The organism is Natrinema salaciae (assembly GCF_900110865.1).
GTDB classification, from domain to species: domain Archaea; phylum Halobacteriota; class Halobacteria; order Halobacteriales; family Natrialbaceae; genus Natrinema; species Natrinema salaciae.
Map to the genome: position 1 here is coordinate 54,187 of NZ_FOFD01000004.1, position 230,686 is coordinate 284,872.

Genomic DNA, 230,686 nt, shown 5'->3' on the forward strand with positions numbered 1-230,686 from the left:
TCGGCCTCGACCATCCGACCGGCGAGGTCGTCGCCGGGATCGAGAAGCCGCTGGCGATGTGCCACATCGACGCGACGATCACGGGGACCTCCGCGCACGCGGGGAAGGCCCCGAACGAGGGGGCAAACGCCATGCACGCGATGGGGACGGCGATCGTGAACACCTACGGCATCCCGCGGCACAGCGACGGGATGACCCGTGTGAACGTCGGCACGGCCGAGGCGGGGACCGCGAGCAACGTTATCGCCGAGCGCGCTCACATGGCGGCCGAGGCCCGCGGCGAGACGACCGAACTGATGGAGTACGCGAAACGCCGCCTCGAGCGGACGATGAAATCCGCGGCGACGATGCACGGCTGCCGGGCCGAGGTCGACGTGGTGAGCGAGTCGCCCCGCGCCGACAGCGACCCCGAACTCCAGGCGCTGGTCAGCGAGGTCGCAAACGGCGTCGACGGCGTCGAGCGCGTCCTGCCGGCCGCCGACTTCGGCGCGAGCGAGGACGCGACTTTCCTGATGGAGCGCGTCCAGAACGACGGCGGCTTGGCGACGTACGCGATCGTCGGCACCGACCACCCGACCAGTCACCACACGCCGACGTTCGACGTCGACGAGCGCAGCCTGGAACACGGCGTCGACGTGCTGGTCGGGACGATCCGGGAACTCGAGGGCCGGCATCCGGTCCCGGAGGTCGCGGAGACGGCGGACGCCGAGTACGCGGAGGCCGACGAATGAGCGAGGGGAGCGGCGAGGGACGCGAGGCGAACGACGGAGCCCGGACCAACGGGACCGGCGGAGCGGACGACCCGCTCGTCGACCTCGCGGACGTCGAGGCTGCACGGGAGCGCGTCGCCGACGTCGTCCACCGGACGCCGCTGGACACCTCGCGAACGTTCGCCGAGATGAGCGGCGCGGCCTCGGTCGGGCTCAAACTCGAGAACGTCCAGCGGACGGGCTCGTTCAAGATCCGCGGCGCGTACAACACGCTGGCACAGCTTTCCTCCGCGGAGCGAGCGGCGGGCGTCGTTTCCTCGAGCGCGGGCAACCACGCGCAGGGCGTGGCGCTGGCCGGCGACCTGCTCGATATCGACACGACGATCGCGGTGCCGGAGGTGACGCCGGCCGCGAAGATCGAGGCCACCCGCGGCTACGGTGCCGAGGTGGTCGTCGAGGGCGACATCTACGAGCGATCCTACGAGTACGCCGTAGAGCGGGCCGCCGAGACCGGCGAGACGTTCGTCCATCCCTTCGACGACGAGGCCATCGTCGCGGGCCAGGGAACGATCGGCCTCGAGTTGCTCGAGCAGTACCCCGAGATCGACACCGTCCTCGTCTCGATCGGTGGCGGCGGCCTGATTTCCGGGATCGGGACGGTGCTGAAGGCCCGCGACCCGGACACCCGCGTGATCGGAGTGCAGCCGGACGGAGCCGCTCACGCGAAACCGTCGCTCGAGGCGGGCGAGATCCGCGAGCTCCCGGACGTCGACACCGTCGCGGAGGGGATCGCGGACACGCGCATGCTCGAGACCACCTTCACGATCGCCCGCGAGGTCGTCGACGACGTGGTCAGCGTGAGCGATCGGGAGATCGCCGCCGCGGTCACCCTGCTGGCCGAGCGCGCGAAAACGGTCGCCGAGAGCGCCGGGGCCGCGCCGCTCGCGGCCGCGCTCTCGGACGAGCTGGCGCTCGAGGGCGAGCACGTCGCCGTCGTCGTCTCCGGCGGGAACGTGAACCTCACCGAGCACGCCGAGCTCGTCCGGACCGGGTTACACGAACTCGAACGCTACGCCGAAGCGCGACTCGCGCTCGAGGGGTGGCCGACGGCGGTTCGCGAGGTGGTCGAAACCGTCGAAGCCGAGGGTGCCGAACTGGACGCCCTCGAGCGCGCTCGTCGGACCTCGGTCGACGATCCGAACCGGACGCCCGTGACGATCGGCCTCGAAGGGAGCGGTCCCGAGCACCTCGAGGGAGTGCTCGAGGCGCTTGCCGAACGGGACGGCGTTTCGATCGTCGACCGTTCGCTCGAGTAGCCACTGGTCGCAGTTCCGGCTCCCCCGTCGATGACCGAGGGGACCTCTCAACGAAATGTTTTCTGCGGTGACGAAACAAGTCAGCGCGTGGATCGAGCGCTCGTCTATCACGTCTCACAGATGGTCGTCGGCGGTGGCTTCACGATGATCGGGGTCTCGACGATCCAGCCTAGCGATCCCGACGGGGCGGTCGGCTCCATTAGTGCGGCCCTGATGATCGTCGGCGGTATCGGGATGCTCCTCGGCAACGGGTACTACGTTCTCACGTCGAACACCGATCGCGTCGAGCTGGGGCCCGTGACGTTCTGGGTCTCCGTAGCGGGGGCAGTGCTCGTATTCCTCGCGGGAATGCTGTCCCTCGCGAGCTAACGGAGAATCGTTCGCGGATGCGGTCGACCGGGAAGCCGAGAGCCTGACCGTGCCCGTCAGGCCACTTTCGCGCTCGGCTCGGCGGCCTCGATCGCCTCGAGGAAGATGGAGATTCCCAGTTCGATCTCGCGTTCGCTCGAGTCCAGCGGCGGGAGCAGCCGGATGGTCTTCTTGCCGCAGCCGAGGGTGAGCAGGCCGCGCTCGAGGGCGGCCTGAACGACCGCGCTCCGACGCGCCGCCGTATCGAACTCGACGGCGAGCATCAGGCCCGTGCCACGGACGTCCTCGACGGACGCCGGCGTGTCGTCGCGGAGGATCTCTTTGGCCTGCTCGCCGCGCCGGGTGGCGTTGTCGAGCAGATCGTGTTCCTGAATCGCCTCGAGGGTGAACGCGCCCATCATCGAACCCAGCAGGTCGCCGCCGCCGAAGGTCGAGCCCAAGCGATTCTTTTCGCTGGGGAAGACATCCGAGCGGGAGACGGTCGCGCCGACGCGGAGGGCCTTCGCGCTGGCGATGACGTCGGGTTCGATCGGGTAGTGGTCCGAGGCCCAGATCTCGCCGGTGCGGCCGATCCCGGACTGGATCTCGTCGACGACCAGCGGGATGTCGTAAGCGTCGGTGACGTCCGCCACCTCCTGCATGAACGCCTGGCTGGGGAAGCGGTAGCCGCCGACGCCCTGGATCGGCTCGAGCGTGAGGAAGGCAATTTCGTCGGGGTCGACGTACCCGCCCTCGGGCGCGAGCATGTTCCGAAGCTGCGAGCCGCCGCCCGCGAAGAAGCCGCAGTCGCAGCTGTCGGCGTCACAACCCCGATCCGCACAGAAGGGGACCGTCTCGATCCCGCCGATCTCGGGGTAGTGGTGCGTGTAGACGTCCTTGGACTTCGTCAGCGACAGGGTGCCGAGGGTGCGGCCGTGGAAGCTGCCCGCGAAGGCGACGCCGTACTTGGCCGGCGCGCGGTAGTCGTGGGTGATCTTCATCGCGTTCTCCATCGCCTCCGCGCCGGAGTTCGAGAGGAAGACGGTGTCCATCCCGTACTGGCTCGAGACCTCGGTCAGTTTCTCCATGAGGTGACTCGAGCCGGGGAAGTCGGCCTCGTCGGGGGACGGACCGGAGCCGAAGTACATGTCCTGGCCCGCGATCTTCATCGGTTCGACGAGGTCGAACTCGCGGACCTTCTCGAGGATCTTCTCGTTGTTGTAGCCGAGCGGCGCGGCACCGATGTGGCAGGTGAAGTCGAGGAGGACGTTTCCGTCGACGTCGGTGACGAACGGCCCGTCGGCCTCCCGCGTCACGTCCCAGACGAAGTCGTGAGAGTACTCGCTGGGCGCGGAGTACTCCTGGTGGAAGTCGACCCACTGCTGCGCGTTCGGACCCGGAAGCGCGTCCGCGTCGGGTTTCGCAGTGTCTCTATCCATACACAGATTATGTATACGACGTACATTAAATCTTGGTATGGGGTACGTAGGAAATCTGCCGTCGCGACTGCCGATTCGATCGGAAATCGACGAAGGGCGAAATCGATGCAAGCCGCAAAAGCCGAGTTGTGACAGTTGTTCAATCGTCGGTTTCGACGAGCCCGCCGGAACCGGGTGCGATAGTTGATCGGTATAAAACGGCAATGGTCTATGTCTTATTGGGGGTACCCTCCCTATTATTTTAACTAATTTATTATTTTTACGAAATATACTAAATGGTAATCTATATATGGTTTCCCATGTTATTTGATCCCATGGAATATAAGAATACGGTAAGCCGACGAAGCATATTACAGAAAAGTGTTTTTGCCTCAACTGTCTTAACAAGTATAGGGTCAATAACAAATTCAGTTTCAGCCACAGATACGTCGCCCTCGGACGATTCAGTTTCACCTACATCTAGGATGCCTGGGGGTGGGGGAGGGGTCCCAATAATTGACACTACAAGTGAGGGTGAATATACTTCACACACGATGGAAAAGGCAGAGGCTGCTGAAGCGGAGCTCGCAATAGGTTCGGCAGTAACTGCTTCCCCCTATACAAACCCACCTGCCCCTGTATTTGTGAATTGGGCTACTCATGTTACTGATGCCGTCGGAATAAAAAAGATTGATGATTTAGAAGTCAAAGTCACAATTAAAGATTACTTGAGTTATAATGACCAATGGCGGTTCCTGGATCCTTACGCTTCAATGGAGGATGCACCCCAAGAGGAAGGCTTTGTGGATGCTTTTGGTGTTAGTGTTGGTTACATGGGTGTCGGCTTCGGCGTCTCATTTTCAGTAGATGGTGATCAACAGTCCATTGATAGACAAGAAAAAGAAATAACATATAACTTTGGTCAGGTTGTAGACGCGGAAAGTCATGAGAGTGGTTCGAACACTGGCTGGTTAAAATTCAATGTCAACAATCCAGTTTATTCGAATGTCGACTACCCGAAGTGTACAGTACGCGTCGAGGTGTCTGGGACTTTCAATTACAATGCACCCTGTCCAGGATGGTATTGTCATGGTGAAAAGAATACCTTGAGCTGCAGCGAAACATTTGCCATCGACTTCTCAAACTAATACGGCGATTTTTGTACATATTCAGCTATTTTGCCTCTTATCCATAAGCAATATTTATTGTCCTTCATCATACTGATGACTAGCGATAGTCGCCTCGGTATCTCATATTCGGATTTCCGACCATGTCTACGTCGGGCTCTGCCGTACTCTATTATTTTATATTAAAATCACGGTATATTGGCGAGGAGAGGCCAAAAGTAACAACCACAGTCCGGATCGTAAAGTGCGACTGGTTCGCCGAGACGAGTCAGCGGCCGGTAGTAGCGGGCAGGGATTGGTTATTGATCAGAGAGATGGAACGTCTTGCGGATCAGTCGTCGTCGGACTCAACGGGACCGCGAGGCCCGGACGGTGACTCCGCCTCGGTTTTTCGGCTCGAGCCGATGAGGACGGTTTCGTCCTGCAGTAACACCCGACCGTGGTTCGAGCCGAAGTCCTTGATCAGTGAGAGCATCGCGGCGAAGCAGACGAAAGCGAAGGGTGCACCGGTGATGATGACCGCGTTCTGGAGTGCACCCGCTCCGTCGCTACCACCGATGATCATGAGGATCGCAGCGGTCATACCGAGGACGACCCCCCAGAAGACTCGGTTAATAGTTGAGGGACTCGCCTTCCCACCGGTCGTCATCATCGAGACGGCGAGCGTTGACGAGTCAGCCGAGGTGATGAAGAACGTTGTTACCAGAATCATAAAGGCAATCATGAACACGGTTCCCAGCGGGAACGCCTCAAAGAGGATGAAGCCTGAAATCTCCGGGGCGATAGGTGGTTCGATTACGGTCGAGAAGTCTGCCGTTTCGGTGTGGTGGTACCGCAGTGCGGTACCACCGACAAACGTGAACCACGGGATGGTCGCGGCCGAGGTCGCACCGATCCCCGTGAACGCGACTTCGCGGACGGTCCGTCCCTTGGAGATGCGAGCGATGAACAGTCCGGCGAACGGGGACCACGAGAGCGCCCACGCCCAGTAGAAGACGGTCCACGAGTTCATCCAACTCGTCCCGCCGTCGGTTCCCGTCCCGGTGTAGAGGCTCATGGACGTGAAGTCGGCGATCATGCCGCCGAGGGCCTGGGAACCGAGCAGAAGCAGGAACAGTGTCGGACCTAGGATGAACGTCGCGAGCATGAGCACGACGAACAGGATCATGTTGAAGTTCGACAGCCGGCGGATGCCCCTGTCGACGCCCAGCACCATGGAGATCGTAAACAGGAGTGTCATCGTGGTCACCACGAGGAGGATGCCGATGTTCCCCAGATCGATCCCCCACTGGTAGTTGAGCCCGGCGATGAACTGGCTGCCGATGAAACCGAGCGAGGTGGCCACGCCGCCGATCGTCGCGAAGACAGCGAGGATGTCGACGACTTTCGCGGCCGGGCCGTCGAGGTTCTCTTTGCCGAGGATCGGCGTCAGCGCGGAGGAGACCCGGAGTGGGACGCCCTCGTAATTGTACGCGAAGTAGGCGATTGCGAGTCCCATGATCGTGAACACGGCCAGCTGGGGGAGTGCCCAGTGGAACAACGTCTGTTGGATCGCGATCGGGATCGCCTCGCTCGTACCGCCCTCGACCCCAAACAGCGGCGAGGGGTTGTCGTAGTAGAACAGTGCCTCCGTCGGACCCCAGAACACGACACCGGCCGCGAACCCGGCAGAGTACAACATCGCGAAGTACGACAGGAAGCTGTACTCGGGGTCCGAGTCCCCCATCTTGATCTTGCCCCACGGCCCGACGATCAGAAACAGCAGGAAGAGGACGATCAAGAACACGATCACTAGTAGCGCCCAGTTCAGGTACGTGACCACCCAGTCGTAGACGGTCCCGATCGTCTCGGTGACGAGTGTTTCGTTGACGAAGAACGTCCCGATCACCCCGACGGTCAGTAACGCCCCGAACGCGAAGACGATCGGATCGATCTCCTCGAGGAACGTGTCGACCGCTCCCTTCTCGGCGTCACTCATGCCGTCTCACCCCCGAGATCGGACGACAGCGTACTGATCGGCCGTCTCTCCACCTACCGTTCGCCATGCTGCGTGATGGCATACCGTGAGCATTGACGGCGTATACAATAAGTGTTTCTCACTTTGCGGATTTATCCACGGATTGTGTTTATTGTTTGTTTGGCCGTATACGGAGTTAGACGGCTATATTTTCACATGTATATGGATGAAATGCGGAATTAGACTAGAACGCGTGGCATAATTCTGTCGAGAGGAGGTAATTGTCGATTTGCTATCTCGATCAGTAATCGATTACCGAGTACCGAACGGCGCGAACAGCGATACGACGGCCCCGCCGATCGGCGACGCCCACGCGACGGCAAACAGTAGGTGAAAAGACCCGCCTGCTGCTCGAGTTCCACTGGTAGCGCGGCGTGCCGCCAGCAGGGCAGGGGCCGCGATCGGTCCGATGACGAGCCGACGGATCGAGCCCGAAAACGAAATTCGAGAGCGACGGGGGGATCGTCAGTTCGTGAGTTCCTCGAACTTCTGCTCGCGACTCTCGGTGCTCTCGGTCACCCGCTCGGCGAACTCGTCGACCCGATCCTTGATCTCCTCGCGGCTGTCCGCCGGCGAGAACGCGTCGGACATCGTGAGCAGGCGGACGAACGCCCGAAGCTCCTCGTCGGTGAGCTGTGCGAACTCCTCGTTCTCGAGCTTTTCGACGACCTCGTCGACGTCGATCTGGCCGACCGGTTCCACGTTGAACTCGACGTTGACCATCCGATAGTTCGAACCGGCCAGTCGCTGTTCGGCCTTGCCGACGCCCTCGGAGAGCATATCTTTGAACGGGGTGTGGTACCCCATCGTCCCGAGGTGGAGAAAGGCGAGCATGTCGGTGATCCCCTGCGTGTAGGCGTCGCGGCCCTCGTCGTCGGGGTCGAACACCGTCTCCCGGTCGCGCTCCTCCAGATATTCGAAGAGAATGCTAAAGTCGAGAATCGCGTTCCGGACGCGGCGTCGGATCCGGTTTCGCTTCTGTTTCTTCGAGTGATCCGTGTAGTCGGTCTTCCGACCGAGCAAAAAATCACGATCGGAGGGCGTGAGAATACCGCGCGGCCGATCCGAATCCGCGGCCGTCCGTAGGGGCTCTGGCACGTCGTCCTGGCTCATACGGTACACACACGGCGGGCGCGAATTAACGTTTCCGTTCTCTAGAACGTGATGGCCGTCAAATAACTTCGTCCCTCGAGGACCGGGTTCACGCTGGAACGGATTGCGTCCGGCGGGGGCGTAGCCACTACGTCCGAAGTGTCTCGAACGTCTCGACGACGCGCGGCCAGTGATCGCTGTCCGCTTCGGCGTAGCCGTCCGCCGAGCCGCCCATGACGAACTGCGCCGTTCGCTCGCGGTTGGCCGTCGGCAGATACGGGACGGTGATCGCGTGTCCCGCGTCCGGATACACCAGATGTTCGTAGTCGCAACCGTGACAGTCGAGTCGCTTGGCCGCGAGATCGTGGAGCCTCACGGAGTCCCACATTCGGTCCGCACCCCCCGAGACGAGGAGGACCGGACCCGCTATCGACTCGACGGCGATCGTCGCCTCGGCGATCGTTTCGTCGGCGGCGTCTTCGAACGACTGCGCGTAGCCGGGCTCCATCTCCATCGGCGGTTGCACGTCCCAGACCGAGTGATCGTCCGTGTACGGGACGTACGAAACCGGGTCGCTGTCAGCCGTCCACGACGGGCCCGGCGGGAACTCCCGTCGGGAGATACCCGCCCAGACGACGCCGCTCCCGTTGACCGAGACGACGGGCCCGACTGATTCGAGTCGGCTCCCGACGAGGAGCGCGAGTTCACCGCCTTTCGACGTCCCGAAAAGTCCCACCTTCGGTCCGCGGACGCCGGTCCGTTCACGCACCGATTCGACCGCGTTCTCGACGGATTCGAGCGGCACCTCCACGAGTTCCGCCGGGAGGCTATCGCGTCGGCCCTGCCAGTCGAAGTACTGCACGGCGAGCGCGACGAATCCGTGTGACGCCAGCAACTGTGCTACCCCGTCGGCAGGTTCCCCGCTCGACCCGTGGAGCACGACCACCGCCGGTGCCGGTTCGCTCCCCGGTGGGTCGTAGATCCGGCCGACGAACGACTCGCCGTCCACCGTTTCGCACGTGACGTCCTGATCGCCGAACGTGCGTTCGATCGTCGTCGAACCGAGCGTCTCCGCGTCGCGTTCGACGCGGACCGTCAGTTCGTCGCACACGTCGCGTCCGGGCTCGTACGGGCCCGAACCCTCCTCGGGTGTCGCCCGCTGGACGAGTTCGGTCACGCCGCCCGTTATCTCGCCGTCCGTAGCTGTCGCGGACTCGAGGTCGAGCGTCTCGTTCGGCGTGTCGTAGGTCGCTTTCGACTCCCAACTGCGCTCGCTCCCGTCAGTCAGCGAGACCCGGATATCGACGCGCTCGACGGGAACGTCCGTGATCGTGAGGTCGACCGACTCGTCCACCGAAACCGTCGGTGGATGCTCGAACCCGACTCCCGTTCCGGCTGGCGCGCTCGCGTCTCCCTGCTCACTCGTCGCAGACGAGCGCTCGTCGCTTCCTGCTTCTCTAGTCATGCGTTACGGGGACAGTGTCCCACCGAGTGGGCATAAGTGTATTGAGAATTACATTTTGGTAAGCGATCTTCGAGAAGAGAGTTTTGGTTGTCTCTGTGAGACGATCGCCGAGGCAGCCGGTAATGATAGCTAGCTAACGACAGGTCAATGTGAGTCGGACGTAATGGTGGCGTATGGGCGGAGACGTGGATCCGGAGGCGGTCGCGAAGAACCTCTCTGCGCTGGCGAACCCGTTACGGATTCGAATACTGCTCGCACTCGCGGAGACGCGCCAGCCGAGTTGGGAGCACCGGGGACTGAGTTACAGCGAGCTCCGGTCGGCGGTGAACGTCGAGGACGGTGGCCGGTTCAACTATCACATCAACGAACTCCGCGACCAGTTCGTCCGGAGAGCGGACGGCGAGTACTGGTTGACCACTGCCGGTTCCTGCGTCGTCGACGAAATCTACGCCCGGACGTTCTCGGACGGTCACGAGGCGATCTCGGGACCGGTCGAGTGGAGGTGTCCGGCCGACGGGGAACGACTCGAAGCCACACTCGATGACGGCGTGATCACCGTGTCGTGTCCGGATCACGGTATCGTGTTCGACATGCTGCTCTCGTTCAATTCCCCCCGGGGCCGTGGCCTCGACGAACTGTTCGCGTGGGCCAACCGCCGGGCGCTGTGGTACCTCGAGTCCGTCTCCTGGGACGTCTGTCCCCACTGTGCGGGTCGCTTCGAAGAGGCGACTATCACCACCCACAGACCGGAGCCGGGGAGCCGCCTGGAGACGCTCAGGTGGGACAGCTCGACGATGGTGATGGTCGGGATGCGCTGTCGGCGGTGTGGCGTCTCGTTCCGGGTACCCGCGTTCCACTACGCGCTAACGCGAGCACCCACCATCGCGTTCCTGCACGACCACGGCATCGACTACCGGACGCTCGAACTGGAGTACGGCTCGACCTCGTGGGACTGCGAGTGCGAGAAACTCGACGACGGCGTGCACGTTCGGTTCGCGATCGACGACGAACGGCTCGAGATCGAACTCGACAGCGCGCTCGAGACTCGGACGTACCGACGCACGTCGCTGGCCGAGGAGCGCTGAGCGGTCGCAGCGGAGGCGATCAGTTCCGTCCGCCGACGCTCCTGTCCCGCCGGGTCGAGGTCCATGGTCGTCTCTGGTCCGCAGAGCGCGATCGGTGGCGACGAGGTTCGGCAACGCGAGCCGTCGCTCAGACCGGCCGCTGAGAGAGTTCGACCGCCGTCTCGGCCAGCACCGAGACGCCGATCTCGAGGCTCGTCTCGTCGATGTCGAACGTCGGCGTGTGGTGGTTCGTCGGGTGGTCCGTGCCGACGAGCACGTACGATGCGAGGCCGCCGTCGTCCTGAACATGGTCCATGAGGTAGGTGACGTCCTCGCTGACGCCGAACTCCGTCGACGGCACGACGCGCTCGACGCCGTCGACCTCGCGGGCGATCCCCGCGACGAGGTCCCGGAGGGCGGGATGGCTGTCCGCCCGCGGCGACTCGCTGATGACCCGCGGCGTGACGTCGCAGTCGTGCATCTCCGCCGCGGCGTAGCAGACCCGCTCGAGTTCCGTCCGCGTGTACTCCATCAGCGCGGTCGTCTCGCCGCGGACTTCGGCTTCGATGGTGACCTCCTCGGCGATGACGTTGCTCGCGGTGCCCCCTTCGATGTGGCCGACGTTCACGCGGGTCATCCCGTCGCTGTGCCGCGGGATGCCGTACGCGTTCTGGATCGCGGTTGCTGCCGCTTGCATGGCGTTTGCCCCCTCGTTCGGGGCCTTCCCCGCGTGGGCGCTCGCGCCCTCGAACGTCGCGGTCAGATGGGCCATCGCCAGCGGCTTCTCGATCCCGGCGACGATCTCGCCGGTCGGGTGGTCCAGCCCGATGTGGAGCGCCAGCAGGTAGTCAACGTCGTCGAGGTGGCCGCTCTCGGCCATCGCCTTTCCGCCGCCGGAGATCTCCTCGGCCGGCTGGAAGAAGACTTTCAGCGTGCCCTCGAACGCGCCGGTTTTGACCGCTTCGAGCGTGCCGAGCGCGATCGCGACGTGCGCGTCGTGACCGCAGGCGTGCATGTAGCCGTCGTGTTCGGAGCGGAACCCCTCCGCCGCCGGTCGGTGATCGCTCTCGTCGGACTCCCGCATCGAGATCGCGTCGAGATCGACGCGCAGCCCGATACAGGGCCCGCTTCCCTGCTCGAACGTCGCGACGACTCCCGTGTGGCCGCTGTCGGTCCGCTCGAGGATGTCCGAGCGAACCCCGGCGTCGCGAGCGCGCTCGAGCCACGGCTCGAGGTCGGCGTCGGACGGAACGGCCATCCGCTCGTCGGTCGCCAGCGCCTCGCGGCCGACGGCGATCTCGTCGACCCCGATCCGCTCGAGTTCCTCGACGACGCGCGCGGTCGTCCGAAACTCGCGCCAGCCCGGTTCGGGGTGGCGGTGAAACGCCCGGCGGAGGTCGCTCAGTCTGGTTCGCACGTCGTAGGACATTCTTGCCGGTTCCTACGCGCGCGAAATACTTAATCGTAGCCGATACTCGGATAGCGCTCGCGAATCCGCGAGCGAGACGGCCGCGGCGCTCGCCCGCTCAGCCCAGGTACGCGGTCGCGTCCAGTTCCACCCGGACGTCCTCGGGGAGCCGCGAGACCTCGACGCAGACTCGAGCCGGCAGCGTTTCGTCGAACCGCGCGCCGTAGGCCTCGTTGACCCGCTCGTAGTCCGCGAGGTCGGTCAGGTAGACGGTGACTTTGACGACGTCCGCGAGGGCGTCGCCGCCGGCCGCGTCGACGACCGCGGCGACGTTGTCGAGCGCGCGCCCGGTCTGGGTTTGGACGTCGCCGTCGACGACAGCGCCCGTCTCGGGATCGACGGGGCCGTAGCCGGAGACGTACAGCGTGTCGCCGGCGCGGACGCCCTGCGAGTAGGGATTGTCGTTGCTCGGTGCGTCGTCGGTTTCGATGGAATCGATATCGGACATGGAACCAGTGGTCTCGCCGCTCGCGTCTCAGGCGGTTCGTTTCGCTTCCGCGGTCACGTCCTCGATCGCTTCGACGACGACGTCGAGTGCGGTCTCGGCCAGCTCGTGTGTGAGCACCAGCGGCGGCAGGAACCGGAGGACGTTGCCGTGGCGGCCGGCCGTCCAGACGAGGACACCCCGCTCGAAGCAGTACTGCTGGATGGCGTCGACGAGGTCGCCGTCCGGCGTCCCGTCGGCGTCGACGAACTCCGCGCCGACGAACAGTCCCTTGCCGCGGACGTCGGCGAGCCGCTCGTTCCCGTCGCCGGCCTCGCGGAGCCGGTCCTGAATATACTCGCCGAGATCGCGGGCGTGCGCGAGGAGGTCGTGCTCCTGGATGTACTCGATGGCCCGCGTCCCGGCTCGCATCCCAACGACGTGGCCCCGGTAGGTGCCGGCGTGGTCGCCCGACCCCCACGTGTCCAGGTCCTCGTGGTACATGGTGGCCGAGAGCGGAAAGCCGACGCCGCCGAGGGCCTTCGCGGAGGTCATCGCGTCGGGGGTGACCCCCTCCCAATCGCTGGCCCACCACTGCCCGGTACGGCCGAGGCCGCTCTGGATCTCGTCGAAGACGAGCGTGACGTCGTTGTCGTCGGCGATGTCGCGCAGCCCCTGCAGGAAGCCCGTCGGCGGCGTGACGATCCCGCCCTCGCCCTGAATCGGCTCGACGATGATACCGGCCGGATTCGCCAGCCCGCCGTAAGGGTCCTCGACGATGGCCTGTACCTCCTCCAGGGCGTGGTCGACCGCTTCCTCGGGCGTCTTGTCCTGTCGGAACGGGTGCGGGTAGGGCGCGTGGACGACGTCCGAGAGCAGCGGCGTGTAGTGTTCTTTGAACTTCTTGTTCGACGTGACACTCATCGCACCGGTCGTCGCGCCGTGGTAGGCACCGCGGAACGCGATCAGGCCGTCGCCGCCGGTGTTGTACTTGGACAGTTTGATCGACGCTTCGATGGCGTCGCTGCCGGTCGGGCCGCCGAAGACGACCTTGTTCTGCCCCTGCAGCCCCTCGGGCGCGATCTCGTCGAGCTTCTCGATCAGCTCGAGGCGCGCCTCGGTCGGAAAGTCGACCGTGTGGACGAACTTGTCCGCCTGTTCGTGGACTGCCTCGAGCACGTAGGGGTTCGAGTGCCCGACGTTGAGCACGCCGATCCCCGCGAAGAGATCGATGTAGGTGTTGCCGTCGGCGTCGCGAACCGTCGCGCCCTTGCCCTCCTCGAAGGCGATCGGAATGTCGTCCGGGTAGGCGACCGCACTACTGTCGATCTCCCGCTGTTTCTCGAGCAGCGCTCGGGTGTTCGGGCCGGGGACGGAATCGACGGTCGGTGCATCCTCGAAGTGGAGTTCGTCTATCGGCGGTCCTGCCGTCATACGTATGCGAAAGTGGAACGCTCATAAATAATTTGTCCACAATATCCATGCAGACCATATACAGATACTGAACACAATCTGGGCCCGGTGCGGGAGAGCGATTTCGGAGCGGAACCGTCGCCAGTACAGGGGAGCGGTTCGGCCGAACGACCGCCGACGGAGAGCCGATACGCGAGTCACGTCCCGTACCGCGCTCCTCGTCCGGAGTCCCGATCCGAACCCTCCTTCGAGGGATTCAACCCGTCAATTTTCGGGGATCGTCAATATACTGCCAGAAGAATACGGATCCAGCAATGTAATCAGGGAGTTTATCACCACGACCGACACAAATCCGAATCAATGAACACCCCAAGTCGCGCACGCGGTCCGCCGAGACGATCGGTATCGAACGCGATCCGCCGACGGGAGCAGCGACGAAATCGACGCTACGAGGGTGGAGCCTCGGTTACCGGAGGAGTCGCCGGGACCGAGGCCGACGGAGGTGCTCCCGTATGAGCGCCGACGAGGAACTCGCCAAGGACCTCGGCCTGCTCTCGGCGATCGCGATCGGTATCGGTACCATGATCGGGGCCGGCATCTTCGTGCTGCCCGGCACTGCGGTCGCTCGAGCGGGGCCGCTCGCGGCGCTGACGTTCGTCATCGGCGGTGTCACCGCGCTGTTCACGGCGCTCTCGGCCTCGGAGCTGGGAACGGCGATGCCGAAATCGGGCGGGGCCTACTTCTACATCAACCGCGCGCTCGGCCCGCTGTTCGGGTCGATAAGCGGCTGGGCCAACTGGCTGGGACTGGCCTTCGCGTCCGCGTTCTACATGTACGGCTTCGGCGAGTACGTCAACCAGCTCGTCGGCGCACCGGCGCTCGGCCTCGGCCCGGTGACGATCTCGGCGGCCCAGACGATCGGGCTCGTCGGCGCGGCGCTGTTCATCGCGATCAACTACATGGGCGCCAAGGAGACCGGCGGCCTCCAGATCGGAATCGTGCTCACGTTGCTCGCGATCCTCGGCACGTTCACCGTCGTCGGACTCCTGAACGCCGACCTCGAGTCGTTGCGGCCGTTCGCACCGCCGGGAACCACCGAGCAGGTGCTCCCGGTGACCGCCATCGTCTTCATCTCCTATCTCGGCTTCGTCCAGATCACCTCCGTCGCCGAGGAGATCAAAAATCCCGGCCGGAACCTTCCGCTCGCCGTCATCGGTTCGGTCGTCATCGTCACAGTCGTCTACGCCCTGTTTCTCGTCGTATTGCTGGCAGCAGTACCGAACGAAGAGGTGGCGGGGAACAAGACGGCAGTTGTCGATGCCGCCGAATTGCTGTTCGGTCAGTACGGCATCTTCGGGTTCGGTCTGGGCACGGTCGGCTGGGGCCTGTTGTTGCTCGGGGGGCTCCTGGCGACGGCCTCGAGCGCGAACGCGTCGATCCTCTCGTCGTCCCGGATCAACTTCGCGATGGGGCGAGAGAAGATCATCTCGCCGTCGGTCAACGAGATCCATCCCCGCTTCGGGACACCGTACAAGTCGATCCTGATCACCGGGGGGCTCATCATCGCCTTCCTCCTCTTTGGCAACCTCGAGATCCTCTCGACCGCCGGCTCGGTCCTTCACCTGATCGTCTACGGCCTGTTGAACATCGCACTGATCGTCATGCGGGAGGCCGAGCCCGCGGACTACGACCCCGACTTCGAGGTCCCGCTGTATCCGATCGTCCCGATCATCGGGACGATCTCGTCGTTCGCGCTGATCGCGTACATCGAGCCGTTCGTCATCCTCCTCTCGGCGGGACTCGTCGTCTTCGCGGGGGCGTGGTACCTGCTGTACGCCCGCCAGCGCGTCGAGAGCGCCGGCGTCTTCGCCGGCTGGATCCTCGACCGGTCCGAGGAGTTACCCGACGCCGCGGTGGCCGCGGCCGACACGGTTCGGCCCGACGCCGCCAAGACGCCCGCCGCGGGCACGAACGGCGGCTTCCGCGTGATGGTCCCCCTCTCGAACCCCCGGACCGAGAAAGACCTCATCACGCTCGGCGGCGCTATCGCGAAGCAACGCGGCGGGACGGTCCACGCGGTCCACATCGTGCAGGTGCCCGACCAGACGCCGCTCAAACGCGCCGGACAGAACGAACGGATCGACGCCGAGTCCCAGAAGTTACTCGAGCAGGCACGGGCCGACGCCGAGACGTTCGGCGCGCCGGTCGAGACGCACACGGTACTCTCACACCGCTCGTTCGAGGAGGTGTTCGACGCCGCCCGGACATTCGACGCCGATCAGGTCGTGATGGGCTGGGGGCCTACCTCCCACGGCCGCGCGGAGTCGCGCATCGACGAGCTGACCCACGATCTGCCCTGTGACTTCCTGATGTTGAAAGGGCGGGCGTTCGATCCCAGCCGAATCCTGTTGCCGACGGCCGGCGGCCCGGACTCCGTGCTCGGCGCGGACGTCGTCCGGTTGCTCCGCGAGGAGTTCGACTCCCACGTGACGCTCCTGCACGCCCTCTCCGAGGACGAGTCCCAGGCGGAGGGGCGGCAGTTCCTCGAGGAGTGGGCCGCCGAGAACGAGCTGGCCGACGCCGAGCTGATCGTCGACGACCGGGACGTCGAGACCGCCATCGACGACGCGGCTACCGACGCGACGCTGGTCGTGGTCGGTGCGACCGAGCGCGGGCTCCTCTCCCGGGTCGTCCGGGGGTCGCTGGTGCTCGACGTCCTCGACGACGTCGACTGTTCGGTGTTGCTCGCCGAGACGGCCCGCGAGCGGAGCATTCGCGAGCGGCTGCTGGGCCTCGAGAAGGAGTAGCCGCCGGGCCGCCCGGGTGATCAGCCGCCGCGACCCGTTCGAGAAACGGAGGAACAATCTTAGGCGTGGCGGCCATTCTTTCTGATATGATCCCGCCGATCGCGAGCCGGTTCGTCGCGGGGGAGTCGCCCGCCGAAGCGCTCGATCACGTCCGCCGACTGAACGAGCGCGACGTCAAGGCGATCCTCAACCTCCTCGGAGAGCACTACGACGAGCGCGGCCCCGTCGCCGACGACGCCGCCGAGTACCGCCAGCTCGTCGACGATATCGCAGGGTCGGGGCTCGAAGCGAGCGTCTCCGTCAAACCCTCGCAACTGGGACTGGACCTCGGCGAGGACGTCTTCCGGTCGGAGCTGTCGGATATCGTCGACGCGGCGGCCGACCGCGGCGTCTTCGTCTGGATCGACATGGAGGATCACACGACGACCGACGCGACGCTGGACGCCTTCGAGGACGTCGCGCGCGAACACGACGGCGGCGTCGGCGTCTGCGTGCAGGCGAACCTCCGGCGGACGCGGGCGGACGTCGAACGCCTCGCGGACGTCCCCGGCAAGGTCCGCTTCGTCAAGGGGGCGTACGACCCGCCGGCAGACGTGGCCTACGCGGACGCGGAACGGATCGACCGGGAGTACCGGGACCTGCTCGAGTACGCGTTCGAACACTACGACGGCGGCATCGCGGTCGGGAGCCACGATCCGGAGATGATCGACTACGCGAAGGGGTTGCACGAGCGGTTCGGGACCGGGTTCGAGATCCAGATGCTCATGGGCGTGCGCGAGGACGCCCAATACGAGTTGGCCGAGGAGTACGCGGTCTGGCAGTACGTCCCCTACGGCGGCCGGTGGAAGTCGTACTTCTATCGGCGGGTCACCGAGGGCAGCAAGAACCTCCGGTTCGCGATCCGGGCGGTCCTCAGCAGCTGAGACGTCGCCGGGGCCCCGGTGCGGACTACGTCAGGAGGCCCCCGTCCTCGTCGATCACGAGTTCGCAGTCGTCACAGAGCCACCAGCCCACGAGCGGATCGCGGGCGGGGAGTTCGGCACCACACTCGGGGCACCGTTTCGACTCGCGGGCTCGAGGGCCAGTCCGGGTCATCCGTCACCCCCTCGAGCGGCGAGGTCGGTCTCCTGCGAGCGCTCGGTCGTGGAAGGGGCGGCCAGCGTCGGATAGAGGCGGGCGCGGGTGTGGAACGGTTCGTGGCCGCGTACGCGACGGGCAATGGCCTCGAGACAGTCGCGCTGGACGGCGGTGCGGTCGGTCCAGGCGGTGCTCCCGTCGGCTCGGAGAGCCGAGCAGGATTGCTTCGTCTCACTCGGCTCACCACCGTCAGAACGAAGTTCTGACGAGGATCGCCTCGGTCCACTCGGCTCACCGCCGTCAGAACGAAGTTCTGACGAGGATCGCCTCGATCCACTCGGCTCACCGACGTCGAAATTTCGTTCCGACGAGGATCGCCTCGGTCCACTCGGCTCACCGCCGTCGAAACTCGGACGATCTACAAGTGATGCGTCTCCTCGTGCGAGGCGTTCGGAATTCGTCCGCTTGTCTTCGAGCATGGCTTCCGAAGGGCGATTACGGTAGTTTCTCGCGGAACCAGTGTTCCGGAACCGATCCATTATTTCGGGACCTGTGAGAGTCGGGTCCGCGTCTCGCTCTTCACCCCGCATATCGATCAATATCGTAATAAGTGTTGACCTAATATATGGTCAGTATGGCACATAATCTGTCCAAGATTCGAAAATACCGGTGACATTATACGAGTACTACCAGTGATTGGTATCGTGCGTCATCGGCCTCGTTGGATGAGTAAGAACGACGATACGATCCTGGAGTTCTTAGCAGAGACAGGTGCCGCCTTCTCGAAACGCGGCCTCGAGGTGAATTTCGAACGGCGTGATATCGAGGTCTCCTACTCCACGATCAAACGGCGGATACAGAGACTCGAGGCGGCGGGGCTGACCGAATGCGTCGAAGACAGCGGGGGATACTACGAGATAACGGATTTCGGTGAGCGGTACCTGCATGGCGATCTCGACGATGACGAACTGGCCGAGCTGAAAGGACGGTCGCCGTAACCTGGCGTCGCTTCGGTGAGGTTGCGTCGCGGATCGAGGTTCGCTAGCGCAGTGAACTCGAGCGACACGAAGACGGAGTCAAGCGTTCTGCTCGGCCGGCAACGCGGAATTTCCACACCCCCCAACCGATTCGCCCGGTCATGCTTCCCTCGCTCACCCCTCGCGCAGCGTTGCGCCGCGGTTCACCGCGGCACGGCGCGTGCCACCGCACCGGCACAGCGCGCACCACCGCACCCGGTCGCTCGGTCCAGCGGAGTGAGTCGCTCGTGGAGTCGTGCCGAGAGGCCCGTGCCTCGAGATCAAAGGATAGTCTAAAGGCAAACGGCTCCATCGTGGTGGACATATGACGACGACGCTCGGAACGGCGAGCGCGGGGCCCGGCGAGATCGATACGGGGCGTCTCGAGATCGGGGAGACGCGGGACGGAAGCCCGTTCGGACTGCCGGTCGCGGTGGTAAACGGCGAGCGGGCGGGGAAGACCCTCTACGTGCAGGCGGCCAGTGACGGCGACGAACTCAACGGCGTCGGGGTCGTCCAGCGCGTCGTGCCGCAACTCGATCCCGCCGAGATTTCGGGGACGATCCTCGTCGTGGGGATCGTCAACTACCACGCCTTCCAGGTGGCCGAACACCGCAACCCGATCGACGACACGAAGATGAATCGGGCCTACCCCGGAAACGAGGGAGGGACCTCGAGCGAGCGGATCGCGGCCGCCACGTTCGACGCCGCGACCCGGGCGGACCTGATCCTCGACCTCCATCAGGGGTCGACCAGCCGGATGCTGAACGAGGTTCGCGTCCGCTGTGGAAAGCGCCACCGGCTCCACGACCAGTGTCTCGAGCTCGCGAAGGCCTTCGGCTGCGGCTACGTGCTCGACCAGAAGGGCCCCGACGGCCAGCTGGCCCGCGCTGCCCCCGACGAGGGGACGCCGACCGTCGACCCCGAACTCGGCGGGGCCGTCGGCTGGGACGAGGAGAGCATTCGGATCGGCGTCGAGGGCGTATTCAACGTCCTCCGGTATTACAACTTCCTGGAGGGCGACCAGCCCCTCGAGCCCCAGACGCGAGCGCGCGGGTTCGAGCAGTACGGCGCTCCGGCGGGCGGACTCGTGACCCTGCACAAGGAACTCGGCGATCGGGTTCGACCGGGCGAGACGCTGTTCGAAGTGACGACCCCCTTCGGCGAACCGAAGGCCGAGGTGACCGCCGACGGCGACGGCATCCTCTGGCGGACGCGGCGGCTCCCGCAGGTCGCGACCGGCGAGTACGTCTGTTCGGTCGGCACCGATATCGGTGAGTACTGATGGCGTCCGATCTCACCTGCCACGACTGCGGTGCCGTCTACGAGGCCGGCCCGGACGAGCCCTGGCGCTGCGCCTGCGGCCGCGCGCTGGAGTTCACCGAGCGGCCCCATCCGCAGGGCGATCCGCTCCCGTTGCACAGCCTCGACACCAGCGAGGGGCTGTGGACGTTCTTCGAGTTCCTCCCGATCGAGAAACACGTCACCTTCTACGAGGGCTTCACCCCGATGGTCGACGCGCCCGACTGGGACGCCCAGTTCAAACTCGAGTACGTCTTTCCGACCGGCTCGTTCAAGGACCGCGGCGCGACGACGACCCTCTCGCGGGCCGTCGAACTCGGCGTCGAGAAGGTCATCGAGGATTCCTCCGGAAACGCGGGCGCGTCGATCGCAACCTACGCGGCTCGAGCGGGCCTCGACGCGGACATCTACGTTCCCGCGGACGTCAAACAGTCGAAGCTGATGACGATCCAGCGGGCCGACGCCCGACCCGTTCGGGTCGACGGGACCCGCGGCGACGTCACGGCCGCCTGTCTCGAGGCCGTCGAAGGCGACGACGGGGACGACGGCGAGCCGGCGGCCGAGGGCGACGCGCCGTTCCAGACCGGCACGGGCTGGTACGCCAGCCACGCCTGGAACCCCGCGTTCTACGCCGGGACGATGACGTTCGCGTTCGAGGTGGCCGCCCAGCAGGGGTGGACCGTCCCCGACGCCGTCGTGCTCCCGATCGGACACGGGACGCTCTTCCTCGGCGCGTACCGCGGCTTCTCGCTGCTGAACGAGGCCGGTATCGTCGACGGAATGCCCCGCCTACTCGGCGCACAGGCGGCCGGCTACGCGCCCATCGTCGCCGCGGTCGGCGGCGAGACGACCGACGAGGAGGGCGAGGGGACGTCGATCGCCGACGGCATCAAGATCACCGAACCCGCTCGCGGAACCGAGATCCTCGACGCGATCGAGGAGACCGACGGCGACGCGATCGCGCTCGGCGGCGACCCGATCGAGACCGCGCTCGACCGACTCCACCGCAACGGGTTCTACGTCGAGCCCACCTGTGCGGTCGCGGCGGCGGCCCTCGATCAGTACCGCGAGACCGGCGTCCTCGACGCGGACGACGACGTCGTCGTCCCGCTGACCGGCAGCGGACTGAAAACGCTTTGAACCAGCAGTCACGACGACTCGATAGATGGTCAGCAGACCGCCGACGTTCTGTCCCGACTGCGGCACCCGCCTCGAGTCGACCGCGTTCGACGAGCGCGAGCGCATGCGCTGTCCGGTCTGCGCGACGATCGTCTGGCACAACCCGGTCCCCTGTGCCGGCGTCGCGGTGGTCGATCGGTCGGGGCCGGAGCCGGCCGTGCTCTGCGTCGAACGGGGCGTCCCGCCCGGGATCGGCGAGTGGACGATCCCGGGCGGCCACATGGAGATCGGCGAGGAGCCGTCCGAATCGGCCGCTCGCGAACTCGAGGAGGAGACCGGCGTCGCCGTCGATCCGACGGCGCTCGAGATTCTGAGCGCGTCCGCGATGCCGCCTCGAGATGGAAAACACGTCGTGACGGTTCACTACGTGGTCGAGCGCGCCGACGCGGCGGGCGAGCCGGTGGCCGGGAGCGACGCGGCGGACGCCCGGTTCTGGACGCCGGCCGAGTTCGACGCCTCCGGGGAGACCTTCCGCCCGGTCCACGAGGACCGGTTCCGCGAGGCGGCCGGGCTGTTCGAGTAGCCCCCATCGCCGACGACGCTCTCGGACGAACCGGTACACGGCGGGATCAGGGGATTCATTAGCGACCCGACCCAGGTCCGGACGATGAGTATACCGTCGTTCGCCATCGGGATCGCCGGCGGCACGGGTGCCGGGAAGACGACGGTCGCACGCACGGTCGCGGAGACCGTCGGCGAGGCCGTCACGCGGATCCCGCTCGACAACTATTACGAGGACCTCTCGCATCTGGCGTTCGAGGAGCGCGAGGAGATCAACTACGACCACCCCGACGCGTTCGAGTGGGAACTACTCCGGGAGCAACTCGACGCGCTGTTGACCGGCCGATCGATCGAGATGCCCCAGTACGACTTCGAACTGCACAACCGCACCGACGAACGCGTCACCGTCGAGCCCTCCGACATCATCGTCCTCGAGGGAATCCTCTCCCTCCACGACGAGGAGATCCGCGAGATGCTCGATCTGCGGGTGTACGTGATGACCGACGCGGACGTCCGCATCCTGCGCCGGATCGAACGCGACGTCATCGAGCGCGGCCGCGACCTCGAGGGCGTCATCGACCAGTACCTCGAGACGGTCAAGCCGATGCACGAGCGGTTCGTCGCCCCGACGAAGAAGCAGGCCGACGTGATCATTCCCGAGGGCGCGAATCGGATGGCGCTCGATCTCCTGATCGAGAAAGTGCAGGCCGAACTGCCGGACGACTCGGGGCGATCCGACGGCCCGGAGCGCGAACTGTCGCTCGACGGACAGGCGATCAACTGACCGCCGTCGAAACGAAACCCGACATTCCTTTACTCGAGCCCTGAATACGGGCCGGTATGTTCCTCACCCTACGCGCGGAGGTCGAGGACGCCCTCGAGCGGGCGCTCTCGGAACTCGACTTTCCGACGGACGATCTCGGAATCGAAGAACCGCCGGACGACGTCGACAGCGTTCTCGCCTCGAGCGTTGCGTTCCGCCTCGCGGGCGAGGCGGGCGCGCCCCCACCGCAGGTCGCCGGGCGGATCGCCGACGAGATCGACGCCGACGAGTTGACCTACGTCTCCGACGTGCAACCGCAAGGTCCCTATCTCAATTTCCTGCCGAGCGCCGCCTACCTCGCCGAGACGCTCGAGGAGGCGACCGACGAGACGTACGGACACCTCTCGGACCGCGACGAGTCGATCGTCGTCGAGCACACGAGCGCGAACCCGACGGGACCGGTCCACGTCGGCCGCGCGCGGAACCCGGTCATCGGGGACGCGGTGGCCAACCTGCTCGATTTCGCCGGCTACGACGTCGATCGCCACTACTACGTCAACGACGCCGGCCGGCAGATGGCCGTCTTCACCTGGGCCTACGAGACCTTCGACGAGGACGACCTCGACGAGCCGCCCGAGCGCGACCGCATCGAGTACGACCTCGTGCGCTACTACCGCAAGGGTAACGCCTACCTCGAGAACGCCGCCGAGGACGAGGTCGAGGCGGCCGAAGCCGAGATCGAATCGATCATGCAGGGGCTAGAGGCTGGCGACGACGAGGCCTACGAGCGGGTCAGCGAGGTCGTCGACCAGGTGCTGGGCGGCATGACGGAGTGTCTCGCGCGCCTGCCCGCCGAGTTCGACGAGTTCGTCAAGGAGACGCGGTTCATGCGCTCGGGCGCGACCGACGACCTCGTCGACCGCCTCAAGGAGCTCGACGAATCCGTCTACGAGGAGGACGCCTGGCAGCTCGAGCTCGACGAGTACGGGATCGACAAGAACCTCGTCTTCCTGCGTTCGGACGGCACCTCGCTGTACGCCACCCGCGACCTGGCACACCACGAGTGGAAGTTCGACGAGTACGACCGCGCGGTGACGGTGCTGGGCGAGGACCACAAGCTGCAGGCGAAGCAGGTCCGAACGGCTCTCGAACTGCTGGGCAACGAGACGGACCCGCTCCGGCAGGTCCTCTACTCGTACGTCAACCTCCCGGAAGGGAAGATGAGCACGCGCCGGGGCACCGGCGTCGACCTCGACGATCTGCTCGACGAGGCGATCGACCGCGCTCGCGGCGAGGTCGAGGACCGGTTGGACGACCGCATCCGCGACGACGAACTGGACGACGAGGACATCGAGCGCATCGCCCACCAGGTCGGGATCGGTGCCGTTCGCTACGACATCGTCGCCAAACAGCCGACGAAGGCGATCACCTTCGAGTGGGACCGCGCGCTGGACTTCGAGGCCCAGTCCGCCCCGTACGTCCAGTACGTCCACGCCCGGTGCTGTGGCATTCTCGAGGAAGCGGGAATCGACCCCGAAACCGGCATGGACGACGTCGAGACCGCCGTCGACGCCGACCTACTCGAGACCGACGCGGAACGGGACCTGCTCGAGACGATCGCCCGGTTCCCGGCCGTCGTCGACGAAGCGGCCGACGACCTCGAGCCACACCAGATCGCGACGTACACGCGCGAGTTCGCCGACCGGTTCAACGGCTTCTACCGGGAGTGTCCCGTCCTCGCCGACGACGTCGATCCCGCGGTCCGCGACGCGCGGCTGGCGCTGGTCGCGGCCTCGAAGCACGCGGTCGCGAACGCCCTGTCGATCCTGGGCGTGGCCGCGCCGCGGTCGATGTGAGCGGGCCGGTTGCCGTTGCTGTCGCTGTCGCCGTTACCACCCACCCGTCGTCCGATCACCGCCCGTAACGGCGGGCGACCGCGGGGCTACTCGCCGTTGCGGTCGAAAGAACGAGCGGTCTGTGTCACCGGGTCGGCGCGGACTACGTCTCGTCGGTGGTATCGAGGACGGTCTCGATGAACTCGTCTTCGCTCATCTCGTCGTTGATGAACGCGATCGCCCACTGGACGTCGACGTAGAACGACATCACCTTCGCGCCGTCGGACTCGAGCACCCACGTGACGCTCTTGATCTCGGCTTTGAACTTCTCGCGGTCGGTGATCGCCGCAGCGAGGGCCCTTCCGAGGGACTCGAGCTCCGTTCGCAGCCGTTCGGGGTCGGTCGTGGTCGTCGTCGCGACGACGTCGACCTCGTCGCCGTCCTTGTTGACGTCCTTGATCGAGATCTTGTCGCTGTCGAGTGTCAGTTTGTCGCTGTCGAGGCCCGGGACCTTCGGCTTGGTATCGGTCTCGGTTTCGTTGGTATCGCCGTTCCCGTTGCCGCCCAGTGATTCGTCATCGTTGTCGTCGCCGTCGTTGTTCGATTCGGAGTCGTCGCCAGTCTCGTCACTGGAACAACCCGCGAGCACGGTTGCGAGCGCTGCGCCACTGCCGAGGAGGATCTTTCGTCGCTCCATGGGCGACCCATCGAGAACAGTCATGATTAGTAATCAGTTCGTTATCGTCTCTGTCCTCGAGAGCGACTATTTCGGGCAGTTTCGAGAGCGACAACCGCCCCGGAAACGACCGACAAACGGTTCGAAACGAGTTGATTCCGCGCCGAACGGGTCGACACGCCGAGCACGACGTTCGTTCGGCGATGACGGTCACGTTCGGGTGGTAATCACTGCGTTCGAACGAAGCCGGGTCGGAAAATGACGGTTCGACGGCGGAAAGCACCGATTACCGACGGGGAGACCGTCGAGTTCCGGACTCTCGACGGTCACGCGCCACGAGGCGGTCAGCCGTCGGATTCCGCCTCGGTGATCGCACTCGAGACGTCGTCGTGTGCCGCCTCCCGACTGTCGTCGTCTCGCTCCGGACCGCCCCCGCTCGAGACGGCAGCCCCGTCGCCGTCCTGCTCGAGGTCGATGGCTGCGGACCCGTCGGGATCGCGCTCGCCGCCGTCGGTCGAGACCGACACGTCGACGCCGGTCAGGTCCGCCGCGAGCCGTCGGTAGGCGACCGCAGCGGGCCCGTCGGGTTCGAAGACGACCAGCGGCGTTCCGGCGTAGACGCTATCGCGGGCCTCCGGGTCTTCGGGAATCGTCCCGAGCAGGGGGGTCTCGAGGCGGCCGGCGATCTCCTCGTGGGAGATGTCGCCGTCCGGACGGGTACGGGTGAGGACGAGGCCGGCGATCTCACCGCCCGCGCGGTCGGTGAGCTCGATGGTCTTCGTCGTGTCGTGGACGGCGGCCGGCTCGGGCGTCGAGACGAGGACGACGGCGTCGGCCAGTCCCAGCGGGAGGACGGTCTCGTGGCTGATGCCGGCACCGACGTCGAGAAAGACGTAGTCGAACTGGGATCGCAGCTCTTCGACGACGTCGCGCAGCCCCTCGGGGGAGGTTTCGGCGTACTCGTCGAGGCTGGTCCCGCTGGGGACAGCGACGATATTATCCGCCAACCGATAGGTCGCGTCGTCGATCGATGCATCTCCGGCTAACACGTCGTAGAGGGTAGTGGAGTCGGGGTTGAGACTGACGAACCCGGCGAGGTTCGCCATGCCGAGGTCGGCGTCGACGATGGCGACGCGCTCGCCGGCCTCTGCGAGGGCCGTCCCGAGGTTTACCGTCGTCGTCGTCTTTCCGACGCCGCCCTTCCCGCTCGCGATGGCGTAGACCGTCTCGTGAGACATACGTGGATACTGTCCGGACCCTAGAACGGGAACACCTTAAATCGTGACCTCACCGCCCGCGTCGTTCCAGACTGGCGACACGTCTCTGACGGGGCCCGACACGGTCCGTTCCGGCGACCGCCAGGGCGGGCGACGTCGTCCGGAACGCCATTTCGTCCCACGCCAGCAGGTGTGTCAAAGGATTCTTACCCACAGCCCCGTTTTATACGGATAATGAGCCAGGAGGGCGAGCAGGAGCAATCCGACCGGAAAAAGTACGAGTTCCGGAAGGTCATCGAGGACCTCAAGGACTACGACGGCTCCGGAACGCAGCTCGTGACGATCTACGTACCCGACGACAGACAGATCAGTGACGTGGTCCAGCACGTCACGCAGGAACACAGCGAAGCGGCCAACATCAAGTCAAAACAGACCCGGACGGCCGTTCAGGACGCGCTGACGAGTATCAAAGACCGGCTGCGATACTACGACACCTACCCGCCGGACAACGGCATCGTCCTGTTCTCCGGGGCCGTCGACTCCGGCGGCGGCCGCACCGACATGGTCACCAAGGTCCTCGAGAGCCCGCCCCAGCCCATCGAGTCGTTCCGCTATCACTGCGACTCTGATTTCCTGACCGAGCCGCTCGAGGAGATGCTCGCCGACAAGGGCCTCTACGGGCTGATCGTCCTCGACCGCCGCGAGGCCAACGTCGGTTGGCTGAAGGGCAAACGCATCGAGCCGGTCAAGTCCGCCTCCTCGCTGGTTCCCGGCAAGCAGCGCAAAGGTGGCCAGTCCGCCCAGCGATTCGCCCGCCTGCGACTCGAGGCCATCGACAACTTCTACCAGGAGGTCGCGGGGATGGCCAACGATCTGTTCGTGCCACGACGCCACGAGCTCGACGGCATCCTCGTCGGCGGTCCCTCGCCGACCAAAGACGAGTTTCTCGACGGCGACTACCTCCACCACGAGATACAGGACAACGTCATCGGGAAGTTCGACGTCGCCTACACCGACGAGTCCGGGCTGAAGGACCTCGTCGACAACGCGGAGGACGCGCTGGCCGACGCCGAGGTGATGAAGGACAAACAGCAGATGGAGGAGTTCTTCGAGGAACTCAACGCCGGCGAGCTGGCGACCTACGGGTTCGAGCAGACCCGTCGGAACCTGATGATGGGGGCGGTCGATCGCCTCCTGATCAGCGAGGACCTCCGGAAGGACGTGATCACCTACGACTGCCCGGAGTGCAGCGAAACCGAGCGCGAAGTGGTCGACCGCCGCAAGTCGACGCCGACTCACACCTGCACCGAGTGCGGCACCGAGGTCGAGGCGACCGAGGAGGACCGCGAGGACGCGATCGACCACCTCATCGAGATCGCCGAACAGCGCGGCACCGAGACCAAGTTCATCTCCACCGACTTCGAGAAGGGCGAGCAGCTCTACAACGCCTTCGGTGGGTTCGCCGGCCTCCTGCGGTACAGCACCGGCGTCTAATCGTCCTGCACTCGCTGCTGTCGCGGATAGCGCTGTCGGTTTCGATAGTTTTCGATCGAAAAAAGGTGTTCGGTCACGGTCGGTCCAGCGACGTTCGCAGCAGGTTCAGATTCGAGTTGAACATGTGGATGTCCCCGCCGAACACCCCCGTATCGCCGGCTCGGAGGCTGCGGTCGCGAACGAAGAGAAATGTAGGTAACCCGGCGTTGTTTCCTCTGTGTCCCTCGTAGCGGATGATGTAGCCGGTCCACTCGTCCGGCCGAGAGATCTCCGGCACCGGGTCGCCGTCGACCTGCAAGAGTTCGACGGTCGTCCCCTGGTCGAGTTTGTCGATCACCTCGAACGCTCGCCCCGGGTAAAGGCATCGCGAGAACCCCAGCACCCGGTTGCTGGTCTGGGCCGATGCCGATCCCGTCGCGGCACTCGTGCCGAGTGCGAGCGCGCCCGCTGCGAGGCCCGCACGCTGCAACACGTCGCGGCGTTCCAGGGTGGTTTCGGTACTAGCGCTTTTACTCCTGTGTGGCATTCTCATCCCCTCCCGCACGTAGGTGGTTCGGTCGAATACCGCATCAAGTCATCGGATGAACACGTTTCACACCCCGATTACTGGGTGGTCGTCGGTCACGGGCCGGGCACGATTCACCGCGTGACCACAGTGTCGCTAGTTGCGGATCGACCGGCCCCGCTTCTCGCGATGCTGATCACGGGTATCGATCGCCCGTCCGTCGCTGGTTTCATCGATGCTGGAGACGAAATCGGCATCCTCGAGACCCGCCTCGAAATCGTCTTCCAGACGTCCCCGATCGGCGAGGTGCTGCGAGCGGTCGCGAGTCGCCCCGTCACGCCCACCAGACGATCCGACGCCAAACGAAATCCGAGGTGATTAACGCTCCCTCGTGGAATCGTCGACCATGACTCTCTCGAACGGACGCGTCCTCGTCACCGGCGGTGCCGGGTTCATCGGCTCCCACCTCACCGAGCGCCTGCTCGAAGACGGAGCCGACGTAACGGTCGTCGACGACCTGTCGAACGGCGACGGTGACCGCGTCCCCGACGCGGCCGACTTCGTCGAGGTCGACCTCACCGACCCAGACACCCTCGTGGGCCGCCTCGACGATATCGACCTCGTCTTCCACCTCGCGGCGTCGAAACACGTCGACACGAATCGGCCCCACGGTCAGTTCGACGACAACACGCAGATGACCCGCAACGTTCTCGAGGCGATGGCCGACGCTGACGCGACCGAGATCGCCTACACCTCCTCGTCGACGGTGTACGGGGAGGCCCCGCGACCGACGCCCGAGGACTACGCGCCGCTCGAGCCGATCAGCGCCTACGGGGCGAGCAAACTCGCGGACGAGGGGTTGCTCTCCGCGCGGGCGCACAGCCACGACCTCACCGTCTGGAACTTCCGCTTCGCGAACGTGGTCGGGCCGCGGCTTCGCGGGGCGGTCGTCCCGGACTTCGTCGAGAAGCTACGGGACGACCCCGAGCACCTGACGATCCTCGGCGACGGCCGCCAGGAGAAGTCGTATCTCCACGTCGAGGACTGTCTCGACGCCATGCTGCACGTCGTCGAGCACGCCGACGACGCGATGAACACCTACAACCTCGGTACGCGCACGACGACCTCGGTCGATCGGATCGCGGCCATCGTCGCCGAGGAGTTGGGCGTCGACCCCGAGCGCGAGTACACCGGCGGCGAGCGCGGCTGGACCGGCGACGTGCCGAAGATGCGGCTCTCGATCGAGAAGCTGTCGGCGCTGGGCTGGGAGCCCCGACTCTCGAGCGACGAGGCGGTCCGTCGCTCGACGCGCGAGATCGTCGACGAACTGCGGTGAACGTCGGAACTGCGAACAGCCGCCATCTCGGAAACGTCCTCGAGAGCGAACGTCGGACCCGATCGGCGGCGTTTTAGGTGGGCTTAAATATGTGCGCTCGAGAGGATGCGCACATGAACGACGGGGACGAGCGGTCGGGGTTGGGGTCGGGGTCGGACGCGGCCGGTAGCGAATCCGGACGTGCCGGGGTCGCCACCGTCCTGACGCGCCGCCGGCTGACGGTCGCCGGGACGATACTCGTCCTGATCGGCCTGTTCGTCGCCCTCCGAGAGATCGATCTCCGGACCGTCGTCGCCGAGATCTCGAGCGCCGATCCGCGACTGCTCGGGGCAGCGGCCGCCGTCTACGCCGTCTCGTGGCCGCTCCGCGGGCGGCGGTACGGCGACGTGCTGGCCGCGATGGGACACCGCGGCGGGACGGCGTTTCCCACGCTGGCGATCTTCGTCAGTCAGACGGCGAACCTCGCGATTCCGGCGCGGGCGGGCGACGCGGTCCGCGCGTACGTGATGAACGCTCACCGTGAGGTTCCCTACACCGCCGGGTTCGCGTCGCTCGCCGTCGAACGGGTGTTCGATCTGGCGACGATCGCCGCGCTCGCGGGGCTCGCGACGGCGTGGCTCGCGCTGAGCGGCGCTGCCGGTCCCCTCCAGATCGTCGCTGAGGCCGGGGGCGCGCGGACCGCGCTCGTCGCCGCGGCGGCCGTGAGCACGGCGACCGTCGGTGTCGGGGTCGTCGTCGTCACGTCCGCCCGGGCGGATCACGGGCTGGGGTCGCGGCTCCGTTCGCGGGCCGCCGGCCGACCGCGCCTCGAGCGGGGGCTCGAGACCGTGCTCCGGTTCGCGGGGGACGTTCAGGTCGTCGCCCGCCAGCCGAGAGCGGTCGCGACCGTCGGGGTCGGGAGCCTGCTGGTGTGGGTACTCGACGTGCTCACGGCGGTCCTCGTCCTCGCGGCGCTCGGCAGCGGGCTCGCGGTCGCCACGCTGCTCGCGGTCGGCACGCTGGCCGTCAGCGTCGGCAACCTCGCGAAGGTCCTCCCACTCTCCCAGGGCGGCGTCGGGCTCTACGAGGCCGCGTTCACCGCGCTCGTCGTCGGCCTCACGCCCGTCGGTGCGGGGACGGCTCTGGCCGCGGCGATCGTCGATCACGCGCTGAAAAACGGCGTGACGCTGGTCGGCGGTGCCGGCGCGGTGGCGTCGCTGGGGATCTCGCTCTCGGACGCGGCGGAGCCGGAGACGGCGCGGGAGACCGACAACTTTTTAGGCGAGCCTAAAAGATAGCGGAGCAATGAGTCAGGATATCTGTGTTATCGTCCCCACGATTCGGGAGTACGAGTGCATGCGCTCGTACTTCGCGAACGCGCGCAATTACGGGTTCGACCTCTCGCGACTCCACGTCGTGCTCGTCACCGAGGACTTCTGCGAGACCGACGAGATGGCAGCCATGCTCGACGAGGAGGGCGTCTCGGGCGAGGTCTTCGACGGGAGCCGTCGCGAGGAGTGGTACGCCGAACACGACGTCGAAGCGTACAGCCACGTCGTGCCGGCGGCGAGTCACGCCGAGACGAGCTTCGGGCTGCTCTACATGTGGGCCCACGAGGAGTTCGACTACGGCTTCTTTATCGACGACGACACCCTGCCACATCCCGACGAGGACTTCTTCGGCACGCACATGGCGAACCTCGCCTTCGAGGGGGAGATCGAGGAAGTCTCCTCGGACGAGCAGTGGGTCAACGTCCTCTATCAGAACGCCGACGAACACGGCCTCTACCCGCGGGGCTACCCCTACTCGGCGATGGACGAGACGGTCGAAACGGGGACGACCGAGATCGACGGCGGCGAGGTCGTCGCCTCGCAGGGACTGTGGACCAACGTCCCCGACCTGGACGCCGTCCGCATCCTCATGGACGGCGATCTCGAGGGGCAGGCACAGACCCGAACCTCGAGCGACGACTTCGGGGACGACTTCGTCGCCGCGCGGGGCAACTACCTCACCGTCTGCTCGATGAATCTCGCCTTCCGGCGCGAGGTGATCCCCGCGTTCTACCAGCTTCCGATGGACGACAACGAGTGGAACGTCGGCCGGTTCGACGACATCTGGTCGGGCGTCTTCCTCAAGCGCGCCTGCGACCTGCTCGGCAAGCGGATCTACAACGGCGCGCCGCTGTGCGAGCACAACAAGGCTCCTCGAAGCACCTTCGACGACCTCAACAACGAGGTGCCGGGACTCGAGCTGAACGAACACCTCTGGCGGATCGTCGACGGCGTGGAACCGACGGCTCAACGGGCCGCTCGGACGGCAGCGCCGTCCGCGGACGAAGTCGGTGCGGACGCCGACTCCTACGCCGACGTCTTCGAGGCGATGGCCGACGAACTCGCCGACGGCGACTGGGAGGCGTACAACAACGGCGCGTTCTTCAACTACGTCGGCGAACACATGCGCGACTGGCTCGACTGTCTGTCCGCCCTCGAGCGGACCGCGCCCGTTGCGGGGAATCGACGCCTATAAGTACATTTAGGCGAGCCTAAAATACATGACGAAGCAATACGGTTCGGCGGGTCGGCGAGCGTTCCTCGCCGGATCGGCCGCGCTCGGAACGGCGGGGCTGGCCGGCTGTACGGGCCTGATCGGGGGAGAAGAGGAAGACGACGAGGGGGAGAACGTCTTCAATCAGATCGGCTCCGGCCGCGCGGGTCGCGGCCAGCCCGGCGGCACGCCGATGTCGGAGCTTCCCGCACTCGAGGGGGAGCTGCACATCTACTCCGGCCGAAACGAGTTCCTCGTCGGGACGCTCATCAGCAGCCTCGAGGACATATACGACGACTTCTCGGTCGAGGGCCCCCGATACGCCGACTCCTCGTATCTGGCGAATCAGATCGCGCAGGCGGGCTCGGCCACCGACGCGGACGTCTTCTTTACGGTCGACTCGGCCGCGCTCGGTGAGGTGGCGAGCGAGGGGCTGTCGAAGAGCCTCTCGGACGACGTCCTGGAGATGGTCCCCGCGGAGTTCCGGACGGACCAGTGGGTCGGGACCTCCGGCCGTATCCGGACCGTCCCGTACAACTCGGACGCGCTCTCCGAGAGCGACATGCCAACGAGTATCGACGCCTACGCCGACTTCGAGGGCGACCTCGGCTGGGCCCCCTCCTACGGCTCCTGCCAGTCGTTCGTCACCGCGATGCGCCTCCTCGAGGGAGAGGACGCGACCAGGGAGTGGCTCCAGAGCGTCGTCGACAACGGGATCACGGCCTACAACGACGAACTGGCAGTCTGTCAGGCCATCGAGGACGGCGAGATCGACGCCGGCTTCACGAACCACTACTACATCCAGCGGGTCCGCGAGAGCACGTCTGATCCCGCCATCGAGACGGCGTTCACCGAGGGCGACGCGGGTGCGACGTTCGACGTCGCAGGTGCGACCGTCCTCGAGAACACGTCGAACCCCGACCTGGCGGAGAACTTCGTCCGCCACCTGCTCTCGGCGGAGGTCCAGGAGTTCTTCGCGGTCGAGACGTTCGAGTACCCGCTCATCCCCGAGGGCGAGCCGGTCGGCGAACTGCCGTCGGTCGACGAGTTGGACGTCCCGGATATCGATCCGGCGGAGCTGTCCGACCTCCAGCCGACGCTGGACCTGATGCGGAGCATCGACGGCATCAGCATCTAACCGGGCAGCACGCTCCTCGTGATTCGCGATCCGATTCGCCGGCTTCGGTCGTCCGACTCCGTTCTCGACCGACCGCGCCGCGTCCAGCTCGCCGCGCTCGCCGTCGTCTGTCTCGCCGGTCTCGCAGTGTGGACGCTCGCGACCGACCTCTTTCCCTACCACTCGAGCAACGACGACGAGGGTGTCTACCTCCTGCAGGCCGCCATGCTGCTCGAGGGACAGCTCGAGCTCCGGGCCGGCGACCTCGCCGACGCGTTCCGGCCGTGGTTCTTCGTGCAAGACGGCGGGCGACTCTACTCGAAGTACTCGCCGGTCGTCCCCGCGATGTACGCCGTCTCGATGGCGCTGTTCGGCGAGCCGCGGGTGACGCTCGTCGCCGTCGCGCTGGGGAACGCGGCGCTCGTCTACGGCCTCGGATCGATGGTGTTCGATCGATGGGTCGGTGTGGTCGCCGCGGCCGTCTTCGCGGCCGCCCCGATGACCCTCCTGACGTCGTCGGTGTTCCTCCCGTACGCCCCGACGACGCTGCTGAACTGCGCCTTCGCGGTGTGGTATCTCCGCGGCGTGCGCGAGGGACGGCTCCGTCACGCCGTCCTGGCCGGGACCGCGATCGGGCTCGCGTTCTTCGCTCGGCCGTACACCGCCGTCCTGTTCGCGCTTCCCTTCATCTGTCACGCGGGCTGGTCGGTGCTGCGATCGGTTCGCGACCGCTGGTGGGACCGCGGACTCCGCCCCCTCCCGGACCCCGTTCGACGAAACGCCGCTACCGCCGCGGTCGGATTCGCCTTCGTCGGGCTGGCGCTCGCGTACAACGCCCGGGTCACGGGCGCGGCCCTGACCTTTCCGTACGCGGCGTTCGCCCCGCTCGACGGACCCGGGTTCGGCCACCGCGAACTCCTCGATCACTCGCTCGAGTACACGCCGGCCGTCGCCCTCGAGGCGAACGGCGCTGCCCTCTGGTACTTCGCCACGCGCTGGTTCACGGCGGGGCCGCTCGGAACGGTCGCCGCGCTGACGGGAACGGCGGTCGCGCTGTGGCGGTGGCTCCCCGTTCCCGGATCGGACGAAGCGGGCGGCCGTGGAAGCGACCGGACCGCGGGCTTGCTGCTGGCCGGCCTCTTCGTCTCGGTCCCGCTCGGTAACTTCGCGTTCTGGGGGAATTACAACGTACACGCCGGCGTCGGCGATCCGACGACGGGCCTCCTCTCGAAGTTCGGGCCGTTCTACCACTTCGACCTGCTCGTGCCGCTGTCGATCTTCGCCGGGTTCGCCGTCGTCGTCGGCTACCGACGGTGTCGCGACGCCGCGATCCGACGCCGGATCGCGACCGTCGCATCGCCGCGGGCCGCTCGAGCCGTCGTCCTCGCCGTCCTGCTCGTCGGTGCGCTCGTCGCCGGAGCCGCGAACGCCGCCCTCCTCTCGGCACCGGTCGAGCGCAACGCCGCCCACACGGACCGGTTCGAGTCCGCCTACGAGCCCGTCGAGGAGCGCGACCTCGAGAACGCGCTGGTCTTCCTGCCGACGCCGTACGGCCAGTGGCAGAACCACCCGTTCCAGGCGCTCCGGAACGACGGCGGCCTCGACGGCGAGGTGGTCTACGCGCTCGACGGCGCTCCGAGCCGCGATTTCGCCGTGCTCGACGCCTATCCGAGCCGGACGTACTACCGCTACAGCTACCGCGGCGAGTGGACGGCCACGCCGAGCGACGAGATCACCGCCCGACTCGAGGAGCTGTCGGTTCGGTCGGGCGAGCGACTCGACGGCGAAACGACCGTCGGGATCGCCGATCGAGTCGACCGGGTACGGGTTCGCCTCGAGAACGACGGCCAGGTCGCCGACTACACCGTCGCCGACGCCGGATCGGCGCTGTCCGTCGCGTGGACCCTCGAGCGCGGCGCTGGAACCGAGAGCGACGCGACCGCGAACGGCACCCCCGTGGGCGTCGCCCGCCTGAACGAGTCGCCGAACGAGTCGGTGGCGTTCGACGCCGCCGACGAACTCGTCCTCACCGTCACGCAGGTCCAGCCGGAAGGCGCGACGTACACCTACCGACAGGAGGTGACCGTCCGAGCGACCGACGACGGGGTCGACGTCGTCTGGCCGCCCGAACGGACCGGCTGTCCGCTCGTCGCCGACTGCGGGACCGAAGGGACCTACCTCCCGGACCATCCGGAGAGCCGTAGCGACTGGGAGACCTTCGAGACACGACTCGAGGTGGCGTCGGCGTCGTCGCATCGGTCCGGCCGTCGGCGAGTCGCGAGCGGGATGGGGCAATTCAGGCACCAGCGTTAGGGATCGAGTGCGCGGCAGAACGCGTATGGCCGAAACGCGTTGCAGGTACGTCACGAGCAGTAGCGGCGTGGACGACGCCGGGGCGATCTGTTGCTGGCGATCCACGTGGGAGGACACCGACCGGTGCATCTGGCACACCGAGACCACCGTTCCGATGGCGGCGTACGAACGGGACCCGCCGGAGCCGGGCGAACGGCTCGACGGGGCGAACTTCCGGGGAGCGACGTTGAGCGGTGCGTCGTTTCTCACGGGGCGGTCGTTCGTCGACGCGGATTTCACGGAGGCGGTCCTCGACGGAGCCGACCTCTCGGCGGCCGACCTCCGCCGGGCGACGTTTCGGGACGTCGACGCCCACGGGACGTCGTTCCGGGCCGCGAACCTCCACGACGCGGTGTTCGTCTTCGCCGACCTCCGCGGGGCGGACTTCCGAAACGCGAGGCTCTACCGCGCCGGCCTGACCGACGTTCGGATCAATCTCGAGACGGCGTTCGGCGAGCGGTCGGTGTACGAGGCGGAGCTCGAGCGGGCGTCGGCGGACGAGGACCTGTGGGATCGAGTCGACTCCGCACAGTGGCTCTACCGCGAACTGCAGCGGCTCTACGACGAGAACGCGTTCCCGGAGCGGGTTCACACCTACTACCTGCGCGAGATGGACTTCCGCCGACGGCAGGCCTGGCGGGTCGGACGCTACCTGCAGGCGATCAAACTCGCCGGCTCGCGCTGGGTCATGCTGTACGGAACGAGCCCGTGGCGGGTCGTGACGACGTCGCTGCTCCTGATCCTCGTCTGCGCGGGGCTCTATCCGCTGACCGGCGGCATCCAGGAGGTCGGGGCCGACAGCGCGGTCACGTACCAGATCGACGATCCCACCGATGCGTCCAGCCGCGTCCTCGTCCGGGCGTTCTTCAAGAGCCTCTACTTCAGCGTCATCACCTTCGCGACGCTGGGATACGGGGACATCCAGCCGGTCGGCGAGTGGGCTCGCGCTATCGCCGGCGTCGAGACCCTGCTCGGATCGCTCCTGATGGCACTGCTGGTGTTCGTGTTGACGAGAAGCGTCCACTACTGACGCTCGCGGGCGTCGCCCGCGGGGTGGCTCACGAACCGATCCGCGAGGCACGTCGGCAGAGAGCAGTCGAACGTGGCGACCCGTCGAGCGGGTCCCGGTCGGGGTCGTTACTGCGTCGGTCGGTGCGGCAGCTCCCGGAGTCGCTCCTCGAGCGAGACTTTGACGATCGACCGCGCGATTTCCGCGCCGCCTTTGAGCGGATCGAGCTTCGTCTGGCCGGCGCGCTCGCGGTACTCGATCGGGTGTTCGCGAACGTCGTAGCCGCGCATCAGCGGGCGGATCAGGAGTTCGGCCGAGAGGCCGGTGTTCTCGGTCCACTCGATCGATTCGACCACGTCGCGTCGGTAGGCGCGCATCCCGGTCGTCGTGTCGTGGACGCGCGTTCCCATCAGGACGCTCGCGAGCGCCGCGAAGACCTGATTGCCGAAGCGATTGAACCCGGGCATCGCGTCGGCCCCGTGGTAGAGCCGATCGCCGCTGACGACGTCGTGGCCGTCGTTGATCAGCTCGAGGAACTCCGGAAGTTGCTCCATCGGATACGTGTCGTCGCAGTCGGTCGTGACGACGATCGGTCGATCGGGCTCGAGGATCGCTGCGCGCACGGCGACGCCGTACCCCTGTGGTCGCTGTTCGATGACCGTCGCGCCGTGCTCGCGGGCGATCTCGGGCGTGCGGTCCGCGGAGCCGTCGACGCAGACGACGTCGGCCTTCCCGTCGGTGACGTCGTCGACGTCCGAGAGCACCTTTCCGATCGCTTCCTCCTCGTTGTAGGTGCCCATGACGACGCTCACGTCGTCGAAGGTGTATTCGTCCCCGCTGCTTCCGTCCGTTCGTTTTGACTCCTCCCCACTGCTCATTGGCGGTACTCTCTGCTCCCCGTATTTATGCGTTTAGGTTTGCCTAAAACAAGCGCCGGGTACCCCGACTGGCGGTGCGGCTGTGGATTCCGGGGACGAGCCGGACGGGAACGAGCGTCACGATGACTGTGCCGACGAGCAGCGGTCCGAGTTCGTATTCTCGAGCTCTCAGACACGGCATCGAGAATAGAAGTCGTGGAACCCGCGGAGAGAAGCGTGATACGTCGACATGGGTCGTCAGGGGAGGTATGCAACGACTACCAACTGGTTCGTCTGTGCCTCAATCAGCGGAATGGGACGGATAGTAGTACGTATATATGGCAGCAAACGTGACGAAAACCGCAAGCGAACCAACTATCGCACCCATCCAATTTGCATACGGGACTCCGATCGAGGTAAATACTATCATGGCTGCCTGGGCACCATGAGACATTCCAATAATAACTGCCAGTCCGAGTATAAATCGCGTTACGGGATTTTCTTCGACCGGGTAAGAGTACATATTTGATCGTTCATTCCCAATCGGTATTAACCTTTCCTTCAGTACCGATTGCGTATTTTACAGCACGGCTTGAATTATTTCTCGTATGATAGTCAAATAGCCCTAGCGGGCGTCTGCTATATGATCCGCGGCCTTCAGCGCGAGCGCGGCGATCGTCAGCGTCGGGTTCATCGCCCCGGCGGTCGGGAAGACGCTGCTCGAGGCGATCCAGCAGTTCTCGAGGTCGTGGGTCCGCAGCGTCGGATCGACGACGCTCTCGGTCGGATCGGTCCCCATCCGGGTCGTTCCCATGTGGTGGTTGGTCGGGACGACATCGTCGGGGCCGTCCTGCGAGGTGATCGTCGCACCGAGTTCGTCGAAGATATCCTCCTGGATCTCGTTCGCTCGCTCGATCGTCCGCAGCGCCCGGTCGCCGACGGTCCAGTGGACGTCGGGGACGGGGTTGCCGCGGTCGTCGGTCCGGTCGGGGTCGAGGCCGACGTAGCTGTCCTCGCGCGGGAGCTGTTCGACCAGCGCGCCGACGGCGACGTGGGTGCCGTAGTCGGCCCGGATGCGCTCGAGCAGGTCGTCGCCCCAGTCGTCGCCTGTCAGCGCCATGCCGACCGGCGAAGGGCCGGCGTAGTTGAAGAACTCGAGTTTGAAGGGGGCGAACGCCGCGTCGGCGTCGTCGTAGAACTGGTGGGACTCGCTGGTCGGGAAGCCGACGTGGTTCTGCCGGGTCGGCTCGTCGAGGACGCCGAAGGTCCCCGCGAAACAGTGCTCCATGAAGTACCGGCCGACGCGGCCGCTCGAGTTAGCCAGTCCGTCGGGGTAGTGACTCGACTCGGAGAGCAACAGCAGGCGGGGCGTCTCGACGCCGCCGCAGGCGATCACGAAGGCGTCGGCTTCCTGTCGGTGGCGCTCGCCGTCGGGAGTCGCGTAGACGGCCGCCGAGATCGAGTCGGCGTCGTGCTCGAGGCGCTGGACGGGCGCGCGGTCGATCACGGTCGCGCCCGCCCGTTCGGCGCGCTCGACGTGGACCGTCGCGTCGTACTTCGCGCCGGAGGGACAGACCGGACGGCAGGTGCCGTAGCCGACGCAGGCGCTGCGATCGTCGTAGGACTCGGAGTTGCGCGCGTTCGGCACGGAGTGCATCGCGATCTCGAGTTCGTCGCAGGCCTCGGCGAACAGACTGTCGCTGTAGGAGGGCGGAAACGCCGGCATCGGATGCGGCTCCTCGCGGGGCGGCGCGAAGGGGTTGTCGGCGGCACCGGCGACCCCCAGTTCGCGCTCCGCCTGCGCGTAGTACGGCCGGAGGTCCGCGTAGTCGATCGGCCAGTCCGCGCCGACCCCGCGGACGCTCCGGGCGTTGAAATCGGCCTCGTGCAGTCGCATCACCATCCCCTGCCAGTGGAGCGTCGACCCGCCGACGCCCTTGACCCGGGCGCGGTTCAGCGGGTAGTGGCGGTCGCCCGACGCCGAGTACGCGTCCCGCTCGGGATCGCCGTCCCAGACGGCCGGCCGACCGTACGACGGCCTGATCGCCCGTTCCTGTCTGGCGAGCCGGTCGGCCGGATCGAACCGCGGGCCGGCCTCCAGGATCACGACCTCGCGGCCGGCCTCGGCGAGTCGGTCCGCGACGATCCCGCCGGCGGGACCCGCGCCGATGACGCAGACGTCGGCGTCCGCCACCGGCGTGCGGTCGGCGTCCGCGTCGGTAACGGGCCGCGCCGATTCGGCGGGCGGACGGCTGCCGCTCACGCGTCCGGCCCCCGCTGGTAGCTCTCGAGCCCGCCCGGGTGGCCGATCGGGTTCTCGATGCCGACCAGTTCGCCGCCGGTCGGCGAGGTGTACAGCGCCACCAGCAGTTCGTTGACGACGTAGTAGCGCAGCCGTTCGCGAGTCCGCCCGTCGGGGTCCTCCGCCGCGGAATCCACGCCGAGCTCCCGCAAGCACCGGTCCCGGTCGGCGGGGGAGAGGGCCGGAAACGCGTCGCCGAACCAGTCGTCGGCGCGCTCGTTCAGTTCCGCGACCGCGGCGTCCACGTTCGCCGCGTGAGTCGGGTCCTCGAGTCGGCCCTCGAGGAACGTCTCGACGAACGTCGCCGTGCCGGTGACCTCGCTGGGATAGACGACCGCGGCGGCTGCGACCAGCGTCTCGCGAATTCGCTCGGTGTCGACGTCGGCCGCCGGATCGCCGTCGCTCCCGCCGGGGGCCGATCCGGTCGGGGCCGCACAGCCCGACAGCGTCCCGCCACCGACGCCGAGTGCGGCCAGCGCGGCGACCGCATCTCGTCTGGTCAGCTCCATGGGAGCGGATTAGGTAAACCTAAACCTTATACTCGTTGGAACGGGACGCTCCGGTATCGATCGGCGCGACCGACGCGGGGTCCGCTGGCGGCCGGAACCGAGGACCGCGCTCGGTCGCCGGCCGGTGCCGGCGAACGGGTTCGGCCGTCGACCGCGAGAGCGGCGGACCGGTCGGATCGGAATCGCCACATATACCGCCGTGTCCGGCCGAGTGTCACAACACACGTCACCAGTCGTCCGAAGTACCCTGTACGACCCCGACACCCATCTATGAGATCGCTCCGCTCACGACGACGCGAGACGACCGACGGACCGCCGCTCGGACTGTTGCTCCTGTCCGGCGCCATCGCCGTGAGCGTGCTGTTCCCGCTCACGTACCTCGTGGTCGAGGCGACGACCGTCGACGCGGACCGGCTCTGGGCGATGCTCGTCCGTCCACAGACCGCGACCATCGTGACGAACAGCCTCCTGCTCATGACCGGCGTCACGGCGCTGTCGGCGCTGATCGGCGTCCCGCTGGCGTGGCTCACCGTCCAGACCGATCTCCCCTTCCGCCGGTTCTGGTCCGTCGCCGTCGCCCTCCCACTCGTCGTCCCGAGCTATATCGGCGCGTTCGCCTTCGTCTCGGCATTCGGCCCGCAGGGCGAGTTTCAGTCGATTCTCGAGCCCCTCGGCGTCGAGGAGTTGCCCGAGATATACGGTCTCCCCGGTGCGACGGTCGTCATCACGCTCTACACCTATCCCTACGTCTACCTGACGGTACGAGCCGCCCTGCTGTCGTTCGACACGACGCTCCTCGACGCCGCCCGAACGCTGAACCACGATACGTGGACCGCGTTTCACCGCGTGACGCTCCCGCAGATCCGCCCCGCCGTCGTCGCCGGCAGCCTCCTCGCGGCGCTGTACGCCGTCTCCGACTTCGGGACGCCGGCGATCATGCAGCTCCCGGTGTTCACGCAGCAGATCTTCCTCGAGTACCGCTCTTTCGGCCGGGACTACGCGGCGTTCCTCTCGCTGCAACTGCTCGTGATCGTCCTCGTCGTCCTGGTCCTCGAGTGGTGGGCCCGCCCCGATCGGACGGTCCAGGGCGACGGCTCCGAGGGCTCGAGCGGCCCCGTCGTCGAACTCGGCCGGTGGCGCTGGCCGGCGACGCTCCTGCCCGCAGGGGTCACGGGCGTCGCGCTACTGGTCCCGCTGTGGATCCTCGGCCTCTGGCTCGTGACCGCCGATCCCGACGCGCGACCGGAGCTGGCGTTCGAACTCGAGTACGCCGTCAACTCCGTGATGGTGGCCGGGGCGGCCGCGTTCGTGGCCGTCCTCCTCGCTCTGCCGGTCGCGTACGCCGCGGCCAGACACGACTCGCCGCTGTCGACGATCTTCGAGCGATCGACCTACGTCGGCTTCGCCGTGCCGGGGATCGTCCTCGGGCTGGCGCTCGTCTCCGCCGCGACGACTTACGAGAGCGTCCGTCAGGCGTACGACTTCACCGCCCTGCCCGCCCTCTACCAGACGATTCCGCTGCTCGTGTTCGCCTACGTCGTCCGATTCATGCCGCAGGCTGTCGGCTCGATCCGAACCACGACGCTCCAGGTCGACGCGAAACTGGTCGAGGCCGCACACACGCTGGGCGAGACGCCGTTTCGGACGTTTCGAAAGGTGACGCTGCCGCTGATCGCGCCGGGCGTGACCGCCGGCGCGGCGCTCGTCTTCCTGACGACGATGAAGGAGCTTCCGGCGACCCTGCTCCTCCGACCGACCGGCTTCGAAACCCTCGTCACGATCATCTGGAAGGCACAGGGCGAAGCGTTCTTCCAGTACGCCGTCATCCCCGCGCTGCTGTTGCTGGCCGTCTCCGGGCTCTCGCTGCTCGTCCTCCTCTCACAAGGCGGGCGCGAAGGGCTCTGAACCGTCCGCTGTACCGCGCCGTCTCGCATCGGAGTCCGAGACGCCGTCTCAGACCTCCTCGAGCGGGTCGATCAGCGACGGCTCGTCCGTCGACGGATCGTTCACCGCCGTCGAGACCGGGTCGGCCCGCATCCCGTCGGCTGGAGCCGGCTCGAGCACCTCGCGACCGGCGTCGCCAGAGAGCCACCGCCGCTCGGCGTCGGGCTCGAGGATCACGGCCATTCTGTGGTGCAGGTCCGAAACGAGCGCGTTCGGCTCGGTCGTGACGACGGTAAACGTCTCGAGCGGGCCGCTCTCGGCCTCGTCGTCGACGCCGCCACCGAACGCGGCGAGTCCCGTCTGGGTCGTCTCCGGTTCCCATCGTTCCCAGAGCCCGGCCATCGCGAACACTCGATCGTCCTCGAAGGTGACTCGATAGGGTCGTTTTCCATCCTCGGTCTCGACCCACTCGTAGAAGCCGTCCGCCGGAACGAGACATCTCCGTCGCTCGTACGCCTCGCGAAAGCTCGGCTTCTCGTCGACGGACTCCGCTCTCGCGTTGATCAGCCCGCCGCTGTCGTCGTCGGCCCACGACGGCACCAGCCCCCACTCGAGGCGTCGGAACGTCTCCGGGTCCTCGTTCGTGATCACCGGCAGCTCCTGTCCGGGGGCCATGTTGTATCGCGGCGTGAACGCGCCGTCCGATTCGGCACCGGACTCGTCCCGGAAGCGGGCGTCGAACCGCGACTCGAGATCGTCCTGCTCGACGACGAGCGTGTAGCGACCGCACATACTCGACCGTCGGGCCGCCGGACCAAAGGGTTGTCCGGTCGCGATCGCAGACGACGCCTCGAGCCGCCGCCGAGCGGACACCGATCTACAGTCAGTATGCGGTCCTTACGCGGCACCGATCGACCGGTACGGGCCCCGTTACGATAGTCGTTCCCGGCGGAGTCGATAGCGGGTCATCATGGACGACCGGTACGAAATGGTGGTGTGTCAGAACGGCCGTCTGGAACTCAGAGATCCGGATGACCCCGGCTGCTGGATCGCGACCGATTCGCCGCTCGAACTCGAGCGCTAGTCCAGCTCCGTTTCCCCGTGTACCCCTCCCCTTCCTCATCCTCGGTGTCGACGCCGAGCGAAATCTCCCCGTGACGGGTGCCGTCGAGCGGATCGGTCGCGACAGAAAACGCCAGGACAGGGATGTGAACAGCTGCGAGACGGTCGGCCTCACTCCGTTCGGCCGCATGCGACTCTCGTGTTCGAGTCCGATCCGTGTCGGTTCGTGAGTGTGGGTTACTCGCGCCGCGACGCGCCGCTCGTAGCAACTAAAATCACGAAAACGCCAGGACAGGGATTTGAACCCTGAATCCCAAAGGGAACACGCTTTCCAGGCGTGCGCCTTACCGTTCGGCCATCCTGGCTCAGGTCATCCTAACCGCGTCCGTCGTTTAACCCTTACGAGATTCGTTTCCCCTCGAGCGATCGGCCGCCCACGCGGCGAATCGCGGCTCGAGCAGGTACGCTCCCGACCCCGCGCCGAGGCCGACCGCAATCCCGAGCGCGAGCGCCTGCGTGATCGTCACGAGCGGTGTCGCGAACAGGGCGTAGCTCTGGACGAGGACCAGAAACGACAGGGTCCCGACGACACCCCAGAGGAACGCGGACTTCGCGCGGGGATCGATCCCCATCCGTCCGGCGGGATAGCCGCTCACGCTGACGGCACCCGGCTCACTCGAGGCTCGCGACGGCTTCGATCTCGACGCCGACGCCCTTGGGGAGGGCGGCAACCTCGACGGCGCTGCGGGCCGGCGGTTCGTCGTCGAAGTAGTCGGCGTAGGCCTCGTTCATCGCGTCGAAGTCGCCGATGTCCTCGAGGAAGACGGTCACCTTGAGGATGTCCGCGGACGACGCGTCGGCCTCGTCGAGGACGGCGTCGAGGTTGTACAGCGCCTGCTCGGTCTGGGTCGCGATCGGTTCGTCGTCGAGCAACTCGCCGTCGGCCGTCATGGGGATCTGCCCGGCGGTGAACAGCAGCGAGTCGTTCCCGGCGGCCTGACTGTAGGCACCGACCGCGGCGGGCGCGTCGTCGGTTTGGATGATTCGTTTCACACCCGATGCATCGAACCGGGACCGCTTAAAGGCAGGCGAAATCACACCCCGTTCCCGCCGGGAGAGGGGAGACGACACGGAAAGAGCGAGTCGGTACGGACGGGGCGTCGACCGTGCTCGCGGCCACTGCTCGACTCTCGTCTCGGCACCTCTCGGGACGACGACCCCTTAGTGGCTGTCGAATTGCAGGTCAACGCATAGAACGGTTCCCGAACAGAGCACGGTATGCATGGCGACCGTTGAGAACGTCCTTTCGTCGGTTTTCAGTACGATCCCTGAGCTTCATTCCGGCCAACTCGGCGTGCTTGCGGGGGTGGTCGTCGGCCTCCTCTACTGGCACGGATACCGCCAGTCGTCGCTCGTCCTCCTCGCCGCGTTCTACCTGCTGGCGCTCGGTATCGTCCCCGCTTCCGCGAGAGGGCTCACCGTGGTGCAATCCAAACCGTGGTACTTCTGTTCGTTCCTGGTCCTCACCTCGCTCACCGCGATGAGTACCGCGGCCGCGTGGGCACGACTGTCGCTCTCGACTCGGCCGCGATCGCTGCCGGACGGTCGAAAGGACGTCTGACCGGGGGACACGCCGCGTCGCTGCGACGACCGAAACCGGCCGGCGCTCGGACCCGCGACGTCGATCGGTCTCAGTCACTGTCGCGAGCGATCGGCGATCGAACCGCGAGACCCGCTTTCCGAAGCCACCACGTGATCTCGAGCGCGGCCCAGGTCACCCCCGCCAGGAGTCCGCCGGCGATGGCGGCAGCCTCGGGTTTGCCGACCCAGACCGGCGCGACGAAGATCAGCGCGTTGTAGATCCGGTGGGGGAGGATGTTTTCGATGAGATCGCCGAGAAATTCCACCGGTCGAACGTCACCGCCACCGCCACCGCCGCTCTCGGCCGCCGTCCGCGACTCGAGGCCGAGTGCGGCGGCGCTTTGTCCGCCGTCGCTTTCGGCACCGGTCTCGAGGCGTTCGGCCTCGTAGGGGAGCGTCGAGCCGACTTCCCAGACGATGTCGCCGGAGGCGTTGACCTCAATGACGCGATTGCCGTGGGTGTCGGTGATCAGCGTGTTACCGTTGGGGAGTCGATCGACGTCCCGCGGCCACTGGATTCGATCGTCCTCCCACTCCCAGGAGCGGTTCCACTCGCCGTCCTCGCGCTGGAACTCCTGGACGCGGCCGTTCTCGGAGTCGGCGACGACGACGGCCGGACCGCCCTGACTTTCGGGAATGTAATCGGGGTTGTGCTGTTCGTACTGGACGTCGTAGTCGTTCTCGCTACCGAGCGTCCACGCCTCGAGCAGGCCCTCCGCTCGGTCGAGGAAGACGACCTGATCCTGGTTCCGGAGGCTGACCACCACGCGACCCCCCAGCCCGCCCCCCTCGATGTACTCGACGTCGTTGATGTGGGCCCAGTCGTTGGGGTAGGCGTGACCGCTCTCGAGCGAAAATTCGCTCTGGGCGTCCCAGAGCCAGTCGACGACCTCGGTCTCGGTGTCGACGATGAACACCTGGTTCGCGACGATGTCGGCGACGACGACGTGAGTCTCGTTGATGCGATCCGCGTCGTGCCACTCGCCGGCGGTCTCCTTGTAGTCGTACCGTTCGTAGAGAACCTCGACCTCGCCGGTCTCGAGGTCGGCGCGCTCGATGACGTTCCGCGCGCATGGCGGGTCGGAACAGGTCGGCCCTTCGGTGTGGATCGTGTCGGTCGCGGTGTACTCGACGGTCAGCGGGTCGCCCTCGACGGGGTCGACGTCGAAGTACTTCGTCCGCGAGTTGTTGTAGTACAGTACGTCGCCGTCGGGCGCGTAGGCGGTGATCGTCCCTGCCCGTCCCGACTCGGTCACGACCGTATGGTTCTCCGTCGCCGGGGCCTCCGGAACCGTCTCTCTCGAGGCCGTCGAGAGCCCACCCACTGCCGCGTCGGCGACCAGCGCGGCCGAGACGAGAACGAGGATCGCGAATCCGATCCGGAGTCGGGCGCGCGTGACTGCCGATCGGACGCGAGCGAGCGATGGACGTGAGCGGCCGGTCATCGAGATGCCTCCCGTCGAGCGCTGACACTCGGTTCCGTTTCCGTTCCGGGGCTGTACTCGGTAGTCAACACTCCACGATGTCGGCGACCAGCGCGGTAAATCAACACCCTGTCTGCTCAGGGCACCGGGAGCGCCGTCGATCGGCGGTCGGGTCGTGAGGTCCACCGGACGGCCCCGCGACGGAGACGCGAACGGGACCCATCGGTCAGGCGAGCACGTCGACCTCGTAGCCCGCGTCGCGGAGGTCCGAGAGGAAAGCGTCGACGTGGTCGGGGCCGCGCATCTCGAGTTCGATCTCGACTTCGGTGTCGCTCATCTCGACCTCGCGGGAGGTCCGGTCGTGGTGGATGGCGTAGATGTTCGCCCGGTGGGCGGTGAAGATGTCCAGGAGGTCCTCGAGCGCGCCGGGTCGGTCTTTCAGGACGGTCCTGATCTTCAGGTAGCGGCCGGTCTCGACGAGGCCGCGGACGATGACGTTGGTCAGCGTGTTGAGATCGATGTTGCCGCCGCAGAGCGCGGGGACGATCACCTCGTCCGCGTCGTAGTCGAATCGCTCGAAGAGCACCGCCGCGAGCGGGACCGCGCCCGCGCCTTCGACGAGCGTCTTCGAGCGCTCGAGCAGGTAGACCAGCGCGACGGCGATCTCCGGGTCCGAGACGGTGACGACCTCGTCGACGTACTCCTGAATGTACGGGAAGGTCCGCTCGCCGACGCTGCGGGTCGCGATGCCGTCCGCGATGGTGTCGACGCCGTCGAGGGAGACGCGCTCACCCTTTTCGAGGGACGCCGCGGCGCTCGAGGCCCCCTCGGCTTGGACGCCGATCACGCGCGTGTCGGGCTTCTGTTCCTTGATGGCGGTCGCGATGCCGCTGATGAGTCCCCCGCCGCCGATGGGGACGACTACCGTGTCGACGTCGGGGCAGTCCTCGAGGATCTCGAGGCCGATGGTCCCCTGCCCGGCCATGATGTACTCGTCGTCGAAGGCGTGGACGTAGGTGCGGTCCTCCTCGCGCTCGATCTCGTGGGCACGCTCGGCGGCCTCGTTGTAGTCCCGTCCCGAGAGGACGACCTCCGCGCCGTAGCTCTTGGTCGCCTTGACCTTCGAGATCGGCGCGTGCTCGGGCATGACGATCTTCGAGTCGACGCCCGACCGCGTGGCTGCGAGCGCGACCCCCTGCGCGTGGTTGCCCGCACTCGCGGTGACGACGCCCGCGTCCTTCTGGGCCGCCGAGAGCGTCGCGATTCGGTTGGTCGCCCCGCGGATCTTGAACGCGCCCGTCCGCTGGAAGTTCTCCAGTTTCAGGCGGATGTCGGCGCCGGTCATCGCGGAGTACGTGTGCGAGTGCTCGAGCGGCGTGTGTCGAGAGGTCTCACGGACTCGCTCGCGCGCCTCGAGAATATCGTCGAGTTCCAGCATACGCTCGTCTACTCGGCGTGCGGTGTAAGGATTACTGTCGGGGTCGGGAGGGCCGCTTCGGACCCCCGCCGTCGCCCCTACAGTGGTGTGCTGTCAAGCCTGGACAGCACGACAGGGAATACAGGGAATGCACGGCGTGTGACGTGCGAATAGAGAAGGGAACCCAGGCCATATAAATCTCATGCACCCGCGGCGAAAGTGAAACCATGTGACTGCATCGGGGAAATGACAGCGTCAGACGCTGGACAGACGGGCGTCATTCGTGGGTCTCTACCACGATATCGCCGGATAAAATGAACGTTCGAACGCGGTCACGAAACGAGCCGTTCCCGGGCCAGGTCGCGTCGGCGTCGAGTCGGTTCGGGTCCCCGACGTACACCCAGCATCGGGCGGCGGCGCTGCTCGCGGGGGTCGCGACCGGGACCGCGACGCGAACGTACAGTCCGTCGTCGACCCCCTCGTACCGGTCGAGACGTTCGAGTCCCGCGTCGTCGACCGCGAGTAGCGTTCCCTCGACGCTGCCGCCGGGCGCGAGCGTCGGATAGCTGCCATCGACGCGGTGCAACCCCTCGAGCGTCGCGCGGGCCACGAACGCGTCCGCTGCGCTCGAGGTGTCCATCTCGAGGACGGTCGCGACTCGCTCCGGGTCGGTCAACGTTCCGTAACCGAAGACGCGCACGTCGGACCGTTCGGGCTTCGGGCGTTTGCTCGTACCGCTTCGGTTCGCGTCGCGCGGATTCGTTCCCCAAAGACTACACAAAGCACTTATCGGTCTGCTTGAAGGTCTCCGACATGAACCGCGAGTCCATCCTGGCCGTCGCGACGCTCGCGGTCGTGATCGGCGCGTTCACGACCCTTGCTCTCGCCGGTGCCGTGTCCGATCCCGGCGAGTCCGAGACGGCCGCCGACGTCGAGCGGACCGGCCACGCTTCGCTGACGGAGCTCACGATCAGCGCCGACGAGATTACCGGCGGCACCGCCACCCTCGTCGTCGACACGCACCTCGAGCACCGCGGTGCGCCGGTCGCGAACGTCACCGTCGTTCATCGGGCGACCGATACGCGGACCGGGCTCGTCGAGGACACGACCGAGCGGGACGTCGAGACGCTGGACGACGAATCCGAAGTCGTCGTCTCGGAGACGGTGACGGTCCCCCGGGAGAGCAGCTACGAGATCGAGACGTTCGTCTACCGGGATGGAACGCGGACCGAATCGGCCAGCCACACGGTCGAGGGCGTCGACGCGCTGACGCCCGCCTACGCCGACACGAACGTCGAGTTCCACCGCTTCGGCGGCGATTCCGGCGGCAGTCTCGCCGACGTCCCCGCGATCAGCTACGCCATCGCGTCGACGACCGACGAGACGGCGACCCTGGAGGTCGACAGCTACCTTACCAACACCGGTGACGACACCGAATCCGACTTCGAGCTCGAGGTGAGCGCTCGGCAGGCCGACTCGAACGTCGTCGCCGACTCGGCGACCGTCGGTCTGTCGGCGATCGAACCCGGCAAGACCGCGTCACCGACCGTCGACCTCGAGGTTCCCCAGGAGTACGACTACTACCTCGACGCCGTCCTCTGGCGGGACGGAACCATCGTCGGCACGAACCGCGCGGTCGCCAATCTGGGCCCGGGCTCGCTGTCCGTCGACGAGACGAGCAGCGATAGCGGGCTCGAAGTGAGCGACTTCAGCAGCGGCGCCGCCAGCGACGCGGGCGACGGGGCCGCCGATGGCAACGACCGGGATACCGACGACGACGGGAGTGCCGACGGAACCCCCGGATTCGGGGTCGTCGCCGCCGCCGCTGCACTGCTCGTAACGGGAGCGCTCGCACGGAGATTCCAATGACTGACACACCAACGCAAACGCAGGCCGAGACGTCGATCGACGCCGAGACCGAAGCGACCACCGACCGATCCGGCGGGGAACCGGACGCGGTTCCGTCGACGACCGGGTCCGACGCCGCTGTCGGATTCGGTCCCGGCTCGGACGGGATACAACGCTATCTCGCCTGGGGCGCGCTCGGCGTCTGTTCGTTGCTCGCCGTCTTCGCCCTGATCCAGTTCTACGGGAGCGTCACCAACGCCATCGATCTCTGGGTCGACGCGAAATACCAGCCGCTGATACGCGCCGCGTTCAACCTCGCCGTCCTGCTGACGTCCCTGATCGGCGTCTCGCTGCTGGTCCGAGAGCTGAACGCCGGAAGCGCCGACCGGTAGTGGCCGCCCGATCCAACGGCTATCGGGAGATCCGCGACTGGACGGTCGCTGCCGGCGGGTACAGTGATTGGCCTGCTAGCGGTCGCAATCGGCGTGCAGCGTCGCTCGAACGCCGTTCGGGAGCCGCGTCGCTGTACGCCGTCTGCGTCGCGACCGCACGGAACGGCGACGACCGTCAAAAGAGGGGCAAGAGACGCGGCTACCGGTTTACCGGTCTTCGATCGGAACGAACGCCTGGTCCTGCGGTCCGGTGTATCGGGCGCGCGGGCGGATGAGTCGATTGTCGGTCTGGTACTCGAGGACGTGGGCGATCCAGCCGCCGGTGCGGCTCATGGCGAAGATGGGGGTGTACATGTCGATGGGGATGCCGAGCTGGTAGTAGACGGAGCCGGAGTAGAAGTCGACGTTCGGGGCGATCCCCTTCTCGCCGAGGCCCTTCTCGTCGGTGAGGTACTGCTCGATGGTGGTCGTGTAGTTGTACCACTTGTCCTCGCCGTTCTCGGCGAGTTCCTTGCTGCGCTCCTGGAGGATCTTCGCGCGGGGGTCCTTGACGTTGTAGACGCGGTGGCCGAAGCCGGGGATGCGCCGGCCCTCCGCGGTCGCCTGCTCGACCCACTCGCGGTGATCGAGGTCGCTCTCGTCGATCTCGATGAGGACCTCCATGACGTCCTGGTTCGCGCCGCCGTGGAGCGGCCCGGAGAGGGCGCTGATGCCGCCGGTCACGGCGCTGTAGATGTCGGCCATCGTCGAGCCGATGACCATCGAGGTGAACGTCGAGGCGTTCAGGCCGTGGTCGGCGTGCAAGATGAGCGCCTGATCGAACGTCTCCGCGGCGATGTCGTCGGGCTCCTCGCCGGTCAGCATGTAGAGGAAGTTCGCCGCCAGCCCCAGTTCGGGGTTGGGATCGACCGGCTCCTCGCCGAGGCGGTAGCGCTCGAACGCCGCGAGCGCGGTCGGGATCTTGGCCGTGATCCGACGCCCCTTCCGGAGCGTCGCGTCGAGGTCGTCGGGTTCGGCGTCGTCTTCGGGCTCGTACGCCGAGAACATCGACACGGCGGTCCGCAGCGCCGCCATGGGCTGTTCGTCGGCGGCGGCGAGCGTCTCCATCGTCGCCAGCACGTCGTCGTCGACCTCGCGCTCGTCCATGAGCGCGTCCGTGAACGGCTCGAGCTCGTCTTCGGTCGGGAGGTGACCGTTCCAGAGCAGGTACAGCACCTCCTCGTAGCTCGCGCCGCGAGCCAGGTCCTCGATCGTGTAGCCGCGATAGATCAGCCGACCGGCATCGCCGTCGATCGAGCTGAGCTCTGATTCGGCAACCAACACACCCTCGAGCCCTTTCTTGAGGTCGTCAGACATAGTCAGGGATTTCGGACGCCAATGGAAAAGTATTATCGTTTGCCCGGTGCCGGCGGTCGACACGTCGGATGTGTTTGTTTTGCCGCTATCTCGAACACGTACGAGTGATATTTCTACCCTGAAACGGACACACAGTCAGTCGATGCCCGAAGCAGTTACTATAATCGTCTTTCGTTGAGGTTCCGCAAGCGATCGCCGCGAGGGCGACGCGGAAATCCGCCGGCGGTGTCCGCATCGAAACCGGTCGAAACGGTCGCGTCGCCACGCTTTTTGCGCCCCATCGACGAAGGGTATCGGGTGATGGACCGGTCGTACTGGCGGACGGTGTCGCTCGTCACGACGTGGCAGATCGCCGCGAGTATCTGTTACTACACGATCTTCGCCGCGACGCCGTTCTTCCGGGACGCGTTCGGACTGTCCCGGTTCGCGGTCGGCATCGTCGTCACGACCCTCACGCTCGGTTACGCCGTCTTCCTGTTGCCACTGGGTGCGCTGACGGACCGGTTCGGCGAACGCCTGACGCTGACGGTCGGTCTCGTCGGGCTCGCGACGGGGACGCTCCTCGTCGCGGGCGCGCCGACGTACGCGCTGTTGCTGGCTGCGGTGTTCGTCCTCGGATCGATGTACGGAACCGCGATGCCCGGGACGAACAAGGCGGTCTTCGACAACGTCGACCCGGGCCGCCGGAACCTCGCAATGGGCATCAAACAGGTCGGCGTCACCGGCGGCAGCGGCATCAGCGCTCTCCTGATTACCGGCCTCGCCGGGGTGCTCTTCTGGCGCGCGGGCTTTCTGATCGCCGCCGGCGTCGGCTCGGTCGTCGCCGGCGGGTTCTATCTGCTCTACTCGAGCGACAGCACCGGAGAGACGGCCGGCTTTCCCGATTTCGGTGCGCTGCTGTCGAACCGCCCGTACCTCCTGTTGACGACGGCCGGGCTCTTTCTCGGCGCGGCGCTGTTTACGACGACCGGATACACCGTCCTGTACGTCGAGGAATCGATCGGCGCGTCAGTCGCGTTCGGCGGAATCGTCCTCGCGCTCGTCCAGCTGTTCGGGAGCGTCGGCCGCGTGCTGACGGGCTGGTTGAGCGACGTGCTCCCCGGCGAGCCCCGGGTCAGGATCGGACTGGTACTGCTCGCCCAATCGCTGGGCAGTGCCGTCATGTTCGCCGTCGTCGCGTCGACGACCACCGAGCTCGGTGCCGCGGCGGCGTTCGCCGCCCTCGGCTTCTTCGTGCTGGGGTATACCGGCGTCTACTACTCCGTCATGGCGACGCTCGTCCGGGCCGACGAAATGGGCGGCGCGACCGCGGGTGGCCAGCTCGCGCTCACGAGCGGTGCCCTCGTCGCACCGCCCGCCTTCGGCTCCCTCGCCGACGCGGTCGGCTACCGCGCCGCCTGGCTCTTTCTGGCCGCCGTCGTGACGGTCGCGGCCGGCCTCCTCGTGCAGGTCGTCCGAACGCAGCCGTCGGTCGCGAACCCCGCTGCGGCGGACGCCTCCGAGAAGTAGTGCGGTGGGCTCGCGCGGGCGACGACCGCCGTCGCCGCGCCGTCACCACCCCGCGCCGCCGCTCACTCGAGTGCTTCGACGAGTTCGACGACGTAGCCGTCCGGGTCCTCGACGAAGGCGACGCGGACGCCGATGTCGGCCATCGTCGTTGGTTCCTCGTGGACCGGCGGCTCCGCCCGCTCGAGCAGTCGCTCGAAGGACTCGCCGGTGTCGTCGACGCCGACCGCGACGTGTGCCATCGACCCCGAGTCGATCGCCGGTCCACCCTCGGGGTCGTACTTGAACTGGAGCTCCGCGTTCTCGCCGCCGATGTAGACGTTTTCGACGCCGTCGTCGGCAGTAAACGACCAGTTCTCTTCCAGTCCGAGGCCGTCGACGTAGAACTCGCGCGTGCGCTCGAGATCCGATACCCACAGAGCCGTGTGAATGACGTCCATACCGCGACCACGGGGGCGGCCGCCAAAGGCGTACCCCCCTCGAGCACTCACTCCTCTCGACCGTCCGCCTCGAGAATCGCGTCCATCAGCTTCGTCTGGGCCGCTGCCAGGTGTTCGGTGAACGTCGACCGGGCGACGCCGAGTTCGTCGGCGACGTCCGTCGCGTTCGCCCCTTTCGGGTAGTCGAAGTAGCCCATCTCGTGGGCCGTCTCGAGGATCTCCCGCTGTCTGGTCGTGAGTGCCGCTCTATCGACCACGACGGGATCGGCGTCGACATCCTCGTGATCCTGCGTGAGCTCTTCGACGAGGACGCCGTCGAAGTACATCCGCAGTTCGTCGACGATTTCGGCGATCTCGGCTAGCTCGAGGGTGCGAAAGGAGAGGAGCAGCGACCCGTTCTGCCCGCGGACCGAGGTGACCGGCGTCCCGGTTCGTTCGATGACGTCGCAGGCGCAGTCGGCGCTGCCGTCGCGTTCGAACCGATAGATCTCCTCCCGCTCGTTCGACTGGACCGGCGTCAACTCGACGTCGTGGTCCCCGTCGATCGAGGCGTCCGCGGCGATGCCGAACTCCTCGACGACCGCCCCGTCCGTCTCCCGCGACGATCGGGAGACGGAGTCGACCGGTTCGTCGGTACAGGCCGAGACGGCGGCGACCGGACAATCCGCCGGATCGTTGACGACGACCGTTGCGCGAAAGCCCGTCATATCGGTTCGTACGTCAGGTACCGGCATAACCGACGCCGGAATTCCCGCCGGGTGAAAATCACTCGCCCGAGCGGAACGGTCGTGGTAACAGTACCCTCGGAACACTTATCCCGCAATCGGCCATACATTCGTTTGTAATGGCGAAAGGTAGCGTTGATTTCTTCAACGACACAGGCGGTTACGGTTTCATTTCGACGGACGACGCGGACGACGACGTGTTCTTCCACATGGAAGACGTTGGCGGTCCGGACCTCGAAGAAGGCACAGACATCGAATTCGATATCGAACAGGCCCCCAAGGGTCCCCGCGCGAAGAACGTCGTCCGAACGTAAGTTCGACGTCGATTCGTCGCTTCCGGCGATATTCGACTCCCGATTATTTTATCGACACCGGACGCTGACAGCGGCGGAACCGATACGGTCCGCTGGGCAGCGTCGCTGCGACTGGCTCGGAGAGGTCGACCGAAGGAGAGTCGAGATCGAGCCGATGAGAACGTGATACCGGCGTTAGAGCTTCTGTCCCAGTTTCTCGCGGCTGATGCGGACCCCGGTGGGCGTGATGATCATCTGATCCTCGCCCTTCCGGACGATGTCGCCGTCGACCTCCTGAGCGACCTGCCGCAGTTCGTCGACGATGTGTTCGACGGTGCTGTCCTCGGTCCGCAAGCGAGTGATGTCCGCGATGACGATGTCGCCGTCGTAGACGGCGTCTTTGATGTCGATCGCGTCGGCCTTGGTGCCGACTTCCGCGATGTGCACCTGCATCGTCGCCTCGGCCGACCCCGCAGAAACGTCCTCGAGGTTCAGTTCGGCGTAGTCCTCGACGGTTCGGGACTGGTTGCCGCCGAGAATTTTGCTCATGAGTCCCATTGGCGATACCCACCGTCGCCGTCAGTATAGTTCTTACGTCAGACACAGTCCCGTCCCCGACACTGTCAGGAAATCCGCCAGCTCGAGGCTGCGAGCGGCGCGGTCGGCCGACGGCTCGGTTCGGCGGACCGGCGATCCGCGACCGAATCCGCCGTCCGTACCCTTTTGCTCTCGTGCGACGTACGCGCAAACTATGACGTTCAGCATCTGTGTTCACGAAGCGTACGAGACCGAGGACGGCGATTCCCACCGTCGGTTCGGCGTCGCGGTCACGACGCGGCTGCCGGGCGTCGGAACCCTGTGCCCGTTCGTCAGCGACCGCGGTGCCGTCGCGACCCAGAGCCTCGTCAACGTCGCCCTCGGCGAGCGCGGGATCGACTACGTCGACGACGGACTGGCCGTAGACGACGCCCTCGAGGCGCTGCTCAACGCCGACGACGGGGCGCCACAGCGGCAGCTCCACGGCGTCGACGGCGAGACGACCTTCGCCTTCTCCGGCGACGAGTGCGTCGAGTGGTACGGCCACCGCGAGGGCGACCACTACACCGTCGCGGGCAACATGCTGACCGGGGCGGGCGTGCTCGAGGCGGTCGCGGCGGCCTACGAGGCGACAGCCGTCCACGAGACGACCGATCCGTCGACCGGGCCGAGCGCCGTAACGGAGGACCACGGGACTGATCCCCTCGCGAAACGCCTGATCGACGCGCTGGCGGCCGGCGACCGCGAGGGCGGCGACAAACGCGAGGCACTCCCGATCCAGAGCGCGGCGGTGCGCGTCGAGACGACCGAATCACACGCCGTGGAGCCGCCGTACAACGATCTGCGGCTCGACGCGACCGAGACGCCGATCGCGGACCTGCGAGAGACGTACGAACTCGCAGTACAGGGGTACAGAGATACGCTCGCACGGTACGAAGGCGCGTACGAAGCGGACTCGCTGGACGACGCGACTGAGTGAGGGGAGTCGGGCGATCGGTATCGGCCCGTGTCCCATCGCTCGAGCGGCCTATCCGGCGAACTCGTAGAGTTCGTCGCCGACGTGGTGCAGCGAGTCGACGACTTTCCCCTCGTCGCCGACCATGTCCGCACCGTCGACCCGGGCGCGGCCGACCGCGAGCACCTTCCCGTGGGACTCCTCGGCGATGACGACCAGATCGGCCGGCGAGATGTCGTCGGTCGCGTCCGTGATGCCGGGTCGCATCACGTCGGCCCCGTCGCTGACGAACGAGATGGCCCCCGAGTCGACGGTGACCAGCCGCCTGTCCGGCTCGTAGGCGTTGGCCCCGCGGACGGTCAGGAACGGCTCCTCGTCGAAGTAGGCGACTCGCGGCTCGCCGTCGATGAGAACGACCTCCCAGTCGGTCTCCTCGAACTCGACGCGCTCGTAGGCGTCGCCCGCGGGCGAGACGCCGAGTTGCTCCTCGAGTGTCTCTTCGAGATCGGAGACAGCGTCGCTGCGGAGGTGGTGTCGAGACTTGACCTGCATACTCGTGCTACCGGGCGGACCCATTTAATAGATAAGATTCGGGCTGCGGGAGATCGGCGGTCGCAACACGGGGCCCGGCTGAAGAAGCACCAGCACGCCGAGACGCGGTTCTCGCGACTCCCAGGTGTACTGCCCCTCGGTTCGGCTGAACGACGTTCGAATCTTCGCCGAGCGCGAGCGCCAACGGCGGCACTACCGACGCGGATTCGGCGCGGGACGGTTCCGAGAGCGTCGACAGCGGTCGCGATCGGCGACCGTAGATCGATTCTGACCGTCAGGATGGGGGACACGCGTGCCAATCGCTAAGTATACTCGGACCGTCGACCCGCGTATGTGGCCCTCCCGGAACCGGACGGAGACGGTCACGTGCCTGGCCTGTGGCACTGACCGTCCACGCGACGAGGCCCGCGAGTACGACAAGTACGGCGACCGCTGGGATCGCGAGGGAAAGACCTTCGAACACCTCTGTAAGTCCTGTCATAGCGATCTCTGTCACCACCCGCGTGACGAGCTCGAGGCGCTGCTGGTCGATCTCGAGGCCGGCCGGCGGAACCGAGACGCCTTCCTAGCGCGATATCTCTCGACGGTCGAGGAACGGTACGGGCCGCTCGAGGAGGAGTCCTGACCCTGTCTCGGCGTCGCGACGGGGTCGGCCGCAGGGACCGGTACGGACGACCGACCGTTCGACAGCCGCCCGCGATCGCGGCGGTTATCGGTCGACGGACGCCGGTCCGTCCACCGAGTCCGCCAGGACCGAATCGTCGATCGCGAACTCGAACCGGGCACCGCCGTCGTCGCTCTCGCCGACTCGGATCGACCAGCCGTGGCCCTCGGCGATCCGACTGACGATCGCGAGCCCGAACCCGGTGCCGGTGTCGGTCGTGGTGTGACCGTACTCGAGGACGTCACGTCTGTCGTCGACGGGAATCCCGGGGCCGTCGTCTTCGACGATAAATCCGTCCGCGACGGTTTCGACTCGCACGTGGACGGCCGACTCCCCGTCCTCCGATCCCCCGTGCTCCACGCTATTCCGAAACAGATTCTCGAGCAACTGGAGCAACCTGTCCTCGTCGGCGACGATCGGTCGATCGGCCGCGACGGTCAGCGAGGCCCCCTCGGTGTCGACGTGTGCCCACGCTCGTTCGACGACCCGCTCGACGTCGACGCGATCGGTTTCGCCGATCGCCTGTCCCTCGCGAGCGAGGACGAGCACGTCTTCGATGATCGTTTCGATGCGGTCGTGTGCGAACTCGATGTCGTCGTGATACTCGCAATCGACGGCGTCCCTGGCCGCCTCGAGATAACCCTGTGCGATCGTAAGCGGGTTCCGGAGGTCGTGACTGACGACGCCGGCGAACTCCTCCAGCTGGTCGTTCTTTCGACGGATCTCTCGCTCACGCCGCTTGCGTTCGGTGACGTCGCGGGTGTTCAGGACGACGCCTTCGACGAACGGGTCGTCGAGCAGGTTGCGACCGACCGTCTCGACGTCTCGCCACTCGCCGTCCGCGTCTCGGATCCGGTACTCCGCTCGCTCGATGGTGTCGGACCGATCGAGGTTGTCGTGAAACGTGGCCACGATCCGGTCCCGGTCCGCGGGATGGACGAATTCGACGTAGGCTCGATCGGCGAGCGCCGACGGATCGTACCCCAGTACGTTCGTGACCGACGGGCTCTGGTAGCGGACGAGACCGCTGCCGTCGAGAACCGTGATCAGGTCGGAGGTGTTCTCGATGAGCGCCTGGTATCGCTGTTCGACGGCGTGCTGTTCCGTCACGTCCCGGAGGAGGAGGAGCCGAAACCGATCGTCGTTCGAGAGCCGCTGGACCTGGACGTCGAACGACCGGCTGCGGTTCTCGCCCTCGACGACGATTTCGGTATGGTCGGTCGGCGAGTCGCCGCGAATGATCGGCGAAACCTCCGGAAACACCGCGGTGATGTCGCGGCCGACGATCGACTCGAGACCGTCGGGAGAGCCGTGCGACCGAACGGCCGCGTTGGCGTCCCGAATGCGGTTCGTTTCGTCGATGACGAGGAAGCCGTCGCGCATGTTTTCGACGACTGCGGTGCGAGCGACCGGAACGATATCCAGGAGGTGGTGACGCGATATCGCGACGGCGTAGACGAGCCCGGAAACGACGAACGCGACCGGCGTGAAATCGAGGTTCCCCATCGGTCCCAGATTGAGAAACCAGATGACGTTCGCGAGCAGCGGAACGAAGATGCTGAGCAACACCGCGCCGGCTTGCACTCTGTAGACGCGGTCCGACCTGTAGATCGTCCTGAGCAGGAACCCGGCGCTGATGACGAGGAGCCCGTACAGATACAGGATGTGAACGAGCCCGATCGGACCGAACGTCCGTTCGATCATGACGAGATCGGAAACGACGACGGTGTCGACGCGTTGCGTGTACAGGTTTCGATACTCCGTCGTGAACAGGACGAACGCGACGGCCGGCTCGATCGCGAGCACGCAAACGGTTCGGCGGGACAGCAGCTGTTCGTTGCCGGAGTACGCGATCGCGAACGAGAAACAGGAGAGCGCCACCAGTACGGAGCCGATAAACGCCACCGTCAACCACGCCAGTTTAGTCGGGATGGTCGCACTCAGTAACTGCATCGCGTACGCACCGGCCCAGAGCGAACACCCGACGTTCAGGCCGACGAACGCCCGAACACCCGGCTCGTTCATCGCGTCGGCCCACGCAACGACGGTATAGACGGCCAGTCCGCCCGCGAGAAGCATCGAGAGGAAGAGCACACCGACGTACGGGAGGATTTCGGGAGTGTACTGCCAGGTCATATCGGGTCGATAGTCACCGGACTATTCTACCCCGAACGTATACCGATTTTGGCCGCCAATGCGCCCGAAACGGCCGTGAAATCCACTTGACAACTAACGGGTTCGACCCGATCCGCGTCGCCGAACGGGACCGCGGCGTCCGGGCCCAATCTGACTCGATTCGCATCCCGACACGACTTTCACCCTCACGTCCGTAGCACTCATCATGAGTGACGACGCACAGGCCGACGCCGGAACGGTGGAAGGCCAGGGCCCCGTCGAAGTCTCGGAGGAACTCGCGCGACATCTCGAGAACAAGCGCGAGGAACTGTTCGAGAAGTTCGAACTCCGGGACGAGTTCCCGCCCGAGGTTCTCGAGGAGGCCGAAGCCCGGACGGAGGGCGTCACGGCCGAGATCAGCGACGAGATCGACGAACGGAACGATCTACGCGATCTGACGACCTGGACGACGGACCCGATCGACGCCCAAGACTTCGACGACGCGCTGTCGATCGAGGAGCGCGACGACGAGTACGTCCTCTGGGTTCACATCGCCGACGTGACCCACTACGTCAATCCCGACACCGCGATGTGGGACGAGGCCGTCGAGCGCGGCAACACGGTTTATCTGCCCGGCTATACGGTTCACATGCTGCCGCCGGTGCTGGCCGAGACGGTCTGTTCGCTGGTCCCCAACGAGGATCGGCTGGCTCACACCGTCGAGATGCACCTCGACAAGGAGACCCTGAGCTACGAGAACATCGAGATCTACAAGTCGGTCATCGAATCCGACGAACGGCTCACCTACGCGCAGGCCGAAAGCCGGCTCGAGGAGCCCGGTGCGCCGCTCCACGACGAGAACGTCTTAGTCTACGATCTCGCCGAACAGATGCACGAACAGCGCAAGGAGGACGGCTCGCTCGTCCTGAACCCGAGCCGCGACCGCGCGCACACCATCATCGAGGAGTGCATGCTCAAGGCCAACAAGGCCGTCACGCACGAACTCATGTGGAACCGCGGCGTCGAGGCCATGTACCGGGTCCATCCCCAGCCCAGTCCCGACGAGTGGTCGGAGGCACTCCGGGAGATTCAGGATCTCGACGGCGTCTCGATCCCCGGCAGCACCTGGGACGACCCGCGGAAGGCGGTCAACGCAACGCTCGAGGAGGCACCCGGCCGCCAGCTGGACAAGATCCAGTGGGCGGTGATGAAGGTGATGCCCCGGGCGCGGTACATGAACGACCCGTTCGGCGGCCACCACGCGCTGAACTTCGAGATCTACGGCCACTTCACGAGCCCCATCCGGCGGCTCTCGGACCTGATCAACCACTGGATCGTCTACCAGAACGACGTCCCGGAGAACCTCATCGAGCTCTGTGACCGCGCCAGCGATAAACAGAAAGACGCCGAGCAGTGCGAACGCGAGTACAAGACCTTCCTCCAGGAGGTCGGCCTCGATCCGATGGCGGTCAACAACCGCGGGATCGAAGTCGTCGACGAGAGTGAGGCCGAGAAGACGCTGTAGCGGTCTCGTCGGCGGCTCTCTCTCGCACTCGACGGATAGACAGCATCTGTCTCCTGTTCGTTTCGGGTGGTCGGCGGAGACGACGGCGACCTCGATAGTCACAGTAGAGCGAGACACGAGTTCGGTGTTCGGAACGAGTGTGAAACTCGCGCCAAGTAGGGTCACGCAGGTATCGGAACAGCAATCTATTCTCAGGTATGGCGAGCGGTGAGTGAGGCATCTGTCTTGATTCCCTGCGGACAGTTGTCGGCCGCACACCCCCTATTACTGGCAGATCCGTGCGCCGTTTTTCGAGCGAGTGCCACCACTCCACGCAGAAGTGGGGACCGAAACACGATCCGGCACCTCGACTGAATTCAAGATCCACCAGTCGCATCACTGTTGTTTCCTTCTCGTGGAGACGAACGCATCTCGTCGTCCTCGATGTGACTCGTCACGTGACTGTGAGGCGGCTCTCGTCGCGACGACTGCTCGTCTTTCCGGCTCGGCCGTAGCACGCGCCACATGACACCGGGACGTAACAGCGAAGTGGGGGATTGCTGCATCGAGAGGACGCGAGTGAAGGCATCGGTCAATACGCTGTCAGTATGGGCCTTTCGCAACAGCCGGTCCAGATACCAGTTGAAGAAGGCAGTTCCGCGAGGTCTATCGCCGTCCGTCTGTGGGAAACTGAAGTCCGCGCCAGTCGCCAGCATCCACGCGGGCTCGACGACGTCTGCGGCACGATCGAAAAAGCGAAGGCCGACCTGCGCCCGATCGTCCGTCGCAAGCGTGTGGTGAAGCAGCAGCGCTTCGAGCGCGGCCACTGACATGCCTTGTCCGTAGATCGGGTTGAAACTGGCGATCGCATCACCCACGACGACTAGACCGTCCGGGAAGCGCTCGAGATCTTCGTACCGGTATCGGCGGTTCGAGGGGAACGGATAGACGGCGATCTCCTCGGACACCCTGGGGCGCTCGTCGAGGAGGGCTTTCACGATCGGGGTGGGCAGACTCGCCGCGAAGTCTTTGGATTCCTCGACATCCGTCGGGGGATGGTCTCCGTGGAGCCCGTGCAGGTTCACCAGCCAGCGATCGTCCTCGACGGGTACCACTGCCCCACCACGGGTACGCGGTGCCTCAGCCAGCACACCGATCGTTCGATGGTCGTCGGCAGGTCGCTCAATACGGCTGGCGCTGTAGGCTAGGTCGACGTGTACCTCGTCGATGGCAGGCGGCGCGTACCCGTACTTCTCTAGCCAGTTCGGCGTCCGGCTCGTTCGGCCGGTGGCATCGACGACCAGATCGGCGGCGAGTTCCTGCTCGGAATCGTCGTCTCGGACCACCACACCGTTCACGCTAGTCGCTCCATCGTCAGCGAGGTACTCGAGAAATGGACAGTTGCCCCGCAGACGGACTCCGCTGAGTTCGGAGACATGTCGTCGAAGCACCTGTTCGTACAGCGGTCGCGTCGCTGCGTAGAGTGGAAACGGTGCCGACCCGGCAGCGAGGAAATCGCCGTGACTGTACATGTAGAAGTCGCGCCGACCATCGATTACCACCCCACCAGCGGTACGCAACGCTTCGCTGTAGCCCGGGAAGAGTTCTTCCAGCGTCGCTCGTCCGGCTTCCCACAGAATATGGATTTGGCGGGCCTGGGGGACGCCGGGGCGTACAACTGGCTCATCGGGAAGCGGATCTCGATCGAGCACCGTGACCGTATCAAACGCATCCGCAAGGACACGGGCAGCCACCAGACCGGCTATGCCCGCGCCGACTACTACCGCATGTCCCTCTCTGTCGGAGAGCTGTTCACTGTCGTACTGCGGTACAGTTGCTAATGTCATGGGATTACTCATTTGCTTGCCTGGCTTCACGGTTCGATTGAGCGAGAAGACAGTCCCCAGGCCGTACTCCTCGACGTCGCCGCTCGCACCGCGACCACGCCGAGCGAGCGCGTCGGCCGTGGAGTAGTCCACCAAGGCAGGACGGACGTCTGACAGATCCAACCGGTGCGATCGCCGGCACTCCCGTGAACGAGCACGAGCGGCGGTCCGCTTCCCGTCCGTTCAAACGAGATTCGGGTTCCAGCCGAGGGAGGTGACGGTTTGCATCTTTCCCCTCCGCCTGGTGGTGTCGTCTCGGCCATAGTGATTCCTCCCGCTCTCAACTGTGTGGGTCAGCCACATACCTTCATCCCACGAACGACCTGCAGGCGGCGACAGCGATGCAATGAGTGACGATGAGGCGGTGAACGATATCCGCGGTGTCTCTTGCATGGTGTCGGTCGATCTCCGCAGTATCTGTCTCAGAGTCGGCGTGACCGATAGAGAGCGCGAGTCGGTCACGGGCGAGTGGTCGCTGACGAGTCGATCGAATCGTTCGATATAGCGGTCTTAGTGGTAGATAGAGACGAGTAATTTATTTGCAGCGGCTATTTACTATTCTGCATACACGAGAGTTCGTCTGCACTCGGGGCAGACGTATGGAACTGGTGTGAGGAGGTCGTCTGCCCGGAGGCCGCTAAGAAATCCGTCGTCTGACGCGTCTGAGACGATAGAGAGCGTTCCCATGACGTCGGTTCCGTGTAACTCCATCCGCTCTAACGATTCCTCGCAGTCCGGGCAGACCGTCTCAGATGGCATGTGTGTAGTACGCCCATTACTCCCAACAGTTATTTTACTTTGTGCTCTCACTCGGTTTCGGCTGGACCCGTTCTCACGTCGATCAATACGCAATCTCGGATGTTGCAGTCGAAACAATTCAGATAGCCTGAAAACAAACGAAGCCGTCGTGCTGAATAGCGGGCGCGAGTGCAGCACGAGTCAGAACGTGATCGACAAGAACGGCGATCGCTCAGTATCGGGAAAACTATCCCCCTTTGTGCGAAATTTGACAACATGCTTGAACAAATGCAGGCAAGCGCTCTATTCAGTATTCGCAGAGCGGTATTCACGTACTGCCTCGCGTTTCTCATATCCTTCAGTGACAGGTGGCTCATCCAGGTTCTAGGAATCAACACACCAGAAGAACTTCTGATCCAAACGCTTGTTCACGGAACTGGCTTCTATCTCGGCTACACTTTCACCGCCTTGGTAACGAGGCCAACTAGATCCCCTCACTGAGCAACTTGCAGACGTCGTTCCCGGGGCGCACTGTGTCCGAAAATACGAACAGGGCCGGCCGGACGATCTCGAGTCACCAGCAAGGACAGACGGAGGACGTATCGCTTCGAGATGTCCAGTACAGCAGATCAATGGACTACTGAGTCAGACTCTGGCTCGGATCGGTTTTCGGATGAAAGATGGTCTGGTATCCCGTTTAGAATGGTGACGATGTTGTTACCGATGCCGATGGTAACGACTTGCCCGTCACAGCTGTCGACCGCCGAAATCTGTTGGTCGGATCTGACAGTATGATCGAATTGACATTCGGCTTCGGTTCGATACGTTCCGTATGCATCGTACACGCTTTCAACGACCTGGTATGTCTCTCCAGGGATTTCGATGGTCTCGAGAAGAACATTCGTCCATTCGCCATCGTTGAGTAACCCGTCTCCCTCTTTGAAAACACGGATGTCCACCGTTTGAGTGTCCGAGCGCTGATTTTCGACATACAGATGGTTCGACGATTCGTCACAGTTATTCGAACGAAGACAACCCGAAGCAGCCGCGATACCGGGAGCAGCGGCAGTGAAAAGGAACTCACGTCGTTCCATACGCGTACTGTTCATTGAAACGACAAATGCGTTATGGGTTTCGCTATCGAACGCCGATCAGTTCGAATCGATAGTTACCGCGAGCGCTGTGTCCGAGGCCGACTACAACGTCGGACGACCGTCCTCGAGTTAGCAGGACGGATAGCCGAAAAAGTGTACGCTCACCGCGAGCGACGACGGGAACGAGCGGGCCGCCGACCGACCCTCGGCGGAGGAGTGGTTCTCATCGGAGCGTTTCCGAGGGCGTGGTCGGTAGCGCTCGCACAGAGGAAAGTGTTCGTTCCGCACCGATACGTACCGAACTCGGCGTTCGATCCGAGGGCGGTCGTCACGACGGATAGGACGCTCGACTACTGTTCGGAAAGCGGCGTCTCGTAGACGTGCTCTTCGAGGCCCGTGCCGAGATCGGACGGTCGCGTCCCGACGCGGTCGAACCCCCGCGATTCGTAGAACGAGATCCCGATATCGTTGGCGGCGAGGACGGCCAGCCGGAGCCGCTCGAACCCCGCCGAGAGCTCGGCCTCGAGACCCTCGAGCAGCGCAGTTCCGACCCCCTCGTTCCAGCTGTCGGGCCGCACGTACAGCCGGGCGAGAAACGCGACCGAGGGGTCCTCCGGCCAGGGGACGGCGTGTGCGAACCCGCGGCAGTCGGTCTCGGATTCGGTGCCGTCCACGGTCGAGTCGTCCGCCGACGGTTCGGCGACGAGGAACGCGGCGTTGTCGCGGTCGCTCGTGTCCGTGATCGACGACTCGAGGTCGCCGATCGCGTACCAGTCGTCGACGACGTCGTCGACCGTCTCGGGACCGAGTACGTCGTCGTAGGCGGCGTGCCAGCTCTCCCGTGCGATTTCGTGAATGTCCCAGACATCGTCGAGCCTCGCCCGCCGGACGTCTCGAGTCACGGGAGTGGGTAGGACAGCGGCCGGCAAAAAGCGATGCCCAACCACCATCGATCCGGTACGGTCGGCGGACGATGAATCCGTCCGTCTCGACGCGATGTCGCGATCCGCTCTCGAGGGCGGGACCGGCCTGTCGCTCCGGCGATCGGTCGAACCGTCGGGACGGTCGCCGCGACGCTCGAGGCGTCTCAGCGACTCGGAAAATTGGACATCGGTCCGTCGCTGCGTCGACACCGCACCGACGGGGCCGTGGCCGATCGAGGAAGGCCCGTTACCGTCGGAGCCGTGCGGCAGTCCCGATCAACATAGCGACTAGCGTCGCGCCGACGCCGAAGCCGGGCACGCTGTCGCCGTCGGACTCGTCGGTCTCGTCGCCGTCCGTCTCGCCGTCGGAGCCGTCGGAGCCGTCGCTCCCGTTCGCAGTTCCGTCGCCGTCCGCGCTATCGATCGTCACCGTCCGCTCGGAGAAGTGGTTGACCGCGACGTAGACCGTCGCTTGCCCCTCCGCCTGCGTGTCCTGAACGACGACGTATCTGGATTCGTTGCCGCCGATCGCGCTCTCGAGTTCGGTCCGCGAGGACGCTTCGACGGCGGCCTCGCCGCCGACGGCAACCGAGAGGTTCTCGAGGCTGCCGACGGCCTCCTCGGAAACGGTCGTCAGCACGACCGTCCCCTCGTGGGTAGTGCGGTCGATCGTCATCTCGACCGTGTCGTTGGCGGTCGTCGCGACCTCGGCGGACGTCTCCCGCCCGAAGGTGGCGGCGTCGGTCACCGTCTCGCCGTCGCGGCGGTCGGCGGTGACTTCGACGGCGGCCGATCCCTCGGCGATCAGCGACTCCTCGTACGCGGCCGTGTCGTCCCGGTCGCCGTCCTCGTAGGAGCGGAACGCGAGCGTCGCGCCCGCGCCGAGTTCCGCCGTCACGTCGCCGTTCTCGTCGACGGCCACCTCGCCGTCGCCGACGACGAGGAACGATCCGTCGCGGCCATCGGTCTCGACGACGACGCGCTCGCCGTCCTCGCGGGCCTCGGCGTTCGCCGCGAGGTCGGCCTCGACGTACTGGGCGTCGTCGCCGCTCTCGACGACCAGCGTCCCCCGCTGGTTGTCGTGGGCCGACAGCGTGGCCCCGCTGTCGGCCGCGATTTCGGCGCTCGCAGCCGCCCGGGTCTCCAGCGACAGCCCCGCGCCGTCAAGATCCGTCGTCGCCTCGAGGTCGGTATCGGCGTCGAGCCCCGCCCCGGCGTCGGTCTCGCTCCGGGATTGAACGGCGACGGCGGAGAACGTCGGATCGCCGTCGACGCTGTAGTTCGCGATCGCGTCGCCCTGGACGTCGAATTCGACGTGTGCCCCCGCGTAGGCGGCAGCGTCGCTCTGGGTGGTCGTACTCGATCCCGTCTCGGTCGTCGTCGCTGCACCGGCAGCCGCGGCCATCGTCACGGTACTCGCGACGACGAGCAGTGCAACCAGCAGTGGTGCGCCACGATTCATTGTACGCCGTGGCTTTCAACCCCACGATAAAACCCGTTCTGGCAGATCCGTCCAAACGTCTCCGAGCGCGTTCGGCTCGCACGATCGGTACGGGACCGACACGGCGCGATCGTCGGCCCGCCCGGAATCGGGCGGGTGTCGCCGCTACGACAGCGGACGCGCTACCGGGAGATTTCTTCGCTCTGTTCCGAGACGACGGTCTCGACTTCGTCCGCAGTGACGAGCGCGACGTCGCCCGGGATCGTCCGCTTGAGCGACGCCGTCGCCGCGGCGTACTCGAGGGCGGTGGGCACGTTATCGCCGTCGAGTCGGCGGGCGATGAACGCGCCGGTGAAGGCGTCGCCGGTTCCGATCGGGTCGATGGTGTCGGTCTCGTAGGCGTCGTGATCGTGGACGACGCTATCGTGCCAGCCGACCGCCCCTTCGGAGCCGCGGGTGACGACGACGGTCGTGAAGTCGTACTGGGAGCCGAGTTTGTGGGCGAGTTGGCGGGGATCGCCCTCGAAGCCGAGGACGGTGCGCGCGTCGCGAGCGGCGATCACGAGCACGTCGATACCCGGGAACAGCCGAGTCAGCGTCTCCCGGGCCTCGTCGGGCGACCAGAGCTTCCGCCGGAAGTTGAAGTCGAAGGCGGTCGTCGTTCCGCCCTTCCGGGCCGCTTTGAGTAGATTGAGCGTCGTATCGCGGAGCGTCGAGGAGAGCGCGGGCGTGATGCCGGTCGTGAAGAAGACCTTCGCGTCCTGAATCCGGTCGATGTCGAACTCGCGGGCCTCCGCCGTCGAGATCGCGGTGTCGTCCCGGTCGTAGATCACGTTCGTGCCGCGCGGTTTGCCCGCGTGCTCGAGGTAGTACGTCCCCTGACGGCCGCGATGGCTCCAGACGACGTCCGTCTCGATGCCGTGTCCGCGGAGTTCTCCGACGACGCGCCGTCCGAGCGCGGTCTCCGGAACCTTCGAGAGCCACGTCGCAGAGGCACCAAGCCGACTTGCGGCGATCGCGACGTTGCTCTCCGCTCCGGCGGCGCGCACCTCGAACTCGTCCGCGTTCTCGAGCCGTTCGTTACCCGGCGGTGAGAGCCGGAGCATGGTCTCGCCGAACGTGACGATATCGCTCTCGCTCACGGTTCCACCCTCCGAATCGGTCGGCAGCGACTGGCAGTGTCTCCGTCGGCCATGCTCGAGGCAACGGTCGGCGCTGTTATAAGTTGTGGCGATATTTCGACGGTCGACGACATCCATCAAATCCGGTGTCTCGCCGCCGAAGCGGACGACGGCGTCGATGTTCTCCGTCGCTCACGACCGCGAGCGCGACGGCCGCTGGCCTACTCGTCGCCAGCGAGCGGCGACGCGACCGAGACGATCGCCGTCTCCCCCGCTCGCTCGCGTTCGACGCCGACCCCGAACGCCTCGAGCAAGTCACAGCGCGTCTCGACGTGATCGGTCACGGCCGGGATGCGGACTCGCCCGCCCGCGAGCGCGAGGAACGAGAGCAGTTGATCGGCCATGTGCCGATCGACCGGCGCAGATCCGCGGCAAAAGCGGTTCGCGTCGTCCGCGGCGTCCTCGCCGACGCGCTCCGCCGGCTTGCCGCGCTCGCCGAGGGCGGCGAAGCCGGCGATGCCGGTCCCGTGATCGACGCGGAGCACGAGCGCGGAGCCAGGTGAGGGACTCGCCGCTGTCATCTCGCAGCGCTCCGTGACATCGAGCGCGGGCTCGCGATCCAGCCGCTCGAGCGCGCCTTCGGCCTGTCGAGTGGCGACGTCGCGGTCCGCGAGCGACGCCGATTCGGTCGAGTAGACGCGCAGTCCCTCGATCGATCCCCGCTCGACGAGGTCGATCCGTTCGAGGCGCGAGGGCGCGAGCCGAAGCGTCGCCGCGCCGCCGCCGTCGGGGTAGAATCCGCGGCGGTCGACCTCGCAGGTGGCCGCGATGCCGTACCGGCGCACCAGCGGGAGCGTCACGTACCGCAGGTAGTCGAGCGGCGGCGACCACGCCACGTCCGTGCCGCCGGAGACCGTCACCGAGAGCGGCGACTCGAGGACCGTCGCCAGCGGCAACAGGGTGTTGAACAGGAGCGTCACGCTGCCTGCGGTCCCGATGTCGACGGCGTAGCTGCCGCCCTCGAGGCCGCCGCCGGTGCCGCTCGAGGGTCCGTCGACAGCGACGGTCTCGAGTCCCGGCTCGAACGCGATCGTCTCCGATCCGAGTTCGGCCCCCGAGACCGCGGCGTCAGCGATCCCGGCCATCGTCTCGAGGACCGCCAGATGCTGGTGGCGCAGTCCGGGCGTCGATCGATCGCCGCGGACGTTCTCGAGGCGAACGGGCTCGTTCTCGAGGATCGACAGCGCGAGCGCGGTCCGGAGGAACTGGCCGCCGGCACTCGAGCCGTCGAGTTCGCGATGGGGTGCCATAGCGGACGGTACGGACTCGATCCACCTACCGATACCGACACCGAACGTGTCTGAACCGTGTCACTATTTCGGTCCCCGATACCGCCGTCCATCGAACGATCCCGTTTCCGGATTGTGAACCTTTTCGGTGCTTCGAGGGGAGGTGTGTTGACATGCGACTTTGGCGCGATCCACTCCGCCGGCGATGGGTGCTCTGGGCGGCGATGGGGACCCTCTTCCTCCTCGTGAACGCGAACCGTCTCTCTACCGCGGTCCTCTCCGAGAACCTCATGGCGGCGTTCGGGACGACCGGCGCACAGTTGGGGACGCTCCACGCCGTCTTCTTCTGGGTGTACGCCGTCATGCAGATCCCGACGGGCCTGCTCGCAGACCGGGTCGGGCCACGACTGACGGCCACGGCCGGCGCGGTGGTGATGAACGCGGGCGTCATCTGGTTCTCGCTCGCGGACGCCTATCTCGTGGCGACGCTCGCCCGCGGTCTCATCGGCCTCGGCGGGAGCGTGATCTTCGTCTGCATCCTCCGGTTCTGTGCCAACTGGTACCGCGCCGACGAGTTCGCGACGATGAGCGGCGCGACGTTCGCCGTCGCCGGCTTCGGTGGCGTCTTCGCGACGACGCCGCTCGCGCTTTCGGTCGACGCGTTCGGCTGGCGATCGACGGTCGGCTGGCTCGGCGTCGTCGGCCTCGCGATGGCCGTCCTCGTGTTCGCGCTCGTCCGTGACTCCCCCGTCGACGCCGGCTTCGAGCGCATCGAGGGGGTCCCCGGCCAGGAGACGCTCACGACCGCACAGCTCCGGGCGTCCCTCTCGGCTGTCCTCCGTGATCGCTGGCTCTGGGTCATCAGTCTCATGCTGTTCTGTTCGACCGGCGTGAACCTCACCCTGTTCGGTCTCTGGGGTGTCCCCTACGTCGTCCAGACCTACGACGTCTCGGTGACCTACGCCTCCACACTGACCCTGCTCGGCGGCGTCGGCCTGATGGTCGGCCCGCCCGCGGTCGGCTGGCTGTCCGACCGACTCGAGAGCAGGGTCGAACTGATGGTCGCCGGCAGCGCGTGCTACGTCGTCTGTCTCGGTCTCATCGCGGTCGTCGGGGACCCGCCGCTCCCGGTCGTCGGCGCGGTGTTCCTCCTCGCCGGCGTCATGCTCGGGACGTTCGTGCTCGGCTACTCAGTTGTCAAGGAGCGCCATCCGAGTAGCGCGAGCGGCATCTCGACCGGAACGGCCAACGGCGCGGCGTTCTTCGGCGCGGCGATCCTCCCGACGCTGATGGGCTGGGTGCTCGACGCCTACTGGACCGGCGAACTCGTCGGCGGGGTTCGAGTGTACACGCGGACGGGGTACCGAATCGCGTTCGGTATCGCCACCGTCGCCGGCGCGATCGCCTTCTGCTGTACGCTCTGGCTGTACCGACGTGAACGGGCGACCTCCCCATCCGAGGAGTCGACAGTCGACGGCGTCACCGGGGAGTAACGAGGGGCCACCGCGACGACTCTCCCTGCGTTCGTAGCCGCCGAAAGTCACTACCCACCTGCCCGCACGACGGCGTTCCGGTCGGTGTGAAACTCGTTTCAGTGACGACTATCGGCGAGCGAAACCCGTCCGGAGCGGACGTCGGACCCGGGTTCTGCGGTCATCTCCGCACCGACTGTGACGGTCGAATCCCGAATCGTTACGGATGAGAAAGCTATATACCATCCCCATCGGTAGTAACCGATAATGGTGCCGGTGGCGTTTAAAAATGTCACAAAACAGTTTTCGGATACTACCGTCGTAGTCGATCTCACGTTTGAGATAACGACCGGTGAGACGGTCTGCGTTCTCGGGCCGAACGGGGCCGGGAAATCGACGACGTTCGGTCTCTTGCTGGGAGCACTCAAGCCGAGCAGCGGTACGGTGGCCGTGTTCGGAAACGATCCATTCGACGAACCGTCCGTTCGCTCCCGTCTCGGAGCATTACCGGACGGGTTCGACGTCTATCCCCGTTTGACCGGTCGACAGCACGTTCAGTATGCCGCTCGATTGAACGGTGACGACCGTGATCCGGCGAGACTGTTAGACCGCGTCGGGTTAGCGGCAGCGATCGACAAGCGAGCGGGGAAGTATTCGCTCGGAATGAAACGCCGCCTCGGTCTCGCGCTCGCACTAAGCGGCGATCCGGACCTCCTCGTTCTCGACGAACCGTCAGCAGGTCTCGACCCGGTCGGGTCGTATATGCTTCGAGACATCATTCGGGAGGAACAGGACCGTGGAACGACGATTCTCGTCGCGAGTCACAATCTCGAGTACATCGATGATCTCTGCGATCGGTTTATCGCTATTCTGGACGGACGCGTTCAGTTCAACGACACCGTTGCAGCGCTTCGGGAGCAGGCCGGTACTGGGATCCGCGTATCGATTTCGGTCGAAGCGTGTCCGGACCCCTTCGTAGAACGGATCGCGACGATGACCGGCGTTTCGAACGTCAAGATCGATAGCTCTCGGATACGGATCGACTGTACCCCGTCAGCCAAGCCGTCCGTCATTGCTGCGCTCGACGATTCGAACGTCCGGTTTACCGACATCGATATCGAAGAACAATCGACGATGAGTGCATTTCGGCAGTTTCTCCACGAGGGCACGCAATGAACGAGAGAGTCATCGCGGCGAAGGAGTTCCGGGAACTGTTCTTCGGATATCACGGCTGGATTTGGAGCGTATTCCTGTTGTACCCAGGATACGAGATGCTGGTTTCCGAGGCGACGGTACCGTCGCTCGGAACGGTAGAAGCAGTTGCCGCGTATCAGGGACCGGTGTGCATACTCTTGGGTTTCCTCGGATGCTTTCTCACCTACCGAACGATCGTCGGAGAGCGGGAGTCGGGAACGATCTTATTCCTCATCTGCCAGGATTGTTCACGACTCGAGATCGTGCTGGGAAAGCTGCTCGGACGAACCGCAGTTCTCGGGGCATTTCTCCTCGTCGGCTTGTCGGCATCGCTCGTCGCGAGCGGTCTCGAGTACGGGGCGATCGCACCCGGGACGACGCTCCTGTTCGGTTTCGTCTCACTACTGTATCTGTGTTCGATCGCGAGCGTCGGTGTCGCGTGGTCGATGACCGTGTCGACGAGTCCGCGGGCACTGTTGGCTACCTTCGGGACCTATGCAGCGTTCGTCGGCTGGGGCGACCTCGCTGACCAACTGTACGCTGTGATCACCGGTACGACTCTCGACAATGGCCCGCCACAATCCGGTCTCTACTTCTTTAGCCGTCGTCTCGACCCGCTCAGTTCGTATCGAGTAGTAACGAATTCGCTGTTCGACGTCGGAAACGCTGCTGGCGACTACACGTTCGCATACGCAACGGTTCACGATGGCTCAGTGACGAACGTTGTGGCAGCGGAAGCGACGCTCAGCCACCTTCCGTGGTATCTGTCGGCGTGGGTCTCTCTCGTCGTTTTGCTGCTTTGGATCGTCGTTCCAACAGGTCTCGCATACTGGCGATTTCGGTCGACTGATCTCTATTAGGGTGCTAACCCCGTTTCTATTCACAATCATGTCTGTATAGGTAACAATCACAATATATTAATAGTAATTAGTAGTAGCAATTTCCGTAGCGCCCAGCGCTACGACTACAACAATGAGATGGAAACGAACCGGTGCCACGCTGATGGCGACGATGCTCGTGCTGAGTACGCTGGCTATTGGTGGTGCCCTCGCGCAGGAATCGACTACGGAATCACAGGCGAACGGTGACTTCCTCGCTCAAGAACTCGACCAATCTGGCGACGAGGAGTATTCCACGCAGGACGTGTATACGGACAGTTCACGCCAGTACGTGAACGGTGATTACATCAGGCTCGAGTCGCGGATGGTCAGCGATTTCGGTAGCGGGATAAAAGCGACGTATCACGCAGACGGAGAAGCGACGGCAACGTGGGAAGGCTCCGGCACGCCGGACGAGATCGATCTCGAATCAACCCTCTCCATCGGTGGCATCGAAGTTAGCGTCCAGGCCCCGTCCGGTGCCAATTTCGAGCCCGGGTCCGGCTATAGTTACGTCTTCGAGGACTCCGTCACCAACGGCGACAGCATCCACTTCGAGTACCGCGACTTTTACGCGGAATCGTACGTTGCACTGTACAACGGGAAGCAACGGGATAGCGCGACGTTCTCCTGGGGTTCAGATAGCTACTCGCTGAACAACCACATGCAGAACGACTAGCGCTCCTGGTTTCATTTTTATGAGAGACTCGATACCGACGCGATTGATCATCATCGTCGTACTCGTCGTGGGAGTGCTCGTGCCTGTTTCAGTGATGTACCTGGATGATACTCCCGAGGAGCGCGATGGAGAGCGCGCGCTCTCGCGAACACAGCTACCGGTAGCCGAGCACCAACGGACGGCGTTCATCGTCAACCAGTCGAGCGAACCGAATGGGGGATACACGGAACTTCCGGTACAGAACCCGGACCTGTATTCCACGTACCACTTTTTAGCGATACAAGAGCACGAGGGGATCGATACTGACGCTGCACATGCTACCGCAACCGAAGAGTGGGCTCGCGAACTCGTCGCAGAGCGGTTTGCGGAGTCGGGGCCCCACCCGACGTCGTCCAACGAAAGCGTGGTTTCTCTTTCGGACTACTACTACGCTGCCGGTATCTTGGCACAACTCTCCGATGACAGTGCACACGAAAGACAGGTTCGCGAGAACGTCTCCGAATTCAGACTGGCCGATGGATCGTACTGTGCAGAGCGGTTGCGAGACGGAGCGTGCGTTACCAATAGTTCGCGGGTGCTTGCAACGTATCGCGCCGTCACGACGCTCGACACCGTTGACGGGCTCGCTGATGACGAACGAAAACGGACGACGGAATGGGTACGGTCCCAGTGGGAACGCCACGAAATCCGGAACGAGAGCAGTCTCGGGACGGAATATCGACTGTTGGCGACACTCGAAGCGCTGGATGCGGACATCACGGAGCAGCGGTTATACGACGAGCGTCGATCAAACGTCACGGAGTACTTTTCGGGGCAGAGCCGTCCACTGTACGACAATATCGCCGAGTTGGAGAACCACTATTACCTTCGGCAGTACTACCACCTCGAGGACGCTGCGTTCAATCGTCGTGCGATCGCGTACCTAAACGAATCTCGACGTGCAGACGGTGGATACAACGTTCTGGGATACAATTACTCGGATTCGAAGGGGACCGAAATCGCCACACGAGTTCGGAACGCAATCGCTGACGAACTCGAGGTCCCGCAGCGGCAGCAAGCGGACATACGGACGTTACTCGCGAAATACCGCCTCTCTGGTGGTGGATACGCGCCGGTTTACAGGCAGCGTGTATCCGCGAAAACGACTCACTACGCGCTCGAGATCGGTCAACGATTCGGGTACGACGAGCGTGCTAGCAGGGACCGCGCTCAGATCGATTCGCTCGACGAGAGCGATTTTACTCGAGCCACTGACGTCGAATCGCTCTATCGACACGCGACCCTTCTCGAGGATTCTCGCTCGGAACTGTCCGGGGCGGTCAATAGCACACTCATCACCGTTTTCGACGAGGAAAATCGATCGCTGCGCGACTGTTACTATGCGATTCGACTGTCGAACCTGTACGAATACAGCTTGAACGAAGACACCATCATGTCGTACGTCCGCTCCCGACAGAACGACGATGGGGGATTCGGCTCGCCATCGAACACAGAAGAGACGTACTACGCGGTGATGATCGCGTCCGAACTCGACGCAACAGCGTCGCTCGATCCGACCGTCGTCGACTGGCTTCGAAACGGTCGAAACGAGAGCGGCGGATACCACGCTCGAGTCGGCGGTGACGCAGCGTCCGTTCCCGATCTCTATAGTACGCACGCGAGCGTTCGCGCCCTCTCCGCCCTCGGCGAGAAGCCAGTCGATCCGACGACGCAACGACAGTGGGTCGACTCGCTCGAGTCGCCGAACGGTGGCTTCTACCAAACGAAGCACGAGACAACGACTCCGACGATGCAATCGACGTACTGGGGCATCGACTTGTTGTCGCTGCTCGCACCCGCTGCGGGGGAATAGCAGGGGCTGGCCTACTGCGGCTCTCGTTTATCGTCGGCGACCCACACCCCCGAGATCGGCACTACTTACCCGCGATGGCCCGGATAATCCCGCTCGAACCGCTCTTCGATCTCGCGCTCGTCGAACCGGACGATCACCGGCCGCCCGTGCGGGCAGGCGTAGGGGTTCTCGCAGCCGTCGAGCGCCTCGAGCAGGTCGACGACCGAGCCCTCCGTCAGCGACGTGTTGCCGGTGATCGACGGATAGCAGGCCAGATCCCCGAGGAACTCGTCGGCCAGCGCGTCGACGGTCTCCGTGCCAGCCTCGCGGTCGCCCGCGACGAACGACGCGAGGACGTCGCGCAGTCGATCCGGCTCGAGCGTCTCCTCGAGCACCGCGGGGACGGTCGTCACGGCGACCGTCCGATCGTCGACGCGGTCGGCGTAGAAGCCCAGCCGCGAGAGGGCCTCGCGGTAGTGCTCGAAGGCCTCGGCCTCGGCAGCGGTCAGCTCGAGTTCGACGGGGTCGGCGAGCGCCTGTGCGGTGGAATCGTCGGCGACGGCCGCCCGGAGCCGCTCGTAGTTGACGCGCTCGTCGGCGGCGTGCTGGTCGATCAGGACCAGCCCGTCGGGCGTCTCACAGACCAGATAGGTGTCGTGGAGCTGTCCGAGCACCCGCAGCGAAGGCAGCGAGTCGAACTCGGTTTCGTCGCCCGTCGCGGCCTCGCCGGTCAGCGTCCGCTGTTCGGTCGGGGCGGCGAACGATCGCTCGGAATCGGTGCCGTCCGCCGCCGAGGCATCGTCTCGGCCCGGATTTCGGGGGCTCGAGTTCGAGTTCGGCCTCGTCGCCGTCGAGTCCGACCCCGGCTCGGTCGAACCGGTCGCGTGGTCGCTCGCGTCGGCGGCGGTCTCCGCACTCGTACCCGGTTCGGTCGTCGGCTTCCCGTCGCGAGTGTTCGAGGGCGAGCGAGAGCGCGAACTCGCGGATCGGTCGGCGACGCCGGCGTCCGGACCGCTCGAGTCGCGGTCCCCGCCCGCGCTCGCAGCGTCGGCGGTCGACGGCTCGGCGTCCAGTCCGGCGTCGCCGTCACCGCCGTCCGAGCCGTCGGTGGGCGAGGCGGGTTCGACGCTGCGCTCGAGGGTCGTCGGTTCCGAGTCGGTCGAATCGCCCCCGTTCTCGTTCTCGGTCCCGCGAGCGCCGGGTTCGACTCGCGCCTCGCTCGGTGCCGACCGACCGCGGGGGGCCCGCGAGCGGAGCAGACCGTGCTCGAGCAGCGCCGACTCCACCGCGGCGTCGACCTGCCGGCGGACCGCGTCGTCGTCGTCGAATCGGACCTCCCGCTTGCGCGGGTGGACGTTCACGTCGACCGCGTCCCCGGGCACCGTCAGGAAGAGGGTGACGAAGGGGTAGCGGTCGCCGCCCAGTTGCGTGCCGTAGGCCCCCATGACCCCCTCGCGGACGGCGTCGGCGGTCACGGCCCGGCCGTTGACGTACGTGGCGAGGTAGTCACGACTCGAGCGGTTCGTCTCGGGATGGGAGACGAGCCCGGAAACGGCGTCGAGCGGCCCCGGCGGGAGGTCGTCGCCGTCGGCCTCGACCGGGATCATAGCGGCCGCGACTTCGCGGCCGTAGACCGACATGACGGCCGCCTGCAGATCGCCCTGCCCGGTCGTGGAAAAGACCTCGCGGCCGTCGTGGGTCAGCGACACCGCCACGTCGGGGTTCGCGAGCGCGTAACGGGTGACGACGCGGTTGACGTGGGCGAACTCGGTCGCCGTCGTCTTGAGGAACTTCCGGCGGGCGGGCGTATTGTAAAAGAGGTCCTCGACCTCGACGATCGTCCCCGCCGGACAGCCGGTCGGCTCGACGCTCGTCACGTCGCCGCCCTCGTAGACGAGTTCCGTCCCCGCGCCGTCCGCCTCGCGGGGTCGCGAGCGGATGGTCAGCCGCGAGACCGAGCCGATGGTGTGCAACGCTTCGCCGCGAAATCCCAGCGTCGCGACGCCCGACTCGAGGTCCTCGAGCCCGTCGATCTTGCTCGTCGTGTGCTCGCGGACGGCCGCGCGAACGTCGGCCTCGGACATGCCCCGGCCGTCGTCGGCGACCCGGATCAGTTCGGTGCCGCCCTCCTCGACGGTGACGTCGACGGTGTCCGCGTCGGCGTCGAGGCTGTTCTCGACGAGTTCCTTGACGGCGCTGGCGGGTCGCTCGACGACCTCGCCGGCGGCGATGCGAGCGACGGTGTCCTCGTCTAACTGGTGAATGTCGGTGTCGTTCTGTGGTGGTGTGCTCTCGTCACTCATGATTATCCGGCGTCGACACGACAGCCCGTCCCGACGCGCCTGAGATGCTACCTCCGTGTAGCGATGGCGGCTGGTTATGTCTTCCGCCCCGCACGGCGACGCCGCCCACGAGACCCGATGCGATCGTCGACCGCTCTCAGTCCTCGAGTCCGAGGTCCTGCGACATCGAGTTGCCGGCCCGCGGGACGCCCTTCACCGTCACGGTCTCGCCGTTCATGAAGGACGCGGCGGGACTCGAGAGGAACTGGACGACGTCGGCGATCTCCTCGGTGTGGCCGATGCGGCGGTCGGTCTCCTCGCGGGGCGGCATGTCCTCGCTCTCGATGCCGAGCGTCTCGGCGACGCCGGGGGTCTGGATCAGGCCGGGAGCGATACAGTTGACGCGGATGCCGTCCTCGGCCCACTCGACGGCGAGGGTCTCGGTCAGCCGGATGATCGCCGCCTTCGACGCGCCGTAGTGACTCTCGCCGGGCGCGGCGTGCTGGCCGTTGACGGAAGAGAGGTTGATGATGACGCCGCCCGACCCCTCGCGCATGACCTCGCCGGCGAGCTGGGTGCAGTGGACGGTGCTGTTCAGGTTGAGGTCGACGATGGTCTGCCAGCCGTTCGCCGAGATGTCCTCGAACGGCGCGACGAACTCCCCGCCGGCGTTGTTCACGAGGATATCGACGTCGCCGAACTCGTCGACCGTCTCGTCGACGAGGTTCTGTACCTGCTCGCGCTCGCGGACGTTGCACTCCACGGCGAGCGCCTCGCCCGCGCCGTCGGCCTCGTTGATCCCCTCCGCGACCGGTCCCACGCGGTCCATCGACCGCGAACAGATGGCGACGTTCGCGCCGCTCGCAGCGAGCGTCTCCGCGATGGCCTGGCCGATTCCCTGACTCGCACCCGTGACGATGGCGGTCTTCCCCGACACGTCGAAGTCCGGTTCGTGCATGGTGTTACCTGGGAACCTGCCGTATCATAACAATACCGCTACCGATCTCGACGCGGGGCAACGATTCCGGGTCCGTGCGACCAGCGATGGGACGATCGCTCGAGGCGAGTTCGAAACGGGAAGCCTCCGTCGAGGGGATGATTCGCAGTCGCGATCGAATCGGCGCTCACCGGTCGCTTCGTACCGATTTAGCGGGACCCGTCTCGGTAGTTGCGACGGGAGAAGCGGGCAGTGAGACGAGCACGGCCACGAGAAGGAACAGAACGCCGAGCAGTCCGATAGCGGTGATCGGCGATGTGGTGTCCGCAGCGTAGCCGGCGAGGGGCATCAGCGGTGCTCGAACGAGCGCATACACCATCGAGGCGCTGCTGAGTATCGTTGCCCGGCCGACCGAATCGGCGTGATCGTTCAGATACTGTCCGACGAGCGAATGGTACATCGCGGACGTGCTTTTCACGAGGAAAAACACAGGGATCGCAAGGAGTGGAACGAACACCGGAGCGATGAACGCGATGGCGGTGATCGCCGGAACGAGGAGAATCGCCATCCGAAGTCCGACTGTCGACCGAAGCGTCTCGGTGTGATAGCTGGCAACTGAGGCTACCAGCGCGAATCCTGCATAGATGAGGCCAAGCACTGCCGGTTCGGCCAGTTCGACACCGGCAATCGTGTCTCCGCCGACGAGTCCGTCGATGAGATCGACGGTAATGGGCTGAATGTACTCGTCGGCCGCCCTCGAGATGCCGAAAAATACCGCAACGTAGACGACGAATAGCCGCATGCTCGGCTTCGAGAACTCCGTCCGAAGCATCGACAGTGAAGCAGCGATCCCGACGGTATCCGCATCAGTCTCGTCCCTGTACGACTCGTTTTTCGGCATCGAGAGGACGGCGACGATACCCGAGGTATGCAATATAACCGACGCGATAAACGGATAGGTCGGGTGCACAACGTAGAGGAGTCCGCCGAGTATCATCGTCACTGCGGACGCCCACTCGTGAACTGCACCGCCTCGACCTCGAACCTGCGTGAACCGTTCGTCGTCGAACTCCTCCGCGAGCGTCTCGTACAGCCACGCGTCGGCCGAGCCGGAGTGAAACGCGAGCGCAACTGACCAAAGCGAATAGAGGAGGACGAATTCGAACAACGCGTCTGCAAGGACGAAGCCCGCGAGCGAGAGCGACATCGCCGCCATTCCGAACGCGATCGCGTTTCGTCGTCCGACCCGATCCGCGATGTATCCTGTCGGAATTTCGAGGACGACCACGAGAACAGCCGAAACCGAGCCGAGTAATCCGATCTGCGTGTACGTGAGGTCGTTCCAGCGCAAAAACAGGGTGAAGATGGGCCAGATGAATCCGACTGAGTATGTAACCTGAAAAACGTAATATTTGAGGAGTGTCGAGGGTGGAGTCCGCATTCCGAACATAAATTCAATAAATAAGATATCTTTCTATAATTGCCCGTAATCCCAACCGAGAGGATGGTTTGACGGTCTCCATCTACCGAATATTAGTGGGCATTTCCCACCGTGGCTTGATAATCGTTAATGCCCAGACGAGAGAGGCAACCACGTTCAAACATACTTCTTTCAGGTTCTGCATCCGCGACGGGTTCGCTCCGTCGCTCGAGACGTCGTCACCGTCATCGACGAGCACAACGTGACGTTCATCGCGGGGAGTATCGCCCACGCCGCGTTCATCTCCCTGCTGCCGCTCTTGCTCCTGTTGTTCATCGTCGCGGGCGCGGTCGGCAACGAGTACCTGACCGACCAGATCGTCTCCGTTGCTCGAGACCACCTCAGTCCCGCCGGCCAGGGTCTCGTATACGAGGCGTTAACCCACGCGTCCAGACGGGCCGGTGCATCGTTGATCGGTATCGCTTCGCTGCTGTGGGGTATGCTTCGTATCTTTCGCGGCTTGAAAACCGCCTTCGACGAACTGTACGGGGAAGGTGAAGGGGCTCTCTCCGGAACGGTCGTCGACGGGATCGTTGCCTTCGTCGTCATCCTGTTCGCCACGATCGGAGTCAGTTTCGCGACGGCGACGCTGGCGACGGTCGATCACCTCGTCGTCGTGGTAGTGACCCCGCTCGTGCTGTTCTGTGGGCTGATCGTCGCGTTCTTCCCTGTGTACTCCGTCTTTCCGGAGCCGGACATCTCGGTTCGCGAAGCCTTTCCCGGTGCCGTCATCGCCGCTGCGGGCTGGGTCGTCCTCGAGGTGATCTTCGGCGTTTACGCCGACCTCGTCGACACCGTCGGGACCTTCGATACGTTCGGTGCGGTCATCCTCCTGCTCATCTGGCTCTACGGCACCTCGTTCGTCCTGCTGGTCGGCGTGGCGGTGAACGTCGTGCTCGGCGAGTCCCATCCGGATACGACCCCCGATCCCGGCGACGAACGGGGGTCGGCCGGCTCCGATCGCGGGTGACCGACGAGAACGGAGTCGTCCGGTACTGCCCGTGTCAGTCCCGTTCCGTGGGTCGGCGAAAGCTCTACGGGCCTGGCAGTGGTCGACACCACTGTCGAATTCGGAAACGGAGGGTCCAACGCATGTGCAGCTATACCATCGGCGTCCCCGACGGGGGAGAACGCGGAATTCGAGTCGAGTGTGACGACCACGGCGAGTGGGAGGAGTTCCAGCCCGGGTATCGGACCGTCACGTTCTACTGCGAGGGCTGCGGGCTCGAACTCGAAGTCGACCTCCGCGATCCCGCCGACTGGCGCGATCTGGGCGAGCGGTGCTGACACCGTCCTCGCCGCTCGAGAGTGACGGTTACCCCTCGCTCTCGTCGGCTTCGGTCGCGCCGGCCTCGCTCTCGTCGGCCAGTTCGGCCGATACCGCTCGAGTCGTCGCTCGAACCTTGTGCATGTACTCGGCGAGTTGGGACTCGACGCGCCCTTCGGTCTCGAGATCGATCGTTCCACCCTCGGTTTCGATCAGGAGGGTCGCGGTCTCGACGGCTTCGTAGAGGATCGCGTCGAGCTCGTCGGCCGGTGTAGAATCCGGTGAGCGCGCCGTACAGCATGGTGTTGGCCGCCATCTGGACCTTCTCGTCGAACCGGTGTTTCGCGCTGCTGACGGACTGTCCCGAGTACGTGTCCGTCATGAACGGGACGAGGTCGGGGAGGTTCTCGCCGACCGTTCGCATCGGGACGCCCGTGGGGGTGCGGAAATCCTGACAGGCGCGGGCGATCGCCCACTCCCGTGCGGTGAACGTGGTCCTGTCCCTGAGGAACTCGTTTACGCGGTCGTACTCGGCCCCGCGGATTTTCGTGAATCGCTTCCCGTTCGGATTCCCGGCGTACGTGCTCGCCGATGCGCCGTTGGTTGGTGGAGGTTCGTCGGACATGGTGTGGTTCAGGTGGTCGTCCGAAGCCCCGCCGCGGGAACGATCCGTGGTGTGCCAGCCGGGGGTAACGTGACACCGCGCGCGAACCACCGCGCCCGCGACGCGAGTGCGTCTCTATAAACGCGCGAGTCGAAGTTAAGGGGGAGCCAAGCGCGGTGAAAGTGGACGTGGAACGTCGCCCGTGACTGCGCTGCAAACGGCACACGCCGCTCTGTTACGGTGATTAACACCGAAGCCGACACCAAAAGCGCAGCGTCACAGCGACGCGTCCGTCCTCGTCGGCCGCCGACAGTTCACCGGAAACGCGGTGTGTCACGACGTCACTCGGCGGTAGTGGAGTCCTCGAGTCGCTCCTGTAGCTCCTGTACTTTCGAGACGAGTTCGATCGGCGGCGTCGTGTTCACGTCGATCGACTCGAGGTCCGCCAGGACCGCCTCGGCGTCGGGATCGATCGACTGGCCGTCGGGTTCGGCCCCCGCCGGACCGCCGTCGGTCGACGTCGCCTGTGCCGGCGCGCGGTCCCGCCCCTGGGTCTGCATCGTCCCGCTCCCCAGGTCGAAGACCGCCTGAACGGGCTCGCTCGAGCCGCCGCCCTTCGCCTCGATGGCCTTCTCCTCGCGCAGGCGCTCGAGGACGTCTCTCGAGCGGTCGACGACGGGGTCCGGGACGCCGGCGAGATCGGCGACGTGGACGCCGTAGCTGCGGTCCGTCGGACCGTCTCGAACGGTCCGGAGGAACGTCACCTCGCCGTCCCGCTCGTCAGCGGCGACGTGGACGTTGGCGACGCGGGGGAGGTTCTCCGCGAGCCCGGTCAGTTCGTGGTAGTGGGTGGCGAAGAGCGTCTTCGCCCTGACCTCGTTGTGGAGGTACTCCGTCGCGGCCCACGCGATCGAGATGCCGTCGTAGGTCGCGGTGCCCCGCCCTACCTCGTCGAGGATGACCAGCGACTCTTCCGTCGCGGTGTGGAGGATGTTCGAGAGTTCGCTCATCTCGACCATGAACGTCGAACGCCCCTGCGCGAGTTCGTCCAGCGCGCCGACGCGAGTGAAGATGCCGTCGACGAGCCCGATTTCGGCCTCCTTCGCCGGGACGAAACTGCCGACCTGGGCCAACAGGACGATACAGGCAACCTGTCGCATGTAGGTCGATTTCCCGGACATGTTGGGACCGGTCACGACCAAGAATCCACGATCCTCGTCCAGTCGCACGTCGTTGGGGACGAACTCCGTCGTCTGCTCGACGACCGGATGGCGACCCTGCTCGATCTCGAGGCGATCACCCCGGTGCAGTTCCGGCTGGACCCACCGGTTCTCGGCTGCGTGCGTCGCCAGGCTCGCGAGCGCGTCGATCGTCGCCAGCGCCCGCCCGACGTCCTGCAGCAGTTCGGCCCGCGCCGCGACGTCGTCCCGGAGGGTCGCGAAGAGTTCGTACTCGAGCTCGCCGCGCCGTTCCTCGAGCCGGAGGATCTCGCGTTCTTTCTCCTCGAGTTCGTCGGTGGTGAACCGCTTCGAGTTCTTGAGCGTCTTGATCTCCTCGTAGTGATCGGGGACGCCGTCGGCGGCGGACTTGCCGACCTGCACGTAGTAGCCGTCGGTCTTGTTGCGATCGACCGTGACGTGGGAGAGGCCGTACTGGGCTTTCTCGCGGTCGGCGAGGGTATCGAGCCACTCCATCACTGCCTCGTGGCGCTCGATCACCTCGTCGAGTTCGTCGTCGTAGCCCCGCCGGAGGAGTTCGCCCTGGGTCACCGTCGAGGGTGGGTCCTCGGCGATCGCCTCCTCGAGCGTCTCGCGCAGTTCCCGCGCGGCCTCCCGATCCGGTCGGTCGACGATCGCAGACAGCGGGGAGTCGGCCAGTTCCGGATTCGACGCGATCGTCTCGGCCAGCGCCGGGAGGACCGCCAGCGTCTCCCGAACCGCGACCAGATCTCGCGCATCCGCGCTGCCGTGGGTCGCCTTCGAGGCGAGCCGGGCCAGATCGTACGCGTCGCCGAGCGTCTCCTGCAGCTCGTCGCGAGCGAGCGCCGCCGTCGAGAGCGCGGCGACGCTCTCCTGACGCCGCTCGAGGGTCTCGAGCGAGCGCCGCGGGCGCTGAAGCCACTCCTTCAGGCAGCGGCCGCCCGCGCTCGTCGCGGTGTGGTCGATCGTGTCGAACAGCGACCCGTCGCGCTCGCCCTGCATCGTTTCGGTCAGCTCGAGGTTGCGCTGGGTGGTCGCGTCCAGCGTGACGTGATCGTCGCCGTGGTGGGACTGGATGCGGGTCATCGAGGCGAGCACGCCCGTGCCAGTCTCCTCGACGTAGGAGCGGATCGCGCCGGCCGCCGCGACGGTCGGCTCGCCGACCGAGAGCCGGTCGACGGTTTCGGCGCCGAACTGCTCGCGAACTGCGTGGGCGGCGCGCTTCGGCGCGAACGCCTCGGTCTCGTGGAGCGTGAGGGTCGCGTCGACGCGCTCGCGAACCTGCTCGAGGAGGTCGTCGTCGGTCCGCACGTCGGGTCCCGGCAGGACCTCGACCGGATCGAACCGGTACAGCTCCGTCAGCGCGTCGTCGACGTCCGCGGCGTCCGCGACGAGGAATCGACCCGTCGTTACGTCCGCGAAGGCGAGGCCGTACGCGCTCTCGGAGCCGCCCGAACCGCCGCCGTGTCCGCTCCCGTCGACGACCGCCGCGAGGTACTGGGCGTCGGCGTCGCTCGTCTCGAGCAGGGTTCCGGGGGTCACAACGCGGACGATTTCTCGCGCGTGTCCGGCGTCGGTCTCGTACTGGTCGGCGACGGCGACGCGGTAGCCGCGCTCGACGAGGGCCTTGAGGTAGGGAGTGAGGTCGTCGACCGGCACGCCGGCCATGGGGTACGACGAGCCGTGGGACGACTTCTGGGAGACTTTGAGATCGAGTTCGTCGCTGACGGTCTCGGCGTCCTCGCCGAAGAACTCGTAGAAGTCGCCACACTGCATCGCCAGTAGCTCGGCGTCGGTCCCCTCCTTCAGCGAGAAGAACTCTCCGACGATCCCCGTCGCCTCGGTCATATTCGGAGACTGTTCTTCCATCGCAAAAACCCTGCGGGATCCGCGGTGAAAGTGGTTGGGTAGGGGTCGCCTGTCAGGGAGCGTCGCCGCTCGGTATCGCGGTCGACAGCGACGACCGACGGGTACGGATGTGCCGTCGGGCTCCGGACGAGCGGTCGGCTACCGGGTGTCGTCGACGGCCTCGAGACCGCGACTCTCGAGGGAACGACTCGGACTCGTCGGGAAACCGTCGGCCGGAAGCCGACGGCGAATCCATCCGGTGTGTGGTAACAGGCAGGTGGAAGATCGGAATCGATGGGTGGTGTGCCCGACGTGGAACGATATCCGACCGGTGGCGAGGGGACGGCGATGTCTCGGGATGATCAGACGGTTCGGATTGGCAACGACCGGATCCGTCCCGCCTCGCCACACAGGCCTTTCGAGGGTTCCGGATATACTTATTCGGCCGTTAAAACGATCACAGGCGCTGAAATGGGGGGTTTTGATTTGGTTCCGTTCGGCCGGGGACTGCGGCGACCGACCCGCCGAGCGATCCGATCGTGCGACCGACTCAGTACAACGTCCCGCCCAGCGGCACGTCCTCGTCCGGCGATACCAGGACGGGATACCCGTCCTCGCTGGGGACGCCGACGGTCAGTGCCTCGGATTTGAAGCCGGCGATCCGCACCGACCCGAGGTTCGTTGCGCACAGCACCTGGCGACCGATGAGGTCCGGGGCGTCGTAGTGGTATTCCAGTTGGCCGGCGGACTGGATCTCATCGTCGCCGAGGTCGATCCACAGTTTGGTCATCTCCGGCTTCTCCGCGTCGGGAAACGGTTCGGCGTCGATCACTTCGCCGACCTCGATCTCCACGTCGAACGGGCTCTCGACCATGTGCCGCGGTATCGCGGCCAGCGAGAATTAGCTATCGGTTCTCGGTCCGGTCAACGCCGAGACGTATCGGGGCCGCGCTCCCGGTGCCGCTGGCCGGGTTCGGCGGCCGTCGGCGCTGTCGGCCACGCGGATTCGCGGCGAGGACGCCCGCGACGCGCCCGCGGGGATATATTACGGTGACCGTGGTAGATGGACGGAACCGACAGCCATGGCATCCCCTGACGATCACCGCGTGCTGGTACCGGTCGACGTTCTCGAGGGAGAGCCCGTTCCGGGGACGATCGTCGACGCGTTCGCGTCGATTCCGGTCGTCCTGCTCGGCTACCACGAGCTCCCCGACCAGACCGGGCCGGACCAGGCCCGCGACCAGTACGGCGACCGCGCGCGCGCCGAACTCGAGGAACTCCGGACGGTGTTCGAAGACGCCGGCTGTGACGTCACGTCGCGACTGGCGTTCACTCACGACCGGTTGAAAACGTTCGAACGCGTCGCCGTCGACGGGTCGTGCGACGCCGTCTTGCTGCTCAATCCGGCACCCGTCCTCGAGACGGTGCTCGTCGCGGTCCGGAGCGACGTCAACGTCGAGCACATCGCCCGCCTTCTCGAGACGGTCCTCACCGACACGGACCTCGAGGTGACGCTCTTTCACGTCGCATCGGACGAGGCGGGTCGGGACGCGGGAACGGAACTACTCGAGACGGCGCGCTCGGAACTGGTGGCTGCGGGGGTCGATGGCGATCGGATCGACAGCACGGTCGTCGTCGACGACTCCGCCACGGACGCTATTCTCGAGGCCGCGGCCGATCACGACCTCCTCGTCGCGGGCGAGAGCCGCCCGTCGATCCGGCGCTTCGTCTTCCGGGATCGCGCCGAGCGACTGGCTCGGAGGACGATCGATCCGGTCCTCGTGATTCGCGGGGAGTACCTCGAGTCGGACGAAGAGACGAGCGGCGGCGAGCCCGACTGATACCGTAGCCGGCTCGGCGTCGGTCCCGAAACCGAGCGAAATCACTGTCCTTGAAACCGGTCCCTCGGCAACGGTCACGAGTTCTCGAGACGCGGTGGTCGGTCGGCGTCCGGCGGTCGATCACCGCGTGCTGCCGTGTCGTCGGCCTCCTCGAGGGTCCGGACGACGAGCACCGGACCGATGGACTCGGCGGCGACGCGTTCGGCCTCGTCTCCGAAGACGAGCGATCGGAGCGACGGTGCCCGTTCGCCCATGACGATCGCGTCGTGGCCGGCTGCGGCCTCGACGAGCGCCTCGGTGGGGGCAGAACTGACCGCGAGTTCGGTTCGTACGTCGATACCGCGCTCGGAGAGGGTCGCGGCGGCGGCCTCGAGCGATTCCCGGCCGCCCGCTTCGTCGTCCGTCGCGAGAAAGACCGTGAGCACGATCTCGCGGTCGCCGACCAGTTCGGTGACGAACGAACTGATCCGTTCGACGGCGACGTCGCCCGTCAGCGACACGAGGAGCCGATCGATCGGGCCAGTTACGCCCGCGATGGCGTAGGCGTCCGCCGCCGTCTCGGCGGCGACGCGATCGATCGTTTGCGCTCGGTCGTGAGTGAACACGAGACGGTGATCGGCGCTCCCACCGGCCGCCTCGAACGCCGCCGCGAGGTCGACGAGGGCGTCGGTCGCCCTGTCTTCGTACTGGAGTCGCGCCTGGTCCGGCGGCGTCTGCTCGGGCAGGACGTGGTACCCCAGCACGGTCACGTCCATCGGCTCGAGCAGCGTCGGGAGCCCGGTCGAGACCGATTCGCCCTCGAGTATCGCCAGCGGAACGAGGACGCGGGTCATTACAGCGCCCCCTTCAGTTTCACGTCGCGGGCGTAGTAGGCGTACCACCCGGCGGCCACGATCATGATCGCGATACCGGTGAGTTGGGAGACGGGCTGCATGAACCCGATCAGCGCGAAACTGGCGACCGCACCGATCGCCGGAACGACGGGGTAGCCCGGTGCCCGGAAATCCGGGTCGTACCACTCCGGTTCGTCCCGGCGCAGTGCGAGCAGCGCCACGCAGATCAGTCCGTACATGATGAGATGCAGGAACGAGGCGACCTCCGCGAGCAGTTCCACGCGGCCGGTCGCGACGAGGACGAGAATCGGCCCGCCGGCCAGCCCCAGCGCGACGTGTGGCGTGCCGTACCGGAGGTTGATGCGGCTCGCCCGCCGCGGTAACAGCGCGTCCCGCGAGACCGCGTAGATGGATCGAGAGGTGCTGAGTACCGACGCGTTGGCGCTCGACATCGTCGCGAGCAGCCCGCCGAAGACGATCGCGAACGCGCCGATCGAGCCGAGATAGTGTCGGCCGACGTCGACCATCGCCGTCTCGCCGAACGTCGAGAGCTGTTCGCTCCCGAACGCACTCGTCGCGACGAAGATGGTCACGACGTAGAGGCTGCCGACGACGAGCACCGAGCCGACGATCGCCAGCGGGAGGTTCCGACCGGGGTCTTTCATCTCGCCGGCGACGGTCGCGATCTGCGCGAAGCCGAGATACGAGGTGAACACGAGCGCCGCCGTCGTCAACACGGGCATCGTGCCGAACGGTGCGAACCGTTCGGGGGCGGCCCGGTCGCCGACGAGTCCCACCGCATCGAGGCCGCCATACCCGAGAAAGAAGACCAGAATCGAGAGTAACAACACGACGATTCCGTTCTGGAGCTTCGCCGCGTTTTCCGTTCCCGTCACGTTCAACGCGGTAAAGCCGGCACCGAACAACAGTGCCAGCGGAATGACGAGGCCCTCGCCGACCGCGACCCCGACTTCGGCGAGCGTGTCGACGGCGTAGTAGCCGAAGCCGACGAGGTAAAACGCCGTCGCGAACACCAGTCCGAACCACAGCGACAGCCCGACGACGGCGCCGGCGAGCGCGCCCAATCCGCGAGAGATGAAGTAGTAGCCCCCGCCGCTTTTGGGCATCGCCGTCGCGAGTTCGGCGGTCGGGAGCGCGACCAACAGCGCCACGATCGCACCGATGGCGAACGAGGCCGCCGCCGCGGGCCCGGCTCGGCCGGCCGCGAGCCCCGGGAAGACGAAGATACCGGCTCCGATCATCGTTCCGATCCCGATGGCCAGCCCGCCGGTGAGCCCGAGCGTTCGCTCGAGTTCGGCGTCGTCGGTGATCGTGGCCTCGTCGGTCTCGATCGTCGCCTCGACCTGTGGGGACTCGTCCTCGATGTTGGTTCCCCCGGCCGACGGCGGTGCACGGTCCATATGGTAACACGAGTCACGCCAGAGAGATAGTACTACTGTCACGTTCGGACGATTGTCATCGGGACCGTCATATTTCGGCCAGCGAACGCGAGTGCCGGTTCTCGAGGCGGGGGCACTGTGTCGCGTTTCGAGCCGATTACGCGAGCAGGTCGTCCGCCAGCAGCGACAGGCTGTCGTCCCCGTCCGCGGCCGCGTCCGGAACCGCGAGCATAACCTCCTCGATACCGACGTCGACGTACGCTTCGAGACGCTCCCGGACGTCTTCGGGCGTCCCCGTCGGCGCCGTCTCGACGTACCCCGAGAGGAAGAACTCGCGGGGCTCGCCCGGCCCGTCCGGCAGGAACTCGGTCCGGAACGCCTCGCGCTTCTCCTCGGCCGCCGCGGTCGTCTCGCCGACGAAGACGAACAGCTCGGCGGACTTCCGGATCTCGTCGTAGCGGTCCTCGCTCTCGCAGTGCTCGCGCAAGACCGAGAGCTTCTCGGCGAAGCCCTCGGGCTCGAGCGTCCCGTAGTTCCAGCCGTCGGCGAGTTCGGCGGTGTACCGCAGCGTGAACGTCTCACCGCCGCCGCCGATCCAGATCGGTGGGTGGGGGTCCTGCACCGGCTGCGGTTCGCAGAAGGCGTCCTCGAGATCGATCTCGAGGTGCTCGCCCGCATGGCTGTAGGTCTCCTGGGTCCAGAGCCCCTGCAGGATCTCGACGGTCTCGGCGAGTCGGCGGAGCCGCTCGGCCGGCGGCTCCCGAAACTCGTAGCCGAACCGATCGTACTCGTCCTCGTACCAGCCCCCACCCAGCCCGAGTTCGAGCCGGCCGTCGCTCACGCGATCGACCGTCGCCGCCATCTTCGCGAGCAGCGCCGGATGGCGGTACGACTGACTGGTGACGAGCGTGCCGAGTCGCACCCGATCCGTCGCCTCGGCGACCGCGCTCAGCGTCGTCCAGCACTCCTGGGTCGCCCGCCGCGGGTCGCCGATCCACGACTGGAAGTGGTCCTCGAGCCAGACCGCGTCGTAGCCCAGCCGCTCGGCCTCGAGCGCGGTGGCCCGAACCGTGGCGCTGTCGGTGCCGTACTGCGGCAGGATCAGGCCGACGTCGAGGGCGGACGTGTCGCGCTCGGCGGCGCTCATTCGGCCACCTCGGCCTCGAGCGCCAGCGTTCGATCCGCGAGCGCCTCCGGATCGGCGGCGACGAGTTTGACGAGCGCCTCCTTGCCGACCTCGCCGCGGTCGACGATGGCGACGGGGGGGTCCTCGCGGCCCGCGAAGGCCTGCCGGGCACCCCAGCCCATCGTGTTGCCTTCCGTCTCCTTGACGTCGTCCGGCTCGTCCCCGCGGTCGTACTCGGCGAGCGGCCACTCGAGGGATTCGAGCGCCGCCTCCACGTCGGCGTCGAACCGACAGTTGACCGCGAACCGGAGCTCGGGGACGAACTCGCGGGCCGAGAGGAGGAAGCGAGCGACGTGACTCGAAGCGCCGAACCGGACCCCGCGGTTCGGCTGGACGCCCGAGAGCGTCCGCGTGATACGGCCCTCGACGGCGGCGGTTTCGGCGACGGATTCGGCGTAGGGCGTCGCGCCGACGACGTTCATCCCGACCTCGGGGACGAGTCCGGAGACGTCCGCCTCGACGAACCGGTCGACGACGGCCTGCACTTCCTCGGCGGTCAGCTCTCGAGCGGCCTCGTTTCGCAGCGGGGCCATGTGGTTGACCGCGCCGTGTCCCTCGCCGACGTCGTAGTGGTATCTCACCGCGCGCGCGAGGAAGTCGGTCGCGCCCTGCACTGCGGGCTCGAACGACTCGCCCTTCGCGAGGCGGGCCGCGATCGCTGCGGCGAGCGCACAGCCGGAGCCGTGGGTGGCGTCCGTGCCGACGCGGGCGTGCTCGAACGCGTGGACGGTGTCGCCGGTGACGAGCACGTCCCGGACGCGCTCGCCGGGGACGTGACCGCCCTTGACGAGGACGGCGTCGACGCCCGTCTCGAGGATCGCCTCGCCGGCCTCGCGAGCGCTCTCCCGGTCGACGACGGCGATATCGGACAGCACTTCGGCCTCGTCGGCGTTTGGCGTCGCCAGCGTCGCTTCGCCGAGCAGCCGCTCGTAGGCGCGTTCGGCCTCGGACTCGAGCAGGGGGTCCCCGGAGGTCGCGACCATCACGGGGTCGACCACCAGCGGGAACTCGAACTCGCGGGCGGCGTCCGCGACGGTTTCGATGACGTCAGTCGTCGCAAGCATGCCGGTCTTCGCCGCGCCGACGGCGAAGTCGTCGGTGACGGCCTCAAGTTGCGCCTCGATCTCCGCGACCGGGAGGACGTACGAGGAGGCGACGCCGCGGGTGTTCTGGGCGGTGACGGCGGTGATCGCCGACGTACCGAAGACGCCGTGGGCGGCCATCGTCGCGAGGTCGGCCTGAATCCCGGCCCCGCCACCGGAGTCGCTGCCCGCGATCGTCAGCGCGACCGGCCGGCTGTCGGGTGCTGGTGTTCTCATGGGGGATCGTATTCCCGGATTATACTAAGCGATGGTGGTCAGCGACGGTGAACGTCCGCCAGTGTTCCACCGACGGTGGCGCGTGCCGAGGCGCGACTCGAATCCACGCGAGGGATGAGCGAACGCCGTCGGGCGTGAGCGAATCGGCTGGGGAGGACGCGGTGCTCGACGGTCGGCGCTCTGGAGCGACCCGCGGGACCGGCTACGAATCGGTGCCGTCGGCCGCCTCGGCGGCGAGATCGGCGTACGCGTCCCACGACGGATCGACCCGCGGGTGCTCGAGCCGGTCTTCGTCCACCCGCACCTCGCTTTCCCCGTTTCCGACGGCCTCGACACGGCCGATTTCGGCGACCGGTGTCTCCCGCGCCTCGAGCGCGCCGCGGACGGCCGCGACGCCGTCCGGGTCGACCGCGAGCAGGAGCGAGCCGCAGCTGGTCGCCGCCCAGGGGTCGAACGCGAGGGCCTCGCAGACCTCGCGGACGCCGGGACGCATCGGCACGGCGTCCCCGTCGACGGCGAACCGGACGCCAGCGCCGTCGGCCATCTCGTTGAGCGCGCCCGCGAGCCCGCCTTCGGTGACGTCGTGCATCGCTCGCACCGGAACCGCGGCGGCCGCGGTGAGCGCGTCGCGAACGGCGAAGACCTCCTCGAGCCGCTCCTGTGCGTCCGCGATCACGTCGGCCGGCAGCTCGAGCTGCTCGCCGAAGAGCGTACTCAGCAGGCCGACCGACTCGACGGCGGGCCCGTTCGTCAGGAGGAGGCGGTCGCCGGGGCGGGCCCCGTCCGGGCGGACGATCTCGTCGTGATCGCCGACGCCCATCGCGGTGGCGGCACCGACCCACGGATGCGACGGGTCCGCGTAGCGGGCCGTGTGTCCGGTCACGACCGCGACTCCCAGGTCCGTACACTCCGCGTGGATCGTCTCCCAGACCGTCGCGAACTCCTCGTCGGTCATCCCCTCGGGGAGCGTGAAACAGATGGAGAGATGCGACGGCGGAACGCCGCTGACGGCCACGTCCGCGAGTACGAGGTCGAGGGCGAACCGCGCCGCCCGCTCGAGGCCCAGCGCGGGGAGGATCGACAGCGGGTCGGTGGCGGTGACCAGCGCCCGGCCGCCGATATCGACGACGCCGAAGTCGACGCCGTGGGCGGGACCGACGGCGACGTCGTCGCGATCGGCACCGAGGTTCGGCGCGATGTGACGGTCGAAGAACGCTCGATCGATTTTGCCGAGATCGCTCACGGTCGGCAGGTCCCGCCGAGCGGCCTTAGCGGTGATGATCCGAGCCGACGGGGTCCCCGTGACGGATCGTCGAGTACCGGTTCGATCCGATCACGGCTCGAGCGTATCGATCGCGGTCGGATACCGCTCGCCACCGATTTCGAACGCGTTCGATCCCGTCCGTTCGAAGCCGCGAGCGTCGTAGAACCGCTGGACCACGTCGTTGCCCTCGAGGGTCTCGAGTCGCACCCGGTCGACGTGCGATGGGAGCCGATCGAGGCCGCGCTCGAAGCGACGGAGAAGACGGACCCGGGTTCGCAGACGTAACCGAAATTCGTAACAGATCGAGCGGAGAGGTACCGCGACCGGTTACTGCGAAGAGTCAAGGACGGGAGCCACATATCGGGGATAGATGGCGTACTCGATCCGGTCGAGAGCGGAATCCGACCTCGAGTTCTCCGCGAGCGAGGTGACGGGTGCGCTAGGTGATTCGGTTACGGTGCTGCCGCTGCTCGTGGCGCTGGGGGCGACGACGAGCGTCTCGCTGTCTCACGTGCTGGTCGGGTTCGGCGTCTTCCAGATCGTCTGGGGGCTGTACTACGGACTGCCGCTCTCCGTCGAGCCGATGAAGGCGCTGATCGGGCTGGCGATCGTCGGCACGCTCACGTACGCCGAGCTCGCCGCGGCCGGCCTCCTCGCGGGCGGCGTCCTGCTCGCGGTCGGGCAACTGGGGCTCGTCGGTCGGCTCCAGCGGGTCGTCGGCGAACCCGTCATCCGTGGCGTCCAGTTCGCCGTGGCCCTGCTCTTGCTCGCAGCCGCGGTCGACCTCTCCGTGAGCGATCTTCCGATGGCAGCGGGCGGACTGGTCGTCGTGGCCCTGCTGTCGCTGGTCGGCTACCGCCGAGCCAGTGTCCTGGTCGTGCTCGGACTCGGCGGCGTCGCGGCCGTCGCGACGGCCGGCGTTCCGACGCCGGCGGTTCCCGAACTCGCGATCTTTCCGGCCGGCTCGCCGTCGGTTACCGGGGCCGCCCTCGAGGGGACCGTGGCGCAACTCGGCATGACGGTGGGCAACGCCGCGATCGCGACAGCCCTGCTCTGTGGCGACCTCTACGATCGGGACGTGTCGGCGGACACCCTCTCGACGAGCATGGGCGTCACCTGTCTCGCGGCGATCCCGTTCGGTGGGGTACCGATGTGTCACGGCAGCGGCGGCCTCGCCGGAAAGTACGCCTTCGGCGCGCGAACCGGCGGTGCGAACGTCCTGCTCGGAGTGGGCTACATCGGGCTCGCGCTGGTCGCCGCCAGCGCCGTGCTCGCGGCCTTCCCGATGGCTATCCTCGGCGTGTTGCTCGTCGTCGTGGCGCTCGAGCTGGCTCGAGCCGCGTTCGCGCCCGTCGACGATCGGCGGTCGCTCGCGATCGTGCTGGGGGTGGGTGCGGTCGGACTACTCGTCAACGTCGGCGTCGCGTTCGTGGTCGGAGCCGTCGCGTTCTGGCTCCGCTCGCAGCAGTCGTGACCGGGCCGCTCGTCGGACGGCCCGAGCCGGACAACCTTTCATCACGCAGCCCCAACCGCCACCGATGACCGCGAGCTGGACCGATCTGTTCGACCGCGGGGCGGAGTACGACGGCGATCTCGAGCGAATTCGAACGGAACTCGAGGCGATCCGGGAGGACGACGATGCCTGAGCGCCAGCGCCCGAATCCGGCTCGCGTCGTCGCTGACGCCGACGTCCTCGCGGCGGACCTGCTCGTCGGCGGCGCGGCGCGCGAGGCGCTTGACCACGTCCGCCGTCACTCGTGGGTCGAACTGGTCGCGAGCGACCCGTTGCTCGCGGAGACCGAGCGGCTCGTCGCGCGGCTGGCCGACGCGGAGCTGGCCGCCGCCCACCGCGAGCGACTCGCGGCCGAGCGCGTCGCGGTCGATCAGCCCGAGGGCGACCAGCCGGCGCTGGCGTCGGCCTATCGGGGCGAGGCGGCGCACCTGCTCTCGTACGACGAGCGGCTCCGGTCGGCGGCGGCCGGCCTCACCCTCCAGCCCCGCGTCTCGGTCAGCATTCGGCCGCCGGACGCGTTCGCTCGCCTGTTCGATCCAGCGAGCCTGTACGCGGCCGTCGAGGGCGGCGAGTATCCGGGACCGGATCTGGATCCGCGAGCCTGACGACGGTCCGGTGAGACGGGCCACGGCGGCCCGGCGAGCGAACTCACGGCCCCGCGAATCCGGGAGCCTTATGCGGCGGGACCTCCTGTATAGTGAGGGGTAATGAACGACCTACGAACCGGGCTGAGCTACGGGGACGTGCTCCTCGTCCCGAAGCGCTCGCCAGTCGACAGCCGCGACGACGTGGACCTCTCGACGAGCCTCACGCCGAGTATCGAACTGGAGACGCCGCTGGTGTCCGCCGCGATGGACACCGTCACGGAGGCCGAACTGGCCATCGACCTCTCGCGGGCCGGCGGGATCGGCGTGCTCCACCGGTTTCTCACGCCGGACGAACAGGCCGCACAGGTCGAGCGAGTGGTCGCCGCCGACGAGCGCGCGGCCGCCGCGGTGGGCATCGACGAGGACTACGTCGCCCGCAGCGCTCGCCTGCTCGAGGCCGGCGTCGACGTACTCGTGGTCGACGTCGCCCACGGCCACCTCGAGCGTACGCTCGAGGCCGTCGAACGGCTCCGATCGGCGTTCCCGGACGTCGGCCTCGTCGCCGGCAACGTCGCGACGCCGGCGGGCGTCGAGGACCTCGCGGCCGCCGGTGCCGACTGCGTGAAAGTCGGCATCGGCCCCGGCTCTCACTGCACCACCCGGAAGGTCGCCGGTGCGGGCGTGCCGCAGCTAACCGCCGTCGACGACTGCGCGACGGCGGCCGAGGATCTCGGCGTCACCGTCTGTGCGGACGGCGGCATCCGCACGTCCGGCGACGCGGTGAAGGCGCTGATGGCGGGGGCGGACACGGTAATGCTCGGGAGCCTCTTCGCCGGCACCGAGGAGGCACCGGGCGCGGTCGTCGAGGTCGACGGCGCTCGGTACAAGCGGTCGCGGGGGATGGCGACGACGACGGCGGCCGAGAAGCGCGACGACAAGGACGAGGACGTTCGCGCCGACGAGGGCGTCGAAGCCCTGACGCCGTACAAGGGGCCGGTCGCCGACGTCGTCGACGAGTTCCGCGCCGGCATCCAGTCCGGCCTCTCCTACTGCGGCGGCCACACGATCCCGACCGCCCGCGAGAAGGCGGAGTTCATCCGCGTCGCGCCCAGTGCGAAAGAACGGGAGGGATACCACGCGGATCAGGACTGGGAGGGCGTCAGCGTCGATACCGAAGCGACGGTCGTCGCCGAACCGCAGCGCTCGGACGACGAGACCGCGACGACCGCCGAGAGCGACGACTGACGACCGGTCGCACCCGGCCGACTACTCGCCGCGCTCGGCGTACCACTCCGCGAATTCCGCCAGCGCTCGTCCCCGGTGGGAGATCGCGTTCTTCTCCTCGGTGGTCATCTCCGCCATGGTCCGTCCGTTGTACTCGAAGATGGGATCGTAGCCGAACCCACTCTCCCCGCGGGGCGGGACGAGCGTGCCGGCGACCGACCCCGCGAACGTCTCGGTGCCGTCCGCGTCGGCGTACGCGAGCACGGTCCGGAAGTGCGCGCGGCGATTCTCCTCCTCGCTCGCGAGCCGCCAGAGGCGCTCGACGCCGACGGTGTCCTCGACGTACGCCGAGTACGGCCCCGGAAAGCCGCCCAGCGCGTCGACGAACAGGCCGGCGTCGTCGACCAGCACCGGGTCGGCGCTCCCCAGTTCGGCGAACGCTTCGCGGGCCCCGTGGGCGGCGATCTCCGCGAGCGAGTCGCTCTGAACCTCGGTGTAATCGTACTCGATCTGCTCGACGGACTCGACGCCTTCGAGGTAGTCCCGGGCCTCGCGGACCTTCCCCTCGTTGCCGGTGACGAATCGAATGGCCATGTGCGTGGGACGCGGCGGCGACGGCAAAGCGTCGTCGGTTGCGCCGCGCCGGGGTGGCCGCCGGGCCCCCGGTCGACCCTACAGCTCGAGGGCGCCCATCACGGCGGCTTCCGCCTTCCGGAGGTGTTCGGCGGCCGTCCCGGGAGCACAGTCGAGTTCCGCGGCGACGTCCTCGACGCCTGCCGAACGGGGGACCTCGAAGTAGCCGAGGTCGCGAGCGACCCGCAGCGTCTCGCGCTGGCGGTCGGTCAGCGCGCCGACCGCGTCGTCGCTCCCGTCGTACTCGCCGACGCGGTCGACGGCCGTCTCGATGCCGTCGGGCACCCCCTCGAGCGCCCGTCGGAGATCGGTCGACTCGCCGACGACCGAGAACCGCACGGTCCAGTCGGACCGGTACTCGATCGGCGGCAAGACGACGAGACTCCCGCGCGTGAAGAGGGTGAGGAGCCGCTCGTCGACGCCGTCGGGGACGTCGCGAACGTAGACGGTGAACGTCCGGTCGCCGGTCCGCGTGAGTTCGTACTCGTCGACGCGGTCGGTTCCCTCGAGGGCGGCCTCGTAGACGTCCGGATCGCCGACGACGTGGAAGATGAAGGCGTTGTCGTTGCCGCCGGCGAAGTTCCCGTGAACCATCCGGTAGGCGTCGAACGCGTCGCTGTCGGCGACGAACCGGTGCATCGGGTGGATTGTCTCGGCGTCGTACCGGAGCGTGAGCCGGACCGTCTTCACGACCGATCGTTCGGTTCCGCGTACATAAATAGCCTAGTCAGTGACGCAGAATCGACTCCAGCGGCGCGTTCGAACGACCGCGTATGTCAGCAGACTCGACGCTCGAGCCGGGGATCGCCGACGCGGGGAGTTCGAACGGGGAGTTCGACCTCGAGACGCGCCTCGGGGACGCCGTCCTCGGTCGGGACGACCACGGAAACGCGCCCGCGGTCGTGATCCGGCCGGACGACGTGCGGGCGGTCCTCGAGACGCTCCGCGAGGAGGCAGGGTTGGATCACTGTTCCTGCGTTACCGCCCAGCAGTATCCCGACCGGTTCGAGACGATCTATCACCTGAAGTCCTACGCCGATCCGACGCGCGAGGTAAGTGTCGTGGTACCGACGCCGACCGCCGACCCGAGCAGCGACTCCGCCGCGCCCGTCTTCCGAACCGCAGACTGGCACGAACGCGAGGCCTACGATCTCGTCGGCATCGAGTACGAGGGGCATCCCGATCTCCGCCGGATTCTCCTCCCGGAAACCTGGCAGGGCCACCCCCTCTCGCGAGGGTACGATCAGGAGCAGTCCCAGGTCGTCACGCTCTCGGAACACGAGAATCCCCTCGCCGGCGACGACCGCGACGCCGCCTCGGAGACGATGTTCCTCAACATCGGCCCGCACCACCCGTCGACCCACGGCGTCCTCCACGTGAAGGCAGTGCTGGACGGCGAGACGGTCGTCGACGTCGACCCCGATATCGGTTACATCCACCGCTGCGAGGAGCAGCTGTGCCAGCAGGGGACCTACCGCCACCAGATCATGCCCTACCCCGACCGCTGGGACTGGGTGTCGTCGGGGCTCCTGAACGAGTGGGCCTACGCGCGCACGGCCGAGGAGCTGGCCGACCTCGAGGTTCCGGCGTACGCGCAGGTCCTCCGCACGATGGGTGCCGAGCTCTCGCGACTGGCGTCGCACTTCATCGCCGTCGGCACCTACGCGCTGGACGTCTTCGGCGAGTTCACCGCCGCTTTCCAGTACGCCATCCGCGACCGCGAACTCGTCCTCGACGCTCTGGAGGAGCTGACGGGCCAGCGGATGATGTTCAACTACTTCCGGCTCGGCGGCGTCGCCTGGGACCTCCCCGAACCGCGTGCGGACTTCATCGCGGGCGTCCGGGACGTGCTCGACGGGTTCCCGGCCAAGATCGACGAGTACCACGATCTGCTGGTCACCAACGAGATCTTCCAGCGCCGCTGCGTCGGCACGGGCGTTCTCGAGCCCGACGTGGCCAAAGACTACGGCTGTACCGGCCCCGTCGCCCGCGGCTCCGGCATCGACTACGACCTGCGGCGGGACGATCCGTACGGCTACTACGAGACCCTCGAGTGGGACGTCGTCACCGAACCCGACGGCGACAACTACTCGCGCGTCCTCGTTCGATTGCGCGAGATCGAGGAGTCCGCGAAGCTCGTCGAGCAGTGTCTCGACCTGCTCGAGGAGTGGCCGGACGACGAGCGCGAGATCCAGTCCACCGTGCCGCGAACGCTCAAACCCGAGGCCGGTGCCGAGACGTATCGCGCCGTCGAGGGGGCGAAAGGAGAACTCGGCATCTACATCCGCTCCGACGGGACCGAAACGCCGGCGCGGTTCAAGATCCGCAGCCCCTGTTTCTCGAACCTCTCCGTGCTGCCCGAACTCGCCCGCGGGGAGTCCGTCGCGGACCTCGTCGCGGCGATCGGGAGCCTCGACTGTATCATGGGCGAGGTCGACCGCTGACCGCCGCTGGGCGGACGAGAGGGCTCGAGAAGTAGTCCCAACGACGTTCGGACGACCTATTCGTCGTCGACGATGACTTCGACGGGTTCGTCGGCGGTGTCGCCGGTCTCCTCCGAGGTCCCCGTCTCCTGGTGCCAGAGGAGCGCGCCGGCGACGGCGACGACGACCCACGACCGCCAGTTGGCGAGGTTCAAGGTGTAGCCGACGCCGAAGGGCTTCTCCACGAGCATCCCTTCGCCGGGCTGCCAGTACGACGAGAGCATGCGACCGATGCTCGGTCGTTCGAAGTTGTACGGTACCCCGAGAATCTCACCGGAGGTCGGCTTGTCTGCCATGGCAGGTGATACGTTCTCCCCTGATAAGAGTATTGTGTGCCGCGACGGTCGCTGCAATCAGTCGACCGCGGCCGATCCGGTGGGGCTCGTCACCTGTCCGGTTGGTATCGGCCGCGCCCCTCGATATCGCGCAGACGCTCGAGGACGCGCGCCTCGCCGACCTCGCGGTACCCCTCCCGGACCGCCTCGCGGAGGGGGGCGGGATCGTCGGCGGTGCCGACGAGGCTCTGATCGAAGACGTGCAGGTCCATCGCGTAGTCCTCGACGTGATCGGTGTGGTAGCCCAGTCCGAAGTCGATGAGGACGGTTCGGTCCGAACCGACGCGAACGTTCCGCGTCGTCGGATCGCCGTGGACGAACCCCGCCCGGTGGAGCCGCGCGAGGTGGCGACCGACGTCGCGGACGCGGGCCGTCGAGAGCGCCTCGCGGAGGTCCCGCTCCCCGACGTACTCGAGTTCGAGTCGCGCCTCCCGGGAATCGACGTCCGAGAGGACCGGCGTCGGAACCCCTTCGCGGCGGGCCAGACTGGTCAGCCGGGCCTCGAGGGCCGTCCGTTCGCGGCGGAGCCGGTCGTCGAGTGACGGGTGGCGATAGGTCTTCGACTCGCGGCGCTTCGTGACGCGGCCGGCGGCCGGCTCGAGGTCGACGAGCGCTTCGGCCCCGCGGATCTGACTCGCGCCCTCGCCGCGGCCGGCCGCGAGCTCGGTCTCGTCGGATCGCCAGCTAACGGGCACCTGGTCCGGTCGAAAATCGGGGTCGACGCGGGAGTCCTCGAGTGCGAGCGTGTCGCCGGCCGCGTACATCTTCGCACCGAGCACGGCGATCATGCCGGCGTTGTCCCGCAGGAATCGCGGCTCGGGGGCGTGGAACCGGGCACCCCGCTGGGCACACATTTCCGCGAGCATCTCGCGCAGGCGGGCGTTCTGCCCGACGCCCCCGCCGAGGACGAGTTCGTCGCTGCCGGTCAGCGAGAGGGCCCGCTCCGAGACTTCGGCGAGCATCGCGAAGACGTTCTCCTGCAGGGAGTAGCAGACGTCCTCGACGGGTGTGCCGTCGTCGTACGCCTGCTTCGCGGCGCTCATGATCCCCGAGAAGGAGAAGTCCATCCCCTTGACGACGTAGGGGAGGTCGACGTAGTCGCCGTCTTCCGCTGCCGCCTCGACCTTCGGCCCCCCGGGGTGGGACCAGCCGACGTGACGAGTGAACTTGTCGATCGCGTTGCCGACGCCAGTGTCCATCGTCTCGCCGAGAACGCGATAGCGCCCGTTGCGGAAGGCGAGCAGGTGCGCGTTCGCCCCGCTGGCGTTGAGACAGACCGGCGAGTCGAAGCCGGAAGTGTGTCGCCCGATCTCGAGGTGGGCCACCATGTGATTGACGCCGACCAGCGGGACCGCGAGCGCCTGACTCAGCGCCCGGGCGGCGGTTCCAACGACGCGCAGGCAGGGGCCGAGGCCGGGACCGCGGGAGAAGGCGACCGCGTCTATCGGGGAATCCGTCGCCGGCCCGTCGTGGCGTTCCCGGGCGTGCTCGAGGGCCCGTTCGACGACGCGGGGGATCGCATCGTGCATGTGTTCGGCGGCCTCCCGCGGGTGAATGCCCCCGCTCTCGGGCTGGTAGGCGTCGCTCTCGATGAACACGTCGTCAGGGTGGGCGGTCCGGTCGCCCGTCGAAATCGCCGTTCGGTCGGTCTCGAAGACCGCTGCGCTGGCCGCCCAGGCGGTGCCCTCGATCCCGAGGATACGAACGGTGTCAGTCACGGCTGCAAAACGGCTGTTACCGGCGTTCGACGTGCCACGTCCGTCTTCGGCACGTCGCCCATCGGTCGGGGGTTACTCCCACTCGGTGTAGCTGCACTTCCCGCAGTGCTTGCGGTCGCCGTGGTCGGCGAGGAACACGTCGCCACAGCGGGGACAGAGTTCGCCGTCCGTGGTGCCGTCGTCGGCGTAGAGTTCGTAGCGCGCCATTTACGCTTCCTCCGCTTCGGGTTCGGCCTCGGCCTCCTCTTCTGCGCCAATCTTGTTGCGCTCGAGCATGTGGTCCTGCTCGACGTCGCGGGCGTTGTCGGCCGTGTCGTAGACCTTCGCCTGGCCGACGGTCTTGCGCATCCCGAACTTGGTGTCGAGTTTGCGGATGACGACCTCGTCGGCGTCCTTGTTCAGTTTCGCGGCGAGACTGTCGCGAACCTGCAGACGGGAGGGTGTGGCGTCCTCGTGGACGAGTTCGAAGGTCACGTCCGTTCGATGCAACATGGGGTTCTCCGTTTCGGAGATGATGTCGACGTCCATGATATCACTCAGTTACCCTACTATCCCCGTGTAGCGCCTAAAAGGATTTCGAACCGCCAACCCGTTCCCGCGGTCGGTGATCCGACACGGAGCGGACCGATCGCCGGTCGCAGGCCCCGTTCGTTCGAAAATATGATTATGGATTGGTGTGATAGGAACTATTACATGATGGGGCTCCGACCTCTCGGCCGATGCCCTCCAGACGACGACTGCTCGCGGGCTGTGGTCTGACGCTCGCGAGCCTGTTCACCGGCCGGACCGTCCTCGCCGACCGTTCGCCCACAAGCGGCGTCGAGTGGCCGATGTCCCGCTACGACGCGGCCGGAACGGGGTACAACCCCGACGCGTCCGGCCCGAGCGACGACGTCCGCCTCGCGTGGAACAGCCCCCTCGATAGCGTCAGCGGGTTCGAAGTCAATTCGCCCGTCCTCGTCGACGACACCCTCTACACCGTCGGTGACGAATTCGCCGCGTTCGACGTCGAGAGCGGAGACCGCCGCTTTTCCCACGAGACGGCCCACGGCGCGGGTCTCGCGCGCGCCCCGTCGACCATCTACCGGACCGATACGGTGGCGGTGACCGCGGAAGACGGGCTCACCGGCCTGAACGCCGGCGGCGGCGTAGAGCTATTCGGACGGCGATTCGGCGACGAACGCTGGCACGAACCGGCGACGGAATCGGCCACTGACCTCCTCGACCCAACCGAGGTGCCGCCGCCCGTGGCAGCCGACGGGACGGTGTACGCCGTCGTCCCGGGTGCGAACGAGCTCGTCGCGCTCGAGTCGGACAACGGTCGCGAACGATGGCGACTGGACTTCGACCGAGAGGACGACAGCGGCGTTCCCCACCGACCGGCCGTCCGGGACGGGACCGTCTTCGTCACCGGCTGGCCCAACGAGGTGGCGGCGTACGACGCCGCCACCGGACGCAGACGCTGGCGGAGGGTGGTCGACGAGGCCGACGTCAATCGTCCGCCGACAGCCACGCAGGACGGGGTCGTCGTTCCGACCAGAGGCGGAGTCCGGGTGCTCGAGGCCGACGACGGGAACCGCCGCTGGAAGCGCGACCTCGGTGGCAACGCGACCGAAGGGGCTGCTGCGGTCGCCGACGGAACGGTCTTCGTCGCCGACAACGGCTCCGACGGGGAGTTGCACGCGCTCGATCTCGAGACCGGCGAAACCGAGTGGTCGATCCCCTACGGGTACGAGGCCACGCCGGTCGTCGCCGACGGCGTCGTCTACGTGACGAGCGGCGGCTACGAACTGGTCGGGTTCGACGCCGAAAGCGGTGAGAAACGATTCGCGTACGGAGCGACGTGGGCGATGTCGCTGCCGGCGGTCGGTGACGGCGTCCTCTACGTCGTCGACGGCGACCGCGTGCTCGCCATCGCGGAGGAAACATGACCGACGAGGAGGCCGAGCCGGCATCGACGGCGGCGGTAGCCGACGACCGTTCGCCCACGGCCGCGGCCGACGACTCGAGTTCGGGACGGGGCGAACCGGCGAACTCAACGGCGGAGTCGGACCTCGAGAGCGGCGACGAGCGAGCGGCGGCCGGCGGTGACGACGACCCGTCGGGGTTCGCGCTGGCGGCGAGGCGCGTCCGGCGGGAGCCGACGCTCCTGCTCCCGTTTGCCGTCGCGGGCGTCCTGCTCACCGTCGTCGACTGGCTCCGACGCGACGATCCGCTCCCAGTACTGGTCACGAACGGCGGCGACGCGGCGACGATTCGCATCGAGTTCGCCGGCTATCCGACCGGCGTCCCCGCGACGGCGCGTTCGCTCGAGGCGCTGATCGACCTGCGGCTGCCGTACCTGGCCTGGGGGATCGGTCTCGAGATCGCTGCGCTTCTCGTCGTCGCGACTGCCGGGTGTCTGACCATCGCGTGGAGCCGTGCGGACGAACGCAGCGGGGACGACCGGGACGAGCGGGACGACTGGTACCAGTCGCTCACGGGGCGGCGGCTGCTCTCGTACCTCGGCCTCGTCGCGCTGTTCGACGCGATCGGCCGACTGCTCGGCTGGATCGGCGACGGCGGCCTCCTCCTCGGCGTCGTCATCGCCGTTCCCCTGTTCGCCGCGTTCGTCCGGTGGTTCCTCGCGCCCGCGTTCGTCGTCGACGGCGCGGGACCGGTGACCGCGCTCCGTCGAAGCACGCGAGCGACCCGGGGCATCGGCTGGCAGGTGCTCGTGCTCGTCGTCCTCTTCGGACTCACGGCGGGGCTCCTCGGGGGGCTTCCCGTCGGCGGAACCCTCCTGAGTACCGCCCTCGTCGGCTCGGTTCACGCCGTCACGATCGCGACGATCCGGGCGGAGCAGCGTCGACCGGACGCCACGTCCTGACCGATCTCGAGGGTGTCCCTGCGGCGAGTCCGCTCCTGTCGGCCGACCGGCTCAGTCGGCGGCCTCGTCCTCGAGCGCGTCCCGATCGAGCTTTCCCATGTCCGTCACGGGCACCTGCTCGAGGACGATGGCCGCGATCACCGCTTCACCTTTGGTCTCGTGGTCGCGGCCGGCGACAGCGGCGGTGGCGACGTCGAGATGCGTCTTCAGCACGCCCTCGACCTCGACGAGGGCGATAGAGCAGTAGTGTGTCCCCGCGACCGTCCCCCCCACTCGCTCAGATGCGTCGCGAACCGGTCGATCGCGTCACCGAGTCGCCCGTACGTGAGCGCGGTGCCGTAGTAGTTGATCGCGACCTGGTCCGGACGCTCCGCGGCGTGATGGGCGACGTAGTCGTGTAACGGTCGCCGTCCGAGCGGGAACGCAGGTTCGGTCGGCACGCCGTCCGGGAACTCGTCGGGTGACGCGGTAACTATACCCACGTCGACACGGCGGATCGGTAAATCCGCCGTGTCGGTCCGGCGTCGACGGCCGAGATCGGCGGGGATCGTCGTCGTACTCGCGGTACGATGCCCGCCCGTGCCAGAGCGACACTCAAGGGACTCCGTGACGTACGATCGATCGGAACAGGACAGACTAATTAAGGTCCAACACAGTCTCGCTTTCATGAACGATCGCTACGACGTAGTTATCGCGGGTGCCGGTCCCGCCGGCGCACAGTGTGCCCGCGATCTCGCCGCCAGAGGGTACGACGTCGTCGTCCTCGAGACCGAGGCCGAGGACGAATTCCCCCGCCAGAGTAACAAGTCCACTGCGGGGACCTTCCACTCGATGATGGGTGCCTTCGGCATCCCCGACGACGTGGTGATGCAGTACACCGACAGCGTCGTTCTCGAGTCCCCGATGGAGCACTACGTCCGCGACCAGCCCGGTGCGGTCCTGGAGTTCGCCGACTTCAAACGGTACCTCGTTCGGGACGGACGGGACGACGGGGCCGAGTACCGGTTCGACGCTCGCGTCACCGGCCCGATCATGGAGGGCGGCGAAATCGCCGGCGTCAGATACAACGGCGACGAGGAGGTCTACGGCGAGATCGTCGTCGACGCGACGGGGCCGAGCGCCCCCCTCGCGAAGAAACTCGACGTCGTCGACCTTCGGCGCGAGAACCACGCGATCGGCATCGAGTACGAGTTCGAGGGGATCGACATCGATCGCCCCGGCTTCGCTGACCTGCGCGACGCGATGATGCTACGGCTGGACCACGAAATCGCCCCCGGCGGCTACTCCTGGATCTTTCACACCGGCGGGGACACCGCCAAGGTCGGCCTCTGTTACATCCAGAACGCCAGCCACCAGCAGTACGGCCGCACGGAGTTCACCATCGACGACTACCTGTCCCACTGGCTCGAGACCGACCCGCGGTTCCAGAACGCCGAACGACTCGCGGGCAAGCAACACCGCGGCTCGGCCCACATTCAGTCGCCCGGAAAGCTCCACACCGATCGGTTCATGGCGGTCGGCGACACCGTCCCGACGCTCGACCCCCTCTGGGGCGAAGGAATCAACAAGTGCATGCAGTCCGGTCGCATGGCCGCCGTCACCGCCGACAGCGTCCTCAAACACGATTCTATCGAACCCACCGCGGAGAACCTCGCGGTCTACGATACCCTCTGGCACCGCGACGTCGCGCCCAACGCGAAGACGCGGCTACTGATGACGCAGCTCCTCTATCTCGCGCCGAACGAGCGCTACGACAAACTCATGCGGGATCTCCAGCGCCTCGACGACGACACACTGGCCGAGGCGAACAAGGGGAACGTCCGCGCGATCGCGAAGCTACTCGAGTTCGGGGACGCGCCGCTGCTCGCACGCCTCGCGAGCCAGCACATCGATCTGGATCTCGGGTCCCTGCTGTAGCCCGTCGCCTCGTGGCGGCGACGTCGCGGGTCAGGCGAGAAACTGCGCCTCGAACGACCGGACGCTCTCGTCGGTGCCGGCGAGGACGACCTCGTCGCCCGTCTCGAAGACGAACGAGGACGGATCGAACGCCGTGATCGTCGTGCCGTCTCTGACCGCGGCGAGAACGGTGCAGCCGGTTCGGTCCCGCACTGCGGCGTCGACGACCGTTCGTCCTGCCAGCCGCCCGGCGGGAAGCTTCACGACGTCGATCTGCTGGTCGACGGCCAGCACCTCCTCGTCCTCGAAGACGGTCGACGCGAGCATCCGCCCGCTGACCGTCGCCAGCGACTGCACGTAGTCGGCGCCCGCCCGGTACAGTTTCCGAACGTCGTCGGGGTCGTTCGCTCGGACGACGACCTCGACCGACGGATTCAGATCCTGCGCGACCAGCGTCGTGAAGATCGCCGTGGTATCGTCGTCGAGCGTGACGATGATCGCGGCCGCGTCGTCGATGCCCGTCTCACGGAGCGTCTCCGGCTCGCGTGCGTCGCCCACCACGTCGACGCCCGCTTTATCGGCGCTGTCGAGGACTGTCACCTGCGAGTTCGTCTCCGCGAGCGCCTCACCCGCCGCGACACCCGCTTCACCGTAGCCGGCGATCACCACGTGCTGGGCCGAGAACGGCTGGACCGTCGACATCGCTTCGGTCCGTAACGCGTCGATTCGGTCCGGTTCGCCCGCGACGAGCAGCCGCGTCTCCGTATCGAACTCGCGGTCCGACGGAATCGGGCTCTCGAAGGTCCCGTCGGTCCAGACGCCGATGCCGTCCACCCCGAACTGCTCACGGAGTTCGACCTCGCCGGCGGTCCGCCCGTCGAGGTCGCTCCCCTCGGCGATCGAGAGCTCGACGAGTTCCAGATCGTTTCCGATCTCGACGCCATCGTCGACCGTGGTCGTCACTGCCGTCGGCACGCGGTGAGCGAGACTCTCGCCGAGCAACTGGCGTGGCGACAGCACCTCGTCCGCGCCGGCGATCCGATGATACTCGCCGAGGCGCTGATCCTCGACCAGCGTCACGATCTGCACGGTCGGATTCGCCTCCCGAGCCGAGAGGACGATGCTCGCGTTCGTATCGTCGGCCGAATCGGCCACGACCGCCGTCGCCCGGTCGATGCCGGCGTTCTCGAGGACGGCCATCGACTCCGGATCGCCGTGGACGACCCGGTACTCGTCCTCGTGGAGCGCCGTCGCCGTCTCCTCGTCCGGTTCGACGACGACGTACTCCCGTCCGCGGGACTCGAGTTCCTCGATGAACGCCTCACCGCGAGGGGTGTACTCGCAGATGACGACGTGATCCTCGAGATCGGTAGTCGCCGACGGCGGCGTGACCGCCAGCGTGTTTCGGAGCCACGGCACCGCGAAGATGTCGACCGCGGTGAGGATCAGGCCGATTCCCAGGAGTTGCAGCCCGATCGTCAACAGGTACATCTGCGGCGTCGCCCACCCTGCATCCTCGCCGTAGCCGGTCGTCGTGAACGACTGAAAGACGATTCCGAGCGATCGAAAGAGCGGCTGCGGGTCGTTTTCCCACGTTGCCATTCCATAATTGTACAGCAACGTGGAGCCGACGGTCGTCGCGGCCACCAGAACGAGATAGTGACGGGTGCGGTCGGAGCTCCACAGAGACATACGCTACGTAACCGACGGATGGCTGTTGATGGTATCGGTCGATCCGACCGATCTCGAACCACCCGGCCGGGCTGGCGTCCGCCGTCCCCGTCATACGGAGGTGTCGTCGCGATACCACGGTCGAGGTGCCCGCTTTCGCCGTCGATTTAACCGCACGGTTCGATACGTCAGTAGATGGCGCTGCTGGAGAACCTCACGCTGGTGTTCGTCGCCGGGCTGATCACGGCGCTGGCGACCGGGCTCGGCGCGCTCCCGTTTTTCTTCTTCGAGGGGATCAGCGATCGGCGAAACGTCGTTCTCTGGGGGCTTTCCTCCGGGATCATGCTCTCGGCGTCGACGTTCGGACTCATCGATGAGGGGCTGGCCGAGGGGACGCCCCTCGAGATCGCGATCGGGATCGTGGCCGGCGTCGCGCTCGTCGTCGTCGCCCACGACGTGCTGATGGACGCCGACATCGATCCGAAGCAGTACGAAGAAGCCGACTTCAAGAAGCTCGTCCTCATTCTCGGCATCCTGACCGTCCACAGCTTCCCGGAAGGCGTCGCTATCGGCGTCTCCTTCGCCGATCTCGGGCTCGAGGGCGGCACCGCGTTCCTCGGCTTCACGATCCCGGTGCTGGCGATCTTCATGACGATCGCGATCTCGATCCACAACGTGCCCGAGGGGACCGCGATCTCGATCCCGCTGACTTCGATGGGCGTCGCGAACTGGAAGTTGGTCTGGTGGGCCGTCTTCTCGAGCCTGCCGCAGCCGATCGGGGCCGTCCTCGCGTTCGGGTTCGTCCGCTACGCGCGTGAGTTCCTCCCCTACGGCTTCGGCTTCGCCGCCGGCGCGATGATCTACCTCGTGCTCACGGAGTTCGTCCCCGAGGCGCTCGACATCGGAACGCGACTCCCGCGGGGCGGCAAGCCGGAACTCGTCGCCGGTATCCTCGTCGGCGTCCTCGTCATGGCCCCGCTCGCGTTCATCTGACGGCCGCGGTCGTCGGCCGGCTCGACCAGTCGAGATCCGCCGTTTCGGCAGGAACTTTACGCGGCTGGCCGTATGGGTCGGACGATGTTCGATACGATCCTGATCCCGACCGACGGGAGCGACCACGCCGACGACGCCGCCGAGACCGCCCTCGAGCTGGCGACGATCCACGAGGCGGCGATCCACGTCGCCTGCGTCGCGGACACCGGGCCGCTGAGCGAGCTCCACCTGCCGGGTGACGCCGCCAGCGCCGAAGACGCGATGCGCGGCCGAGCCCAAGAGTACGTCGACGCAGTCGTCGATCGGGCCGACGCGGCCGGGCTCGACGTCACCGGGACGGTCCTCGAAGGGCCGCCCGAGAGCGAACTCATCGAGTACGCCGACGAGATCGACGCCGACCTCATCGTCATGGGGACTCGCGGCCGCGGCGGCGTCCACCGGATGGCGATGGGAAGCGTCACCGACCACGTCGTCCGGTTCGGCGACGTGCCGGTCCTCGTCGCGAACTCGGGGACGGAATCGGCCTGACAGTTACCGGACCATCTCGTTGATCGCTTCGGTCCGACGACCGACCGACCAGCCGAGCAACGCGAGTCCGGCGTAGATACCGGCCACCGGCAGGGCATAGACGCCGACGACTCCCTCGAGCGGGATGCCGACGGCGTCGAGCGCGAGCAGGAGGAGCAACGAGACGAGCAAGAGCGCGAGCCCGACGTCCGCGAACCGCATGTTCGGGAACGACTGTCGATCGGGAGCGGGCCACACGCGACCGAGTCCGTAGAACACGAGCACGTACGTCAGCCAGCCGGCACCGACCGTCAGCACGGTCAGCAACACGTCGCCGGGGAGGTATCGGGGCAGGAATACGAGATGCAACAACAGCGTCACGAGCAGCGCACTGCCCAGCAACACGTACAGCAGTGGTCGTCGATCACCGGTCATCACCTGCACTGACTGTCTCCCGGTCCATTACTATTGTGTCACGTCGGTCGACAGCGGCCGGTGGCACTTGTGGACCGCCGTCGGGGTCGTTACTCGAGCACGCGGCCGTGTTCGTCGATCTCACCGTTCACGATCCGCGTCGAAGAGATCCGCTCGCCGTCGTCGGCGTAGACGTAGGGCGCGACGATCCCGGACAGCGGTTCGAAGCCGCGCTCGCGACGCCGGTCGTTGATCGCCTCGAGTTCGGGGGCCGTCTCGGGGGAGACCACGAGCGCGTCGATCGACGGCTCGTCCGTCGCGATGTCGTGTTCGGTCTCGAGAGTGCGGATTTCGACGTGGCGATCCCACTCGTCGAGCGCGCGGATAGCGGCCGTCACGGTCCGCGTTCGCTCCTCGAGCGAGGGGATCGGACGGGGTTCGTGGCGCGTCTCCACGGCCAGCTCGTCGCTGGTCAGCGCGACGACGACGCCGTCCTCGCCGAACCGTAGCGCGTGTTCGAACAGGGTCCGGTGGCCGTCGTGGAGCGGGCCGAACGTGCCGGCGACTGCGACTCGCATACCCCACTCGAGGACGACGACCGCCATAACTGTGGTGCGCAACGCTGCCGGCTCGATCGAGCGGTTCGAGCCGCGAGCGCCGCGCGACTCAGGAACCGTCCTCGAGCAGGTCGGCCGTCGTCGCCACCGTCGCGAACTCGCCCGCGAGGTGGGCCAGTGCGGTCCGGTGGACCGTCTCCGCGTCGAAGCGCTCGCCGTCGAAGGTTCGCTCGAAGGTCGCGGTCGCGTCGCCGGCTACGATCGGGTCGAAGCCGAGGTTCTCGGCCATTCGTGTGCTCGTCGAGACGCAGTGATCCGTCGTGAGACCCGCGACGACGAGCGTTTCGAGCCCTCGCCCGCGGAGCCACTCCTCGAGATCGGTGCCGATGAACGCACTGTTGACCGACTTCACCATCGTCGGCTCGCTCTCGAGCGGCGCGGTCTCCCGTTTGAACGCGAACCCGGGTTCGTCCCCCCGGAGCGGCGAGTCGGGGTCCGTCGAATCGTGGCGAACGTGGACGACGGGCCGCTCTCGCTCGCGCCAGCGCTCGAGCAGTCGCGCCGCGTTCGCTTCGGCGTCGGGGTTGTTTCGGTCGCCCCACGAGGGATCGTCGAATCCCCGCTGAAAGTCGATCAGGACGAGTGTGGCGTCCGCGAGCCGAGCGCCGTCCGGGCTCGCGGCGTCGGGATCGCTATCGGCGGCCGTCATGGCAATCGAGCGGCGGGTTTCGGATGCGTCCGCGTGATCGTGATCGGGCACGTCGATGGCGCCTGACGGTCGTCCTCCGAGAACATGTACTGGGGCCACTCGCGGTCGCCCTCGACGCCCCAGTCGCCGAGGTCGGCGTGCGGGCAGACGCCGTCGTACTCCTCGAGTCGATCCTGAATGACGTCGCGGGCGTGCTGGCCGGCCGCGGTGTCGGCCGTTACGTCGAGGTCCTCGAACAGCGCGCGCGGCTGGAACGTGATCTCGAGGCCGACGGGGCAGTAGCGGCTCTTGCGCGTCTCGTAGAACGGTGCCCGGCAGGTCGGGAACATCGGTTCGCCGCCGAGACAGAACTCCCAGCGGGGATCGTCGGGGTCCGTCGGAATCTCCTCGGGCCACGGTTCGGGGTCGTGGAGGTGCAGCGTCTGCAGAATGTGCCAGAGCGCGTCGTGATAGTCCGCCTCCGAAAGCGGCGTCTCGGGTGGCTTGAAGAAGGTGACGAGCGACGCTCGCTCCGAGTGGTCTCGATAGGTGTCGAGGTACTCGAGAACCCGATCCCGCAGCCCCAGGAGCGCGTCGGCGTCGCTCATCGAGGGTACCGCGGTGTAGATCGGGTCGCCGCGCTGTACCGATTCGACGCCGAAAAAACAGGGGAACGGCGTCCCGTTTCGTTCGCCGAGCAACCCCTCGCGAAACGAGTGCCAGTGGTCGGCGACCCACTCGGGCGTGTCCCCGTCCCGAACGCGCTGGTCGAGCGTTTCCTGATCCATCAGCGACTGGATGCCCGGTTCGTTCATAGAGAATTCTTTGCGCTCGCAAAAATGTAGTTTGCGTTCCGGTCGACGCTGTGGGCGGCAGGCGGGTCAGACCGGTTCGATGTCGTCCCCGCTCGTCACGGTCCCGCCCTCGAGGATACGCGCCCGAAGCCCGCCGCGATGGACCAGCGCCTCCCGGACGCCCTGTTTCTCGAGGTGACGCTCGAGGTACGAACACGGCTCACAGAGCTCGATCCCCTCGCAGACGACCTCACCGATCCGGAACCGGCCGTCGACGAGGTGGTTCAGTGCGATCCCGTCGGTCGTCAGGTTCCGGCGGTGAACGCCGGGCTCGAGTTCGATATCGTAGTCGCGCTCGACTGACGTCAGCGTCTCGCTCTCGATGAGCGTGATATCGCTCCCGTCCCGATCGGTGAACGTGCCGTCAGCGTTGTAGTACCGATCGCCCTCGAGCCCGCGCCCGGCGACCGCGGTGACCCGCTCGACTCGGTTCATCGGTGCCCCCTGCTCCGGCGCGACGTGGATCGTCTGAACTCGTCCCGTGGACGTCATGCGTCGGAGAACGACCGCGAGTGTGGTATATCGATCGCTTCTCGAGGAGCCACCGCCACGGGCGATTTCGCGAGGCCGTGATATCGACGCCACCTGTCCGGCGGCATCGTCGCCGAATGAGCGCCGTTCCGACCGCGGAAGCGAGCCCCCTCCGAGACCGAGACCGGAGGCGCGAGCACTCCAATACAGTCGGTCCGACCTCGACGCCGTCGGCGAGTATTGAGGAGTACCAGGACGACAAATCCGCTTCGCACTCCCCGAGAGCCGCCACGATCCGTCTGTTCGAACTATAGGTGATCGGTGTATCAGTCCCGGAAAACCAGCGTCTCATAGCCTCGAGCGCGGAACTGTTCGGAATCTCGCGAGGCATCAATTCTGGTCCCAAGCAAGGGATACTTTATAAATGAATACGATGGCGACTAAGGAACCAGCGAGAAAAGAACCCATTCCAGCCGTTCCACCAGATACTGCATACTGCGCCACGGTGGCGGACAGAGATCCGAAGAGCAGAAACAGCAGCAGTCTTCTGACCATGCGGAACCGACTCTGTTAAAAATATATGGCTGCTTGGATTTATACTCGTTCGGGCAACCAGCCACCGTCGACCTCGATATTCTCCCCGCTAATGTACTCGCTGTCGGGATCGAGGAAGAAGTACAGCGGCGCGATCAGGTCCGCGAAGTTCGCCGGCCGGTCGCGCGGGAGGTCGTCGGGGAACTCGTCGGAGTTCTCGACGACGTACGGCGAGATCGCGTTGACCGTGATCCCGTCGTCCTGGGTGTCGGCCGCGAGCATGCGCGTGAACATCAACACGCCCTTCTTCGCGACGAAATACGGGAAGTTCTTCGGGCTGACGAGGCCCTGTTCGCTCGAGGCGTAGCCGACGTTCACGATTCGACCGTACTCGGCCTCCCGCATCGCCGGGAGCGCCCGCTTCGAACAGAGGTAGGTCCCGTTGAGGTTCGTCTCGAGCACGCGGTTCCAGGTCTGGAACTCGAGGTCGTCCCAGCGGGCGGGCGCGAAGTCGCCGACGTTGTTCACGAGCACGTCGACGCTCCCGAGTTCGGCCTCGACGGCCGCGAAGAGCCCGTCGACGCTCTCGGGATCGGTGACGTCGGCCTGGACCGGTATCGCGCCGGCGGCACCGCGCTCGAGCGCCTCGTCGGCCACCTCGCGGGCGGCCTCGGCGCTCGTGTGGTAGTGGACCGCCGTTCGCGCACCGCAGTCGGCCATCGAAAGCAGGAGTTCGCGACCGACGCCTTTCGCGCTGCCCGTGACGAGTACCGTCCGATCCGAGAGCTCCGGTTCGTCCATACGTCCACTCTGGTCGACTGTGTGGAAAAAACATCTGCAACTGAAACACCGTTGTCTGTTTCGAAGACGTGGATTTACAGTATTTCGAGTCAATAGTTCCGATATGACGTTAGAAACCGTCTTACTCGCCGTGGGACCCAGTGACGCCGACCGCAGCGATCAGCTCGCCGAAGCCGTCCTCGAGGTAGCGAAACCCGCCGACGCGACCGTCGTTCTCGCGCACGTCTTCACCGACACCGAGTACGACGAGGTGCTCGACCGCCTCGAGTTCGACAGGCAGGTCGACGAGATCGATCCGGACGCGGTCGCGGGTCGCCACTCGACGATTCACGACCTGCAGGCGATCCTCGACGAGCACGGCGTCGACTACGACGTACGGGGTGGCGTCGGCGAACACGGGCCGACGATCGTCGATCTGGCGTCGAGCGCGGGTGCAGACCGGGTCGTCGTCGGCGGCCGACGGCGGTCCCCCACCGGCAAAGCCGTCTTCGGCTCGACCGCACAGGAAGTCCTGCTGTCGGCCCCCTGTCCCGTCACGTTCGTCCGACACGAGTAGTCGATCGACACCGTGCGACGAACCCGTCCGCGACCGGCACCACCCGGTTGTGCCGCTCGACGCGTCGCCGCAGCAGCGGCTCCGACGCACCGACCATCGGTCGTTTCCGCAATACTGCAGCGACGAGAATACTTAAGCGGATGGCCCCACCACTGTGACGGTATGGCAATCGACACGGTACTTCTCGCGGTCGGACCGATGGACACAGTACGCGCACCGGAACTCGCCGAAACCGTTCTCGAGATCGCCGACCCCCTCGGTGCTACGGTCGTGATCGGTCACGCCTTCACGGAAGAGGAGTACGAGGACGTCCACGACGACCTCGGCTTCGACGCCCGCGTCGAGGATATCGATCCCGACGAGGTCGCGGCCAAGCGCGCGCCAGTCCCCGACCTCGCCGACCGCTTCGAGGAGGCCGGCGTCGAGTACGAGATCAAGGGCGCGCTCGGCGAGGTCGGTTCCGAAGTCGTCGACATGGCGATCGACGTCGATGCGGACCGGATGGTCGTCGGCGGCCGGCGGCGCTCGCCCGCCGAAAAAGCCGTTCTCGGCTCCGTTTCGCAGGAGATCATTCTACAGGCACCCTGCCCGGTCACGTACTTCCGCGATCTCGACGTCATGGAGTAGCGGCTCCCCGACATCGGTCCCGTTCTCGACTCGTCGTTCTCGACCTGCCGTCTCTCGGTCGCGGCTCGCGGTGTGCGCCGTCCGCTCGTCGCCCGCGACGCCGACGGCGTCACGTCGAACCGTCGCCGTCGTCGGCCTCGAGCAGTTCGTCGGCGCGTCGCTTCCACTCCCGTTCCTGCTTGCGCTCGGGGACGTGGCGCTGGCCGTCGGCTAGCTCCAGCCGAACCCGTCGCTCGAGCGCACGCGTTTCGGCCAACAGCGTCCCCTGAAAGCTCTCGAGGACGTCGTAGGACCAGCGGTCGTCGTCGACGACGCCGTAGGGGAGCACCTCGGTTCGAACCGCGTCCGCGAGCTCGTCGTGACCGGTTTCCCTGAGCAACGCTTCGCCCCGATAGAGGTGGTCCATCCCGTGCCCCGTCGCGTGGTGGAACTCGAGCAGATAGCCCTGTGCCCGCTGGACCCACTCGAGCCCTAACTCGACTTCGTGGAGGGCCTCGCGCTCAGCGTCGGACAGCGCGCTCGCCGGGTCGCTCGAGGCGGTCGTCTCGGCCGGTGAGTCGTCGGTGGTCATGTGCCAAACTACGGTATATGGTAACATACATCTGCCGCCGGATGCCAGCCGCGCCCTCCTACTGAACCCATAACGTATCGAAATCGCAACTCGTTGCCGAGTATAATCTGGGTAGTTAAGTACGGCCGCCGTCGTTCCCTAGGATAGAATGGGCTACTATGCGGGCGTCGATCTCGGCGCGACGAACGTCCGGGCCATGGTCGCCGAGGCCGACGGGACGATGGTCGGCGTCAGTCGCCGATCCACGCCACGCGGTCCGACGGGTATCGACGTGACGGAAGGCGTACTCAGAACGCTTCGCGAGGCGTGTGGCGACGCCGGGGTCGATCCCGAGAGAATCGTCGCCGCCGGGATCGGCTCGATCGGGCCGTTCGATCTCGCGGAGGGGGCGGTGATCGATCCGGCGAACCTTCCCGATTCGATCGACCGAATTCCGCTCACGGGGCCGATCTCGAAGCTGATCGACAGCGACGACGTCTACCTCCACAACGACACCACGGCAGGTGTCATCGGCGAGCGCTTTCACGCCGCCAGCAATCCGGACGACATGGTGTACATCACCATTTCGTCGGGGATCGGTGCCGGCGTCTGCTCCGACGGCGACATCGTGTCCGGCTGGGACGGCAACGCCGGCGAGGTCGGTCACTACGTCGTCGACCCCCGTGGCAGGCTGACCTGCGGCTGCGGGCGCGAGGGTCACTGGGAGGCGTACTGTTCCGGAAACGCCATTCCCGACTACGCCCGGCTGCTCGCCGAGGACGACCCGACGATCTCGACGTCGCTCCCGCTCGACGGGACGGACTTCACCGCGAAGGACGTCTTCGACCTGGCGGGCGAGGACGAACTGGCCGATTACGTCATCGACCAGCTCGCCCACTGGAACGCGATCGGCGTGACCAACGTGATCCACGCGTTCGCGCCGATCGTCGTCTCCTTCGGCGGTGCGGTCGCCCTGCACAACGAGGAACTCGTCGTCGATCCCGTCCGCGAGCGCGTCTCGGAGATGGTGATGACGAACGTTCCCGAGATCCGCGTCACCGATCTCGGCGACGACGTCGTCCTCGAGGGTGCGCTGGCGAGCGCCCTGACCGAGGGAACCGGTGACCGACGACGGCTGCGGAGCTGACCGGTCGCGGGTCCCAGCTACGGCTACGCCGGCGGTCGTCGCGCGATGTCGGTCCGGGAGACGAGTGCGCACCTCTATGTGGCTGCATCCGACAGGATTGCGTATGGAGCGGAGAGCGTTTCTCGGAGCGAGTGGTGCTGCCGGCCTCGCCCTGTCCGTGCCGGGCGTCGCGGCGTCCCGAACGAGTGCGACGATCGCCCGACGACAGGACGCGTACGAACCGCTCGGGCAGCTTCCGATCACCGGCGCCGCGGAAGCCGTGGTCGGCGACGACGGCGATACCGCGTACGTCGCTGCGACCACCGGGTTCGCAGTCGTCGACATCAGCGATCCCGCCGAGCCGTCGCTGCTCGCCGAGGAGCGCGACATCGAGATCGATGGCGTCGCCCTGACGCAGCTCCTCGATCTGACCGTCGACGGTGATCGGCTGGTCGTCGCCGGCCCCGCCGAACCTACCCAATCGACCGGCGAGTTCCTGGGATTCCGGTGCTACGACGTGAGCGATCCCGCGGCACCCGTCCCGATCGGCGACCGCGAAACGGGGTATCACATCCACAACTGCTATCTCGAGGGCGAACTGCTGTTCGTCGCCGCGAACGCGATCCGAGAGAACCGACTCGAGATCTTCGACATCGGCGGCGACGAGTTCACGTGGGTCGGCTACTGGTCGCTGCTCGATCACGAGCCGGGCTGGCGGGACATCCACTGGCTCGCCCGCTACCTCCACGACGTCTACGTCCAGGACGGCACCGCCTATCTCCCCTTCTGGAACGCCGGGACCTACCTGATCGACGTGAGTGACCCGTCCGCACCCGAATACGTCTCGCACGTCGCGACCACGACGCTCGAGGAGCAACGCGAGATCCCCAACTACCGAGAGGCCGTCTTCGGGTTGCCGGGCAACGATCACTACGCCGCGGTCGACGAGGCCGGCGACCTCATGGCGGTCGGACGAGAGGCCTGGGCGACCGGTGGCGAAGAGCCCGACCATCCGGGCGGGATCGATCTCTACGACGTGAGCGATCCCGCCGATCCGACTCCCCAGGGCTCGATCGACGCGCCGCGGACGGCCGACGAATCCCACGGGGGCGGGACGTGGACGACCGCACACAACTTCGAACTCCGCGACGGTCGGCTCTACTCGGCGTGGTACCGAGGCGGCGTGAAGATCCACGACGTCTCCGATCCCGCGGCCCCCGAGCAGCTCACCTGGTGGCGCGACCCCGAGATGACCGGGTTCTGGACCGCACGCGTCGCCGATCCCGAGACGGCGTTCGTCGCGACCAGCACCGAGGCGATCCCCAACACGTCGCTCGAGGGGGCGCTCTACACCTTCCCGACCGAGCCCGGTGAGCAGGCCGATCCGCCATCGCTGTCCGACGCCGCCGAGACGAACGGCGATGCCGAGGCGAACGAAACCGACGACGCGAACGAGTCCGACGAGAACGACTCCAGCGGGGACGACTCGATCCCCGGCTTCACGAGCGCGGTCGGACTCGTCGGTGGCGGCGTCGCCCTCGAGTGGCTGCGCCGGCGCGGAAACGTTCAGGATTAATTCGAGGGATTTCGGCCGCGCGACCGAACTTATACACCGTTCGAGTGCCTAGCACGACCCATGAGTGAGTCAGCGGACGGGCCGTCGCTGAAAGAGCGAGTCGAGAAGTGGATGGCGCGCGAGATGCCGATCATCCAGATGCACGGCGGGACCAGCGCGGTGCGGGCGGCCGACCCCGAGACCGGCGAAGTAATCATCGAACTCGGCGGCGGCTGCAAGGGTTGTTCCGTCAGCGGCGTGACGACGAGCAACATCGAGGCCGAACTCATCACGTGGCCGGAGATCGACGAGGTCACCGTCCGGGTTCCCGACGCGCGCGATAGTCTCGGCGGGCCCGACCAGCCCGAGTCGATCATGGGCGTCGACCGGACGGAGGGCGGCCGCGGCGACTGGGGCTCGTCGAATCCGGGGAAAGACCACCTCTGAGTGATCCGGCTCGCGCCCGTTCGGTGGCTCCACGCTCCGTGCCCCTCGTTGACAGGGACGGAGAGTTTTGGGAAGTCCTATATCCTTTTACGCGCCCGTTACGCACATCAGATATCATGACGAGTAGACGCCCGCAGACAGGAGGTGTCGACGATGGGTGACCCACCCGCGGCCGGCGACGACGATCCCGACGCCGAGACCGACGGCGGCATCCAGGCCTACACCGTCCGGCTCGAGCTCGTCGACGAACCCGGCGAGTTGCTTCGCGCGCTCGCCCCGATCGCCGACAACGGCGGCAATCTGCTCAGCATCCACCACGAACGCGGCAACATCACGCCCCGAGGACACATTCCAGTCGAGGTCGACCTCGAATGTCCACCCGACCGGTTCGACGACGTCGTCGAGGGTCTCCGCGACGCCGGCGTCAACATCATCCAGGCCGGCGCGGAGCACTACGGCGAGGAGATCAACGTCGTGCTCGTCGGCCACCTCGTCGAGACCGATCTCTCGGACACGCTCTCGCGGATCGAAGACGAGGTCGGCGCCGTCGTGTTGGACCTCTCGCTCGCCGCACCCGAGGGCACCGGCGGCATCTCGAGCGCCCGCGCCCGACTCGCGATCGACTCCGGCCGGTCCGAAGAAGCGCTCGCGGCGATCCGCTCGATCGGCGCGGACAAGGAACTGACCGTCGTCGAACCCCTGCTCGGAGGTGACGCCTGATGCGACTCGCAGTTCTCGGTGCCGGCGACGTCGGCCGCGCGGTGGCCGATCTCGCCGACGAATACGGCCACGAGGTCGTCGCCCTCGCCGACTCCACCAGCGCCGCGGTCGATGCGAGCGGGATCGCCGTCGACGACGCCCTCGAGCGAAAGATCGACGGCGAGGCTATCGGACCCGGCGATCCCGAGGACGTCTTCGAGACGGCGTACGACGTGCTGATCGAGGCGACGCCCACGACGCTCGGCGACGCCGAACCCGGCTTCTCCCACGTCGAGCGCGCGCTCGAAGCGGACCGCCACGTCGTCCTGGCGAACAAAGGCCCGGTCGCCGAGCGCTACGAGGAACTCCGCGCGCTCGAGGACGAGAGCGCGGGCTCGATCCGGTTCGAGGCGACCGTCGGCGGCGCGATTCCCGTCCTCTCGACGATCGAAGACAGCACGCCCCAGGCCGTCACCGCGGTTCGAGGCGTGCTCAACGGCACCGCGAACTTCATCCTCACACGGATGGCCGCCGAGGGACTCGACTACGAACACGTCCTCGCGGAGGCCCAGGACCTCGGCGTCGCCGAGGCCGATCCCACCTTCGACGTCGACGGCACCGACGCCGCCCTGAAGTTCGTCATCCTCGCGAACGTGCTGGCCGACGGCGGGTTCTCGCTCGAGGATGCGACGGTCGAGGGCATTCAGGACATCCCGGGCAGCGCGCTCGATCTCGCCGCCGAAGACGGCCGGACGATCCGGCTCATCGGCGAGGCGACCCGCGACGGCGTCCGCGTCGGACCGCGGCTCGTCCCCGAAAACGGCGCGCTCGCCGTGACCGGAACCCGAAACATCGTCCAGATCGAGACCCGCAACGCCGGCTCGCTACACTCGAGCGGTCGCGGTGCCGGTGGGCCGGAGACGGCGACGGCGGTTCTCTCGGACGTCGGTCGGCTGCCACCGCTGTAACCCGCGTTCTCTCCGCGTTCCGAACTGTTACATCGCTGTTCTGTCGTACTTCTTCGTACTTCCGCAGATTCCGCGTACGCGCGTGAAACATCGTTACCTACCGTTTCTGTACCGATCGTTACCCACCGTCTGTACCGGTCGTCTGCGATTCGACGTCGATTTCACCGTCCACTGCCGATTTCGGCCATCCGAACGGTCCATGGCGTGTGAATGCTAGCCAAACCGCAAGACGGCGTCGGGATGACCAGAATACGCTTTCGAAATGGTTTTAACCGCAACGAGCCAAAGAGACCGATATAAGCGCCTCTGCGCGTGAGCTACAACAATGAGCGACCAACACCAGAACCTGGCCATCATCGGTCACGTCGACCACGGGAAGAGTACGCTCGTGGGACGACTCCTCTACGAGACGGGGAGCGTACCCGAGCACGTCATCGAACAGCACCGCGAAGAAGCCGAAGAGAAGGGCAAAGGCGGCTTCGAGTTCGCCTACGTCATGGACAACCTCGCCGAAGAGCGAGAGCGTGGTGTCACCATCGACATCGCCCACCAGGAGTTCTCGACCGACGAGTACGACTTCACGATCGTCGACTGTCCCGGTCACCGCGACTTCGTGAAGAACATGATCACGGGCGCATCCCAGGCGGACAACGCCGTCCTCGTCGTCGCCGCTGACGACGGTGTTGCGCCCCAGACCCAGGAGCACGTCTTCCTGGCTCGTACCCTCGGTATCGACGAACTCATCGTCGGCATCAACAAGATGGACATCGTCGACTACGAAGAGTCGACGTACGACGAAGTCGTCGAGGAAGTCACGCAGCTGCTCAAGCAGGTCCAGTTCAACACCGACGACGCCTCGTTCATCCCGATCTCGGCGTTCGAGGGCGACAACATCGCCGAGCGCTCGGACAACACGTCGTGGTACGACGGCGAAATCCTGCTCGAGGCACTCAACGACCTGCCGGAGCCGGAGCCGCCGACGGACGCACCGCTTCGACTCCCGATTCAGGACGTGTACACCATCTCCGGTATCGGTACCGTCCCCGTCGGACGTATCGAAACCGGCATCATGAACACCGGCGACAACGTCTCCTTCCAGCCCAGCGACGTGGGCGGCGAAGTCAAGACGATCGAGATGCACCACGAAGAGGTGCCCAAGGCCGAACCCGGTGACAACGTCGGATTCAACGTCCGCGGCATCGGGAAGGACGACATCCGCCGCGGTGACGTCTGTGGCCCCGCCGACGACCCGCCGAGCGTCGCCGAGACGTTCCAGGCCCAGATCGTCGTCATGCAGCACCCCAGCGTGATCACCGCCGGCTACACGCCGGTCTTCCACGCCCACACGGCCCAGGTCGCCTGTACGATCGAGTCCATCGACAAGAAGATGGACCCCTCGAGCGGCGAGGTCGCCGAGGAGAACCCCGACTTCATCCAGTCGGGTGACGCTGCTGTGGTCACCATCCGACCACAGAAGCCCCTCAGCATCGAGCCGTCCAGCGAGATTCCCGAACTCGGGAGCTTCGCCATCCGCGACATGGGTCAGACCATCGCCGCTGGCAAGGTGCTCGAAGTCCACGAGAAATAAATGCAGCAGGCACGCGTTCGACTCGCGGGCACGAGTCCAGACGACTTAGACGACATCTGCGACGACGTCCGCGAGATCGCGAACAACACCGGCGTCAACCTGAGCGGGCCCATCCCGCTGCCGACGAAAACCCTCGAGGTGCCGACCCGAAAGTCGCCTGATGGCGAGGGCACCGCGACGTGGGAGCACTGGGAGATGCGCGTCCACAAGCGCCTGATCGATCTGGACGCCGACGAACGCGCACTCCGACAGCTCATGCGCATTCAGGTGCCGAACGACGTCTCGATCGAGATCGTCCTCGAAGACTGAGGACAGCCGATCGCGACTCGAGAGGAAAGAGCGTTTTTGCAGTCCTCGAGCGCCGTTTCTCCGGCGATAGCTCCGCCTTACGAGCCGCTGCTGACCGAGTGCGCGACCATCACCGCGTCGGGCACACGTACGGACAGCGGTCGCTCGGGTCCACCGATGTTCGATACCGACGGTGATGGGACTTTTATCGCTCGCCGTCGCAGCCACCCGTATGGCGAAGCCCTCACGATCCCGAACGCAGTCGGAAACCTACCTGCGCGCCGATTCCGGTGGCGACGACGGGTCGAGGACGGGATCGGGGAGCCCGATCCTCGAACTCCTCGTCATCTTCGCGCTCGTGCTCGTCGTTCAGGGACTCACCGCGTTCGTCGGCGTGATGAGCGGCCTGTTCGTCCTCGCGCCGCCGTTGACGACGAACCCGTGGACGATCGTCACGAGCGTCTACGCCCACGACGGGTTTGGCCACCTCGTGTCGAACAGCATCGCGCTGCTCGTCTTCGGCTGGCCGGTCGCACGGGCCACGACGCGAGCGCACTTTCACGCCTTCTTCGTCATCACGGGCGCGATCGCCGGCGTCTCCCAGATCGTCATCACGGGCGCGATCGCGGCGATCCCGTTCGTTCCCGTCGCGCCGACAGCGGGCGTACTCGGTGCCAGCGGAGCCGTCTTCGCCCTGCTGGGATATCTCGTCGCGTCGAACCGGCTGTCGAGCGGGCTGGCCTCGGTCGTCGATATCCCGCGCTGGCTGTCGATCCTCGTCGCCCTCGGCCTCGCGACCGCAGTGACCTTCGCGACCGCCTCACCCGGCGTCGCGCTGATCGCCCACTTCACCGGCTTCCTCGTCGGCGTCCTCGCCGGGCGCGCTCGAGTCCTCGCCGTCGACTCCGGGCCGGCCGGCGGGCGGTCCGCCGTGTGAACGCGGCTCCCCAACTCGAGCGAACGGTCGACGATCGTGGTGCGGTGTACCGATCACCGATCCGACTCCGAAACACAAGCTACAAATAGAAACCGGGGTTAGGAACGTGCGAGGGCTCGTAGATCAGTGGTAGATCGCTTCCTTCGCAAGGAAGAGGCCTCGGGTTCAAATCCCGACGAGTCCATCCCGGCGGATCGTTCTCTCGAAGGACGCTAAAACGACAGCCTGAGCTACGTCTATCGGACGTTTCGATTTTTGGCGGACGGAATAAACAGGGGTCGCGAAACCGAATAGTAGCGGAATTTACTACCCGGTCGCCGCAGTCCGGCGATTTCTCGAAGGAATCGGGGTGGTCGGCGTGAGTGCCGAGAACCGTCTCGGAATTGACCTGAAGACATTCCGACAACGGTTGAACACTCCGCCGACGCCGACGAAAGACCGGGAGTTCCAGTGTCCGGAATGCGGCTGTCGGTGCACCCGACTCACTGACGGCCACTCCGAAGCCGGGCACGAACGCGGTTGCTCGCGGCGACTGCGGCGGACTGGCGCAGAGCGGGTTGCTCCGAAACTCATCGACGAAAGGGAGGGAGAGCGATGACGGACGGATTCGTCCGTGCGAGTCGGCTGTACGACGTTGAAAGTCGGACGCCCATCGCCCATCCGGCCCATCAAGCGACAGATGCCGACGTTCGCCGTGCGCTCGGGAACGGAGGTGAATCGGCGTGACGGTCTCGGTTCACCAGACCGGGCTCGGCTACGAGTACGTCCGGTGCCGCGTCGGCGACGACGATTCGACCATCTACATTCACCAGCTGGTCGCCTGCCTCGAGCACGATCCGCGGGCGGTATTCAGCGACGAGTTCGACGTTCACCACTGCAACCACGTTCCGTGGGATAACAGGCCCGAGAACGTCGTTCTCGAGGAAGCGTACGACCATCGCTGTGCGCACCTGGAGGGACGATCGCCGGCATGACCGAGGACTTGACAGCCTTCGGTCTCCAGCCGCAGGACTCGGCTGACGATGAGGCCGACGAGGTTTCGGAAACGGAATCGGAAACCGAGTCAGCCCCGGTCTGGCCGGAGTGCGAAGACTGTGGCTACGGTGGGCCGGAGGTGAAGTGCCGGCTTGGTCAGTCGGTCCCACTCTGTACCGCGTGCTTCGCGGAGCGCGAGGGACTGCTATGAAGGCCGTCGAACTGGCCTTCCACGAGTTCGCGGCGAACTACCTGTTCGACGATCATGCGCTGAAGCCGTTCTTCGCGTGCGATTCGCGGGTGAAGGACGGCGACGGGTCGCAGGTGGCCGAGTTCGAGATCGGGAGCGAACGCTGGGTCGTCAAACTGTACTATCAGGATAGCGGCATCGTCCATCCCGGCCCGGAGAACCCGCAGGGAACGCCGTTCAGGATCAACGAGATACGCGAATTCCGGTTCGCCGTCTCGCGGCATCCAGAGGAAGACCCAGTGGGCGAGCAGTCGTTCAACGCGCACCTGGCTCCACGCTGGCAGGGCATGGAAATCGAGAACGACCAGGGCAAGCGCTCGGAGTACAGCGTTCCCGAGCCGATCACCGAGGCGGTGAACGTCAAGATCAACGGCTCGAACATCGACTTTCGGCGGTATCACGAACTGCTGTGCCGGGCCGCCGAGTCAGTCGGCATCCATCGGCGGTACTTCGAGCGTCCCCACCAGTTCAGCAACGTGCAGGACGCCGAGCGATACGTTCGCCTGGACAGTGACCGCTCCGGGCCGATCCACGCTCGAGACGGTCCGATCGCGAGTATGGCGCACTTACTCGAGAACGACCGAGATGGGTATCGGAAACTCGTACAGAACGAGCGCGACGAGAAAGGGAGGCACTTGCCCGGTTACTATCACACGGTCACGCTTGGCCCGAGACGGGTATCTGAGGCCTTCCCGAGTCACACGTTTCCCCGTGAAGTGAAACACTACTACAGCCGCGAGGCCGCCGGGATGGACGACGACGAGACGCTGGCGAATCCGAAGCTCGGCGCGTCCTATCAGGTGAGCCGGTGGGACGAGACGATCGGCGTTACCGACGACGACCTCGAGGCGCTGATCACACAGCTGGACGAGACGGTGTGTTCGGTGATGGCCGACGCCGGCATTCCGGTTCACCCCGCGGACGACGATCGCGGCGATGGGCATGGGCCGTTCGTCTCGGATGCCTACTTCGATCCGACCGAGGAGCAAGAGGTGAACGTCGTCTCGCTGGATCTCACCCGGATACGCGAGACGCAAGAGAGTGTCGTCGTGAAACACCTCTCAGATGGGCTTTCTCCGGTCGAATGGGAAGCTCTCGAGACGCTGGTCACTGACGGAGGCCAGGTGTCCCCGCAGGATATCGCCGAGGAACACGGCCGCCACGTCGACAGCGTGCGACGGGCGCTGAAACGGATTCCCGAGTTAGTCGAGTCCGAGTACGGCTCGGTCTCGCTTCGATCGAATCACGTCGCCGAGATGGTCCACGACGCGGTACAGGAGGCTCGCGACGCGACCCGGCGGGCAGTCGAGGCTGGGGCGAAGGCGCTCGAGGCCGCCGAGCGTGGAATCGACGAGACGACGAGCGCGCTGGTAGCCTGGTGTGCGAAGCACGGCATCGACGTCGACGATCGGCAGGAGGCTCGCGTCATGTTCCGACTCCAGGGCGTCGAGAACGTCGAGGCACGGTTGAAAGAGGCCTACCGGCTGTGGACGGAAGCCGGGAAGGACCCCGCGCGGTTCCGCTCCGCGCAGATCGACCTCGGCGAGCGCGGCAAGAGCGCAGCCTGGCGCTGGCTGTAGCGGACGGTCGGCCAGTGGCAACACTATTCTGACACCCATATTTCGCCGTTTTTCGCGCGTAGTAGCCCGGTCTGGGTCCCGATCGGCACGCGGCTCGAGGGTGGCCGGGGACAAGCCCCGGCCACGCCTGACGGGGAACCACGACGGGGGCCGTCGGGTTCCCCGTTAGGGGTGTGGCTAAGGCCACATCATCAAAATACACCGCACCGCTCCGTAGCGGTGCAGCAGAAACACCTCCCTGTCGCCAAGGCGACAGCGCCAAAAAATTACAGCGCCCCACCCCACCCTCCGTACACCAGATCTCCAGTTGAAGCACATGAAACGAAGGAAGTAGCATCACAAGCAATTATGTCCAGGTATTAACACCCTGCTTGCTGAATTTGTAGATATGACATCCAGAAAATCAGCAGAAAGATTAGTTAGCGCTATAATTGAGTCCTACCAAGATACATCTCCGCTACGAAGTGAATTTGATTGTAGAGTCTTTGACAAACAGCCAAGTTCTGAATATACCGTTCTGTCGAACAAAATGCAGGGGACATCTAATCTCCTTGCCCCCGATATTGAATTCTTTGGGAACTTCCCGCAATCAATTGCAAATAATATAGGGGTCTGGGAGAGGAACCATATCCTTAATAATATTAGGGATCGGGATTCCCTATCGATCTCAGTTGACGCGGTTACCGAAGAAGAGTTATTTGATGTTCTTACTATTGTAGATAATCCTACGAAAGTCTATCTTCCGTTTGAGAAGGAGTACATGAAGGAGTACATGATGGATAAAAGCGGTATACTTTCTGAAAATATAGACGTTGAGTGGTTGAACTCAGATATAGATGATTTTGAAAAGGGATTTGTTGTGGATTCCAATAGAATCCAAATATCACAATACAGTCAGATGCCACCATCTTATGCCATAGAAATAGATGATATTATGTCTGAATATAGCGATATTTCTGATGACGCCTCTATATTTGTTGAATTTTCTAGACCGGACGATCCATCGGAGATTGAATTATACTTTGGAACGGTTCTTGACGAGAACCCATATTTCGGGCCCAGATCGATTGGTACAATAGAAATGCCTTAGGCCCACTTTGTACCTTCTCCCCTCCTTCGTACGTCAAAAGAATGCATTCCCCACGTATCAACATGAGATAGAGGACGTCGTGTGCATATTCATTGGGCGGCACCGCAGTGAATTCAGGGTGCAATGGTTAACACTGAATGTTCGTGTTTATGAGTATGCCCCTAAGGGGGCAAGGTGATTGCGTGCCGCGCTTGAGAAAATTGAGACAGCCGATATTGGACGCCGTAGTATGACTACACGACTACTATGATGTATTGATACCTCGATAACTGCGATTGTCAGATATACCTACGAGGGATTATGAGTGAAGCCGCAACCAAACGTGAGCGTTATGCGACAACCACGAGACGACCTGTTGATCATCTACGCACTGTCAGTGCTTGCTTGGGAGCATAGAAGTATGGAGAAGGAAGAGTGGGCATTCGATCTTGCGGCCGAGATCGCTTATCAACATGGACTCAAAGTAAGCGACGCAATTCGCCAGCTCAAATAGATCATGTCCTAAGGGGACTAAGCGAAAATCACACCCCTTTGCATTCATCTCTGAATATAGGACTCCAGTTAAAGCATATACTCTCCACTGGACCATAGTTTCACTCAAATATCAAATCCATCTTAGATCCAACTTATTATGTTCTATCGATACGTCTAATCGGTATGGCCGATGTGGAAGAGCTAGAAGTAGAACAAAATGTCAGTTTACATCGTCTGGCAACTGCGGTTGAGAATTCAAATGAAGACGGCATTGATTTCTGGAAGGACCTCTTGGAAGAATCTAAATCAACATTCCAAAACAGCTTGTCGTCTGTCCAAAACACTCGTGACAGAGCTATTGAACTAATCAAAATTGATCTGGTCTTGGGGTCTTTTTATGTTGCGCTGTTTCGATTCGGATCTTCCAGTTTCGACTTCCCCTCTAATCCATATATTCTGTCACTTCCATTCATAATCCTCCTTAGCTCTATGTTCATTTTCCTAATAGCTTATTTTACATTAGGGTCACGCACAATTGGGGCAAGTAGTGGAAATGTATATCAGGCTATTTCGGAGGAATTTGGTCAACTCCAATTTTGCCAAACAATGGCAATCATGTATGCGAAATGGACAGACAAGAATATGAAGACACATCGCAAAGGTGTTAAGCTTGTGACTGTTGGAGTCGGAGTGATTTTCGCTTCCCTCGGAACAGTAGCTGGAATTTTTGCTTTTGTCTAATTCCCCTCCCGGTTGTACATCAACGAATCCGGTTTCCCGAATATGCACACAAGGTACGAAACTTCGTGTGCATATTGAGTGACGATTGCCCCAATCGAGCCCGAAACGTGTCGGATAGAGTGACAAGATACCCCTGTTTCGTTGGCTATGGGCCGCTCGAGATAGACGAAAAAACTAGGATATAGGGGTTCGTGTGTACGAGTATGCGAATCCGAACCGACGGTGACTACGCGTATCGGAACGATGCGATCGAACGTGCAGCGGACTTCTACGACTGTAACAAGACGAAAGCCATCGTTTCAGCGTGTGACGACGTGCCGAAACTGGTTGCCGCCGCACGCCAAGTCCTCGAGCGGGACGACCTTACCCTTGATCAACGCCGGGAGATTGCCGAGACACTCTCTACCCGAGCTGTGGACTTCGAAATAGAACAGTCAGTGAACGTCTACCGAGATTAGAGGCCGTGTCGAATCTCTCAGTAGGTGATAGATCCCAGCCGCCATGCTGAATACACAGCGCAAATCGGTCACTCGTCAGGCGGCATTTGGAGTGGCATCGGAGTTGTATTCAGAAAATTGATAGATCAGAAAAACTGGGCCAGCGGTGAAAATATGATAAACAAAATTATTATAAATATAGAAGATTAGTCATTGACATGGACGGTACACCAGACGATAATTTTTCTCTGTCATCAGTATTCAGTCAATCCTACTTTGAGATTCCTGATTACCAGAGGGATTACGCTTGGGAAAAGTCCAATGTAGACGACTTGATCGACGACGTGGAATTTGTTTATAAGCAAAATAACAGCTCCGAGTCCAGCGAACGATTAGACCACTACTTCGGAACACTCGTATTAGAAGAGAGAGGGAACATTGAACCGACCGACTACGAGGAGTTTGACAATTACGGCATAGTCGACGGACAGCAGAGACTAGCTACAGTCGCTATCGTTATCTCTGCAATAATTGACGAGATGGCTAATATCGAAAAGAGCCGGGATGTTAGCACAGATTTTTCTAAAACGATTGAAAAACGAAGAGAGGATATTGCGGATAAATATGTTGAATACGAGGGGATTGAGAGAATCCGCTTGGGTGGTCTCGCCAAAGATGCGTATGATAATGTTATTCTTGATAACACATCTCCAGAAAGTTATCTAGAACAGGATGACCTCGTTGAGGCTGAGAGGAAGATTGCGAGGGCTAAAGCCACGACCCTTTCTCGATTGGCGCAATGGAGGGAATCCGAGTATCAAAATGGCTCAACCGACTATGCAGGGTATTATAAATTATTGAATAATATCACCCAAATAATCACACAGAGGTTTGAGGTCAATGTGAAAGTTGTAGAGGATATTGACGAAGCGGCAAGGATGTTCAAGGTGATTAACGATCGAGGGAGGGATTTGCGATTACACGATAAGATCAGGAGTCATCTTGTCTACTGTGCGTCTCAATCAGAAAGCTTGGACTCTGAAGACATATATCAGAGATTTAATAACATTGTGCGGAATATCACAATCCACGACGGATTTTCTGATGTCGAAGTTGATGACCTCGTAAGGATTCATTGGGAAGTGTTTGCTAGTGAGCGCTCTGATTCCCGGTCGAAGCGTCCCGGCCCCTCGGAGATTCATCGACGCCTTTCCGATCTCGATGACTTCGCGAGTGTTCAGAGACCGAATTTTGAATCATTTATCAGTCCGTATCTAAACTCGCTTGAGAACTTCTCGGAGCTATACCCGTATCTCACTAACAGGGACAAATTTGCAGAAAGGTATTTTAACCCAAACAAAAGCCATGATTCGCCAATCAACGAATCGGTGAGAAAGGTCCAACTTCTATTTCTACACGCTGGGTCACAGTCTGCAACCACGCCGATATTATTCGCAACAGCCGACAAATTCGGTGTCCAGTCTCCTGAATTTGCGGACATGGTATCTGAGCTAGAGAAGTTGGTTTTCAGATATAGTATGGTAATGTCTCATGGCGCCCAAGGATTTGCTAACGCACTCTCATCGATTGCCAACGACCTGTATTGGTCGGATGTTGACCCAGAACAGGTCGCCGAGGTATTCAATTCTGAAAGTCATCGCTACATAGGATATCAGTCAAAAGAACTTGGGATTAAGGACGCAATCGAACGAATCATCGAAAAACGAGAGCGGATTGCTCCAATTGAAGAAGTAGTATCTGATTTCTTAGATACTCCAGATGTGCTAGATGGCTCTTTCACTTCCGGATGGGGGGGAGTGAGGAGTAGTGAGGTTGTAAAATACATCATGTATGAGTATGAGAGAAGCCTTCGAGGCCCGTCCGGGCTTCTCTCGCTTGCCCCCTACCATGAGTTCCGGAAAAACTTCCAAGTTGAACATCTTGTTCCGAAAAATGCTGAGGAAGGTAATCGGTTGGAAGCTCACATGGAGAATCGCAACCGTATCGGTAACTTAGCTGTGCTCAGCAATGGTGAAAACCAATCTGAAGGGAATTCCGCCTTTGAGTCCAAATATAACGACATCTACTCAAGCTCTTCATTGAAAGTCCTCAGAGACCTCAATGGTCCGGACTTCACGGTTGGGAATGTATCTATGCGTAACGAAGAATTGCTTGATTTCATCAATGAGCGATGGGGTTGAGTGACGAGTCTGTCGGTTCTGTTGTAACTTCCATGGGCTAATAAGTTTGAGAGCCTTGTTCGTTAGATACGCACACTCTTCTTATCGGTCTGTTCGGCTCATCCAGCGTGAAACAAAGAAGAAATACTTGCTGAATACAGCCTCTCAACCTTGTTTAGACGCTCCCGAAGGTGCCCGGTTAGTAGTTACGACGGGTAAACATAACCAGTCCGTGAGCGTCTCTCGACTTGGTTTGTTGTTTGAACAACAGCCGTAGAGGACGATCTACACCGCGTCTAAACAAGTCCCAGCCTCTATATTCAGCAAGTCATCTTTATCACTTGCAGAGGATTTCAGCGAGCCAGATTAGAAAATATCGCCGATGGCGATTTTTGATTGCTCGGTTCCACGGTGATCGCCACCCCCATGCCACCGGAGCATGGGCAACGACGAGGCCTTGCACATTTTATCCTTAATGATCGTACAGCCAGACCGTCCGTGCGGCCGGTAGACGACGAAACAGTACCAGCCATCGTGACTCCGTAGCTTGTCGTGGTAGGCCCTGTAGACTTTGAAATTCCCCGGCTGTCCGTCGCTGTGCTCGAGCATGGTCGACTTGATTTCAACCGGCGTTCCGTTTCCGAATCGCGCGTCGTGCCAGCTGGCCCGCTCGAGATCGAACCGCCGTTTCTCCGCCATCCGTTTCTCGCAGATCGTCCCGAAGTGGTTCGCTCGCTTCGAGCGGGAGCGACTCACGCGGACCACGCGCGTCGCGCGCCGATATATATCAACTCCTCATCGTGTCTCGACGAGCGCCCATCGGTCGCGTTGCTCCCTGCGGGAGCAAGCGATGGGCCTGACCGTGTACTAAACGGGGGTGCGTTACCATAACCAGCCGACCAACCCGTCGCGGTCATCCGATTACTTCCTCCACTTTGCCAAGCGTCTCAGCGTGCATCCCATCGTTTCGGTACTCGTTCCAGCGGGAATTTACCCATCCGTGGCTGTATGGCACGAATTGAGCGGTTTCACGATCCGTCATTCCGTCCTCTTTGCACCGGATCACCGTCCAAATCGCCGTCATCTTGGCCGCCTCGTCAGGCTCCAATTCCTCCGTTTCCTCGCCATACTCCGACCAATTCCAATCGCTCGCCTCTTTCGTGTTGTATCGAAGGTCCGTCGGTGGGACACCTTCGACTTCGCCCTGGATATCGGCGAGTTTCCCGTTCCTGATTGAATCGGCGATGACGGCCTTCTTTTGCGAGACCTTCTTGACGATCGTGCCGACGCGCCAGAGCATCGGGTGAATCGACCGTTCCCCGTGGGCGATGTAGATGAGCGCGCCGCCGTACTTGCGGATCTTGTAGACGAGCGGGGCCATCTTCTGCCGCGTTTGGTAGCCCTGTTTCCCGGTCCCGCTGGCTGCGCTCGAGAACTCGTCGCCGATGAACAGCTTGTCGCGCTGGCTGTGCTCGAGCGGATCACCGTCCTGTTCGACCCACTCCATGAGGGTTCCGTAGTCGGGAATCCAGCCGTCCTGTACGTCACCGTCGTCGTCTACCCAGCGGTTTTTCTCCTCGAGCGAGCGGATGTTCGTGCCGAGTAGCGAGTTCTCCTGGTGGAGTGCCCGCCACCGTTGTGCGAGGAGGCACGCGAAGTCGGTCTTTCCCGCGCCCATCTCGCCCATGACGACGATCACCGGAGCGGGGCCGTCGACAAGCTCGTCTATCTTTCCGATCGCCTTCAACCCGGAGATGTCCGCCCGCTGGCTGGTGTCGCCGACCATGTGCTTGATCGTCGGCATATCGCCGTTCTCCATCGCTTCGCGGAAGGTTTCGGTTCCCTCAGCCAGCCGAATTTGCTCGTGTTTCTCGAGATCGTGAACCTGGCCGGGCATCTTGTCGGGTCGATCGGCCGCTGTCGGATCGTAGTGAATCGATCGGATCGACAGCGCCCGCGAAACCGTCTCGTCGCGGACGATCCCGCCGTGGTCGGCGATTTCTCGATTCTCTCGGGCACTGTACCCCTCCTGGTGTTCTCTCGCTGCAGCGGTCGTATAGAGTGCCTGCTGATCGGCCTGCTTTCCGTCACTCATTCGTTGATCCCTCCGTCGGATACGGTGGTCTGCTCGCTGCCCTGATCGATCGTGATACCGCTCGGATCGGTCGGATCAAACTCGTGTTCGTAGTCGCCGAGGTCGCTGATTTCGTCGGTCGACCACTCTTTCGCGTCGTCTTCGGCTGCCTCGAAGCGTTCCTTCACGCTGGTCCGCTGGGTCATGAGCCCGCGCTCGTCGGCTTCGGCGTGGGCATTCACGGTGTCGCGTTCGATCTCGACACCCATCCGGGAGATACGACCGCGAAGCTTGTTGTACGCGATCGCCGTCTCGATCAACTCGCCGTGGATGTCCTCGAGCATGGCCTTGACCGTGATGAGTTTCGAATCCGCCATCTGGCTGAAGTGGCAGCCGGTAACGATGAGGGTCCCGTTCTCGCCCTGATCCGGGTACCAGTCGAACTCGCGAACCTCGAACGCGTCGCCGTCGTTACACCGGTACGGCGACGGTCCTTCGACGGTTTTGTTCTCCCAGACACCCGGCTCGACGTATTTCTTCTTGCGGGTGTCGGTGACGCCGTTGATGTGGTAGACCGGGACCATGTTCCGGTTTCGGAGCCGGCGCGCACCGGTCACGAACAGCCCGAGCAACGGCGGCCCGAGGAGCAACAGCGCCGCGAAGATCCCCTTCGTGACTGGCGGAACACCGGGAATCTCCGGACGAATCCAGAGCAACAGCGCCCCGAGCGTAACCGCGAACCCGGCGACGACCAGCTGGCCTTCGGCGACGACGTAGGTCAGCCGATCGGCCCATCCGCTAAAGGTACCGCTCGTCTCGGGACTCACGCATCGATCACCCCGCTTTCCTCCGACCGAACGACCCACCACGCGCCGACCGCGGCGAGAACGACGGTCATGCCGACGCCGGTGAATAGCCCGCTCTCGCCGCCGAACGTCTCGAGGGGGTTCGATTCGCTGCTGTCTCGACCGGTGCTGATGAACGCGCCGCGCTCTTCCTCTTGACTGAGCGACGTTCCGAAGGTGAGCGCCGCGCCTTCGGGGTCCATTACCGAGATCGTGTGTGTCGACTCGCCTTCGGGAACCGCAAGTTCTCGGTAGGTGAACTGGCCAGAGCCTTCTTCGAAGCTCCCCGATTCGGCGACCGCAACCGTCGTCGGCTCGTCCGCCTCGAGCGTGATCGTGAACGTCCCATCGTCAAACGACCACTCGAGGATGCGGGTGTTGCTGTCGATGATCTCCTCGTAGTCGCTTGCCGTCGTATTCGTGGCTGTCTCATTGGCGTCCTGCGCGGCGACAGGCCCACCGCCCATGCCCATCGCGAGCGCGGCCGCTGCGACAACAGCGACAAGAATAATTCGGCGCATCGTCACTCACCCAGCCCCGGCACAAGGTCAGTCACGATGCCGATCACCGCGAGAACGACAACTCCGACGATGCCGAGGCCGAGCCACTGGCCGGCTGCACCGTCGGGGAGATCGGGGACTCCCGGCCATCCCGGACCATCATCATCGTCGTCTTTGGCCAGTTGTTCGATCAATTGCTGCTGTTTTTCCAGTACTTCCCTCTGGAACTGGTCCATTTCGTCGAGCCGAGTGTGAAGTTCGTCGTAGTCCGTTGGCGTTTCCGTCGGCAGCGAACTCGAGAAGGTGATTTCATCAACTTCTTCGACTTCGCCGTTATCGTCAAGTCGTTCGGCCGACGTGACGGTAAACTCTCGATCATCCGCGAGTTGGATGATATTGGCCCGTTCGTTGCCTTCGTCGTCCTTGAATCCGTACGAGAAGGTGATGTTCGGTGTGACATCGCCCGCGATACTTTTCGCCGTGTAGGTTTCCCCCACCTCGAGAGGATTGCTCGGCGGCGTATCGAAGTGGAGGCTCCCATCGACCTCGAGACCGATCATGTCGTCATCATCGGGGTGGTACTCGGGGTCGTCGGGGTGTTCGCCGGCGGATTCGTCCCAGCCGGTCCGTTCGCCGAATTTGACGGTCGTGAACGACTCCGAAGGGCTGTTGCCAAGCATCGCCAGATGGGTGTTCACCCACGCGAGTGGCTCATCATCGGAAATGTCCTCAACCATCGTATCGAGACTCTGGATCTCTTCCCGGTCGATTTCGCCGTCGACGAGTTTGGCGTACTCCTGGTCGATGAACGCCTCGACGTTATCGACGGCAGTCTGATGGGCGTTCAGGAGTGCGTTTGCGGCATCATTGAACGGTTCCGTCTCGTAGAGAACTTGCCGGCCGTCCACTGCATCGAACTCCTCATCGTAGACGCTACGATACTCGGCCGCGTCGAAGGGGCGAACTTCGACAGAGAAGCCGGAGAAGCCATCGAGTCGGGAGTGATACGCGAGTTGATCGTCTTCGTTGACCGGCGAGGCGTACTCTTTGAGCGCAGGGATATGAATCAACCCCGTCGCTATCGAACTGATACCGTTCGTACCCGCCTCGAAGTTGTAGTACGGCGAGAACGTCTCGAGGGTAGTGCCATCGAAGAGTTCGTAGGCGGTCCCGTCGGTTTGGGACTCGTACTTGCCACGAACATCCCATTTGTAGTCCTCGTCGTCCGAATTGTACGTCGATGCGCTTCGTAGCTCCCAATAGAAGTGATCGAGGACGCGTCCGTCGAGACTGTCGTCCTGATACAGATTGCGCATCTGATCGACGTACTGATTCGTCTCTCGAATGTGGAGGTGGAACTCTTCGATGATCTCCCGCTGGGGAACGGAATAAATCTCATCGACACCGGCCTTGCCAGCCGCGATTGCCTCGTCGCGGGTCGCGTTCTCATCTTCGACAGCGTCGTACGCACGGAGAAGGCCACGGATGTACGCGCGCCCCTCGAGCAGGGAAACATTATCCTTGACCCACGTGAGCGTCGTGTCGAACGAGCCCTCGGCAGTGAGGCCGTGTCGGTAGGCATCGCCGTGAATGCGCAGCGTCTCGTCTTCGAGGTATTCCTCGAACTGGTCGGAATCGCCGTCGCTACTGCCGAACAACATTCCGAGACCATTGCGGGCCGCATTCGCCGCGGCTCCTGCCTGACAGGCAACGTTGATCGAGGAGTAATCCGAACAGATTCCGGTCCCTCCCCACCCTCCTTCATCGGCGGCACCAGTCCCGCTTGAGGCAGCCACTCCCGCGCCGATCGTCCCGGCAGCGGCGAGTGACTGAATCGCCTGTCGGCGAGTGAGCGATCGGCCAGGCGTTGGGTCGTGATCGGTGGGCTGTGGGCGTTGGGCCGACATTCAGATCACCTCCACGAATCGGTTACTCAAAGATCGGTACTGCTGGGACGACTGCGTGGTGAAATCGATAGAATTCATGGATTGACCTCGAGTTACTTGTAGGCGATCAGGTAGAACGCCCCGCCGTTCAGGAACACCGTGAACCAGCCGACGTACCACATCGACTCGAGCGTGACCGCGACAGCCGGCACGAGCGCGCCGAGGACGTTCAGGATGACCGCGAGCAACAGTACGACCGTCTCAACGTCGGTGTAGTCCTCCGGCGTCGCCTCGTTAGTGAGCCAGCCGATCACCAACACCCCCATCGAAATGATGAACGCGTAGGTGATCTCGGTCCCGTGGGCGCTATACAGCGCGTCAGTCAGCGCGAAGTTCAGCGGCTCGCCGAACTCGAGGGTGCCGACCGCGCCGATCGAGAACGACGCGAGCACGAAGATCGGCGCGAGGATGCTGTCCGTTAGGTCGATACCGTCGTCCCGACGGACGGTGTCGGGAACGTACTTCTGTGGTAAACTCAGTGCCATGGGATGTTACCCAGGCCACGCTTCCGGAGAGGGTAACTTAAAATCGTCAAACGCTGTTATCGACTGTTTCAATCCTTCTGGAGAGCGAATAGATTTTGACCTCCATACTCGATTTGGAGGACGGAATCTTTTAAACCGAGATATTCTTTTCCGCGTACTCTTCGCCTTCTTCTGTTAGAGTATAATATGGCTTCTCGGGATCCATCTTGGTTATAAGCCCCTGATCACTTAGACCTTCAATCGCTCTTGTGACCGTTGACCTTGATGGTGGACGTTCTAGTTGATACTGTAGGTTTAGCGTAATTGCCCCTGGAGACACGGCAATTCCCGCCTCATAGAGAAGACGGAGGACTGGGTCTGTTGCGCTGTTTTGCCAGTCCTCATTGACCATAACTGTCCTAACCCACAGAAATGATATAAAATCCGCCTGATTATATTAGGCTCAATTGAGTCAGTTCTGGCTCAAATTTATTACCCTGTGGCTCACACATGTTCTTCAACGGAAGCTACACGCGGACCTGACTCTCATAGGTCCCGAAAGGTAGCGGACCGGTGTTAGGGCCACCGGGTCCGCGAGAAGCTTCCGTAAGCAGGCTACGGAAGCATGAACGACAACGCACATTCGGGGTATAAAGCCCCCGCTCGATGGACGCCGTCCGGCGGTTTCGGAAGTATCGGAAACCGCTCGGTTATGCTTAATACCACACCGAACAGTCGTTACAAATCACCGACGGACAGCAGCCGCGCACGCCCCAGCTCCTACACAACGGCGTGCGCGGTTCGTCCGCGGTCCCATAACAGTGAGACCATGCCCGAATGCACGCTACACTACGGTAAGAGTACCGAATACTGTAATCGCCCCAACACGCTCGAGGTGAGTCGATGAGCGACGACCTCGAGCCCATGTCCCCGCACGAGGGGATGAAGCGGTTCCTCGCACACCGCGAGTCCGGCGTTTCAGAATCGACGTATCGGAACAACCAGACCACGCTCGAGCAGTTCGTGGCGTGGTGTTCGGACAACGAGATCGACAACCTGAATCACCTCACGGGACGCGACCTCTCGCAGTTCGTCGCGTACCGCCGATCGAAGGTGAAACCGATCACCCTCCAGAAGAACCTCAGCGCCATCCGCGAGTTCCTGGCGTTCTGCGCGGACATCGAAGCCGTCCGCGATGGGCTCAACGAGAAAGTCCACGCGCCCGAACTCCCCGACGGGGCTGAGGCTCGAGATATCATGCTCGAGCCGGAGGCCGCCGAGACCGCGCTGGATCACATGGACAAGTTCGACTACGCAAGTCGGGACCACGTGATACTGCTCCTTCTCTGGCGAACCGGGATGCGACGCGGTGCGCTCCGATCGCTGGATCTTGACGATCTCCGGCCCGACGACCACGCGCTCGAACTCCAACATCGTCCAGAGACCGATACGCCACTGAAGAACGGCGAGAAGGGCGAGCGGTGGGTTTGGCTCGGACCGGTCAGCTATCAGGTGCTCGAGGACTACGTGAACACGAATCGTCACGACAAGGTGGACGATCACGGCCGGGAGCCCCTGATAACGACCATACAGGGTCGCCCACACGTGACGACGATCACCGACGCAGTGAATCGAATCACCCAGCCTTGCCACTACGGAGAGTGCCCGCACGCACGTAACCCCGAGATCTGCGAGGCATTCGGCCAGGCCAGTGTCCCCGCCAAGTGCCCGTCGGCGCGGTCGCCGCATGCGGTTCGTCGCGGAGCGATCACAACCCATCTGAACGAGGGCACGCCACCGGAGATCGTCTCCGAGCGGATGAACGTCTCGTTGGACGTGCTGTATCGCCACTACGACGCCCGGAGTTCGCGCGAAAAAATGGCCGTCCGGAAAGAACACCTGTCGGAATAATATAATAATGAAATCGCAATCCGATGGAATGGTAACCGGGGTTCATATCAATAGAAGCTACGGTTCCCGACGAGTCCATTCCGTTGTTTTGACATTTCGAACTATCCACTAAGTCGCATCGCTGGCGCTCGACAAGATAAATTACTTCAGAGCCTATCTTGTGAAGAACGGGGCAAAATTTTGAGTTCTGCCATCCGGATCAACCGGGTCGGCATTGTCCTGCGATTAGGTCGAAGGAAATCGGGGTGGTTTGCGTGAGTACGTTCCAGAACCCCCCGGACAAGGAATCCCTCGACTGTCTGACTGAACGCGACGAGCGGACTGGATCATGGGTTCGATCGAACCTACGCGAAGCGCTGATCCAATCATTCGGACGGTTCGGGTACAAGGTCACGCTCAGAGACGGCGAGGACGTCCACTACTGTGCGCTCGGGCTCGAGGGCGAGGTACATCGGTCGGTCCCCAGCCTGTGCTTCCTGACGATGAGCGGGTCGCTGAAGCGGACCGCATTCTTCACGACCGCGCTCACGCTCGGTACAAACCGAGCCACGAGTACGACCTGAGACTGCAAAGAACAAGCTATTCAGCAACGACACGCCAAAAAGTGCCGTTCTCGACCTTCATCAAGCCCTTGAAGTCGGAATCGACAACCGCCCCATCTTCCCACAGCAAAAGGTCCTGCGTCGTCGGGCTCTCGAGTTCGAACGTCTCCGTGTTGTCGGCGGTGTCGTCAGTGGTGTGGTGTTCGTAGGCCGTCAGTACGAGCCGGAGCTCACTGTCAGGGTCGTCTCGAAGCTGCAACGGACGAGTGCCTTCCATCTCGGCGACGATGCTCTCCTCGTCGGCGGTGCCCGGCTGGGTCATGAACTCCCGAAGGGTGACGCTGCCGGGGACCCAGTTGGCCGCCTTGAGTTGATCTTCAATCGCCATTACTCGAGATCCACCTCCGAGAGCGCCGACTCTTCGAAGTAGATCTCGCTCTGGGTGTGGTCGATCTGCTCGGACGAGTCGACGAGGATGTACGCGTCGTCGATGTCCCGGATCTCGAGCTTGCTGCCCTTGAGCTGGTGCTTGACCGCGTCGACCTTCCGGTCGTCCTGCTGGTCGGAGACGCTATTCTTGATGTAGCTCGCGATCGTCGCCTTCGGGTCGGAGACGACCTGGATGCTCTCGTCGGTCGGAGCTTCGTAGCCGAGCGCGACTCGAGTGTTCGCCGGTAGTGGGTTGCCGTTCGAATCCCGGAACTTGCCGTAGATCGGCAGGCCAGACTTGTCCCCGACGTTGACGGCGTTCCGGATGAGAACGCCCACGCCGTCCTTTGGCCGGATCGAGAGGACCGGCGTCAGCTGGTCGGTGATGTTGGTCTGGGTGGTGACGTACTTCGAAGTATCACCGAGCGCGGCGTACAGCGAGAGGCTCATCTACGCCAGCACCTCGTTGATCATGCCCTGTGCGTTGAACCGCTCGGCCGCCTCGCGGACGACGAACGCGCCCGACCCGAGGGTGAACGCGCGATTGTCGACAACCATCTCACCGAGGGCCATCCCGCCGACGCCGAAGATCTCCGACGGGAGCATCGTGCCCGTTGCCGTTCGACGAGGTACGGCGCGAGGTAGCCGCCCGCGACGAAGCCGACATCCATCCACACGTCGCTGTCAGTCAGAGCCTGCGTGGCCTGATCGAAATTCATCGCCATGAGTCCGACCAACCGGCCGAATTTGGATATAAGAGCGCGCCAGAACCGCAGTCAGCGACGTAGCTGGTGGCGGTCTGCGGTGATCTGCAGTCAACCGCTGTTGTAGTCCGATCGATTTGATGGTCGGTCCACGTTCGTCGGTGGATAGGGGCCGTGTTCTCCAAAACTCCCGCCTCGTATTTTGATCAGATCCATCTCAAACGCCAGTAGTCAAATCAATTTAAGGGTGATATGATTAACAGGCCGGGGTTCGTGGTATAGTCAAATGCGGACTCGAGAACTTCCAGCAGAGGCACCCGGGCACTATCGCAAGTCCCATCCACATCCGTACTACATTCCGGACAAGCTCCCCCTCTCGACACGGATCGATGTCGACGACGAACTCACGGAGCTCATCGCCGATGCGTCTTTTCAGCTCGGCCGAATCGACGGGATCAGTCCAACCGTCGATTTCTCACCGGTTCTCTATACGTCCTTCGTCCGGCTCGAGGCCGTCGAGACCGCCGAGATAGAAGGTGCCGATGTCGACGTGGACGAGGTATACGCCCATCACACGCGGACCAGCGGAGACGAGACCGTCGACGTGAGTCGGGACTTGCAGGAGGTCCTGAATGCCGAGCGCGCCCTTCAAGAAGGATTCAACGCGATCAAACAGGGCGAACCGATAACGCTCGAACTCCTCCAGTCGCTTCACGAGTTGCTCCTCGAAAACGTTCGTAACGAAGGTGAGGTCGTGGGAGAATGGCGGACGACCGATGTCCACCTCCCCTCTCCGTACGCCAGCCAACCACCGTTCGTTCCCCCGCCGCACCAATCGGTTCCCGAGCTGATGGACTCTCTGGAGACGTATATCCAGATGGGCGGCCAATATCACCCGCTCGTCGATCTCGCGATTACACATTATCAGTTCGAGACGGTTCATCCCTGCGAGGACGGGAATGGCCGTCTTGGCCGCGTTCTCGTCGTCTTACAGCTTTGCGCTGAGGGGTATCTGAGCGAGCCGTATCTCTATCCGAGCGCCTACTTCAATCGCAATAAGCAAGAATACGTCGAGAAAATGCGTGCCGTGAGCGAAACCGGGGACTGGCGCGATTGGATCACGTTCTTCATCGAAGGGATCGAGGTACAGGCGCGGGACTCGTACGAGCGGACACAGCGACTGATGGAACTCCGGCGCGACTACGAACAGCGGTATCCACACCAGAAAACGAGCCATCGCCTCGCGCGGGGCGTCTTCGACATGCCGTACTTCACTGCCAACGATGTCCAAACGGAGTTCGATGTCAGTCGACAAACCGCGTACAACGCCATCGAGGAGTTAGTTTCCGACGCTATTCTCGTCGAGACGACTGGCAAACAGCGGAATCAAGAGTACAAAGCGATCGACATCTTCGACGTCCTCGAGAGACGGCCGGATCACTAACTCGGAGAGAGGAGGTTCGTTTCCCACTACGTCGTCGAACGGAACCGGCACGGGGTCCTCGAGGTTCTGCTCGAATCCGCCATCAAGGCCCCCACGACACCGGCCCGCGAACGTTCGTGACCGCGCCGATCCTCGAGGTACTCTTGAATCCGTTCAAACTGATCGGTTTTGCTCCCACGGAGTGAGATATCGATGCGCATCGTGTGTTAGTCGAAGGGATGGTTGATCCGGCCGCGGCCGCTCTCGTAGTACGTACTCTTGACCGTCCAATCGCGCGAGTCGATGCGTCGGTGCGTTGTGTCGTCCGCACAGATTCATTCCGAGCCGATCGTGTTGCCCGCGTCGCCACAGAGTCGACGGAGTGTGACGGCTCACCATCGACGAGCAGCTCACCGGGCAGCGTCCGTGGACAGGTTTCGGCGTCGATCTTGTGGACGCTGGCGGGATACTCGACGATTCCGCGGACCTTCTCGAGGTTGTTGCCGCAGGTAAACTACCCTACCCTACTCCTTCGGCGCATACGCGCCTCGGTCCTTGAGGGTGGGGCTTTGATGTGGACTCCCGGCAATCAGTCGCCAACAGTAGGTTGGTAACTCTCGCCGTTCAACGTCCCACCATTTACACGCACGTCTACTGGTGCGTCTCCGCTCCCCGACTTGGGCGAGGAACGGAGTCTGTGTTTTCGCTTTCGGGCATAGCGTAGCCCGATATTCTTCGCTGCATTGTAGTCTGCGTTGACCTCGTAGCCACACTTCTGGCAATGGAAGTGTTCGCCGTCACGGTTCGATTCGTGAGTGAACCCACAGTCCATTCGAGAACAGCGTTGGGACGTGTGGTTCGGCTCAACTTGTTTTAGGGTGACACCCTGTTCGGGCGCTTTGTACTCGACGTACTCGATGAGGCGTCGGAACGCCCAGATGTGGTGCCACTTCGCCTGTGGAAGTCGCTCGCGGATGTCCGTTAGGTCTTCGAACGTGATCACGTCGCATCCGTTCTCGACGGCTTCCGAAACAATCTCGTTGGCGACCGTGTGGATGTACTGTTTCCGCCACGCTTCTTCGCGCTTTCCGAGGCGAAGAACCGCGTTGTGCGCGGCTTGCGTGCCGCGCTGTTGCATCTCACCACGCCGCTTCTCGAACTCGCGGCACCAGTGATCGTATTCGTCGCCCTGCCAGAACGTGCCGGTCGAAGCTACTGCGAGGCTGTTGACGCCGAGGTCGATACCAAGAACTGTTTGGTGCTCGGAATCTTCCGAAACCTCGGATTCGTCGGTATCGTACTTCCGCGTCGTGATGTGGAAGTAGAACTCGTCGGTCACCTCGTCGTATTGCAGTGTGCTCGCCCGGAACTCGTAGTCCTCCGAGAGAACGTACCGCTCGTAGGGAGTCGGGCTATCCGCTGGGAGTTCAAAATCGCACTCGACGCGCCCGTTGACGGTCGAGAGTGAGACTTTGTTCCGGTAGAATGTGGCACTTCGCTTATCGTAGAGCATACTCCACGACGTGAACTCCGGCTGGCTCACGCGCTTGCCCTGTTTCCACCGTTCGACGCACCCTTTCGTCGCTTGTACGGCACGTCGTATGGCCTCTTGAACGAGGTTCGCGGTGAGATCGGTTTCCTCTCGGAGGTCCTCATAGAGCGCGTCTCGTGCGGTTGTGTTCGCCGTAACGCAGTTCGTGGAGGAGTCGTCGTCCCAACAGAACTCGGCGGCACGATTCGCACAGTGAAGGAACTGTCGCGCGGATTCGTGGAGGTCGTCGCGCCGCTCATCGGGAACAACGAGTTTGACCGGCGTGGTTCGACGCACCTCCATATTTCAGATAATTACTCGACGGTACTTATGCGCTTGGGAGTCAGGTAGCTACCGTCGTGCGGTTGTGTCGTCCGTTGTCGGTTTCCTCTCCGACCTACTCGCTCGCTGTACTCGCTCCTTGAGGTCGGAGGCTCCACCTCGATTTATGCTGAAATACGACGTCTTCACAGTAGAATTATTAGTCTCTGTTCGGTAACGTTGGCTGTGTATTTAACGCTCGTGGCGATACTCGGATTCGTGTGGCTGTGTGTGAGCATCTGGGTCGGGTTCGATGCAACAACCAACAGTTCGCACGATGCGTTGTTGTGGAGTCTTACGGTGGTTTTTGGAGGTATTGTCGGGCTGTTGCTCTACTTTAATATCGGACGTGACAAGGCAGACGTGGCAACCCAGACGACGACCCAAGTGACGGACCTCGTGGAGTGTCCCAATTGTCGCGCCAAAGAAGAAGCCAACAGGGATACCTGCCGATTCTGTAACGAACCGTTGCACACATCCTAAACTCCATTCAGAGCCGTTCTCAAGGGAATTCTTCGGTCCTTGCATATTCTATACGTAGCACTCCAGTTGATCGCGAGTCAGGACCGGAAAGGCAGACCCGAGTAGATTGAGTAGGAAACGGAGTCGATCAAAATCTTCGCCTGCTTAGTCCCGCGGCGATCGTCACTGCTCGAGGTCGATCTTACACATCCCGACTCGAGCTCGATGTGCAAAATCGGAGATCGGACTTCGTCGACGTGTGACCCCAACGACCATCTCAGTGACTGTCAAGTGCTGCAGGACGAGGACGGGGATTCGTTCGAGGTCGCGACTGCGGACGGGAGCGCCACGTGGAGGACCCGGACGTGCTGACCGTCGGCGACGACTCGACTCCGCCTACAGACCCTGACGGCGACGACGTGGGCTATGCGGACACAGTGGCACTGCTCGGGGGGCCGGTGTCGCGCTGCCGGCCGGTGATCGAGAGCTCCGATCGCCGGATCGCGTGACGCTGGCGCTCCGATTTCCGCTCCCTCACCGAGTTCGCCGTGTCCCGCGCCGAAGTCGTGCTGGTCGCCGTGACGGCCTCACCCCCGGTACACTATCGAAATATCTGTTTATTACAAAATTAATTTAAAACAACAAATTTATAATATATTGGTCGGGAGGTCCAGAAGATGATTCCACCTTCTGACGAAAGTGATAGGGGTTCGGACGATCGATCAGATGAATCAGCAGACGCCGAAGGGGCTGTGCTCGACCGTCGGCGGTTCCTCGGGGCTGCGTCGGGCGTGGCCGCGACCGCCGCGTTCGGCGTCCCCGCCAGTGGCGCAACGACCAGCTACGAGTACGCGCCGTTTTTCCAGATGGGAGTCTACGACCCCCGCGAAGAGACGGCCAAGGCCGGGGTTTCGAGAATCCATCTCGCGAACATCAAAAGCGACGGCAATGGCGCGCCGGTCTGGCACGACACGGAAAACCTCCCGGCCTCCCGCGCGGATCTCGTGAGGGACCTGCAAGCCCAGGGGGTGACGGTCTCGATCTCGGTCGGTGGGTACGACACACGGACCATGGCCCTCGACCGTTCGACCGTCGAGGGGGTAGTCGACGCCTATCTCAAGATCGTCGACGAACTGGGGGTGACTCATTTTGACATCAACGACGAGTACAGACATGACGAGAGCGCGGATTTGCGTGACTACCGGCGACGCCGCAACAAGGCGCTGGTCAAACTCCAGAATCGGCGCCCGGAGGTTTCGGTGGGCTACACGGTTCCGTCGCACCCCGAGGGCCTCACCAACACACCGTACGACGACTGGATCAACGTCAAGGACTACGTCAAGCACGCGGTCGACGTAGGCGTCGACATCGAGTACCTGACCTTGATGACGCATGGATTGCAGCCCACCACCGTCGACAAGATCCAGTCGCGTCTCACGAAGACCCACGACATCCTAGGACAGTGGTATCCCGGCAAGAGTGCGACCGAACTGTGGCAGATGCTCGGTTGCTGCCCGCTGCTCGGCAAGCAGATCAACAAGGAGGACTACTTCCACCCTTATGAGGCCAACGGGCACCCCGATGAGGCCGACGAGCTAGCCCGCTGGGCTGCGGACAAGGGACTCGGCATGATGGCCCCGTGGGCGCTGAACCGCGATCGGCCGGGTGAACCGGGGGACTATCCCCTTGTGGGAGACTCAGGGCTGCCGGGCATCAAGACCTACGAGTTCTCGCAGACGTTCCTCCAGTACGCGGCGCCGGGGGGCGGCGGCTCCCAGCCGACGCAATCGCCCTACAACCGCTCCTCCGGCTGGCCCGTTCCCGGACGGATCCAGGCCGAAGACTTCGACGAGGGTGGCTCGATGGCCTCCTTCACCGACTCGACAGCGGGCAACGAGCACGGTGCCTATCGGGACACCAACGTCGACATCGAGGAGTCGACCGAGGACGGCTACAACATCAGCTACATACGCTCCGACGAGTGGCTGGAGTACACGATCGACGTGAAGAGCGCCGGGACGTACGACATTTACGCACGCGTCGCCGGCCCCAACAAACATGACGGCGGGTCGTTCTCCGTCGATGTGGACGGGTCGCCGGTCGCGACGGCGAGCTTCGGTCCAACTGGTGGCTGGCAAGAGTGGACGACGGTTCACGTAGGTAGCGCAGACCTCTCGGCTGGCGAGCACGTCGTTCGGATCACGTCGTCGGAGCTGGGGTACAACCTCAACTGGTTTGCGATCCGGAACCAGTCGCCCTACGGACGGACGACTGGCTGGCCCGTTCCCGGAACGATCCAGGCCGAAGACTTCGACGAAGGCGGATCGGGCGTCGCCTACAGCGACTCGACGCCGGGGAACGAGGGAAGTGTCTACCGGGACACTAACGTCGACATCCACGAGTCGACCGAGGATGGCTACAACGTCGCCTGGATCCGTTCCGACGAGTGGCTGGAGTACACGGTCGACGTGCAAAGCACCGGGACGTACGACATCTACGCACGCGTCGCCGGCGGTTCCTCGTACGATGGCGGGGAGCTGTCCGTCGCTGTGGACGGGTCGTCGGTCGCGACGGCGAGCTTCGGTCCAACCGGTGGCTGGCAGGAGTGGACGACGGTCCACGTGGGTACCGCCGATCTCGAAGCTGGCGAGCACGTTGTCCGCGTCACGACGGAGGAGATGGGGTACAATCTCAACCGGATCAAGTTCGAGTGAGCGCCCGATCCATCTCGCACTCGAGGGGATCGCGACGGAGCTCCGCTATCCGAACGCGGTTCCCTGTGAGACGATCGACGCGGTCGACGAGCTGGCCGCGCGCGTCGACGATCACCACGTCCCGGACACCGAGCCGCGGATCCGTTCGGTAACCGCGCTGCAGACCGCGATCGCCGATCGGCTGTTCGAACGCGACGACCTCGAGGACGGTCCGATGAGCGCGCTCGGGCTCGCCGAGAACTGACAGGGTGATCGCGACGAGTGACGACCTGCAGCCGCTCACGCCCGCGGCGGGCGATTTGCGATCACCTACGAGTCGCCGAGGTTCGACCGTCCTGACGAGTCTACGACTGAACGAGCGAAGCGACGGCAAGAAGTGGACTCGTCGAACATCGCACCCTCCTCGAGTTTGCTCGAGGGGAGGTCTACCCATCGAACGGGAGTTCGAAACGGAAGTCGAAGTCTGTGAGTGAAAGAGAGCAAGTCGACGGTATGCGGAGTCGACCGACGAGCGGAAGCGGTGCCGTGGTTCTCAGGTTTCCGTCTCGGTATCGGTATCGACGAGCAGATGTGGGATCGTGCTGGCCCGATCGACGACCTCGAGCACCGGGAACGGTTTCTGTCGGTCGAACGCCACGAAGAGCCCGTTGTATCGGGAAGAGGGGAACAGAAAACCGATATTTACATCGGTGAACAGGATCTGGCACTCGAGGGCTCCGAGCTCGAGACTGTGCTTGAAATCGTCGGCCGACACTTGATTGGCGATTAGATTCCTGTACGCGTGATCGAGATCCTGCTCGCTGTAGGCGTCCTCGAGGTCGTCCCGGACGAAATCGAGCGTATACTCGAGTGCGTCAACCGTCACAACGAAGCGCAGTGATGTCCCCTCGATGGTTCGAAAAACGTCGACGTGACCAGTCATTGGTTACGTGAGACTCGTCTCCCGGCATAAAAAGATCGACTGTGAGAACCGTCCATGCTGTAGTTACACATGCCGACGGATCGACTGTCGAGGCGGGGGCCTCACCGCTCGCTCGAGCATCCGTCAACGATCGGCTCGATCTCGAGTAGGCCGTCCCCCGAGGCGGTAACCAGCAGCTCTCGGTAGCGAAACGAAACCGTCAGCTCTCGCCGATGCTGCATCGGCCCGGACGGCTGCAACACGGTATCGAGTCCGTCCGGATCGATGACCTCGTAGAGCGGCGTGAGCTCCGCCGGGTCGCACTCGATGACCGCCTCGAGCGCCGTGGTCACGGCGACGCTCGGGGCGACTGCAGTCGGATCGTAGCGGACGCGGTAGGTGTTCGACTCGATGTCGTAGTCGATCGGGCCGATGCGGTCACTCATTCCTGTCGTCGACGATCTGTTTACCGAAGTGGTCGAACGGCTGTTTGTGGAAGCTCTTGAGAATCTTCGAGTTGACGACCTCGAGGCCGATAGCGGAGAGTTCGTCGCTGACGCGTGCGATATCGTCGGTTTCCGTACCGACGGCCTCGATCTGGATGTTCTGCTGTCCGTTGAGTACCTCCTGGATCGTGACGACGCCGCTGACGTCTCGAGCCGCTCGCGCCAGTTCCTCGCGTTTCGGATTCGGCGCGGTACAGATAAAGAGGACGTGCAGTTGGAGCCCGGCTTTGTCGTAATCGACGATCGGATAGTAGCCGCGAATGATACCCTCCGCTTCGAGTTGCTCGATCCGATTCCGTACCGTACTGGCCGAGACACCGATTTCCTCGGCCATTTCTCTGGTAGTAAGCCCTCTCGCGTCTCGCTGGAGCAGATAGAGGACGGCTTTGTTCGTCTCATCGAGGTCCATTTGTTCGGTTTCGAAGATGTTCTCCCGTCTCTTGTCTTTTTCGCACTTTACCGGATTAATTCTACAAATACCGCAAAATATGCGATGAAAATAGTTTTTTCCTCGCCATTATCTGTGGAATGAGCAATTCGGGAGCCGGCGATCACCCGTCACTGGTACGCCGGACGGGAGCGGAGCGCGAATGGACGGTAATGCGGCTCGATACGACGCGAGCGTCGCTCGGGCGGGACGGTACCCGGTGATTACCGTTCGATGATTACGGCGCGACATCAGTTGGGAGTCGTTACGGTACCGACACTCGGACGGAATGGACGGACTACCAAATAGGAAACACCTGTTGCTATCGGATAATGGCACAAAAGACCGGCGGCAACGCTCGCTCGAGGCTCCATCGAATCGGGTCGCTGTTCTCGAATCAGTACGGACGGTCGACCCGAACCGAGGGATCGGGTCTCGAGGTAACCGTCGTCGACACGGTACGAGAGGTGGGACGAGACCAGTGGAACGGGATCGTCGACCGCTCGAGTCGTGGCAGCGTGTTTCATCGCTACGAGTGGCTCGACGCGATCGAGCGGGGGCTCGAGTACACGCCGAAACACCTGGTGGTCACGAAAGACGGGAATACGATCGGCTGCATGCCGAACTTCGTCGTGGGGATCGAGAAGACGCCGTTCGATCGGTTGTCGTCGCTCTATCCGGGCTTCGGCGGACCGTTGCTACCGACGGATACGGACGAGTCGCTCGAGCGGGTGCTCGAGGAAGTCCCGAACCGCTGTCGCGGGAAGACGATCGTCCACCAGATCCGCGGGCTCGACATGAGTTATCTGCGGTACAACGACGCGCTCCAGTCGCACGGGTATCGGCCCTACCGACGGGAGTGTCGGTTCCTGCTCGACCTCACGAAAGGGCACGACGAGATCCGCGCGGACATGAGTCGGAGCCGGCGACGGGGGATCGAACACGGACTGGACGTCGACTACGAGATCGTCGAAGAGGAGATCACGCGGGAGAACCTGCGGCGGTTCCATCGGACGTACGAACGCGTCATGGACCGGGTCGGTGGCGATGTGTATCCGTTTTCCTTCTTCGAACGGTTGCAGCCGATGGCCGAGCGGCTCCTCTTGCTGACGATTCGGATCGACGGCGAGTACGCGGGCGGGATGCTCGAGGTGCTCGATACCGAACAGGATTCGGTGCACGGATTCTTCGCGGCCGTTCCGCGGGAGTACTTCGACGATCACGCGTCGGAGCTCCTCTACGATCACGTGTTCCAGTGGGGGATCGAGAACGGGTACGAAACCTACGACTTCGGGAGCACGAACACCGACTTCGAAGACGGCGTGTTCCGGTTCAAGGAGGGGTTCGGCGGCCGGGCCGTGCCGGTGCTCGTCTGGGAGCGGGGCTGCAGTCCCCTCTGGCCGCTCGTGAAGGCCGGTCGAGCGCTGTACTGGCCGTACTACACCTGATGTGACCGGTATCCGTGTCGGCCATCGCGGCGTCGTGGCCTGCCGTGATCAGCCGGCCAGAACGGATTGCTGATGGCCGGTGGGAGCGGGGAAACGCCTGCCAGTACGAGATAGAATCGTCGTCGAGATGGTTAAACATCTCATTTTTACCGTTCAATTAACTGATTGCAATTCATAACTGTTTTTTACGAGAATACTGTAATTCGGCGCTATGCGATATGTGACATACGTTATCACACCCGACCGAGGATACTTCGATCCGGGCGCGGAGCGGTTCCGTGAACTGGGTATCACGTTCGAATCCATCCAGGACATCGATCAGCTCGACGACGGGACGATCATCACGCAGATGGTCATCCGCGGCGAGCCGGCCACCGTCCGGCGCGCATTCGAGAACGCGGGGCCGGTGCTCGTCGACTACCAGCTCACCGACGCCGGCGAGACGACGATTCTCCAATTGCACTATCGACCGAGCGATCTCACGCGGAAGCTCCTCGCCATCCACCGTCGACACGCGGTGTTGCTGGAGTATCCGCTCGAGTATACAGGGCCCGAGAAGCGACGCCTTCGCGTCGCGGAGATCGGTCGCGAGGAGTCGTTACGTCGCGTCATCGAGGAGACGAAGGCGATCGTCGACGTCGAAATTGAACGGCTGGGCAACTACGACCCGTCCGAGGAACGGGCCTTCGCGAATCTGACGGATCGACAGCGAGAGGTGTTGCGCGTCGCGATCGAAGCGGGATACTACGAGGAGCCACGACAGGTTACCTACGAGGAGATCGCCGCTCGTCTGGATTGCTGCGCGGGGACCGTGGGACAGCACCTCCGGCGGATCGAAGCGCGTCTCATGTCGACGCTCGCTATCGGCGGTGACCGGCATCCAAAGACCGATCCCGAGCGAGATCCGACACGGACCGGCCCCTCTCGATAGGCGATCGATTCGTCCCGTCGGGCGGCGCACGCAGTGCGCGCCCAGCGCGGAGCCGATCGGGTACCGATGCGACGGCTCGAGTCGATCGCTACCGAACGATCGTTACCGGGACCGGTGCCTGTCGAGCGATCCGCTCGGCGACGCTCCCCAGTAATACTCTCGAGAATCCGGTTCGGCCGTGGCTCCCGACGGCGATCCGATCCACCTCGTTGGTCGCGGCGTAGTCGACGACCGCGTCGGCCGGCTGGCCGACGATCGTCTCCGTTTCGAGCGAGCAGCCGTGATCGACCGCGCGGTCTTCGGCCGCCGCGAGCAGTTCCTCGGCCGCTTCCCGTTGGCGCTCGAGCAACCCGCTCGGTCCGAGGTGCGCTACCTCCCCGTAGCCGCTGTCGGTCGGGTCGACGGCGTGGACGACCGTGAGTTCGTCGTCGGGATGTTCCGTGCACGCGAACTCGAGCGCCGCCCACCCCGGCTCCGAGTCGTCGAGCGCGACCAGCAGGTGCATACCGATCGGTACGGGGAGCAGCTACTTGAGTGTCATCATCACACACAGTCAGTGAACCGTGGTCGGTTCGCAATCGATCGCGACCCGCACCGCTCCGGCGCGGACGCCGGGACTCGCGGCGCGAATCGGCCGGCGACGACGCGGTTCCCGAGCCCCGTACGCGGGTTACTCGGAGTAGCCTTCCTGCAGGAACGCCCCTTCCGTCTCGTACATCGAGACCAGTTCCTCGATGAGTTCCTCGGGTGACTGGCCCTCCTCGCGGTGGCTGTCGAGTCGGTCCATCAGGTCGTCGCTGATCTCGAGTGTCTGTGTCATGGTAGTGGTGAGAGTCACACGGTCGGACCCGTCGGCTGTACCGTCGACCGCCAGCGGCAAATAGTCCGGGGGCGCGTGTGCAGCCGACGCGGATCGATCGGTCGACCGACACACGACCGCCGCACGACGCGACGACGCAGGCACGGGACGGCCGATCGGTTACCCGATATGTCGTGGAAGAACCGACGACGACTGCACCACTGACCGACGACGACGTCGGCAAGACGGTCGTCGACACGGAGGGGAAACAGCTCGGAATCGTCGCGAAGGTCGAGAACGACAGGGCCGCCGTCGATCTAGAGCCCAGCCTCGCGGAACAGCTACTCGTGTCGCTCGGCAAGGAGCGGGAAGACGAAGAGGACTACGCCGTCACCGAAGACATGCTCGAGCGGGTCGACAACGAGGACGTTCTTCGCGGCGAGCGCTAACGCCTCGAACCGGTGGTTCCGCGATCGGTGACGGGCACGACCTCGAGCGAGCCGCGGCGTCGGTGTGGCGCGAGAGCCAGCACCCGGGACGGAGCCGACCCCGTGCGAAGCGCGAGGAACACATCCCGCAGTCACACCGGGACGACGTGCCCCCCGCTCGCGGCCGTCCTACTCGAGGGTGCCGTCGTCGAACGACTGTTCTCGCCAAGTGGTCCAGTCGTAGAGCCGCTCGAGTTCGCCGCCCTGCTGGCGGATCGCGACGGCGGTGTCGAACAGGAACGCAGCGACCAGCGTCGTTCCGACGATCCAGGCGGCGTCGGCGAGCGCACCGTACCCGTTCGCGTAGCTCGTCACCAGATCGACGAACACGACGGCGGTGACGCAGACGATCGCCGGCAGCAGGTGGCGGGTCAGCGCAGCGAACGTCGTTCCCTCGTGGACGCGGACGGCGCGGACGGCGTAGAGCACCGCCCACGCAGAGGTGACGACCCAGCCGATCGCGACGACCGGTCTGGTCGAGGAGCTCTCGACCAGAAACGTACCCCACCAGGCGACGACGAAACCGCCGATGACGACGTAATCCGCCCACGTGGGCAACAGCCGGGTCCGATCGCCCGCGGTCGGCTGCTCGTGGTACATCGCGCGGATCGACAGCGCGAGAAAGAGGATGAAAAAGAGGATCGCGCCGTCGGCGAACCGGCCGATCCAGTCCGGCTCGAGCAGCAGTGAGCCGACGCCGGCGGCGGCGTAGACGACCGCCGCACCGATCCCGATCAGGAGGTACCACTGCTCGGTGCCAGCCTCGACTGCCAGGACCTCGCGGACGTAAATCGTCGCGTAGTAGAGCAACACGACGGCTGCGACGCCCATCGCGAGATATGCGAACAGCCGCCCGATTGCGACCGTCGTGGCCGGATCGCCGGCATCGAACGCGATCGACGGAACCCGAGTGGACACCATCGGGTGAACGTGACAGCCGAGCCGGTATAAGCACCCACCCCTGTTACCACCGGTCGGGAAGCGGACGAGGACCAGCGCCAAATTCGCGCTCCCGGAGGTCGAGCTGCCGACGCGAATCGACGACCGGGGGGTCGTCGTTCGACCGGTATCGGCTCCGGGCGCGATCCACGCGTTCAACAGACGGGACGACGTGGACGCGCTGCTCGAGTCGCTGTAGAGGGTGGAACCGAGGGCGTCGAGCGCGGCCGCGTCAGTCGGCGGCCTGTCGTTCCTCGAGGGTGGCCCGAACGTCGCCGTAGCGCTCGAACCGGTCGGCACCGATGTAGTCGACGGTGTCCTGCAGGAACTGGGTGACCCGGTTGCCGATCGCCCGCTGGTCGTAGCCGTCGAACGGCTGGTCGTCGTAGAGCGGATCCGCGAGCAGCCGGTTCTCGACGTACTCCTCGATGCGTGGCTCGTAGATGTCCGCGACGATGTCGGGTTCGGCGTCGGCCAGTTTGCGCATCACCCAGCGCCCGTTTTCGATATGGCGCGTCTCGTCCTGACGGACCTTGCCGATGGCATCCTGGAACGACTCGAGGACGACGTCTCGCCTCATCTCCTCGGCCTTCAGTTCGATCATCTGGTCGAAGCTGAGGTAGCCGCCGCGGGCGAGTTGCGCCTCGACGATACCCATGTAGTTCAGGTAGGCTTCGCCGAGCGCGTAGACGAGTTCGGTCCGATCGCCGCTGTCGATCGCCGCTCGTAGCTCGTCCGCAGTGTCGTAGAGATCGTCCGTACTGTACCCCTGCTCCTGATAGCCGCCCTCGCGGTACGGTGCCGTCTCCTGCGTGCCGAAGACGGCCTCGAAGTAGCGGCTGAAGAAGTCGGTGTGCTTGGCCTCCTCGTAGACCTGCTGGGCCAGGTACATCTCTTCCTGGACCGTGTCGAACGGCATCTCCTCGTTCGGCAGCGCGTCCAGCGCCATCATGTACGGCGCGAGCGTCCGCGTGACGTCCTCTTCGCCGTCGTAAAATCCCGAACACGTCGCGAGGAATCGGTGTTGCTCGTCCTCGGAGAACTGCTGCCAGTCGGCTCGATCCCCCTCGAGGTCGTACTCGTCGGGGTCCCACGTGCCCTCCTGTTTGCCCTTTCGGTAGAGTTCGTACGATTTCTCGCGCTCGCTGTAGTCGATCGGCATGTGTTGACACTATAACACGATCTCCAATGAAGGTTCGGGTGAGTATCACTATCAGGGGTGCAGGTCCGCGGAACACCCCCACGAGCGACGCCTCGTTGTCGGTGCGCTCGACCGCTATTCGTCCCTCGAATCGACCGACTCGGCCGCGGCCTCGACCATCGTCTGCCGCTCGTCGAAGTACACCGGCGCGTCCGTGTCGGCCTCGAACTCGACGACGCGAGTCAGCGCCGTCTGTCCGTCGTCGACATCGGACGCGAGTTCCTCGGCGAGCTCGGTATAGCCGGCGGCCAGGTCCTGAAAGGCCTGCATCCGCGCCTGCTTGGCCTCGACGAGCAGCTGTTTCTCCTCGAGTTCCGCCTGTAGCTCCTCGATCGCCGCGACATCGACCTCGCTCGCGTCCGGCACGTCGGCGGTCGACGGGGTTTCGGGACCCGCCACCTCGTCCGGGAGCGCCTCGAGGCGCGATCGGATTTCGGCCATCTCCCGATCGATTTCGTCGAGGAGATCGTCAGCCTCCGCTGCCATCGTCTCGACCCGTCCCGACAGCAGCCCGGCCTGCGTGCGACAGTACTCGACGAATTCGCCGACCGCGAGTGCGTCCGCGGCGTCCTCGCTCATGGTCGTCCTTGGGGCTGCCGGCCGAAGTCACTTTGGTCCGGGCGTTGGTCATCGGGGCCGCGCACGCAGCCTCGAGCGTAGTCGCGATCGGACCCGACGAATCGTTCAGTACAGGTGAAGCAGTTACCGGAGGCACTCGATCGCTCCGATTACTGTTAAAACCGGCATGCTGACGACAGCGGAGGAGTGCAGCACGACGACGCCGTTCGTTTCGCACCACAGCCAATGACCCAGCCGTTCGGTAGATCCACACCCTGAACGCGTTCGGCAGCGTGTCACTCACTTACTCATAAAAACTATTTGCGTGAAAATGTTGCGCTTATAACTTCTCACGGTACATCTCGTATATAATGTCAACCGTGGACAGGTTCTTTCAAGCAGTTTCGAATGTCCAACGACGGCGATTATTAATACACATGTTGGAGCATAATCCGGAAGATGAGTCGAAAGTGTATACTGGCGCTGTGGATACGACCGAGAAGGAGTTGTCGAACTTGCGTATCGAGATGAAGCACACACATCTTCCACTGTTGGAAGATTATGGATTCGTCAACTGGGACAGAGAAAATCACGAGGTGACGAAGGGACCGGAATTTGACGAAATCAGACCGGTCTTGGAGATGATGATAAAATACCAAGACGAACTCTCGGATGACTGGTTGTAGTACCGCTAAGTACAGGTGGATACCACCCCAAAAAGTGGCCCAACCGGTACGTCTATTTTCGGACTAACGGATAGCGTGATCGTTCACCCGGATCATCACAGCGACGCAGAGGTGAATGACGAGGCCGCCACCTGTACTGAGCGTTCGGCCTTCCGTATTGCTCGCTCTTAGCTGGAAACAAGGGTCGCGCAGTCGGTGCGACGGCGCGTGAACGTTCAGCGGACGACTGGTCGGAGTCGACTCGAGGTTCGGACCGGACTCGAGCGCTCGAGGACCGCGTCGGAGACGGGACGACACGGGTTGGTAACTGGTAACATTCCATTGGCCTTTCAGACTCGTTAAGTCCTTCCGGCCACTGACTCAGATACAATGAATCTGGAACCGCGTCGACAGGAGAGACAGTCTCTACGTGCGATCGAACGATGAGCAAGGAGTACATCGACGTCCGCGGTGCGGAGGAACACAACCTCAAGGACATCGACGTGACGATCCCCCGCGAGGCGTTCACTGTCGTCACCGGCCTCTCGGGGTCGGGCAAGTCCTCGCTCGCGTTCGAGACGGTCTACGCCGAGGGCCAGCGCCGGTACATCGAGAGCCTCTCGGCGTACGCCCGAAACTTCCTCGGACAGATGGACAAGCCGCAGGTCGAAACCGTCGAGGGTCTCTCGCCGGCGATCTCGATCGACCAGAAGAACGCCGCGAACAATCCCCGATCGACGGTCGGGACGGTCACCGAACTACACGACTACCTGCGACTGCTCTACGCCCGCGTCGGCACACCCCACTGTCCCGAGTGCGGTCGCGAGGTCGGCGAACAGTCGGCCCAGAACATGGTCGAGCGCATCCTCGAGCTCCCCGTGGACACGAAGGTCAAACTCGCCGCGCCGGTCGTCCGCGACCAGAAGGGGGCCTTCGAGGACCTCTTCGAGGAACTCGTCTCGGAGGGGTACGCCCGGGTCGAGATCGACGGCGAGGAACACGATCTCACGCTCGACGACCCCGACCTCGACGAGAACTTCGATCACACCGTCGACGTGATCGTCGACCGCGTGAAGGTCTCGGCGAAAGACCGCCCGCGCATCATCGACAGCGTCGAGACGGCGCTCGACGAGGCCGAGGGCGTCCTGAAGGTCATCCTCCCGGACGCCTCGGAGGAAGTTGCCGCAGACCTCGGCGAGGAAGCCCGCCGGACCGGTGCGCTCGGCGAGGAGACCGAGGAGAACGACCGCTTCGTGGTCGAGTTCTCGAAGGACCTCGCCTGTACGCACTGCGGGATCGACATCCCCGAGATCGAGACCCGCTCGTTCTCGTTCAACTCGCCCCACGGTGCCTGTCCGGAGTGTGAGGGCCTCGGCGAGACCAAGGAGGTCGACGAGGACCTCGTCCTCCAGGACGAGTCCAAACCGCTCAAGCACGTCTTCGAGCCCTGGAGTTACAACCGCTCGTACTATCAGACCCGCCTCGACGCCGTCGCGGAACACTTCGGCGTCTCGCTGTCGACCCCCTTCGAGGCGCTCGACGAAGACGTCCGGCAGGCGTTCCTCTACGGCACCGACGGGCAGGTCCTGTTCAAACGCCACACCAAGAACGGCACTCGTCGGAAGCGAAAGCGCTTCGAGGGCGTCATTCCGAACCTCGAGCGACGGTACCTCGAGACCGACTCCGATTCGACGCGGGAGCACATCGAGGACTACATGTCGGTCACGGAGTGTCCGGCCTGTGACGGCACCCGGCTGAAGCCCGCGAGCCGCGCCGTACTGGTCGACGACGCCTCGATCACCGAGATCAACGCGATGAGCATCGGGGACGCCCGCGACCACTTCGAATCGATGGAAGCGGACCTCACCGAGCGCGAGAAGGTGATCGCCGAGGAGATCCTCAAAGAGATCCGCGCCCGGCTCGGGTTCATGTGCGAGGTCGGCCTCGACTACATCACGCTCGACCGCGAGGCCTCGACGCTGTCGGGCGGCGAGAGCCAGCGCATCCGGCTCGCCACGCAGATCGGCTCCGGGCTGGTCGGCGTCCTCTACGTGCTCGACGAGCCCTCGATCGGGCTCCACCAGCGGGACAACGATCGGCTGCTGGACACGCTCGAGGAACTGCGCGACCTCGGGAACACCCTGCTCGTCGTCGAACACGACGAGGAGACGATGCGTCGGGCGGACAACGTCATCGACATGGGTCCCGGTCCCGGCAAGCGCGGCGGCGAGGTCGTCGCCAACGGCTCCGTCGAGGAGGTCATGGAAACGGAGGGGTCCGTCACCGGCGACTACCTCTCCGGCCGCCGGCAGATTCCGGTCCCCGACGAGCGACGGGACCCGGCGGGCGCGCTGACGATCCGCGGAGCGCGCCAGCACAACCTGTCGGACCTCGACGTCGACATCCCGATCGGCTGCTTTACGGCGATCACCGGGGTCTCGGGTTCCGGGAAGTCCACGCTGATGCACGAGGTCTTCTACAAGGGTCTCGCTCGAGAGATGAACGACAACACGAGCGTGATTCCGGGCGACCACGACGCCCTCGAGGGACTCGACCAGATCGAGACGGTCCGACTGATCGACCAGTCGCCGATCGGCCGGACGCCCCGCTCCAATCCCGCGACCTACACCAGCGTCTTCGACTACATCCGGGAGCTGTTCGCCTCGACGAAGCTCGCGAAACAGCGCGGCTACGAGAAGGGGCGGTTCTCGTTCAACGTCAAGGGCGGCCGCTGCGAGGAGTGCGGCGGGCAGGGAACGGTGAAGATCGAGATGAACTTCCTGAGCGACGTCTACGTCCCCTGCGAGGAGTGCGACGGCGCTCGCTACAACGACGCTACGCTCGACGTCACCTACAAGGGCAAGACCATCGCCGACGTCCTCGAGATGTCGGTCGAGGAGGCCTACGAGTTCTTCGAGTCCTCGAGCCAGATTCGCCGCCGACTGAAGCTGCTGAAAGACGTCGGACTCGACTACATGAAACTCGGCCAGCCCTCGACCACCCTCTCCGGCGGTGAGGCCCAGCGGATCAAACTCGCCGAGGAACTCGGCAAGAAGGACTCCGGCGAGACGCTCTACCTGCTCGACGAACCCACTACGGGACTGCACTCGGCGGACGAGCGCAAACTCATCGACGTCCTCCACCGGCTGACCGACAACGGCAACACCGTCGTCGTCATCGAGCACGAACTCGACCTCGTGAAAAACGCCGACCACATCATCGACCTCGGCCCCGAAGGCGGCGAGAACGGCGGCGAGATCGTCGCCACCGGCACGCCGGAGGCCGTCGCCCGTCTCGAGGACTCTCACACCGGTCGGTATCTGCGAGACCTGCTCCCGAAGGTCGACCTCGAGGGACCCCGCGGCGAGCGCGTCGAACCCGTGAGTGCGCCGATGGACGACGACTGAGGGGGGGCGTTATATCCGCTCCCGACGGCGGACTGTTCGGACAGCGGCTGGTGATTCCCTCGTGTCTCACCCGGAGATGAACGATCCGAACTCGTAGTCGTGATCGACGACTTCGAAGACCTGATAGAACCCCTTCGGATCGCCGTTCTCGTCGAGTGCGAGCGGGCCGCTGACGCCGTCGTAGTTGATGTCTTCGGGGCCACCGTCGGCCAACGCCGCTTTCGCCTCCTGAAACGAGGTAACCGTGTCACCGGGTTCGACCGTGATTTCTCGGACGATGTCTCCGATCGCGCTCCCGGTAGCCGTCTCGGCAGCCTCGAGGGCGATCGCCGAGAGCACCACCGCATCGTACGTGTAGGCCGCCCAGACGGTGGGGTCCATCCCCCAGATGGAGCGATACTCGTCACGGAACTGCTGATAGTTCTCCTGATCGACGGGTGCGCTCTCGGTGATCCCCGTGAGCCCTTCCTGGCTCCCCTCCGGCGTTCCCGCGAGGATCTCCTCCGCGATCGTACTCTCCGCGCCGTAGTAGTCGACCGCCTCGTGATAGTTCTGTTCGTAGGCTTCGGTTATCATCACGGTGAACTCGTCGGCGTACGTGAGGAAGACCCAGGCGGTCGCATCGGTGTCGGCCATCGACGACAGCTCCGACTCGAACGACGACCCGCCGGCGGGGTGGGGGTCGTTCGACGCGACAGTTCCATCGAAGGCGTCGACGAAGACTTCCGAGAGCGCCTTCCCGTACGCGTTGTCGATCCACGTGAGCGCAACCGTCTCGTGACCGTCCTCGCTGACTTGATTCGCCAGCGCGGCGCCCAAGGTATTGCTGCTCGGCGCGGTCCGCAAGAGGTCGGGATAGTCCGAGAGGGAGCTACTGGTGCTGTTCTGGCTGATCTGGACGACGTCGGTCCCCGAGACGACGTCCTGATGAATGCGCTCCGTGATTCCGGAGCCGACGGTCCCGACGAGAACCGGAACCTCGACCTGCTCGACCAGCCGTCGGGCCGCGTCGACGCCGCCAGTCTCACTGCTCCTGTCGTTTTCGACCTCGACGACGAGCGGTTCGTTCGATGGCCCGATACCGGCCGCGTTGATCGCGGTGAGCGCACTCCGCAATCCACGTTCGTTCCGACGACCGAACGCGGCGAGCGTCCCCGATTCCGAGTTCACCATCCCGATGGTGTAGGACCCGTGGTCCTCGCTGCCGAATCCGGGAATCGTCCCACTCCCCAGACAGCCGGCCGTCCCGGCGAGACCCGCGGCCCCAAGCGAGAGCGCGCCGCGGCGGGTCAGGGACGGCTGGGACCGTTCCGTCGAACCGTCGCACGTGGTGCGTTCGGATGGGGGACGAGGTGGCTCGCCATCGTTCCCGCTCGTATCTTCCGTTCGATTCCGTCCGTCGCCCTCGCGTCGATCGTTAGTCCCCATCGTGGCCCTCCGTCTGCGTCGAATCGGCTCCGAATCTGAATACGTCGTTTTCGTTCGGTTCGTCGTCCGCCTCCGTGCCTTCGTCACCGTCCGGTTCGTCGTCCGCCTCCGTGCCTTCGTCACCGTCCGGTTCGTCGTCCGCCTCCGTGCCTTCGTCACCGTCCGGTTCGAATCCCACCGGTCGATCGCTATCGGGATCGCCGGACGGTGCCTCGCCTGTCCCGACCGGTGCCGGCGGGTCGGCAGCGTCGTCGCTCGTCTCGGCTGACGAACGACTGGGTTCGAACTGTCGTTGTATCGATTCGTCGAGTTCGAACCGGTCGAGCGTCTCGGACAGCCGGCTGGCCTGCGTCGCGAGGTCGGATGCGCTCGTCGTGACCTCCGAGAGCGCGGTCGTCTGCTCTTCGGCCGCGGCGGCGACGGTTTCGGTCTCCGCGGTCGTTTCCGCCGAGATCGTCGCCGCTTCGTCGACGATCGTCACGACCGTTTCCGTCGAGGCCGCCTGTTCCTCGGTGGCCGCCGAAATCTCCTGCACGCCCGTATTCGTCTCCTGTGCGTAGTCGGCGATCTCCTCGAGCGACTCGACCGTCCCCTCGATCACGTCCCGATTCTCGGCGACCCGTTCCCGGGTCGTCGTGACGACATCGACCGCCTGCTCGGTCTGGGTCTGGATGCGCTCGAGGCGATCCTCGATGTCGTCGGCGGTCTCCTTGGTCTTCGCCGAGAGCTCTTTCACCTCGTTTGCGACGACCGAGAATCCCTCGCTATCGGTACCGTCGCGGGACGCCTCGATGTTCGCGTTCAGCGCCAGGAGGTTGGTCTCCTCCGCGACCTCCGAGATGAACTCGACGAGCTCGTCGACCTGAGCCATCTCCGACTCGAGCGCCTCTATCTCGGCGACGGCCTCGCTGGAGTCGCGTTCGATCCGGTTCAGTCCCGCGACCGCTTCCTGTGCCGAGGCTTTCCCGTCGACGCCCGTTTCCGCCGTCCGTTCGGCGATATCGGCGACCTCGTTCGACGAGGCCGCGATCTCCTCGGTCGTCGTCGAGAGGCCCTCGATCTCCGTCGAGGCCCGCTGGAACCGTTCGTGTTGCGTATCGGCCCCGTCGGCGATCTCCTGGACGGACTCGGAGACCTGTTTCGACGCGGACTGGACCTCCTCGGAACTCGCGGTGACCTGCTCCGTCGCGACGGCCACCTCGTTCGCGAAGGCCGACACTCGAGCGACCGTCGTCTCGAGTTCGTCGACCATCTCGTTGAACTCCGTCGCGATCTCGCGCATCGCTTCGTTCTCGCTCTCGGCGTCCATCCGTGCCGTGAGATCGCCGTCGGCGCACGCACGCATGATCACCCGATACTCGTCGGCTTTCTCCTCGAGGTGCCGATTGATCCGCTCCGTCTCGGTCCGTGCCTGCTCGGCTTCTTCGCGAGCCGCTTTCGCCTCCTGTATCTGCGTCTTCAACGAGTCGCGCATGCTGGCGAACCCGTCGTAGAGCCGGCCGATGTTGTCGATCCGTGTCGTATCGAACTCGACCTCGAGATCGCCGTCTTTCATGCGGTCGGTCTTGTCCGTGAGTCGGTCGATCGAGACGGCGGTGTTCCGTCCGAGGACGGCACCGACCGCGCCGATCAACAAGACGCCGGCGAACGTCGCGTACAGCCCGTACGTTCGAACCTGGGAGACGAAACCGTAGGCCGTGCTCTCGGGAGTATGCGAGAGGACGACCCAGTCGCTGTTCCGGACCTGCGCATACCCGACGACGTGGTCCTCGTCGGTGGAAACCGGGTAGGCGGTCGAGCCGAGAAGGTCGTCCGGCGCGACGGTCATCGCCCCCGGGTTCGTCGGTCCACCGCTCCGCGCCCGGTCGAGGGGCGCTGCGGTGTCGTACTGCTCGAGCAGGTTCGCATTGGAGCCGTCGGCAATGATGCGGTCCTCACCGTCGGCGACGAGCACGACCGACCCCTCCTCGCTCTGCTGGAGGTTCGCGGCGTAGGAGTGCAAGTTGACCGTGTAGACGATCGCGTGGCCCGAATCGCCGTTAACCTGTGTCGTGTACGCGATCATCGGCAACGATTCGCCGGTAAATTGGTCCTCGTAGGCCGTCGAGACTGCGACGTCGGCGCTCGGACTCGAGGCGGTTTCCGTCCACGGTTCATCGACACCGGCGAGCGAACGACCGGTCGCGTCGTCGGCCGAACTCGCGACGATCCGTCCCTCCTCGACGTCGACGTAATGGATCGCCTGCGAGCCGATCGGCAACTCGAGGACCCGCTGTGAGAGGTAGTCGTCGATCACCGCCTCGTTGCCGCTCGTAACCGGACCGGACCGGGATAGCATGGTGGCCGTGAGCTGGTTTTTCTCGTTCCAGGTCTCGAGTTTCTCCGCTTCCTGGGCGGCGACCGTGCCCGAATCCTCCGTGACCCGTTGTTCGATATCGTCCTGGATGAGAACCGTCCCCCCGTACCCGATTATCCCGACCGACACGCCGAGTACCAGCAACGCGATGCCGAATTTGAGCGCGTAGTTTCGGCGTATCGGCGCTGGGACCGCTGTTCGCAGTCGCTTCATACTGTCAGACTGGAAGGATAACATATCAAGGCAGACCTGACCATGGTCGGGCGGTGGCCAAAACGGGACCGAAACAGCGGCTTCAGGACGATAGGGCCTCGATCGCGACCGTCCCCGAGCAATGGTCCCATGGTCGGGCCGCTCTATAGGCACGTCGCTCACGAGTCTCCAGATAGCGGTCTCCGAACGATCGCGATACACATGAATCACCAATCCACAATCGAAACACAAGCCGGCACGTCGCCGTACAGTGCGCCACTGTGTCTCAAGTGCGAGACGGAACTGGTCGCCGGCATCGGCCGGCTTCACTGTCCGTCCTGTGGCTGGGGCGAGTGCTCCGGAGCCGACTAAGTACCGTACCGAAACCCGATCACGATACCAGCCGACGACCGGTGCAGACTGTCAACCATTCCATAGCTCGTCGGCGCTGTCCCATTTTCCGGCGGCTCGCTCGAGCCGTCATTCGAGACGACATCGACAGTCTCGAATGCAGTCGCTCGAACCCGGCAGATAGCCTCGAGTGGTTGCCGTCGAACGGAAACAGCAACGGCGAGAAGCATCCGTCGGTTTGTGTCGAAAAGCGAACGACAGCAACGATCGCGGCTCGAGCACCGACCGCGAGGAATCGCCGTCGGGGCCTGTCCTCAGCCGCCGAGGTACAGTTTGGACACTTCCTCGTTGTCCAGCAGCTCGTCCGCTTCGTCCTCGAATCGCACCGTCCCCTGATCGAGGACGTAGCCCCGATCGGAGATCCCCAGCCCCTTCTTGGCGTTCTGTTCGACCATCAGGATCGCCGTATCCATCGCGTTGACCTCCTGCACGTCGGCGAACACGCCGTCGGCGGTGTTCGGAGCCAGTCCCGCGGAGGGTTCGTCGATCAGGAGCACGTCCGGTTCCATCACCAGCGCTCGGGCGAGTGCGAGCACCTGTCGCTGCCCGCCCGACAGGTTCTGCGCCTTCGCCGTTCGCTTCTCCTCGAGCAGCGGGAACCGATCGTACAGCGTCTCGAGGACGGGCTCGAGGTCGTCGTCGCGGGCGACGCCGCCCATCCGCAGGTTCTCCTCGATGGTGAGCGAGCCGAAGACGTTCTCCGTCTGGGGTACGAAGCCGATCCCCTCGCGGACGATATCTTCGGGGGCCATGCCGCCGATGTCCCGATCGTGGTAGGTCACTGCACCCTCCCACGGCGTCAGCATGCCGAACGCGGTCTTGAGTACCGTCGACTTCCCGGCACCGTTCGGACCGATCAGGCAGACGATCTCACCCTCGTCGAGGTGAAGCGTGCAGTCGTCGAGCACTTGCACCTCGCCGTAGCCGCTGTCGACGGCGTCGAGTGCGAGGACGTGATCGCCACTCATGCGCCACCACCCCCGAGATAGGCGTCGATGACCTGGTCGTCCGACTGGATCTCCGCCGGTGTCCCCTCGGTGAGGACGCTCCCCCGATCGAGGACGACGACCGGATCGGCGAGACTCATCACGAACTCCATGTCGTGTTCGATGAGCAAGCAGGTCGTTCCCTGCTCGTTGAGCCGACGGATCTGGTCGGCGAGTTTGTTCCTGAGCGTCGGATTGACGCCCGCAACCGGCTCGTCGAGCAGGAGCACCTCCGGTTCGGCGAGCATCGCACGAGCCAGCTCGACGAGTTTCATCTGCCCGCCGGAGATGTCCGTCGCGGGCTGGGTCGCGAGATGGTCGATCTCGAACTCCTCGAGGATTTGTTCGACGTCCGCGAGGTTCTTTTTCTCGTGTTCGGCGACGGTCCCGGGATCGGTGAACAGTTTGATGAACGACTCGCCGGGCTGTTTCCGCGGGCCGACGAGCATCGCCTCGCGGACGGTCATCCCCTCGAGTTTCCGTGGCGTCTGGAACGTCCGGATGAGACCGTGTTCGGCGACCTCGTAGGGTTCCTTGCCGGTGACGTCCGTCCCGTTGACCGTGACGGTGCCGCCGTCAGGCTCGTAGAAGCCGGAGACGAGGTTGAACAGGGTCGATTTCCCGGCACCGTTCGGGCCGATGAGGCCCGTGATGGTCCCACGTTCGACCTCGAAGGTGGCGTGGTCGGTCGCGATGAGCGCCCCGAACGATTTCTGGAGGTCCTCGACACGAAGGACGACGTCGTCTTTCGACATGTCGGCGTTCGTCTGAGCCGTACTCGCGTCCGTCTGTTCGGTCGATTTCGTCTCTTCGATCACGTCACTCATTCTTCTCACCTGCTTTCACGTCGCGGACGCCCTGTTCTGGGCGCGATGGCGCAGCATTGTCGACCGCGCTCGGCCAGATCAACTCCCGCTGTGGCGGGAGGATTCCCTGTGGCCGGAACCGCATGACGAGGATGATCAGGAGCCCGATCGTGAGCAGTCGGAAAGGTGCGCCGCCGATCGGTAGCCACCCGATGTCGTTGACGAATCGGGACCCCTCCCGAATGGCCACGACGACGAAGCCGCCGAGCAAGGCCCCGCGGTTCGAACCGCTTCCGCCGAGGATCACCGCGACCCACACGTAGAACGTCGTGATCGGGTCGAGTTGGTCCGGCGTCACCACGAGGTTCAGGTGGGCGAAGAAGACACCCGCGAGCGCCATGATAAGGCTGCCGAGAACGAACGACTGCATCTTGTACGAGTAAGTGTTCTTCCCCAGCGCCTTCGCGAGGTCTTCGTCGGATCGGATCGTCCGGAGGAGTCGACCCCACGGCGACCGCTGGGCCCGTCGGAGAACGGCGAAAGATGCACCGAGGAAGATGAGCAGGAGGAGCACGTTGAGCAGCTGTTGCCAGAACGCGAACCCGAGGACGACTGGCGATCCGGGGAGCAACCGGATCTCGAGGGCCGGCATCACGTCGGGGAACGTTCCCAGTACCGGCCACTCCTCGAAGAAGGTCGGGATTCCGCGAAGCCCTTGCCCCCCGTTGGTCCACTGCCGTTCGTTGACCATGAACAGCCGGACGACTTCCGCGAGGCCGAGGGTCGCGATAGCGAGGTAGTCCGAACGGAGTCGCAGCGTCGGAATCCCGATCGCAACCGCGACCACTGCCGCGAGAACCAGACCGAGGAGCAGGCCGAAGATGGGGTTGAATTCCCTCGGCAACGGCGAGTTGCTCGCAGTCATCAGCGCTGCGCCGTAGGCACCGAGCCCGAAGAAGGCGGCGACGCTGAAATTGATCAATCCCGTAAACCCCCACTGGGAGTTCAGCCCGAACGAGAGGAGCGCGTACATCCCCGCCAGTCCGAACAGGAAGAGGAAATACGACGCGCTGAGGAGGCCGGTAAGCAGCGCGAACACGAGCGCCAGCACGATCGCTCCGAGCGCAGCCGTGACGCCTCGCTCCGTGACCGTCAGATCGTCCCAGTAGCCGCGGGGGTCGGAGGGAACGCCCATCTCACACCCCCTCCTCGCCGATGGCTTCGCCGGCGATCCCGGTCGGTCGCAAGAGCAGTACGGCGACCATGATGAGGAACGCGACCGCGTTCGCGTACTCGATGCCGATCGGAATTCCGATATCCGACAGGAGCGGCATCAGTTCGACGACCATCCCGATGAGGAAGCCACCGAGCATCGCGCCGTAGACGGAACCGATCCCGCCGAGGATCACTGCGGCGAAGATGACCAGCAGCACGTTAAACCCCATCCGGGGCTCGAGGGAGTTGAACAGTCCGAGGAACCCGCCGCCGGCGCCCGCGAGCCCCGCACCGATGATCCACGACCAGCGTTTGATGCGGTCGGTTCGAATGCCGCTGGCGCGGGCCAGATCGGGATTGTCGGCCATCGCGCGCATCTTGCGCCCGAGATCAGTGTGTTGCAACAGGACGTGGAGGCTGCCCACGAGCACGGCTGCGGAGATGACGATCGCGACGTCGTGTTCGGTCATCCGGACGCCGTAGGGCAGCAGCGCTTCGATCGGTCGGAGCGTCGCGATGTCGTACTGTGCCGTATCAGCGCCGAATCCGAGTCGAATCACGGCGCGATAGACGAACGCGACCCCGATCGACGTGATCAGCATCCCGATCGAGCCGATGTCGAGCGGGTCGTAGACGATTTTCTCCGTGACGATCGCGACGGCGGCGGCGACGGCGAGTCCGACGAGCAACGCGACGAAAAACCCGATCGGGAGACTCAGGATGCTGAAGCCGATACCGCCGATCGCACCGAACGCGACCAGCGTCGCATATGCGCCGACGGTCATCGTATCACCGTGCGCGAAGTTCGCGAAGCCGGCGATGCTGTAGATCAACGAAAGGCCGATGCTCCCGAGAACGATGATGCTACTATATACCAGCCCGTTCGCGGCGTATTCTATAATAGACATTGTCAGAGCCGATTACGACTGTCGGGACCCGATCGAGACGTACGCGTGGTCCTGAACTTCGATCACCTTGAGACTGCCTCGCGGATCGCCGTTCTCGTCGAAGTCGATCGGGCCGCTGACCCCCTGGTAATCGATATCCGACGGCGAGCCGCCGTCCGAGAGAATCGAATGGGCTTCCTCGTACGTGAAGACCGCCTCGCCCTCGGGGCGAGTGACGTCGCGGACGGTCTCCTGGAGTGCCGCCCCCGTGAACTCGTCGGCGGCCTGGATCGACAGTGCGGCAGTGATCACGCAGTCGTACGCGAACGCCGACCAGGCCGTCGGCGCTTCGCCGTGCTCGTCCTCGAAGGCGGCGGCGAACGCCTTGTAGTTGTCCTGCTCCTCCGGAGCCGCCGGTTCGACGACCTTCATGCCGTCCATGCTCCCTTCGGGCGTCCCCTCAAGGACGGAGTCACCGCGGTTGGAGTCGGCCCCGTACAGCTGGGCCTCGTACCCGCCCTCGTACATGTTGGTGACCATCGTCGCGAATTCCGTCTGGTAGGTGATACAGAGCCACGCGTCCGCACCGGAGCCGTCCATCTGAGAGACGAGACTGGAGTACGACGATTTTTCGCCGTCGTGGGCGCTCTCGTAGACGACCTCGCCGTCGTAGGCTTCTGCGAACGCATCGTACAGACTCTCCCCGAAGTCGTCGTTGATGTAGGTGACCGCGACTTCGTCGTAGCCGTCCTCGCTGATGATGTCCGCCAGCGCGATCGACTGCGTCCGTCCGCTGGGCGACATCCGGAGGAGCCCCGGGAAGTCCGTCAGTCCGAGTCCAGTGGAGTTCTGGCTCAACTGGACGGTGTCGGTCCCCTGGATGACGCTCTCGTAGATGGCCATCGACACACCCGATCCGACCGCCCCGATGATGAACGGAACGCCGTCCTGATTGACCAGCTTCTGTGCCGCCGACACGCCCTGCTGAATGTCACCTTCGGAGTCCTCGACGAGAATCTCGAGGTCCTTGTCTTTGACCCCGATCTCGTTGACGTCCGCCAGCGCGATTTCCTTGGCCTTCTGATTGCGTTCCCCGAAGTCCGCGAGCGACCCGGACCGCGAGTCGATCATCCCGATCGTGTACGCGTCCTCGCTGCCCTCGCTCTCGTCGGTCGTTCCGATACAGCCGGCCAACCCTGCAACGCCCAAGGCACCCCCGTATGTCAGTATCTCTCGTCGATTTCGAAGTGATGTGTCATCAACCGTCATAGCTGTGATCTTGGGTTCGAATTTTTCCCCGGTAATACCACACCCGACCATGGACAGAAACCAGTTAGGTGATCGAAGAAGTGCGAAATTCCGACATTCGCGGCGGGTTTCACCCCCGACTATGGTCGGGTGGCCGTTTAGGCTTTGTCGATCTAATCCACCGACAATGCTCCTTCCGATTGCGAGAAATTTCGTCGCTGCCGAAGAACCGTCCGGGGCACTATCGCACGTCAAGTCACTCAACGAAGACGGTATCAACGGCATTCTCAATCTGCTCGGTGAACATTACGACGAGCCGTCGGAAGCGACTGCCGACGCGGATACGTACATCGAACTCATCGAAGCGATCGACGACGCCGATCTCGACTGCTGTGTCTCGGTCAAACCGTCACAGATCGGCCTCGATATTGGCGACGGCGTGTTCCGGACACACCTCGAGCGGATCGTCACCGCGGGCGTCGAACACGACGTCTTCGTCTGGATCGATATGGAAGACTACACCACGACCGACGTCACGCTCGACGCGTTCGAACACCACGCACACGAGACGGACGGGAACGTCGGCGTCTGTGTGCAGGCGAACCTGAAGCGAACGCGCGAGGACGTCGAACGACTGGCCGACGTCCCCGGGAAAGTACGCTTCGTCAAGGGCGCGTACGACGAACCGGCCGATGTCTCGTACAAGAAGAAAGAACAGGTCAACGAGTCCTATCGAGAACTACTCGCGTTTGCCTTCGAGGCGTTCGACGACGGGATCGCCGTCGGCAGCCACGATCCGGACGTCATCGAGTACGTCGAGGGGCTCTCCGAGACGCACGACACGCCCTTCGAGTTCCAGTTGCTCATGGGCGTTCGCGAGGACGCACAGCGGGAACTCGCCGCGGAGTACGACGTCTACCAGTACGCGCCCTACGGACCGAAGTGGCTCTCCTACTTCTACCGTCGTGTCCGCGAACGCAAAGAAAACGCCCTCTTCGCCCTTCGAGCAGTGCTCACGGGCTAACTTACTCGACACCGATGTCGTCGGGATCCAGTAGCTTCGATTCCGCTTTTCGCAGGTGGTCGAGCATCGTCGTCTTCGAGATGTCGAGTTCGTCGGCGAGTTCGCGGGTCGAGATGCCGCGAGGCCACTGGTAGTATCCCCGCTTGCGGGCGAGTTTGAACACCTCTCGCTGGGTGTTCGTGAGGGCGTCCATGCGGTGTTTGCGCTCGGATTCACCCGTCGGCGTACTCGTGACGGTTTCGACCGTTACCTCGGCGCACCCGTCGTCACAGACGTGCTCGATCGCGGTTTCGATCTCGTCCCGACTGCCGGCGAATCCGACCTCCCAGTACTCCCGTCCATCCTCGATTCGAACGGGGGCGCTGTGGACGAAGCCGTGCTCGAGCAACGTCGGACAGATCATGTCCGCGGGATCGTACTCGAGGAAGAATTCGCGGACGACGTTCCCCGGGAGCGTGGACGGTTGTCGTCGACCGAACCGTTCCTGGAGTCCGAGGACTTCGCCCGCCAGTGGCGACTCGCGAATCTCTTCGATCAACGTCTCGACCTCGTCGGTCGTCTGACCGAACGCGGTGAACAGTCCGTTGACCGACTCCCCCTCCGTGGTCGGTGCGGTGTAGATCGCGTGTGCCAGAATGCCCCCGCCGACACGCTCGGTCGACTCGATCGCCCAGCAGTTCGGATGCCACAACTCGAGCGTGATCCGCGTTCCGTGGGATGATCGACTCTGTGCCATGGTGTATCTAGGTACATCCCATGCAAATAGTTCTCGTTTCACGAATTGCCCCCCGACCATGGACGGGTCCCGTTATTCGATGCCGACGAGCCAATCGCTATTCATGAGTCAACAAACCGCGGAGCAGGTATACGGCCACCATATCGACGGGGACTGGACCGATGGTGACGGAGACGAAACGTTCGAGAGCGAGAATCCGGCGACGGGCGAGACGCTCGCACGGTTCCAGCAGGGGACCGAGAGCGACGTCGACGCCGCCCTCGCGGCCGCCGAGGACGCGGCCGAAGAGTGGCGCGAGCTGTCCTACATCGACCGCGCGGAGTACCTCTGGGACATCTATCACGAGCTACGCGAGCGCACCGACGAACTCGCCGAAATCGTCACCAAGGAGTGTGGCAAGGAGATCAGCGAAGGCCGCGCGGACGTCATCGAGGCCTACCACATGGTCGAGTGGGCGGCGGGCAACGCGCGTCACCCCCACGGGGACGTCATTCCGAGCGAGATCGGTAGCAAAGACGCCTCCATGCGGCGCAAACCCCGCGGCGTCGTCGGCTGTATCACGCCGTGGAACTTCCCGGTCGCGATCCCGTTCTGGCACATGGCCATCGCCCTGGTCGAGGGCAACACCGTCGTCTGGAAGCCCGCCGAGCAGACGCCGTGGTGCGCCCAGATCATCGCCGAGATGATGGACGACGCAGGCATCCCCGACGGCGTCTTCAACATGGTACAGGGCTTCGGCGACGCCGGCGCGGCCATTAGCGAGGACGATCGGGTCGACACCGTCCTCTTTACGGGCTCCGCGGAGGTGGGTCACGAGATCGCCAGCAAGGTCGGCGGCCAACCCGGCAAACTCGCAGCATGCGAGATGGGCGGCAAGAACGGAATCGTCGTGACCGAAGAGGCGGATCTGGACATCGCGGTTCACTCCGCGGTGATGTCGAGCTTCAAGACGACCGGCCAGCGCTGCGTCTCGAGCGAGCGCCTGATCGTCCACGAGGACGTCTACGACGAGTTCAAGGAGCGCTTCGTCGAAGTCGCGGAACGCGTCACCGTCGGCGACCCGCTCGAGGAGGGGACGTTCATGGGCCCGGCCATCGAGGCCGAGCACGTCGAGAAGATCCGCCAACACAACCAGCTGGCACGAGACGAGGGTGCGGAGGTACTCGTCGACCGGGAGGACCTCGCGGACGAGGAGATTCCGGACGGCCACGAGGACGGGCAGTGGGTCGGCCCGTTCGTCTACGAGGTCAGCGCCGACGAGACCGACCTCGAGTGTGTGAACGAGGAGTGTTTCGGTCCGCACGTCGCTCTACTCGAGTACTCGGGTGACATCGAGGACGCGGTCGAGATCCACAACGACACGCCGTACGGCCTCGCGGGCGCGATCATCTCCGAGGACTACCGCCAGATCAACTACTTCCGCGATCACGCCGAACTCGGACTCGCGTACGCGAACCTGCCGTGTATCGGCGCGGAGGTCCAGCTCCCCTTCGGCGGCGTCAAGAAGTCCGGCAACGGCTACCCCAGCGCTCGAGAAGCCATCGAGGCCGTCACCGAGCGCACCGCCTGGACGCTGAACAACTCGAAGGATATCGAGATGGCACAGGGACTGTCGGCGGATATCGAGACCTCGAGCGACGACTGATCGGCGTGGGTCGCACGAGCGACCGAACTGCAGTCGCGCTCGAGTGATGGTCACGACTGATCGGCGCGACGAGTGGGAACCACTAACTTCGCACCCGGAGAATCGGTCGATCGATGAGCGGACTGAAGACCATCGTTCGACACGGGTTCGCCGGTAGTGGGGCCGCGACGCTGGTGCTCGCGGGACTCTTCGTCGTCAACGGCGGCTTACAGGCGCTCGAGACACTGCTCGTGATCGGGTGGCTGATCGTCGTCGGTGTCACACTGCTTCTCGCCGGCACCCGAGAACGGCTCGCCGTTGGCGGACGGGCCGTCGGCTGGCCCCGCGTCGCCGCGATTGGGGTCGGTATTCTTGGGATCGGTTGTGCCGGGTTCGGTCTTTCGCAGCTTCGAACTCTCGAGGTCGCGAGCGGGGCGTGGCTGCTCACTGCTGCGCTTACAGTGTTCGTAGTCGGGTACGTCACGTGGTTCGCCCGCGAGTGCTGGACGGGTGGCCGTCAGTTGGACGAGGAGATGTTCGCCGTCGAGCGGTGAGACGTGCTCGAGCTAAGTGCCATCGTAAAAAAGTATGGGGTATACTCTGGCCACGTGTATACGGACAGCGAGTTAGTGAAGACGGACCCTGGATATACGAGTAGCCACGGAACTGGCAATCAGGGTCCGATGCTGTTTGGCGATTGGATTCCAGACAATCCGATTGATAGTATCATAAACAAAGGAAAAGACATCATCGACGGTGCAACGGATAAGTGGGAGGAGACTGTGGAGTTCGTCTCCAACAACGACAAGATCGAGTCCGCAGTTGATCTCGGTGAAGACGCGTACGGTTTCGGTAAAGATGCTTTGAATCCGGTCGACGGTGATGAACCGCCTGAGGGACTCGAAAACTGGTTCCAAGACAACAACTTCGACCACTGCGCAACGCTTGACCTCACCAAAACTTGTTGGAATATTGATGCTGCTGCTCTTGCCGGGGCTACCGGATTCACGGTTGCCACGGGGAGTGCCGGTGCGGTTACCTATGCTGTCCCGAAAGGTATTACGGAAGCGTGTCTCGTTATTTCGGGAGTTGACGCGGTATTGAGTGATGCAGATGATGTCTGTAATCCTACTAATCTCTACGTCTTCTGTCCGAATAATCCAGCGGACAATCAGGAACACCCCATTCCTCCCGTGGCCGTACCTCATTGCAAGTAGTCGAGAATTGACTGAATAGATAATATCAAGCGTGAACGTTTGTTTAATAATACTATGGAATACGCAATACATCTCTTGCTCATGGTCGGTATAGCATTAATTGGACTATTTATCCGACATGTGCTTAACATTCCTCCGACAGAGTATCAGACCTTTGTAATGACGATAATAATGTTTGCCATACTCACAGTAGCAGTGTTTCTGCCGGGCCACAATTCATTCAAGAAAATCATCATAGCCGTTGGTCTCGGATTTGCTATCGTGGGTTTCAATGACACGCTCTGGAAGAAGTATCGAATGGGAAAAAGCGTCACAGAACCGTTTGACGAGTAAGCAGTTGAGAGAATCGTTACGGCACCTCGACTACTGGGTAGCTATCCGGATCGACAGGACCCCGGTGACGCGCGGGTGCCAGACGTAGACAGGGAACATCACGCCGAAGATGAGGAGCGCTGGTCACCGGTTCTGGTGCCAGACGTGCCCTATCTCGAGGAGAGCCCCAAACGGAGCACTGTGCGATGGAGGAGGGATGCGAATGTCTGCTGGAGGCGACGCTCCCAGACGGAGTTGCTCCGCGCTTCGATCATCGCTCATCGTCGTGGCGCTCGAGAGTACGTCGTCCTTGACGGGAGGGCCTGATCGTTGTTGGATGTCGTTACGCACCGTCGTGATCGGACTCATCGACGCTCGAAAACGCACTTGGGGATGATGGCCATCGGCTGGCGAGCGCCGCTGCGGGCATCGTACTCGTCTCCCACCCGTTCATGGTGTTGCTGAGCTACGCGCTCCGGATCGCGACGATCGCCGCGCGGACCGCGGATTTCGGGCCGTTCGTCCCGCGATCCTCGAGCGAACGGGGTCGACCCGGTGACCGTACTCGGCGCAGCCGCTCGGTCCGAACGGACGCGGGGGAGAGCCAGCCGGGAGTACAGCCAAGGGGACGGCCGGACAACCGTCGCGTATGACGGACGACCGCACTCGCGACGAGCCGACGCCGATCGAGGAGGCGCGAACGGATTCGTTCGACCTCGAGCACTCCGAGCGCGTTCGGATCGGCGTGACGCGCGGCGAGACCGACCTCGAGCTCGGGCCGCCGCGGGACTACCCCGACCGGGCCGACGTGTCGGTACGACCCGAGTCGGCGGACGGGCACCGGATCGTACTGAGCATCGACGCGATGGCGGGCGACCACGGCACGGGTCACGCCGACGTCGAGCTGACGCCGATCGAGGCGCGGACGCTCCGCGATCGACTCGACGATATCGTGCGCTGGATGACCGAAGCGGACGCCGACCCCGATCGCGCGGATGGAACGGGCGACGGCGACGACGCCGGCCGGCACTGAGGCGGATTACTCCGGGCTCGGCGACTGCTCGCGGGACAGGTACCCCGCCAGATCCGACGTCGTCACCATCCCGATGACGCCCTCGTCCTCGTCGACGACGGGGATGTGGTGGAAGCCGCGTTCGACCATCACGTCCGCGGCGTCGCGAATGCTGTCCTGGGCCGAGGCCGTCACGACGTCGGTACTCATGTACTTCGAGACCGGCGTCTGATCCTTCGGCCGCTGTTCGGCGACGATCCGGACGAAGTCCGTCGTCGTCAAAATCCCCTCGAGCTGGTTGTCGTCGTCGACGATGACGACCGATCCGATTCCGTTCTCGAGCATTTCCTGTGCCGCTTCCTCGACGAGCGTGTCGGGCGCCGCCGTGTGCAGCGACGAGGACATGACTCGCGCGACGAAAATATCCTCCATACGGAATACTATTGGTTAAACACTATAAGGATTGTCGGAGTCGGAACCCTCGACCGGTGGAACGGCCCCCGCCCGGACATCCGTCGCGTCGGCGGGTTCGACATCCGTCGGGTCGGCTCGTCGGGCCGATCGGCGGTCGACCGCGTTCGACTCGAGCGTCGTCTCCACCACGTGCCCACATTTAAGTAGCAATTCCGCCATACTCGGTGACGTACGACCGATGGCGTCTCCCCCGCCCGCACTCGACGGCGTCTGCAAACTCCGTCCCGCACCCGCATCGGGTAGCGACGTGTTCGCCGGCGTCGCCGCCGAGTACGCCGCGCTCGCCGACGAGTACGGCCCGCGAAACGTGCTGGTCCTGAAACGGCATCCGGCGGGCCTCGAGCCCCTGATCGACGCGCTCGCCGACGCCGACCGCGAGCGGGCCGACGGTGGTCCCCGCTCGCCCCGCGTCGAGTCTCTCCCGGAACATGCCTCGAAGACCATCGAGGAGTTCGATCCGACGCTCGACCGCCTCGAGTACGAGGAACGTATCGAGCTCATCTCGCTGGTGATCGACGGGGCGAGCCGCGCGGTGCCCGCGTACCTCGAGCGCGCCGCCGACCACGAGAGCTTCGCCCGCGACGTCGGACAACTGCTGCTCGAGGCGACCCGACAGCGGCTCCGGCTCGACGAGCTCGCGGTCGAGGACCCCCACGACTGTCTGGCGTTCCTCTACGCGATGAACGACCGGTTCCACGCGGAGCTCGACGACCGCGGATACGTCGAGCGGGCGGACGTGGTCCCGCGCGCCGTCGACCTGCTCGAGCGGAACGCGGACGGACTTCGGACCCGCGTCACCGCCTCCGTCGACGCCGTCCTCGCCGTCGAGTTCGAGGAGTACCGACGGCTCGACCGGCGATATCTCGCGGCGCTCACGGGCGACGCCGACCTCGTCTGTCTCGGCGAACGCCACGCCAGCGTCGAGCGGACGCGAGTCGAACCGGGCCGCGTCGCGGCGATCGCGGCCGAGGCCGGCCTCGAGATCGAACCGCTCGACGCCGGCGCGGAACGCGACGCGGACGAGACGCCGCCGCACCGAGCGATCACGCGATTCCTCGCGACCGGCGAGCCGCCGACGCGAGCCGCGGCTCCCGAAGACGGAGACGGGCAGACGGGCGTGAACCCGACGGGCCGCGCCCGACGTATCCGCACCGAGACCGCCCGGGAACAGGTCCGGGCGGTCGCCACCGAAATCCAGTCGCTGCGCGACCGCCACGGCTGGGCCGCCGACGAGTTCGCCGTCGCCGTCCCGCGGATCGAGCGAGTTCCCGAAACCAGACGGCGGCTGCGGGAGGCGGGCGTCCCGACCGCGACGGTCGGCACGCCATCGCTCGCGGAGGACCCCGCGGTGAACGAACTCTACGCGGTCGTCACGCTGCAGTGCGAGCGCGCCCGCGACGGCGACGCGCTGGCCCCGGCCGAGCCCGACGCGTCCGCACGCGACTCGAGCGATCCGCGAACCGCCTCGCTGAACCGCCTCCGTGCCCGCGTTCCGGACTTCTCGCCGGCCCTCCTCGCGGAGACCGACGGCTCGAGCGTTCGTCGCTCGCTCGAGCGCTGGGTCCGCCGGACGGATCTGAAGGGGCGGATCGCCCGCGAGGAGGACTGGATCGACGCCCGCGAGCAGTACGCGGGGCTCCGGCGGGTCCTCGAGATCGCCCGGTTCGTCGAGGAGACGGACCTCGTAGGCCCGGACTGGCAGGGCCTGCGCCGGATGCTCCGGCGGACGATCCAGTACGACGCGCCCTACGTCCACGCGGTCGAGACGCGGCCGCCGGCCGGCGGCGTCACCGTCTGCGCCGTCGACGACCTGAAGTACGACTCGCGGACGGCCGTCTTCCTGCTCGATCTGATCGACGAAACCTATCCGGGCGAACAGTTCCTCACGCAACTGTTCCCGACGGCCTGGCTGCGGGAGATGCCGGCCTACCCCGCGGTGACCGCCCCGTCGCTCGAGGACGTCGCTGACACGTTCGAGACGGCCGACGCCGATATCGGCGATCCGTTCGAAACCTACCACGCCCAGCGAGCGCGCCGCCGGCTCGCGCTCGGCTCCCGGGCCGCCGAACGCGCACTCTACGTGTGCTCCTACGAGCGCGGCTCCGGCGGGCTGCGCCGGACCTACGACGAGTCGCGCTACCTGAAACTGCTCGAGTCGACGCCCGGGCTCGCGCTCGAGGACGTCGACGCCGCCGCCGACGCGGCGATCCACGGCGAGACGAACGCGCTCGAAGCGCTGCTCGACCAGCCCCGCGGCGAACTCGAGCGGGTGCTCCGGGAGGCCAGCACCGGCGGCGAGGCGGATCTCGGCGAGACGGAGGCGCTGTTCGAGGAGATCGCGGTCGTGCTCGCGGACGGCGACGTCGACGACGAGCTCGCCGAGGCGGTCCGATCGCAGTTCGAGTTCGCTGCGGGCGAGGTGGTCCGCCGTGACTGACGCCGCGGCGACCGGCCCACCGCTCGACATCGACGGCCTCCGGACCGCGCTCCACTGCCCCCGCCGATACGAGTTCGCCCACGTCCACGGCCTCGAGGGCGGCGACGACGACGCGATCGACGACCGCGTCGACCTGCTGCGGACCGCCATCTGCGACGCGCTCCGGAGCGGCGAGACGGATCGCGAGGAACTCGAGGCCGTCGCCCGCGATCGACTCGCGACGCGCTGGACCGACCACGACGAGCCGTTCCACTCCGCGACGCAGCGCCGCCACGAACGCCGGGTGCTCGAGGCGACCCTGTCCGCGTACCTCGAGCGCGTCGGGGCCGACCACGCGGCGGGGATCGAGCGGCTGGACGACGACGCGGCCCGCGGCGAGCTGATCGGGCCGCGACTGCCGCTCTCGAGGACGATCGGGATCTCGGCGTCGAGCGCGACGGCCGACGACGGACGCGAGGGCGACGCGGTAACGATCGACGCGACGGTCGACTACGTCTACGGCGACGGCTCGTCGATCGTCGGCGTCCGGTTCGTCCCGACGCTCGCGCCGCTGGGTCGCCTGCGCTACCGGTCCGAGTGGGAGGGCGACGTCGCCGAACTGTTCGCCGATCACTTCGACGCCGATTCCGACGCGTTCGACCCGGACCCGGTCGGTGCGCTCTTCGAGACCGCGGTCGTCCTCGACGGCCTCCGCGGCCTCCGCGACCGACTCGAGCTCGAGGACCGGACCTGTCGCTACGTCCAGATCCCGCTGGCCGATCGGTCGAGGACGACGGTGAACTGGGTGCGGGGCACCGTCGAGACGAGCCTCGAAGTCGCCGATCTGACCGACGTCTACATCGATCACCACACCTACGGCATGACTCACGAGCATCGGAACGACACCGTCGACGATCGGCTCGCCGCGGTCGCCGCCCGGTTGATTTCGGGACCGTTCGATCCGTCCGAGCGGTGGGAGCGGATCGCGGAACACGCCTGCCCCGACTGTGACTACACCGTCTGCTGTCAGGAGTACATCGCCCAGGAGGTGCGCTTCGATGGCTGAGGAGGGACGGCCGACGGCGGACGCCCGGGATCTCGTCGCCGCCGACGGGGTCGAGCCGAGAGGCAATCAGCAGACGGTCATCGACAGTCGCGCGGCCTGTACCTCGGTCGACGCGGGAGCCGGCACCGGAAAGACGACGACCATGCTCGTCCGGATCGAGCGCGCCATCGAACGGGGGGAGGTCGATCCCGACGACGTGCTCGTGTTGACCTTCGCGAACGAAGCCGCCGCGAGCATTCGCGCGGCGGTCGCCGAGCGGCTCGATCCCGACGCCGCGGCGGCGATCGACGTCTACACCTATCATTCGTTCTGTTACCGGCTCGTCCGCGAGTACGCCTACTACCTGGGGTACTCGCCCGAGTTCGACGTCGTCACCGAGCGCACGCGGCGGCGGATCATCGGCCGGTTGCTCACCGAAAACGACTACGGCTTCGCGGCCGCGTCGACCCGCAACGACGGCTCGTCGGCCGACCTCACGGATTCGGTCGACCGCTTTATTCGGGCGATGAGTCAGGAGGACGTCACGCCCGCGGACCTCCAGTCGGGACTGCCGCCGGTGCGAACCCTCGAACTGTGCAACGAGTTCGTCCTGTGGCTCGAGCGGACCGCCGGCGAGGAGCTGTCCTTCGACAACGAGGCGCTGCGCTACTTCAACCGGGACGACCACCTCGAGACGGCCCGGGAGTCGCTGGTCGACTACGGGAAACTGGTCTCGTTCTGCCGGGAGAAGATCGCGGAAGCGCCGGAAGCCTTTCGCGACGACGACCTGGTTCGGGATATCGATCAGTACCTCCGAGTGCTGCAGACGTGCGTGACGAACACGATCGACACGCTCTCGCTGGACGACCGAACGACGAAACACCTGCCGCGGGCGCTGTTCGGCAACCGGATCTGGGGACAGGCGACGAGCCGGATCGAACAGACCCCCTTCGGTCGCCTGAAACACTACGTCGAGTTTCTGCGGCTCGCCCGCCACTACACCGACGTCTACGCGGACTACCACGCGCACCTCGAGCGCGAGCGGACGATGGACTTCGACGAACTGGTGCGGACGGCGACCGGCCTGCTGGACGACGACAGAATCGCCGCGGAGATCACCGACCGGTGGAGCCAGGTCTACTGCGACGAGTTCCAGGACACCGACGAGACGCAGTTCGCGCTGCTCACCGAACTCACGGACGGCGCCGACCGACCCGATCTGCTCGCGATCGGCGACAAGGACCAGGCGATCTACGGCTGGCGCGGCACGGACCGCGAGGGGCTGGACCGGCTGGCCGACGCCTACGACGACCACCGGGGAATCGAGCTCGAACTCAACTTCCGCTCGCGACAGGAGATCCTGGACCTGACCAACGCCTGTGACTACGGCCCGCAGTCCTCGAAGACGCTGCGGGAGGACGGCCGGACGGCCGGCACGTACGACGAGCGCGAGCCGCCGGATCGGGTCGTCAAGATCGAGAGCGACGCGGTCCCGCAGTCGACCCCCGAGCAAGTCGCGACGACGGTCTCGCGGCTGCTCAACGGGGAGGCCGCGAACGTCCCCCGGCGCTCGCTGGGCGACATCGCGGTCATCGTCCGGACCAACCGCCACGCGCAGGCGGTGGCCGAGGAGCTCCGCGAGTTGCAGATCCCCTACGAGATCTCCGGCTCGCCCCGGGGGGAGATCTCCCCCGGCATTCGGACCGTCCTCTCGTACCTCCGCATCCTCGTCGAGCCGACCGCGGACGCCCACCTCCGGCGCGTGCTGCTCTACCGCTACCGGCTCACGGAGGGGGATCTCGCGACGCTACAGCGGCAGGACGGCTCGCTGTACGACGCGGTGACGGCGGCCGATCCGGCGGCGCTCGACCTCGAGCACCCCGAGCGGCTCGAGACGGCTCGCGATCACGTCGCCGCCCTCGAGCGGTTCCGCGACGTCTACCCGCTCTCGGGCTTTCTGCGCCGGTTCCGGGAACTGACCCGAATCGAGTGGTTCTGCGCGAGCGAGGAGCGCGCGCAGTTCGACCGGATCGAGCGGTTCGTCGAGGCCTACACCGCCGACGGCGTCGTCCAGTCGCTGACGACCGACTTCGTCGAGGCGCTCGCGGGGACGCTCCGGAGCGGCGGGAGCGACCGGGCCCGCGGGAGCCGATCGGCGGACAGCGTCGACGTGATGACGGTCCATCAGGCCAAAGGTCTCGAGTTCGATACGGTCCTCGTCCCCTTCCTCTCGGACGAGGAGTGGTGCGTCGACGGCGACTACGTCGAACGGGCCCGCTATCGGCTGCTCGCTGCGACGCTGGACGACGAGGTCGATGCCCCCCTGCTCGCCGATCTCGCGGCCGAGCGGGTCGGCGAGGAGTGGCGGGTGCTCCACGTCGCGCTCACCCGGGCCGAAGAGCACCTGTTCCTGTTCGGTTCCGACTACGACTACGACGGCGCGGCCGACGAACTCGCGGCGTCGACGGCCGAGACCTGTCTGGCTGCCGATATCGAGTGGTCGGTGACCGGCCAGCGGATGAACCTGTGGTCGTCGCTGACCGAGAGCGTCGAGCGCGTCCGCGAGACCTACCCCGAGACGGTCGTCGACCGGACGGACGAGATCGCCGCCTCGGCCGGCGAGAGCCCGGGAACGATCACTTACGACGCCGACTCCGACGACCGCCCCGTCGAACCCCTCGAGACCCGTGAGGCGATCGCGACCGTCCACCGGCTGGGCCGGCTGCTCCGCGACGGATCGCTGTTGCCGGCCGCCGACGCCGCGAGCCACGGCGGCCTCGAGGGCGGGAGCGACGACCGACCGGGGCCGAGTCGGACCCGAATTCCGAGCGGGCGGCGTCTCTCCGCGCTGACGGCCGACACGGTCCGGTTCCCCGTCGAAACGCTCGCGGCCGCGACCGAGCTGCCGGTCGCGATGCGACACAGCTACTCGGCGATGGACACCTACGAGACCTGCGCGCGGAAGCACTACCTCGATCACGTCGTCCGGGCGATCGACGATCCGATCGGCGCAGCCGCGGGAGACGCCGCGGAGCCCGAGACGAACGGCGGGCCGTCCGCGGCGACCGACGACTCGGCGTCGCGAGTCGTCGGCACCGTCTTCCACGACGTCGCCGAAGAGGCCTTCCACCGGGAGTACCGCACCCGCGAGGCCTGGCGGGAGGCTGCCGTCCGACAGCTCACCGCGCGGGATCTGCTCGAGCACCGCGAGGCCGTGCTCGCCTGCGTCGACCGCTACTTCGGGGCGAGCGCACCCGCGTTCGACCGGCCGATCGCCGACTGGGAGACGCTGGCCGCGGAGCTGCCCTTCGCGCTCGAGGACGTGGCCGGCGTGACGGGAGACGTGGTCGGCTACGTGGACTCGGTCCGACGGCTTCCCGACGGCGGACTCGCCGTCCTCGACTACAAGACGACGGCCGAGCGGATCGCGCCCACAGACGCGGTCCAGCTCTCGCTGTACCTGCGGGCCTGCGCGGACCGGTTCGACGAGCCGCTGTCGGCCGCCGGCTACGTCTACGTCGGCGACGTCGACGGCCCCCGCGTCGATCTCTTCGAGCCCGGCGAGTTGCCGCCGTGGGAGTCGGTGCTCGAGACGCTCGAAGCTGTCGACGAGCCGTCGTTCGCCGAGACGACGTCCGGCGAGCACTGCCGGCACTGTCCCCACCGGTCGCTGGGCTGTGGGCCGGACGAGTACGCGCCCGGAACCGACGCGACGGGTGACGACTGACGGGAGCCGCTCGTGTTCGGTCCGGAGCGGTCACGTCTCGCGACCGCTCGCGGCGGGGAGCGTAACCGAGAACGTCGTCCCCGCGCCGGGCTCGGAGTCGACCCGGATGTCGCCGCCGTGGCGTTCGACGATCCGCTCGCACAGCGCGAGCCCCACTCCGGTTCCGGCGTGTTCCTCGTGTGTGTGAAGCCGCTGGAACACCTCGAAGATCCGATCCTGTTCCTCGGGGTCGATGCCGATCCCCCGGTCGCTGACCGAAACCCGCCACATCGAGCCCGCACGCTCGGCCGTGACCGAGACCCGCGGCGGCTCGTCGCCGCTGTACTCGAGCGCGTTCGACAGCAGGTTCTGGAACACCTGCCGAAGCTGATCCGCATCGCCGTCGACGACGGGCAGGGACTCGGTCGCGATTTCGGCGTCGGTCTCCTCGATCCGCAACTGGAGGTCGGTGAGCACGTCGTCGACCACCTCGTTCAGGTCGGTCGGTTCGAGCGGATCGCCCCGGGTCTCGACCCGCGAGTACTCGAGGAGTGCGTCGATCATCGCGCGCATGCGCTCCGCGCCGTCGACGGCGTAGTCGAGGAACTCCTCGCCGTCCGCGTCGAAGACCTCGCCGTACCGATCCTCGAGCAACTGGAGGTAGCTCGTCACCATCCGCAGCGGTTCCTGCAGATCGTGCGAGACGGCGTACGCGAACTGCTCCAAGCGTTCGTTCGACGCCTCGAGCTTTCGCTGATACTCTCGGCGTTCCGTGATATCCTGCACCAGTACCATGCCGGCGGCGATGTCACCGTCGTCGTTCTCGACCGGGAGCGTGTGCACGAACCAGTGGCGGTCGTGGAACTCGATCTCGAGGGTGTTGGGGTCGCCGTCGAGCGCCGCTCGAAAGTTCGGCTCGAACTGCGCGGCCAGATCCGCCGGGTAGCGCTCCCAGAGGGTCTTGCCGACGATCTCGTCCGCCGAAACGCCGACTCCCTCCAGAATCGCCCCGCCGGCGGCCGTGTACCGGAGGTCCTCGTCGAACAGCGCCACTGCACCGTTCGGGAAGTTCTCGACGAGCGTCCGGTACCGTCGTTCGGACGCCGCAAGTCGGCGTTGGGCCCGCCTGCGGTCGGTAACGTCGCTCATCGTGACGACCCCGCGAACCACCTCGCCGGTGTCGTCACGGATCGGCATTCCCTCCACCTCGACGCACCGGTGTTCGCCGTCGGCAGCGTCGATCTCGAAGACGTCCGGTTCGGTGACCGCCTCGCCGCGAAGTACTCGGGCCAGCGGCATCTCTTCGGGCTCGACTCGCTCGCCCGAGTCGGCCCACCACACCGGGTACTGCTTGTAATCCTCGACGGAGTCGGCGTCGAACACGTCCCCGCCCCAGATGTCGTGTGCCGTGTCGTTGGCCGCGACGAGCTCCCCGTCGGCCTCCGCGACGACGACACCGACCGGGAGGACCTCGAACAGGGTCTCGAGTTGTTCCTTGTTCCGCTCGAGTTCGCGCTTGCGCTCCTCGCGTTCGGAGACGTCGCGAACGACGCCAGCGCGACCGACCTCGTCGTCGGTCTCGAAGGGGGTAAGCCGGGTAACGACCGGGATCTCGCCGTCGGCCGCTTTGACGCGCTCGTCCAGTTCCGCGATGTCGGTTTCGCCCTCGATCAGCTCCCGCTGGAGTCGCTCGGCTCGGTCGACCTTCGGTTTCCGGAACACCGACGAGGCGTGCTCGCCGACCAGCGACTCGCGGTCGCGGTCGAGCATGGTCGCGAAGGCCTCGTTTACGGTGAGGAATCGGCTGTCCCCGTCGAGGACGTAGACGCCGTCGTCGATCGTCTCCAGGATCCGCTCGTACCGCTGGAGTGTCCGCTCGCGCGTCTTTCGCTGGGTGATATCGCGGTCCGAGACGATGATCGACACCACCTCGCCGTCGTCGTTCGTGACCGGCCGGAAGTAACCGCTGAGCGCGTACCGCTGGCCGTCCGGGCCGGTGAGCTCCGTCTCGAAGTCGACGTACTCGCCGGCCGCCGCCCGTGCAGTCCACTCCTCGACGTCGTCTCGGACGGCCGCGGATTCGCCCCACCAGGGAGTCTCCCAGAACGGCTCGCCGATCACAGCCTCGAGGTTGGCCTCGATGTACTCCATCGCCGTCCCGTTGATGTCGAGTACCGTTCCGTCCGGTTCGAGCAACCCGACGAGGATGTTCGGGTCCTCGAAGACGGCCTCGTATCGGCGCTCCTTGCGCTCGAGTTCCCGTTCGCGCGCCCGTCGCTCGGTAACGTCCCGGGAGATAGCGAGCACGTACCCCCGATCCAGTTCGACGTAGGACGCGTTGACTTCCACGGGATAGGTCGTCCCGTCCCTTCGCCGGTGGCGGCCGTCGAACGTGATCGTCCCCTCCGCTCGCAGGTCATCGACGAAGGACTGCCAGGCGTCCCGATCGGGAAGCCCGGTTTCGACATCGGGGACGGTTAGGTCCAGGAAGGTCTCCCGAGAGTAGCCGCGGCGTCGACAGGCCGTCTCGTTGACGTCCAGGTACCGACCGGTGTCCGGATCGATGACCAGCACGCTGTCGGTGGAGTGGTCGAGCAGAACGCGGAACAGTTCGAGCTCCCGCTCGCGGCGTTTCTGCTCGGTGATATCCTCGATGATCCCCTCGACGTCGACCAGGTCGCCGTCGTCGTCGAAGACGCCGCGGCCGTAGTCCCTGACCCACCGCCGGTCGCCGTCCGCGGTTTCGATCCGGTAGGTCTCCGAAAACGTCCCCCCATCGCCAGCCTCGCGTTGCACCGCCTCCCAGAGGTCCCGACGGTCCGCCTGAACCACGACGTCCTCGCCCCAGACGACGTCCCCGCGCTCGAGCGCCTCGGGCTCGTAGCCGGTGATGTCCCGACAGGCATCGCTGACGAACTGCATGGGCCAGCCCCGCTCGTTCCGACAGCGGTAGACCATTCCAGGAACGTTGTCGATCAGCGTCGAGAGCTGTCGTTCCCGTTCGCGGAGCTCCTGTTCCAGCTCCCGGCGTTCGATGATGGCCTCGGCGCGCTTCCGATCGCTCACGTCTCGAACGATGCCGACGGTTCCCCGGAATTCGCCGTCGTCGATCAGGAGACTCGATCGGAGTTCACAGGGGATCGTCTCCCCGTCGGCAGTCCGTACCGTCAGTTCGAACGGTTGCTGCGGCCGTTCGCCCGTCTCGAGGCGAGCGTCGATGTGCCGTCCGATCCGCTCGTGATCGTCCTCGTCGATGACGAGCGAAACGGTCGCTCCGAGAAGTTCGTCGCGCGTGTAGCCGGTCAACTCGACGAGACGGTCGTTGACCGCGACGAACTGCCCGTCGGGATCGAGCTGGTAGATGGCATCGTCGACGATGTCCACGAGCGTTCGATACCGCTGAAGCGCCTCGGACTCGTCGACGTCCCCCCAGAACGTCAACCCCGGGGCGTCCGCTCGGTCGCTCATGTCCGCGGAAAAAGTGACGAAGGCGTATAAGCTCCGTCCCGGTGCATCGCGTCCCCGGTCGGCGTCGCGTCTCCCTGACCGCAGCCACGGACCGAACCGCACCACCCGCCAGCCTGTGCGGAGCGGGGTCTCCGTCGACAGCGGCAACTACGAGGAGGTCCAGTCGAACCGGTCCGGCTCCCGGGCCGCCAGCGCGGTCCGGACCGCGGCGACGTTCTCGGGAACGTCGTGAACGCGAATCAGGTCGGCCCCGCGGTCGGCCGCGAGGGCGGTGGCTGCGACGGTCGCCTCGAGTCGCTCGCCGGCCTCGCGGCCGACCCGTTCGAACATGGATTTGTGGGAGTGACCGAACAGCACCGGACAGCCCAACGCCCGGAACTCGTCGATGCGGTCGAGCAGTTCGAAGTTCTCGCTCGCGGACTTGCCGAAGCCGATGCCGGGATCGACGACGATCTGGTCCCGGTCGAGGCCGGCCTTTTCGGCCAGCAGCACCCGCTCGGAGAGCTGATCGATCACGTCCGCGACGACGTCGTCGTACTCGACGTCGCGGTCCGGCACGACCGGCGCGTCGATGCTGTGCATCACCACCAATCCCGCGTCGTGCTCGGCGGCGACGAAGCGCATCTCGGGGTCCTCGAGTCCCGACACGTCGTTGACGATGTCGGCACCGGCTGCGAGCGCGGCGTCCGCGACGGTGGCCCGGCGGGTGTCGACCGAAATCAGCGCGTCGAGGTCTGCGATCCGTTCGATCACCGGGACGACCCGGTCCAGTTCCTCGTCGACCGAGACGGGGTCTGCCCCGGGTCGCGTGGACTCCCCACCGACGTCGATCACGTCGGCGTCGGCCGCGACCATCGACTCCGCGCGGGCCACGGCGTCCTCGAGCGCGTCGTACTCACCGCCGTCGTGGAAGCTGTCGGGAGTGACGTTCAGGATGCCCATCACGGCCGTCCGATCCCCCCAGGGGTAGTCCGGGCCGCTCGAGCCGTCGGCCGTCCGGTCGGGGGTCGCGGACCGGTCGTCCGTTCCCGTCGTCGCGGCTGCACCGTCGCCGTCGGCTCCCGCGTCCGCGTCCCTCCCGACGTCGACGGTCGGCTCGGCTCCGGCGTCGAGCTCGAGCGTGTCCCGTAACTCCCGGGCGACGTCGGCCAACCCGTGGGGCCGGGTCCGGGTCTCGAGCGCGTCGACGAGCGCCTCGAACTGGGCGAGCGTCCCCATCAACACGGCGTCGACGGCCTCGTCGTCCCGCTCGAGGCCCGAGAGGGCACACTCCCCGCCGAGGCGCAGCAGCTCCTCTTTGAGGACGGTCGCCTGTCGGTCACGGAGGACCGTCCTGACGACCCGATGGACGGCGTCGCCATCCAGCCGCTCGACGTCGCCCGCGGCGACGTTCGCTTCCTCGAGGGCGTCGCGGGCGTCCGCGAGGTCGCGGACGTGCTTCGGGACGTCGGTGCGGGTCCACCGCGATCGAGCCTCCGCCACGGCGTACAGCGAGCCGGTGACGAGCACGCAGTCGTCGTCGTCGGCGTCGGCGAGCGCCGTCGCGAGGGCGTCCTGCACCGCGGCCTCGGTGCGGACCGCGCCGGCACCGGCAGCCGCGAAGACCTCGGCGAGGACGGCCCGATCCTCGGCGCGGTCGAGGGTCGGTTCGGTCGCGACGACGGCGTCCGGGGTCGGCAGCGCAGCGGCCATCTCGCGGTGGTCCTTGTCGTGCATCGCGCCGAAGACGAGGTGGAGGCGGTCGTAGTCGTACGTCCCGAGCGTCTCGGCGAGCCCCTCGCAGGCACCCGGGTTGTGCGCACCGTCGAGGACGATCAGGGGCTCGGTGTCGAGCACCTCGAACCGTCCCGGCCAGTGAGCGCTCCGCAACCCGCGCTCGAGATCGGCGTCCGAGACGTCACCGACCTGCCGAGCGAGGGTCGCGGCGATCCCCGCGTTTTCGGCCTGGTGTTCGCCCAGCAGCGGGATTCGCGTCTCGAGGTCCCAGTCGGGACCGTCGATCGAGACGGCCGCTTCGGTGTGGTTGGCCCGTCCGTCGTAGGCGACGCGAACGTCCGGTCGCGGCTGCGGTTCCGATCCATCGTCGTCGGTTCTCTCCGGCCCCGTTCCGACGGTTACCACGTCGCCGGCCACCTCGCGGACCGCCTCGAGCGGGCTCCCGGTGACGCCCGTCACGAGCGGCGCGTCGGCCGGCACGACGTGGGCCTTGTCGCGGGCGATCTCCTCGACGGTATCGCCGAGGATACCCGTGTGCTCCAGCGTCACGCTCGTGACGGCGCTGGCGACGGGATCGACGACGCTCGTGGCGTCGTACCTGCCGCCGATACCGACCTCGAGGACGGCGACGTCCACGTCCTCGCGGCCGAACTGCCACAGCGCCATGCCGGTCATCGTCTCGAAGAAGGTCGGGGATTCGCCGTCGGCGGCCCGCTCGGTGACGTACTCGCGAACGGAGTCGACGTAGTCACTGACCGCCGCTCGGGGGATCTTCCGGCCGTCGACGCGCACGCGCTCGCGGAGGTCCTCAAGGTGCGGCGAGGTGTAGAGGCCGACGGAGTAGCCGGCCTCCCGCAGGGTGCGCTCGAGCATTCGGGCCGTGCTCCCCTTCCCGTTGGAGCCGGCGATCTGGACGTAGTCGACGTTCTCGTGAGGGTTCTCGAGGTGGGCCAGCAGCCGGGCCGTCGACTCGGTGCCCGGCTTCGGGCGGAACCGCCGCAGATCGAATAAGAAGTCCGCCGCCTCGTGATACTCCATATCCGAACCACAGAGTCCGCCCGCTTTAGGGTGTCGGACTCGGGTTTCGAGCCGGGTTGTGGATGTCACCGATCGACGGCAGCTACGCGGGAACGAATCGATCGACGGCGGCCGCTCGGAGCGCCACCTCGAGCACCGCACGCAGCAGTTCGCCGGCGATCACCAGGGGGCCGCCAGCCGCCGGGGTCGATGCGCCGAACCGATTGCGGAGACGATCGATCCGATCGGCGCGGTTGGTCTCACGCGCTCGTCGCAGTCAGCGACAGTTCCAGGCCAACGTGGTCGGTAACGTAGTTCGGAACTTCTTCGGCGTCGTCGGCGTAGAACTGGTCCGGCGACGCGCGTTCACGCCAGAATACGCGACGATCCATGGCTTCGACGTTCAGTTCCATCGCGTGGTCGGCCGTGGGCGCCTCGAGGAAGACGTAGTCGATTCGCTTGCCTGCGTCGTCGATCGGGCAGTACGCCGGCGGTGCATCGTTCGGATCGAACGCACAGCCGTCGATAATCGCGCCGTCATTCGTGCCGCCCGGGCCGCTCCCGTGGTCGAGCCACGCGTCGTTCAGGCCGGCGTCGGCCGCGAACGCCTCGAGGTCGTCGGCCGCCTCGCCGTCCGGCGCGATGTTGAAATCGCCAGCGACGACGGTCACGTTTTCCGGACTGCTCTGTTCGTCGACGAACTCCCCTAGTTCGTTGAGCTGCTGGCCGCGGAGCGCCGGGATGTCCTCGTCGCCGCCGTCGGCCCACGGAAGGAGCGATCCGGTCACTAGATGCGTCGTGAACAGATCCACCGCTCCGGGGCCGAGATCTAGTTCGGCGTAGTTGGCGCCCTTGCCGACGTGTGCGTCGACGTAGGTCAGATTACCATCCGGCTCCGCCTCGTACTCGATCGTCGCTTGATCGGTGACCTCGACGTTCGAAACTAGATCGAGCAACCCCGCGCCCTTTTCGCCGCCGTCGGGCTCAGGTCCCGGAATCGCTTCTCCGGACCCGACGACGTCGACGTACTCGGTCTCGACGCTGTCCTGCTCGTCGTTGAACACTTCACAGAGGCCGACGATGTCGTACCCTCCCTCGCCAAGCCGTCGGCCGAGTTCGACCGCGCGTTCTTGATACTGCGGTTTCGCCGCAACGTTGAGCGAAGAGCCGAGAACGCCTTCGATGCCGTCTGTGAGCCACGAGTTTACCCACAGGAATCGATACGACTCGGGGGCCGCTCGACCGGCGACCGGAAGCCCCGACGCGCCGAGTACGACGCCGCCGATTCCGGCCGCGCCGGCTTTTATCGCTGTTCGCCGTCGAACGGCCGGAGGATGCGTGTCATTGGTCATGCCTCTACTCCTGTTTACGGACCGAACAGACTAATAAGTTTACAGTACCATACATTGTATTTGTTGTCCCTCGAACGTAATATCCGCGCTCGTTTCGATACTTCGAGACCGACCAGATGAAAGTCGTCTGCGGCTACTTCGAACCCGGACAGTTCATCCCGGTCCACGCACCCGGTAGCGACATTGCCATCCACACCTGCTCCGGCACCGGGGTCGTCCGCGACGGCGACGACGAGCACGCGGTCGAGCCTGGCGTCATCGATCCCTGACGGAACGACCCATCGGAGAACGGGATCCGCTTGGCTCCCCACACGCAAAACCAGTCGGTGCGTGTTACTCCCATCGCTCATCACCAATTAGTATAGGGTGTTGGTCGTGTGAGAGGTGTATCGATAGCGGAGGCACTCCATGACAGGAACGAACGACTCATATCGAACCCGGCGAGCGAGTGGTCGGCGGATCGGCGATCGACGAACGTTCCTCCGCGCCGTGGCGTGTGTCGGAGCGACGCTTGGCGTACCCGAGACCGTCGCCGGGAACACGACTGACCGGCAGTTTCCACCGCGGAAGCACACCACGTGGAGCGATCCCGTGACGCTCGGCGACGGCGAGGTCCGAACGTTCACCACGGTCACGCCATCGGACGAACCGAGATACCACGGCGTCGTTCTCGAGCGCGATGCACTCACCGGCCTCCCGTCCGCGTCGGCGCTCCGAGCTCGGGCGGAACGCGGCGAACCCGGGGATAAATACGGGCCCGACGGAGCGGCCGTCGAAATCCACCACGCGTGGTCACAGGAGTTTTTCGTTCCGTTTCCCGAGACGTCGGCGACGCCGTTTACGTTCCTCGGGCTGACCTGGAATCCGACAGGCCATCCGCCGCCGGGGATCTACGATCGCCCACACGTCGACGTCCACTTCCACATGCTCGCTGCGGAGACGGTAGACGCCATCGAGGGCCTACACCCGGCGACGTATTCGATTCCGAACCCACGGCTGCCGGAGGGGTATACACGCGTACCGGAACCGACACTCGACGACGACGCCGCAGTCGTGACGGACATGGGCGAACACCTGATCGACCCCGGAGCGTCTGAGTTCAGCGGCGGTCAGTTCACGCACACGCTCATCTGGGGTGCGTACGATACGAACGGCGACGGACGCGGCGAGCTTACGTTCGTCGAACCGATGCTGACGAAGCGCTACCTCGAGACCGTGACCGGCTGCAACCGGTACGAGATACCGCAGCCGCAGGTGTATCCCGCCGCCGGGGCCTACCCGACGGTCTACGGCGTCCGCGACGTTCCGCGCGAGGACGCGATCGCGGTCACGATCGAATCGTTCACCGGCGGGCGGTGACTCGAGGGCACCGCGACAGGACGCTTACGCGCCCTGCAGGCCGGTGGGCGGCCGGAAGAACAGGCCGTCGAACAGGGCGAGCGAGGCGACCGCGACGCCGCCGAGCAGGGTCGCCTCGAGGGGGAGGCCGAAGACGCGACCGGCGAGGAACGCGGCCGCGAACGCGGTCGGAATCAGCCCGAGCAGGAGATCGTATCGGTCGATCGACGAGACGCGATCGGCGAGCCGAACGACGGTATCGAACCCGGTGATGTCTCTCTGCAGCATCGACGCTCACCACCGGGCGGCCGTACGGCGGCCACCGACTAAAATCGTTCGGAAGAGAGTTGCACAGAACGCTGCTCCGCCACCCTCGGTGTCTCTCAGCCGGTCTAAGCGCGAGTGGGGGATCGGCTCCCGCTGGCCGGGCGGGCGACGCGGTTCGAACCCTCGGCGCGAATCGCTCGCGTTACTCGGCAGCCCGCCCCGCCGCCAGCCCCTCCTCGCCAGGCTCGCGGGTGATCTCGAGGAAGGCGTCCTCCAGACTGCGGGCATCGCCGGTCTCGGCGCGGGACTTGAGCGTCTCGGGGTCGCCTTCGGCGACGAGTTCTCCGTCGTGGAGGACGCCGATCTCGTCGGCCAGTTCGTCGACGACGGGGAGGATGTGCGTCGAGAGGAAGATCGTCATCTCGCGGTCGGCCAGTTCCGCGATGGTGTCCCGCATCGTCCGCGCGGCGCGGGGGTCGAGCCCGCTCGTCGGCTCGTCGAGGAAGGCGACGGCCGGTTCGTGCAACACCGCCTGAATGACGCCGACCTTCTGTCGCATCCCTTTCGAGTAGTCCTCGATACGCTTGTTGGCGTCCTCGAGGAGGTCGAACCGCTCGAGCAGCGACTCGATGCGCTCGCTCGCCGCCTCCTCGGGCATGTCGCGGAGGCCGGCCGCGTACTCGAGCTGTTCACGACCGGTAAGTTCGTCGTAGACCGGCGGCTCCTCGGGCAGGTAGCCGATGTGCGGGGTGACCGACTCCCGATCCTGGATGGAGTGACCGGCGACGCGGGCCGTCCCGGCGGTCGGTTTCGTGAGCGTCGTCAGCATCCGCATCGTGGTCGTCTTCCCCGCGCCGTTCGGGCCGAGGAAGCCGTAGACCGTGCCGCGCTCGACATCCATCGTCAGATCGGAGACGGCGGTCGTCTCGCCGTATCGCTTCGTCAGTCCGTCGGTTTCGATGGCGAGGGCGTCGACAGGGCTCATATACGCCTTTTCGTCCGAATATAATTAAAGGTATGTCATGTTCAGCGTCCGTCTCCAGCGGGAAGGATATTCGCTGCGACGGCGCACTGCAACTCGGTCGCAGTCGTCGACCGATGGAATGACAGAAATCCAAATAGTTTTACCCGGAGCGCAACTCGAGTTCGACCATGAGACCCGTCCGTTTCCCCTCCCCACGCTCGAAACGAGGTGGCCGCTGATGGTCCACGCCCCGATCTCGCTCGCCGTGACGAGAACGGAGGTCCGGCGAACCGTTCGAGCCGTCGCCGGAAGCCGAACGAAACTGCTCATGATGGCGGCGGTCGCCCTGTTCGCGCTCGGACCGGTGACGGCCGTCGGGCTCCTCGTGATCCCGGAGCTCGGCGAGCAGGCCGCCACCGGGACGCTCTCCGCGGCCGACGCGACGACAGCGACCGAGTTCGTTACCGGCGGGACCGCAGTCCTGTGGCTGTTTCTGGTCCTCATGGCGGTCATGCGTGCGGTCACGACGGTGGCCGACGTCGACGAACCGGCATTTCTTCTCTTGTCCACGTCCGTTCGGAACACCGTCGTCGGCGTCGTCGCCGCGGAGGTCGCGCTCTTTTCGCTCTGGCTCCTGCCGCCCACGTTGCTCTTCGCGGCCGCGTTCGCCTCCGGCGCGGGAACGGCGCTCCCGGTCGTCGCCGCGTCGCTGCTGATCGTCTCCCTCCTCGCGACCGCCGTCCCCGTCGGGTTCGGCGTCGGCGTCTGGGTCCGCCACCTGCTCACCGCCTACGAACCGATCGCTCGCTACCGGACGCTGCTGTTCGCCGCGTTCTGGATCGTCTACTTCGGTGCGATCGCGACCGGCGGGCTCAACGACGTCATGGCGACGCTGTTCACGCACCTGCAGGCCAGCCCGCTCGGGTGGCCCGGCCACCTGCTGGTCCTCGGTATCCCTGGTCTCGAGCCGTCGGTACCGGTGATCGGTGGCGCGGTCGTCGGCTCGGTGGTCGTCGTCGGCGTCGCACTCGCCGTCGGTACCAGGGGTGCGCAGACGCACTGGTTCGCCGATCCGGCCCGCACCGACGACGACGAAACCGACGAGGAGCCGTCGTCCGATCGACTCGAGGGGCTCCTCTCGGGCGGGATCTCGCGGCCGGTCCGAACGGTGACGGTGACGGCGATCCGTCGAACGAAACGGTCGCCGATCCGGCTGGCGTACGTCGGCTACCCGCTGCTCGGAACGTTCGGGTTCGCCCAGCAGGTCGTCGAGGCCGGAACGCTGCCGTCGTTCGTGGCCGTCCTGTTCTCGCTGTACGTCGTCTGGGCGGCCGGGGCCCTGTTCACGCTCAACCCGCTGGGCGATCTCGGACCGGCGCTCCCCGCCGTCGTTACCTCGACGCTCACCGGCCGGCAAGCGATTCGCGGCCGGATCGTGGCCGGGGCGCTCGTCAGCGTCCCCATCGCGCTGCTCGTGTCGCTCGCCGTGGGGATCGTCAGCCCGCTCTCGCTCGAGCGAACGGGCGCGCTCGTCGCCGGAACCGTCGTCGGGGCGGTCGTCACGCCGGCGCTGGCGTCCGGGATCGGTTCGGCCTTTCCCCGCTTCGGCAGCGTCAACGTCACCAACAATCGCGAAGCAGTGATGCCGAGCAAGACCGCGTTCCTCGTCTACACGCTGGCGATCATGCTCCCCGCGGTCGCCGCCGTCGTGTTGTATCTCGAGGCCCCGGAGACGATCGCCGGACTGATCGCGACGGTTTCGGCGTGGGCGCCGGGACCCGAGCTGACGGTATCCGCCCGCTCGATCACCGTCGGTGCCTGGCTCGTCCTGGTCGGCGGGTTGCTCGCGCCGTTCGTCTCCTATCGGTACGCGGTCGAGCGGTTCGACTGGTACGCGTTCGAGTGAGTCGACCGTCGGGGGACGACGAGATCAGGACTGCGAGGCGTCGATCCACTCCCCCTCGACGTAGTTCTCGACCGACAACGGTTCGGCCGCGGACGCGTCCAGCGAGAGGGCCGCAGCCGTGATCGCCGTCGTGTTCGTCTCGTTGTCGTCGCCGGTGGTCGTCTCGTTGTCGTCGCCGTCGGCGGGATCGTCGTTCCCGACCTGCCGCTCGAGGATCGTCCCGCCGTCGCCGACCGCGACGGCGTACGACGAACCTATCGCGACGCCGTCCAGTTTGGTCTCCACCGCCGTGTCGTGCTGTCGCCACTGGCCGGCCGACTGGCGCTCGTAGATCGCACCGCCGTCACCGGCCGCGAGCCCGTCGCTCCCGTTGCGGTCGATGCCGCGGATGGCCCGTCGCTGATCGTCGACGACGTGGGGCGTCCAGCGAAAACCGTCGTAGCGGTAGACGATGCCGGAGCCGGCGGCGACGTTCACGTCTCGCTCGCCCTGACTCGCGAGATCGAAGAACGCGCCACCCGCGAAGTCGATGCCGATCTGTTCCCACGTCGCCCCGCCGTCGGTCGTCTCGCCGACGAACTGGCTCGTGGTACAGACGTGGCCCGCCTCTCGAGCGTAGTAGTCGATGCCGGGGATCGTCGACCCGCCGCCGGGTTTGACCACCTCCTCGTACTGCATCGCGCCGCTGTCCTGCCGGACGCCGACGAGGAGTTCGCCGGAGCCGTTGACGAACGAGACGCGCTCGTTCTCGCCGGCGGCCCCCTGCACGGCGCAGTCCTCCCACGTGCTCGTCTTGCCACCCGGCGCGGAGTAGTTCGTCAACGTCTGCGTCTCGACGTTGTACTCACCGATGACGCCGCTTCCGCCGACGAACCAGACCGCTTTGCCGTCGTCGGTGGCGTCGATGCCGGTCAGTCGTCGGTTCCGTGCCTGCGGGCCGTACGCCACGACTTTCCGCCAGCCGTCCTCGCCTCGAGCGACGACGTTGCCGTCCGCGCCCGCCGCGAACGGCCCCGCGGCGGTGTCGACGGCGTCGTTGAGCGCCTTCCCGGTCGGTGATTCGACCTGTGTCCACCCCCCGTCGTTCGATTGTGCAGTCGCCGCCGAGCCGAGCGTGAGGACGCCGGCGGCCGTCGATGCGGTCGCGAGCCGAAGTACGTCGCGTCTGGTCTGTTCGGGCATGGATCGCGACCCGGGGTAGCGCTCGAGCGGGGAAAAGGATGTGAGATAGTATACATTTCTGGACCGAGCCGAACGTCGGCGGGAACCGGCGGTCCGACACGAAAGGGGCGGACAGACGGCGGACGTCGGGGGCTGGAAAAGACGGACAAACGGTGAGCGTCAGGGGACGCTAGCGTCGAGCGCGATTACGGACCCGCTCGAGTCGACGTTACTCCGCCGTTCCCCACTCGTCCGTCGTTTTCGGACGGTCGGATACCGACGACACCTCGAGTTCCCCCTCGAAGCTGTCGAGCGCCTCGACGTAGGCCTCGGCGCTGGCGACCGTCGAGAGGTAGGGGATCTCCTCCTCGACGGCCATCTCCAGCGAGTCGCGGTCGCGGCTGACGACGAAGTCGACTTCGCCCTCGCGGATGGCCTGTGGGACGTCGTCGAACTCGGCGATCTCGAAGTGGTCCTCGAAGCCGTCGACGTCGAGGTCGACGACGGCGGTGCCCTCGCTGACTGCGTTGTTGGCGGCCTGCTGGGCCTTCCAGTAGGCCGTCCCGAACTCGCTCGCCGTGCCCATGACCTCGCCCGTGGACTTCATCTCCGGGCCGAGACGCGGGTCCGAGCCCGGCAGGCGGTCGAACGGCAGGACGACCTCCTTGATCGAGGTGTGGTCGGGGATCTGCTCGTCGGCATCGAGGCTCGAGAGCGTCTCGCCGGCCATGACCTGCGCCGCGAGTTTGGCGATCGGGACGCCCGTCGCCTTGGAGACGAACGGGACGGTGCGCGAGGAGCGGGGGTTCGCCTCGAGCACGTACACCTCGCCGTCGCGAACGGCCAGCTGAACGTTCAACAGTCCCTTCGTCTTCAGCGCCGCGGCGATATCTTCGGTGACTTCGCGGACGCGCTCGAGCGTGTCTTCGTCGAGCGAACGCGGCGGAATCATACAGGCCGAGTCGCCGGAGTGGACGCCCGCGCTCTCGACGTGTTCCATGATGCCGCCGATGAGGACCGTGCGGCCGTCGGAGACCGCGTCGACGTCGAGCTCGATCGCGTCCTCGAGGAAGTCGTCCACGAGGATCGGTTTGTCCGGCGCGACGCGGACGGCCTCCTCGATGTAGGTCTCGAGTTCCTCGTCGTCGTAGACGACGTCCATCGCGCGCCCGCCCAGCACGTAGGAGGGGCGGACGAGGACGGGGTAGCCGATGTCGTGAGCGAGCGCCAGCGCCTCCTCCTCGGAGACGGCCGTGCCGCCCTTCGGCTGGGCGATACCAAGCTCGTCCATGAGCGCGTTGAAGCGGTCGCGATCCTCCGCGAGGTCCATCGCCTCGACGGACGTGCCCATGACCTCGCAGTCCAGCTCGCGGCGCTCGAGTTCGTCCTCGAGCGGTTCGCCGATGTTGACCGAGGTCTGACCGCCGAACTGGACCATCACGCCGTCCGCACCGGTCGCCTCGGCGACGTCGGCGACCTCTTCGGCGGTGATGGGCTCGAAGAACAGCCCGTCGGACGTGTCGTAGTCCGTCGACACGGTTTCGGGGTTGTTGTTCACGACGTAGGCGTCGATCCCGAGGTCGCGCAGCGCGCGGACCGCGTGGACCGAACAGTAGTCGAACTCGACGCCTTGCCCGATGCGGATCGGACCGCCGCCGACGACGATGACGCTCTCGATGTCGCGGTCGACCTCGAGTTCGCCGGCGGCCGCGTCACCCAGCAGCGGTCCGGACTCGAACTCGGACTTGCGCGCGGAGTAGTAGTACGGCGTCTCGGCCTTGAACTCGCCCGCGCAGGTGTCGACCTGTTTGTAGGTTCGACCGGGCACTTCCGTCTCGACGGTGTCGACGTCCGCACCGGCCGCCGAGGCGATCGTCGCGTTGGTGTGACCGGCGATCGCCGCCTCGGTGAAGTCGCCCTCCTGGGCGGCGAGCGTCGAGTCGGCGATGCGCTTGTAGCGCTCCGTGTACCACTCGAAGATGCCCGTCAGTTCCTGTACCTCGTCGACGGTGTAACCGCGCTCGAAGGCCTCGAACATCGCGTAGGGACGGTCCGGCGACGGCCGCTCGAGGTAGTGCTCCTCGAGTTCGGCGTCGCTGACATCGGCCCAGTCGACGTCGGGTTCGTACTCGCTCGAGCGGAGCGCCTTCAGCAGGCTCTCCTCGAAGGAGCGGCCGATGGCCATCGCTTCGCCGGTCGACTTCATCGCCGTCGTCAGCTCGAAGTCGACGTCGTCGAACTTGTCCTTGGGCCACCGCGGGACCTTGGTGACGACGTAGTCGATCGCGGGCTCGAAGGCGGCAGTCGTCTCGCCGGTGATCTCGTTGTCGATCTCGTGGAGGCGCTTGCCGAGTGCGACCTTCGCGGTCACGCGGGCGATCGGGTAGCCGGTCGCCTTCGACGCGAGTGCGGACGAACGGGAGACCCGCGGGTTGACCTCGACGACGCGGTACTCGCCGCCGGGGGTGCCGTCGTCGTGCCAGGCGAACTGGATGTTACAGCCGCCCTGAATGCCGAGCTCGCGGATGACGTCGAGCGCGGCGGTGCGCATCTCCTGGTGCCCCTCGTCGGGGACGATCTGGGAGGGCGTGACGACCGTCGACTCGCCCGTGTGGATGCCCATCGGGTCGATGTTCTCCATGTTGCAGATGATGATACACGAGTCGTCGGCGTCGCGCATCACCTCGTACTCGTACTCGACCCAGCCGGCGATCGATTCCGTGATGAGGACCTCGCTGTTACGAGAGAGGCGCAGTCCCTTGCGGACGCGACGCAGGAGTTCGTCCATCTCGTGGACGACGCCGGACCCGGAGCCGCCCAGCGTGTAGGTCGTCCGGGCGATGACCGGGAGTCCGCCGACCTCGTCGACGGCAGCCTGCACGCGCTCGTTCAGGTCCGCTTCGGTCAGTTCCGAGACCTCCTCTCCGTCCTCGAGCGAGATCGTGGTCGACTTCGGAACCGGCTGGCCGATCTTCTCCATGCGCTGGCGGAAGAGGTCGCGGTCTTCGGTCGCGTAGATCGTGTCCAGCGGCGTCCCCATGATATCGACGTCGTACTCGTCGAGGACGCCCTCCTCGGCGAGCTCGGCGGTGACGTTCAGCCCGGTCTGGCCGCCGAGCCCGGCGATCACGCCGTCGGGATTCTCCGCCCGGATGATCTCGGCGATGGCGTCGGTCGTGATGGGCTCGATGTAGACCTCGTCGGCCATCTCCGGATCCGTCATGATCGTCGCGGGGTTCGAGTTGACGAGGACGACGCGAGCGCCCTCCTCCTGAAGCGCCCGACAGGCCTGCGCACCCGAGTAGTCGAATTCGGCGGCCTGTCCGATCTGGATCGGGCCGCTCCCGATCAACAGGATCGTGCGTCCGTCCCCCGTCTCGCCGTCTGCGGCGGTGTCCGTACTCATTTGTCTTGTCCAATCGGAGTTCGCACATCGTAATAAGCCCCACGATACAGTACGAATCTCGAAATGGCTTTTCGAAATTCGAACCCTCGGCGGCAGGTCGTCCCGAAACTCACCGGTTTCTCCCACCAGCGACCGCGCTCCACTGGGTGGGTGTGAACGTCTCGCGTGCCGAGGAGCGGTCGTTCCCCGCAGGACAGACGGAACGTCCGGCACACACGGCCGCATACCTTATGATGGCACGCTCCGTCTCTTCGGAGCAACTAGATGGCTGCGTTCGGCTCCTCCCGCTTCCGGCAACCTACCACCGCGATCTACCTCGACCCTAATCCCGCAGTCCGTCAGCGGACCGTCGACAGGCTCAGGTCGGCTGCCGAGTGGCTGACGATCGATCCGGTTTCGACGCCCGCAGCCCTCCGCGACGCGCTCGCGAACGCGACCGAACGTACGTGCGTTATCACCGAATACGATCTCGAAACGACGGACGCGCTGTCGCTGTACGAGCGCGTCAAAGCGAGCGACGTGACGACCGTTCCGTTCCTGCTCTACACCGCCGACGGGGACGAACGGCTCGCGAGCGACGCTATCGCGACCGGCCTGTCGGGATACGTCCCGAGGGGCGTCGACGGGTCGATCAACAGGCTGGTGGCACAGCTTCGGACGATCCTCGACGACGCCGCCCGTGCGAACGGCGACGAACCGGACGCCGATCCGCACCGCTCCGACCCGACGCAACAGGCTCTTCGGTCCGAGCGCGCTCGGTTCGCCGCCCTGTTCGAGCACAGTCCCGACCCAGTCGCTATCACCGTACAGCTTCCCGAAACCGACCGCATCGTCGACGTCAATCCGGCGTTCGAGTCGATGTTCGGCTACGAACGAGCGGAGATCACCGATAGATCGATCGACGACCTGCTCATTCCGGACGACGATGAGCCGGTGTGTATCACCGACGCCGTCGGTCTCGGCGAGGTCGTGACGGCCGAGGTCGAGCGACTGACGACGGACGGACGCAGGAACTTCTTCCTGCGCGGGTTCGCAGTCGAGATCGACGGCGACGTTCTCGAGTACGCGATCTACACCGATCTCAGCGAACAGAAGCGACGCGAGCGCGAACTCGAGCGATACCGGACCCTCGTCGATACGGTCGGCGACCCGATGTACACCCTCGACGAGACGGGCCAGATCGAGATGGTCAACGACGCGATGGCGGACACGCTCGGGACGACGCGGGCCGACCTCGTCGGCAATCACCCATCGTGTTGTCTGTCGGACGACGACGTCGAACGGGCGAGAGAAACGCTGCAGATGATCCTGAAGGACGACGATCGGCAGTGGCGGACCTTCGAGATGGAGTTCGAACCAGTCGACGGCGAACCGTTTCTCGTCGAGAACAACGTCGCACCGCTGGTCGACGAGGACGGCACGTTCGCCGGCAGCGTCGGCGCGATCCGCGACATCAGCGACCGGACGAAACGCGAGCAGCGAATCCGTCGGCTCCACGAGGGGACCCGCCGACTGATGGCCGCGGAGAGCACCGACGACGTCGCTCGCGTGGCCAGCGAGATCGCACACGATGCGCTGTCGCTCGAGATCAACGCCATCCACCTCTACGCGGACGGCACGGATCGACGTGTCTCGAGTGACGCAGCAGCCGGTGGACGGTCCGCTGCGACCGGGGCGAGCGCCAACTCGTCGCAGAACGACGGCGACGACGGCGTTCTCGTCCCCGTCGCGATGACCGACGAAACGGAGGCGCTGCTCGGCTCGGTGCCGACCATCGGCCCCGGCAACAGCATCGCCTGGGACGCCTTCGAGGCCGGCGAAGCGATCGTTCACGGCGACGTCCGCCACGCCGAGAACGTTCGCAATCCCGAGACGCCGATCCGCAGCGAGGCCCACATCCCGCTCGGCGACGAAGGGATCTTCATCGTCAGTTCGACGACGCCGAACGACTTCGATCCGGAGACGCTCACCCTCGCTCGCATCCTCGCGGCCAACCTCGAGGCTGCGCTCGAGCGCGCCCGCCGGGAGTGCGAACTCGCCGATCGGACGGCCGAACTCGAGCGCCAGAACGATCGGCTCGACGCCTTCGCCAGCACCGTCTCGCACGACCTCCGGAATCCGCTGACCCTCGCGGCGGGCCACCTCGAGAACCTCGAACCCCACGTCGACGCCGAGGGCGAGAGCTACCGCGAGGAGATCGCGTGGGCGTTAGACCGGATGGATGACCTCATCGAGCACGTCCTCACGCTCGCCCGGAGCGGCCAGCGGCTGACCGAGACGGAGCCGGTCGACCTCGACGGCGTCGTCGACCGGGCTCACCGCACCGTCGACCCGAGCCTGGATCTGGACCGACCCGAGCCGTTACCGACGGTCGAGGCCGACCAGGACCGCGTCTCCGTTCTCTTCGAGAACGTCTTCCGGAACGCCCGCGAGCACGTCGGTGACGATGTGACGATTACGGTCGAACCCACCGACGACGGGTTTGCGATCGCCGACGACGGCCCCGGCGTCCCGTCGACCGACCGCGAGCAGATTCTCGAGTCGGGCTACAGCACGTCTCCTGATGGAACCGGGTTCGGGCTGGCGATCGTCTCCGAGGTCGTCGACGCCCACGGCTGGTCCGTCACCGTCGGCGAGAGCGAGGCCGGTGGGCTCCGGTTGGCGATCTCGCTCGAGGGGTGAGAGACGCCGGTCTCGCAGACCGGACAACTAGGTCGAGACCGCTGGGTTCGCAGACCGCGTGAACGGGCGGTGTGCGCCGACGCTGCGATACGCGCGACCCACGCACGGTCCGCGAGTGGACACCGTGTGCGTCGTACGTGAGACGACGGAGTCTCTGCTCGAGCACCCGTGAAGGGACGGAACGAGTGAGACGTCCCTGTCGAACCCGATCGTCAAACTCGTTTCACGTTGCACCCGAGTTATGTGCATCCGGTATCATGTTGCGGTATGGACGATACGTCGGAGGGCCCAACATGGTGACGCGTTCCGGAGCGCGGGTGGGTTTCCAGTTCGGTATCGGGATTGCGCTTCTCGTAGTCGGTGTCGGGCAATCGACCGACACTATTGCGTACGATCTTCCCGCGATCGTCTACATTCTGCTCGGGATCGGCCTGGGTGGGTACGGCGTCGTTCTCGTGCAACGGTCGTGATGTGATGCGCTGTCCGCGACGCCCAACAGACCCATCCGCTATCGACCGCGATTGCCCACTCGGAATTCACGGTCGCTCCGGCGGCGAGCGTGTCAAAGCGGCCGGTCGTGCTCGCTCTCGAAATCGCGCTGTCGGCGGTACTGGTCGACGAACGCCGCGACGTCGAACTCGAGCATCTGGGACTCGAACTCGGTGATCGCGTCGTCGTCGTCGGCGTGACTGATCGCGTGTTCCATGAGTTCGACGACGAGTTCGACGACGACCTCGTGGAGTCGCCGGGCGTCGAAGTCGGTCAGCCACAGCAGCGTGTAGCCGACCGCGCCGTCGTCGCTCGCGTCGTGGATGGCGACCGCCTCGGGGAACTCCTCCAGGACGACGCCCATTAGGTGGGGCGTGCCGAACTCCTCGAACTCGTCGTCGGTGTCGATCGTCTCCTGCAGGACGGCGACGAGCGATTCCGGGAAAAAGCGCGATGGCGGATGCACGTCGGTCACGACCCCGTGGGTATCGCCACAGGGGCAGTTGTATTCGCGCATCCCCAGATCGATCTCGTGGGGATCGACGGACTCCCCGCAGGGGAGTTCGAGTCGATCGCCGTCGGAACCCGGAGCGCTGGGTCCTGCCATTGCCAGCCGTACGTGTGGGCCGGGCATAAGGGCGACGACTCGAGGGGAGCCGTGTGGACGGGCCGTCGCCGGACGACGCGCGATCGAACCGCGAGAATAGTTGCCGGTGGGCGCCTGACAGCGCGGCCGTAGCTAGGGCCAGTCGTCGCGGACCTGCTCCGCGTCCGCGTCCTCGTCCTCGGTCGTCGTCGCCAGAATCCAGTCGGCCGCGTCGGCCGCGTCCTCGACGGCGAGGTACTCCCAGCCGACCGCGTCGGCCAGCTGTTCGTCCTCGTCGTCGGCACCGATATAGACGTAGCGGTCGGTGTCGAACTGATCTTTGACCCCCTCGAGACTCTCCGCTTTCCCGCGGGGGCCAGAGAAGAAGTCCTGACGAATGCGGTTCTTCCGCGTGAAGTTGGTCACGACGTAGGTGGGTTTCTCGGAGACGACGCCGATGTACTCGGTCCAGCCTCTGGCGTCTTCGAACACGCGCTCGGGCGAGGCGAGCTCTTTGAGCGCCTCGAGTTCGAAGGCAAGGGTCATGTCGCTGTCGCCGTTCATGCGTCATCGAACGCGTGCAGTCGGGAAAACGACTTCGATACGGGCAGCGCTCGGCGACGGGCCGACTCACTCCCGTTGGACGCGGTAGTACTCCGTAAAGGCGATTACCTCGCCCGGCTCGAGATTCGTTTCGTCCGTAACTGCCTCGTAGAACACCGCCAGCGGCTCGGGATCGAGCTGATCGACGTGGCGAACGGTCGCGTCCGTCGCAACCGACTCGACCCGTTCGAGGGTCAAGGATCGACGGCGGAGGTCACTGACAGCCATGTCTATTTTTACCAAATTTCGTAATAGGGCTTCACAGTTCTGTCTCATGGCTCGCGCGTCGCTTCCGATACAGCGCACGCACGCTGTCGTTCAATGGTCGTGTAAGCCGATCGAGACGGCGTACTGAGAAAGCCAGGCCAACTTGGAGTATATACGTTCCACACGTGTATGGGAATCACTAACTGACTCGTTAGGATTTGATCAGATATCAATGAAATCATTACTACTTACTGCAGTGAGTGTTTCGAACGAGTAGTTCATTTGTAGCATCGATATCAAGAAGAAAGCTACCCATGTGTGGTGGGCCAAGAGACGGCGCATAAAGCTCCAAGCAATCATTCTCTGTGATGGAAATGCGTCCGCACCAAAAAACATAATATCATTGAAATTGAAGATCGAAATATGCCAGCTACGCGCTCTCTTAGACAGTATGTCGGATTTCGAGAAATCGGCGTAGTAACGACGGCCATCGTCTCTATCGTTGTCGTTCCTCTAGTAACCATCTTCTGGCTCATTGCGTTTGATAGTTCAGGGCTTGATCAGACAGTTCCGGATAGTCTCTATATGACGGTTCTTCCGTCATTGACAGTCGCTCTCCTCCCAGGGATAGTTGGGTTCTATTTCTACGATTTGAAACGGTCTCTATTGATAGGGAGTGTGACCTTCCTTGTGGCTGTTGTCTTTATGGTATATCTAAATATGCTGCCAGATGCCTATAGCGCCAAATAGTCCCTAAGTTCAAACACCATGGAGGTGATCGAGATGCGCCTGTATTTAATAGAATTGTGGTTCGGGAGGTTGTTGGAGAGCTCGAATTACTTGGTGCTGACCGTTCTCGCGACGCATTTTGGAATGGAATGAATAAAATAGGAAATATAAAATGAACTGTCGACACCAGAGTTGTCACAAGTTACGATCGATGAAAACAGATGGAGCTAGATGGTGAGAAAAACGGTCGTACACCGCAATCAGCACAGGGTTGAAGCTACTAGAAATCGATGTCTTCAGCCGATGCGGGACTGACCTTGCGAAGGCATCGAGGAGGTATCGAACTAACAGTGTCAACCGTTCAGAAGCACGGGTTACTGTATACCGAAGAGAAAGTTTTTAATTTAGTTATTACCATACTTGGTGTATGGTAAGTGAGATCAGATGTGGTCGCCGTACAGCCATAAAAACGCTTGTTAGTACAGGTCTGGCAACATCCCAATTGGTGGGGAGCGTGAGTTCTAAAGAGTCTTCTAAATTCATTACCGAAAATGCGGCAAAGACTATTGCTCAACGAAGGATTTTCTTTTATAGTCAAGTCCGGGAAGATCACCGACATTGGTCTGGTGCAGTTCCAGGTGAACCAACCTTGTATTATGAACAGGATTCCAACAATAAGTATCGTCCCGCTGTGTACGTTTTTCCAGTAGAAAGACACAGCTTTTTTACAAGCAAAATTGTAGGCCATATAACTATTTCTGCTAACCGCCAGCGTCCACCTGTGATTGAATACGGAAACTCAAACCCACCGAGTTCCAACTTGAAACAAGCTAAACAAAAGATAAAGGAGGTAGGTGCCAGTTCAACTGGAAGGTTGCTGTATCAAGGTGGATTAAGATTTGGCATACAAACATCTGATGATGAGATGGTTGATCTGAAGGGGCAACGACGTATTCCGATTCGAAACTCCTCAGAACCACTTGCAGTTCAGAGTACTGATATTGACGTAAAATCAGAGTGGGATAGACTGACTAGCAGAAGCTCAATTCCAGAAGCGGAATACAGGTCATATAGCGGTGTGAGTCTTGATTTTGATGATTACGCGTGGGACGGACACTACGGAGAGGGCGATCCAGTAGGAGATATCGGTGATGGAAACCTAGATTATCCTGCAAGTCGGGGAATGGAACCGGATAGCTGGGATTCATGGGATGGCTGTAATCCTATCGCGGGAACTCAGATCATCATGTATCATGAGGGATGGCCAAACAATGACGAAAACGTTGAAAAACGAGAAGAGATCTGTGACGCGCTTCATCATCTGATGGATACTGATGACGAAGGATGGAGCAAGACCCAAAATGTCGATGACGGAATCGATGAAATATCCGATGAACTTGGTTTTCTTGATAATTCATACAATGGCGAAAATGAGCACAACATCAGCAAGAAGCTAGTTCGATCTCAGATCGATTCAGGGAGACCCTTCATGTTAACCAATTATAAGCTCCCCGACATTCCTAATCCATTCGGTAAACCAGAAATACAAACAAAAGATCGTCCACGTACCAATAAAAAGAAGGGGAATAACTACAATGGCCATGCTATCGTAGGGGCTGGATATCACGAGGGTAGCACGATGGAGATCGACGTATATGATGGATGGGAGAACTATCGTCAGACACTCACATACGGTGCATGGGACCTAACGGCGATGATTACCAAGATAATTCCATAAGAGATACCATTCCGATATCCGTAACAAGTCTGTTCCTCGCTGTGTGCTGAATCCATTTGCTGTCGATTCTACTGCAGATAAATTTTAAATGAATAAATAATCAAAACATATTTTCTCCATTTAGATTTTTATCATTCATAGGTGTGGTTAACTTGACCAATGTCCCTGACTAACCATTTCGAACCACTAATCCGGTTGTAGCTGTGGCAGCTGGCGTACGATCGATGACGGACGCATGGAAAGCGTGGTATGCTGGGGAATCAGAAAACGACTGTGAACAACCGGAACCGATCGGGCTACTGTTGTTGCTGCGGTGCGAGTTCGTCCAGATCGACGGACTGCTCGAGGAGGACCTCGGCCTGGTCGGCGACGACGCGCTGTTCGCGCATCAGCTGTTTGAACTTGCTCTGGGGCGAGAGGTCGCCGATGAGGACGCCGCCGACGATCTTGCCGTCCTTGAAGGCGATGCGTCGCCACTCGGTGTCGCTGTAGCGTCGCTCGGCGTGTTCGTCGCCCAGCGTCGGGTGACCGAACGAGAGGAACGGGAAGTCGAAGTGGGTGATCGAGTACGACGAGACCCACTGGAATCCCTCGGCTTCCTCGTCGGCGGCCATGTTGACCGCGGCGACCCGACCCTGTTCCTTGGCCGAGCCCCACGAGCCGTTCTGCCCTTGCTCGCCGAGTAGGACGTCGTAGAACTGCGTGATGTCGCCCGCGGCGTAGACGTCGTCGACGTTGGTCTGCATGTACTCGTCGACGACGATCCCGTTGTCCTGTTCGATGCCGGCTCCGCGAAGGAACTCGGTGTTGAACGTCAGCCCGATCGCGACGCCGGCGAAGTCACACTCGTAGCGCTCGCCGTTGGGGTCGACCGCGGCGGTGACGCGATCGTCGTCGTCGACCTCGAAGTGATCGACGCCGCTGTCGAAGACCGGTTCGACGCCCTTCTCGCGGAGGCCCTCGTGGATGATGTCCGCGCCGTCCTCGGAGAGCGCGTAGCGCCACCAGCGGTCGCCTCGCATCAGGTACTTGCCCTCGACGCCCTGTGCGCCGCAGACGGCGGCGAAGTCGATTCCGAGCAGACCAGCGCCGACGACGACCCCGCGGTCGGCGGCTTCCGCGCTCTCTCGGATCGAGCGGGCATCCTCGAACGTCCAGAAGTGGTGAATCCCATCCGCGTCGCTGTGCTCGACCGGGAGCTGTGTCGGCGTCCCGCCCGTCGCGACGAGCAGTTTGTCGTACGGAATTTCGCCGCTCGTGTGGGTGTTGACCACCTTCGCATCGGTATCGACGCCCGTCACGTAGGTGTTCAGCGAGAGCTCGATATCGCGGTCCTCGTACCACTCCTCGTCGTGGATCGAGATGGGGGCCTCCGGAAGCTTTCCTTTCGCGTGTTCCTTGATGAGAATCCGATTATACAGTGGCTCCCCCTCATCGGTGATGACGGTAATCTTCGCGTCCGGGTCTTCCTCCCGGAGGGTCTCGGCAGCCGAACTGCCCGAGATCCCGTCACCGATGATGACGTACTGAGTCATATCCCGAACGTTCGTAATGCGGGTTAAAGTGGGTTGCTATCTCGTCTATCTTGCCGGAGCGGCCGCCACGACACAACGATCGTAAACTCAACCCCGAATATGTTCAACAGAGTGTATTTGACTCGAGGATTTCGATACCATTTCTCGAAAGAGCAAGGTTTGCTGGGATCTCCGACGGTCGCGCACTCGACGCCGAGGGTCGATCGAGCGCACGGCGGCAGGGCCGCGGCGCGGGTGACCCGCCGCCCGGCGGCGTGAGCGAGCGCGACCAGCCCTAACAGTGTTGCCCGAACCGTTCTTTAGCCCCCTCTCCCAAGACGGGGACATGAAACTCCGCCAGAACGCGAAACACTTCGCCTACCGAAAGGCACTCGAGACGCCGGGCGTCCGTTCGGTCGCGAACGCCGGCCTCGTCACACTCCACACGAAGATCTTCGCGGGGAAGGCCGACCCCGCTCGCGCCGAGGAACGGACGGCCCACCTCGACGGCCTCTTCGACGCGACGATGGACGCCTACCTGCGGGCGCTCCAGGATGGATACTCCGAGGCCGAGGCCCGCGAGATCACCCACATTCAGGCCAACTTCGACTTCTACAACCACGGCTGGACCGAGATGATGGAGTTCCCCGCCGACGAACTCGAGGCCCACTACGACCGCTACCGCGAATTCTTCGAACGCTGGGACGTGACGATCGACGAGCCGCTCGGGCAGTTCGCGCCGCCGGCGGGGCTCCCCGACGCGCCCGCGACGCCCGAGAAGCTCGAGAATCCCGACCACCCCCACGCTGAGGGCGGCTTCGCGGACGACGTCTACGTCGAGACCAGCGTTGCGTCGGAGACGCAACGAGCAGACGGCGAAGCCGTCGACGACGACGGCGAGCTCGTCGTCGGCGGCAGGGACGAACCCGACGACGTCGACGTGTCGGACGTGGTCGACGTCGACGACGATCGCTGACCGGCAGGCGTTGGCGTTTCGATCGGCACCCGGTTTTCGGGTAGGACCCTGTTACGTCGAGCGAGACGGAAGTAACGGAGTCGTAACAATATCAGCGGCCGACATCTTCCGTCGCGAATGCACCGACGGAGATATCTCGCGGTCGCATCGTCGCTCTGTCTCGCCGGCTGCTCCGCCTCCAGAAACGCCGATTCGCCGGCCGGTTCCGATTCGAACTCGACCGGGAACTCGGCGTCGCCACCGGTGGGCGAACCCGACGATCCGACGCCGACGGACGAGCCGTCACCGCTCCGAACGCTCGACGATTTCGAGTCGCTCGACTCGTGGGAGTCGTTCAGCGGGACGCTCTCGGCCGACGCGAATCGGGCGGTCGTCGGCACGCAGAGCGCCAAACTGGAGGTCCCGGCGGGCGAACGGACGGGCGGAATCACGACGACGTTCGCGGAGCCGCGGGACTTCTCCGACGTCGTTCCCGGGCTCGCCGTCGCGACGGACGAGCTGGTCGTCCCCTGGCTTCGGCTCGTCGACGACGACGGGAACGAGATCGATTACCGCCGCGCGGTCAAGGGCGGGCTCCCCTTCGAGCGGTACAACTTCGGCGTCGACGCGATCGAGCCGAAGTTCGATTCCGGGGCCGTTCGCGAGGTCCACATCCTGGTCTGGTCGGGGGAAGAGGCGCGGACGGTCTGGCTCGACGACCTCCACCTCGTCCCGCGACCCGAAACGGGCAAAGTCATGTTCCAGTTCGACGACGCCCACGTCACCGACTACACGACGGCCCTCCCGCTGCTCGAGGAGTACGACTATCCCGCGGTGACGTTCGTCAATCCCGGCCGGATCGAAGCGCAGACCCGCGGTGCCGACGACCCCGGCGGCTTTCCCCGGCTCACGGTCGAGCAGGTCCACGAACTCCACGACGCCGGCTGGGTCGTCGGTAACCACTGTCACTCCCACCCGCGGCTCCCGGAACTCGACGCGGCGGGGCAGGAACGCGAGATCAGCGAGGGCAAAGCCTGGCTCGAGGCGGAAGGGTTCGACGAGGGTGCGCGGTACTTCGCGTACCCGTTCGGGGAGTACGACGAGCGGACGCTCGAGCTCGTCGACGAGTATCACGACCTCGCCTTCGCGGGCGGCCGCCCCGTTCAGGGGTACGCCGTGAACCCGCGGCAGACGTCACGAATCGGCGAACCCAGCGCCGAGCAGGTGCAGACCGCCATCGAGCGGACGGCCGCGATGCGGGGGATCACGTCCCTGTTCTTCCACCAGCTCGAGGGCGAGTTTCTCACTGCCTTCGAAGCGGCCCTCGAGACGGTCCGGACGCACGAGGCCGCCGGCGACCTCGACGTGATCCTGCCGGGCGACCTCGAGAACGAGTACCTCGCTCACACCTGACATCGTTCGCGAGCGGGCCAGCGGGGTCCGAGCGGCTCCGCGTCCGGCCGGTTCGAATCCGGGCAGCGGTTTGCCGATGGGGCTGCACGCGGCGAGCGCACTCCATGCCGGCGGCGAGCGCACTGCTGGGTGGCAGCGGTCGCCGCGTGCGGGCGAACGGACGCTCGAGGCTGTCGCGACTGACCGCGCCGTCGAGGGTGCGGGACAGAATCGGAACGGGCGAAGGGGCACGTAGCGGGATCAGAGCCACGGCGGGGAAATGTACTCCGAGGTCGCCCGCGACTTGGGCCAGATGATCTCCTGGACACCCTCGCCCGCGTCGTTTTCCTGCCACTGGAAGTAGACGGGATCCGGATCGGTGCTGCTGTACTTGAGGTCGTGGGGATAGTCGTGATCCTGCCCGTAGAACTCGACGGTTCCGGAGCTCCCGGAGAACGTGACGTCCTCGAGCAGCTGAACGAGGGCGTCGGAATCGAGGGTCCCGGTCTCCTCGACGGCGTGGGCGAACAGGGCGACCGCGTCGTACGTGTGATAGCCCGTGTAGACCGGGTTCGCTCCGTCGTAGGCCTCCTGATAGGCGTTGACGAACGGCCGAGTCTTGTCGGTACGTGTACTCTGTGCCGTGGCGCTGCTCTGGCTGACGCCGTACTGACAGGCCCCGCCGGTCGCTTCGTAGTACAACGGCAGTTGCATCGGAACGTGGATGCCGCCGAACGCGAACGGCCGCGGCTCGGGCGAGACCCAGTCCAGCAGCGCTGCCGTCCCGGTGTGTGCCGTCGTGATGAAGACCGCGTCCGCTCCGTTCTCCTCGACTTCGTCGTAGATCCCGGCGAAGTCGTCGGTCGCCGGCGGGTACCGCTGTTCCATCACGATATCGACTCCCGTATCCGCGAGTCGGTTCTGGTACACCGACCACGGTTTCTCGGTCCACTCGTAATCCTCCGCGAGGACGGCGACGGAGTCCCAGCCCATGTCGGGGGCCATGTCGTCGATGAAGTCGACCTGCATCCGTCCGAGGTCGTGATCGTTGTTCGGCCCCACGCGGAAGTGGTATTTGTAGTCGTCGTACTGCTCTTTCACCAGCCGGCTCGCCGCCGTCGTCGCCGCGCCGGACGTGAGATGGACCGTCCCCTGTTCGGCGATGTCGTCCACGATGTTCATCAACGCCTCGCTGGCGAAGACACCGACGGTGACGTCGGCTCCCTCCTCGAGGATGAGTCGCTGGTACTGGCGACGGGCCTCGAGCGGGCTCCCGTTCGTGTCGCCGACGACCAGTTCGACGTCTCGACCGAGGATGCCATCGGCCTCGTTGAGCTCGTCGACCGCGACCTGTGCCCCACGAATCATCGATCGGCCGATAAAGTCGCTGTCCGGGCTGGGTGCCAGCGCCCCGATCGTGATCGGGGGCTCGTCGCCGCTGCTCCCGATGATCGATCCGGCAGTTCCGAGACAGCCCGCGAACGAAACCGCGGTCGCGCCGCCGAGGCCCGTCTTGAGAAGCGAACGCCGATTCGAGACGTTCGGTCGCCCGTCGGAAACCGAGTCGGTAGTCGGTTCCCCACCGTGACACCCGCGTTCAGTCATACTACACCGTACTCTATTCCTATACGTCATAACAGTTGTGGGCAAGTAACATACTAAACTGTCACACAGACACACATAGGTTAGAGAGCACATGTGGGCTCGCTCGAGACAGAAGCACGCTCGCGACCACCGACAGCTATACCTGGAGGTAGCGGTTTACGAGGCAAAGAACGCGGCACCGGAGCCGAGGTTCGAGTCTACTGTCGGCCGATCGACCACCATCGCCGTCCGACCGTCGCTGGCGGAATCCGATTCGGACGAACGCCCACCCAAAAATTCACGCCCGCCGTTCACGGCTGAATTCGCTCGCTGCGTACACGGAGACCGCCGACCTGGGGGTCTACAGCCAGTCCGGCGTCACGTATTCGGCGTCGTCGGCCGCGTGTTCCTCGGGCCAGATGACTTCCTGAACGCCGTCGCCGTCGTCGTTTTCCTGCCACTGGAAGTAGACCGGGTGGACGTTTTCCTTGCCGTAGATGACGTCGTGAGCGTGTTCGTGCTCCGGCCCGTGGAACTCGATGATTCCGGTGGTCCCGGTGAAGTTGGTCGCCTCGAGCGGGTCGATCAACTCTTCGGAGTCGAGTGTGTCGCCCCGGTCGGCGGCGTCGGCGAACACTTTGACCGCGTCGAACGCGATGTAGCCGGTATAGACTGGGCTATTACCGTTGTTCTCGGCTTGATATTTCGACACGAAGTCCTGGGTCTCGGAAGTCAGCGACGCGGTCGGGGTCGCGCTGGCGTAGCCGATGGCGTACTCGCAGGCACCGTCGGTCAGCTCGTAATACGAGGGCGACTGCATCGGAACGTGGATGCCCCCGAACGCGAAGTCGCGCTCCTCCGGTCGCCAGTCTTTCAGCGCAGCGGTCCCGGTGTGGGCGGTCGAGATGAACGCCGCGTCGGCGTTTGCCTCTTCGACCTCGGTGTAGATATCGGAGAAGTCGTCGGTCGCCGGGGGATACCGCCGCCACAGCTCGACGTCGATGTCGGTCTCCGGCAGCTGGCTCTGGTAGAACCGCCACAGCCCCTCGGTCCAGGCGTAGTCCTCGGCGAGCACGGCGATGGAGTCCCAGCCGATATCGCCGCCCATCTCGGTCAGGAAGTCGATCTGCGCCTGTGCGAGATTCGTCCCGTTGACCGGGCCGGGACGGAAGTGATACTTGTAGTCGTCGTAGGAGTCGGTGACCTTCTGGCTCGCCGTCGTCGTCGCGGAGCCGACCGTGAGGTGAACCGTCTCCTGCTCGGCGATATCCTCCAGCAACGGCACGAGCGCTTCGGACGTGGAGACTCCGACGGTGACGTCGGCCCCCTCCTCGAGGATGAGTCGCTGGTACTGGCGACGGGCCTCGAGCGGACTCGCGTTCGTGTCGCCGACGACCAGTTCGACGTCTCGGCCGAGGATGCCGCCACTGTTGTTGAGCTCGTCGACGGCGATTCGAGCGCCACGTACGATCGCACGCCCGGTCGAATCGCTCCCCGGATCGGGCGCGAGCACGCCGATCGTGACCGGCTCGACGTCGTCGCTCCCGACGATCGATCCGGCCGTCCCGAGACAGCCCGCCATCGAGAGACCGGCGGCCCCACCCGCCGTCGTTTTGAGTAGCCGCCGTCGGTCGAGTCCGCGTCGTCGGCCGCCCGCCGAAGCGGGTCCCCCGTCACCACGTTCGCGGTCTGCGTCGTCCATATTGGACAGTCGTTTCTACCTATGTTTCTTAACGTTTGCGAAGAATATCATCGGACGCTCGTCATCCGTTGAGAGAAATCGCCCGCGGTCAAAAACTGATGGTCTACATCGTGCAAAAGAGTTACTCCGACTGATTCCCCACAATGCAAACAAATTCCACACCAATGTTTGTGGAAAATGGGGAAGAGCCACCGAATCCCCATCCGAAGGCGATTATCAGCTCCGATAACTGAGGATGACAATTTATGTAGTGACGAAATCACGCGTTCCCTATCCATGGATTTCGTTCGACGATTGGTGCCGACAGCTATCCGACGCAGGTACGCGGTCAAGTTCGGGATCGCGTTGCTCATTCTCGGGTTGTCCGTCGGCCTGATCGGATACGGTGCAACGGGGGCTATCTCGAATCAGGTGGAGGATCGAGTGCAGAGCGATCACGCGTCTGCGGCCGGGCAGGAAGCACAGAGCCTGCAGATGTGGAACGAACAGAACGAACACACGATCGGGACGATCGCCAGATCGGACGTCGTCGCCAGTGACGATCCGGCGGCGATCCAGAGTCGGTTCCTCGACTGGGAGGAACACCTGGACGCCGATACGTTCGATATTTCCTACGTAGACCTTACCAACGAGACCGTAACGGCGAGCACGAACGAGAACTTCCGCGGGGTCTCGACCAGCCAGATCGACAACGTTCCGAGCGAGGCCTACTCGAGCGCGTCGACGAACGTGCCCTGGGTCTCCGACGCCTACCTCGCAGCGGGCGAGTTCGGCCAGGACACGACCGTGATCACCTACGTCCAGCTCTCGCCCGAGAACGAGGACCGGGCGATCGTCTACACCGCCGATCTCGAGGCATACGCGAACCAACTGCAGGACGAGGAGGGCATCACGACGGTGATCGTCGACGGCGACAACGAGATCATGCTCGACAACGCCGGCTACGGCGCGCAGGACGGGAACCAGCAAGACGGAGGGGAGACCAACCACACGACGCTCGGTCTCGCCTACGAGGATAGCAACAAGCTCCTGCAGAAGGCCCGGACCGAGGGGGCGACCACGCGAAAGGTCTCGGCGTCGTCGCTGGCCTTCGGTGACGACCCGTACCGCTTCCAGAACGGTGACCAGAGCAAATACGTGACGAGTTCGGCGCGCGTGCTGGGTACCGACTGGGTAGTCGTCAGACACGAACCCTCGAGTCAGGCGCTCGGGTACGTCCAGGGCATCCAGCAGTACGGGATCTACGCGACGTTCCTCGGCATCCTCATGATCGGCGCGGTCGGTGCGGTCCTCGGACGCAACACCGCCGTCTCGATCGACCGACTCACGGACAAGGCCGGCCAGATGGAGGACGGGAATCTCGACGTCGACCTCGAGACCACGCGGATCGACAACATCGGCCGGCTCTACGACGGCTTCGACTCGATGCGCGTCGCCCTGCGCGAGCAGATCGAGGAGGCCGAATCCGCCCGCGAGGAAGCCGAGCGCGAACGCAAGCGCGTTCAGGAGATCAACGATCACCTCCAGGAGAAAGCCGCCGAGTACTGCGCGGTCATGGGCAGCGCGGCGGACGGCGATCTCACCGCCCGCGCGACCGTCGAGAGCGAGAACGAACAGATGCAGCAGATCGGCGAGGACTTCAACGAGATGCTCGACGAGATCGAGCAGACCATCGCCGAGCTCAACCGATTCGCGACCGACGTCGCGACCGCCTCCGAGCAGGTGACCGCCTCGAGCGAGGAGGTTCGATCCGCCTCGCAACAGGTCACCGAGTCGATTCAGGAGATTTCCGACGGCGCGGACCGCCAGAACGAGTCGCTCCAATCGGTCAACCAGGAGATGAGCGGCCTCTCGACGACGACCGAGGAGATCGCGGCCTCGTCGAACGAGGTCGCCGACATCGCCGAACGGACCGTCGACACCGGGAGGGAAGGGCAGGAAGCCGCCGAAGCGGCGATTACTGCCATGGACGATATCGAAACCGAGGCCGGCGACGCGGTCAACGAGATGCGCCGGCTCGAGGAGGAGGTCCAGCAGATCGACGAACTGATCAACACGATTTCGGAGATCGCTCGTCAGACCAACATGCTGGCGCTGAACGCCAACATCGAGGCCTCCCGTTCCGCCGGCGGGAGCAGCGACGACGAAGGCTTCTCCGTCGTCGCGAAGGAGGTCAAGGCGCTCTCCGAGGACGTCGCCGAGGCGGCCGACGAGGCCGAGGACCGACTCGAGGCGATCCGCGAACGGACCGAGGAGTCGGCCGCCGAGGTCGAGGGGACGAGTACCAACATCGAGAACGCCAGCGAACAGGTCCAGGAGGCGGTCAGTGCGCTCCAGGAGATCGCCGACCTCGCCCAGGAGACCAACGTGGGCGTCCAGGAGATCTCCGCAGCGACCGAGGAACAGGCGGCCTCGACGCAGGAGGTCGTCGCGATGGTCGACGACGCGGCGACGATTTCCGAGGAGACGACCTCGGAAGCCGAGAACGTCGCCGCCGCGGCCGAAGAGCAGACCACCGCACTGACCGAAGTCACGAAGTCGGCCTCGAGCCTCTCCGAACAGGCGTCACAGCTGTCCGAAGCGCTCGATCGGTTCGATACCGACGTCGATCGCGACGACGTGGACCTCGAGTCGACGTTCGACATCGACGCGGAACTGGACGCGGCCGAACCGCAGTTCGACGCCGACGGCGCGGCCGGCAGCGAGCCGGGCAACGAGGGCGGGGATAGCGGAATCACCTTCGACGCCGACACCGACGACGCCGACCGGTCGACTGACGCTGCACTCGCGAGCGATGCGGTCGACGAGCAGGCCGACGCTGCCGACGAGGAGAACGGTACCGACGATATCCTCGGTCTCGAGGACCGCGAGGGCGACATCGATACCGAACCGACGGGCACGGCTGACCCGCTCGCGGACGTCGACCCCGAGCCGGAGACCGAGCTCGAGGAGTCCGAAGCGGATACCGACGCGACCGACGAGAGCGACGAGCCGGTCGACGACGCCACCGACGATTCGGACGCCGAAGACGACGAGAGCGAAAGCGACGACGTGTTCACGTTCGGTGCGACCAGCGACGACGAGTAACACCGCGAGCGGTCCCACGACGACGGCCATCGACGCGCTTGCGGTTCGAACCGCCGACGACACCGCCGGGGGGGCTGGTCGGTGTCGTTCGCTACCTTTTTGACTGCCGTCTCGGAAGGAATCGGCATGCTCACCGTGCGGGCACCTGCGACGAGTGCGAACCTCGGGAGTGGCTTCGACGTCTTCGGCGTCGCTCTCGGAACGCCCGCCGACGTGGTCCGGGTCGAGCGCGCCCCGGAGACGACGATTACGGTCACCGGCGCGGGCAGCCAGTACATCCCGGAAGATCCCGCCAAGAACACCGTCGGTGCGGTCGCGGAGGCGCTCGACGCCCCCGCTCACATCCGGATCGACAAGGGCGTCCGTCCGTCGTCGGGACTCGGATCGTCGGCCGCGAGCGCGGCCGCCGCGGCCGTCGCGCTGAACGCGCTCTACGACCGCGGCCGCTCCCGCGAGGAGCTCGTCCCCATCGCCGCCGAAGGCGAGGCGCTCGTCTCCGGCGAGGCCCACGCGGACAACGTCGCGCCCTCCCTGCTCGGCGGCTTCACCGTCGTCACCGACGACAGCGTCACGCAGGTCGACGCGTCCGTTCCCGTCGTCGCCTGTCTCCCCGAAATCTCCGTCTCCACGCGCGACGCGCGCGGCGTCGTCCCCCAGTCGGCCACGATGGACGAAGTCGTCACCACTGTCGGCAACGCCGCCACGCTGACCGTCGGCATGACTCGAGACGACCCCGTCCTCGTCGGCGAGGGCCTGACCGACGATATCGTCACGCCCGAACGAACCAAGCTCATCGACGGCTACGACCGCGTTCGCGAGGCCGCCCTCGAGGCGGGCGCGACCGGCGTGACGGTCAGTGGTGCCGGACCGGGGATTCTCGCGGTCTGTCACCGCCGCGACCGGCGGGCGATCGCCTCGGCGATGGTCGACGCCTTCGACGCGGTCGGCGTGGAGAGCCGCGCGTACCAGACCGCCGTCAGCGACGGCGCCACGCTGTATCGCTGAGCCGATGAGCCTGACGACCGACGGCGTCCTCGCGGTCATCGCCCTCGGAGCGTTCGCGGGCGGTCTCGCCGTTGCGGGCGCACCGCTCTCGGTTTCGTTTCTGGCGGTCGGCGGCCTCGGAACGCTCGCCTTCGAGGCCGTCGCGTTCGGCCACAGCGAGGCCGTCCGTCGGTACTGGGAGCGGCCGTCCGTTCAGGCGGGAACGCTCGCGGGCGCGTTCGGTCTCGTCGGCGTCGGCATCGCCGTCGCCCCCTCGAGGATTCTCTCGGCGGGGATCGGCGCGGTCGTGACGTACCTGCTGTTCCTGTCGTTCGTGCTCGCAACGCGGTCGTGACCGCCGGTCAGCCGGACGCGGGTTCAGCCGGCGGCCGGTAACACGGCTCACGGCGAAGATACCGGCAGCCTACCGCTCGGTAGGCCGGCTGTTACGGGTCGTATCCCGATTGATACCTTTCCGTGACAGTCAGGAATCCGTTCCCGTATGCGGGGGGCGTTCGGCGCACTACCGGAAGCGATGGACCACAGTCCGACATCTCAACGGACGCGGCCCCGTGTTACGGCCGCTCCGCGACGCTCCGCCAGCGTCGACCGTAGATCCGCGGGAGGGCATCGACCTTCGCGTGTCGAACGGTCGCCGGCACCGTCGAGACTCTCGTGGAAACGCCGGCCGGGAGCGGGCCGTACGGCACCGACGAGACCGCAGTTGGGTTCTTCGAAACCGGCCGCCGGCCGGCGTAGCCAGGGCCGCGCTGCGTCGACTCGTACAGCGCCTCGAATTTCGAATGACCGTCGATGACTCCGTTGCGAGCCGCTTTTGCGCCCTTTTTGGCCTCCTGCTGAAGCGCAGCGTTCGTCGCGTCCGGTTTCACGTCGGCGACGAAGTTCCTGATTTCGGCTGCCGCCTCGGAGTCACCGGACGATCCGAACGCGTCAGGGCCGACGACGTCCTCGAGTTCGCGCCTGAGCTGTCGCAGCTCCCGTGCGAAATCGGCGATATCGACGGTATTCCAGAGTTCGCGCAGTGTGATGACGTCCCCGATCGTGCTGAGGTCCAGCGCCGGGTCCGGATCCTTCTCACGGATCGCGTCCGGGAGGCCGTCAAACTCGACGAGGTCTGGCAACGCCGATACATCGACGGCATCCGGCAGCCGCTCGAAATCGATCGTTTCGAGGAGGTCGTCGACTTCCTCGACGACGTCCAGGAGTTCCGCTACCGTCGCCGCCCGCGTCTCGTCCGACTCGCTGCTCGTGGGTTCCCGGAGCAGCCGCTCGATTTCCGCTGTCAGTCGGTGAGCGAGTTGCTCGACGCTGGTCGGGGACAGTGCCTGGCTCATACAAGTGAGACGCGGGATGCGTATAAAACGGGCGCGCTTGCCGATCAGTCGCAGTTCCGGCGCGCCTGAAAACGGGTCCCACCGGCAGTCGGTTAGACGCCGCGACCCTGCAGCTTCTCGTCTTCCGGGAGGTCGACGTTCGCGTCGCCTTTCATGCTCTTGCCGAGGTTCTTCGAGATCTCGGCGAGCGTCTCGGGGTCGTCCCAGTTGTTGGTCGCCTCGACGATCGCCTCGGCCATCTCGGGCGGGTTCTCCGCGCCGAAGATGCCGCTGCCCACGAAGATGCCGTCGCACTCGTGGTGCATCATGAGCGCGGCGTCGGCGGGCGTCGCGATGCCGCCGGCGGCGAAGTTGACGACCGGGAGTCGGCCCATCTCGGCGGTCTCGTGGACCAGTTCGGCGGGTGCCTCGAGTTCGCGAGCGAAGGCCTCTCGCTCCTCGTGGCTCATGCCCTCGAGTTTGCGGATCGCCCCCTTGATCGTCCGCTGGTGGTGGACGGCCTGGTTCACGTCACCGGTGCCGGCCTCGCCCTTCGTTCGGATCATCGCCGCACCCTCGTCGATCCGGCGCAGCGCCTCGCCGAGGTCGCGCGCGCCGCAGACGAACGGCGCGGTGAAGTCGCGCTTGTCGATGTGGTAGGCGTCGTCCGCAGGGGTGAGGACTTCGGACTCGTCGATCATGTCGACGCCGACGGCCTCGAGAATCTGCGCTTCCTTGGTGTGCCCGATACGGGACTTGCCCATGACGGGGATCGAAACCGAGTCGACGATCTCCGCGACGTCGGCGGGGTCGGCCATCCGGGCGACGCCGCCGCGCTTGCGGATGTCCGCGGGGACGGCTTCCAGCGCCATCACCGCGACCGCGCCGGCCGCTTCGGCGATGCGGGCCTGTTCGGGGTCGACGACGTCCATGATGACGCCGCCCTTCTGCATCCGTGCGAAGCCGCGCTTGACGAGATCGGTCCCGCGTCGCAGTTCCTCGAGATCGGTGTTCTCGGCCATACTGCGCGCTTAGGAGCCACGGCACTTACGCGTGTTCTTTGGGAACGATCCGGCCGCGGGAGCCGAAACCGGTCGGCAGTTGCGCTCACGACCTGGAACCGTCCATCCGTCCGTCCGATCCCGATCCGCGTCACGTCTCGACCCGCTCACCGGCAGTCAATCGCGCTCTGACGTGTGACCCGTACACCCGAGCCAGCGGCCGCTGCCACAGTCCGAGTTCCCGCGCCAGCTCCGACGCCACCTCGAGTCGCGTGCCGACCGATGGGCCAGGTCCGATCGCGACCGCGCCCTGCACGTGCGCCGTCGTCCGCAGGAGGTCCCCGTCTCTCATCGTGTAGCTCGTCATCGTCCAGTCACGCGTTCGAGGGTCGAGCCAGGGTCGTGCCACCTCGAGCCTGACGGTCTCGCTGCCGCGGTCGCTACCGACGACGGTGCGGATGCCGTCCGGGCTGTCGGTCACGGTCAGGTCCACCCGTTCCTTGGGAAAGCCCCAGAGCTCGCGCCCGAGCGCGACCGAGGGCTCGGTCGTGACCGGGAGCCAGTGGACGTAGCCGCCGAGTTCGCCGTCAGCGAGCTGTGCGAGCGGGCGGGTCGTCCGACTCCCGCGGACCGCCGGGACGATGACGGCGAACTCGTCGTAGGGCTCGAGTCCGGTCGCGTCTCCCTCCCCGCCTCCCACCCGATGGTACTGGATTCCAACCAGTGCGACGCAGCCGATCCCGGGTGCGATCGCCAGCGACGAGAGCGCGTCCGGCAGGATCGCCTCGAGGCGGCCGCGACGGGCGGGGACGGTGACGCCACCCATCGTGAACGATAGCTCGAGGGGGAGGTCGACCTCGTGGCCGGTCGAGAGCCGTCGTCGCGTCCGTTCGACCGTCGTCATGAGGGTTCCTACGACGGGCCCGCTCGTAGTGGTACGGGTTCGCAGCCGTCCGGGGCGACAACCGCTACTGTTTTGCGGCCGCCGTCCGTCGCGCCGGACGATGAGCGCGTCGACTCGGCTGTCCGATCGCGAGCGGCCCGACGACGAGTCGCTTCCGACGTATCTCGCACCGGTTCCGAAGACGCTCGAGGACCTCGGCCTGCGCTTCGCGTGGCTGGTCGTGGCGATCAACCTCGCGGGGACGGCCTTCGGCTTCTGGTACTACTCGGGACAGTTCGCGCGGACGCCGGCGGCGATGTGGCCTTGGGTGCCGGACAGCCCGCTGGCGACGCTGTTTATCGCGCTGGCGATCGGCTGCTGGAAACTGGGCCGCGAGCAGCCGTGGCTCACCGCGCTCGCGTTCTTCGGGAACGTCGTGCTCGGACTGTGGACGCCCCTGACGCTGCTGGCCTTCGCCGACTCCTACGGCTACCTCCACCCGCTGATGTACCACTTCCTCTTCTGGAGCCACCTCGCGATGGTCGTCCAGGCGTTCGTCCTCCACCGGATCTCGTCGTTCCCGGTGTGGGCCGTCGCCGTCGCCACCGTCTGGTACTGGAGCAACCTCGTCGTCGACTACTTCGTTCCGATCGTCGGCGATCCACATCACACGATCATCCCCGTAGAGCGCGAGACGAGCATGTTCCTCGAGGCCGACGCGCTCGGCGTGATCGCCGCGGGCGAAGTCTCGTTCGTCCTCCTGGCGCTGTTTCTCGCGCTCGCGATCCGGGTCACAAAGGTCGACACCGCCCGGAACCGGTCGTAACGATCGCCTCGGGCGGTGAGCGTCCGGAAACGCGGTGTGATTCGATCTCGAGACGATCCCGGGACGAAAACGAAACGCGGACCGGACCCAGCCCCTACTCGAGGACGACGACCGCCGATTCGGTCTCGATCATCTCGCCCTCGCCCGAGTAGGTTCGCTCGAGTTCGACCTCGAACAGGTCGTCCTCGAGCTCCTCGCCGGCGACCCGGAGGAGGCCGGCGTCGTCGTCGATCTCGTAGTCGCCGCTCTCGATGCCGGCGTCGATGTCGCCGACCTTCGACCCGAATTTTGGGCCGAGCGTCGAGTAGTCGAGGTCGATCGACGCCACCTCCGTCGTGATCTCCGGCGGTTCGTCGAGCACCGTGAGCGTCTGGACGTGCATCACGTTCCGGATCGCGTCGTCGAAGCCGTCGAGGGGACCGTAGACGGCCACCGACTCGAGGTCGGCGTTCAACGGCAGCTGATTTTCGCTCTTGTAGCGTCGCAGCGCCGAGATGACCTCCATGGCGGTCTCGCCGGCCTCGAGGTCGGCCTCGTGGCCCTGCGACTCGGGCCAGTCGCGGACGTGGATGCTGCTCGTCTCGAGGTCGGCGCTGGCGTCCGCGTAGACCGCCTGCCAGATCTCCTCCGTCGCGTGCGGGAGGAACGGGGCCCACAGCTCGAGGAAGGTTCGGTGGGCGGTCCGCAGCGCGTACTGCGTCGAGGGGTTGTCCTCGCGCGTCTTGGCGATCTCGAGGTAGTCGTCGCAGAACGTGTTCCAGAAGAACGTTCGCAGGCGGTCGCGGGCCTTCGCGAACTCGTAGGCCTCGAGGTGTGCCGTGAGGTCCGCGACGGCGTCGTCGAGCTCCGCGAGGAGCCAGCGGTCGATCGCCTCGAGGTCGGCGGGCTCGTCCGGGTTCCGCGGCGCGAGGCTGTCGACGAGCTTCGAGGCGTTCCAGAGCTTGCGCAGGAGCTTCTCGCCGGCGGTGAGGTCCTTCTCCTGATACGGGAAGTCGTCGCCGACGGCGGCGCTGGCGGCCCAGAACCGGACGGCGTCGACGGGGTACTCCGCGAGCACCTCGTCGGGGGCGACGATGTTGCCCCGCGATTTGGACATCTTCTCGCGGTTCTCGTCTAGGACGTGGCCGTTGATCATCGTCGCGTCGAACGGCACCTCGCCGGTGTGCTCGTAGCACTTGACGATGGTGTGGAACAGCCAGAACGAGATGATGTCGTGGCCCTGCGGGCGGAGGTCGAACGGGTAGAGCTCGGGGTTGTCCATCGCGAACGTCTCGCGCTCCGCGTCCCAGTCCCAGCCGGCGTTGATCAACGGCGTCAGCGATGACGTCGCCCACGTGTCGAAGACGTCCTCCTCCGGGACGAACTCGTCGTGGCCACACTCGGGACAGCTATCGACGGGAGGCTCGTCGCTCAGCGGATCGACCGGGAGCTCCTCGCGCTCGGCCATGATCGCGTGGTCGCAGTCCGCGCAGTACCAGACCGGGAACGGGATGCCCGAGTCGCGCTGGCGCGAGATGAGCCAGTCCCACTCGAGGCCCTCGATCCAGTGCTGGTAGCGGGTGAACATCTTCTCGGGGTACCAGTCCATCTCTCGGCCGGCCTCGAGGTACTCCTCCTTGTGATCGAGGATCTCGACGTACCACTGCTTGGAGACGCGGAACTCGACGGGCGTGTCGCAGCGTTCGTGGACCTGGACCGCGTGGGTGATCGCCCGGCGGTCGCGCAGGGAGCCCTCGTCGTCCAGATCCTCGACGATGGCCTCGCGGGCCTCCTCGGTGGACATGCCCTCGTAGTCGCCGGCGAGGTCGGTCATCGTCGCGGACTCGTCGATGGCGACTCGCAGCGGGAGGTCGTGGGCCTGGTACCACTCGATGTCGTTCTGGTCGCCGAAGGTACAGCACATCACGACGCCGCTGCCTTTCTCCATGTCGACGCGCTCGTCCGCGATGATCGGCACCTCGTGGCCGAAGATCGGAATCCGAGCCTCCTCGCCGACGAGATCCTGGTTTTCCTCGTCGTCAGGGTGGACGAAGACCGAGACGCAGGCCGGGATCAGTTCCGGTCGCGTCGTGGAGATGACGAACTCGTCGCGGGGGGCGTCGTCCCCGACCAGTTCGAACGCGATGTCGTTGAAGTGCGAGCCGCGCTCGTCGTCTTCCATCTCGACCTGCGAGATGGCCGTCTCGCACTCGGGACACCAGATCGCGGGGGCCTTCTTGCGGTACTCGCGGCCCTTCTCGTAGAGGTCGAGGAAGGACAGCTGGGAGACGCGCTGGACGCGCGGCTCGATCGTCTTGTAGGTGTTGTTCCAGTCGATCGAACACCCGAGTCCCTGCATCTTGCGCGTGAAGTCCGCCTCGTACTCCGCACAGACCTCGCGGCAGCGCTCCTGGAACTCGCGGCGCTCGTAGTCCTGGTGGCGGATGTCCAGTTCGGATTCGGTCAGTCGCTCGCTGGCGATCCCGTTGTCGTCGTAGCCGAACGGGAAGAGCACGTCGCCGTCGTGCATCCGCTGGAATCGCGCGGCGAAGTCCTGCAAGGTGTGCCCGTAGAGGTGGCCCATGTGCAGGCTGCCCGAGACCGTCGGCGGCGGCGTGTCGATCGAGTAGACGGTGTTGGGGTCCCGTTTCTCGTCACCCTCGTAGGCGTAGACGTCCGCGTCGATCCAGCGCTGCTGCCAGCGGGGTTCGACGGCGTCGGGGTCGTAGCCGCCCTCGAGGGTGGGCTCGGCGTCCGCTTCTGCGTCCATGCTCATGCTCTCACCGCCCGTCGCGGGCGTCGTCGGTGCGTCGTCGTCCGAAAGTGGGGTTGACTATCGTCCATAGAGCGGTCGTTGCTCGGTGAATGCCGGTCGGCGACAATACATCCGTCGAAACGGGGTGGGAATCGGGGGCTATAGAGCCCCTACGAAAACGGTGCCACGCGGACCGTCGAACCGATCGGGCGCGACCGCGACGGTGTCTGGCATATCCATCACTTGGGCCGGCAACCGTGATAGCAGTTTCGTCGTCGTGCCGGCGGCGGTAGCGACACCGACCGTGATTAGCGCTCTCGGTTGCGCTCGAACCATCCGACCGCGAAATCCACGAGTCGCCGCTGTGGGAAGCGTTTGGCGTCACCGACGCCGACGGTACCCGTCTCGACGGCGTCGGGGTGTTCGCTCTCGAACGCCTCGCCGCAGCGCGGGAAGTCGTCGTCGGTGTAATCGATGTCCTCCCAGCGGACCCACTCGCGTTCGCCGTCGACGAGCACTGCGCCGGCGTGCGCTTCCGTGGCGAAATCGAGGTCGGCGCGGTACTCGGCGAGGTGAAGGGAGGTGTTCGTCGCGTGGGTCGTCCCCAGGAACAGTACGTCGCCGCCGAGATCGTAGAGACGGGCCAGCGGCGACTCCTCCCCGAGCGAATAGTCGAGCGAATGGCCCTCGGTGACGAACCGGGCGTCAGCACCCCACGCCGCGAACGAAACCTGCGGGTGGTCGCTCCGGCGAACGCCCGGACAGGAGCGGAAGCACTCGGCGATCGCGCCCATCCCCTGGGTCGGCGTGACGGCCGGCCGGTACGGCGGCGTCTGTTCACGGATCGTCTCGTACCACGATTCGGGGACCGGTGGGTTCCCCATGTTGGAGGGGTCCCTATTTCCGGGCGAGTGCGTCGGCATCACGAGCGTTCCGTCCGCCCCGACGACGCGCTGGAGCGCGTCTACGACGGCCGGTGCGCCGCCACAGACCCAGCCGAGCGCGGAGAGCGACCCGTGGACGAGCACCGTCCCCCCGGCCTCGAGACCGAGAGCGCGCAGATCGCTCGCCATCGAATCGACCGTGACCGGGTCCGAGGATCGGTCCTCGGGAAGCGTGTCACTCATACGTCGATATCCCAGAGGCCAGTCATAAATGTTGGTCGCGGGCGTGAGAGTACGCTCCGCTACACAGTACGGACCCGTGAACGGTCTTCGGTACCGACGAGGTCACGCCGGTTCGTCCGCGTCCGTCCCGCCGGTTCGTCCGCGTCCGTCCCGCCGGTTCGTCCGCGTGTGTCCGCACCCGACCCGTCCGAGACCCGCCAGAGCGGCGGCCGGATTCACCCCTCGTTCCCGTCTCCGTTTCCGCTGTCGGCCTCGAGAGACGCGTCCGAACCGGCTTCGCCCGTGTCGAGTTCACCGTCGAGATACGCTTCTCCTCGCTCGGTGATCACGTAGACGCCGTTTCCGAGATGCGTGAGTAACCCGTGCTCCGCGAGTGTCCGGAGTCGGCGGGAGACGTGGGACTTCGAAACCCGAACGTAGCCGCTCTCCGCGAGTTGCTTCGGCGACCCGGAGTCCTCCTTCCGGATGTACTCGAGAATTCGATCGTCCCAGATCGTCATCCAACTCCCTGATTTTCGCATTCGGGTCCCCTGTACACCGTTTGATACCCTATTTGCCGCGTATAATGCCCCACAGACACGCCATCACATTTATGCAATTACAGGGCATTTGGGTTTCACGTGGAGCCGCGGATTCGGACGTAGACGACCCTCGTCGGCGAGTGAGAACGGGCGGCGCTGTGACGCTGCCCGGAACGTGGCTCCGTGATCCAGGATGAATCTCGGACGTTCCGTGGGGCGGACACCCCACGCACGGCAAGAGGAATCGCCGACAAATAGCTCCGGGGATCGCCAGTCCCACGCCGCTCGAGCAAGCGGCCGCGATACGACGGGAGGTGCACCGGCGTGACAGCGCCGGACGACCGATCCGCCGCGTCGTGGGTCGATCTCAGCGCCTTCCAGCGCGACTGTCTCGAGGTCGTCGCCCGCCGCGAGCGCGACGACGACCCCTGTGACGAGCGCGGAATCCTGCGGGCCTTCGAGCGGTCGCCTCGCAGCGTCACCCGCGCCCGACTCGATCCGACGCTGCACGTGCTCGTAGATCACGGCCTCCTCGAGAAGCGGCGACTCGAGGCTCTCAGATACGAGTACCCGCTCACCGACGACGGCCGCGCCCTCCTGTCCCGACGCGTCGACCGCCTCGCGGACGCCTGTGGACTGGAACTGCCCGCGAGCGGCACCACCGACGACGCCCCGGCCGCTCGAGACCGGGAGGGCGAACGCGAACGCACATGACGGCGGCTCGAGACGAGGAGCCCGAGCGGTGTCCCGAGTGCGGGACGACCATCGGCGAACGCGATCCGCTGATCGGGTGGTGGCTGTGCGACGACTGCGAACTCGCGATCACCGACGACGGGACGGTGGTGACGTAATGCGGCGGACTCGCACGCCGCTCGAGCGGTCGCCGACCGCCGACTCGTCGTCGGGCCGCCGATTCGTCCTCAGGCCTCGTCACCGCCGCCGTCGGAATCGGTTCGCTCGGCGGTCGCTCCCTCGTCGTCGGACGCCGCGAGCCGAATCACCGCTCTCGAGTCGGTCACGTGGGTCAGTTCGCCCTCGAGATACGTCGCCAGCCGCTCGAGGAACTCGTCCCCCGGATTCGCTTCGTCCGACCTGACGAGCGGAATGCGATCCAGCGCGGTCGGGTCGAACTCGCCCTGCATGACGAGGGAGAACAGCTCCCGCGGGGTGACCGGATCGCCGGCCTCGAGCCGCGAGACAGTCTCCGAGAGCGACGATCCGACGGTCGTCTCGACGTCGAAGGTGATGTCCACGGCGACGGTCGCGTTCTCGTCGGTGGCCGCGAGGTACTCCTCGGAGCTCCGGACGGCCGGCTCGAGGACCTCCTCGAAGTCGACGCCGTGGCTCTCGAGGCCCAGATAGGTGAACGCGATCATCGCCCGGAGTCCGTCGAGGAACGCCTCGTCGGTCGCCGTTCGTCCGAAGAGCTGCCGTCGGTCCTTCTCGGGGAGGGTGTGCAAGAGCAGGTCGAAGTCGAGCACGCCGGCGCGGATTCGGCGGCGGATCCGCGCCTCCGCGTTCCGTTTCGACTGCTCGTGACTCATCTCGCGCTCGCCGAGCAGGTAGGCGCGGTCGGCGGGGCTGAGCACGCCGCGTTCGCGGTCGGTGTCCGTGTTCATAATCGGAAATGGATTATACGACACCGGTTTCCATCCGAAACGCTATGAAGACCCCGATCCGATGATCGGACAGTGATCGAGAGTGAGTGACGGATGAGCGGCTCGCTGGCAGCGAAGTACGCGGACGCGATCGTCTCGCACAGCCGACTCGTCGTCGTCCTCGTCCTGCTGCTGACCGGCGTCGTCGCCGCGGGCGCGGCGATCGGCGAGCCCGAAGACGGCGAAATCGGCCAGTTCGAGACCGACTCCGCGGAGACCGAGGCGCTCGAGGAGATCGAGGCCACGTACGGGACGGACGACGCGGTCGTGTCGCAGGTGGTCGTCCGCGACGAGGGCGGCGACGTGCTCACGCGCGACTCGCTGCTCAAGTCGCTCTACTTGCAACGCGAGATCCGCGAGGACGACGCGCTGAACGCGACGCTCGAGGATCGGGGATTCGTCGGCCTCGAGAACGTCGTCGCGACGGCGGCCGTCTACGAAGACCGGGCGGCCGACGGCCGGCCGGCCGGCGAGCCGACCCTCGACGAGGGGATCGCGGCCCTCGAGTCCCGCTCGGACGCGGAAGTCGAGGCCCTGCTCGCGGACGTGCTCGATCCGGACGCGAACGGCGACCGACGGGCCGGACAGCGCGGCGGGGGAGAGACGGCGGACCCGTACGAGTTCCTCCCCACCGACTACGAGCGGGGCTCGACGGATGCCGACGCGCGCATCACGTTCCTCTTTCAGGCCGACGAGAGCGGGCCGGACGACGAGCCACAGGCCGCGTACGACGCCCAGGTCGAGATCGCGGACCGCGTCGACGAGCGGTTCGACGACGCGTTCGTCTTCGGCCAGGGAGTCACGGACGAGGCGTCGGCCAACGCGGTCGGCGACAGCTTCGCGATCATCACGCCGGTCGCACTCGTGCTCGTGCTCGTCGTCCTCGGCGTCACCTACCGCGACGTCGTCGACGTGCTCCTCGGACTCGTCGGTATCGCGGTCGTGATGGCCTGGCTCGCGGGGATCCTCGGCTGGCTCGAGATTCCGACGAGCCAGCTCCTCATCGCCGTCCCGTTTCTCCTGATCGGGCTGGGGATCGACTACTCGCTGCACGTCGTGATGCGCTACCGCGAGGCGAGGGCGGGACCGGACGAGGAAGCGGGATCGGTCGAGGACGAGGCGAAACGCGCGACCGAATACGCCGACGGCGGGTCGCGAGGACCGCGGGGCGGGATGCGTCTCGGACTCGCGGGCGTCGTGCTCGCGCTCGGGGCGGCGACGGTCTCGACGGCCGTCGGGTTCCTCTCGAACGTCGTCAGCCCGCTCCCGGCGATTCGGGACTTCGCCGTGCTGAGCGCCGGCGGAATCCTGGCGACGTTCGTCGCCTTCGCGGTCCTCGTGCCGGCGCTCAAGGTCGAACTCGACGACCTCCTCGAGCGCCGATTCGGTCGCGACCGGGCGCTGCCGCCGTTCGGAACGGGAGCGGGACTCGTCAATCGCGGCCTGTCGAGGATGGTCGGGGCGGTCCGGCGGGCACCGATCGCGATCGTCCTCGTCGCTTTCCTCCTCGCCGTCGGCGGGGCCTACGGCGCGACCGGCATCGACACGGAGTTCAATCAGGCGGACTTCCTCCCCGAGGACGCGCCGGCGTGGGCCAAATCCTTGCCCGGCCCGCTCGCACCCGACACGTACACGATCAGCGACGACGCCGCCTACCTCGGCGAGAACTTCGCCGAGCGCGGCGAGGGAAGTCGGACGCAGGTCCTGATACGCGAGAACGTGACCGATCCCGACGCGCTCACGGCCGTCGACGACGCGAGCGCTGCGGTCGACGACGACGGCACGATCGTCGTCAGGTCGAACGGCGAGGCCGCGATCGAGGGGCCGCCGTCGGTCATCCGCGAGCTCGCGGCCGAGAACGAGACCGTCGCCGCCGCCCTCGAGGCGCGAGACACGGACGGTGACGGGCTCCCGGACGAGGACGTCGCCGGCTTCTACGACGTGCTGTTCGACGTCGACCCGGACCGCGCGAGTGACGTGCTCTATCGGACGGACGACGGCGCGTACGAGTCCGCGCGGCTCCTCGTGAGCGTTCAGGGCGACGCCGCGGCGCAGACGGTCGCGGACGACACGCGAGCGCTGGCGGCCGAGATCGACGCGAACGGTCCCGTCACGGCGGTCGCGACCGGCGGTCCCGTCACGACGGCGGTGATACAGGACGCCCTGCTCGAGACGCTCGTCCAGGCGTTCGCGGTCACGCTGGTGGTGATCTTCGGCTTCCTGACGCTGCTGTACTGGGTCCGCCACGGGACGCTCTCGCTCGGTGCGGTCACGCTCGCGCCCGTCGTGGCCGCGCTCGCGTGGCTACTGGGGACGATGGCTGTGCTGGATCTGCCGTTCAACAGCGAAACGGCCGTCATCACCAGTCTCGCGATCGGGCTGGGCGTGGACTACAGTATCCACGTGGGAGAGCGGTTCGTCGCGGAACGCGACGAGCGAGAGTCGCTCGACGACGCGCTCGCGGCGACGATCACCGGAACCGGCGGGGCGCTGCTCGGCAGCGCGGCGACGACGGCGGCCGGCTTCGGCGTCCTCGCGCTGGCGCTGTCGCCGCCGCTCCAGCGGTTCGGCCTGGTGACGGGGCTGAGCATCGTCTTCGCGTTCGTCGCCTGTCTCACCGTCCTGCCCTGTCTGCTCGTGCTCCGGGAACGGCTGCTCGCTGGCGCGTCGTGACCGAGCGCGGGAACCCGACCGCTACCGCGAGCCGTCGTCCGAGTGGGCCCGTACCCACAGTTCGCCGATGCGGGAGAGCCGCGTTCGGTAGGACTTTCCGTGTTCCTCGCGCTCGATGTACCCCTTGCCGCCGGGGCCAAGCCGGTCGACGTTGTAGATGACCTTCGACCGGAAACTGTCGGTGTACTCCTCGTTCAACTCGCAGGCCAGCGACTCCGCCAGTTCCGAGACGGAGTCGAACTCGCCGTCCTCGCCGAGCTTGTAGAGGATGAGCTCCTCGAAGGGCTTGACGTTCGAGAAGGAAGCGACCGGCAACTCGACGATGTGCTTCCCGTCGATCTCCTTCGCGCCGATGGTCGTTCCGCGCTCGTCGAACTCGGCTAACAGGTCGCGGGCGCTCTCGAGGCGGCCGGCGATTCGGTCGGCCTCGAGCCCGTCGCCGTCGGCCCGGAGCTCCTCGAGCAGGGCGATCTGTTCGCGCAGTTCCTCGGCGAGTTCGGTCTCGAGGTACTTCTCCGGCGCGGTGTAGTACGTGTGGATCCCCTCGCGGTCCTCCTGCCGCTCGACCATCAGGGAGTGGGCGGCGTTGGCGAAGGCGAAGCTCACGGTTCGAGGCATCGCGGCGACGTTCACCCAGACCTCGTTACCCCGGTCGAGCTCCGCGGTGATGAGCTCGTAGGCCTGCTCGAAGGCTTCGTCGTAGTCGTAGACGTCCTCGAGGACAAACCGCTCAGTGCTCGCCCCCAGCAAGTTCCTGAAATCGGTCTCGAGTTTCTTCGAGAGGTGCCGGGAGTACTCGACGTTGGCCTCGCTGCCGACGGCCCCCTCGAGCAGGATGACGCTGTCGACGTCGATCTGATCGCGCACGAGCGGCGCGATCAGCCGGTCGTAGTCGAAGCCGACCGGGACGATGTGGGTTTGCATGCCCGATAGTTAGGCGGGGCCGTTACAAAACCCCTCGAATCCGAATCGTCGGCCGCGTTACTCCGTGAGCGGGAGCGCGATCCCGAACACGAACGGCGAGAAGAACCCGACGAGCAGACCGATGATCGCCATCGCGAAGAACAGCGTGTGCTCCCACTGGGGGAGCGACCCCATCGTCGCGTTGCCGACCAGTTCGCTTCCCGTTCCAACGACGAACAGCGCGAGTCCGACGAAAAATCCCGTCTTTGCCAGCTTCGGATAGTCGTGACCGCTGTAGCGTGCCATACCGGCTCTGCTACGGCGACCCTGTTACCGATTTCGAAACCGCCGCGGCGCGTTCCGAGGGCCGAACCGGCGTCGACGGCTCGTGTCGCCGGTCAGTCGTCGGGTACGTCCCGCAGGGTGGATCTGGGTCTGTCGATCACCGCCGCGACGAGCTTCCGCTGGGCCGTCCGGAAGTGTTCGTGGAACGTCGCGGGACTGATGTTCAGCCGCTCGGCGATATCTTCGCCGGTGCTCGTCCGCGGCCATTCGAAGAACCCGGCGTAGTA

Annotated in this window: 206 protein-coding genes, 2 tRNA genes and 2 pseudogenes (2 of these 210 running past the window's edge); 99 read left to right on the top strand and 111 right to left on the bottom strand. The window is 65.0% G+C overall.

Features of this window, described 5'->3' with window-relative positions:
• The 3 genes from BMX07_RS13845 to BMX07_RS13855 form a co-directional block, all read left to right on the top strand.
• Positions 1-731 carry the 3' portion of an amidohydrolase gene (locus BMX07_RS13845; RefSeq protein ID WP_090618512.1) on the top strand. 598 nt of this gene lie to the left of the window's left edge, so the window shows 731 of its 1,329 coding nt (coding positions 599-1,329); its start codon lies off the left edge, out of view; its stop codon occupies positions 729-731.
• A complete protein-coding gene (ilvA, locus tag BMX07_RS13850) occupies positions 728-2,026 on the top strand; it encodes a threonine ammonia-lyase (protein ID WP_090618513.1) in 1,299 nt (432 codons plus the stop codon). Before BMX07_RS13845 ends, ilvA (BMX07_RS13850) begins: the two co-directional genes overlap by 4 nt.
• A gap of 87 nt (positions 2,027-2,113) precedes the next feature.
• Positions 2,114-2,395 (top strand): hypothetical protein, encoded by a 282-nt coding sequence (locus BMX07_RS13855; RefSeq protein WP_090618514.1) that lies wholly within the window; start codon positions 2,114-2,116, stop codon positions 2,393-2,395.
• 56 nt (positions 2,396-2,451) lie between these two features.
• Here the strand turns inward: BMX07_RS13855 and BMX07_RS13860 are convergent, their stop codons facing one another.
• Positions 2,452-3,813, bottom strand: a complete 1,362-nt coding sequence (locus BMX07_RS13860; RefSeq protein ID WP_090618515.1) for an aminotransferase class III-fold pyridoxal phosphate-dependent enzyme — start codon at positions 3,811-3,813, stop codon at positions 2,452-2,454.
• A gap of 314 nt (positions 3,814-4,127) precedes the next feature.
• On the opposite strand from BMX07_RS13860, the gene BMX07_RS23825 reads away from it, so the two are divergent.
• Positions 4,128-4,940: a hypothetical protein gene (locus BMX07_RS23825; protein WP_139210900.1), complete on the top strand. Its 813-nt coding sequence runs from the start codon at positions 4,128-4,130 to the stop codon at positions 4,938-4,940.
• A gap of 310 nt (positions 4,941-5,250) precedes the next feature.
• Here the strand turns inward: BMX07_RS23825 and BMX07_RS13865 are convergent, their stop codons facing one another.
• From BMX07_RS13865 to BMX07_RS13875, 3 genes are all read right to left on the bottom strand, one after another.
• Positions 5,251-6,897, bottom strand: a complete 1,647-nt coding sequence (locus tag BMX07_RS13865) for a BCCT family transporter (protein ID WP_090618516.1) — start codon at positions 6,895-6,897, stop codon at positions 5,251-5,253.
• A 504-nt stretch (positions 6,898-7,401) separates the two neighbouring features.
• A complete protein-coding gene (locus BMX07_RS13870; RefSeq protein ID WP_090618517.1) occupies positions 7,402-8,049 on the bottom strand; it encodes a DUF8102 family protein in 648 nt (215 codons plus the stop codon).
• Positions 8,050-8,176: 127 nt separating this feature from the next.
• Positions 8,177-9,493, bottom strand: a complete 1,317-nt coding sequence (locus tag BMX07_RS13875) for an acyl-CoA thioester hydrolase/BAAT C-terminal domain-containing protein (protein WP_090618518.1) — start codon at positions 9,491-9,493, stop codon at positions 8,177-8,179.
• A gap of 173 nt (positions 9,494-9,666) precedes the next feature.
• On the opposite strand from BMX07_RS13875, the gene BMX07_RS13880 reads away from it, so the two are divergent.
• On the top strand, positions 9,667-10,578 hold the full coding sequence (locus BMX07_RS13880) for a DUF7351 domain-containing protein (RefSeq protein ID WP_090618519.1): 912 nt from the start codon (positions 9,667-9,669) through the stop codon (positions 10,576-10,578).
• A 127-nt stretch (positions 10,579-10,705) separates the two neighbouring features.
• Here BMX07_RS13880 and BMX07_RS13885 read toward each other — a convergent pair whose 3' ends face one another.
• From BMX07_RS13885 to BMX07_RS13895, 3 genes are all read right to left on the bottom strand, one after another.
• Positions 10,706-11,986 (bottom strand): amidohydrolase, encoded by a 1,281-nt coding sequence (locus BMX07_RS13885; RefSeq protein ID WP_090618520.1) that lies wholly within the window; start codon positions 11,984-11,986, stop codon positions 10,706-10,708.
• A 97-nt stretch (positions 11,987-12,083) separates the two neighbouring features.
• Positions 12,084-12,473, bottom strand: coding sequence for a Rid family detoxifying hydrolase (locus BMX07_RS13890; RefSeq protein WP_090618521.1), 390 nt, complete (start codon positions 12,471-12,473; stop codon positions 12,084-12,086).
• Between the two features lie 27 nt (positions 12,474-12,500).
• Positions 12,501-13,883: an aspartate aminotransferase family protein gene (locus tag BMX07_RS13895; RefSeq protein ID WP_090618522.1), complete on the bottom strand. Its 1,383-nt coding sequence runs from the start codon at positions 13,881-13,883 to the stop codon at positions 12,501-12,503.
• 491 nt (positions 13,884-14,374) lie between these two features.
• Between BMX07_RS13895 and BMX07_RS13900 the strand changes: the two genes are divergently transcribed.
• Together BMX07_RS13900 and BMX07_RS13905 are read left to right on the top strand one after the other, a co-directional pair.
• Entirely contained in the window at positions 14,375-16,669 is a 2,295-nt protein-coding gene (locus BMX07_RS13900) for an amino acid permease (protein WP_090618523.1), read from the top strand.
• 86 nt (positions 16,670-16,755) lie between these two features.
• On the top strand, positions 16,756-17,592 hold the full coding sequence (locus BMX07_RS13905; RefSeq protein ID WP_090618524.1) for a proline dehydrogenase family protein: 837 nt from the start codon (positions 16,756-16,758) through the stop codon (positions 17,590-17,592).
• A gap of 25 nt (positions 17,593-17,617) precedes the next feature.
• Here BMX07_RS13905 and BMX07_RS24535 read toward each other — a convergent pair whose 3' ends face one another.
• The gene (locus BMX07_RS24535; protein ID WP_175480156.1) at positions 17,618-17,764 is read right to left on the bottom strand and encodes a hypothetical protein; all 147 of its coding nucleotides are present in this window, start codon (positions 17,762-17,764) and stop codon (positions 17,618-17,620) included.
• Positions 17,765-18,471: 707 nt separating this feature from the next.
• Between BMX07_RS24535 and BMX07_RS13910 the strand changes: the two genes are divergently transcribed.
• The 6 genes from BMX07_RS13910 (at position 18,472) to argS (ending at position 24,363) form a co-directional block, all read left to right on the top strand.
• The gene (locus BMX07_RS13910; protein WP_090618525.1) at positions 18,472-18,744 is read left to right on the top strand and encodes a winged-helix domain-containing protein; all 273 of its coding nucleotides are present in this window, start codon (positions 18,472-18,474) and stop codon (positions 18,742-18,744) included.
• Positions 18,745-19,087: 343 nt separating this feature from the next.
• A complete protein-coding gene (locus BMX07_RS13915; protein ID WP_090618526.1) occupies positions 19,088-20,047 on the top strand; it encodes a succinylglutamate desuccinylase/aspartoacylase family protein in 960 nt (319 codons plus the stop codon).
• Positions 20,047-21,204: a pyridoxal-phosphate dependent enzyme gene (locus BMX07_RS13920; protein WP_090618527.1), complete on the top strand. Its 1,158-nt coding sequence runs from the start codon at positions 20,047-20,049 to the stop codon at positions 21,202-21,204. The genes BMX07_RS13915 and BMX07_RS13920 overlap by 1 nt, the downstream gene beginning before the upstream one ends.
• Before the next feature lie 25 nt (positions 21,205-21,229).
• On the top strand, positions 21,230-21,766 hold the full coding sequence (locus tag BMX07_RS13925) for an NUDIX hydrolase (RefSeq protein ID WP_090618528.1): 537 nt from the start codon (positions 21,230-21,232) through the stop codon (positions 21,764-21,766).
• Positions 21,767-21,850: 84 nt separating this feature from the next.
• The gene (gene udk / locus BMX07_RS13930; RefSeq protein ID WP_090618529.1) at positions 21,851-22,528 is read left to right on the top strand and encodes a uridine kinase; all 678 of its coding nucleotides are present in this window, start codon (positions 21,851-21,853) and stop codon (positions 22,526-22,528) included.
• Between the two features lie 56 nt (positions 22,529-22,584).
• Positions 22,585-24,363: an arginine--tRNA ligase gene (argS, locus tag BMX07_RS13935; RefSeq protein ID WP_090618530.1), complete on the top strand. Its 1,779-nt coding sequence runs from the start codon at positions 22,585-22,587 to the stop codon at positions 24,361-24,363.
• A 142-nt stretch (positions 24,364-24,505) separates the two neighbouring features.
• Here the strand turns inward: argS and BMX07_RS13940 are convergent, their stop codons facing one another.
• Both BMX07_RS13940 and minD read right to left on the bottom strand, forming a co-directional pair.
• Positions 24,506-25,039, bottom strand: coding sequence for a DUF8159 domain-containing protein (locus BMX07_RS13940; RefSeq protein ID WP_090618531.1), 534 nt, complete (start codon positions 25,037-25,039; stop codon positions 24,506-24,508).
• A gap of 323 nt (positions 25,040-25,362) precedes the next feature.
• Positions 25,363-26,256: a cell division ATPase MinD gene (gene minD, locus BMX07_RS13945; protein WP_090618532.1), complete on the bottom strand. Its 894-nt coding sequence runs from the start codon at positions 26,254-26,256 to the stop codon at positions 25,363-25,365.
• A 213-nt stretch (positions 26,257-26,469) separates the two neighbouring features.
• Here minD and prf1 point away from each other — a divergent pair, with 213 nt between their 5' ends.
• Complete coding sequence (gene prf1, locus BMX07_RS13950) at positions 26,470-27,729, top strand: peptide chain release factor aRF-1 (protein ID WP_090618533.1); 1,260 nt, start codon at positions 26,470-26,472, stop codon at positions 27,727-27,729.
• Positions 27,730-27,802: 73 nt separating this feature from the next.
• Here prf1 and BMX07_RS13955 read toward each other — a convergent pair whose 3' ends face one another.
• On the bottom strand, positions 27,803-28,255 hold the full coding sequence (locus tag BMX07_RS13955; RefSeq protein WP_139210901.1) for a twin-arginine translocation signal domain-containing protein: 453 nt from the start codon (positions 28,253-28,255) through the stop codon (positions 27,803-27,805).
• 120 nt (positions 28,256-28,375) lie between these two features.
• Between BMX07_RS13955 and BMX07_RS13960 the strand changes: the two genes are divergently transcribed.
• From BMX07_RS13960 to BMX07_RS13990, 7 genes are all read left to right on the top strand, one after another.
• On the top strand, positions 28,376-28,612 hold the full coding sequence (locus BMX07_RS13960; RefSeq protein WP_139210903.1) for a hypothetical protein: 237 nt from the start codon (positions 28,376-28,378) through the stop codon (positions 28,610-28,612).
• Between the two features lie 28 nt (positions 28,613-28,640).
• A complete protein-coding gene (locus BMX07_RS13965; RefSeq protein WP_090619883.1) occupies positions 28,641-29,570 on the top strand; it encodes an NAD-dependent epimerase/dehydratase family protein in 930 nt (309 codons plus the stop codon).
• A gap of 113 nt (positions 29,571-29,683) precedes the next feature.
• A complete protein-coding gene (locus tag BMX07_RS13970) occupies positions 29,684-30,847 on the top strand; it encodes a lysylphosphatidylglycerol synthase transmembrane domain-containing protein (RefSeq protein ID WP_090618535.1) in 1,164 nt (387 codons plus the stop codon).
• Between the two features lie 7 nt (positions 30,848-30,854).
• A complete protein-coding gene (locus tag BMX07_RS13975) occupies positions 30,855-32,075 on the top strand; it encodes an alpha-1 4-glucan-protein synthase (protein WP_090618536.1) in 1,221 nt (406 codons plus the stop codon).
• 25 nt (positions 32,076-32,100) lie between these two features.
• Positions 32,101-33,231, top strand: coding sequence for an extracellular solute-binding protein (locus tag BMX07_RS13980; RefSeq protein WP_090618537.1), 1,131 nt, complete (start codon positions 32,101-32,103; stop codon positions 33,229-33,231).
• Positions 33,232-33,249: 18 nt separating this feature from the next.
• Complete coding sequence (locus BMX07_RS13985) at positions 33,250-35,523, top strand: ArnT family glycosyltransferase (RefSeq protein WP_245742118.1); 2,274 nt, start codon at positions 33,250-33,252, stop codon at positions 35,521-35,523.
• Positions 35,524-35,548: 25 nt separating this feature from the next.
• Complete coding sequence (locus tag BMX07_RS13990) at positions 35,549-36,592, top strand: pentapeptide repeat-containing protein (RefSeq protein ID WP_090618538.1); 1,044 nt, start codon at positions 35,549-35,551, stop codon at positions 36,590-36,592.
• A 107-nt stretch (positions 36,593-36,699) separates the two neighbouring features.
• On the opposite strand, the gene BMX07_RS13995 is transcribed toward BMX07_RS13990, so the two are convergent.
• From BMX07_RS13995 to BMX07_RS14005, 3 genes are all read right to left on the bottom strand, one after another.
• Entirely contained in the window at positions 36,700-37,449 is a 750-nt protein-coding gene (locus BMX07_RS13995) for a dolichyl-phosphate hexose transferase (RefSeq protein ID WP_090618539.1), read from the bottom strand.
• 604 nt (positions 37,450-38,053) lie between these two features.
• Positions 38,054-39,691 carry a GMC family oxidoreductase gene (locus BMX07_RS14000; protein WP_090618540.1) on the bottom strand — a complete coding sequence of 546 codons (1,638 nt, stop codon included), beginning with the start codon at positions 39,689-39,691 and terminating at the stop codon, positions 38,054-38,056.
• Positions 39,688-40,239 carry a gluconate 2-dehydrogenase subunit 3 family protein gene (locus tag BMX07_RS14005; protein WP_090618541.1) on the bottom strand — a complete coding sequence of 184 codons (552 nt, stop codon included), beginning with the start codon at positions 40,237-40,239 and terminating at the stop codon, positions 39,688-39,690. Before BMX07_RS14005 ends, BMX07_RS14000 begins: the two co-directional genes overlap by 4 nt.
• A gap of 270 nt (positions 40,240-40,509) precedes the next feature.
• Here BMX07_RS14005 and BMX07_RS14010 point away from each other — a divergent pair, with 270 nt between their 5' ends.
• Entirely contained in the window at positions 40,510-42,144 is a 1,635-nt protein-coding gene (locus BMX07_RS14010) for an ABC transporter permease (RefSeq protein ID WP_090618542.1), read from the top strand.
• A gap of 48 nt (positions 42,145-42,192) precedes the next feature.
• On the opposite strand, the gene BMX07_RS14015 is transcribed toward BMX07_RS14010, so the two are convergent.
• From BMX07_RS14015 to BMX07_RS14030, 4 genes are all read right to left on the bottom strand, one after another.
• Positions 42,193-42,915, bottom strand: a complete 723-nt coding sequence (locus BMX07_RS14015) for an SOS response-associated peptidase (RefSeq protein WP_090618543.1) — start codon at positions 42,913-42,915, stop codon at positions 42,193-42,195.
• A 554-nt stretch (positions 42,916-43,469) separates the two neighbouring features.
• Positions 43,470-43,550 (bottom strand) — tRNA-Ser (locus BMX07_RS14020).
• 27 nt (positions 43,551-43,577) lie between these two features.
• Entirely contained in the window at positions 43,578-43,841 is a 264-nt protein-coding gene (locus tag BMX07_RS14025; protein ID WP_090618544.1) for a DUF7981 family protein, read from the bottom strand.
• A 16-nt stretch (positions 43,842-43,857) separates the two neighbouring features.
• Positions 43,858-44,238 (bottom strand): Rid family detoxifying hydrolase, encoded by a 381-nt coding sequence (locus BMX07_RS14030; protein WP_090618545.1) that lies wholly within the window; start codon positions 44,236-44,238, stop codon positions 43,858-43,860.
• Between the two features lie 229 nt (positions 44,239-44,467).
• Here BMX07_RS14030 and BMX07_RS14035 point away from each other — a divergent pair, with 229 nt between their 5' ends.
• Positions 44,468-44,806: a hypothetical protein gene (locus BMX07_RS14035; RefSeq protein WP_090618546.1), complete on the top strand. Its 339-nt coding sequence runs from the start codon at positions 44,468-44,470 to the stop codon at positions 44,804-44,806.
• Between the two features lie 70 nt (positions 44,807-44,876).
• Here BMX07_RS14035 and BMX07_RS14040 read toward each other — a convergent pair whose 3' ends face one another.
• The 3 genes from BMX07_RS14040 to BMX07_RS14050 form a co-directional block, all read right to left on the bottom strand.
• Complete coding sequence (locus tag BMX07_RS14040) at positions 44,877-46,271, bottom strand: aryl-sulfate sulfotransferase (protein WP_090618547.1); 1,395 nt, start codon at positions 46,269-46,271, stop codon at positions 44,877-44,879.
• A gap of 205 nt (positions 46,272-46,476) precedes the next feature.
• Positions 46,477-47,688, bottom strand: coding sequence for a threonine ammonia-lyase (gene ilvA, locus BMX07_RS14045; RefSeq protein ID WP_090618548.1), 1,212 nt, complete (start codon positions 47,686-47,688; stop codon positions 46,477-46,479).
• A 256-nt stretch (positions 47,689-47,944) separates the two neighbouring features.
• Complete coding sequence (locus BMX07_RS14050) at positions 47,945-48,367, bottom strand: gamma-glutamylcyclotransferase family protein (protein ID WP_090618549.1); 423 nt, start codon at positions 48,365-48,367, stop codon at positions 47,945-47,947.
• A gap of 113 nt (positions 48,368-48,480) precedes the next feature.
• Between BMX07_RS14050 and BMX07_RS14055 the strand changes: the two genes are divergently transcribed.
• Entirely contained in the window at positions 48,481-49,536 is a 1,056-nt protein-coding gene (locus BMX07_RS14055) for a DUF7490 domain-containing protein (RefSeq protein ID WP_090618550.1), read from the top strand.
• Entirely contained in the window at positions 49,533-49,907 is a 375-nt protein-coding gene (locus tag BMX07_RS14060) for a DUF8060 family membrane protein (protein ID WP_090618551.1), read from the top strand. The genes BMX07_RS14055 and BMX07_RS14060 overlap by 4 nt, the downstream gene beginning before the upstream one ends.
• A 207-nt stretch (positions 49,908-50,114) precedes the next feature.
• Here the strand turns inward: BMX07_RS14060 and citZ are convergent, their stop codons facing one another.
• Positions 50,115-51,263, bottom strand: coding sequence for a citrate synthase (gene citZ, locus BMX07_RS14065; protein WP_090618552.1), 1,149 nt, complete (start codon positions 51,261-51,263; stop codon positions 50,115-50,117).
• A gap of 300 nt (positions 51,264-51,563) precedes the next feature.
• Between citZ and BMX07_RS14070 the strand changes: the two genes are divergently transcribed.
• Positions 51,564-52,772, top strand: coding sequence for an MFS transporter (locus BMX07_RS14070; RefSeq protein ID WP_090618553.1), 1,209 nt, complete (start codon positions 51,564-51,566; stop codon positions 52,770-52,772).
• A 62-nt stretch (positions 52,773-52,834) separates the two neighbouring features.
• On the opposite strand, the gene BMX07_RS14075 is transcribed toward BMX07_RS14070, so the two are convergent.
• Together BMX07_RS14075 and BMX07_RS14080 are read right to left on the bottom strand one after the other, a co-directional pair.
• Positions 52,835-53,209: a VOC family protein gene (locus BMX07_RS14075; RefSeq protein ID WP_090618554.1), complete on the bottom strand. Its 375-nt coding sequence runs from the start codon at positions 53,207-53,209 to the stop codon at positions 52,835-52,837.
• A 47-nt stretch (positions 53,210-53,256) separates the two neighbouring features.
• Positions 53,257-53,916, bottom strand: coding sequence for a helix-turn-helix domain-containing protein (locus BMX07_RS14080; RefSeq protein ID WP_090618555.1), 660 nt, complete (start codon positions 53,914-53,916; stop codon positions 53,257-53,259).
• A gap of 137 nt (positions 53,917-54,053) precedes the next feature.
• On the opposite strand from BMX07_RS14080, the gene BMX07_RS14085 reads away from it, so the two are divergent.
• Positions 54,054-54,248 (top strand): cold-shock protein, encoded by a 195-nt coding sequence (locus BMX07_RS14085; RefSeq protein WP_090618556.1) that lies wholly within the window; start codon positions 54,054-54,056, stop codon positions 54,246-54,248.
• Positions 54,249-54,422: 174 nt separating this feature from the next.
• On the opposite strand, the gene BMX07_RS14090 is transcribed toward BMX07_RS14085, so the two are convergent.
• Positions 54,423-54,785, bottom strand: coding sequence for a cell division protein SepF (locus BMX07_RS14090; RefSeq protein WP_090618557.1), 363 nt, complete (start codon positions 54,783-54,785; stop codon positions 54,423-54,425).
• A gap of 193 nt (positions 54,786-54,978) precedes the next feature.
• Here BMX07_RS14090 and BMX07_RS14095 point away from each other — a divergent pair, with 193 nt between their 5' ends.
• Positions 54,979-55,743: a DUF1028 domain-containing protein gene (locus BMX07_RS14095; RefSeq protein WP_090618558.1), complete on the top strand. Its 765-nt coding sequence runs from the start codon at positions 54,979-54,981 to the stop codon at positions 55,741-55,743.
• 48 nt (positions 55,744-55,791) lie between these two features.
• On the opposite strand, the gene BMX07_RS14100 is transcribed toward BMX07_RS14095, so the two are convergent.
• Positions 55,792-56,271, bottom strand: a complete 480-nt coding sequence (locus BMX07_RS14100) for an RNA-binding protein (RefSeq protein WP_090618559.1) — start codon at positions 56,269-56,271, stop codon at positions 55,792-55,794.
• A 331-nt stretch (positions 56,272-56,602) separates the two neighbouring features.
• On the opposite strand from BMX07_RS14100, the gene BMX07_RS14105 reads away from it, so the two are divergent.
• Positions 56,603-56,896 (top strand): DUF7562 family protein, encoded by a 294-nt coding sequence (locus tag BMX07_RS14105; RefSeq protein WP_090618560.1) that lies wholly within the window; start codon positions 56,603-56,605, stop codon positions 56,894-56,896.
• A gap of 84 nt (positions 56,897-56,980) precedes the next feature.
• Here the strand turns inward: BMX07_RS14105 and BMX07_RS14110 are convergent, their stop codons facing one another.
• A complete protein-coding gene (locus BMX07_RS14110; RefSeq protein WP_090618561.1) occupies positions 56,981-59,071 on the bottom strand; it encodes a sensor histidine kinase in 2,091 nt (696 codons plus the stop codon).
• Between the two features lie 205 nt (positions 59,072-59,276).
• On the opposite strand from BMX07_RS14110, the gene BMX07_RS14115 reads away from it, so the two are divergent.
• Complete coding sequence (locus BMX07_RS14115) at positions 59,277-60,575, top strand: RNB domain-containing ribonuclease (RefSeq protein ID WP_090618562.1); 1,299 nt, start codon at positions 59,277-59,279, stop codon at positions 60,573-60,575.
• A gap of 356 nt (positions 60,576-60,931) precedes the next feature.
• Here BMX07_RS14115 and BMX07_RS14120 read toward each other — a convergent pair whose 3' ends face one another.
• From BMX07_RS14120 to rtcA, 6 genes are all read right to left on the bottom strand, one after another.
• Positions 60,932-62,401 carry an NAD(P)/FAD-dependent oxidoreductase gene (locus tag BMX07_RS14120; RefSeq protein ID WP_090619889.1) on the bottom strand — a complete coding sequence of 490 codons (1,470 nt, stop codon included), beginning with the start codon at positions 62,399-62,401 and terminating at the stop codon, positions 60,932-60,934.
• A 1,406-nt stretch (positions 62,402-63,807) separates the two neighbouring features.
• Positions 63,808-64,272, bottom strand: a complete 465-nt coding sequence (locus BMX07_RS23830; RefSeq protein ID WP_139210905.1) for a hypothetical protein — start codon at positions 64,270-64,272, stop codon at positions 63,808-63,810.
• A 350-nt stretch (positions 64,273-64,622) separates the two neighbouring features.
• Positions 64,623-65,174 (bottom strand): GNAT family N-acetyltransferase, encoded by a 552-nt coding sequence (locus BMX07_RS14130; RefSeq protein ID WP_090618564.1) that lies wholly within the window; start codon positions 65,172-65,174, stop codon positions 64,623-64,625.
• Between the two features lie 268 nt (positions 65,175-65,442).
• Positions 65,443-66,657 (bottom strand): hypothetical protein, encoded by a 1,215-nt coding sequence (locus BMX07_RS14135; RefSeq protein ID WP_090618565.1) that lies wholly within the window; start codon positions 66,655-66,657, stop codon positions 65,443-65,445.
• Positions 66,658-66,818: 161 nt separating this feature from the next.
• Positions 66,819-67,778, bottom strand: coding sequence for a bifunctional 2-dehydro-3-deoxygluconokinase/2-dehydro-3-deoxygalactonokinase (kdgK1, locus tag BMX07_RS14140; RefSeq protein ID WP_090618566.1), 960 nt, complete (start codon positions 67,776-67,778; stop codon positions 66,819-66,821).
• A 200-nt stretch (positions 67,779-67,978) separates the two neighbouring features.
• Positions 67,979-69,067, bottom strand: a complete 1,089-nt coding sequence (gene rtcA, locus BMX07_RS14145; protein WP_090618568.1) for an RNA 3'-terminal phosphate cyclase — start codon at positions 69,065-69,067, stop codon at positions 67,979-67,981.
• Between the two features lie 152 nt (positions 69,068-69,219).
• Here rtcA and BMX07_RS14150 point away from each other — a divergent pair, with 152 nt between their 5' ends.
• The 5 genes from BMX07_RS14150 to BMX07_RS14170 all read left to right on the top strand — a co-directional run bounded on the left by BMX07_RS14150 (position 69,220) and on the right by BMX07_RS14170 (position 75,121).
• Entirely contained in the window at positions 69,220-70,539 is a 1,320-nt protein-coding gene (locus BMX07_RS14150; RefSeq protein ID WP_090618570.1) for an MFS transporter, read from the top strand.
• Positions 70,540-70,785: 246 nt separating this feature from the next.
• Positions 70,786-71,694 (top strand): ABC transporter ATP-binding protein, encoded by a 909-nt coding sequence (locus tag BMX07_RS14155; protein WP_090618572.1) that lies wholly within the window; start codon positions 70,786-70,788, stop codon positions 71,692-71,694.
• Complete coding sequence (locus BMX07_RS14160; protein WP_090618575.1) at positions 71,691-72,572, top strand: ABC transporter permease; 882 nt, start codon at positions 71,691-71,693, stop codon at positions 72,570-72,572. The genes BMX07_RS14155 and BMX07_RS14160 overlap by 4 nt, the downstream gene beginning before the upstream one ends.
• A gap of 112 nt (positions 72,573-72,684) precedes the next feature.
• Complete coding sequence (locus BMX07_RS14165) at positions 72,685-73,269, top strand: hypothetical protein (RefSeq protein WP_139210907.1); 585 nt, start codon at positions 72,685-72,687, stop codon at positions 73,267-73,269.
• Positions 73,270-73,363: 94 nt separating this feature from the next.
• On the top strand, positions 73,364-75,121 hold the full coding sequence (locus BMX07_RS14170; protein WP_090618580.1) for a prenyltransferase/squalene oxidase repeat-containing protein: 1,758 nt from the start codon (positions 73,364-73,366) through the stop codon (positions 75,119-75,121).
• A 65-nt stretch (positions 75,122-75,186) separates the two neighbouring features.
• Here the strand turns inward: BMX07_RS14170 and mutL are convergent, their stop codons facing one another.
• The 3 genes from mutL to BMX07_RS14185 form a co-directional block, all read right to left on the bottom strand.
• Positions 75,187-77,403: a DNA mismatch repair endonuclease MutL gene (gene mutL / locus BMX07_RS14175; RefSeq protein ID WP_090618583.1), complete on the bottom strand. Its 2,217-nt coding sequence runs from the start codon at positions 77,401-77,403 to the stop codon at positions 75,187-75,189.
• Positions 77,404-77,539: 136 nt separating this feature from the next.
• A complete protein-coding gene (locus BMX07_RS14180) occupies positions 77,540-78,340 on the bottom strand; it encodes an SDR family NAD(P)-dependent oxidoreductase (protein ID WP_090618586.1) in 801 nt (266 codons plus the stop codon).
• Between the two features lie 166 nt (positions 78,341-78,506).
• Complete coding sequence (locus BMX07_RS14185) at positions 78,507-79,769, bottom strand: MFS transporter (protein WP_175480157.1); 1,263 nt, start codon at positions 79,767-79,769, stop codon at positions 78,507-78,509.
• 232 nt (positions 79,770-80,001) lie between these two features.
• Between BMX07_RS14185 and BMX07_RS14190 the strand changes: the two genes are divergently transcribed.
• The gene (locus tag BMX07_RS14190) at positions 80,002-80,769 is read left to right on the top strand and encodes a YihY/virulence factor BrkB family protein (protein WP_245742119.1); all 768 of its coding nucleotides are present in this window, start codon (positions 80,002-80,004) and stop codon (positions 80,767-80,769) included.
• A gap of 122 nt (positions 80,770-80,891) precedes the next feature.
• Entirely contained in the window at positions 80,892-81,086 is a 195-nt protein-coding gene (locus tag BMX07_RS14195; RefSeq protein WP_090618592.1) for a hypothetical protein, read from the top strand.
• Positions 81,087-81,394: 308 nt separating this feature from the next.
• Here the strand turns inward: BMX07_RS14195 and BMX07_RS25655 are convergent.
• The 3 genes and pseudogenes from BMX07_RS25655 to BMX07_RS14205 all read right to left on the bottom strand — a co-directional run.
• A pseudogene (locus BMX07_RS25655) lies at positions 81,395-81,691 on the bottom strand (DUF5806 family protein); the annotation flags it as partial.
• A 320-nt stretch (positions 81,692-82,011) separates the two neighbouring features.
• Entirely contained in the window at positions 82,012-84,717 is a 2,706-nt protein-coding gene (mutS, locus tag BMX07_RS14200) for a DNA mismatch repair protein MutS (protein WP_090618594.1), read from the bottom strand.
• A gap of 550 nt (positions 84,718-85,267) precedes the next feature.
• Complete coding sequence (locus BMX07_RS14205; RefSeq protein WP_090618596.1) at positions 85,268-85,591, bottom strand: hypothetical protein; 324 nt, start codon at positions 85,589-85,591, stop codon at positions 85,268-85,270.
• Between the two features lie 208 nt (positions 85,592-85,799).
• Between BMX07_RS14205 and BMX07_RS14210 the strand changes: the two genes are divergently transcribed.
• On the top strand, positions 85,800-86,558 hold the full coding sequence (locus BMX07_RS14210; RefSeq protein WP_090618599.1) for a universal stress protein: 759 nt from the start codon (positions 85,800-85,802) through the stop codon (positions 86,556-86,558).
• Between the two features lie 74 nt (positions 86,559-86,632).
• Here BMX07_RS14210 and BMX07_RS14215 read toward each other — a convergent pair whose 3' ends face one another.
• From BMX07_RS14215 to BMX07_RS14240, 6 genes are all read right to left on the bottom strand, one after another.
• On the bottom strand, positions 86,633-87,391 hold the full coding sequence (locus tag BMX07_RS14215; protein WP_090618601.1) for a universal stress protein: 759 nt from the start codon (positions 87,389-87,391) through the stop codon (positions 86,633-86,635).
• A complete protein-coding gene (locus BMX07_RS14220) occupies positions 87,391-88,812 on the bottom strand; it encodes an APC family permease (protein WP_090618604.1) in 1,422 nt (473 codons plus the stop codon). The genes BMX07_RS14215 and BMX07_RS14220 overlap by 1 nt, the downstream gene beginning before the upstream one ends.
• Before the next feature lie 136 nt (positions 88,813-88,948).
• Positions 88,949-89,938 carry a TIGR03560 family F420-dependent LLM class oxidoreductase gene (locus BMX07_RS14225; protein WP_090618606.1) on the bottom strand — a complete coding sequence of 330 codons (990 nt, stop codon included), beginning with the start codon at positions 89,936-89,938 and terminating at the stop codon, positions 88,949-88,951.
• A complete protein-coding gene (thiD, locus tag BMX07_RS14230; protein WP_090618609.1) occupies positions 89,935-91,296 on the bottom strand; it encodes a bifunctional hydroxymethylpyrimidine kinase/phosphomethylpyrimidine kinase in 1,362 nt (453 codons plus the stop codon). Before thiD ends, BMX07_RS14225 begins: the two co-directional genes overlap by 4 nt.
• A 202-nt stretch (positions 91,297-91,498) precedes the next feature.
• Positions 91,499-92,539: an AIR synthase family protein gene (locus BMX07_RS14235; RefSeq protein WP_090618611.1), complete on the bottom strand. Its 1,041-nt coding sequence runs from the start codon at positions 92,537-92,539 to the stop codon at positions 91,499-91,501.
• A 90-nt stretch (positions 92,540-92,629) separates the two neighbouring features.
• Entirely contained in the window at positions 92,630-92,767 is a 138-nt protein-coding gene (locus BMX07_RS14240; RefSeq protein WP_175480159.1) for an N-acetyltransferase, read from the bottom strand.
• A 163-nt stretch (positions 92,768-92,930) separates the two neighbouring features.
• Between BMX07_RS14240 and BMX07_RS14245 the strand changes: the two genes are divergently transcribed.
• The 3 genes from BMX07_RS14245 to BMX07_RS14255 all read left to right on the top strand — a co-directional run bounded on the left by BMX07_RS14245 (position 92,931) and on the right by BMX07_RS14255 (position 95,905).
• Positions 92,931-94,034, top strand: coding sequence for a putative sulfate/molybdate transporter (locus tag BMX07_RS14245; RefSeq protein ID WP_090618614.1), 1,104 nt, complete (start codon positions 92,931-92,933; stop codon positions 94,032-94,034).
• 164 nt (positions 94,035-94,198) lie between these two features.
• Complete coding sequence (locus tag BMX07_RS14250) at positions 94,199-94,678, top strand: DUF7384 family protein (protein WP_090618616.1); 480 nt, start codon at positions 94,199-94,201, stop codon at positions 94,676-94,678.
• A 102-nt stretch (positions 94,679-94,780) separates the two neighbouring features.
• A complete protein-coding gene (locus BMX07_RS14255; RefSeq protein ID WP_090618619.1) occupies positions 94,781-95,905 on the top strand; it encodes a guanosine monophosphate reductase in 1,125 nt (374 codons plus the stop codon).
• Positions 95,906-95,926: 21 nt separating this feature from the next.
• Here the strand turns inward: BMX07_RS14255 and BMX07_RS14260 are convergent, their stop codons facing one another.
• Both BMX07_RS14260 and BMX07_RS14265 read right to left on the bottom strand, forming a co-directional pair.
• Positions 95,927-96,478, bottom strand: a complete 552-nt coding sequence (locus BMX07_RS14260) for an XTP/dITP diphosphatase (RefSeq protein WP_090618622.1) — start codon at positions 96,476-96,478, stop codon at positions 95,927-95,929.
• 78 nt (positions 96,479-96,556) lie between these two features.
• Positions 96,557-97,207 carry a helix-turn-helix domain-containing protein gene (locus tag BMX07_RS14265; protein ID WP_090618625.1) on the bottom strand — a complete coding sequence of 217 codons (651 nt, stop codon included), beginning with the start codon at positions 97,205-97,207 and terminating at the stop codon, positions 96,557-96,559.
• Positions 97,208-97,290: 83 nt separating this feature from the next.
• Here BMX07_RS14265 and BMX07_RS14270 point away from each other — a divergent pair, with 83 nt between their 5' ends.
• A complete protein-coding gene (locus BMX07_RS14270; RefSeq protein ID WP_090618628.1) occupies positions 97,291-98,961 on the top strand; it encodes an NADH-quinone oxidoreductase subunit D in 1,671 nt (556 codons plus the stop codon).
• Between the two features lie 56 nt (positions 98,962-99,017).
• On the opposite strand, the gene BMX07_RS14275 is transcribed toward BMX07_RS14270, so the two are convergent.
• From BMX07_RS14275 to BMX07_RS14290, 4 genes are all read right to left on the bottom strand, one after another.
• Complete coding sequence (locus BMX07_RS14275) at positions 99,018-99,296, bottom strand: DUF5808 domain-containing protein (protein ID WP_090618631.1); 279 nt, start codon at positions 99,294-99,296, stop codon at positions 99,018-99,020.
• 89 nt (positions 99,297-99,385) lie between these two features.
• Positions 99,386-101,053: a bifunctional N(6)-L-threonylcarbamoyladenine synthase/serine/threonine protein kinase gene (locus BMX07_RS14280; RefSeq protein ID WP_090618634.1), complete on the bottom strand. Its 1,668-nt coding sequence runs from the start codon at positions 101,051-101,053 to the stop codon at positions 99,386-99,388.
• 72 nt (positions 101,054-101,125) lie between these two features.
• The gene (locus BMX07_RS14285; protein ID WP_090618637.1) at positions 101,126-101,260 is read right to left on the bottom strand and encodes a 30S ribosomal protein S27ae; all 135 of its coding nucleotides are present in this window, start codon (positions 101,258-101,260) and stop codon (positions 101,126-101,128) included.
• Complete coding sequence (locus tag BMX07_RS14290; RefSeq protein ID WP_090618639.1) at positions 101,261-101,581, bottom strand: 30S ribosomal protein S24e; 321 nt, start codon at positions 101,579-101,581, stop codon at positions 101,261-101,263.
• A gap of 191 nt (positions 101,582-101,772) precedes the next feature.
• On the opposite strand from BMX07_RS14290, the gene BMX07_RS14295 reads away from it, so the two are divergent.
• Together BMX07_RS14295 and BMX07_RS14300 are read left to right on the top strand one after the other, a co-directional pair.
• Positions 101,773-102,984: an outer membrane protein assembly factor BamB family protein gene (locus BMX07_RS14295; protein WP_090618641.1), complete on the top strand. Its 1,212-nt coding sequence runs from the start codon at positions 101,773-101,775 to the stop codon at positions 102,982-102,984.
• Positions 102,981-103,922 (top strand): hypothetical protein, encoded by a 942-nt coding sequence (locus BMX07_RS14300; RefSeq protein ID WP_090618644.1) that lies wholly within the window; start codon positions 102,981-102,983, stop codon positions 103,920-103,922. Before BMX07_RS14295 ends, BMX07_RS14300 begins: the two co-directional genes overlap by 4 nt.
• A 51-nt stretch (positions 103,923-103,973) precedes the next feature.
• On the opposite strand, the gene BMX07_RS14305 is transcribed toward BMX07_RS14300, so the two are convergent.
• Positions 103,974-104,195 carry an AMP-binding enzyme gene (locus BMX07_RS14305; protein ID WP_090618646.1) on the bottom strand — a complete coding sequence of 74 codons (222 nt, stop codon included), beginning with the start codon at positions 104,193-104,195 and terminating at the stop codon, positions 103,974-103,976.
• A 393-nt stretch (positions 104,196-104,588) separates the two neighbouring features.
• Here BMX07_RS14305 and BMX07_RS14310 point away from each other — a divergent pair, with 393 nt between their 5' ends.
• Complete coding sequence (locus tag BMX07_RS14310) at positions 104,589-105,839, top strand: digeranylgeranylglycerophospholipid reductase (protein WP_090618649.1); 1,251 nt, start codon at positions 104,589-104,591, stop codon at positions 105,837-105,839.
• A gap of 30 nt (positions 105,840-105,869) precedes the next feature.
• On the opposite strand, the gene BMX07_RS14315 is transcribed toward BMX07_RS14310, so the two are convergent.
• Positions 105,870-107,510, bottom strand: a complete 1,641-nt coding sequence (locus tag BMX07_RS14315; RefSeq protein WP_090618652.1) for a potassium channel family protein — start codon at positions 107,508-107,510, stop codon at positions 105,870-105,872.
• 174 nt (positions 107,511-107,684) lie between these two features.
• On the opposite strand from BMX07_RS14315, the gene BMX07_RS14320 reads away from it, so the two are divergent.
• Together BMX07_RS14320 and BMX07_RS14325 are read left to right on the top strand one after the other, a co-directional pair.
• The gene (locus BMX07_RS14320; protein ID WP_090618655.1) at positions 107,685-108,482 is read left to right on the top strand and encodes a ZIP family metal transporter; all 798 of its coding nucleotides are present in this window, start codon (positions 107,685-107,687) and stop codon (positions 108,480-108,482) included.
• 84 nt (positions 108,483-108,566) lie between these two features.
• On the top strand, positions 108,567-109,010 hold the full coding sequence (locus BMX07_RS14325; RefSeq protein ID WP_090619895.1) for a universal stress protein: 444 nt from the start codon (positions 108,567-108,569) through the stop codon (positions 109,008-109,010).
• Between the two features lie 3 nt (positions 109,011-109,013).
• Here BMX07_RS14325 and BMX07_RS14330 read toward each other — a convergent pair whose 3' ends face one another.
• From BMX07_RS14330 to BMX07_RS14355, 6 genes are all read right to left on the bottom strand, one after another.
• On the bottom strand, positions 109,014-109,424 hold the full coding sequence (locus tag BMX07_RS14330) for a hypothetical protein (RefSeq protein WP_090619898.1): 411 nt from the start codon (positions 109,422-109,424) through the stop codon (positions 109,014-109,016).
• 89 nt (positions 109,425-109,513) lie between these two features.
• A complete protein-coding gene (locus BMX07_RS14335; protein WP_090619900.1) occupies positions 109,514-109,981 on the bottom strand; it encodes a phosphopantetheine adenylyltransferase in 468 nt (155 codons plus the stop codon).
• Positions 109,982-110,069: 88 nt separating this feature from the next.
• The gene (locus BMX07_RS14340) at positions 110,070-110,669 is read right to left on the bottom strand and encodes a cysteine hydrolase family protein (protein ID WP_090618657.1); all 600 of its coding nucleotides are present in this window, start codon (positions 110,667-110,669) and stop codon (positions 110,070-110,072) included.
• Positions 110,666-111,463, bottom strand: a complete 798-nt coding sequence (locus BMX07_RS14345) for a YqcI/YcgG family protein (RefSeq protein ID WP_090618661.1) — start codon at positions 111,461-111,463, stop codon at positions 110,666-110,668. The genes BMX07_RS14340 and BMX07_RS14345 overlap by 4 nt, the downstream gene beginning before the upstream one ends.
• A 66-nt stretch (positions 111,464-111,529) precedes the next feature.
• A complete protein-coding gene (locus BMX07_RS14350; protein ID WP_090618664.1) occupies positions 111,530-111,994 on the bottom strand; it encodes an MOSC domain-containing protein in 465 nt (154 codons plus the stop codon).
• Between the two features lie 573 nt (positions 111,995-112,567).
• Positions 112,568-113,308, bottom strand: coding sequence for an SDR family NAD(P)-dependent oxidoreductase (locus tag BMX07_RS14355; protein WP_090618666.1), 741 nt, complete (start codon positions 113,306-113,308; stop codon positions 112,568-112,570).
• A 103-nt stretch (positions 113,309-113,411) separates the two neighbouring features.
• Here BMX07_RS14355 and BMX07_RS14360 point away from each other — a divergent pair, with 103 nt between their 5' ends.
• Entirely contained in the window at positions 113,412-113,864 is a 453-nt protein-coding gene (locus BMX07_RS14360; protein WP_090618669.1) for a universal stress protein, read from the top strand.
• Between the two features lie 162 nt (positions 113,865-114,026).
• Positions 114,027-114,491 (top strand): universal stress protein, encoded by a 465-nt coding sequence (locus tag BMX07_RS14365; RefSeq protein WP_090618672.1) that lies wholly within the window; start codon positions 114,027-114,029, stop codon positions 114,489-114,491.
• Between the two features lie 109 nt (positions 114,492-114,600).
• Here the strand turns inward: BMX07_RS14365 and BMX07_RS14370 are convergent, their stop codons facing one another.
• Positions 114,601-115,062, bottom strand: coding sequence for a hypothetical protein (locus tag BMX07_RS14370; RefSeq protein ID WP_090618675.1), 462 nt, complete (start codon positions 115,060-115,062; stop codon positions 114,601-114,603).
• A gap of 148 nt (positions 115,063-115,210) precedes the next feature.
• Here BMX07_RS14370 and BMX07_RS14375 point away from each other — a divergent pair, with 148 nt between their 5' ends.
• The 16 genes from BMX07_RS14375 (at position 115,211) to BMX07_RS14440 (ending at position 130,397) form a co-directional block, all read left to right on the top strand.
• Positions 115,211-116,188, top strand: a complete 978-nt coding sequence (locus BMX07_RS14375; protein WP_090618678.1) for an ROK family protein — start codon at positions 115,211-115,213, stop codon at positions 116,186-116,188.
• 103 nt (positions 116,189-116,291) lie between these two features.
• Positions 116,292-117,743 (top strand): LVIVD repeat-containing protein, encoded by a 1,452-nt coding sequence (locus BMX07_RS14380; RefSeq protein WP_090618680.1) that lies wholly within the window; start codon positions 116,292-116,294, stop codon positions 117,741-117,743.
• A gap of 60 nt (positions 117,744-117,803) precedes the next feature.
• The gene (locus tag BMX07_RS14385; RefSeq protein WP_090618683.1) at positions 117,804-118,169 is read left to right on the top strand and encodes a NifU family protein; all 366 of its coding nucleotides are present in this window, start codon (positions 117,804-117,806) and stop codon (positions 118,167-118,169) included.
• A 153-nt stretch (positions 118,170-118,322) separates the two neighbouring features.
• On the top strand, positions 118,323-118,889 hold the full coding sequence (locus BMX07_RS14390; RefSeq protein WP_090618686.1) for an amino acid-binding protein: 567 nt from the start codon (positions 118,323-118,325) through the stop codon (positions 118,887-118,889).
• Entirely contained in the window at positions 118,889-119,836 is a 948-nt protein-coding gene (locus tag BMX07_RS14395; protein WP_090618688.1) for a homoserine dehydrogenase, read from the top strand. Before BMX07_RS14390 ends, BMX07_RS14395 begins: the two co-directional genes overlap by 1 nt.
• 325 nt (positions 119,837-120,161) lie before the next feature.
• Positions 120,162-121,424, top strand: a complete 1,263-nt coding sequence (tuf, locus tag BMX07_RS14400; RefSeq protein WP_090618691.1) for a translation elongation factor EF-1 subunit alpha — start codon at positions 120,162-120,164, stop codon at positions 121,422-121,424.
• Complete coding sequence (gene rpsJ, locus BMX07_RS14405; RefSeq protein ID WP_004215311.1) at positions 121,425-121,733, top strand: 30S ribosomal protein S10; 309 nt, start codon at positions 121,425-121,427, stop codon at positions 121,731-121,733.
• A gap of 211 nt (positions 121,734-121,944) precedes the next feature.
• Positions 121,945-122,649: a rhomboid family intramembrane serine protease gene (locus tag BMX07_RS14410; RefSeq protein WP_090619906.1), complete on the top strand. Its 705-nt coding sequence runs from the start codon at positions 121,945-121,947 to the stop codon at positions 122,647-122,649.
• A gap of 112 nt (positions 122,650-122,761) precedes the next feature.
• A tRNA-Ala gene (locus BMX07_RS14415) sits at positions 122,762-122,833 on the top strand.
• A 538-nt stretch (positions 122,834-123,371) separates the two neighbouring features.
• Positions 123,372-123,623: a hypothetical protein gene (locus BMX07_RS14420; protein WP_090618694.1), complete on the top strand. Its 252-nt coding sequence runs from the start codon at positions 123,372-123,374 to the stop codon at positions 123,621-123,623.
• On the top strand, positions 123,620-123,835 hold the full coding sequence (locus BMX07_RS14425; protein WP_090618697.1) for a hypothetical protein: 216 nt from the start codon (positions 123,620-123,622) through the stop codon (positions 123,833-123,835). The genes BMX07_RS14420 and BMX07_RS14425 overlap by 4 nt, the downstream gene beginning before the upstream one ends.
• Positions 123,832-125,454, top strand: a complete 1,623-nt coding sequence (locus BMX07_RS14430) for a DUF7845 domain-containing protein (protein ID WP_090618700.1) — start codon at positions 123,832-123,834, stop codon at positions 125,452-125,454. The genes BMX07_RS14425 and BMX07_RS14430 overlap by 4 nt, the downstream gene beginning before the upstream one ends.
• 388 nt (positions 125,455-125,842) lie before the next feature.
• Positions 125,843-126,544, top strand: a complete 702-nt coding sequence (locus BMX07_RS23835) for a hypothetical protein (protein WP_139210911.1) — start codon at positions 125,843-125,845, stop codon at positions 126,542-126,544.
• A 657-nt stretch (positions 126,545-127,201) separates the two neighbouring features.
• Positions 127,202-127,759: a hypothetical protein gene (locus BMX07_RS23840; RefSeq protein WP_139210913.1), complete on the top strand. Its 558-nt coding sequence runs from the start codon at positions 127,202-127,204 to the stop codon at positions 127,757-127,759.
• A 203-nt stretch (positions 127,760-127,962) separates the two neighbouring features.
• The gene (locus BMX07_RS14435; RefSeq protein WP_090618703.1) at positions 127,963-128,217 is read left to right on the top strand and encodes a DUF7692 domain-containing protein; all 255 of its coding nucleotides are present in this window, start codon (positions 127,963-127,965) and stop codon (positions 128,215-128,217) included.
• Positions 128,218-128,414: 197 nt separating this feature from the next.
• Complete coding sequence (locus tag BMX07_RS14440; protein ID WP_090618706.1) at positions 128,415-130,397, top strand: GmrSD restriction endonuclease domain-containing protein; 1,983 nt, start codon at positions 128,415-128,417, stop codon at positions 130,395-130,397.
• 345 nt (positions 130,398-130,742) lie between these two features.
• Here the strand turns inward: BMX07_RS14440 and BMX07_RS14445 are convergent, their stop codons facing one another.
• The 7 genes from BMX07_RS14445 to BMX07_RS23845 all read right to left on the bottom strand — a co-directional run bounded on the left by BMX07_RS14445 (position 130,743) and on the right by BMX07_RS23845 (position 136,617).
• Complete coding sequence (locus BMX07_RS14445; protein ID WP_090618709.1) at positions 130,743-131,075, bottom strand: PD-(D/E)XK family putative nuclease; 333 nt, start codon at positions 131,073-131,075, stop codon at positions 130,743-130,745.
• 214 nt (positions 131,076-131,289) lie between these two features.
• Entirely contained in the window at positions 131,290-132,471 is a 1,182-nt protein-coding gene (locus tag BMX07_RS14450) for a hypothetical protein (RefSeq protein ID WP_090618711.1), read from the bottom strand.
• Positions 132,468-133,277: a hypothetical protein gene (locus BMX07_RS14455; protein ID WP_090618714.1), complete on the bottom strand. Its 810-nt coding sequence runs from the start codon at positions 133,275-133,277 to the stop codon at positions 132,468-132,470. The genes BMX07_RS14450 and BMX07_RS14455 overlap by 4 nt, the downstream gene beginning before the upstream one ends.
• Positions 133,274-133,816 (bottom strand): DUF8063 family protein, encoded by a 543-nt coding sequence (locus tag BMX07_RS14460; RefSeq protein ID WP_090618717.1) that lies wholly within the window; start codon positions 133,814-133,816, stop codon positions 133,274-133,276. The genes BMX07_RS14455 and BMX07_RS14460 overlap by 4 nt, the downstream gene beginning before the upstream one ends.
• A 2-nt stretch (positions 133,817-133,818) precedes the next feature.
• Positions 133,819-135,702 (bottom strand): Env/VP5 family phage fusion protein, encoded by a 1,884-nt coding sequence (locus tag BMX07_RS14465; RefSeq protein WP_139210915.1) that lies wholly within the window; start codon positions 135,700-135,702, stop codon positions 133,819-133,821.
• A gap of 92 nt (positions 135,703-135,794) precedes the next feature.
• Positions 135,795-136,226 carry a DUF8023 family protein gene (locus BMX07_RS14470; RefSeq protein ID WP_090618722.1) on the bottom strand — a complete coding sequence of 144 codons (432 nt, stop codon included), beginning with the start codon at positions 136,224-136,226 and terminating at the stop codon, positions 135,795-135,797.
• A gap of 130 nt (positions 136,227-136,356) precedes the next feature.
• Entirely contained in the window at positions 136,357-136,617 is a 261-nt protein-coding gene (locus tag BMX07_RS23845; RefSeq protein WP_139210917.1) for a helix-turn-helix domain-containing protein, read from the bottom strand.
• A 491-nt stretch (positions 136,618-137,108) separates the two neighbouring features.
• Here BMX07_RS23845 and BMX07_RS14475 point away from each other — a divergent pair, with 491 nt between their 5' ends.
• Positions 137,109-138,116: a tyrosine-type recombinase/integrase gene (locus BMX07_RS14475; RefSeq protein WP_090618724.1), complete on the top strand. Its 1,008-nt coding sequence runs from the start codon at positions 137,109-137,111 to the stop codon at positions 138,114-138,116.
• A 254-nt stretch (positions 138,117-138,370) separates the two neighbouring features.
• Positions 138,371-138,679 (top strand): RNA-binding protein, encoded by a 309-nt coding sequence (locus BMX07_RS25660; RefSeq protein WP_394328394.1) that lies wholly within the window; start codon positions 138,371-138,373, stop codon positions 138,677-138,679.
• Between the two features lie 16 nt (positions 138,680-138,695).
• On the opposite strand, the gene BMX07_RS25665 is transcribed toward BMX07_RS25660, so the two are convergent.
• From BMX07_RS25665 to BMX07_RS25185, 3 genes are read right to left on the bottom strand one after another with little or no spacing between them, the layout of a single operon-like run.
• Complete coding sequence (locus BMX07_RS25665; RefSeq protein WP_175480160.1) at positions 138,696-139,046, bottom strand: hypothetical protein; 351 nt, start codon at positions 139,044-139,046, stop codon at positions 138,696-138,698.
• Positions 139,046-139,537: a hypothetical protein gene (locus tag BMX07_RS14495; protein ID WP_090618727.1), complete on the bottom strand. Its 492-nt coding sequence runs from the start codon at positions 139,535-139,537 to the stop codon at positions 139,046-139,048. Before BMX07_RS14495 ends, BMX07_RS25665 begins: the two co-directional genes overlap by 1 nt.
• Complete coding sequence (locus BMX07_RS25185; protein WP_245742120.1) at positions 139,538-139,693, bottom strand: hypothetical protein; 156 nt, start codon at positions 139,691-139,693, stop codon at positions 139,538-139,540. It abuts the gene before it with no gap.
• A 384-nt stretch (positions 139,694-140,077) separates the two neighbouring features.
• Here BMX07_RS25185 and BMX07_RS14505 point away from each other — a divergent pair, with 384 nt between their 5' ends.
• Positions 140,078-141,235, top strand: a complete 1,158-nt coding sequence (locus BMX07_RS14505; protein WP_090618730.1) for a Fic family protein — start codon at positions 140,078-140,080, stop codon at positions 141,233-141,235.
• 568 nt (positions 141,236-141,803) lie between these two features.
• On the opposite strand, the gene BMX07_RS14515 is transcribed toward BMX07_RS14505, so the two are convergent.
• Complete coding sequence (locus BMX07_RS14515) at positions 141,804-143,048, bottom strand: RNA-guided endonuclease InsQ/TnpB family protein (RefSeq protein ID WP_090618734.1); 1,245 nt, start codon at positions 143,046-143,048, stop codon at positions 141,804-141,806.
• An 830-nt stretch (positions 143,049-143,878) separates the two neighbouring features.
• Between BMX07_RS14515 and BMX07_RS24545 the strand changes: the two genes are divergently transcribed.
• The 3 genes from BMX07_RS24545 to BMX07_RS14530 all read left to right on the top strand — a co-directional run bounded on the left by BMX07_RS24545 (position 143,879) and on the right by BMX07_RS14530 (position 146,486).
• Complete coding sequence (locus BMX07_RS24545; protein WP_175480161.1) at positions 143,879-144,037, top strand: hypothetical protein; 159 nt, start codon at positions 143,879-143,881, stop codon at positions 144,035-144,037.
• Positions 144,038-144,280: 243 nt separating this feature from the next.
• Positions 144,281-146,242, top strand: coding sequence for a carbohydrate-binding protein (locus BMX07_RS14525; RefSeq protein ID WP_175480162.1), 1,962 nt, complete (start codon positions 144,281-144,283; stop codon positions 146,240-146,242).
• Positions 146,184-146,486 (top strand): hypothetical protein, encoded by a 303-nt coding sequence (locus BMX07_RS14530; protein WP_394328395.1) that lies wholly within the window; start codon positions 146,184-146,186, stop codon positions 146,484-146,486. Before BMX07_RS14525 ends, BMX07_RS14530 begins: the two co-directional genes overlap by 59 nt.
• A gap of 288 nt (positions 146,487-146,774) precedes the next feature.
• Here the strand turns inward: BMX07_RS14530 and BMX07_RS14535 are convergent, their stop codons facing one another.
• The 3 genes from BMX07_RS14535 to BMX07_RS14545 all read right to left on the bottom strand — a co-directional run bounded on the left by BMX07_RS14535 (position 146,775) and on the right by BMX07_RS14545 (position 148,058).
• The gene (locus BMX07_RS14535; RefSeq protein ID WP_090618741.1) at positions 146,775-147,164 is read right to left on the bottom strand and encodes a DUF7522 family protein; all 390 of its coding nucleotides are present in this window, start codon (positions 147,162-147,164) and stop codon (positions 146,775-146,777) included.
• A gap of 101 nt (positions 147,165-147,265) precedes the next feature.
• The gene (locus BMX07_RS14540; protein WP_090618743.1) at positions 147,266-147,589 is read right to left on the bottom strand and encodes a HalOD1 output domain-containing protein; all 324 of its coding nucleotides are present in this window, start codon (positions 147,587-147,589) and stop codon (positions 147,266-147,268) included.
• Positions 147,582-148,058: an Lrp/AsnC family transcriptional regulator gene (locus tag BMX07_RS14545; RefSeq protein ID WP_090618746.1), complete on the bottom strand. Its 477-nt coding sequence runs from the start codon at positions 148,056-148,058 to the stop codon at positions 147,582-147,584. Before BMX07_RS14545 ends, BMX07_RS14540 begins: the two co-directional genes overlap by 8 nt.
• A gap of 350 nt (positions 148,059-148,408) precedes the next feature.
• Here BMX07_RS14545 and BMX07_RS14550 point away from each other — a divergent pair, with 350 nt between their 5' ends.
• Both BMX07_RS14550 and BMX07_RS14555 read left to right on the top strand, forming a co-directional pair.
• Positions 148,409-149,524, top strand: a complete 1,116-nt coding sequence (locus tag BMX07_RS14550; protein WP_090618749.1) for a lipid II:glycine glycyltransferase FemX — start codon at positions 148,409-148,411, stop codon at positions 149,522-149,524.
• Positions 149,525-149,735: 211 nt separating this feature from the next.
• Complete coding sequence (locus BMX07_RS14555; RefSeq protein WP_090618751.1) at positions 149,736-150,455, top strand: helix-turn-helix domain-containing protein; 720 nt, start codon at positions 149,736-149,738, stop codon at positions 150,453-150,455.
• Positions 150,456-150,543: 88 nt separating this feature from the next.
• On the opposite strand, the gene BMX07_RS14560 is transcribed toward BMX07_RS14555, so the two are convergent.
• Both BMX07_RS14560 and BMX07_RS24550 read right to left on the bottom strand, forming a co-directional pair.
• On the bottom strand, positions 150,544-150,960 hold the full coding sequence (locus BMX07_RS14560; protein ID WP_090618754.1) for a universal stress protein: 417 nt from the start codon (positions 150,958-150,960) through the stop codon (positions 150,544-150,546).
• 165 nt (positions 150,961-151,125) lie between these two features.
• Positions 151,126-151,275, bottom strand: coding sequence for a DUF7557 family protein (locus BMX07_RS24550; protein ID WP_175480163.1), 150 nt, complete (start codon positions 151,273-151,275; stop codon positions 151,126-151,128).
• Positions 151,276-151,448: 173 nt separating this feature from the next.
• Between BMX07_RS24550 and BMX07_RS14565 the strand changes: the two genes are divergently transcribed.
• Entirely contained in the window at positions 151,449-151,703 is a 255-nt protein-coding gene (locus BMX07_RS14565; RefSeq protein WP_090619912.1) for a hypothetical protein, read from the top strand.
• A gap of 168 nt (positions 151,704-151,871) precedes the next feature.
• Here the strand turns inward: BMX07_RS14565 and BMX07_RS14570 are convergent, their stop codons facing one another.
• The 3 genes from BMX07_RS14570 to BMX07_RS14580 form a co-directional block, all read right to left on the bottom strand.
• On the bottom strand, positions 151,872-152,663 hold the full coding sequence (locus tag BMX07_RS14570; RefSeq protein WP_090619914.1) for a hypothetical protein: 792 nt from the start codon (positions 152,661-152,663) through the stop codon (positions 151,872-151,874).
• A 250-nt stretch (positions 152,664-152,913) separates the two neighbouring features.
• A complete protein-coding gene (locus BMX07_RS14575) occupies positions 152,914-153,843 on the bottom strand; it encodes a ribonucleotide-diphosphate reductase subunit beta (protein ID WP_090618756.1) in 930 nt (309 codons plus the stop codon).
• Between the two features lie 114 nt (positions 153,844-153,957).
• Positions 153,958-154,461, bottom strand: a complete 504-nt coding sequence (locus BMX07_RS14580) for a P-loop NTPase family protein (RefSeq protein ID WP_090618758.1) — start codon at positions 154,459-154,461, stop codon at positions 153,958-153,960.
• Between the two features lie 350 nt (positions 154,462-154,811).
• Here BMX07_RS14580 and BMX07_RS14585 point away from each other — a divergent pair, with 350 nt between their 5' ends.
• Both BMX07_RS14585 and uvrA read left to right on the top strand, forming a co-directional pair.
• Positions 154,812-155,126, top strand: a complete 315-nt coding sequence (locus BMX07_RS14585; protein ID WP_245742121.1) for a DUF7344 domain-containing protein — start codon at positions 154,812-154,814, stop codon at positions 155,124-155,126.
• Positions 155,127-155,548: 422 nt separating this feature from the next.
• Positions 155,549-158,512 (top strand): excinuclease ABC subunit UvrA, encoded by a 2,964-nt coding sequence (gene uvrA / locus BMX07_RS14590; protein ID WP_090618764.1) that lies wholly within the window; start codon positions 155,549-155,551, stop codon positions 158,510-158,512.
• 66 nt (positions 158,513-158,578) lie between these two features.
• Here uvrA and BMX07_RS14595 read toward each other — a convergent pair whose 3' ends face one another.
• The 7 genes from BMX07_RS14595 to BMX07_RS14625 all read right to left on the bottom strand — a co-directional run bounded on the left by BMX07_RS14595 (position 158,579) and on the right by BMX07_RS14625 (position 168,062).
• The gene (locus BMX07_RS14595; RefSeq protein WP_394328396.1) at positions 158,579-159,805 is read right to left on the bottom strand and encodes an ABC transporter substrate-binding protein; all 1,227 of its coding nucleotides are present in this window, start codon (positions 159,803-159,805) and stop codon (positions 158,579-158,581) included.
• Positions 159,806-159,929: 124 nt separating this feature from the next.
• The gene (locus tag BMX07_RS14600) at positions 159,930-162,509 is read right to left on the bottom strand and encodes a methyl-accepting chemotaxis protein (protein WP_090619920.1); all 2,580 of its coding nucleotides are present in this window, start codon (positions 162,507-162,509) and stop codon (positions 159,930-159,932) included.
• Positions 162,510-163,153: 644 nt separating this feature from the next.
• The gene (locus BMX07_RS14605; RefSeq protein WP_090618766.1) at positions 163,154-163,867 is read right to left on the bottom strand and encodes an ABC transporter ATP-binding protein; all 714 of its coding nucleotides are present in this window, start codon (positions 163,865-163,867) and stop codon (positions 163,154-163,156) included.
• Positions 163,864-164,640 (bottom strand): ABC transporter ATP-binding protein, encoded by a 777-nt coding sequence (locus tag BMX07_RS14610; RefSeq protein WP_394328397.1) that lies wholly within the window; start codon positions 164,638-164,640, stop codon positions 163,864-163,866. The genes BMX07_RS14605 and BMX07_RS14610 overlap by 4 nt, the downstream gene beginning before the upstream one ends.
• A 64-nt stretch (positions 164,641-164,704) precedes the next feature.
• A complete protein-coding gene (locus BMX07_RS14615; RefSeq protein ID WP_090618772.1) occupies positions 164,705-165,886 on the bottom strand; it encodes a branched-chain amino acid ABC transporter permease in 1,182 nt (393 codons plus the stop codon).
• Between the two features lies 1 nt (position 165,887).
• Positions 165,888-166,814, bottom strand: a complete 927-nt coding sequence (locus BMX07_RS14620) for a branched-chain amino acid ABC transporter permease (protein ID WP_090618774.1) — start codon at positions 166,812-166,814, stop codon at positions 165,888-165,890.
• A gap of 12 nt (positions 166,815-166,826) precedes the next feature.
• Positions 166,827-168,062 carry an ABC transporter substrate-binding protein gene (locus BMX07_RS14625; RefSeq protein WP_090618777.1) on the bottom strand — a complete coding sequence of 412 codons (1,236 nt, stop codon included), beginning with the start codon at positions 168,060-168,062 and terminating at the stop codon, positions 166,827-166,829.
• A 166-nt stretch (positions 168,063-168,228) separates the two neighbouring features.
• Here BMX07_RS14625 and BMX07_RS14630 point away from each other — a divergent pair, with 166 nt between their 5' ends.
• Complete coding sequence (locus BMX07_RS14630) at positions 168,229-169,065, top strand: proline dehydrogenase family protein (RefSeq protein ID WP_090618779.1); 837 nt, start codon at positions 168,229-168,231, stop codon at positions 169,063-169,065.
• A 1-nt stretch (position 169,066) separates the two neighbouring features.
• Here the strand turns inward: BMX07_RS14630 and BMX07_RS14635 are convergent, their stop codons facing one another.
• Positions 169,067-169,801 (bottom strand): helix-turn-helix domain-containing protein, encoded by a 735-nt coding sequence (locus tag BMX07_RS14635; protein WP_090618782.1) that lies wholly within the window; start codon positions 169,799-169,801, stop codon positions 169,067-169,069.
• 103 nt (positions 169,802-169,904) lie between these two features.
• Here BMX07_RS14635 and BMX07_RS14640 point away from each other — a divergent pair, with 103 nt between their 5' ends.
• From BMX07_RS14640 to BMX07_RS14665, 5 genes are all read left to right on the top strand, one after another.
• The gene (locus tag BMX07_RS14640) at positions 169,905-171,446 is read left to right on the top strand and encodes an aldehyde dehydrogenase family protein (protein WP_090618785.1); all 1,542 of its coding nucleotides are present in this window, start codon (positions 169,905-169,907) and stop codon (positions 171,444-171,446) included.
• 113 nt (positions 171,447-171,559) lie between these two features.
• A complete protein-coding gene (locus BMX07_RS14645) occupies positions 171,560-171,979 on the top strand; it encodes a DUF7994 family protein (protein ID WP_090618788.1) in 420 nt (139 codons plus the stop codon).
• A gap of 3 nt (positions 171,980-171,982) precedes the next feature.
• Positions 171,983-172,642: a hypothetical protein gene (locus tag BMX07_RS23850; RefSeq protein WP_139210919.1), complete on the top strand. Its 660-nt coding sequence runs from the start codon at positions 171,983-171,985 to the stop codon at positions 172,640-172,642.
• Between the two features lie 54 nt (positions 172,643-172,696).
• Positions 172,697-172,975, top strand: a complete 279-nt coding sequence (locus BMX07_RS14655; RefSeq protein ID WP_090618793.1) for a hypothetical protein — start codon at positions 172,697-172,699, stop codon at positions 172,973-172,975.
• A 628-nt stretch (positions 172,976-173,603) separates the two neighbouring features.
• Positions 173,604-173,987, top strand: coding sequence for a hypothetical protein (locus BMX07_RS14665; protein WP_090618798.1), 384 nt, complete (start codon positions 173,604-173,606; stop codon positions 173,985-173,987).
• 6 nt (positions 173,988-173,993) lie between these two features.
• Here the strand turns inward: BMX07_RS14665 and BMX07_RS14670 are convergent, their stop codons facing one another.
• Positions 173,994-174,398 (bottom strand): CBS domain-containing protein, encoded by a 405-nt coding sequence (locus tag BMX07_RS14670; RefSeq protein WP_090618799.1) that lies wholly within the window; start codon positions 174,396-174,398, stop codon positions 173,994-173,996.
• A gap of 220 nt (positions 174,399-174,618) precedes the next feature.
• On the opposite strand from BMX07_RS14670, the gene BMX07_RS14675 reads away from it, so the two are divergent.
• From BMX07_RS14675 to BMX07_RS14685, 3 genes are read left to right on the top strand one after another with little or no spacing between them, the layout of a single operon-like run.
• A complete protein-coding gene (locus BMX07_RS14675) occupies positions 174,619-176,877 on the top strand; it encodes a hypothetical protein (RefSeq protein ID WP_090618801.1) in 2,259 nt (752 codons plus the stop codon).
• Positions 176,870-177,922, top strand: coding sequence for a PD-(D/E)XK nuclease family protein (locus tag BMX07_RS14680; RefSeq protein WP_090618804.1), 1,053 nt, complete (start codon positions 176,870-176,872; stop codon positions 177,920-177,922). The genes BMX07_RS14675 and BMX07_RS14680 overlap by 8 nt, the downstream gene beginning before the upstream one ends.
• Complete coding sequence (locus BMX07_RS14685; RefSeq protein ID WP_090618807.1) at positions 177,915-181,628, top strand: UvrD-helicase domain-containing protein; 3,714 nt, start codon at positions 177,915-177,917, stop codon at positions 181,626-181,628. Before BMX07_RS14680 ends, BMX07_RS14685 begins: the two co-directional genes overlap by 8 nt.
• 30 nt (positions 181,629-181,658) lie before the next feature.
• Here the strand turns inward: BMX07_RS14685 and BMX07_RS14690 are convergent, their stop codons facing one another.
• From BMX07_RS14690 to BMX07_RS14700, 3 genes are all read right to left on the bottom strand, one after another.
• Positions 181,659-185,075 (bottom strand): PAS domain S-box protein, encoded by a 3,417-nt coding sequence (locus BMX07_RS14690; RefSeq protein WP_090618810.1) that lies wholly within the window; start codon positions 185,073-185,075, stop codon positions 181,659-181,661.
• Positions 185,076-185,222: 147 nt separating this feature from the next.
• Complete coding sequence (gene folP / locus BMX07_RS14695) at positions 185,223-187,829, bottom strand: dihydropteroate synthase (RefSeq protein WP_090618814.1); 2,607 nt, start codon at positions 187,827-187,829, stop codon at positions 185,223-185,225.
• A gap of 239 nt (positions 187,830-188,068) precedes the next feature.
• Complete coding sequence (locus tag BMX07_RS14700; protein ID WP_090618816.1) at positions 188,069-189,160, bottom strand: endonuclease/exonuclease/phosphatase family protein; 1,092 nt, start codon at positions 189,158-189,160, stop codon at positions 188,069-188,071.
• Between the two features lie 101 nt (positions 189,161-189,261).
• On the opposite strand from BMX07_RS14700, the pseudogene BMX07_RS14705 reads away from it, so the two are divergent.
• A pseudogene (locus BMX07_RS14705) lies at positions 189,262-189,414 on the top strand (cupin domain-containing protein); the annotation flags it as partial.
• Between the two features lie 154 nt (positions 189,415-189,568).
• A complete protein-coding gene (locus tag BMX07_RS14710; RefSeq protein WP_090618819.1) occupies positions 189,569-190,519 on the top strand; it encodes a hypothetical protein in 951 nt (316 codons plus the stop codon).
• A gap of 24 nt (positions 190,520-190,543) precedes the next feature.
• On the opposite strand, the gene BMX07_RS14715 is transcribed toward BMX07_RS14710, so the two are convergent.
• Complete coding sequence (locus BMX07_RS14715; RefSeq protein WP_090618823.1) at positions 190,544-190,786, bottom strand: DUF8015 family protein; 243 nt, start codon at positions 190,784-190,786, stop codon at positions 190,544-190,546.
• Positions 190,787-190,967: 181 nt separating this feature from the next.
• Positions 190,968-191,750 carry an ABC transporter ATP-binding protein gene (locus tag BMX07_RS14720; RefSeq protein WP_090618826.1) on the bottom strand — a complete coding sequence of 261 codons (783 nt, stop codon included), beginning with the start codon at positions 191,748-191,750 and terminating at the stop codon, positions 190,968-190,970.
• Positions 191,751-191,967: 217 nt separating this feature from the next.
• Here BMX07_RS14720 and BMX07_RS14725 point away from each other — a divergent pair, with 217 nt between their 5' ends.
• The gene (locus BMX07_RS14725; RefSeq protein ID WP_090618829.1) at positions 191,968-193,635 is read left to right on the top strand and encodes a hypothetical protein; all 1,668 of its coding nucleotides are present in this window, start codon (positions 191,968-191,970) and stop codon (positions 193,633-193,635) included.
• Positions 193,636-193,659: 24 nt separating this feature from the next.
• On the opposite strand, the gene BMX07_RS14730 is transcribed toward BMX07_RS14725, so the two are convergent.
• Together BMX07_RS14730 and carB are read right to left on the bottom strand one after the other, a co-directional pair.
• Positions 193,660-194,817 (bottom strand): WD40/YVTN/BNR-like repeat-containing protein, encoded by a 1,158-nt coding sequence (locus tag BMX07_RS14730; RefSeq protein WP_090618832.1) that lies wholly within the window; start codon positions 194,815-194,817, stop codon positions 193,660-193,662.
• A gap of 208 nt (positions 194,818-195,025) precedes the next feature.
• Complete coding sequence (gene carB, locus BMX07_RS14735) at positions 195,026-198,202, bottom strand: carbamoyl-phosphate synthase large subunit (RefSeq protein ID WP_090618834.1); 3,177 nt, start codon at positions 198,200-198,202, stop codon at positions 195,026-195,028.
• Between the two features lie 264 nt (positions 198,203-198,466).
• On the opposite strand from carB, the gene BMX07_RS14740 reads away from it, so the two are divergent.
• Positions 198,467-200,884, top strand: a complete 2,418-nt coding sequence (locus BMX07_RS14740) for a PAS domain S-box protein (protein ID WP_090618837.1) — start codon at positions 198,467-198,469, stop codon at positions 200,882-200,884.
• A gap of 562 nt (positions 200,885-201,446) precedes the next feature.
• Here BMX07_RS14740 and BMX07_RS14745 read toward each other — a convergent pair.
• The 3 genes from BMX07_RS14745 to BMX07_RS14755 all read right to left on the bottom strand — a co-directional run bounded on the left by BMX07_RS14745 (position 201,447) and on the right by BMX07_RS14755 (position 202,796).
• Positions 201,447-201,980 (bottom strand): DUF5815 family protein, encoded by a 534-nt coding sequence (locus BMX07_RS14745; RefSeq protein WP_090618840.1) that lies wholly within the window; start codon positions 201,978-201,980, stop codon positions 201,447-201,449.
• A 132-nt stretch (positions 201,981-202,112) separates the two neighbouring features.
• The gene (locus tag BMX07_RS14750; protein ID WP_090618843.1) at positions 202,113-202,523 is read right to left on the bottom strand and encodes a DUF7124 domain-containing protein; all 411 of its coding nucleotides are present in this window, start codon (positions 202,521-202,523) and stop codon (positions 202,113-202,115) included.
• 66 nt (positions 202,524-202,589) lie between these two features.
• On the bottom strand, positions 202,590-202,796 hold the full coding sequence (locus BMX07_RS14755) for a hypothetical protein (protein WP_090619923.1): 207 nt from the start codon (positions 202,794-202,796) through the stop codon (positions 202,590-202,592).
• Between the two features lie 1,129 nt (positions 202,797-203,925).
• Between BMX07_RS14755 and BMX07_RS23855 the strand changes: the two genes are divergently transcribed.
• Positions 203,926-205,236: a hypothetical protein gene (locus tag BMX07_RS23855; RefSeq protein WP_139210921.1), complete on the top strand. Its 1,311-nt coding sequence runs from the start codon at positions 203,926-203,928 to the stop codon at positions 205,234-205,236.
• A 296-nt stretch (positions 205,237-205,532) separates the two neighbouring features.
• On the opposite strand, the gene BMX07_RS14760 is transcribed toward BMX07_RS23855, so the two are convergent.
• The gene (locus tag BMX07_RS14760; protein WP_090618846.1) at positions 205,533-206,771 is read right to left on the bottom strand and encodes an NAD(P)/FAD-dependent oxidoreductase; all 1,239 of its coding nucleotides are present in this window, start codon (positions 206,769-206,771) and stop codon (positions 205,533-205,535) included.
• A gap of 325 nt (positions 206,772-207,096) precedes the next feature.
• Here BMX07_RS14760 and BMX07_RS14765 point away from each other — a divergent pair, with 325 nt between their 5' ends.
• Together BMX07_RS14765 and BMX07_RS14770 are read left to right on the top strand one after the other, a co-directional pair.
• Positions 207,097-207,726, top strand: a complete 630-nt coding sequence (locus BMX07_RS14765; RefSeq protein ID WP_090618849.1) for a DUF6149 family protein — start codon at positions 207,097-207,099, stop codon at positions 207,724-207,726.
• 117 nt (positions 207,727-207,843) lie between these two features.
• Positions 207,844-209,118 carry a polysaccharide deacetylase family protein gene (locus BMX07_RS14770; RefSeq protein WP_090618852.1) on the top strand — a complete coding sequence of 425 codons (1,275 nt, stop codon included), beginning with the start codon at positions 207,844-207,846 and terminating at the stop codon, positions 209,116-209,118.
• Positions 209,119-209,358: 240 nt separating this feature from the next.
• Here BMX07_RS14770 and BMX07_RS14775 read toward each other — a convergent pair whose 3' ends face one another.
• On the bottom strand, positions 209,359-210,702 hold the full coding sequence (locus BMX07_RS14775; RefSeq protein ID WP_090618854.1) for an ABC transporter substrate-binding protein: 1,344 nt from the start codon (positions 210,700-210,702) through the stop codon (positions 209,359-209,361).
• Between the two features lie 340 nt (positions 210,703-211,042).
• Entirely contained in the window at positions 211,043-212,383 is a 1,341-nt protein-coding gene (locus BMX07_RS14780) for an ABC transporter substrate-binding protein (RefSeq protein WP_090618856.1), read from the bottom strand.
• Between the two features lie 276 nt (positions 212,384-212,659).
• Between BMX07_RS14780 and BMX07_RS14785 the strand changes: the two genes are divergently transcribed.
• The 3 genes from BMX07_RS14785 to BMX07_RS14795 all read left to right on the top strand — a co-directional run bounded on the left by BMX07_RS14785 (position 212,660) and on the right by BMX07_RS14795 (position 216,809).
• Complete coding sequence (locus BMX07_RS14785) at positions 212,660-215,470, top strand: methyl-accepting chemotaxis protein (RefSeq protein WP_090618857.1); 2,811 nt, start codon at positions 212,660-212,662, stop codon at positions 215,468-215,470.
• A 126-nt stretch (positions 215,471-215,596) separates the two neighbouring features.
• The gene (locus BMX07_RS14790; RefSeq protein WP_090618859.1) at positions 215,597-216,475 is read left to right on the top strand and encodes a homoserine kinase; all 879 of its coding nucleotides are present in this window, start codon (positions 215,597-215,599) and stop codon (positions 216,473-216,475) included.
• Between the two features lie 4 nt (positions 216,476-216,479).
• Positions 216,480-216,809, top strand: coding sequence for a hypothetical protein (locus tag BMX07_RS14795; protein ID WP_090618861.1), 330 nt, complete (start codon positions 216,480-216,482; stop codon positions 216,807-216,809).
• A 220-nt stretch (positions 216,810-217,029) separates the two neighbouring features.
• Here the strand turns inward: BMX07_RS14795 and BMX07_RS14800 are convergent, their stop codons facing one another.
• From BMX07_RS14800 to BMX07_RS14810, 3 genes are all read right to left on the bottom strand, one after another.
• Positions 217,030-217,809, bottom strand: coding sequence for a hypothetical protein (locus tag BMX07_RS14800; protein ID WP_090618864.1), 780 nt, complete (start codon positions 217,807-217,809; stop codon positions 217,030-217,032).
• A 92-nt stretch (positions 217,810-217,901) separates the two neighbouring features.
• Complete coding sequence (pdxS, locus tag BMX07_RS14805; protein WP_090618866.1) at positions 217,902-218,810, bottom strand: pyridoxal 5'-phosphate synthase lyase subunit PdxS; 909 nt, start codon at positions 218,808-218,810, stop codon at positions 217,902-217,904.
• Between the two features lie 130 nt (positions 218,811-218,940).
• Complete coding sequence (locus BMX07_RS14810; RefSeq protein WP_090618869.1) at positions 218,941-219,693, bottom strand: acetoacetate decarboxylase family protein; 753 nt, start codon at positions 219,691-219,693, stop codon at positions 218,941-218,943.
• 100 nt (positions 219,694-219,793) lie between these two features.
• On the opposite strand from BMX07_RS14810, the gene BMX07_RS14815 reads away from it, so the two are divergent.
• Positions 219,794-220,498, top strand: coding sequence for a DUF1405 domain-containing protein (locus BMX07_RS14815; RefSeq protein WP_090618871.1), 705 nt, complete (start codon positions 219,794-219,796; stop codon positions 220,496-220,498).
• 94 nt (positions 220,499-220,592) lie between these two features.
• Here BMX07_RS14815 and BMX07_RS14820 read toward each other — a convergent pair whose 3' ends face one another.
• The 3 genes from BMX07_RS14820 to BMX07_RS14830 form a co-directional block, all read right to left on the bottom strand.
• Positions 220,593-223,253 carry a valine--tRNA ligase gene (locus tag BMX07_RS14820; protein ID WP_175480164.1) on the bottom strand — a complete coding sequence of 887 codons (2,661 nt, stop codon included), beginning with the start codon at positions 223,251-223,253 and terminating at the stop codon, positions 220,593-220,595.
• A 287-nt stretch (positions 223,254-223,540) separates the two neighbouring features.
• Entirely contained in the window at positions 223,541-224,359 is an 819-nt protein-coding gene (locus BMX07_RS14825) for an AAC(3) family N-acetyltransferase (RefSeq protein WP_090618876.1), read from the bottom strand.
• Positions 224,360-224,574: 215 nt separating this feature from the next.
• Complete coding sequence (locus BMX07_RS14830) at positions 224,575-224,880, bottom strand: helix-turn-helix domain-containing protein (protein WP_090618879.1); 306 nt, start codon at positions 224,878-224,880, stop codon at positions 224,575-224,577.
• 324 nt (positions 224,881-225,204) lie between these two features.
• On the opposite strand from BMX07_RS14830, the gene BMX07_RS14835 reads away from it, so the two are divergent.
• Both BMX07_RS14835 and BMX07_RS24555 read left to right on the top strand, forming a co-directional pair.
• The gene (locus BMX07_RS14835; RefSeq protein WP_175480166.1) at positions 225,205-225,594 is read left to right on the top strand and encodes a PadR family transcriptional regulator; all 390 of its coding nucleotides are present in this window, start codon (positions 225,205-225,207) and stop codon (positions 225,592-225,594) included.
• Complete coding sequence (locus tag BMX07_RS24555; protein ID WP_175480167.1) at positions 225,591-225,731, top strand: hypothetical protein; 141 nt, start codon at positions 225,591-225,593, stop codon at positions 225,729-225,731. The genes BMX07_RS14835 and BMX07_RS24555 overlap by 4 nt, the downstream gene beginning before the upstream one ends.
• A 69-nt stretch (positions 225,732-225,800) precedes the next feature.
• On the opposite strand, the gene BMX07_RS14840 is transcribed toward BMX07_RS24555, so the two are convergent.
• On the bottom strand, positions 225,801-226,499 hold the full coding sequence (locus tag BMX07_RS14840) for a DUF8102 family protein (RefSeq protein WP_090618881.1): 699 nt from the start codon (positions 226,497-226,499) through the stop codon (positions 225,801-225,803).
• A gap of 93 nt (positions 226,500-226,592) precedes the next feature.
• On the opposite strand from BMX07_RS14840, the gene BMX07_RS14845 reads away from it, so the two are divergent.
• The gene (locus BMX07_RS14845; RefSeq protein WP_090618884.1) at positions 226,593-229,211 is read left to right on the top strand and encodes an efflux RND transporter permease subunit; all 2,619 of its coding nucleotides are present in this window, start codon (positions 226,593-226,595) and stop codon (positions 229,209-229,211) included.
• 21 nt (positions 229,212-229,232) lie between these two features.
• Here BMX07_RS14845 and BMX07_RS14850 read toward each other — a convergent pair whose 3' ends face one another.
• The 3 genes from BMX07_RS14850 to BMX07_RS14860 form a co-directional block, all read right to left on the bottom strand.
• A complete protein-coding gene (locus tag BMX07_RS14850) occupies positions 229,233-230,135 on the bottom strand; it encodes an HFX_2341 family transcriptional regulator (RefSeq protein WP_090618887.1) in 903 nt (300 codons plus the stop codon).
• A gap of 57 nt (positions 230,136-230,192) precedes the next feature.
• Complete coding sequence (locus BMX07_RS14855; protein WP_090618890.1) at positions 230,193-230,420, bottom strand: DUF7860 family protein; 228 nt, start codon at positions 230,418-230,420, stop codon at positions 230,193-230,195.
• Positions 230,421-230,512: 92 nt separating this feature from the next.
• A protein-coding gene (locus BMX07_RS14860; protein WP_090618893.1) for a bacterio-opsin activator domain-containing protein crosses the window boundary here: on the bottom strand, positions 230,513-230,686 show its final stretch. Its footprint extends 2,400 nt past the window's final position; only the last 174 of its 2,574 coding nucleotides appear in the window; the start codon falls outside the window, past its right edge; it ends in the stop codon at positions 230,513-230,515.

Coding starts and splice junctions, on each gene's coding strand:
- ilvA (WP_090618513.1), top strand. CDS start 728: ATGAGCGAGGGGAGCGGCGAGGGACGCGAGGCGAACGACGGAGCCCGG.
- BMX07_RS13860 (WP_090618515.1), bottom strand. CDS start 3,813: ATGGATAGAGACACTGCGAAACCCGACGCGGACGCGCTTCCGGGTCCG.
- BMX07_RS23825 (WP_139210900.1), top strand. CDS start 4,128: ATGGAATATAAGAATACGGTAAGCCGACGAAGCATATTACAGAAAAGT.
- BMX07_RS13865 (WP_090618516.1), bottom strand. CDS start 6,897: ATGAGTGACGCCGAGAAGGGAGCGGTCGACACGTTCCTCGAGGAGATC.
- BMX07_RS13870 (WP_090618517.1), bottom strand. CDS start 8,049: ATGAGCCAGGACGACGTGCCAGAGCCCCTACGGACGGCCGCGGATTCG.
- BMX07_RS13875 (WP_090618518.1), bottom strand. CDS start 9,493: ATGACTAGAGAAGCAGGAAGCGACGAGCGCTCGTCTGCGACGAGTGAG.
- BMX07_RS13880 (WP_090618519.1), top strand. CDS start 9,667: ATGGGCGGAGACGTGGATCCGGAGGCGGTCGCGAAGAACCTCTCTGCG.
- BMX07_RS13885 (WP_090618520.1), bottom strand. CDS start 11,986: ATGTCCTACGACGTGCGAACCAGACTGAGCGACCTCCGCCGGGCGTTT.
- BMX07_RS13890 (WP_090618521.1), bottom strand. CDS start 12,473: ATGTCCGATATCGATTCCATCGAAACCGACGACGCACCGAGCAACGAC.
- BMX07_RS13895 (WP_090618522.1), bottom strand. CDS start 13,883: ATGACGGCAGGACCGCCGATAGACGAACTCCACTTCGAGGATGCACCG.
- BMX07_RS13900 (WP_090618523.1), top strand. CDS start 14,375: ATGAGCGCCGACGAGGAACTCGCCAAGGACCTCGGCCTGCTCTCGGCG.
- BMX07_RS13905 (WP_090618524.1), top strand. CDS start 16,756: ATGATCCCGCCGATCGCGAGCCGGTTCGTCGCGGGGGAGTCGCCCGCC.
- BMX07_RS24535 (WP_175480156.1), bottom strand. CDS start 17,764: ATGACCCGGACTGGCCCTCGAGCCCGCGAGTCGAAACGGTGCCCCGAG.
- BMX07_RS13910 (WP_090618525.1), top strand. CDS start 18,472: ATGAGTAAGAACGACGATACGATCCTGGAGTTCTTAGCAGAGACAGGT.
- BMX07_RS13915 (WP_090618526.1), top strand. CDS start 19,088: ATGACGACGACGCTCGGAACGGCGAGCGCGGGGCCCGGCGAGATCGAT.
- BMX07_RS13920 (WP_090618527.1), top strand. CDS start 20,047: ATGGCGTCCGATCTCACCTGCCACGACTGCGGTGCCGTCTACGAGGCC.
- BMX07_RS13925 (WP_090618528.1), top strand. CDS start 21,230: ATGGTCAGCAGACCGCCGACGTTCTGTCCCGACTGCGGCACCCGCCTC.
- udk (WP_090618529.1), top strand. CDS start 21,851: ATGAGTATACCGTCGTTCGCCATCGGGATCGCCGGCGGCACGGGTGCC.
- argS (WP_090618530.1), top strand. CDS start 22,585: ATGTTCCTCACCCTACGCGCGGAGGTCGAGGACGCCCTCGAGCGGGCG.
- BMX07_RS13940 (WP_090618531.1), bottom strand. CDS start 25,039: ATGGAGCGACGAAAGATCCTCCTCGGCAGTGGCGCAGCGCTCGCAACC.
- minD (WP_090618532.1), bottom strand. CDS start 26,256: ATGTCTCACGAGACGGTCTACGCCATCGCGAGCGGGAAGGGCGGCGTC.
- prf1 (WP_090618533.1), top strand. CDS start 26,470: ATGAGCCAGGAGGGCGAGCAGGAGCAATCCGACCGGAAAAAGTACGAG.
- BMX07_RS13955 (WP_139210901.1), bottom strand. CDS start 28,255: ATGCCACACAGGAGTAAAAGCGCTAGTACCGAAACCACCCTGGAACGC.
- BMX07_RS13965 (WP_090619883.1), top strand. CDS start 28,641: ATGACTCTCTCGAACGGACGCGTCCTCGTCACCGGCGGTGCCGGGTTC.
- BMX07_RS13970 (WP_090618535.1), top strand. CDS start 29,684: ATGAACGACGGGGACGAGCGGTCGGGGTTGGGGTCGGGGTCGGACGCG.
- BMX07_RS13975 (WP_090618536.1), top strand. CDS start 30,855: ATGAGTCAGGATATCTGTGTTATCGTCCCCACGATTCGGGAGTACGAG.
- BMX07_RS13980 (WP_090618537.1), top strand. CDS start 32,101: ATGACGAAGCAATACGGTTCGGCGGGTCGGCGAGCGTTCCTCGCCGGA.
- BMX07_RS13990 (WP_090618538.1), top strand. CDS start 35,549: ATGGCCGAAACGCGTTGCAGGTACGTCACGAGCAGTAGCGGCGTGGAC.
- BMX07_RS13995 (WP_090618539.1), bottom strand. CDS start 37,449: ATGAGCAGTGGGGAGGAGTCAAAACGAACGGACGGAAGCAGCGGGGAC.
- BMX07_RS14005 (WP_090618541.1), bottom strand. CDS start 40,239: ATGGAGCTGACCAGACGAGATGCGGTCGCCGCGCTGGCCGCACTCGGC.
- BMX07_RS14010 (WP_090618542.1), top strand. CDS start 40,510: ATGAGATCGCTCCGCTCACGACGACGCGAGACGACCGACGGACCGCCG.
- BMX07_RS14015 (WP_090618543.1), bottom strand. CDS start 42,915: ATGTGCGGTCGCTACACGCTCGTCGTCGAGCAGGACGATCTCGAGTCG.
- BMX07_RS14035 (WP_090618546.1), top strand. CDS start 44,468: ATGGCGACCGTTGAGAACGTCCTTTCGTCGGTTTTCAGTACGATCCCT.
- BMX07_RS14040 (WP_090618547.1), bottom strand. CDS start 46,271: ATGACCGGCCGCTCACGTCCATCGCTCGCTCGCGTCCGATCGGCAGTC.
- ilvA (WP_090618548.1), bottom strand. CDS start 47,688: ATGCTGGAACTCGACGATATTCTCGAGGCGCGCGAGCGAGTCCGTGAG.
- BMX07_RS14055 (WP_090618550.1), top strand. CDS start 48,481: ATGAACCGCGAGTCCATCCTGGCCGTCGCGACGCTCGCGGTCGTGATC.
- BMX07_RS14060 (WP_090618551.1), top strand. CDS start 49,533: ATGACTGACACACCAACGCAAACGCAGGCCGAGACGTCGATCGACGCC.
- citZ (WP_090618552.1), bottom strand. CDS start 51,263: ATGTCTGACGACCTCAAGAAAGGGCTCGAGGGTGTGTTGGTTGCCGAA.
- BMX07_RS14070 (WP_090618553.1), top strand. CDS start 51,564: ATGGACCGGTCGTACTGGCGGACGGTGTCGCTCGTCACGACGTGGCAG.
- BMX07_RS14075 (WP_090618554.1), bottom strand. CDS start 53,209: ATGGACGTCATTCACACGGCTCTGTGGGTATCGGATCTCGAGCGCACG.
- BMX07_RS14080 (WP_090618555.1), bottom strand. CDS start 53,916: ATGACGGGCTTTCGCGCAACGGTCGTCGTCAACGATCCGGCGGATTGT.
- BMX07_RS14085 (WP_090618556.1), top strand. CDS start 54,054: ATGGCGAAAGGTAGCGTTGATTTCTTCAACGACACAGGCGGTTACGGT.
- BMX07_RS14090 (WP_090618557.1), bottom strand. CDS start 54,785: ATGGGACTCATGAGCAAAATTCTCGGCGGCAACCAGTCCCGAACCGTC.
- BMX07_RS14095 (WP_090618558.1), top strand. CDS start 54,979: ATGACGTTCAGCATCTGTGTTCACGAAGCGTACGAGACCGAGGACGGC.
- BMX07_RS14100 (WP_090618559.1), bottom strand. CDS start 56,271: ATGCAGGTCAAGTCTCGACACCACCTCCGCAGCGACGCTGTCTCCGAT.
- BMX07_RS14105 (WP_090618560.1), top strand. CDS start 56,603: ATGTGGCCCTCCCGGAACCGGACGGAGACGGTCACGTGCCTGGCCTGT.
- BMX07_RS14110 (WP_090618561.1), bottom strand. CDS start 59,071: ATGACCTGGCAGTACACTCCCGAAATCCTCCCGTACGTCGGTGTGCTC.
- BMX07_RS14115 (WP_090618562.1), top strand. CDS start 59,277: ATGAGTGACGACGCACAGGCCGACGCCGGAACGGTGGAAGGCCAGGGC.
- BMX07_RS14120 (WP_090619889.1), bottom strand. CDS start 62,401: ATGACATTAGCAACTGTACCGCAGTACGACAGTGAACAGCTCTCCGAC.
- BMX07_RS23830 (WP_139210905.1), bottom strand. CDS start 64,272: ATGGAACGACGTGAGTTCCTTTTCACTGCCGCTGCTCCCGGTATCGCG.
- BMX07_RS14135 (WP_090618565.1), bottom strand. CDS start 66,657: ATGAATCGTGGCGCACCACTGCTGGTTGCACTGCTCGTCGTCGCGAGT.
- rtcA (WP_090618568.1), bottom strand. CDS start 69,067: ATGGCACCCCATCGCGAACTCGACGGCTCGAGTGCCGGCGGCCAGTTC.
- BMX07_RS14150 (WP_090618570.1), top strand. CDS start 69,220: ATGCGACTTTGGCGCGATCCACTCCGCCGGCGATGGGTGCTCTGGGCG.
- BMX07_RS14155 (WP_090618572.1), top strand. CDS start 70,786: ATGGTGCCGGTGGCGTTTAAAAATGTCACAAAACAGTTTTCGGATACT.
- BMX07_RS14160 (WP_090618575.1), top strand. CDS start 71,691: ATGAACGAGAGAGTCATCGCGGCGAAGGAGTTCCGGGAACTGTTCTTC.
- BMX07_RS14165 (WP_139210907.1), top strand. CDS start 72,685: ATGAGATGGAAACGAACCGGTGCCACGCTGATGGCGACGATGCTCGTG.
- BMX07_RS14170 (WP_090618580.1), top strand. CDS start 73,364: ATGTACCTGGATGATACTCCCGAGGAGCGCGATGGAGAGCGCGCGCTC.
- mutL (WP_090618583.1), bottom strand. CDS start 77,403: ATGAGTGACGAGAGCACACCACCACAGAACGACACCGACATTCACCAG.
- BMX07_RS14180 (WP_090618586.1), bottom strand. CDS start 78,340: ATGCACGAACCGGACTTCGACGTGTCGGGGAAGACCGCCATCGTCACG.
- BMX07_RS14185 (WP_175480157.1), bottom strand. CDS start 79,769: ATGTTCGGAATGCGGACTCCACCCTCGACACTCCTCAAATATTACGTT.
- BMX07_RS14195 (WP_090618592.1), top strand. CDS start 80,892: ATGTGCAGCTATACCATCGGCGTCCCCGACGGGGGAGAACGCGGAATT.
- mutS (WP_090618594.1), bottom strand. CDS start 84,717: ATGACCGAGGCGACGGGGATCGTCGGAGAGTTCTTCTCGCTGAAGGAG.
- BMX07_RS14205 (WP_090618596.1), bottom strand. CDS start 85,591: ATGGTCGAGAGCCCGTTCGACGTGGAGATCGAGGTCGGCGAAGTGATC.
- BMX07_RS14210 (WP_090618599.1), top strand. CDS start 85,800: ATGGCATCCCCTGACGATCACCGCGTGCTGGTACCGGTCGACGTTCTC.
- BMX07_RS14215 (WP_090618601.1), bottom strand. CDS start 87,391: ATGACCCGCGTCCTCGTTCCGCTGGCGATACTCGAGGGCGAATCGGTC.
- BMX07_RS14220 (WP_090618604.1), bottom strand. CDS start 88,812: ATGGACCGTGCACCGCCGTCGGCCGGGGGAACCAACATCGAGGACGAG.
- BMX07_RS14225 (WP_090618606.1), bottom strand. CDS start 89,938: ATGAGCGCCGCCGAGCGCGACACGTCCGCCCTCGACGTCGGCCTGATC.
- thiD (WP_090618609.1), bottom strand. CDS start 91,296: ATGAGAACACCAGCACCCGACAGCCGGCCGGTCGCGCTGACGATCGCG.
- BMX07_RS14245 (WP_090618614.1), top strand. CDS start 92,931: ATGGCGTACTCGATCCGGTCGAGAGCGGAATCCGACCTCGAGTTCTCC.
- BMX07_RS14250 (WP_090618616.1), top strand. CDS start 94,199: ATGCCTGAGCGCCAGCGCCCGAATCCGGCTCGCGTCGTCGCTGACGCC.
- BMX07_RS14255 (WP_090618619.1), top strand. CDS start 94,781: ATGAACGACCTACGAACCGGGCTGAGCTACGGGGACGTGCTCCTCGTC.
- BMX07_RS14260 (WP_090618622.1), bottom strand. CDS start 96,478: ATGGCCATTCGATTCGTCACCGGCAACGAGGGGAAGGTCCGCGAGGCC.
- BMX07_RS14270 (WP_090618628.1), top strand. CDS start 97,291: ATGTCAGCAGACTCGACGCTCGAGCCGGGGATCGCCGACGCGGGGAGT.
- BMX07_RS14275 (WP_090618631.1), bottom strand. CDS start 99,296: ATGGCAGACAAGCCGACCTCCGGTGAGATTCTCGGGGTACCGTACAAC.
- BMX07_RS14285 (WP_090618637.1), bottom strand. CDS start 101,260: ATGGCGCGCTACGAACTCTACGCCGACGACGGCACCACGGACGGCGAA.
- BMX07_RS14290 (WP_090618639.1), bottom strand. CDS start 101,581: ATGGACGTCGACATCATCTCCGAAACGGAGAACCCCATGTTGCATCGA.
- BMX07_RS14295 (WP_090618641.1), top strand. CDS start 101,773: ATGCCCTCCAGACGACGACTGCTCGCGGGCTGTGGTCTGACGCTCGCG.
- BMX07_RS14300 (WP_090618644.1), top strand. CDS start 102,981: ATGACCGACGAGGAGGCCGAGCCGGCATCGACGGCGGCGGTAGCCGAC.
- BMX07_RS14310 (WP_090618649.1), top strand. CDS start 104,589: ATGAACGATCGCTACGACGTAGTTATCGCGGGTGCCGGTCCCGCCGGC.
- BMX07_RS14315 (WP_090618652.1), bottom strand. CDS start 107,510: ATGTCTCTGTGGAGCTCCGACCGCACCCGTCACTATCTCGTTCTGGTG.
- BMX07_RS14320 (WP_090618655.1), top strand. CDS start 107,685: ATGGCGCTGCTGGAGAACCTCACGCTGGTGTTCGTCGCCGGGCTGATC.
- BMX07_RS14325 (WP_090619895.1), top strand. CDS start 108,567: ATGTTCGATACGATCCTGATCCCGACCGACGGGAGCGACCACGCCGAC.
- BMX07_RS14330 (WP_090619898.1), bottom strand. CDS start 109,424: ATGACCGGTGATCGACGACCACTGCTGTACGTGTTGCTGGGCAGTGCG.
- BMX07_RS14335 (WP_090619900.1), bottom strand. CDS start 109,981: ATGCGAGTCGCAGTCGCCGGCACGTTCGGCCCGCTCCACGACGGCCAC.
- BMX07_RS14340 (WP_090618657.1), bottom strand. CDS start 110,669: ATGACGGCCGCCGATAGCGATCCCGACGCCGCGAGCCCGGACGGCGCT.
- BMX07_RS14345 (WP_090618661.1), bottom strand. CDS start 111,463: ATGAACGAACCGGGCATCCAGTCGCTGATGGATCAGGAAACGCTCGAC.
- BMX07_RS14350 (WP_090618664.1), bottom strand. CDS start 111,994: ATGACGTCCACGGGACGAGTTCAGACGATCCACGTCGCGCCGGAGCAG.
- BMX07_RS14355 (WP_090618666.1), bottom strand. CDS start 113,308: ATGGACGAACCGGAGCTCTCGGATCGGACGGTACTCGTCACGGGCAGC.
- BMX07_RS14360 (WP_090618669.1), top strand. CDS start 113,412: ATGACGTTAGAAACCGTCTTACTCGCCGTGGGACCCAGTGACGCCGAC.
- BMX07_RS14365 (WP_090618672.1), top strand. CDS start 114,027: ATGGCAATCGACACGGTACTTCTCGCGGTCGGACCGATGGACACAGTA.
- BMX07_RS14370 (WP_090618675.1), bottom strand. CDS start 115,062: ATGACCACCGACGACTCACCGGCCGAGACGACCGCCTCGAGCGACCCG.
- BMX07_RS14375 (WP_090618678.1), top strand. CDS start 115,211: ATGGGCTACTATGCGGGCGTCGATCTCGGCGCGACGAACGTCCGGGCC.
- BMX07_RS14380 (WP_090618680.1), top strand. CDS start 116,292: ATGGAGCGGAGAGCGTTTCTCGGAGCGAGTGGTGCTGCCGGCCTCGCC.
- BMX07_RS14385 (WP_090618683.1), top strand. CDS start 117,804: ATGAGTGAGTCAGCGGACGGGCCGTCGCTGAAAGAGCGAGTCGAGAAG.
- BMX07_RS14390 (WP_090618686.1), top strand. CDS start 118,323: ATGGGTGACCCACCCGCGGCCGGCGACGACGATCCCGACGCCGAGACC.
- BMX07_RS14395 (WP_090618688.1), top strand. CDS start 118,889: ATGCGACTCGCAGTTCTCGGTGCCGGCGACGTCGGCCGCGCGGTGGCC.
- tuf (WP_090618691.1), top strand. CDS start 120,162: ATGAGCGACCAACACCAGAACCTGGCCATCATCGGTCACGTCGACCAC.
- rpsJ (WP_004215311.1), top strand. CDS start 121,425: ATGCAGCAGGCACGCGTTCGACTCGCGGGCACGAGTCCAGACGACTTA.
- BMX07_RS14410 (WP_090619906.1), top strand. CDS start 121,945: ATGGCGAAGCCCTCACGATCCCGAACGCAGTCGGAAACCTACCTGCGC.
- BMX07_RS14425 (WP_090618697.1), top strand. CDS start 123,620: ATGACCGAGGACTTGACAGCCTTCGGTCTCCAGCCGCAGGACTCGGCT.
- BMX07_RS14430 (WP_090618700.1), top strand. CDS start 123,832: ATGAAGGCCGTCGAACTGGCCTTCCACGAGTTCGCGGCGAACTACCTG.
- BMX07_RS23835 (WP_139210911.1), top strand. CDS start 125,843: ATGACATCCAGAAAATCAGCAGAAAGATTAGTTAGCGCTATAATTGAG.
- BMX07_RS23840 (WP_139210913.1), top strand. CDS start 127,202: ATGGCCGATGTGGAAGAGCTAGAAGTAGAACAAAATGTCAGTTTACAT.
- BMX07_RS14435 (WP_090618703.1), top strand. CDS start 127,963: ATGCGAATCCGAACCGACGGTGACTACGCGTATCGGAACGATGCGATC.
- BMX07_RS14440 (WP_090618706.1), top strand. CDS start 128,415: ATGGACGGTACACCAGACGATAATTTTTCTCTGTCATCAGTATTCAGT.
- BMX07_RS14445 (WP_090618709.1), bottom strand. CDS start 131,075: ATGGCGGAGAAACGGCGGTTCGATCTCGAGCGGGCCAGCTGGCACGAC.
- BMX07_RS14450 (WP_090618711.1), bottom strand. CDS start 132,471: ATGAGTGACGGAAAGCAGGCCGATCAGCAGGCACTCTATACGACCGCT.
- BMX07_RS14460 (WP_090618717.1), bottom strand. CDS start 133,816: ATGCGCCGAATTATTCTTGTCGCTGTTGTCGCAGCGGCCGCGCTCGCG.
- BMX07_RS14465 (WP_139210915.1), bottom strand. CDS start 135,702: ATGTCGGCCCAACGCCCACAGCCCACCGATCACGACCCAACGCCTGGC.
- BMX07_RS14470 (WP_090618722.1), bottom strand. CDS start 136,226: ATGGCACTGAGTTTACCACAGAAGTACGTTCCCGACACCGTCCGTCGG.
- BMX07_RS23845 (WP_139210917.1), bottom strand. CDS start 136,617: ATGGTCAATGAGGACTGGCAAAACAGCGCAACAGACCCAGTCCTCCGT.
- BMX07_RS14475 (WP_090618724.1), top strand. CDS start 137,109: ATGAGCGACGACCTCGAGCCCATGTCCCCGCACGAGGGGATGAAGCGG.
- BMX07_RS25665 (WP_175480160.1), bottom strand. CDS start 139,046: ATGGCGATTGAAGATCAACTCAAGGCGGCCAACTGGGTCCCCGGCAGC.
- BMX07_RS14495 (WP_090618727.1), bottom strand. CDS start 139,537: ATGAGCCTCTCGCTGTACGCCGCGCTCGGTGATACTTCGAAGTACGTC.
- BMX07_RS25185 (WP_245742120.1), bottom strand. CDS start 139,693: ATGCTCCCGTCGGAGATCTTCGGCGTCGGCGGGATGGCCCTCGGTGAG.
- BMX07_RS14505 (WP_090618730.1), top strand. CDS start 140,078: ATGCGGACTCGAGAACTTCCAGCAGAGGCACCCGGGCACTATCGCAAG.
- BMX07_RS14515 (WP_090618734.1), bottom strand. CDS start 143,048: ATGGAGGTGCGTCGAACCACGCCGGTCAAACTCGTTGTTCCCGATGAG.
- BMX07_RS14535 (WP_090618741.1), bottom strand. CDS start 147,164: ATGACTGGTCACGTCGACGTTTTTCGAACCATCGAGGGGACATCACTG.
- BMX07_RS14540 (WP_090618743.1), bottom strand. CDS start 147,589: ATGAGTGACCGCATCGGCCCGATCGACTACGACATCGAGTCGAACACC.
- BMX07_RS14545 (WP_090618746.1), bottom strand. CDS start 148,058: ATGGACCTCGATGAGACGAACAAAGCCGTCCTCTATCTGCTCCAGCGA.
- BMX07_RS14550 (WP_090618749.1), top strand. CDS start 148,409: ATGGCACAAAAGACCGGCGGCAACGCTCGCTCGAGGCTCCATCGAATC.
- BMX07_RS14555 (WP_090618751.1), top strand. CDS start 149,736: ATGCGATATGTGACATACGTTATCACACCCGACCGAGGATACTTCGAT.
- BMX07_RS14560 (WP_090618754.1), bottom strand. CDS start 150,960: ATGCACCTGCTGGTCGCGCTCGACGACTCGGAGCCGGGGTGGGCGGCG.
- BMX07_RS24550 (WP_175480163.1), bottom strand. CDS start 151,275: ATGACACAGACACTCGAGATCAGCGACGACCTGATGGACCGACTCGAC.
- BMX07_RS14570 (WP_090619914.1), bottom strand. CDS start 152,663: ATGGTGTCCACTCGGGTTCCGTCGATCGCGTTCGATGCCGGCGATCCG.
- BMX07_RS14575 (WP_090618756.1), bottom strand. CDS start 153,843: ATGCCGATCGACTACAGCGAGCGCGAGAAATCGTACGAACTCTACCGA.
- BMX07_RS14580 (WP_090618758.1), bottom strand. CDS start 154,461: ATGAGCGAGGACGCCGCGGACGCACTCGCGGTCGGCGAATTCGTCGAG.
- BMX07_RS14585 (WP_245742121.1), top strand. CDS start 154,812: ATGTCAACCGTGGACAGGTTCTTTCAAGCAGTTTCGAATGTCCAACGA.
- uvrA (WP_090618764.1), top strand. CDS start 155,549: ATGAGCAAGGAGTACATCGACGTCCGCGGTGCGGAGGAACACAACCTC.
- BMX07_RS14600 (WP_090619920.1), bottom strand. CDS start 162,509: ATGAAGCGACTGCGAACAGCGGTCCCAGCGCCGATACGCCGAAACTAC.
- BMX07_RS14605 (WP_090618766.1), bottom strand. CDS start 163,867: ATGAGTGGCGATCACGTCCTCGCACTCGACGCCGTCGACAGCGGCTAC.
- BMX07_RS14610 (WP_394328397.1), bottom strand. CDS start 164,640: ATGTCGAAAGACGACGTCGTCCTTCGTGTCGAGGACCTCCAGAAATCG.
- BMX07_RS14615 (WP_090618772.1), bottom strand. CDS start 165,886: ATGGGCGTTCCCTCCGACCCCCGCGGCTACTGGGACGATCTGACGGTC.
- BMX07_RS14620 (WP_090618774.1), bottom strand. CDS start 166,814: ATGTCTATTATAGAATACGCCGCGAACGGGCTGGTATATAGTAGCATC.
- BMX07_RS14625 (WP_090618777.1), bottom strand. CDS start 168,062: ATGACGGTTGATGACACATCACTTCGAAATCGACGAGAGATACTGACA.
- BMX07_RS14630 (WP_090618779.1), top strand. CDS start 168,229: ATGCTCCTTCCGATTGCGAGAAATTTCGTCGCTGCCGAAGAACCGTCC.
- BMX07_RS14635 (WP_090618782.1), bottom strand. CDS start 169,801: ATGGCACAGAGTCGATCATCCCACGGAACGCGGATCACGCTCGAGTTG.
- BMX07_RS14640 (WP_090618785.1), top strand. CDS start 169,905: ATGAGTCAACAAACCGCGGAGCAGGTATACGGCCACCATATCGACGGG.
- BMX07_RS14645 (WP_090618788.1), top strand. CDS start 171,560: ATGAGCGGACTGAAGACCATCGTTCGACACGGGTTCGCCGGTAGTGGG.
- BMX07_RS14655 (WP_090618793.1), top strand. CDS start 172,697: ATGGAATACGCAATACATCTCTTGCTCATGGTCGGTATAGCATTAATT.
- BMX07_RS14665 (WP_090618798.1), top strand. CDS start 173,604: ATGACGGACGACCGCACTCGCGACGAGCCGACGCCGATCGAGGAGGCG.
- BMX07_RS14670 (WP_090618799.1), bottom strand. CDS start 174,398: ATGGAGGATATTTTCGTCGCGCGAGTCATGTCCTCGTCGCTGCACACG.
- BMX07_RS14675 (WP_090618801.1), top strand. CDS start 174,619: ATGGCGTCTCCCCCGCCCGCACTCGACGGCGTCTGCAAACTCCGTCCC.
- BMX07_RS14685 (WP_090618807.1), top strand. CDS start 177,915: ATGGCTGAGGAGGGACGGCCGACGGCGGACGCCCGGGATCTCGTCGCC.
- BMX07_RS14690 (WP_090618810.1), bottom strand. CDS start 185,075: ATGAGCGACCGAGCGGACGCCCCGGGGTTGACGTTCTGGGGGGACGTC.
- folP (WP_090618814.1), bottom strand. CDS start 187,829: ATGGAGTATCACGAGGCGGCGGACTTCTTATTCGATCTGCGGCGGTTC.
- BMX07_RS14700 (WP_090618816.1), bottom strand. CDS start 189,160: ATGACCAATGACACGCATCCTCCGGCCGTTCGACGGCGAACAGCGATA.
- BMX07_RS14710 (WP_090618819.1), top strand. CDS start 189,569: ATGACAGGAACGAACGACTCATATCGAACCCGGCGAGCGAGTGGTCGG.
- BMX07_RS14715 (WP_090618823.1), bottom strand. CDS start 190,786: ATGCTGCAGAGAGACATCACCGGGTTCGATACCGTCGTTCGGCTCGCC.
- BMX07_RS14720 (WP_090618826.1), bottom strand. CDS start 191,750: ATGAGCCCTGTCGACGCCCTCGCCATCGAAACCGACGGACTGACGAAG.
- BMX07_RS14725 (WP_090618829.1), top strand. CDS start 191,968: ATGGTCCACGCCCCGATCTCGCTCGCCGTGACGAGAACGGAGGTCCGG.
- BMX07_RS14730 (WP_090618832.1), bottom strand. CDS start 194,817: ATGCCCGAACAGACCAGACGCGACGTACTTCGGCTCGCGACCGCATCG.
- carB (WP_090618834.1), bottom strand. CDS start 198,202: ATGAGTACGGACACCGCCGCAGACGGCGAGACGGGGGACGGACGCACG.
- BMX07_RS14740 (WP_090618837.1), top strand. CDS start 198,467: ATGGCTGCGTTCGGCTCCTCCCGCTTCCGGCAACCTACCACCGCGATC.
- BMX07_RS14745 (WP_090618840.1), bottom strand. CDS start 201,980: ATGGCAGGACCCAGCGCTCCGGGTTCCGACGGCGATCGACTCGAACTC.
- BMX07_RS14750 (WP_090618843.1), bottom strand. CDS start 202,523: ATGAACGGCGACAGCGACATGACCCTTGCCTTCGAACTCGAGGCGCTC.
- BMX07_RS23855 (WP_139210921.1), top strand. CDS start 203,926: ATGGTAAGTGAGATCAGATGTGGTCGCCGTACAGCCATAAAAACGCTT.
- BMX07_RS14760 (WP_090618846.1), bottom strand. CDS start 206,771: ATGACTCAGTACGTCATCATCGGTGACGGGATCTCGGGCAGTTCGGCT.
- BMX07_RS14765 (WP_090618849.1), top strand. CDS start 207,097: ATGAAACTCCGCCAGAACGCGAAACACTTCGCCTACCGAAAGGCACTC.
- BMX07_RS14770 (WP_090618852.1), top strand. CDS start 207,844: ATGCACCGACGGAGATATCTCGCGGTCGCATCGTCGCTCTGTCTCGCC.
- BMX07_RS14775 (WP_090618854.1), bottom strand. CDS start 210,702: ATGACTGAACGCGGGTGTCACGGTGGGGAACCGACTACCGACTCGGTT.
- BMX07_RS14780 (WP_090618856.1), bottom strand. CDS start 212,383: ATGGACGACGCAGACCGCGAACGTGGTGACGGGGGACCCGCTTCGGCG.
- BMX07_RS14785 (WP_090618857.1), top strand. CDS start 212,660: ATGGATTTCGTTCGACGATTGGTGCCGACAGCTATCCGACGCAGGTAC.
- BMX07_RS14790 (WP_090618859.1), top strand. CDS start 215,597: ATGCTCACCGTGCGGGCACCTGCGACGAGTGCGAACCTCGGGAGTGGC.
- BMX07_RS14795 (WP_090618861.1), top strand. CDS start 216,480: ATGAGCCTGACGACCGACGGCGTCCTCGCGGTCATCGCCCTCGGAGCG.
- BMX07_RS14800 (WP_090618864.1), bottom strand. CDS start 217,809: ATGAGCCAGGCACTGTCCCCGACCAGCGTCGAGCAACTCGCTCACCGA.
- pdxS (WP_090618866.1), bottom strand. CDS start 218,810: ATGGCCGAGAACACCGATCTCGAGGAACTGCGACGCGGGACCGATCTC.
- BMX07_RS14810 (WP_090618869.1), bottom strand. CDS start 219,693: ATGACGACGGTCGAACGGACGCGACGACGGCTCTCGACCGGCCACGAG.
- BMX07_RS14815 (WP_090618871.1), top strand. CDS start 219,794: ATGAGCGCGTCGACTCGGCTGTCCGATCGCGAGCGGCCCGACGACGAG.
- BMX07_RS14820 (WP_175480164.1), bottom strand. CDS start 223,253: ATGAGCATGGACGCAGAAGCGGACGCCGAGCCCACCCTCGAGGGCGGC.
- BMX07_RS14825 (WP_090618876.1), bottom strand. CDS start 224,359: ATGAGTGACACGCTTCCCGAGGACCGATCCTCGGACCCGGTCACGGTC.
- BMX07_RS14830 (WP_090618879.1), bottom strand. CDS start 224,880: ATGCGAAAATCAGGGAGTTGGATGACGATCTGGGACGATCGAATTCTC.
- BMX07_RS24555 (WP_175480167.1), top strand. CDS start 225,591: ATGACGGCGGCTCGAGACGAGGAGCCCGAGCGGTGTCCCGAGTGCGGG.
- BMX07_RS14840 (WP_090618881.1), bottom strand. CDS start 226,499: ATGAACACGGACACCGACCGCGAACGCGGCGTGCTCAGCCCCGCCGAC.
- BMX07_RS14845 (WP_090618884.1), top strand. CDS start 226,593: ATGAGCGGCTCGCTGGCAGCGAAGTACGCGGACGCGATCGTCTCGCAC.
- BMX07_RS14850 (WP_090618887.1), bottom strand. CDS start 230,135: ATGCAAACCCACATCGTCCCGGTCGGCTTCGACTACGACCGGCTGATC.
- BMX07_RS14855 (WP_090618890.1), bottom strand. CDS start 230,420: ATGGCACGCTACAGCGGTCACGACTATCCGAAGCTGGCAAAGACGGGA.